We start from the raw sequence: 228,407 nt of genomic DNA, 5'->3' as shown, positions 1-228,407 counted from the left end.
TCCAGCATGTGGTCGACGCCTCGAAGGAGAAGCTGCGCGACGTGATGCCGGCACTCGGCATGACCGAAGGTTTCGACGTCGGGCTGGAGATGTCAGGCGCCGCGCCAGCCTTCCGCGACATGATCGACACCATGAACAATGGCGGCAAGATCGCCATCCTCGGCATCGCTCCCACCGGCTTCGAGATCGACTGGAACAAGGTCATCTTCAAGATGCTGCATCTCAAAGGCATCTACGGCCGCGAGATGTTCGAGACCTGGTACAAGATGATCGCCCTGGTGCAGGGGCCGCTGGATGTTTCGGGTCTGATCACGCATCGTATCGGCATTGACGATTTCCAGGTTGGGTTCGATGCGATGAGGAGCGGCAGTTCCGGCAAAGTGGTGATGGACTGGTAGGGTTTGGTGGAAGCAGCATCCTGGCAATGCTGGCGGGACAGCACCCCCCTTTGGCCTGCCGGACGGACAGAGGGGGTGTGAAGGATCGCTAAGAAGAAGATAAAGCCTCTTCTAGTGCTGCCACCCCCCTGACAATCGCCGCTCTCTCTTCCTCGCTCAGCCTCGCCAGCAGCTCTCTTTCAAACGCTTTCGCCAGCGGCACCATCTCGCGATAGGCGGCGAGGCCCGCCTTGGTCAGCGTCAGATGCTCGACGCGGCGGTCGTTCTCGTCCGGCGCTCTTGTCAGCCAGCGCCGACGTTCGAGCGCGGCGACTGCGCGCGACACCTTGGTCTTGTGCATGGCCGACTGCTCGCCGAGTTCCGTCGCCGTCATCATCCCGCGCTGGCCGAGGCCTGAGAGCGTGCGCCATTCCGGCCGCGTCAGACCGTGGCGCTCCTTGTAGATGCGCGAGAATTCGCGGCTCACGGTGTCAGCCAGCCGGTAGAGCCGGTAGGGCAGGAAGTTTTCTAGCTCGAGAATTTCCGGTTTCATTTGGCGCACCATCGATGCGGGGTTCGGCGTTGATAGTTACATTTTCGATGGTTACAAATGAAACCAGTTTGGTCAACATCACCGGAAAGCCTTCCTCAACGCTGAGGGCGGCAGCCCGAGATCAGGGAGGATCGGATGGCCTTTTCCTATATGCCGGGCTTCGGCAATGATTTTGAGACCGAGACGCTGCCGGGATCGCTGCCGCAGGGCCGCAACTCGCCGCAGCGGCCGGCCTACGGGCTCTATGCCGAGCAGCTTTCGGGCTCGCCCTTTACCGCGCCGCGCGGCACCAACGAGCGCTCCTGGCTTTACCGCATCCGTCCAAGCGTGAAACACACCGGCCGCTTCAAGGGCGCGAGCTATCCTATGTGGAAGACCGCGCCCAACGTCGGCGACCACGAGCTGGCACTCGGCCAGTACCGATGGAACCCGGTTCCGATCCCGACCGAGCCGACCGACTTCATTTCCGGCATTCGCACCATGACCACGGCCGGCGACGCGGTCGGCCAGTCCGGCATGGCGGCACACGTCTATGTCGCCAACCGCTCGATGGTCGACGACCATTTCTTCAATGCCGACGGCGAGCTCATGATCGTGCCGCAGGTCGGCACGCTGCGCTTTGTCACCGAGATGGGCGTCATCGAGCTTCGCCCTGGCGAGATCGCGGTGCTGCCGCGGGGCCTCGTCTTCAAGGTCGAGCTCGCCGACAGTCAGGCGCGCGGCTATGTCTGCGAGAACTACGGGGCAAAATTCACCATGCCCGACCGCGGCCCGATCGGCGCCAATTGCCTGGCCAATCCGCGCGACTTCAAGACCCCCTGCGCCTGGTTCGAGGAGAAGGAGACGCCATGCCGGCTGATCGTCAAATGGTGCGGCACTTTCCACGTCACCGAGCTCGGCCATTCGCCGCTCGACGTCGTCGCCTGGCACGGCAACTACGCGCCCTATAAATATGATCTGGCGACGTTTTCGCCGGTCGGCGCGATCCTCTTCGATCACCCTGACCCGTCGATCTTCACCGTGCTGACGGCGCCGAGCGGCGAGGAGGGCACGGCCAATGTCGACTTCGTCATCTTCCCGCCGCGCTGGCTGGTGGCGGAAAACACTTTTCGGCCGCCCTGGTACCACCGCAACATCATGAGCGAGTTCATGGGCCTGATCGACGGCCAGTACGATGCCAAGGAGGAAGGTTTTGTCCCCGGGGGCATCAGCCTGCATAACCAGATGCTGGCGCACGGCCCCGACGCCTCCGGCTTTGAGAAGGCCACCCGCGCCGACCTGAAACCGGTCAAGCTCGACAACACCATGGCCTTCATGTTCGAGACGCGCTTTCCGCAGATGCTGACGCGCTACGCCGCCGAACTCGACACCTTGCAGGCGAACTACATCGACTGCTGGGCCGACCTGAAGAAGCGCTTCAACGGCACGCCGGAAGGCGACTGGTCCTGATTGGTGAAGTCAGAGTCAGGAAAACATCGGCGGGTGGCTTGACGATCACTCGCCACGGCCTTGTTGTGGGACGAGCGGCACAAAGCCCGCGAGGAGAGGAAACCGCATGAAGCTTGCCACTTTGAAGAACGGGACGCGCGACGGGAAACTGGTCGTGGTCTCGCGCGATCTGACGCGGTTCACCGACGCCTCTTTCCTGGTGCCGACGCTGCAGGCTGCGCTCGACAATTGGGGGCGCTTGGCGCCGCATCTGGCGGCGATGGCGGAATCGCTCGAGACCAACGCGGTGCCCTCGGCCCGCTTTCACGAGCATGACGCCCATTCGCCGCTGCCGCGCGCCTATCAATGGGCGGACGGCTCCGCCTATGTGAACCATGTCGAGCTGGTGCGGAAGGCACGCGGCGCCGAGATGCCGGCGAGTTTCTGGACCGATCCGCTGATCTACCAGGGCGGCTCGGACTCCTTCCTTGCGCCGCGCGATCCGATCCGCATGGCCGACGAAGCCTTCGGCATCGACATGGAGGCGGAAGTTGCCGTCATCGTCGGCGATGTGCGGATGGGCGCCGGGCTGGGCGAGGCGCGCGAGGCCATCCGCCTCGTCATGCTGGTCAATGATGTGACGCTTCGCGCCATCACGGGGCCGGAACTGGCAAAAGGCTTCGGCTTCTTCCAGTCGAAGCCGTCTTCTGCTTTCTCGCCGGTCGCGGTGACGCCGGACGAGCTTGGTGATGCCTGGGACGGCGGCAAGGTCAGCCTGCCGCTGCTCGCCGATCTCAACGGCAAACCGTTCGGCCGTGCCAATGCCGGCATCGACATGACCTTCGATTTCCCGGCCTTGATCGTGCATGCCGCGAAAACGCGGCCGCTTGCCGCCGGCACCATCATCGGCTCCGGCACCGTCTCCAATAAGCTGAATGATGGGCCAGGCAGGCCGGTCGCGGCAGGCGGCGCCGGCTATTCCTGCATCGCCGAGCTGCGCATGATCGAGACCATCGAGAGCGGCGAGCCGAAGACCCCGTTCCTGCGCTTCGGCGACACGGTGCGCATCGAGATGAAGGACAAGGCCGGCCATTCGATCTTCGGCGCCATCGAGCAGAAGGTCGAGAAGTACGAGGGGGAGAAAGGAACCTGAAAAGGTGACCCTGCTCGAGCATCTTCGCCGCATGGCTCGCAACAATTTGTGGTCGAACGACCGGCTCTACCGCGCCGTCCTGGAGCTTCAGCCCGGCGAGTTCGAGGCTGGTCGAACCAGTTTCTTTCCCTCGATCAAGGAGACGCTCAACCACATCCTCGCGGTCGATCGTCTCTATCTCGATTTTCTGACCGATGGCGGCCTCGGTGCTGCGGCCTATGACGACTTCACACCGTTCGACGATGCGTCACGCCTGGCCGCTGCACAGACCGATTTTGACCGCAGGCTTGTCGCCTTCTGCGACGGCCTGTCGGAGGCAGATCTCGACCGCCGCGTCATCACCGACCGCCGCGAGGACGGCATGATCCCCGAAAGGATCGGCGACATCCTCGCCCATGTCTTCCTGCACGACATCCACCATCGCGGCCAGGTGCACGCGATGCTGTCGGGCACCTCGGTCTCCCCACCGCAATTGGATGAGTTTTTGCTCGATTACGACATTAAGCTCAGGAAGGACGAGGTCGAGCGGCTTGGGTTGTGAACAAGCGAGAACGCTTCGGGAATTATTGTAGTTACGAAAATTATTGACTTAATTCATGTAGGTACATAAATTCAGATGCAGATCGTCTGGGATGAACCTAAACGGTTGGCCAACATTGACAAACACGGCTTGGATTTCGCGGCGCTAGACGAGGAGTTTTTCCTTGCCTCGGCGATCCGGGCGGCCAAATCCGGCCGTTTCATGGCGATTGGTCGGGTAGTCGGCGGCGGCGTTGTTGCAGTGGTCTTTTCCCGGCTTGGCTCCGAAGGCATCTCGGTTATTTCAATGCGGGCGGCCAACCAGACGGAAAGGAGATTGTTCGATGGCGAAAGCTAAGCTGAACACTACAAAGCTGGACAACGGATTCAAGTCAGGCAAGGGATTCACCGAGGAAGATTGGGATGCGGTTTCGGACAATCCCGAATGGACCGAGGAGGATTTTCGGAATGCTCGTCCCTTCGCCGACGTGTTTCCGGACCTTGCCGAAAGCATTCGCTCGCGTGGTCGGCCGGCACTCGACAATCCGAAGAAGCAGGTAACGCTGCGCCTCGACAGCGATGTGGTTGCTCGTTTCCGTGCCAGCGGGCCCGGCTGGCAGAGCCGAATCAACGAAATTCTGAGGAAGGCCGCCGGCCTTTAGAGTAGCCGGCGGCTTGGTCTTTCGGCTGACTACGCCGCCCTGCCATCCAGCTTGATCACGCCACGCTTGATCTGGTCCTGCTCGATCGATTCGAACAGCGCGCGGAAATTGCCTTCGCCAAATCCTTCGTCGCCCTTCCTCTGGATGAATTCGAAGAAGATCGGCCCGATCACCGTCTTCGAGAAGATCTGCAGCAGGATCTTGGTCATACCGCCGTCGACGACGCCTTCGCCGTCGATCAGGATGCCGTGCTTCTTCATGCGCTCGATCGGCTCGTCATGGCCGTGCACGCGCTCATGCGACATCTCGTAATAGGTGTCGGGCGGGCCGGGCATGAACTTCAGCCCGTTGGCGGCGAGCTTGTCGGTGGCATCGTAGATCGCGTCCGTACCGACGGCAATGTGCTGGATGCCCTCGCCATTGTACTTCTTCAAATACTCGGCGATCTGGCTGGTTTCGTCCTTGGACTCGTTGAGCGGAATGCGGATCTTGCCGCAGGGCGAGGTGATCGCCCGGCTGACCAGTCCGGTGATCCTGCCGTCGATGTCGAAGAAATGGATCTGCTTGAAGCCGAACAGGTCACGGTAGAAATCCCACCACTTGTCCATGTTGCCGCGATAGACATTGTGGGTCAGGTGGTCGAGGTAGTAGAAGCCGACGCCTTCGGGTTTCGGATTGCGCTCGCCCAGCCACTCGAACTCGGCATCGTAAGCCGAGCCCTTGTCGCCATAGGTTTCGATGAAATAGAGGAGCGATCCGCCGATGCCGACGATCGCCGGCGCGTCGAGCGCCTTGTCGGTGCCCTCGTAGGGCACAGCACCCTTCGACACGGCATGATCGAAGGCATGCTTCGCATCGACCACGCGCCACGCCATCGAGGCGGCGCAGGGGCCATGCTTTTCGACGAATTTCATTGCATGCGAGCCTGGCTCGGCATTGACGACATAGTTGATGTCGCCCTGGCGCCAGACGGTGATGTCCTTGGTGCGGTGCTTCGCCACCGCGATATAGCCCATGCGGGCAAAGAGCTCGGCAAGTTTTGCCGGGTCTGAATGCGCGAACTCGACGAATTCGAAGCCGTCGGTGCCGGCGGGATTCGCCTTGCTGATCTTGGCGGGTGGGGCGTCATGCGGGAAGGGTCCCATGGCATTCCTCCGAAAGCTGTTGCGGCCGTGCTTGGCCGATTTTCACCATAATAACGCTGGACGGCTGCATGGTGCTTGCATTCAACCGCCTGGATGCCCACAATGTGCGCAGATTGTGCATGATTGGGGACAAAACCATGGATGATGCGCGCCTTGATCAATTTGACCGCAAGATACTGGCGCTCCTGCAGGGCGATGCGCGGCTCACCAACAATGATCTTTCGGAGCGCGTGAACCTGTCGGCCTCGCAATGCTCGCGCCGCCGCCAGCGGCTGGAGGAAGATGGCTATATCAGGGGCTATCGCGCCGTGCTCGACCGCGACCGTCTCGGCTTTTCGCTGGTCAATGTGATTTCGGTGACCTTGGCCACCCACAACCGCGACAATGCCCGCCGCTTCGGCGAGTTGGTGGCGCGGCTACCCGAGGTGCAGGAAGCGCACGCGCTGACCGGCGAGATGGATTACATCCTGAAGGTGGTGACGCCCGATCTCAAATCGCTTTCCGACTTCGTCAACGGCGTGCTGCTGCCGCATGAATCGGTGCAGCATGTGAAGACGGCGATCGTGCTGGAAACGCTGAAAGAGACCGGCGCGCTGCCGATTTAGTTTGCGGAGATCTTTGTTGGATGCGACGGCGACGGAACGCGAACCTGCGGAATTGGCTCTCGCCAATGCGCAAGCTTTCACCCCCTCTGCTGCTGGATCAGCCCATAGAGGTTGGTGCAGCGCGCGCCGGAGCGGCAATAGGCGAAGACCGGGCCTTCGAGCTCGTCGAGCGCCTCGGCCTGATCCTCGACATTGTCCATAGTGAGCTGGCCGCTGATCACCGGAATGTAGCGGAAGGCGAGCCCCGCGGCTTCCGCGGCCGCCTTGACGCTGTCGGCCGAGGGCTGGCCGGGCTGTTCGTCGTCCGGCCGGTTGCAGATGACGCTCTTGAAGCCGGCGTCCTTGATGGCAACGATGTCCTCGGGCTGGATCTGCCCCGAGACCGAATAGTCTTCGCTGATCTGGCGGTATTCCATAGCGTCGTCCTCGCAATCCTTGGCCGCAGTCATGCCACCGCGCGGCATTAGCGACAATCCGTAGCACCGGATTTCTCTGCCAAATAGAGAGTGCGGGGCGGAAAATCCAACCGGGCCGGTTTTAGCCCGGTTGGATGATGCCGCTTAGCTTCCGAGCAGCGCGCCTTTGAACTGCTCGATGTTGTTGTGCATCATGTCGATATAGGTCGAGGCCGGGCCGTCGGGCGGCGACAGCGCATCGGAATAGAGCGTGCCGCCAACCTTGATGCCGGTCTCGCTGGCGATCTGCTCGATGAGCCTGGGGTTGGTGATGTTCTCGATGAAGATCGCCGCCGCCTTGTCCTGCTTGACCTGGTTGACCAGCTTGGCCACGTCGGCGGCCGAAGGCTCGGAATCGGTCGAGATGCCTTGCGGAGCAAGGAAGGTCAGGCCGTATGCATGCTCGAAATAGCCGAAGGCGTCATGCGAGGTGATGACGACGCGCTTGGCCTCGGGGATCGCCTGGATCGCCGCGGTCACTTCGCCCTCCAACGCGCCGAGTTTCTGGGTGTAGGCGGCGGCATTGGCCTTGTAGCTGTCGCAGCCCGCGCTATCGGCGGCGCAGAATGCATCGGCGATATTCTTCACATAGATCTTGGCATTGGCGATCGACTGGAAGGCGTGCGGGTCGTTGACCGTCTTGCCGCCGCCGGTGCCGGCGCCTTCGGCCGCGTCGGCATCGGCGAATTCCGGCTTGAAGGCGATTGGCGTCACGCCCTTGGTCAGCGTCACGATCGTCGCCTTGGTGGCGCTGGTGTCGACCAGGCGCTGCAAAAAACCTTCGAAATGCAAGCCGTTGACCAGCACGACATCGGCGCCGGCCATCGCCACCGCATCGGCCGGGGTCGGCTCGTAGACATGCGCGTCGCCGTCCGGGCCGACGATGGTGGTGATGTTGACGCGGTCGCCGCCGACATTCTTGGCAAAGTCGGCAATGACCGTGAAGCTCGCCACCACCTTGAGCGGCGCCGCAAAAGCGGACGATGCGGCGAAAGCGCTTAATGTTATAACGCTCAGCGCCAGGGCGGCGCGAAAGGATTTCAACATTGGGAAGAGTCTCCTTGCTTGGGGATTAAGCTGTGCGGTGGCGGTGATGCACGATACGGGCGCGCAGCGCGCCGCGCGTGCCGAACAGGATCGAGCAGAAATAAACGACGCCGGCCGAAAGGATGATAGCCGGGCCGGACGGCAGCGAGGCGTGATAGGACAAAAGCAGTCCGGCTATGCAGGAGGCAAAGCCGATCAGCACCGCCAGCGCGCACATCGGCTCGACGCGAACCGTCCAGAAGCGCGCGGCGGCGGCCGGCAGCATCATCAGCCCGACCGAGAGCAGCGTGCCCAGCGCCTGGAAACCGCCCACAAGGTTGAGCACGACCAGCCCAAGAAAGATGAAATGGACCGGGCTGCCCATGCGGCTCACCGAGCGCAGGAACAGCGGATCGAGGCATTCGGCGACCAGCGCCCGCCAGAAGATGGCGAGGCAGGCGAGCGTCACAACCACAATGCCGCAGATCAGGATCAGCGCCTCGTTGTTGAGCGCCAGCACGGTGCCGAACAGCACATGCATCAGGTCGACGCTCGAGCCGCGGATCGACACCATCAGCACGCCGATGGCGAGCGAGATCAGATAGAAGGCCGCCATCGAGGCGTCCTCGCGCTGGATGGTGAAGCGCGAAACCGCCCCTGCGCCGAGCGCGACGATGATGCCGGCGATCAGCCCGCCGACGGTCATCGGCAGGATTTCGAGGCCATAGAACAGGAAGCCGGCGGCGGCGCCTGGCAGGATGGCATGCGCCATCGCATCGCCCGACAGGCTCATGCGCCTGAGCATCAGGAAAACGCCGACCGGGCAGGCGCCGAGCGAGAGCATCAGCGAGCCGAACAGCGCCCGCTGCATGAAGGCGAAATCGGCGAAGGGCTGGATGAACAGGGCGTAGAGAAACTCCATCACGCCGCCCTCGGTCCGGAACCGTGGTGGTGATCATGCCGATGAGCGTGATCATGGTGGTCGTGTGCGTGATCATGGCCATGGTCATCGGGCTCGCACCAGGGCGCGTTCTCTTCCCAGGCCTCGTGAAAACGCCGCGCCTTGAGCAGGTTTTCAGGCCTGAGCGTCTCTTTTGTGTCGCCCCAGGCGACAGGCTGGCGGGCGAGCAGCAGCGTCTCGGGAAAATTCCGCCGCACGAGATCGAGGTCGTGGACGACCACCATGATCGTGCGCTCCTCGCCATGCCAGCGCTTTATTAGCTGGATGAGGTCGCCGACGGTCTTTGCGTCGACGGCATTGAACGGCTCGTCGAGCAGGATGAGGTCGGCATCCTGCAACAGCACGCGGGCAAACAGCGTGCGCTGCAGCTGACCCCCGGAGAGCGTGTCGATCGGCCGCTTCTCGAAGCCGCCGAGCCCGACCGCCATCAGCGCCTTGCTGACCGACTCGCGATCCTCTTTGGTGTAGCGTCCGAGCATGCCGCGCTTCGGCCACAGGCCAAGCGAGACCAGGTCGACCACCCGCGCCGGGAAGCTGCGGTCGAGCTCCGACTGCTGCGGCAGATAAGCGGTGCGCACGCCGGGCGCGCGGACAACCGTGCCCTCCATCGGCTTCAGCACGCCGACAATGCCCTTCATCAGCGTCGACTTGCCCGAGCCGTTGGCGCCGACGACGGCAGTCAGCGAGCCTTTTCGGACCGTGCCGTTGAGGTGATGGATGGCGGGATGGCTGTTGTAACCGAGCGTCAGGTCGCGGAAGGTCAGGCAGGCATTTGTCATCAGACGTTCCGGATCGGACACGAATTCGAGAGTACTCGTCGATATGTGATGTTATTACATTAGTCAACATGCCGGTTCGGCGGAATTGTGTCCAGATCGGTCAACTCGCCGTGTACACGGAAGCGGTCCGGAGCCGATAAATTGGCTCAATCGGTTTCGCGCCGGTCGGCCTTGCCCGGAGCCGGCACGAACTCTAAACAGGCGCGACCCTGGAAAAGAAGGAACCTCCCATGAGCATTCGTCGTATCGATGTCGGCCCGCGCATGAGCCAGATCGTCATTCACGGCAACACCGTCTATCTGGCCGGCCAGGTCGGTGAGCCCGGCGGCAACGTCGCCTCGCAGACTCGCGACATCCTGAAGACCATCGACGAATTGCTGGCCAAGGCTGGCACCGACAAGACCAAGATCGTGCAGGCGATCATCTGGCTGGCCGACATGGGCACCTTCGCCGAGATGAATTCGGAGTGGGACAAATGGGTGCCGCAGGGCCACACGCCCGCCCGCGCCACCGGCGAAGCCAAGCTTGCCACCCCGGAATATCTGGTCGAGATCATTATCACGGCGGCGCTGTAAGGCGCTAAAACTGCCAATCTCCCCCTCGTGGGCACACGAGGGGGAGATTGCTCATCCCTGCGAAGGCGTGAACCGCGCCACAAGCGTGTGGCTTTCCGCCGGATAGATGAAGCGCACATGCGTGACCGGATGCTCGGCGCTCCAGGTGCGGCGCTCGACCACCAGGCAGGGCGCGCCGGGATCGATGTCGAGCGTGTCGGCGATAGTTTCGTCAGCCGCCATGGCGCGGATACGGTGCTCGGCCTCGCTCCACGGCACGCGTCCGATCAGCCAGGGGCCGGGCGCAATGTCGAGAAATTCTTCCTCGCTGGCCTCGCCCACCGCCGAAAGATTGATCAGGCGCTGCTCGAGCGCGAATGGCCGTTCGCCGGCGAAATGCAGCCCCTCCAGCCAAAGCACTGGACCCGCAGATAGCCCAAGCAGCGACCGATCCTCGGCATTGCCGCGCCGTTTCATGCGCTCCAGCCGTTCATAACGATAGGGCAGGCCGAGCGCCTCGACCTCGATCCTGATGTCGTGCAGTTCCAGCACCGCCGCCTGCGACTGCGGCTGGCGCACGAAGCTGCCCGAGCGGCGGCGGCGCTCGATCAACCCCGCCTTGGCGAGCTGCGACAGCGCCTTGTTCACCGTCATGCGCGAACAATCATATTGAGCCGTCAGCTCGTGCTCGAACGGGATGCGATGGCCGGGCGCCCATGCACCCGACAGGATTTTTTCCCGGATGTCGGACAGGATCCGCTGGTGCAGCGACAGGGTCTCGCCGTCTTCCATCTCTGCCGTTTCGGCCATGCTCATCGGGATCAGCCCTCGGAAAGCGCCATCATCACTTTGCGGAATCGCCCGGCGACCGCCTCGCGTTTGACATGCCTGCCGCCGCTCACCTGCTTCTTGCCATGCACCCAGACGCAATCGACCTTGCTGCCATTGGCAAAGATCCAGGCGTCGAGGATGGCATCGCCCGCCTTGCCGGCAAGCAAGGGGTGGCTGGCATCGAGCGAGACGAAATGGGCCGGACTGCCGACGGCGAGAGTTGAGGGGCCGGCGCCGAGCGCGATGCTGCCGCCATCGAGCGCGGCATCGAACAGCGCGCGGCCGGTAGAGCCGCCGGCGCGCGCCAGCACGTTGCGGGCGCGGTGGGCAAGGCGCTGCGAATATTCGAGCTGCCGAAGCTCGTCCGTCAGGCCGATCAGCACATTGGAATCGGAGCCGACACCGAAGCGGCCGCCATGTTCGATGAACGAGGGGGCGGCGAAAATGCCGTCGCCGAGATTGGCCTCGGTGATCGGGCAGAGGCCAGCGATGGCGCCGGCCTTGGCCATGGCGATGGTCTCGGCTTCGGTCATGTGTGTGGCGTGGATCAGGCACCAGCGCCTGTCCACCTCAGCATGTCCGAGCAGGAACTCGACCGGACGCTTGCCCGACCAGGCGATGCAGTCCTCGACTTCCTTCACCTGCTCGGCGACATGGATGTGGATCGGCCCGTTCGGCGCCATTGCGGCAACGGCGTTGAGTTCGTCCGGCGTTGCGGCGCGCAAGCTGTGCGGCGCGAGGCCGACGACGGCTTGCTCAAGCGAGCGAACGCCCTCGCGAGTTTTCTCAAGCAGACGTCCGAAGCGTTCGACATCATTGATGAATCGCCGCTGGCCTTCGTTGGGAGCAGCGCCGCCGAAGGCCGAATGGGCATAGAAGACCGGCAGCAGCGTCAGTCCGATGCCGGTGTCGGCGGCGGCAGCCGCGATCCGCTCCGCCATCTCGGCGATGTTGGCGTAAGGCTGCCCGTCGCGATCATGGTGAAGGTAGTGGAACTCGCCGACGCGCGAAAACCCGGCTTCCAGCATCTCCACATAAAGCTGCGCCGCGACCGCCTCGACCTGGTCCGGCGTCATCGACAGCGCGAAGCGGTACATCACCTCGCGCCAGCTCCAGAAACTGTCGGCCGAGGGACCGCGCAGTTCGGCAAGCCCCGCCATGCCGCGCTGGAAGGCGTGGCTATGCAGATTGGGCATGCCGGGCAGAACGATGGCGTGGCGTTCGTCGCCGGCGTGTGCCGAAGAGCCCGCTTCGACTTCAGAGATACGGCCGCCGTCGAAAGCGATCCTCACATTGCCCCGCCAACCGCCGGGCAGCAGCGCCTGTTCCGCAAAGATCGCCGTCACGTCCAAACTCCCAATCCGAATGCCCGAGCGACATTAACACTTGCGTCGCGTTTCAATATGTATATACATAATCGTCATCCTTTCAAATGGAAAAGATGATGGGTGGAGCAAACGGAAAGAGCGGCCTTCGTCTGTGGCGCAATGCGCGCCTGGCGACCATGACCGAGGGTGCTGCCGGTCTCGGCATCGTCGAGAAAGGTGCGATCGCCGCGCGCGACGGGCTGATCGTCTATGCCGGATCGGAGGCCGACCTGCCGGCAGCCGCCGGGCAGGGCGGCGAAACGGTCGATTGCCAGGGCCGCTGGATCACCCCCGGCCTGATCGACTGCCACACCCACCTTGTCTACGCCGGCAACCGCGCCAACGAGTTCGAGATGCGCTTGGCCGGCGCCACGTATGAGGAGGTGGCGAGGGCAGGGGGTGGCATTGTCTCCTCGGTCAAGTCGCTGCGCGCCGCGAGCGAAGACGAGCTCGTCTCCCAGACGCTGCCCCGCCTCGACGCGCTGATGGCCGAGGGCATCACGACCGTCGAGGTCAAGTCCGGCTACGGCCTCGATGCCGACAATGAAAAAAAATCGCTGCGCGCTGCCCGCCGTCTGGCCAGTGAGCGTCCAATTACGATCCTTACGACCTGTCTCGCCGCCCATGCGCTGCCGCCTGAAGCCAGGGGCGACAAGGACGCTTTCATCGATCTCGTCGCCGGCACGATCCTCCCGGCGGTTGCCGCCGAAAAGCTCGCGGACGCCGTCGACGGTTTTTGCGAGGGCATTGCCTTCTCACCGGAACAGATCGCGCGCGTCTTCGATAAGGCGAAAGCGCTTGGCCTGCCGGTGAAGCTTCACGCCGACCAGTTGTCCAACCTGCATGGCGCCGCGCTTGCCGCGCGCTACGGCGCGCTGTCGGCTGATCACCTGGAATACACCGATGAGGAGGGCGCCGCGGCGATGGCCGGGTCCGGCACCGTCGCGACCATCCTGCCCGGCGCCTACTATTTCATCCGCGAGACCAAGAGGCCGCCGGTCGAGCTGTTCCGCCGGCATGGCGTGAAGATGGCGGTCGCCACCGACTCCAATCCCGGTACCTCGCCGCTCACCTCGCTGCTGCTCACCATGAACATGGCCGCGACGCTCTTTGGCCTGACCGTCGACGAATGCCTCGCCGGCGTCACCCGCGAGGCCGCGCGTGCGCTGGGGCTTCTCGACAGGACCGGCACGCTGGAAGCCGGCAAATCGGCCGACCTTGCCGTCTGGGATATCGAGCGTCCGGCCGAACTTGTCTATCGCATGGGCTTCAATCCGCTCCATGCCCGCATCTGGAGAGGACAATGACCGAACTGATCCTGAAGCCCGGCAGCGCGACGCTTGCCGACTGGCGGGCCATCTATAGCGGCGCCGTGCCGAAGCTCGACGATTCCTGCCGGCCGAAGATCAAGGCCAGCGCCGAAGCCGTCGCCCGCATCGTCGCCAAAGGCGAGCCGGTCTACGGCATCAACACCGGCTTCGGTAAGCTCGCCAGCGTTCGCATTCCGGCAAACGATCTCGAAACGCTGCAACGCAACATCGTGCTTTCCCACGCCGCGGGCGTCGGCGAACCGATGCCGGCCCCCGTGGTGCGGCTGATGATGGCGCTGAAGCTGGCGAGCCTCGCCCAGGGCGCTTCCGGCGTGCGCGCCGAGACCATCGACCTGCTCCAGGGAATGCTCGCCAACGACGTCATCCCGGTGGTACCGGCACAAGGTTCTGTCGGCGCCTCGGGCGACCTTGCGCCGCTCGCGCATATGACGGCCGTCATGATCGGCGTCGGTGAATGTTTTACCCCGCATGGCCGCTTCCCGGCCAAGGTTGCCTTCGTCTCACATGGGCTGGAACCGGTCACGCTCGGGGCCAAGGAAGGCCTGGCGCTGCTCAACGGCACCCAGTTCTCGACCGCTTTCGCGCTCGCCGCCCTGTTTGAAGCCGAGACGCTCTACCAGTCGGCGCTGGTCGCCGGCGCCCTGTCGACCGATGCTGCCCGCGGCTCGGACGCACCCTTCGATCCGCGTATTCATCTGTTGCGCAAGCATCGCGGCCAGATCGAGACCGCGGACGCGTTGCGCAATCTGATGGCCGGCAGCGCCATCCGTGAATCGCACCGCGTCGGTGACGAGCGCGTGCAGGATCCGTACTGCCTGCGATGCCAGCCGCAGGTGATGGGCGCCGCGCTCGACGTTCTGCGCAAGGCGGCCGACACGCTCGAGACTGAAGCCAACGGCGTCACCGACAACCCGCTGATCTTCGCCGAGGACGACACCGCGCTCTCGGGCGGCAATTTTCACGCCGAGCCGGTGGCCTTTGCCGCCGACATGATCGCGCTTGCGGTCTGCGAGATCGGCTCGCTGTCGGAGCGGCGCATCGCCATGCTGGTCGATCCGGCGCTCTCCGGCATGCCAGCATTTCTGACGCCGAAGCCTGGCCTCAATTCCGGTTTCATGATCCCCCAGGTGACGGCGGCGGCGCTCGTTTCGGAAAACAAGCAGAAGGCCTATCCGGCGAGCGTCGATTCCATCCCGACCTCGGCCAACCAGGAAGACCATGTCTCGATGGCTGCGCACGGCGCGCGCCGCCTGCTCGGCATGATCGAGAATGCAACGGCCGTCATCGGCATCGAGCTGTTGGCAGCCGCGCAAGGTTGCGATTTCCACGCCCCGCTCGCCTCGAGCGAAGCGCTGGAAACGGTGCGCAAGCTGGTCCGGGCCGAGGTGCCGCATCTCGACAACGACCGGCATTTCCACCCCGACATGGAAAAGGCGATCGCCCTGGTCCGCAGCGGCGCGGCGGTTAAGGCGGCGGCTGCGGTGGCGCTGCCGGGGATTGCGTCATGAGATTGAATGCTCTGATAGGTCGCGATCCTTCACGCCCCCCTCTGTCCTGCCGGACGTCTCCCCCACAAGGGGGGAGATTGACAACTTTGACGCCCCGCTCCTTCTTGCAACGTGGACGATTGGCGAAAGCCGGCGTGATATCTGATCTCCCCCCTCGTGGGGGAGATGTCCGGCAGGACAGAGGGGGGCGCCGTAGAGCTCCAACCCTTGGAGCGCTCCAATGACCACGCCCTGGCTCACCATCACACGCGGTACGGCGCCGCTGCTGGTCTCGATCCCGCACACCGGCATAGACCTTGCGGGCCTCGACAGCCGGCTGGTCTCGACCTGGCTCGGCCGCCGCGACTGCGACTGGTGGATCGACAAGCTGTACGACTTCGCGAACGATCTTGGCGCCACAGTCGTCCACACCGCCATCTCGCGCACCGTCATCGACGTCAACCGCGATCCTTCCGGCGTCTCGCTCTATCCTGGGCAGGCGACGACCACGCTCTGCCCCACCGACACGTTTGATGGCGATCCGCTCTACCGCATGGGCGAGGAGCCGACGCCGTCCGAGATCGACCGGCGCCGCGAGACTTACTTCGCGCCTTACCATGCCGCCCTGCAGGCCGAGATCGACCGTCTGCGCGGCATGCACGACAAGATCGTGCTCTATGACTGCCATTCGATTCGCTCGGTGCTGCCGCGCCTGTTCGAAGGCACGTTGCCGGTGTTCAATCTCGGCACCAATGACGGCAAGAGCACCGAGCCATCGCTGCAGGAAAAGGTAGCCGCCATCCTCGCGGCGAGCGGCGAGTCCTGGGTGGTCAATGGCCGCTTCAAGGGCGGCTGGATCACCAGAAGTTTCGGCCGGCCGCAAAACGGCGTCCATGCGCTGCAGATGGAGCTCTCGAACCGCGGCTATATGCGCGAGCCGTCGGAAAAGGGCGCGCCAGACAACTGGCCGGTGCCTTACGACCCAACCTACGCGGCGCCGATCCGCGCCACGCTGAAAACCATTCTCGAAACCGCGATTGCCTGGGCGGCGCGCTGACGCTCCCGCCGCACCTGATCGAAAGGGAACTGCCGACATGACCGACCCTCGCCACAACATTCGTGAAGTCCGCGCGCCGCGCGGCGACAAGCTCAACGCCCGCTATTGGACGACCGAGGCACCGCTGCGCATGCTGATGAACAATCTCGATCCGGAGGTCGCCGAGAACCCGAACGAGCTCGTGGTCTATGGCGGCATCGGCCGGGCGGCGCGCACCTGGAACGATTTCGACCGCATCGCCGCGTCACTGAAGACGCTCGGCGAGGACGAGACGCTCTTGGTGCAGTCGGGCAAGCCGGTCGGCGTCTTCCGCACCCACAAGGACGCGCCGCGCGTCTTGATCGCCAATTCCAACATCGTGCCGCACTGGGCGACCTGGGAAAAATTCAACGACCTCGATAGGAAGGGCCTGATGATGTACGGCCAGATGACGGCCGGTTCCTGGATCTATATCGGCACGCAAGGCATCGTTCAGGGCACCTACGAGACCTTCGTCGAGGCCGGCCGCCAGCACTATGGCGGCAATCTCAAGGGCAAGTGGATCCTGACCGCCGGCCTCGGCGGCATGGGCGGCGCCCAGCCTCTGGCCGCTGTCATGGCCGGCGCCTCCTGCCTCGCCATCGAATGCAATCCGGACTCGATCGACTTCCGCTTGCGCACTCGCTACCTCGACGAGAAGGCCGAGACGCTCGACGAGGCGATGGAAATGATCGAGCGCTGGACCAAGGCCGGCGAGGCGAAGTCCGTCGGCCTGCTCGGCAATGCCGCCGAGATCGTGCCGGAGATGTTCAGGCGTGGGATCCGCCCCGATATCCTCACCGACCAGACCTCGGCGCATGACCCGATCAACGGCTATCTGCCCAAGGGCTGGACCATGGCCGAATGGCGCGAGAAGCGCGTCAGCGATCCGAAGGCGGTGGAGAAGGCGGCGCGCGCGTCGATGCGGGAGCATGTCGAGGCGATGGTGGCGTTCTGGAACGCCGGCGTGCCGACGCTCGACTACGGCAACAACATCCGCCAGGTCGCCAAGGACGAGGGTTTCGAAAATGCCTTCGCCTTCCCCGGCTTCGTGCCGGCTTACATCCGTCCGCTGTTCTGCCGCGGCATCGGCCCGTTTCGCTGGGCTGCGCTCTCGGGCGATCCGGAAGATATCTACAAGACCGACGCCAAGGTGCGCGAACTCACCCCCGGCAACACGCATCTGCACAATTGGCTCGACATGGCGCGCGAACGCATCTCCTTCCAGGGCCTGCCGGCGCGCATCTGCTGGGTCGGGCTTGGCGACCGCCACCGATTGGGACTCGCCTTCAACGAAATGGTGACCAAGGGCGAGATCAAGGCGCCGGTCGTCATCGGCCGCGACCATCTCGATTCCGGCTCGGTCGCCTCGCCGAACCGCGAGACCGAGGCGATGAAGGATGGCTCCGACGCCATTTCCGACTGGCCGCTGCTCAACGCGCTGCTCAACACCGCGTCCGGCGCCACCTGGGTCTCGCTGCATCACGGCGGCGGCGTCGGCATGGGCTTCTCGCAGCATGCCGGCATGGTGATCGTCGCCGACGGAACGCCTGACGCGGCCAGGCGCCTGGAGCGCGTGCTGTGGAACGACCCGGCGACCGGCGTCATGCGTCACGCCGATGCCGGTTACGACATCGCCATCGAGTGCGCGAAGGAGCACCAGCTCAACCTGCCGGGCATACTGGGTTGAACCGATGCGCATCCTTCGTGCCGCCGGCTATCGCGTCATGCCGTGGAAGAACGGCGGCGGCACGACCACCGAGATCGCCGTCTCGCCTGATGGCGCCGGTCTCGAGGATTTCGACTGGCGCATCTCCATGGCGCGCGTCGAGACCAGCGGGCCATTCTCCAGCTTCGCCGGCATCGACCGCACGCTGTCGGTGCTGGAAGGCGACGGCATTATGCTCGACATCGCCTCTCGACCGCCGGCGCGGCTGACGCCAGCCTCGGCGCCGCTTCCTTTTCCCGGCGACGTGCCGACCCGCGCCACGTTGATGGGCGGCCCGATCACCGATCTCAACGTCATGAGCCGCCGCGGCTGCATCAGCCATACGGTCGAGCGCTTGCCTGTTTCGGGTGAAGTCGAGATAAGGTCGACCGACGGCACGACGATTATCTTGCCGGTTGGCGGTGGCGTCACAGTCCTCACGGACACCGCTGCCAGCCTCGGACCGCTTGATGCGCTCGTCCTCGATCAGCAGAGCCAGAAACTGCGCCTCCAGCCTGAAGGGCATGAGCTGATTTTTGTGATCCGCCTGCGCGTCACCGCCGCCAATGGTTAACGGCTGTTGCCAAACATGATCGCGGCTCGGGCGAAATATCGCCTGGCCCCTTGCATGTATCACGAAAAAGCCTGAATCCTTTCCCTGATCGGACCCGGGGCGGGAAGCGAGGGGCGTTCGCCCTTGAGTTGTCGAAAGGGGACGCCCCTGTCATGGAGCGCAAACAAACTTTCGGCCGAACCTGCCATGCAACAGATTGCATTTGAACCGGTTTTAGGGCCATTGCCGTGGCGGTGACGCCGCATCGCGCCCCGCCTTACGGAATAATCAATGAACATCCAGACGAATCCCGCCAAGATCGAACAAACTAGTGCCGGCTTCCCGACCGTCACGGAAGCGCCGATACGCTCCAATTTCCTGCCGGAAGACCGGCTGCGCGCGCTGGGCGCAGCACTCGCCAAGGGCGATGTCAGGGACCTGTTCGGGCTTTCGCCGTTCGAATTCCAGGCCCGCATCCGCGATAGCGCCAAGAAGATTCTCGAAGTCTACCGTTCGACCAACGCCGCCCAGGCCAAGGGCGAGACGATCACGCCCGCGGCGCAATGGCTGCTCGACAACAACTACCTGGTCGAAGAGACCATATTTCAGGTCAAGCGCGATCTGCCGCGCCGTTTCTACCGCCAGTTGCCGACGCTCAAGCTTGCGGGCGGCACGGCGTTGCCGCGCGCCTTCGTCGTCGCCTGGAGCTATGTCGAGCATTCCGACAGCGCCGTCTCGGCGACCATGTTCAAGGCCATCGTCGAGGGCTTTCAATCGGTCGAGCCGCTGAAGATCGGCGAGCTCTGGGCGTTGCCGTCGCTGCTGCGGTTCGTGCTGATCGAAAACCTCCGACGCATCGCAGTGCGCGTCAACCGTACCAGAGAGATGCGCCAGATCGCCAACGAGGTCGCCGACCGGGTGTTGGCGACAGACGACAATGCCGACCGGACCAGGATCCTGTCGAGCTACGCCGCGCATGCGCAGGATACCACTTTCGCCACCCAGCTCCTTTATCGCCTGCGTGACGGTTCGCAGAACGCCGGCCGCGCGCTGGAATGGCTGGAGGGCGAGCTCGAGAAGACCGGCTCCGACGCCGAGGAGATCATCATCTCCGAGCATCAGACGCTGTCCAGCGGCAACGTCACCACCGGCAATATCATCCGCGGCCTGCGCCTCATCAACGACGTCGACTGGACGGTCTGGTTCGAGGGCGTCAGCCGCATCGACACGCTGCTGCGCGAGAAGACCGATTTCGCCGCGCTCGATTTCTTCTCGCGCGATCAGTATCGCACCGCGATCGAGCAGCTTGCGCGCCGCTCCGACCTTTCCGAATTCCGCGTCGCCGAAACGGCGATCGAGCTTGCAGGCCACATGCCTGGGGTCACCGATGCGTCCGGCGTGCCGGAAACTGCCGACCCCTCCGTGCATACCGATGTCGGCTTCTTCCTGGTCGGACCGCGTCGGCCGGAGCTGGAACAGGCGATCGGCTACCGGGCTCCCTTCTATGTGACTTTCAAGCGCGCCTTTGCCGCCACCGGCTGGCTCGGCATCGTCGTGCCGGTCTTCCTGCTGACGGTGCTCCTGCTTGTGCTGTCCGGCAACGCGCTTGCCAATCTCGGCCTCTCGGCGGGGGCGATCACGCTGATGCTGGCTTTGTTCGCGGTGCCGGCGAGCGAAGGCGCGTTGGCCTTCTTCAACACCGTCGTGGCGCTCTTCCTCAAGCCGACGCGGCTAGTCGGCTATGACTACAAGCACGGCATCCCCACCTCAGCGCGCACGCTGGTCGTCGTGCCTTCGCTCATCGGGTCGCGCGACGACGTCGAGGAAAACATCCGCAACATCGAGGTGCATCATCTCGCCAACACGGCAGAAGAGATCCATTTCGCGCTTTTGTCCGACTGGCCGGATTCCAAAACCGAAATCGACGCAGCCGACATCGAGATCCTGCAATATGCCCGCGACGAGATCGCCAGGCTGAACGCCCGCTACCCGTCGGAAGGTGCTCCGCGCTTCTATCTTCTGCATCGCCGCCGGCTCTACAATCAGGCCCAGGGCTGCTGGATGGGCTGGGAACGCAAGCGCGGCAAGCTGCACGAGCTCAACCTTCTGCTGCGCGGCGACAGCGATACCACCTTCCTGCCGCTCGATGTGCCGCTGCCGGACAAAGTCACCTATGTGATGACGCTCGACGCCGATACGCGCACCACCCGCGACGCCGTCTCGAGCCTTGTCGGCAAGCTCGCGCATCCGCTCAACCGTCCGCATTTCGATCCGGCAAAGCGCGTCGTCACAGCCGGCTACACCATCCTGCAGCCGCGCATCACCGCCTCGCTCACCAGCGGCGACGATGCCTCCTTCTTCCAGCGCGTCTTCTCGGCCAATCGCGGTCTTGACCCGTACGTCTTTGCCGTGTCCGACGTCTATCAGGACGTCTTCGGCGACGGCACTTTCACCGGCAAGGGCCTCTACCATATCGACGCCTTCGAAACGGCGCTGAAGGGCCGCATCGAGGAAAACACCATCCTCAGCCACGATTTGCTCGAAGGCGCCCTGGCGCGCGCCGCGCTCGTCACCGATGTCGAACTGGTCGAGGACTATCCGACCCGCTACTCGGTCGACGCCTCACGCCACCACCGCTGGGCGCGCGGCGACTGGCAATTGCTCGGCTTCATGTTCGATCCGCGCTCTGGCGTTCCGGCACTGTCGCGCTGGAAGATGGTCGATAACCTCCGCCGCTCGGTGACCCCGATCTTCTGGGTGATGGCCTGTATCGCCGGCTGGACGCTGCTGCCGTTCACGCAGGCCGCGCAGTGGCAGGCGCTGATGATCCTCAGCCTGTTCATGGCCCCGACTTTCGACATCGTCAACGGCATCCTGCCGAAGAGCGGCGACCAGACGCCTCGCGGCCATTTCTCGGCGCTGGCGCGCGACACTGTGTTCGGCACCGCGCTGGTGGCGCTGAAGGTGCTTTTGATGGCGCACCTCGCCTGGATGATGGGCGATGCCATCGTCCGCACTCTTTACCGGCTCTTCGTCAGCCGCCAGAACCTTCTGGAGTGGCGCACCGCCTCGCAGGCGCACAAGACCGGCGGCAGCGATCTCGGCGCTTATTACAGCATGATGTATGGCGCCGTGATCATCGGCGTGGTCGGCCTTGCCGTTCCGGTGCTGGCCGATTCCACCGGCGCGTTCGTCGCCTTCTTCTTCGCGATTTTCTGGATCGGCTCGCCCGCCGTCGCCTGCTGGATCAGCCGCTCGGCCGAGACCGAGGACAGGCTGCGCATTTCCGCCGCCGACATCCATGCGCTGCGCACCGTGGCGCGTCGCACCTGGCACTATTTCGAGACCTTCGTGACGGCCGAGCATCACCATCTGCCGCCCGACAATTTCCAGGAAAGCCCGGCGCCAGTGGTGGCGCCGCGGACCTCGCCGACCAACATCGGCGTCTACCTGCTCTCGGTGGTGTCGGCGCGCGACTTCGGCTGGATCAGCCTGTCGGATGCCATCACCCGCATCGACGCCACGATGACGACCATCGAGAACATGCCGCGCGATCGCGGGCATCTCTACAATTGGTACGACACGACGACGCTGAAGCCGCTTTATCCGCTCTATATCTCGGCGGTCGACAGCGGCAATCTCGCCGGCCATCTGGTCGCCGTGGCCGCGGCCTGCGCCGAATGGGCCGAGGCGCCTTCCGTCCACCTGCAGGGCGATTTCGAGGGCATCCTCGACACCGTCACCATCCTCGACGAGAGCCTGGAGGAACTGCCCGACGACCGCCGCCAGCTGCGGCCGCTGCGCCAGCGTCTTGCCGACCGCCTCGACGGCATGCGCCGGGCAGTGATGACCATCAAGGCGCAGCCCGAGATGGCCTCGATCCGCACGATCAATCTCGCGGTGCTGGCCGGCGAGATCCGCAAGCTCGCCACGGCCATCCACGTCGAGGCGGCGTCGCCCAAGAGCGACGTCATCGCCGACTGGGCGGCTAGGCTGGAGGCGACCTGCGAGGCGCATGTGCACGATTCGCACAATGACGAAAGCGCGGTCTCGGCGCTCCGCACCAAGCTGCTCGCGCTGCGCGGGCGCTGCCGCCGCTACGCCTTCGAGATGGATTTCTCCTTCCTGATGCGGCAGGAGCGCAAGCTCCTGTCGATCGGCTATCGCGTCGAGGAGCACCAGCTCGACGAGAGCTGCTACGATCTGCTCGCCTCCGAGGCCCGGCTGACCAGCCTGTTCGGCATCGCCAAGGGCGACCTGCCGACCGAGCACTGGTTCCGGCTCGGCAGGCCGATTGTCGAGATCGGCTTCAAGGGCGCGCTGATGTCCTGGTCGGGCTCGATGTTCGAGTACCTGATGCCGCCGCTGGTGATGAAGGAGCCGCAGGGCTCGATCCTCAACCAGACCAGCAAGCTCATCATCAAGCGCCAGATCCAGTATGCGCGCTCGAAAAACGTGCCCTGGGGCATCTCGGAAGCGGCCTACAATGCCCGCGACCGCGAGCTCACCTATCAGTACACCAACTTCGGCGTGCCCGGTCTCGGCCTGAAGCGCGGCCTCGGCCAGAACACCGTGATCGCGCCTTACGCCACCATCCTGGCGGCGCAGTTCAACCCGCGTGAGGCGATGCAGAACCTGATGCGGCTGCGCGCGATCGGCGCGCTCGGCCGGCACGGCTTTTACGATGCGGTCGATTTCACGCCGCAGCGCGTGCCGGAAGGTACCGACCACGCGGTCGTCCAGAACTACATGGCCCACCATTCGGGCATGTCGATCGCCGCCGTGGCGGACGCCATCTTCGAGGGTCGGCTGCGCGAACGCTTCCACAGCGATCCGGTGATAGAATCGGCCGAACTCCTCTTGCAGGAGAAGGCGCCGCGCGACATCCCGGCCGCTACCGTCAGGACCGAGGCCGACGAGCGCTCCAAGGACGAGACCGAGACCGAGAGCCCGGACAGCCGCATCATCCTTGATCCGATCAAGGCGCTGCGCGCGACCAACGTCATGTCGAATGGCCGTTACTCGGTCATGGTCACCGCCACCGGTTCCGGCTACAGCCGCTTCGGCGAGCTTGCCGTCACCCGTTGGCAACCGGACCCGAGCGAAGACCGTCTCGGCTCCTATATCTTCTTGCGCGACACCGCGACCGGCGACTGGTGGTCGGCCACCGCCGAGCCGAAGCGCGCCGAGGGCGAGCGCGTGCAGACGCTGTTTGCCGACGACAAGGCGAGCTTCACCAAATCGATCGGCTCGCTGCGTTCGGAGGTCGAGTGCATCGTCATTTCCGAAGGCAATGGCGAAGGCCGGCGCGTCACGCTTTACAATGACGGCCCCACCGACCGGCACATCGAGGTGACGTCCTTTGCCGAGCTGGTGCTGGGCAACGAAGCCTCCGACAACGCCCATCCGGCGTTCTCGAAGATGTTCGTCGAGACCGAGATCTCCGCTAACAACGGCGCGATCTTCGCCACCAGGCGCAAGCGCGAAAAGAACGAGCCCGACCTAACCATGGTGCATTTCGTCACCGATCCGTCGGGTCCCTCGCGCGACGCCGAGGCCGAAACCGATCGCCGCGCCTTCATCGGCCGTGGCCGCACCATCGCCGACGCTGCCGCCTTCGACCCCGGCGCCCGGCTCTCCGGCAGCCACGGCTTCACGCTCGACCCAGTGGCGGCACTTCGCCGCCAGGTGCGCGTGCCGGCCAACAAGAAGATCTCGCTGACCTTCTGGACCGTCGTCGGCGCCAACCGCGGCGAGCTCGACGAGGCGATCGGCCGCCTCGATCATCAGGAGAGCTTCGCCCGCCAGGCGATGCTCGCCTGGACGCGCAGCCAGGTGCAGACGCGCCATCTCGGCCTCAGCCTGACCGATGCCGCCAATGTGCAGAAGCTGGCGCGTTACCTGATCTATCCCGATCCGTTCCTGCGTCTGCCCGCCGACTCCATCGCCTCGGGCCTCGGCCGCCAATCGAGCCTCTGGCCGACCAGCATCTCCGGCGATTTCCCGATCTTCCTGGTGCGCATCGGCGACGTCGCCGATCTCGAGATCGTCGCCCAGGCGCTGCGCTTCCAGGAATACATGCGCGCCCGCGGCATGATGATCGACTTCGTCGTCGTCAACGAGCAGGCATCCTCCTACGTGCAGGACCTGCAGCGCGCAGTGGAGACGCTGTGCGAGAACAGCCGCCTGCGTGGTCGCGAGCTTGGCCCCCGTCAGCACATCTTCGCCGTGCGCCGCGACCTGATGGACGAGCCGACCTACAAGACCCTGCTGTCGGTCGCGCGTGTCGCGCTCCACACCCGCAACGGCACCATCTTCGACCAGCTCGAGCGGGCCGAGACGGCGGCATTGCAGGCCCGCGACGCGTTGCAGCAGGCGGAAGGCGTTCCGGCTCGCCAGCCGTCGCCGCCACTGCCTGAGCCGACGCGGGCAAGCGAGGGGGGAGCCGATATTGCCGCCGACGGCACCGGCCTCGGCCTCTGGAACGGCTTTGGCGGCTTCGATGGCGACGGCCGCCACTATGTGACGCGGCTGACCGGCCGTCGTGTGACGCCGCAGCCCTGGATCAACGTCATCTCCAACGCTTCCTTCGGCTTCCACGTCTCGGCCGAGGGCGCCGGCTTCACCTGGAGCCGCAACAGCCGCGACTACCAGTTGACGCCGTGGTCGAACGACCCGGTGTCGAACCGGCCGGGCGAGGGCTTCTATATCTACGACCAGTTGAGCGGCAAGGCGTTCTCGCCGATGGCCGCGGTGGTGCGCGATCCCTCGATGACCTACGAGACCTGGCACGGGCAGGGGTTCTCGACCTTCCGCTCGAAGCGCGGGCCGCTGTCGATGGATCTGACGCAGGTGGTCGACCCGGTGGATCCGGTGAAGATCACCCGGCTGCGCATCCAGAATGCCGGCCCCGCGCCGGCAAGGCTGCGCGTCTATGCCTATGCCGAGTGGGTGCTCGGCGGCCATCGCTCGCGCACGGCGGCAACCATCGTGCCGACCAGGGACGCCGCGACGGGGGCCATGCTGGCGCAGAACCCCTACGGGCTCGACTTCGGCGAACGGGTGGCTTTCCTTGCCGCGACAGCGCCTGTTCATTCGGTGACCGCCGACCGCGGCGAGTTCGTCGGCAGGCACGGCACGACCGAATATCCGCAGGCCGTGCTTGGCGGAGTTGCTTTGTCCGGCCGCGTCGAGGCAGGCGACGATCCGTGCGCGGTGATCGCCAGCGATATCGACATTCCGGCCGGCGGCGACGTGACGCTGTTCTGGCTGCTTGGCGACGCCGCCACGGCCGCCGAGGCGAGCGCCCTGGTCCAGACCCACAGGGAGAAGGATTTCGACCGGCGTCTGGCCGACAATGAGCGCGTCTGGCGCGGCTTCCTCGACACCATTCAGGTCGAAACGCCGGACAAGGCGCTCAACGCCATGGTCAACCACTGGCTGCCCTACCAGAGCCTGGCCTGCCGCATCCGCGCGCGGTCTGCCTTCTACCAGGCGAGCGGCGCCTTCGGCTTCCGCGACCAGTTGCAGGATACGCTGGCCTTGCTGGCGCATGATCCGAAGCTGGCGCGCGACCAGATTCTCAACGCCGCCCGCCGGCAGTTCCAGGAGGGCGACGTGCAGCACTGGTGGCTGCCCCGCACCGATGCCGGCGTGCGCACCATGATCTCGGACGATGTCGTGTGGCTGGCGCACGCGACGGCCCGCTACATCGAGGTGACGGGCGATGCCGCCATCCTCAAGGAGCAGATACCGTTCATCGACGGGCAGGAGCTTGGCGAGGGCGAGCACGACGCCTTCTTCACGCCCGAGATCACCAAGACCACAGCCTCGCTTTACGAGCACTGCGCGCGGGCGCTCGATCTGGCGATCAAGCGCAGCAGCCCGGCCGGCCTGCCGCTGATCCTCGGCGGCGACTGGAACGACGGCATGAACCGTGTCGGCGAGGGCGGCAAGGGCGAAAGCGTCTGGCTAGGCTGGTTCCTGCTGAAGACGCTGGGTGACTTCGCCCCCATCGCCAAGGGACAGAGCGATGGCAAGCGGGCGCAGGCCTGGACGAAGCACGCGGACCTGCTGAAGCGGGCGCTGGAGAGCACGGCCTGGGACGGCCAGTGGTACCGGCGCGGCAGCTTCGACGACGGCAGCCCGCTCGGCTCCCGCAATTCGGACGAGTGCAAGATCGACTCCATCGCCCAGTCCTGGAGCGTGCTGTCGGGCGAGGGGGATCCTGCCCGCTCGACCACGGCCATGGAGCAGGCGACGAAGATGCTCGTCGACGACAAGCACAAGATCGTCAAGCTGTTCACGCCGCCCTTCTCGAACAGCGACAAGGATCCCGGCTATATCAAGAGCTACCCGCCGGGCGTGCGCGAGAACGGCGGCCAGTACACCCATGCCGCCACCTGGTTCGTCATCGCGCTGGCCGAGATGGGACGCACCGACGAGGCTTATCGCTGCTTCTCGATGCTGAACCCGGTCAACCACGCCTCGGACGAGGCGGCGGCCGAGCATTACCGCGTCGAGCCTTACGTCGTGGCGGCGGACATCTACGCCGGCGAAGGAAAAGGCGGCCGCGGCGGCTGGACCTGGTACACGGGGTCGGCCGGCTGGCTCTACCGGGCCGCGGTGGAAGGAATCCTCGGCATCGAGCGGCGCGGCAAGCAGATCAGGTTTAGGCCGAAGCTGCCCGGCCATTGGGACGGCTACGCCGCCACACTCAAGATGTTCGGCGGCGAAATCAAGGTTCGCGTCATCCGCGACAAAAAGACCAAGTCGATCGCGCTTGAAGTCAATGGTTCGAAGACCAAATCATGGTCTTTCGAACCGAAGGCCGGCGAGATGACCGACGTCGTCGTCAAGATACCTGCGTAGGATCAACGACTTGCCTTGCAGGCCGCGCATCTCTCGGGATGCGCGGCCGAGCTTGGCGTTTTACTTTGGCCAATGGCCGGGCAGCGTGCGCCCACGCTGCTTCAGGCACGGCTAAGCAAGCGCCAAGTGATTAAAAATGTGGCAGCGCTGGGCAGGTGCCATTGTTTTGCCGCAAGGCTGACATTTCACCTTTTATCTCAAACCGTTAGGTGATCACGTCAGATTTCGCACCGTCGTCATCTTTTGTTCGCTAAATGGGAACGGAAGGGATAGACGACGCATTGTTTCGCGACACATAAACCGGTACGTGTCAAAAAATGGTGCGGCGCACAATACCGACATTGAGCACGGACAAGAGTTTGGCGGAGTAGCTGAAGTGTCACTTCTGCAGATCTACTTTAGAGCGCTGAGTTATCTGGCTGCGGACAAGAAGCGCGTCGCGCTGATCTGCGGCGCCAACGTCGCGCTTGCCGCGATCGCTATTCTCGAGCCGATCCTTTTGGGCCGGGTGATCGGCGCCATTTCCGAAAAAGGTCCGGTGTTTTCGACGCTCGCCGTCTGGGCTGCTCTCGGTGTCTTCAATGTCATAGCTTTCGTGCTGGTGTCGCGGGGCGCCGACCGCTTCGCCCATGCCCGGCGTTCGGAAGTGCTGTGCCAGTCCTTCGAGCGCGTCATCACCATGCCGCTCGCCTGGCACCACCAGCGCGGCACGTCCAATTCGCTGCACACGCTGCTGCGCGCCGTCGAGACCCTGTTCAGCCTGTGGCTCGAATTCATGCGCGTGCATCTCTCGACGGCCATTGCGCTGGTGCTGCTGGTGCCGACCGCGCTTTCCATGGACATCCGCATGTCCATCGTGCTGCTTGGCCTCGGCGTGCTCTACGTCGGAATCGGCCGTATCGTCATGCGCCGCACCAAGTCGGGGCAGACCGCCGTCGAGCGCCACTACCACACCGTCTTTGCCCATGTGACCGACAGCGTCAGCAACGTCGCCGTGCTGCAGAGCTATAACCGCATCGGCCATGAGACCGCGACGCTGAAGCGCTACGTCAAGGACCTGCTCGACGCTCAGAACCCGGTGCTCGACTGGTGGGCGATCGCCAATGCGCTGAACCGCCTGTCGTCCACCATCTCGATGATGATCGTGCTCTCGATTGGCGCTTATCTCGTCACCCGTGGCCAGCTTCGTGTCGGAGACGTCGTCGCCTTCACCGGCTTTGCCGGAATGCTGATCGCCCGTCTCGACCAGATGTCTGCCTTCACGACGCAGATTTCCGAGGCCCGCGCCAAGCTCGAGGATTTCTATCGCCTCGAGGATTCGGCCGCCGAAACCGCCGAGCCGGACGGCCTGCGCGAGTTGACCAACGTCACTGGCCGTGTGCGCTTCGAGGACGTCAGCTTCGAGTTCGCGAATTCGGGCCATGGTATCGAGAATGTCTCCTTCGAGGTGCCGGCCGGCAAGACCGTCGCCATCGTCGGCCCGACCGGCGCCGGCAAGACGACGCTCATCAACCTGCTGCAGCGCGTCTTCACGCCGTCCAGCGGCCGCATCCTGATCGACGGCATCGACACCCGCACGGTGACCCGCAAGTCGTTGCGCCACTCGATCGCCACCGTCTTCCAGGACGCCGGCCTGCTCAACCGCTCGATTGAGGATAACATCCGGGTCGGCCGCGCCGATGCGAGCAATGACGAGGTGCACGCCGCCGCCAATGCCGCCGCCGCACAGGACTTCATCCTGGCCAAGAGCAGCGGCTACGATACCGTCGTCGGCGAGCGCGGCGGCCAGCTCTCGGGCGGCGAGCGCCAGCGCATCGCCATCGCCCGCGCCGTGCTGAAGGATGCGCCGATCCTGGTGCTCGACGAGGCGACCAGCGCGCTCGACGTCGAGACCGAGGACCGAGTCAAGGAAGCGATCGACGAACTGCGCCGCAACCGCACGACCTTCATCATCGCCCACCGCCTGACCACCGTGCGCGACGCCGACTTGGTCGTCTTCATGGACAAGGGCAAGGTGGTCGAATACGGCGGCTTCACCGAGCTGTCGCTGCGCAACGGCCGATTCGCAGCCCTGCTGCGCGCCGGCGGCCTGCTCAACGACGAGGAGGTCCGTCGCCTCAGCCGTCCGGTGACGGAAGCGGCGTAAGCTTTCTTCCCTGTGGGACAAGGTGTCGCCGCAGGCGACAGATGAAGGTGTTCCAGGAAGACCAGCGTCTCACTCCGTCGCGCACCCTATCCGTCTCGGCGCTCGCGCGCCGATCCACCTTCTCTCACAAGGGGAGAAGGAGAGAGTGCGACAACCTTCCGATTGCCCCTGATGCATCGCCGGTCTATTTAGATCGGCATGAGCGACACCACCTCACGCCTCGCCGGCTGGATCGATCTCGCCAACCCGACCCGCTTCGTCGGGCTGGCCGACAAGGTTATTCCGTGGCTCGCGGCGACCGCGGCGATACTGCTCGGCGTCGGCCTCTATATGAGCTTCACCGCGCCGGAGGATTTCCAGCAGGGCATCACGGTGCGCATCATGTACATCCACGTGCCTTTCGCCTGGCTTGCGATGATGTGCTACACCATCATGGCGATCTCGGCGCTCGGCACGCTGGTCTGGCGCCACCCGCTGGCCGACGTGGCGCTGAAGGCAGCGGCTCCGATCGGCGCCACCTTCACCGCGCTCGCGCTGATCACCGGCTCGATCTGGGGCAAGCCGATGTGGGGCACCTGGTGGGTGTGGGACGCTCGGCTGACCTCGGTCTTCGTGCTTTTCCTCATGTATCTTGGGATTATCGCGCTGACCCGCGCACTGGACGACGCCGGCCGCGCCGCCTGGGCCGCCGCCATCATCACGCTGGTCGGCTTCATCAACATCCCGATCATCAAATTCTCGGTCGATTGGTGGAACACGCTGCACCAGCCGGCCTCGGTCTTCCGCCTCGGCGGCCCGACCATCGACCCTTCGATGCTGTGGCCGCTCGCCGTGATGGCGCTTGGCTTCACCGTGCTGTTCTTCGCGCTGCACCTGATGGCGATCCGCACGGAGATTTTCAGGCGCCGCGTGATCGCGATGCGCAGGGTTGCGGCGCGGCAGGCTGAGCGGCAGTAGATTTCGGATCAATAGCGGTCTGTCGCGTTCCTTCTCGCCCCCTCTGTCCTGCCGGACATCTCCCCCACAAGGATGGTGCGATTGCTTTCGCCAACTTTCAGCGTTTGGAGGAGGGCGCGACGCCCGAGCCGCCAATCTCCCCCAAAGTGGGGGAGATGTCCGGCAGGACAGGGGGGCGCTGGCCCGCCAGCCTAGACGAACTTAAAACATCTGCGTGCGTCTCAGGATCCTCAGGCCATCTTCCCCCGCGCCGCCACCGGCAGCGTTTCCAGCACCTTGTCGCCGTCGATCAGATGCACCTGGTCGAACAAATTCGTCACCACGCAGCAATGATCGGGAACCACGCGCACGCGCTCGCCAATGCGCAGGGCGCCGCCGTCTGAAAGCGTGACGTTGCCGTGCTCCTCGCTCAATCCAGTCACTCGCGCGCTGGGCACGCCGAGCAGCTCGCCGAAATCCGGCAGTCCTAGCGTATCGGAGGACAAAGCCTTGCTGCCGCTGTCGAGGATGGCGCGGGAGGGCGTCGGGTGGCTGACCACGGTGGCCAGCACCGTCAGCGCGCAATCGTCGAGCGTGCCGACGCCTTTGGCGACCTGGTAGCGGTCGAGATAGATGTAGGTGCCGGGCCTATATTCGGTGACGACGCTGTCCTCGCCCGAGCGCCACATGTCCGGCGTGCCTCCGCTGGAGATGCGCCGGCATTCGAGCCCGGCCGCCGCAAGCGTCTCGCGCGCGTTCTGCAGCCACGCCTCGGCTTCGGCGGCGCGGCCCGCCGCCGGATAAGTCATCAGCCCGCCGAAGGTTAGTCCTCTGGCCTGGTCGATCACTTTCGCCAGTGCAACCGCTTCGGCCGGGCTCTGCACACCGCAGCGGCCCATGCCGGTGTCGCATTCGACCAGCACCGGCAGCGGGTGGCCGGTATCGGTGAAGGTCGCGGCTAGCCCTGACAGCGTTTCGTGGCTGTCCGCCGTGACCGACAGCGTGACGCGGCCATGCAGTGCCTTCAGCCGCTCCAGCTTGGCGCGGCCGAGAATGTTGTAGGGCAGGAAAATGTCCTCAAGCCCGGCATCGGCCATCACCTCGGCCTCGCCGATCTTCTGGCAGGTTATGCCGACCGCGCCAGCCGCGACCTGCTTCTTCGCCCAGTAGGGCAGCTTGTGCGTCTTGATATGCGGGCGGAGCTTCAGCCCGTGGCGGTCGGCATGCGCCTGCGCCTTTGCGATGTTGGCTTCGGCGCGGGCCGCGTCGATCAGGATCGCCGGCGTGTCGAGATCGTCTATGCTTGCCATGAAGATCACCGTTCAAAAGCATGTCTCCCGAAAGTGGGAACCGGTCCGGGACAAAGACATGCGCAATCAAAAACCGGTTGGGGTTATGGGCTTGATCCGGCCGGATGTCACGAGGCCAGAGCCGTCAGTTTGCGTCGACAGCGGACCGGCATTGCGATATTCGGGTTGGCAGATTTCAGCAGGCAGCGGCCGGAAGGAAAACGACCATGAAGCGCTCCAAGATCAACGACATCATCCGCGAAGCCGACGCCTTCATCCGCTCGTTCGGCTACATCATGCCGCCCTTCGCCTACTGGTCGCCGGAAGAGATGAAGGCGCACAAGGCAGACTCCTCGGCCATTTTCAGCTCGCGTCTCGGCTGGGACATCACCGACTACGGCCAGGAGAAGTTCGATGAGCTTGGTCTCTTCCTTTTTACCGTCCGCAACGGCCGCTACGCGGACATGAAGCTCGGCATGGGCATGCTTTACGCCGAGAAGATCATGATCTCGCGCAAGGACCAGCTGTCGCCCATGCACCGCCACAACATCAAGGCCGAAGACATCATCAATCGCGGCGGCGGCAAGCTGGTGCTGGAACTGTTCATGCACGACCGCGACGGCGGCATCGATCCGAAGGCGGAAGTGTCGGTGCCGGTCGACGGCACCATCACCAGATTGCCCGCCGGCGGTCTCCTGAAGCTCGACCCGGGCCAGAGCGTGACGCTGCTGCCGGGCGTCTGGCACGCCTTCTGGGCCGAGGGCAAGGACGTGCTGATCGGCGAGGTCTCGACCGTCAACGACGACCTCACCGACAACGTCTTCCGCGACCCGATCGGCCGCTTCTCCAACGTCGAGGAGGATATGGCGCCGGTTCACCTTCTGGTGTCCGACTACGAGAAGTGGGTGGGGTAGGGGCGCCTTACGAGCGGCGGTTTCGCTGGCTATATCGTAAGCTGGCGCCGCCCCTCATCCGCCTGCCGGCACCTTCTCCCCGTACAGTGACGGGGAGAAGGGGACGCCTCTACGCCGGCGCCCATTTTGCAACGCCGGTGATTGGTGAAACCGCCTGCGACAGCGTCTTTCTCCCCGTCACTATACGGGGAGAAATGCCCGGCAGGGCAATGAGGGGCGGCGCTGACGTTTCTCGGCTATCGCCAAGACTCCTGGATCATCGCGCGTACTTGTCCGCCTTCCGATTGCCCAGCAGCAGCTTGCGCTCCAGGTGCGCGCGCAGCTCGCCGTAATAGGCGGTGAGGAATGCCCTTGAATCGACCGGCTCGACCCTGGCGCCGATCTTGCGGCCTATCGTTTCCGCCACCGCTTTCATCGCGAAATAGTCGTCGCGGCGCAGCACTTCCTCCAGCTTGTGCAGCTCGGCGATGCCATAGGCGTCGAGCTGCGCGGCGCTGAACTGGAAGCGGGTCGCGACCGGATCCTTGCGCAGCGACAGATCCTCGAGCAGCGCCACCTTCGGCGCCTCGACCACCCAGGTGCCGGCGAGCAGGTCGCCGATCCGCAGCCGGTCGCGGTTGAAGAGCGGGAATAAGGAGAACAGCAGCGCCCACACCAGGCCGAAGATGGTCGACAGCGTGTCGGCGACACCGGCGCTGCCGCGCGCCGCCAGGATCGACAGCGGCAGGAACACCTCGATCTCGCGCATCAGGTTGCGCGCGATGACCTGGTCGAGGCTGAGGCCGGCGCCGCTGCGCGAAGCGACGCGGACGCCGACCATCCGCTTGCCGGGCGTCGCCGCTCGCCGGCCCGCCTCGAAGGCGATGAAATAGACGTTGCGCAGCAGGAAGATGAAGATGATCCAGACGATGAACAGCGGTTCGGCGTCCCTCACGCCGAGTCCGCCCAGGCCGAAGATCGCGACAAGGCTGACCGCGACGGCGGCGACGACGATGATCACCACATCGAGCAGGAATCCCGAAGCCCGCGTCCCGGCATCCGCCAGCTTGACGCGCAGGTCCACGCCCTCCGGCGTGACCAGCGGGCGCACCAGCGCGGCGGGGTTCCTAGCCGTTGCCATGCCGCACCATCCGGAACAGGTAGAAATAAGAAATCCAGAGCGCCAGCATGCCGCCGCCAATCGAATAGCGGGCGATATCGCTTGTGATCGTCTGCCGGCCGATGCCTTCGAGCAGGCCGGCAAACAGCAACATCACGACGACGCCGACCATCGCGGTCGCCGCCACGCGGCCCGCGCGTGAGGCCGCGGCCACGCGCGTCAGCTCGCCGGGAAAGGCGATGCTGGTGCCGATTCGCATGCCGGCCGCGCCCGCGATGGCGATGGCAAAAAGCTCCGTCGTGCCGTGGATCGACAGCCAGCCGCCGAGCTCGAAACCGAGCCCCTTGGCGGCATAGATCTGGAAGATGGCGCCGAGCATGCAGCCATTCATCAGAATGATCAGCACGCTGGGCACCGCAAAGGCGAAGCCGAGCGCGAAGGCCAGGATCGACACCTGCGTGTTGTGGGTGAAGAGATAAGCTGCGAAGCCCGAGAGAAAGTGGTCGCCGCCGCCATAAAGCACGCTGCGCAGCATCTCGGCTGACGAATCCGGATTGCGCCCGCCGGCGAGGCTCGGCGCGATGATGGCGTCGTACCAGCGCTTGTCGGAGGCGACCAGCCAGTATCCGGCAATGGCGCCGATCACCGTCAGGGCGACCGATGCCCACACCTCGCGCCACAAGTCGCGGATCGCCGCCGGCCAGTCGTGCAGGAAGAAGTCGCCGATGCGCGTTCTCAGGGATCGCCGCGCGCCATAGAGGTAAAAATAGCCGCGCAGGCAGAGCGCTTCGAGATAGGCGACGAGCGCGCTGTCGAGCGAAGTGGCGCGTGCCACCGAAAGCGAGGACAGCGCCGAGCGGTAGAGCAGGGGCAGCGACAGCAGTTCGTCTTCCGACAGGGCGCGCGGCGCCCGCTTCTCGACGCGGGCAAGCAGCGCCTCGAACGCCTTCCAGTCGGCCTCGCGCTCCTGGCGGAAGCTTGCCAGCGACTGGCGGACGGCATCGGTGCCGGCGGGCAGCGTCATAAGAGGTTTTCCTCCTTGAGCTGGATATAGCGCTCGACCAGGGCGGGGCCGAGCCGCTGGTGGTCGGTCTCGATGACATGCGCGCCGAGCAGCCTGAGGCGTCCGATCACCACCTGCCGCTGTTTGAGCAGGTCGCCGGCGGTGACCGCGCGGGCCACGTCCTCCGGGGCGGTAGGCGCCATATCGGCCAAGGTCTCCAGCTCGACATCCTTCATCAGCATGAACAGCACCAGATGCCGCTCGGTCAGCCGCCCGACGGTGCGCAGCATCAGCTCGGCGCTGATCGGGTCGACGAAATCGGTGAACACGATGACCAGCGAGCGCCGGTCGAGCTTCGCGGCGAGCGTCGTCAGCGCCAGGGTGAAATTGGTCTCCTCGGTCGAATAGTCGATCTCGGCGGCGCGCTTCTGGATCATGGTGAAGCTCGGCGAGCCGCGCACGGCGCCGCTGGAAACGCGGGGCCTGGCGTCGAAAGAAAACAGGCTGACGAGGTCGCCGCCCTTGAGCGCAATGAAGGCGGACAACAGCGCCGCCGTCACGGCCCGGTCGACTTTCGGCACGCCCTCGACCGGCTCGCACATCAGCCGGCCACTGTCGATGGCCAAGACGATGTTGTTGTTCTCTTCGATGCGGAATTCGCGGGCAAGCAATTTGCCGTGGCGGGCGCTGCGCTTCCAGTCGATCATGCGCCGGCCCATTCCGGGCTGGTAGTCCTTGAGCGCCTCGAACTCGCGGCCCTGGCCGGCGCGCTTCTGGGCATGCCCGTCGGCAACAGCGGAGCGCTGCAGCAGCGTGATCGCCTCGTCGCGGGCGCGGCTGACATCGGGCAGCACCGCTATCTTGCGGTCCACCGGCAGCGCGGCCTGGTTCCAGACCAGCCCGAACGGCCCTTGCCAGCGCAGCCACAGCCGATCGAAGCTGGCGATGCCGCGCCGAACGGCGTCGAATTCGAGATCGAGCGTGCCGCCATTTGCCGGCAGTGTGCCGCCCGTGCCGTTGACCGGCGCCAGCCGCTGGTCATGCCCGACGCGCGCCTGCAGCCGGTGCGTTCGCGCCCCGAGACCGGCCGCGATGTGCAGCGTGAAACGTCCGCCGACGCCGACCTGCGGGGGTGCGGTGAGCGTGGCGGTGAGCAACGCGCGTCCGCGCCCGGCCGCCGCGTCGACCGCCAGAAAGGCAAGCAAAGCGCAAATCCAGAGCAGCCCGAGATACCAGACATGCGGCAGCGCGAGCGCGATCAGGAAGGCGGGAATCGCTCCCGCCGCCGCCGCCCATACCGCTCTGCCGCTCGGATAGATCAACGCGGCGCTTCCGTCTGGTCGACCAGGTCGGACACGATCTGCTCGACCAGCCGTCCGTCGATCTGCGCCGCCGGCGAGAGGATGACGCGGTGGCGCAACGCCGGCACGGCTAAAGCCTTGACGTCGTCGGGGATGACATAGTTGCGGCCGTCGAGCGCGGCCCGGGCTCGCGCCGCGCGCGCCAGCATGGCGCCGGCGCGGGGACTGGCGCCGACCTCCAGATCCGGGCTTTCGCGCGTGCCTCGCACGAGGGCAGCGATGTAGCCGACGACGTCGTCGACCAGCGTGACGGCGCCCACTGTGGCAAGCGCCGCCTCCAGCGTCTTGCGGTCGGTCTGCGCCTTGATGCCGTATTGCTCGATATTGTGCGAGGCGGAGCCGCCGCCGTGGTGGATGATGATGGCACGTTCTTCCTGCGCGTCCGGATAGCTGACCCGGTGCTTGAACAGGAAGCGGTCGAGCTGGGCCTCGGGGAGCGGATAGACGCCTTGATGCTCGATCGGGTTCTGCGTCGCCACTACCATGAAGTTCTTGCCGAGCGAATGGGTCGTGCCGTCGAATGTGACCGCGTGCTCCTGCATGGCTTCGAGCAGTGCAGCCTGCGTCTTCGGCGGCGTGCGGTTGATCTCGTCGGCAAGCAGCAGATCGCAGAAAATCGGGCCGCGCGTCAGCGTGAACTGGCCGGTCTGGAAATTGTAGATGTTGGCGCCGACGATGTCGCCGGGCATCAGGTCGGGCGTGAACTGGATGCGCCCATAGGCGACGCCGAGCGCCTGCGCGAAGCAGCGCGCGGTCATGGTCTTTGCGGTACCGGGCGGACCTTCGAGCAATATATGGCCGCCGGCGAACAGCGCCGTCAGCATCAGATCGACCGTGTCGCGCTGCCCGGTGATCGCTTTAGCCACTTCTTCCCTGATCGCGCTCGCCAGGGCTTTCACTTCATCGACGTTCACCGAGCCTCCTTGCCGTCCAGTCATGCAGCTCTTCCGCTGCTTCATGCATTGCGGCCAATGTGTTGGAACCGTTCGCAGCCTTAAACCGCACGGTGAAGCCGTTCGCTTCATTTTTGTCGCGGGAATCCAGCCAGCGGTCGAGCGCTTCACCCTGCAGCCCGTGTGGCGCGCCAAGCAGCGCGGCGGCGCGCTGGCGCATCAGCGTGGCATAGCGGTCGCCGAGTTCCTGCAGCCGTCCTGCCCGCTTCAGGAGCATTGCCGTGGTGTCGACCAGCGCCTGCTTGCCGAAGGCGATGGCGCGACCCTCGGTGCGCGGCGGCCCGAAGCGACCGAGCCCGTGCAGGAAGGCGAGGGCAGCCGCCACCAGCACCGACAGCGTCAGCGCCAGGAAGGGCGGTTCGACTAGGAGCTTGCCGAGATCGTGGTTCTGGCCGATGCCGTGAAGCGTCAGGTCGAACATAACCGCGCCCTTGGCGGGCTCCAGCATGGCGATCATGTCGAGCGCCGCTGCCGCCTTTTGCGGATCCTTCAGCGCCGCGTTGTTGATGAGATCGGGATCGGTGAGGATGTAGAAGGGTTCGCTGTCGAGTTCGGTGAGAACAGCCTTGCCGTCACCCGCGGCAATCAGCGGATGATTGTCGGCTACCCATTGCAACTCCTCGGGCACGGCGATCTTGCGCCCCTCTACATCGATCCGATCGACCGATGGCTTGCCGTCGCCGAGCTTGGCCTTGGCGAGGCGACCGAGCCAGTCGTTGACCGCCGTTGCGGGCAGCCGCTCGACTTTCGTCTCCCAGCCCTCCTGGCCCGGCTGCGGAAAGGTGACCCATTTGGGCAGCACGAAAAGCGTGTGCTTGCCCAAGCGGAGCTTGATGATGCGCTGAAGCGCCGCCGGGTCGCTGTTGGGCGCGATGGTGACGATCAGCAGGAATGTGGATGCCAGGGGAGATTGCAGATCCTTCTCCCCGCGCGCCATGGGCGGCGCCTGCCCGTTGGTGAGCTTCAGCCATTCCACGAGCCCGGCATAGCCGGTGCCGCCCTTGGAGAGCGGTGTTGCGCCGCCCTGGGGCTGACGAAAGTCCGGAGCGTAGGTCGAGAGCAGGAAGAATCCGGCGGCCGCGAGCAGGCTGGCGAAGATGCCCCAGAACAGCGTCCTGCGGCTGAACGGTTCTTGTGCTGCCTCCGTCGCCTCCGCGCTCATGCCCAGGCCTCCCGGAAGGCAAAGCGCTCATAGGCGCCGCGCGCTTGCTGCCAGCCCTCGGCGCCGACCGGCCGGCGAGCGAACAAGGCAGCCTCGACGATGCGCGCGATCTCACTGAAGGCAGCGCGGGGGCGGGACGGGATGGAACCTGCGGCGGCGATGTCGCGCGCGGTCAGCGACGGGCGCAGGAAGTCGGGCAGGCGGCTGGCGATGTCGGCAACGCTGCGGCGCAAGAGAAGATGCACCGCCTCGTCATAGTCGCCGCGCGCGGCGAGCGCATCGGCCTCGGAGAGCAGGATCTGAGCCGCGCCGGCATCCGGGCGCCATTCCTCCTTCGTCTCGTCCTCCTTGCCGGGGCGCCGCCATGGCAGCCGCCAGGCGATGCCCTTCGCCTCGAGCACGAGCAGGAACACGATGATCGCGGCGCCGATGATCACCGCGCCCCAGAACAGATAGATCATGTAGGGGCCAAGCTTTGCCAGGGCTTCCAGAAAAGGCTTAAGCCATTCCGGCGGTTCCGGCCGCACCAGCCCCGGCAGGTCAAACTGGATCGTATCGTCCGCCAGCAGCTGCTTGTGCATCTTGGCCAGCCATTCGGCGTCCGCTGTGGCCGGCTGTGCCGCTGTCACCAACTCGCTCCCCTGCTACCCACGGGTTCGACACTGGCAATACCGCAGGACAATTGCAAGTGATTGGACGCGTCTCAGCAATACTGGCAGATTTGCTTTGGGGCCATAGGCTGGCGTGGAGCGGCCAAGCAGGGGAGGGCGTCATGACTTCAGCCGCATTGGTACGGCCGGAGAATTTTCAGATCGGCCGAGTGTTCAACAATACTTTTGCGGTGATCGGTCGTAATATTGGACTCTGCGTTGGTCTTGCCGCGCTGTTTTCAGGACTACCGCAACTGGTCACGCAGCTCGTGCGTCTGAATTTCCATCCTGGAAATCCGGCGAATTTCGCCGCGGCTACCACGAACTACAAGCTCGGCTACATCACTGGAACTGCGGTCGTTGTAATACTTTATTTCGCTTTTGCGTTTCTGTTGCAGTCGAGCCTCGTCCGGGTGGCGATCGAGGACATGAACGGGAAGAAGCCCACTTTTAGTGATTGCGTCCGCATCGCAATCCGCTTTTTGTTGCCAACAGTCGGAATGGGCCTACTCGTCGGGCTCGGCGTAGGCGCCGCATCGATTGCCCTGCTGGTGCCGGGAATTATCCTCGGGCTCGGCTGGTCGATGGCGGTGCCAGTGCTGATTCAGGAGCGACTTGGCGTCTTCGGTTCTATGTCGCGCAGCCGCGCGCTGACCAAGGGGAGCCGCTGGGCTCTGTTGGGACTGTTCGTGATCCTGGTGATCATAGGGTTTGTGATCCAGTCGATAAGCGCGGTCGTTATCTATCTTTTTCACGGCATTGTCGCCGCGTTGTTGGCCGCCATGGTACAGAGTGTCGTTTCTATGGTGACTTCGGTTGCCACGGCGGTCAGCTATGTCGAACTGCGCCAGGTCAAGGAAGGCACTGGCGTCGATGAACTGGCGGAGATATTCTCGTAGTCTGGGATGCTGGCGAGGCCGGCCGAAGTGCTGGTGAGCGGCAGCCCCCGCTGAGAGCCTGCCTGTCCTGCAAAATCGCCTTCCTGGCCTCAAATGAGACCGCGACCGTGAGCTTTTGCTGCAGTCGGCGGTTCTGGCTGACACCGGGAATACCCGAAACAATGCAAGTCCACTGGACGGGGCCCGCCGTTCTTGGCAGATTTACTTTGAAGTTGCCGAATTGGATTCGGCAGCGGCTCGGGGGAAAGCTATCATGACCACTGCGACATTGGGACGACTAGGCAGATTCGAAATCGGCAGGGTGTTCAACAGCACTTTTGCCGTCATCACGCGCAACATAGGACTCTGCGTCGGGCTGGGGCTTTTGTTTGCCGGCCTGCCGACGCTGCTCATCAGGTTATGGACCCAACCGCAGATGGAAGCGGTGATGAATGGCGATCCGAGTGCCATGGCGGATCCGAACGCGATGCTGCGCAACTCCTATCTCAGCATCCTCGCGGGATTGATTTCCTTCGTCTTCACGCTGCTGCTCCAGTCGTCGCAGGTGCGGGCAACGATCGAGGATCTGAACGGAAGGCGGCCATCCTTCGGCGACAGCGTGCAGATTGCCATCCGCTTCCTGTTGCCGACGCTCGCGATCGGCCTGCTCGTCGGCATCGGGTCAGCGCTTGCGATGATCGCGCTGATCGTTCCCGGCATCATCCTGTGGCTCGGCTGGTCGATGTCGGTTCCCGTTCTCATCCAGGAGCGGTTGGGCGTATTCGGCTCGATGTCGCGCAGCCGAGCGCTGACCAAAGGCAATCGCTGGTCGCTGTTCGGCCTCTTCCTCATCCTGGTCATCATCGCGATGGTTATCCAGTGGGGGATTCTGGTGGTGCTGCTCCTCTTCGGCGGGATCCTCGCCGAACTGGGAGCCGCCGTGGTGCAGGCCGTCGTCTCGATGGTGCTCTCCGTCGCCACCGCGGTCAGCTATGTCGAACTGCGCCAAGTCAAGGAAGGCACCAGCGTCGACGAATTGGCGAAAATCTTCTCTTAGCAACGGCCGGGCCGCCTTCCACTTTGAGGGCGGCCGTACGCTGTTTCAGCGACAACAGCAGTGGTCTGCCCGCACGCTCGTGCGGCAGAGGCATGACGAAGTGATCGGCACGTCCGCCTTGGTCAGAGCCAAAGCAAGTTTCGCCTGCAAGCCCGGCAGCTCCTCGCTCTCACGGCGCCGCTTCAGGCATTCGACCAGCCCGTGCTGCGTCCAGACATTGTCCGGAAGCTGGGCGCAGCGCTGCACGGCGCCGCTCAGGCCCAGATCGTCGCGATCGGTCCTGGGAGGAATCAGGACTCCAGCCAAACCGTCTCGAAATGCTGCTCGAGCGCCTGGTGCTGCTCGCAGCCATGCACGCCCTTGCGGTAGGTGCGGTAGACCGAGCGCCAGTAGGGCTGGATGATGATGCCGGAGTCGCGCAAATTCTGCTCGATCTTGGCCATGATCTCCTTGCGCTGGGCGGCATCCGGGGTCGCAAGTGCTTTATCGAGAAGCTCGTCAAACTCCTTGTTCGAATAAGCGCTTTCGTTCCAGGCCGCGCCCGATTTATAGGCCAGCGCCAGCACCTGGACGCCGAGCGGACGGCCGAGCCATTCGGTGCAGGAGTAGGGGAACTTGCTCCAGTCGTTCCAGAAGGTGGCAGCCGGCAGCACGGTGCGCTTGATCTTGAGGCCGGCCTCGCGGATCTGGGCGGCGATCGCGTCGGCGGTGCTCTTTTGCCATTCGACGTCGACCGAGATCAGCTCGTATTCGTGGTCGGCCTTGCCGGATTCGGCCAACAGCTTCTTCGCGGCGTCGACATCGCGCTTGGCTGGGCCGATATCGGCGAATTCGGGATGCATCGGTCCGACATGGTGGTTATCGGCGGGCTTGCCCCTGCCGTCGAGGCCGAGCTTCAGCACGGCCGCATTGTCGACGGCAAGCTGGGCGGCACGGCGCACCTTGACGTCGTCATAGGGCGCGTTGCCGACATTGAAGCGCGCGACGATGGTCGAGCCGGTCGCGATCTCGGAATTCTCGAGTCCCATCTGCTCGGTCTGCGACACGGCGTCCGAGGCGGTCTCGTGGTCGGTGTCGATCTCGCCGGATTCGAAGGCCGACAGCATGGCGTTGGGATCGGAGCCGTAGTCGACCCACTTGATGCCGTCGAGATAGAACTCGCCCTTCCACCAAGGCTTGTCCTTGCGCTTCACCTCCGCACCGGTCTCGGCGTCCCAACTCACCAGCTCGCACGGGCCGGTGGTGATGGCCAAAGCCTTCTTCGGATCGGCATCGCCTTCATAGGAGCGGTGCATGATCAGCGCCGGATAGTCGGCCATGCCGGCGATCAGCGAGATGTCGGGCTTTGGCAGGTTGAGCTTGACGGTGTAGTCGTCGACTTTCTGGATGCCGCCGTCGACCGGCTTCTTGGTGTCGGCGTTGACCAGCGCGCCCATGCGCGCGGCGACCGAATTGCCGGCGACCGAGGCATCGCACCAGCGGTTGAGGTTGTGGATCACGTCGTCGGCGTTGAAAGTGTCGCCGTTCGACCAGGTGATGCCTTTGCGCACGTGAAGCGTGATCGTCTTGGCGTCGTCGCTGGTCTCCCAGTTTTCGAGCAGCCAGGGCTCGAAGGTGAAGTCGGTTTTCCAGCGCACCAGATATTCGTTGCAATGGCGCGCCACATTCGACATCTCGACGCCATCGAAAGTGCGCGGATCCTTGAAGCCCTTCACGTTCATGGCGACGCGCAGGACCCCGCCGCGCTTCGGCTCCTCGGCCCGAGCGGGCGAGGGAGTAAGGCCGCCCAGCGCCAGCGCGCCGGCGGCGCTGACGCCCAAGCCGGCCATAAGCGCCAGATACTCGCGCCGGCTGATCGCGCCCTTCTTGAAATCACCCGCGGTCGGCTTTGCCCGCGGGTGCAGTTTTCTGTCGGTCAGCATGAATTTCATTGTCGTTCCCTCTATTGTTGGTGCAGGTCGCCCGCGCGGCGGCTTTTGGCGGCAACGACCTGCACGAAACCCAGGGGCGCCCCCCTGCCGTCAGGCGCGGAGGCGGATACGGCCGCTGGGCGCCGTTGCCTGCGAGGGGATCATAGGTCCGCTTTCCGCGACGAAATGTTTGGTTTTCCGCAATTCTTGTGCGCTGTTCCGCAGGCTAAAGTTGGCTGACGCGCATAATTGCTGCGCCTTGCCGGGCGGCTGGGTCTCCGGTCTTCGCGGTCAGAGCTCTGCGTAAAGTTGCGCCGCATTCTCGAAGGTGAAGCGCAGCGGCACCGATCCCTCGACCTGCCACACGCTCACCGTGTCGCCTGCCATCAGCCGGCAAGCGTCGAGCGTGTTGGTCACGGCGCCGCCATAGAGGCGGTTGGCGAGGTTGAGGATGCCGGTCTGGTGCATGGCGCTGCTGCCGCTGCCGCAGGCATCCTTGACCAGGAGCACGCGAAAACCGTGCGCCACCGCGTCCTTCACCGTGGCGTCGATGCAGGCTTCGGTCCACACGCCGGCAATCACCAGCCATTCGATGCCGGCTGCTTCGAGCTTGTCGCCAAAATCGTTCTTGCCGAAGACGCTGGCTTCCTGCTTGACCAGAGTGGCTTCGCCGTTTTGCGGCGCCACTTCATGGCAGATCGCCGTCAGCGGATCGTCCTTGTCGGAGAAGGCCGACTTGCCGCTCTCGTCGAGCGGATGGAACGGCCGCGCCTCGGCGAGGTCGACGATATAGGCCCAATGATAGAGCGGCACGAAATTGCGCCGCGCCGCCTCCTGCAGGCGTTCGACGTTGGCGAGGATGTCGGCAAAGCCCTCGACCAGATAGCGTTTGTCCTTGCGATGCTCCTCCTGGAGATCGATGAACACCGCGGCCACCGTGCCGCGCCGGATGGAAATGGGGGATTTCATGCGGATGCTCTCAAAGGGGTGCGGCGGCGCGTCGGAATGTGCCGCAGCGTATCAGCTTCGTCATTCCAGCGCGAAGCAGCCGCGAAGCGGCGTCGCGAAGACCCTGGAATCCATTCCGTTACCTTGACCGAAGAGTGCGGCCCAACAGAATTCTGCACCGTTGCGGCGCTCGGACGTAACGGAATGGATCCTAGGGTCTGCGCCGCGTCGCTTCGCACCTTGCTTCGCCCGAGGATGACGACGACATGAGTGCTGCGGCCAATCTCGAACGCCTGCGACAATGTATGGGCGGCGCCAACACAGCGTATCGGCATCAAACCGCTCATTCCAGAAACTCATCCTCATAAGGAAACCGCGAAAGCAGCTCGGTCCCCGTTTCGGTAATGAGAATCTCGTCCTCCAGCTTGACGCCCTCGCGGCCGCCTTTCTCGCCGATATAGCTTTCGACGCTCACCACCATGCCCGGCACGATCATGCCGTCGCGGCCGTACGTCTCGTAATCCATCGCGTGGGCGATGAAGGGCGTCTCGCCATGCATGCCGACGCCGTGCATGACCGAGGTATAGCGCTGGTCGACGAAGCGGTCCGGGATTTTCCAGGCCCTCTCGGCGATCTCGCGGAAGGCCATGCCGGGTTTCACGATGGAAATGTTGTGCTGCACCTGGTCGTGCGCCATGCGGTAGAGCGATTTCTGGTAGGGCGTCGGCTTGCCCGGGCCGCAGCGGAAGGTGCGCGAGAAGTCGGAATAATAGCCGTAGCAGCCGATGGTGTCGGTATCGAGCGCGACCAGCTCGCCCGGCCTGATCTTGCGGCCGCTCGCCTCGTTGAACCACGGATTGGTGCGCTGTCCTGAAGTCAGCAGCCGGGTCTCGATGAACTCGCCGCCCTGGCGGATCACCTCGTGATACATAATGGCGAAGAGCTCGTTTTCGGAAACGCCGGGCTTGATCGCCTCGCGCACGGCGGCCACCGCGGCTTCGGCTCCGGCCATGGAAGCCTGCAGGCATCTCACCTCCTCCGGCGTTTTCACCGCGCGCACGGCAAGAATCTCGCCCTGGCAGTCCTTCACCTCGCAGCCGCGCTTTTCCAGAGCCACCGCCTGCAGATGGCTGCAGCGGTCGAGGCCGAGCTTCATCGAGCCGCCGCCATGCCTCTTCAGAAGCTCGGTGATCTCGTCGGCGAACGGCCCCGCCGTCTCGTCGTCGCGACCGGAGACGGAGGACCAGACGAGCTTGGAAGGACGCGCCTCGTCGATCGTGTCGAGCACCATCGAGACATGGTAGCTCTGCGGATATTCGAACAGCACGATTGGCCCATCGGTCGGGATGAAGAAGTAGCGGGTCGAATTGCGCAGGAAATAGCCGAACATGTTGCGCGAGCCGGTGGCGTAGCGCTGGTTATAGGGGTCGAACAGCACGACGCCGCCATAGCCCGCCTCGCGCATCCAGGCGCGCAGTTTGGCGAGCCGCCCCTTGCGCAGAGCGTCAGCGTCGATGAAGGACGGCTCGGTGTCGGAGAGCCACATGCCGCCGGCGGGATCGGCCGCGGCCGGATGGCGCATGCGGTCCTTGAAGTCCACATCCTCGGTGCTGTCGGGATCGAAAACGACGATGCTCATGGGTGCCTGGCCTTGAGTAGGTTGTAAATGCCGACCATGGCGCAGGAGGGGAGAAGGTATTGTGCGGAAAGCCGCTCATGCTGTGCCGGATGCCGCTGGCCGTGTGGAACTGCAACCGCTAAAATTCTGCTCGATGCCTCATCAGCTTTGAGACTTTGTGGTAAAGTCGCTGAATAATCTGGTATTGCGGACCACACCGTGGATTATCTAATAGCGCTTGGCCCCTTATACATCCTGCTTTTTTTCAGCTTCTGCCTTCTGGCCTATATTCAGCCGATTCTGCATTGGCTGGCCGACGATTTTGGCAACACAACCATGCTCGCATGTCTGGCGGCATATTTCGGCATTATCGTCGGATTGGTTTGGGCTATCAACAAAATCAACAAAGCATTCCCGACATTGGACCTTCCGCCTTCTTCCAATCGCCAAGGGGTGATCTGGGATGTCGCGGCGACCTATGAAGAGGCAAGGCCCAACGTCGCCGCCGAGAAATCGCCGCCTGTCAAAGTCCGGTCGGAAACTGGCAAACCGGACGTTGAACTCTGATCCTACCGCCGCCGCATCGCCTTCGGCGCCTGCCCATGCTCCTCCTTGAAAGCCCGCGCGAAACTCGACATCGAAGCAAAACCGCAGGCCAGCGCAACATCGCGCACCATCAGCGTCGAATGCGCCAGCAGATCGGCGGCGCGCTTCAGCCTGAGCCGCCGGTAATAGCCGTTCGGCGAGATATCCAGCTCGGCGCGGAAATTGCGCTCGAGCTTGTCGGGCGAGACCCCAAGCCGCTCAGCCAGCTCCGCCATGCCGAGCCGTTCCTCGACCGCGTCCTCCATGATGGCGATCGCCGACAGCACCAGCTCGTTCTGCACCCCGGTGCGCAGGCGCAGCGGCATCAGCTTGCGGTCGACGCTCGACCGCAGGGGAGAGTGCACGAACCATTCCGCGACACCAGCGGCAAGCTCGGCGCCGTAGTCGCGCGTGATGATCTCCAGCATCATGTCGAGGCTGCCGACGCCGCCGGCCGAGGTAAAACGCTTGCGGTCGATGACGAAGAGATCGCGCCTGAGCTCGATGTCGGGAAACGCCTCGGTGAAAGCGGCCTGGCTGGTCCAGTGCAAGGTGCAGGCATGGCCGTCGAGCAGGCCGGCGCGGGCGAGGAAGAACGCCGCATCCGCCACCGCGCCGATATGCGCGCCACCGCGCAGGCTTTTGCGGATCCAGCTCATCGCCTCGTCGGCCACGACATGGTCGGCATCGCCGCCCGAGCAGACGACGATGCGATCGACCTTCGGTGCGTTGGCGGCCGAGAAGCCGGGCTGGATGACGACGCCGTTGGAGGCTTCGACCGTGCCCTGATCCGCGCCGACGATCACCCATCGGTAGCAGTCGCGCTTCGCAAGAATGTTGGCGCCGCGCAGCGGCTCGATGACAGAAGAAAACGCCATCATCGGAAAGCCGGGAAAGACCAGCACCGCAAAGGTGAGCGGGGTCTCGCCTGCCTCCGGCTGCGCGCGGTCGCGTTTTCGGTTGGCGAGAATGGCGCTCACGACTTGTGTATTTCCCGCGCGCAGCATTGGTGGCAGATAAGGCCAAACTGTAGCGGGCGCTTCAGCGCCTTAGCAACGGAGAAACGACCAGGATGTTTGCGGCAACGGCCCTCGACACGAGCAACAAGCCGGCCTTCTACGATGAGCTGGCCAGGCAATTGAAAGCGCTGCTGGAAGGCGAGCGAGACTCGATCGCCAACGCCGCCAACACCTCGGCGCTCATCTACCAGATGGTGCCCGACCTCAACTGGGCGGGTTTCTATTTCCTTCAATCCGACGAAGAGCTGGTGCTCGGCCCCTTCCAGGGCAAGCCGGCCTGCGTGCGCATAGCGGTCGGCAAGGGCGTCTGCGGCACGGCGGTCGATCTCGATATGTCGATGCTGATCAAGGACGTGCACGATTTTCCCGGCCACATCGCCTGCGATGCCGACTCGCGCTCGGAACTGGTCGTGCTCTTGCGCGACGACGAAGGCATCTTCGGCGTGCTCGATCTCGACAGCCCGCTGCCAGGCCGCTTCGACAAGGAAGACCAGGCCGGCATCGAGAAGCTTGCCGCGATCTATGTGGCCGCCAGTTCCTTTGAGGACTGAACTCTTAGCGGACTGCGGTACGGCTCCGCCGCTGGCTCAACGACCCTGTCTTGCGTTGCCATACGCGCGTCGTTATCTCTGGCGGAATATGACGCTCGCCAAGCGCGCCGAAGGGAGAAGATATGTCGCACAATCTGCAGTTCTATATCGAAGGCGTGTGGGTCGATCCGGTGGTGCCGAACAATTTCGACGTCATCGATCCGTCGAACGAAGACGCCTTCGCGCAGATCTCGCTGGGCACCAAGGCCGATGTCGACAAGGCGGTCGCTGCCGCCAGGCGCGCCTTCGCTACTTTCGGCTTCAGTGAAGTCGAGGAGCGCCTCGACATCCTCAACCGCGTCATCGAGGTCTACAAGAAGCGCAGCAAGGACCTTGCGCTCGCCGTCTCGCGCGAGATGGGCGCGCCGCGCCAGATGGCGCTGGACAGCCAGGTCGGCGTCGGCCAGGCGCATCTGGAGAAGATGGCCGAGGTGCTGAAGACCTTCCAGTTTCGCCATGTCAAAGGCTCCTCGCTGATCGTCAAGGAGCCGATCGGCGTCGTCGGCCTGATCACGCCCTGGAACTGGCCGCTCAACCAGATCACCTGCAAGGTCGGCCCGGCGCTCGCCGCCGGCTGCACCATGGTGCTGAAGCCGTCGGAGATCGCGCCGCTCGACGCCATCATCTTCGCAGAGATCATGGACGAGGCCGGTGTGCCGAAGGGCGTCTTCAACCTGGTCAACGGCGATGGCCCAACTGTCGGGCAGGCTTTGGCCAGCCATCCGGATGTCGACATGATATCCTTCACCGGCTCGACGCGGGCCGGCATCCTCGTCGCCAAGGCGGCCGCCGACACGGTGAAGCGTGTGCATCAGGAGCTCGGCGGTAAATCCGCCAACATCCTGTTCCCCGACGTCGATCTGCAAAGGGCGGTGACCAAGGGCGTGGCCGGCTGCTTTGGCAATAGCGGCCAGTCCTGCAACGCGCCGACCCGCATGTTCGTGCCGCGCGACCGGCATGACGAGGCCGCCGGCTATGCCAGGACGGCGGCGGAGAAACTCACCGTCGGGCCGGCCGACGCGCCGGGAACGAAGCTCGGCCCGGTGGTAAGCCAGCTGCAGTTCGACAAGATTCAAGACCTGATCCAGAGCGGCATCGACGAAGGCGCGACCCTGATCGCTGGCGGCCCCGGCCGTCCGGCCGAGCTCAACCGCGGCTACTATGTCCGCCCGACCGTCTTCGCCAACGTGACGCACGACATGCGCATCGCGCGCGAAGAAATCTTCGGGCCGGTGCTGTCGATCATGCCTTACGACACGGTCGAGCAGGCGATCGAGCTGGCCAACGACACCGTCTTCGGCCTCGCCTCCTACATCCAGGCCAAGGACATCGAGAAGGCGCGCCAGGCCGCGGCCCGCATGCGCTCCGGCAACGTCTATATCAACTATCCGACGTGGGACGCCGGCCTGCCCTTCGGCGGCTACAAGCAGTCCGGCAACGGCCGCGAATATGCCGAATACGGTCTCGAGGATTTTCTGGAGATCAAGGGCATCGCGGGATACGCGGCGGCGGAGTAGGCGGAGCAGAGGCCGGCGCAGGCAGATAGGGAAAGGGCGCGATCTCGGCTTCGCCATTTGCCATGAGCCGCTTGCCGCGACAGCCGATCAGCTCTTCCTCGCCGCCTTCTTACCCGCGCCTTGCCTCGATGATGCCCACCATGGCGCGGGTGAATTCGACCACGCTGTTTGCCGTGATGGCGGCATTGTCGGGGCTCTGGCCGATTTGCTCGGCTGCTCCGCAGCACGAGCGGCGGATGAGGTCGTAATGAGCAAGTCTTTCATCGTCCGGCAACGCCGCCAGGTTCAAGGCTCGACGGTGAAGCATGCGCAACAGCTGCGCCAGCGCTGTTTCGACACTCATGCGTTTGGCTCCGCATCGGTCGAACGTCTCGGCACATAAAGCGCCGGATCGTCGATCAGGGGGCGGTTCTCGTCCCCGATCCGGCAAGGCTGCGCCTTAGTCGTTAATACATCGTTGATCGCTAATATGATCGGCGAAGCCTTTGGGGCGGATTCCCGGATGCTATCGGATGCGGCGGAGGCAGATCATCCCCGCGCGGTACGGCTAACATCCTCGACATTTCAAAATCTAACGATCGGCAAAATGCACCAGTAAGGATGCTTGGTAAGGGTTGATTCAACCCTTGCTGGTATGTAAAAGGTGGCGGCTCCGGCCAGGGGTAGGGTTGCCTGAAAGCCGGAGCCGCCTGCGCGGCCGATGGGTAGTGTCCGCGCTGTCCCAGAATAGGACAGCGCGGTCTACGATTCGTTAATTCGCTAATATATCGTCGTATGGGAAGCTCGCGGACAGCGATGCCGGCAAACGACATATCCCAAGCAATTGAATTCTCACACGAAGTTCTAGCTGCAAATCTGGATTCGAACCAGGACCGGCGGAGTTAATAGTCCGCTGGTCTACCCGTTCCCTATCACCAGCAAACGCTGCCAGCTCCCAGATAAGATCCACCATGTCTTTGGCCTTGTTTTCGGGGGGCGTTGGGATCGAGTAGGGATGGTGATGGGGTCGACAGACCGGCCCGGCCGTCATCCTGAATGATGATTGCATCGATGCACTTCGTCGCCCAATGCTCAAGCCCTTTGCCATGGTTAACGAGTCATGGGCCGGCGGGACCTTCATAAAGACTTTGCTAATATTAGAAAGAAGACAAGCCGTTCAGCGGAACAAGCCTCGCTGAACGCAGTTCGGTGCGACGTGGCGTCGGCTATTGCCGTCGCGTTGGGAGACAGCAGCGCAAGCGAACCCGACAGGAAGCCAAGCCTTCGCACGGCCTCTCGCGAGCTGCCAAGAAATGAGTGGAACATCACCCAGGTGCGCAATGACTACCTCCAAACACATTTCAGCGTTCGACCTCGATCAGTTGCGAGAAGCCTTCAAGCAATTGACTCGCGAGCAAGGTATCACAGTCGAAGAACGGGACGTATACGCCCAGCTTTTCCTGAAGCAGACCTGCGCCCCAGTTTTTCCGCTCGGGCCTGAACGGCGGCCGGTTCAGGCTTCGAGTTAGCTTGGTGTGCCGCATCGACGGTTGCGGGTCCACGGCAGCTTCCCGCAAAGTCCGGCGACACACTTGCGCCAAGCCAGGCTTGTCCGTCGAGATCATGGCCCGAACGCCGCTGCAGCTCTGCGATAGATCACCAGATGGTGGGCCGGGGGGCCCCCAACTGATCTGGACGCCCTATGAAGCGGCGCTAAATCAAGCCGATGCGGGTTGCGTTCAGTATATTTACTTTTCTTTTTTGCACCGCCTCTCTTCAGGCCCAGGAGTGGCAGCCGTTTGGGGTCCGGCAACTGGGCTTCACATTCGATGTTCCGCCTGGTTTCGTCCTCACCCAGCATTCGGATCAGGGTGCTGCATTCCAAGGCGAACAAGACGCGTTTCTTGCCGTGTGGGGCGCCAGACTTGGAAGAGCCAGCTTTCGGGCCGAGATCGAGCATCGCATGCTGGAAGACGAGAAGGCCGGCTGGAAGTTGACGTACCGGCGCCTGACCTCGACCTGGGCCAGCTATTCAGGGATCAACAACGGCGAGATCCGATATGTTCGCGCCATCAGGGTCTGTGATGACCGCGCCGCGCTTTTCACGATCAACTACAGCAGATCGGAGAAAACGCCTTATGATCGGATCATTGTGCGAATGGTAAGATCCCTAAGGGCCGAAGGCTGCTAGCCTTAGGCCCAGGGTGGGTTTCGATCTGCATTGCCGGCATGCCCTGATGCTATTTTTTACGAGCGACACGCATTTCAATGATGCCCGCATCCTGCGGATTGACCGGCGGCCTTTCGCATCGCTTGCCGAACATGACGAAGCGCTGATCTCTTTCTGGAACGAGACCGTCACGCCTGACGACGAGGTCTGGCATCTTGGCGACTTCGCGCGCCACGGCAAAGCAGGCGGGGAGGCACTTCTGTCGCGCCTCAATGGGCGCAAGAACCTGATCATCGGCAACAATGACCCGGACGAAACGACCGCCGCCGACGGATGGGCCAGTATTCAGCATTACGCGGAACTCAGGTTCAATGGGGTGCTTCTCATCCTGTGCCACTATCCGTTCCGCACCTGGAATCGGATGGGCAAGAAGTCGATCAATTTGCACGGTCACTCGCATGGGAAGCTTAAGCCGCTTCCACGCCAGTACGACGTTGGCGTAGATGCTTGGAACTTTCGGCCGGTCCCGCTTCCAGCATTGATCCAAAAAGGCGGTGCCCGGGCGCAAGCTTCGCTAGCTTAAAGTAGGTCAGCCGGCCAGCGAGAGCATCAGGGGCGGCCGTTCTTTTGGACCGCGCTAACCGAACACCCGAGTCCTTCATCATCGACGGCGAGATGATCACGCGGGATCCCGACGGACGGCCGAACTTCCATGCCATCCATTCGCGCATGACCTGGAACGCCCAGGCTCGCCTTCGTCGCTTTCGACCTTCTCTCCTCAACGGCGAGCACATTCGTGCTCTGCCGCTGATCGAGCGCAAGGCGAGGCACTGGAAACTGATCAAACCGTAAGACGGGGCGCTCACACGGCGCGATCCGGCGCGAAGACCGAGATCGCCTTTGGGTGAACCTTGAAATGGGCCGGTGTCGACGTGACGATCTCGCCATCGGTGTTGACCGGCATCGCCTTCCGCGTCTCGATGTCGAACTCGACGCACCTGGCCGTGCGCACCTCACGCCATGCGCCATGCGTTCCAGAACGGAAAGAGCGGAGCATCAGCGCCAGCTTCCAGAGGTTCGTCATTTCCAAGCTATAGAGATCGAGATGTCCGTCATCGATCTCGGCCGTTTCTTCCACGACGTTGCCGCCGCCGTAGTGCCGACCGTTTCCAACCGCGATCTGGTAGGTTTCCACCTCGATCGCCGCGCCTTTCTCGGTAATCTTCGCGTGAAACCGCGCGGCCCGGGTCAACACTTTCATCGCCGCCAGCGCATAGCCCAGCCTGCCGAAGCGCTTCTTCAGTGCGGGGTCAAGACCCTGCGCCAGTTCGGTGCTGAGTCCGATACTTGCGACATTGAAAAAGGCATGACCGTTGACCGTCCCGACATCGATCAGTCGGGTTCGGCCTCGCGCGATCACATCGGCGGCCTGCAGGAGATCCATCGGAATGTTGAGCGTACGAGCAAGGTCATTCGCCGTCCCCATAGGAATGATGCCCATCGGCAGGCCGCTTTCCATGATCGCCGTCGCCGCCGAGGACACCGAACCATCGCCACCGCACACGACCACAAGATCGGCCATATGGCGTAAGCGAACGATGTCTCGAGCGATTTCAGGCAACGCCTCGAACATCTCAACGGTGACGGAAAGCCGACCTCGCCCCAGCCGCTCCACAATTGGCGCGAGCATCTCCTGGCCGCGCCGAGCCTTGGGATTGAGGAGCAGCAACGCGCGCCTTTTGGCTGCTTCGCTCATTCAAAGATCGGTCCGACTGATCATGGCTCAACGCAAATAGGGTGGCTGCTTCCGGATTTCGACCGCAAACCGACGCGAAACGTCACGCCTGCCCCGCCTATGGCGCGCGGTTTCTAAGCGACAAGCGCGCCTTCGGCGTCGGATCATTCGCGGCCAAAAGGTCCACATTGGCTATGGCGAAGCGCTTTCTTGAGAAGGCGGGCTGAAGCGATCCGCTTTCTGCAGTAGGACTCCCGAGGAGCGAGAGAGCCTCTTTGGCTAGTGAAGTTTGTCCTTGGAAGGTTTGGCGGCCGACTCGCTCAAGATTTCTTTAAGCGCTTGCTCCAGCTCCAGCCCGATCATGGGCTCGGGAATCGCAATCACGTCATTCCGGTATAGTCGAGACCTTCGCTGCCCGTGGACACCCGTCGGTGCCTGTCTCTTCCGCATCGAAGCTGGCCCCCTCAGCGAGATCGTTGTCCGCCACCTTTTCGTTCCTCGAATGAAAGGCACGGGATACGCTGGCCCGCCGAGACGGAAATGAGGGCAAAACCAAGCTCTGGTTCCCGCGTGGCTCCTCTGTCCACCCCTCGGGCGGGACTCTTTGCAACTCAGTGATTTTCGCTTAGCCGCATTGTCTGGCGCCAAGCGGCCTTCGAGCTTGGCCATGTTCAGCAGTGTTAATCTAAGCTTGTCGTTCGCCAGCTTGCGGCTAAGCTTGCAGTATTGGGGAAGACAGGGAAACAGATTTGCCTCGTCGATCGGTACGAGCCCATCTGCTTGGACTAATCGCAGCGGCCGTGTTGCCGGTCTGGCTGTTTGCTGCCTATCTGTTCGTTGCCTACGCCCTGCATGAGCAGTCTCGTATCGAGCAGGAGGCGCTTTGGATTGCTCGTCAGGTGTCGCTGGTCGTTGATGGCGAACTCGTCAATCTCAAGACCCTTCTGGAAGGGCTCTCCAAGTCGCCTGCTCTCGCCAATGATGATCTGCAGGCTTTTAGCAACGAGGCGAGCCGCCTCGTCCAGGGTACGGATCAGGTAATCACGCTGCGTGATCTCGGTGGCCGCGCCTTGGCAAGCACTCAATCCGCCAAGGGCTCCGAGCCTTCGGCCGAACCGCTGACGCCCGAAGAGCGCGAGCACCTGGATCTTGCTGGCGTGCTGGTCAGCAACGTGTTCGCCGCGCCGGGATCGAACGCATACCGGATCGCAGTCACCAGACAAGTGTCGGGCTCGAAAGGCCAGGCGTTGCTGCTTTCGATGTCGGTCCCGACGGAACGCATTCGCCTTGCTATGCTGCCCGCGGTACCAGCAGGGTGGACGGTCGCTGTCGGTGATCGTGAGGGCAACTACGTTGCAAGGTCCAAGTTGCATGGTCAGGTGACCGGCAAGCCCGGTTTGCCGGAATATTTAGCAAAGGTCGTCGGTCGCTCCGGTACGTTCCGATCTCGCAATTTCGAAGGCACCACGCTGCTGGCCGGGTACTACCGATCGCCCTATTCGGACTGGTTCTACACCGCCAATGTTCCGCTCTCTGATGTTCAGGCACCTCTCTGGTGGTCTCTCGCACAGATTGGTGCAACAGGCTTAACAGCGCTGCTTATTTCGCTCACTCTGGGCTACGTGGTCGGTAAAACCTTCACCAAGGCGACAGTCGACCTCGCCGCGCGCGCCGATGCGCTCGGCAAAGGCAGCGAGGTCAAACCTATGTCGACGTCTGTCGCCGAGTTCGACACGATTGCCCAAGCCATGATCAAAGCCGGCCGTGCAATCGCGGAACGCACGCGCGAGTTGGAAACCGTTCTGGATACGGCGCCGGTGGCGGTCTGGTTCACCTATGATCCGCAAGCGCGACAGGTGATCCGCAACCGGTTCGCGGCGGAACTGATGGGCCTATCGACGGAGTCCCGGAGATCCTTTGGGACGCCCGACCTGGTGATCGAAACGCTGGCGTACAAAGACGGCCAGACCATCAGCCGGGAAGACCGTCCGCTGAGCAGAGCCATGCGCGGCGAGGAAACTGACAGTGAGGAATTCGCCTATACGCTGCCATCCGGGGTGCAACGTTACCTGCTTTCCAGCGCGCGGCCCGTCCGCGATGAGGCAGGCTCGGTAATAGGCGCTGTCCAGATCAGCCTCGACATCTCCGAGCGCAAACGGAGTGAGGAGCAGCGCCAACTGTTGATCAATGAACTAAACCACCGGGTCAAGAACACGCTGGCCGTAGTTCAGGCAATCGCGAGCCAGACCATGCGCAGCGCAACCAGCCTCGCGCTCGCAAAGGAGGCGCTTTCGGCCCGGCTGGTTTCGCTGGCACAAGCGCATGATATCCTCACCCGGGAGAATTGGAGCGGTGCCGATCTCAGCACGCTCATTGCCGCCTCGATCGACCCGCATGCCTCTCTCGATCGGTTCGATCTCACAGGCGAGCCGGTTTGGTTGCCCTCGAACGTGGCGCTTTCCTTCGCGCTGGCCATTCATGAACTTACCACGAACGCCATCAAATATGGGGCGCTCTCCAATCCTACCGGATCGGTCTCGATCTCGTGGCGGTTGGAATACGTCGATGGGGGCCGAATTCTGGTCCTGGAATGGTGCGAGGAAGGCGGCCCGCCGGTCGTGCCTGGCAAACACGGCTTTGGTACGCAACTCCTGCAGCGAGTGTTCGACAGCGAAAGAACGGGCGGGGTTGAGCTGGTCTACGATCGCTCCGGGCTGCGTTGCATTTTTAAGGTGGGATTGGACCGCAGCAAGTAGCGTAAGTGCCGACGCAAACACCAGACGGCGACGAGACCCGCGACGTCTTTCAGCACTACCACCTAGGAAGAATGGAGAGTTTGGCCCGGGAATTTAGGGGGGTGCCTGTTCCGACAACTTCCAAACGTCTAATGTGCCCAAATGCAGCGGTGTCGCATCGCCTTCGGTCCGTTCGTGCTCGATCCCGACATGGGGACGCTTCTTAAAGACCAGATCCCGATCACTGTTGGGCATCGTGGGCTGACGCTGCTTGCTGCGCTTACCGCACGGCCCGGTGAGATCCTGACGAAGGCCGAGCTGATGGACGCTGCCTGGCCGGGCACCGCCGTTGAGGAAGGCAACCTTACCGTCCAAATCGCGACGCTGAGAAAGGCACTCGGTCCGGCTGATAACGGCGGTGAGTGGATCGCCACAGTGCCTCGCCTCGGGTACCGCTTCACGGGGACTGTCGAGCCGGCTGCGAGCGCGTCCTACGGAGCGATCCCACCGCCCGGCAAGCCGTCGATCGCGGTGCTGCCCTTTGTCAACTCGGGCGGCGATCCGGACCAGCAGTATCTCAGCGACGGCATAACCGAGGACATAATTACGGAGCTGGCCAGGTTCCGCTCCCTGCTCGTCATCGCACGCAATTCATCGTTTCAGTTCCGTCACCCCGCATTGGACACTGCCGAAGCCCACCGCAAGCTCGGAGTTCGCTACCTCGTCGCAGGCAGCATACGAAAGCTCGGTGATCGCATTCGGATCACCACACAATTGATTGATGCCGCCACCGGCACCCACCTTTGGGCCCAACGGTACGACCGGGCCCTCAACGACATCTTCGCATTGCAAGACGAGGTTGCGGCTCTTATCGCCTCGATGGTCGAAGGCCAAGCGGAGGCCGATTCTGCGAGCCGCAGCAGACGCAAGCGTCCGACCGATTGGGACGCATACGACTACTACCTGCAGGGGCGCGCGCACTTCTACCGATATGAACTGGACAAGGCCGAGCCCCTCTTCGCGCAGTGTATCAAGCTCGATTCGGCATTCGCTCAAGGTCACGCCTTCCTGGCGCAGGCCTTCGTCGGCAGATTTTGGTACGACAACGATCTGCGGACGCTACAGAAGGCCTGGGACGCCGCTCGAACGGCGCTCGCTCTCGACAGGAACGATGGCGTCTGTCATCAGAGTATGGGGCTGGTGCTTACGCACATGCGCCAACACAGCGATGCGGGAGTGCATTTCGAGCGAGCGCGCTCGTTGAACCCGCTGGACGTGAACATAGCGGGGGATTACGCAAGCTGGCTCAACTACGGCGGACGGGCCGAGACGGCGCTCAACGTGCTCGAAACAGCGCTCCTGCGCGAGCCGGTACCACCGATGTGGTTCTGGGAGGTGAAGGGTAGCTCCCTGTTCCTGCTTGGAAGGTACTCCGAAGCCGTCGCTTCGTATCAGAAGGCTGGCGACCAATTCTTCGTCCATGCTTTCCTCGCAGCGTCTTACGCACATTTAGGCGAGACGGAGAAGGCCCGCGCTGAAGTCGAGGAAGCACTGACCAGGAAACACGACCTGACTCTCCGGCTGATTTCAAATCTCCCGTTCGCCGACCATGTCGCCCTCGGGCTTTTCACATCAGGCTTCAGAAAGGCCGGTTTTCCCGCCTGAACGCACCCCAGGGAAGGCTATTTTCACACTCGGAGGGGTGGATGCTTTCCCATCTCTCAAATTTGAATGCGGGTGCATCTCGTGCGGCCCACAATAATGCATGCCGAACTATCTGTTCGAAGTCTTCCGAAATGGGCAAAGCCTCGGCGATGCTTGGGTCGACCTCGGCAATCTCACCGACCTGCGACGAGAAGCGCTGAAGGCGCTTCACGATATCGCTGCAGACGAAATCGCCTCAAGCGACTTGGATGAGACTGTGACCGTTGCCGTTCATGACGAAGCCGGCAGGCCGGTATATTCTGCAAGTCTCACCGTCTCGCAGCCGCTGCCCGCCTTCAACGGCTAGGAGTCGTGCGCTCATCCTCCAGCGGCAGGGACGCGCCCGGTCGCAGCGAAGCCGGAACTGGCAGTTTGATGAAGGGGAAAGACGGTAGCGGAAGAGAGCGTTTCCTGCCGCTGATCCTGATCTCGCCGCTCGCGGCCCTGCGCACGCGAGTGGCGTTCCTCTGCAGCATATTGGCTTGGAAGACCGACCAGCCAGTTGAGGCTGAAGCCGCACATTATTCACCGTAGTGATGAGTGTTTCTGCGTTTTCCAAATTGGACGCGTACAACCTTTTTGGGCGATGTTCGTTCAGAACGCCTCTGCTCTCAACGCCACCAGCGAAGCAGGGCTGCGTGCCTGACGACCGATGGAGCAGACATCGATGCCTGTCGGGAACGCGCGATCGGGCCCACGCTGCAGCGGACCTCGATTGCGGGCTGGAGGCAGAAGGCACTGCTTGCCCAGGGAAGTTGAATAGGGAGTTGGTCGGCTCCCCTAAGAGTTGCCTTTCGACCAAGGAGTGATCGATGAAGTCGGCTTTCCGGTACCTGATGTTCGCCGCGGCCTTGCTGTCGCCAGCGGGAATGAATGCAGTCCAGGCAGCGGACGCTCAAATGCCACTCGTTGTTGCGAGGCCCCGGGAACCCTCCATCACCACGAGCACGTCCGAGACGTCCCGGGTCAACGGCCAGAGCGGTACGGTGCTCCATGTGAATGCGACGAAGCCTGGATTGCATGCCGTGTTGCTGCGGCTTGAGCCGCACAAACGCGTCATGCCGCTGTCGCACCCCGATTCCCGCTTCGCGACGATCCTGTCGGGAACCTTCCACGTTGCGTTTGGCGACACATACGACGCAACCAAGCTCAAGGCCCTTCCGCCTGGTGGCATCTACACTGAACCGGCCTAGGCAAAGGTTCGGTTGCCGAATGGTGTGAGTAAGAAAACCTGAAGGGTTGAGGCGACCTACACGCGTCATTGGTTCGCCTCAGGCATTGTTTCATGATTGCACTCGTCCGCATTGCCCTCAGCCGGCCCTACACCTTCATCGTATTGGCGCTGCTGATCCTGATCATCGGCCCGCTCGTGGCCCTGCGCACCCCCACGGACATCTTTCCCGATATCCGTATCCCGGTGATCAGCGTGATCTGGCAATATACGGGCCTGCCGCCCGATCAGATGTCGGGCCGCATGACGACGCCGTTCCAGCGTTCGCTGACCACCACCGTCAACGACATCCAGCATATCGAATCCACCTCTTACAACGGCTTCGGCATCATCAAGGTGTTCTTCCAGCCGAATGTCGACATCCGCACAGCCAATGCGCAGGTCACCGCAGTGGCACAGACCGTGCTCAAGCAGATGCCGGCCGGTGCAACGCCGCCCCTGATCCTCAACTACAACGCTTCCACCGTACCGATCCTGCAGATTGCCCTTTCGGGGCAGGGCCTGACCGAGCAGGCGCTGGCTGACCTTGGCCTCCAGACCATCCGCACACCGCTTACGACGGTGCCGGGCGCCGCCATTCCCTATCCGTTCGGCGGCAAGACCCGCCAGGTGCAGATCGACCTTAACCCTTACGCACTGCAGGCGCGCGGCCTGTCGGGGCAGGACGTCGCCAATGCGCTGGCCGCCCAGAACCTGATCACACCGGTCGGCACCGAAAAGATCGGTCGCTACGAATATGCGGTGCAGCTCAACGATGCTCCGTCTTCGCTGACTGACCTCGCTGATCTGCCGATCAAGTCGGTGAACGGGACGCTTGTCTATGTGAAGGACGTGGCGACGGTGCGGGACGGCAATCCACCGCAAACCAACATCGTCCATGTCAACGGCACCCGCTCGGTCCTGCTTCAGATTCTCAAGAATGGCTCGGTCTCGACGCTCGCGATCATCCAGGGCATCAAGGATCAACTCGCCTTGATGCGAGCGAGCTTGCCCGACAATCTTCAGGTGTCGCTGCTCGGCGACCAGTCGCTCTTCGTCCGCGGCGCCATCACCGGCGTGGCGCGCGAAGGCGCGATTGCAGCCGCGCTCACCAGCATGATGATCCTGCTGTTCCTCGGCAGCTGGCGCTCCACCATCATTATTGCCGCGTCGATCCCGCTCGCGATCCTCGGTTCGGTGATCGCGTTATCGATGATCGGCGAGACGCTCAACATCATGACGCTTGGCGGCCTGGCGCTCGCCGTCGGTATCCTTGTCGACGATGCGACGGTGACCATCGAGAATATCAACTGGCATCTCGAACACGGCAAGGAGGTTCGGACGGCGATCCTTGACGGTGCCCGGCAAATCGTGACGCCGGCCTTCGTCTCAATGCTGTGCATCTGCATTGTCTTCGTGCCGATGTTCTTCCTCGACGGCATTGCACGTTTCCTCTTCGTGCCGATGGCCGAGGCAGTGATGTTCGCGATGATCTCGTCCTTCATCCTCTCGCGCACCTTCGTGCCGACGCTGTGCAACTACCTGCTCAAACCGCATGTCGATCATAGGGAGCACGGCAAGCCGCGCAGCTACAACCCTCTGGTGCTGTTCCAGCGTGGCTTCGAGGCGACGTTCGAACGCATCCGTGTCGGTTATCACGGCCTGCTGGAGCTGGTGCTCGGCCACCGGATGGTGTTCGTTGCCGGGTTCATGGCCTGCGTCATGGGGTCCTTCCTGCTGACGCCCTATCTGGGACGGAATTTCTTCCCCGCTGTCGACACCGGGCAAATCCTGATGCATGTGCGCCTTGGCATCGGCACCCGCGTCGAGGAGAGCGCTAACCAGTTCGCCGACATCCAAAAGGCAATCCGCCAGCTGATTCCGCCCGACCAGCTCGACACGTTGGTCGACAATATCGGCGTCCCGGTCTCGGGCATCAATCTGGCCTACAACAACACAGGCGTGATCGGTTCCCAGGATGGCGACATCCAGGTCAAGCTGTCGCGAGACCACCGACCGACCGATGAATACGTCCGCAAGATGCGCGAAGAGCTGCCGCGCCGGTTCCCGGGCGTGACCTTCGCCTTCCTGCCGGCCGACATTATCAGCCAGATCCTGAATTTCGGTGCACCAGCACCTGTCGATATCCAGGTGCGCGGCAACAATCTGTCGGCGAACTTCAAATATGCCGGTCTCGTGCTGGACCGCCTGCGGCACATTCCCGGCGTTGCCGATGCCCGCATCCAGGAATCGCAGGCCAATCCGACACTGAACGTCGATGTTGACCGCGCCCAGGCCGAATATATCGGCCTTACCGAGAAGGACGTCACCAACAGCCTCGTCGTCGACCTTGCCGGTTCGAGCCAGGTGTCGCCGACCTACTGGCTCGACCCAAAGAGCGGCGTGTCCTATCCGATCGTGATGCAGACGCCGCAATACCAGGTGGATACGCTGGGCGCCCTGCAGACGACGCCGATCACGGCGGCCGGCATCGGGACGCTGCCCATCCTCGGCGGCGTCGCCAGTGTGAAGCGCTCGGTCAGCAACGCAGTCGTCTCGCAATACAACATCGTGCCGATGGTGCAGATCTACGCCACCACGCAGGGGCGCGACCTCGGCGCCGTCGCCACCGATATCAACAAGATCCTTGCTGACACCGCCGCCGATTTGCCGAAGGGCAGCTCCGTTTCCTTGCTCGGTCAGGTGCAGACCATGAACAGCGCCTTCGCCGGCCTGCTATTCGGCCTGCTCGGCGCCATCGTGCTGATCTATCTGCTCATCGTCGTGAACTTCCAGTCCTGGTCGGACCCCTTCGTCATCGTCTCGGCGCTGCCGGCCGGCCTTGCCGGCATCGTCTGGATGCTGTTCGTCACGCAGACGCCGATGTCGGTGCCTGCCCTCACGGGTGCGATCATGTGCATGGGCGTGGCGACCGCCAACTCCGTGCTCGTGATCAGCTTTGCCCGCGAACGCCTGGCGGAACTGGGCGACCCGATTGCCGCCGCCCTCGAAGCCGGCTTCGTCCGCTTCCGGCCAGTCTGCATGACCGCACTCGCCATGATCATCGGCATGGCGCCGATGGCTCTCGGCCTCGGTGAGGGCGGCGAGCAGAACGCCCCGCTCGGGCGCGCCGTGGTCGGCGGCCTGATCTTCGCAACCATGGCAACGCTGCTCTTCGTGCCCGTTGTCTTCAGCCTCGTCCACAAGCGTGAGGCCAAGCCGGCTGCAGCGCCTTCGGAGACCTTGCATCATGCTTGAGCACGCTACCGAGCAGAAGCTCGACACGAGCCCCGAAATCGCTCCCATGCCGCGACACGACACCGACAACGGGCATGAAAGCTCTAAAACACCTGACAAGTCGCTCGACACGGCTGGGACAACCGAGGTGACGTCCTCGGAACGCAAGCCTGGCCGCTCACCGGTCGGGCTCGGCATCTTCGGCGTCGTCGCCATCGCCGGTGCCGCGACCCTGGTCTACACCGGTGTCAGTGCTCGCCAAAGGAGCGCGGTCGAGCTGCGGCAATGGACGGAGGCGCAGGCGATACCAAGCGTTGCCCTGGTGACGCTCAACGCCAAGCCTGGCGTCGTCAGCCTAAATCTGCCCGGACGGCTGCAGGCCAACGACAGCGCACCAATCTATGCCCGCGTCAGCGGTTATGTGAAGGATTGGAAGGTCGATATCGGCGCGAGCGTCAAGGCGGGGCAGACCCTAGCCGAGATCGAGGCCCCCGATCAGGACCAGCAATTGCTGCAGGCCAAGGCCGACCTCGCCAACGCTAAATCGGCCGAGGTCCTGGCCGACATCACCCTCAAGCGCGAGCGTCCGCTGCTCGAATCCCGGACCGTCGCGCAGCAGGAAATCGACCAGCGCGTGGCAGATCTAGCCAGCAAGCAGGCCGCGGTGAATTCCGGCGAGGCCAATGTCGAGCGCCTTGAGGTGCTGTCCGCCTACAAGACCGTCGCCGCGCCGTTCGACGGCCTCATCACTGCGCGCAACACCGATGTCGGTTCGCTTATATCGGCCGGATCGAGCGCCGGGCAGGCGATGTTCGTGGTCTCGGACGTACATACGCTGCGCGTCTATATCAACGTGCCGCAGAACTACGCACCGGATGTGAAGTTGGGTTCGCAGGCCACCGTCTCGGTGCCGGAATATCCGGGCCGCAGCTTCCCGGCTACCATCGTCGCCTCGGCTCGGGCGGTCGACATCACGTCCGGCACGACGCAGATGCAGCTTTCCGTCGACAACGCCAAGGGAGAGTTGATGCCCGGCGCCTATGCCAATGTGAAGGTGGATCTCTCCGGGGTGGCCGGCACATTCCGCATTCCCGTCAGCGCGCTCATCTTCGACGAGAGAGGCCTGCGCGTCGCCACTGTCGGGCAAGACAATCGCGCTACCTTCAAGACGGTGACGATCGCCCGCGACCTGGGCAACGAGATCGAACTGGCCTCGGGCGTCGCTGCCGACGACCATGTCATCGCCACTCCGCCTGACGGTCTGGCGGAGGGCGACGAAGTCCATATCGTCAAGCTGTCACAGGCCAAGGAAGCCACACCCAAGGTCCCCTAGGCGAAGTGGCGAAAGACTATTCCCGAACCCGGCTGGCCGGGGGACTGGACGCCTACATGCGACCAGGTCGGGGCGGTCCTGCCGATTGCCGCCGCTAACGAGCCTTGATCGCGATCAGAGAGATCGAGACTGTCATCGCGATCACGACAAGCGTCCAAACCACCGCATTTGGCGTCAGGCGCCAACGGTGGCGTTCGGTCATCCGCTTGCGCCACAAGTCGGCGTGGTTCGCGCCTTCGTATTTTCCCGAAGGGCCAGGGCCGGGAGGTTTCTTGTGCTTGGCTCTAGCAGCCATGCCTAGCCGGCGACCGCAAGCACCAGGGCGATGCCCACGCCAATTGCGAGCCCAGTGGCGAGACTTTCTGCCATCCGCATGGCAAAGGCGCCGTAGCGCGTCCGCAGACTGGTTTGCGGGGCTGTCAGGATGCGAGCAAGATCATCGAGCGCGTCTTCCATGCCAAGATTCTAGATCGAAACGGATTCGCTGTGAATCCCCCATCCTCTGGTGCGAACACACCAGTTCTTAGCGAAGCGTCATCGGAATCCGATAACCCGCCGCTCGGTGTGCCCCCACACCCAGCGGCGGGCTAAGGTGACCGGCGCCTTTTCTCGTGGGGGAGAATTGCCTGAGAGCCCGGCGCCGGCCCAGCGACTAGTGGTCCGCCGCATATGCAAGATAGCTAATTTCTACCTCAAAAGGACATGGTGTGATCGCGTAACCTCTTTGGCAATCGCCCTGGCGATCAGGAATAAACCTCACCGGTGCGGCGGCCCCAATTTGCGAGGATCGCCATGGCAATGAAATTTCCCTTCACGGAAGTCACGCTCGGCAAAAAAGCTGGACGCCGGGACGGGCCTTTCTGTCTATTGCCTCACTTGCCGGCGGTCGGCGGTGCTGGACGTTGCCGCACTGGTGAAACGGCTCGGGCCAGACCATAAATGCCTGCTTTACGTACCAGTTGATGGGATCGCCTACAGTTGTTCGATGGCGCAAGAGTGATCGCGTAGGCGTTGAATTCGAGGGCACCGAGCCAAAGCCGAAGTGGTTAAATGCCGGTTCCCACCCTTCCTGTCTCTAGTGGCAGAAATGTCACGCAATCTGAATATGCAGCGCTTCAACTAGGGCGCGCTTATGATCCGTCTTACCGAGGCGTACCGTCTTGGCTGCGAGGGATGCGGGGACCACTGGAGCGCTCGCTGCGGCAACGCAGCGGGCGCTTCGCATGGGAGCTATGGCGATTTGCACCAGAGCAGGGTTAGCATCCGGCTTTCCGGGCCTTCTGTCAGCCCACTCTCCGGCTGGACCGCCAGCGCGCGGTCTCGATGTCGTCGCGGGAAATCCCCATGTCGCTGAGCATGTCGTCCGGTGAGTCGCTCAGATCGTCAGTTGCCTTCAATAGCGCCCTCTGATCGGCTCGGCGACCAAACCAATCGACAACGGGACCAGCTACGACAAGAGGAAGGTTCATAAGCATAGGAAGGTTCACAAGCATCAAGGCACTCCCTTCACCGCTGCACAAGCTAGGCCGATGCGCCACGAGCGTATGTGACAAGACTCACAGACCCGTTAGTGCCTGCTAATTCAAGAACGTGCCGAGAACATCACGGCCATTCCGTGTTCCATGGAGTGAGCGGGAATGTTTTGCAATGCACGGAAAAACAAGGACTTAGGTGAGAGCGTGCTGCAAATGAGATGTAACACGGTCCGGAGACCATGTTTTCATTAAGGCATAGTTCTGCTTGGATATTTCGTTGGCTGGGGAACCTGGATTCGAACCAGGACTAACGGAGTCAGAGTCCGCTGGTCTACCGTTAACCTATTCCCCAGCAGGCGCGGTTGGTGCCGCGCGAAGCGGGCGGCTCAAGCGCCGCGAGCGCTGCCTTGTAGCCGCCATCCGAAAATAGTCAACCCCGCGCCGCAGTTCAACCGCAGCCTTTTTCTCATTCGATCGCGGGCCGCATGGGGACGCTCAGCCTTCGCCGCGGCTGTATTGCGAATGCTCGAAGAACAGCACCACGCCGAGCCCGATCAGCAGCGGGATGATCAGGTAGAACAGGCGGAACACCAGGAGTGCGGCGAGCACGCCGACCGGATCCATGTGCGACAGTCCGGCCAGGAAGACCACCTCGAAGACGCCGAGGGCGCCCGGCGCATGCGACAGCAACCCGACCGAAAAGGATATCATGAAGACGCCGAGCACGACGAAATAGCCGGGATTGCCGGCCGCCGGCAAGGCAAAGTAGATGATGGCCGCCGCCGCGAGCAGCTCGACCGGGCCGATCAGCAATTGCCGCGCCACGATCGGCAGTGCCGGGTAATGCAGCTGGAAGCTGCCGACCTTGAGCGGGCTCAGATGCAGCCAGCTGCAGAACACATAGACCGCAACCAGGATCAGCATGGCGAGGCCGGCGGCTGTTGCCAGCTCGTGGTGCGGGGTCGTGGTAAAACGGTCGACGATCTGCGGCTCCAGCACCAGCACGAGGCCCCCGACAAGCAGGCTGGAGAGCACGAAGGTGATCCAGCAGATCGCCACCAGAACGCCGACATCCTGACCGGTCAGCCCCCTGGTGCCATAGGCGCGGTAGCGGATCACCGCGCCCGACAGCACCGAGCCGCCGATATTGTGCGACAGCGCATAGGTGGTGAAGGAGCAGAGCGTGACGAACAGCCACGAAACTTTCTTGCCGATGTGGAGCAGCGCAATGTGGTCGTAGCCGGCGAGGGAGGCATAGGCGACGACTGAGCTCAGCGCCGCCAGCACCCAGGCGCGCGGGGGGATGGCGACGATACCGGCCCAGACGTCGTCGAGTGAGATGCCGCGCAACTCATGGATGAGCAGCCAGAGCGAGAACACCACGGCCGCCATGCCGATGACGGGCCAGAAATAGCGCGTCCAGTTCATGGCGTCGTCGTCATGCGATTTAAGCTCATTGCTATGATGTCGCCCAAACCCGTTCCAAGTCTCATTGAGACATGCCTGATTGAAGCCGGCTATTCAACCGGCATGAGGTGGCCCCTGCGTGACGGCGCCAAAAATCGGGGCATGCGCTCTTGGTGATTGCAAAGCGCGCTGCTAGTCTGTTCTCAACTTGAAACAAATCGAGGTGCCTGCTGCGTCCTTGCTGGTTCGCGCGGCGCCGAAAGGAATTGAAGTGGAAGACCACGATACCGGCGCGGGCGCGTCGGCAGTGGGCGTGTCCGGGGCATCGCCGGCGGTACCGGCGGGCCCGCCCGCGGGGCGTTTCAGCCGCCATGCGGGCGCTCACGCAAGACATGCCGACAATCAAGGCGAGAACCAGAAAGGCAAAACGCGCAAGCGCCGCAAGCGCAGGCGAGGCCGCAAGGTTTTCGCACGTGATGAGAACGGCGGAATACCCTCGCCGGGGTCCGTCGCCGCTCCCGCCAGCCTCGCGCCTGAACCCGCGCCGATCGTCCCCCAGCCGCGACCGTCGCTTCCGAATGGCGCGCGCCCGCATCAGGAACTGCCGGTATTCGCAGCGCTCGATCTCGGCACCAACAATTGCCGGCTGCTGGTCGCGGTGCCCGCCCGCCACGGCCAGTTCCGCGTCATCGATGCGTTCTCGCGCATTGTCAGGCTGGGCGAGGGGCTTTCGGCCAGCGGCCGGCTCGGCCAGGCGGCCATGGACCGTGCCGTCGAGGCGTTGAAGGTCTGCGGAGACAAGCTGCGCAACCGCAAGATCAGGAAGGCGAGGCTAATCGCCACCGAGGCCTGCCGCTCGGCCGAAAACGGCGTCGAGTTCCTCGAACGGGTCGAGCGCGAGGCCGGTCTGAAGCTGGAGATCATCGATCGCCAGACCGAGGCCCGGCTGGCCGTCTCCGGCTGCGGCTCGCTGGTCGAGCGCGAAACGCGCGGCGTGGTGCTGTTCGACATCGGCGGCGGCTCGTCCGAGATCGCGTTGATCGACCTCACGCGCGGTCAGCGCTCGCCGCAGCTTGCCAACCACATCGTCTCCTGGACGTCGCTGCCCGTGGGTGTCGTCTCGCTCGCCGAACGTTTCGGCGGCCGCACGGTGACGCGCGAGACCTTCGCCGCCATGGTCGATGACGTTGCGGTGCGGCTCAAGGCCTTCGACGGGCGCGACCGGCTCGCGCATGTGCTCGCCAGCCCCAATTTCCATCTGCTCGGCACCTCCGGCACGGTGACGACGCTGGCCGGCGTCCATCTCGACCTCGAGCGCTACGATCGCCGCCGCGTCGACGGGCTGTGGATGGACCGTCAGAGCGTCGACCGCATGGTGGAAAAACTGATCGGCTGGGATTTCCAGCAGCGCGTCGCCAATCCCTGCATTGGCGCCGACCGCGCCGACCTGGTGCTGGCCGGCTGCGCCATCCTGGAAGCGATCCGCGGCGTGTGGCCGTCGGAGCGGCTGCGGGTCGCCGACCGCGGCCTGCGCGAAGGCATATTGAGCGAACTGATGGCCGATGACGGCGTCTGGCGTCATGACGGGCGTGGCCGATAATGAGCAGGAAGCCAGAGAAGCCGGGCTCGGCCGGCATGCGCGTGCTGAAGACCCGGATCAAGAAGAAGAGCGGCCTGAAGGAATCCTCGCGCCGCTGGCTCGAGCGGCACATGAACGACCCCTATGTGCAGCGCTCCAAGGCCGATGGTTACCGTTCGCGCGCCGCCTACAAGCTCACCGAGATCGACGACAAGCATCATCTTCTGAAACCCGGCATGAAGGTGATCGACCTCGGCGCCGCGCCCGGCGGCTGGTGCCAGGTGGCGGCGGCCCGCACCAAATCGAGCGCGGAAAATCCGCACGTCGTCGGCATCGACTATCTTGAGATGGACGCGGTGCCGGGCGCTGTCATCCTGCAGATGGATTTCCTCGATCATGATGCGCCGCAAAAGCTGTCAGAGGCGCTCGGCGGTCAGCCCGATGTCGTGCTGTCGGACATGGCGGCCCCCACCACCGGGCACCGCCGGACCGATCATCTGCGCACCATGCATTTGTGCGAAGTGGCGGCGGATTTCGCGCTGCAGGTTTTGAAGCCCGGCGGCCATTTCCTCGCCAAGACCTTTCAGGGCGGGGCCGAGAACGAGCTGCTCTCGCGGCTCAAGCAGAATTTCCGCTCGGTTCATCATGTGAAGCCGCCGGCCTCGCGCGACGAGTCGGTGGAGCTTTACTTGCTGGCGAAGGAGTTCAAGGGTAGCGCCTAACCTTCCCCCTTGTCAGGGGAGAAGTGAAGGTGGCGCTCATTTCCCTGCGGTCCCCACCGCCTCTAGCGTCTTCGGCGTCGTCAATTTGCCATGTCCCGACACGGCATTGCCGGCGTCCGGCGCCAGCCGCATGAAGGTCAGCGATGCCGCCGCCGAAACCGCCGCGACGATGAAGAAGGCGATGTGGAAATCGCCAAGCATCAGCGGGCCGCCATGGATCGAAGTCGACACTTCGAGGATGCCGCCGGCCAGCGCCACGCCGAGCGCGATCGACAACTGCTGGAACACGGCAACGATCGGCGTCGCCTTGCTGGTGTCGGCGGTCGATACTTCGGCGTAGGACAGCGCGTTGACGCCGGTGAAGAACATCGAGCGGATGAAGCCGCCGACCAAAAGGATCGCGAGCATCAGCGCATAGGGGGTTGCGGGGGTGAAAAGGCCGTAGATGGCAATCGAGCCGGCGGCGATCAGCGATCCCCAGATCAGCACCCGCCGGAACCCGGCGAGCCTGAAGAGCAGCGCGGTGACGAACTTCATGCCGATGGCGCCGACCGCGGAGACGAAGGTGATCATACCGGACTGGAACGGCGTCAGCCCGAAGCCGATCTGGAACATCAGCGGCAGCAGGAAAGGCACCGCGCCGATGCCGATGCGGAACAGCGAGCCGCCGAGCACGGAGGAGCGGAACACCTGGTTTCTGAAGAGCTCCAGCGCCAACAGCGGGTTCCTGGCGCGCCGAGCATGCAGCAGATAAAGCACGCCCGAAACCAGGCCGACGGCAACGGTAATGAAGCCGGCGATCGGCGGCAAAGCGGGGAGGCTGACCACCGAGAGGCCGAAGACGATGCCGGACGCCGCGAGGCCGCTGAGCACGAAGCCCGGGAAGTCGAGCGGCGGCGTTTTGGCGGGGTCGGTTTCCGGCAAATAGCGGGTGGCAAGCCAGATGCCCAAAAGCCCGATCGGCACGTTGATCAAAAAGATCCAGTGCCAAGTGAAATAGGTGGTGATGAAGCCGCCGATCGGCGGGCCGACCAACGGCCCGACCAGCGCCGGCACCGTCAGCCATGACATCGCCGCGACGAGCTCGCTCTTTGGCGTCGCGCGCACCAGCACCAGGCGCCCGACCGGCGTCATCATGGCGCCGCCCATGCCTTGCAGGAAACGCGACACCACGAAGGCCGGCAGCGAATTGGAGAAGGCGCAGGCGACCGAGCCGGCAATGAAGACGGCGATCGCGGCGCGAAACACGTTCTTGGCCCCGAACCGGTCCGCCATCCAGCCGCTAATCGGAATGAAGATTGCCAGCGACACGAGATAGGCCGTCAGCGCCAGCTTCAGCGCGATCGGGCTGGTGTGGATGTCGATGGCGATTGCCGGCAGCGAGGTCGCGATCACGGTCGAATCCATGTTCTCCATGAAAAGTGCGACCGCCAGGATGAGCGGGATGATGCGGTTCAAGGGGACGCCCTGATTTGACTTCGCGATTCCGGGCCTGGCTTTGGGGGCGAGCCGGCACGCCGGGGCGGTACCACCAATTGGCCCGGATGTCGCATTAATTTGCTGTCACTTTTGTGCGACCGCAACCCTCGCTGGGAATCATCGCGCGCGCCGCTTGATAAACAGAGCCTCTGGGTTATTGTAGTGAAAATAACTACAGGTTATGCAGCCATGGACGAAACCGTTTCGGCAGCCGATGCCAATCGCAGGTTCTCCCACATCCTGCGTGATGTACGCGAGGGCCACAGCTACGTCGTGACCACCCATGGGCGGCCGGTGGCGCGGATCGTGCCTGCGCAGAAGCACGAGGGCGTGGCCTCCCGCTCGCACGCAGCATTGCTGTCGCGCCTCGAACGGCAGCCGATCCTCAATGCCGGACACTGGACCCGCGATGAACTTTATGAGGACGATCGGTGAAGGTCGCCATCGACCCCAACGTCCTGGCCTATGCTGAGGGCGTTAACAACGCAGAGAAGCGCGACGTCGTTATCGAACTGCTACGCAACGTTCCACGAGAGGCCGCAGTCATTCCGGTCCAGGTGCTGGGCGAACTGTTCAATGTTCTCGTCCGCAAGGCCGGAAGACATTCCCAGGAAGCTCGGGATAAGCTGCTTAGCTGGAGCGACGCCTTCGCGGTTGCCGGAACGACGCCGGAAGTGATGATGAAGGCTGTCGATCTTGCGGCAGACCATCGTTTCGGCATCTGGGATGCTGTCATTCTTTCGACTGCTTCGCAAACGGGTTGCCGGCTACTCCTGTCGGAAGATCTGCAGGATGGCTTTACCTGGGGCGGTGTAACAGTCGTCAATCCTTTTGCATCGCCGCGGCACGCTCTGCTGGATGCTCTCCTAGGTGCGGAATAGGAACCTGAAGCGTCTCGCAACGATCGGCTTTTCATCGCCTGCGGGACGTGTTACCAGCCAGCGCCAATCCTGAAAGGGAAGATGAGAGTCGGCGCTGGCCATTTCGGCCCAGCGCCTTTTCCGCATTCAAAAAGGACTGGCCATGGCAAAAATCATCGAGACGTCCACCGGCGCATTGGCGCTGACCTTCGACGACGTGCTGTTGCAGCCCGGCCATTCCGAGGTCATGCCCGGCGAGACCGATATCCGCACCCGCATCGCCACCGACATCGACCTCAACGTGCCGATCCTCTCGGCCGCCATGGACACGGTCACCGAAGCGAGGCTGGCGATCGCCATGGCGCAAGCCGGCGGCATCGGCGTCATCCACCGCAATTTTTCTCCGGCCGAGCAGGCCGAGCAGGTCAGGCAGGTGAAGAAGTTCGAATCCGGCATGGTGGTCAATCCTGTTACCATCGGCCCCGACGCCACGCTCGCCGACGCCCTGGCACTGATGCGCGCTCATGGCATTTCCGGCATTCCGGTAGTCGAGAACGGCGGCACCGGCGGTCATACGGTCGGCCGGCTGGTCGGGATCCTCACCAACCGCGACGTGCGCTTCGCCTCCGATCCGTCGCAGAAGGTCTACGAATTGATGACCCGTGAGAACCTGATCACGGTGAAAGAGAATGTCGACCAGGACGAGGCCAAGCGCCTGTTGCACAAGCATCGCATCGAGAAGCTGGTGGTGGTCGACCGCAAGGGCAATTGCGTCGGCCTGATCACCGTCAAGGATATCGAGAAGTCGCAGCTCAACCCGCACGCCACCAAGGACGCTCAGGGGCGGCTGCGCGCAGCGGCCGCCACCAGCGTCGGCGACGACGGCTTCGAGCGCGCCGAGCGCCTGATCGATGCCGGCGTCGACCTTTTGGTCATCGACACCGCGCACGGCCATTCGCAGCGCGTGCTGGACGCGGTGACGCGGGCGAAGAAGCTCTCCAATTCGGTGCGCATCCTGGCCGGCAACGTGGCCACCGCCGAGGGCACGCAGGCGCTGATCGATGCCGGCGCCGACGCCGTCAAGGTCGGCATCGGCCCCGGCTCGATCTGCACCACCCGCATCGTCGCCGGCGTCGGCGTGCCGCAGCTCTCGGCGATCATGTCGGCGGTTGAGACGGCTGAGAAGTCGGGCGTGAGCGTCATCGCCGATGGCGGCATCAAATATTCGGGCGATCTCGCCAAGGCGCTCGCTGCCGGCGCAAGTGCCGCCATGATCGGCTCGCTGCTTGCCGGCACCGACGAGAGCCCGGGCGAGGTCTATCTGCACCAGGGCCGCTCCTTCAAGGCTTATCGCGGCATGGGTTCGGTCGGCGCCATGGCGCGTGGCTCGGCCGATCGCTACTTCCAGGCCGAGGTGCGCGACACCTTGAAACTGGTTCCTGAGGGCATCGAAGGACAGGTTCCCTACAAAGGACCTGTGGCTGGCGTGCTGCACCAGCTTACAGGCGGCCTGAAAGCCGCTATGGGTTATGTCGGTGGGCGCGATCTTGCCGAGTTCCGCGAACGCGCCACCTTTGTGCGCATATCAAACGCCGGACTTCGTGAAAGCCACGCCCATGACGTCACGATCACCCGCGAAAGCCCGAACTATCCGGGCGGACTTTGATCAGGCGGACGAGCGGCCGGATCGCTTGGGGCTATGGCGCAACCTGATCGTCACGGTGTTGCGCCTGTCGCGTCACGCGGCGGCGCTCTCGATTGCGTCCGCGGCGATCTTCATCGCCATGACGGCGCTCGAGTTGTTTTATTTCCGCCACCTGAGCGGCGGGCTCCCTTCGCTCGACATGCGTGTTACCGGCTTCACGCCGGATGAGGGCATGGCATGGCTGACGGCGCTCGGCCGGCGCGGCAGCGAGATCATCATCGTTTGGCATTATCTGACGTTTGATCTGCTCTTCCCGGCGCTGCTGTCGCTCACCTTGCTCAGCCTGATCCTGGCCTTCGGCAGGCGGCTGAGCACTTTCCGCTCCATGCCCGCGCAATTGAAGGCGCTGTCGGCACTGGTCCTGGTGTTGCCCTATACGATCGCCGACTACGCGCAGAACTTCGCCGTGGCGCGGCTTTTGTCGGATTTCCAGTCGGCCAATCCCGACTCGCTGGCCTTCGCCTCGTCGCTGACCGTGACAAAGTTCACGCTTTTGGCGATCCCCTTCGCGGTCGTTGCGGTCCTGGCGCTTGCCGGGCAGCGGCGGCGTTAAACGGTAGGGGCAAGATGAACCAGACCGCCATCTTCTGGCCGATGCTGGCGCAGGTGCTGCTGGTCTACATCGTCTATCTGGTGATGCTGAAGCGGCGTTATCTTGCCGTGAAGTCCGGCGAGGCCAAGATCAGCCAGTACAAGGTCCGCTCGACCGAGCCGGCCTCAAGCGTTACCGTCGCCAACAACCTCATCAACCAGTTCGAGCTGCCGGTCCTCTTTCACGTGCTATGCTTGGCGCTGTTCGTTACCGATGGCGTGAATTACCTGACGCTGACGCTGATGTGGCTCTTCGTCGTCACGCGCTATGTGCACGCCTGGGTGCATCTCACCAGAAACTATCTGCTGCACCGCAGCCGCGCCTTCTTCCTCGGCGCGGGCATCCTTCTCGTCGCCTGGATCTGGTTCGCGCTGCACCTGCTTGGGGCGGTGTAGATTGATGCATGTCGCCCAGAAGCGTGCGCGGTTCTGGGACAACGACACGCCATGAAATTCAAGTATTTGAAGCGGTTGCCGGAATCCGTTTCGGCGCGACGCGCTTTAAAGGTCGAATACCGCTATCCTGCGCTTGTCGAACTTGATGCCGATCTCGCCGCGCACCAGTCTAAGCGCCTGCTCGCCGAACACGGCACGCCGCCAGCCTTGCAGCGCCGGCACGTCGGCGGCATCACCCTCGGCGGCGATGCGGTCGATGTCGTCGCTCGAGGCGAGCACCTTGGAGGCGACGCCTTCCTTCTCGGCGACGATCCTGAGCAGCACCTTGAGCAGTTCCGCCGCCGCGCTCGAGCCCTCCGGCGGCTGGAACGTCTTCGGCAGCTTGGGCATCGCTTCCTTCGGAAGGGAAAGGGCGGTGTTGACGGCGCTGAGCAGCGCGGTTGCCGTCGCCGAACGCTCCCAGCCCTTCGGCGTCGTCCGCAGCCGCCCCAACGCAGTCGCGTCGCGCGGCGCCTGTTGCGCGATTTCGTAGATAGCATCGTCCTTGAGCACGCGGCCGCGCGGCACGTCGCGCTCGCGCGCCTCGCGTTCGCGCCATGCCGCCACCGCCTGTACGATCGCCAGCTCCTGCGGCTTGCGCAGCCGCATCTTCAGCCGCTTCCAGGCATCCTCCGGATGCGGATCGTAGGTCTGGCGCGAGGTGAGGACGTCCATCTCCTCGTTGAGCCAGTGGGCGCGGTCCTCGCGCCTCAGCTCGGCGCTGAGGTGCTCATATACCTTGATCAGGTGGGTGACGTCGGCGAGCGCGTATTCGAGTTGCTTGTCGGAGAGCGGCCGGTGCCGCCAGTCGGTGAAGCGCGAGGATTTGTCGAGCCGCGCGCCGGTGATGCGCTGCACCAGCTGATCGTAGGAGACGCTGTCGCCGAAGCCGCAGACCATGGCCGCCACCTGCGTGTCGAACACCGGATGCGGCACCAGATCGCCCAGATGAACGATGATTTCGATGTCCTGGCGTGCGGCGTGAAAAACCTTGACCACCGCTTCGTTGGCCATCAGCCGGAAGAAGGGTTTGAGGTCGATGTCGGGCGAAAGCGGATCGATCAGCGCCGTCACGCCCGGCGCGGCCATCTGGATGAGGCAGAGGATCGGCCAGAAGGTCGTTTCGCGGATGAATTCGGTATCGACGGTTACGAATTCGGACTTTTCGAACGCCGCGATGACGCTCTCGAGTTCTTTCTGGGTGGTGATGACGTGCATCAATTCGCTTTTGGCATCATATCAGGCCTCTTTCAATTTCAGCCGCAAGCGCTTTCGTCAAGCCGCAGTTAGAGCAATTCCAGGAAAAGTGACGAACGGTTTTCCGTCCGGAATTGCGTAAAAACAAAGAGATAGAGCGGTTCGGCGCTTCCGCGAAACGCTGAAAAGCTCTAGTCCTGCTTGTCGGAATCGCCGCCCCGCCGCGCCAGTCGCGCGAACAGCGTCGACGTGCGCAAAAGCGCGGTGAAGCGGCTGCGGCTGCCGGCCGGCACACCCGACCGCACCTGCATGCGGTAGAGGATCACGATGATGAGAACGGCATAGACGACGGCGTTGAAAACGAACAGCGCGCTCGGCCCGAAATGTTGCATCACCGCCGAGGCCGCAATCGGACCGCCGATCGCGCCGAAGGAGTAGAACAGCATCAACGCCGCGTTGATCAGCACGAATTCGCCTTTGCCGGCGCGGTCGTTGGCATGCGCTGCCGATAGTGAATAGAGCGGCATCGCGAAGCTGCCGAAGATGAAAACGATGATGAAGTTGAGGAACGGGTCGGCGCGCGCCACGAAGGCCAGCGCCAGCGCGGCAAGCATGGCGCAGCACGTCGTCGCCAACAGCACCGAGCGCCGGTCTCGGCGGTCGGAGAGATAGCCAAGCGGATATTGGATGAGGGCGCCTCCAAAAATACCGACGCTGACGAAGGTCACGACATCGGCAACCGACATGCCGATCTCCTCGGCATAGACCGGCGACAGCGTGCGAAAGGCGCTGTTTGTGAGGCCGACGGCGATGCAGCCGATCGAGCCGAGCGGCGAGATCCGCCAGACGCGCGGCAGGTCGAGCTTGACGTCTTCCGGAGGCGCCGGGTTCGAGCGGTCCCCGAGCGAGACCGGCACCAGCGAAAAGGTGATCATCATCGACATGACGGCGAAGATGGCGAAGCCGCCGGCGCCGAAGATCGGAATCAGGAATTGCGCGCCGGTAACCGAGCCGATGTCGACCATGCGATATATGGCGAGCACCCGGGCGCGGTCCTTGTTGCCGACGCCGGAATTCAGCCAGGCTTCCATGACGGTGAACAGGCCGGCGAAGCAGAAGCCGCCGGCAAAGCGCACCGCGCACCACATGACGGGGTCGATGACGAGCACCAGAAGCAGCGTGCCGACCGAGGCGATCGCGGCCAGCGCGGCAAAAGTCCGGACGTGGCCGACCGCCTTCAGGATACGCGTGACGGCCAGGCAGCCGAGCAGGAAACCGGCGAAATAGAACGTGCCCATCAGGCCGATATCGGAAGCGGAAAAGCCTTCCTGCGCGCCGCGCAAGGCAATCAGCGTGCCCTGCAGCCCGTTGCCGCCAAGCAGGATGCCTGCGGCAATCAGGAGCGGAATAAGCGGGCGGATGGACGACATTAAAGAGAGGCAATCACGGATCTGTGACCTCTTCTTGGACCATAGATCCTGTCAACGCCAGCCCAAATGCAACTTCACATCCTTGCACCCGGTCGAGGAGATGGGCTGCCAATTGGGGTAGGGGTGTCCTAAGCCTTGCCGGCCCGTATTTCTATCTCCAGCTCGACCGTAGCAGGTGTCTCGCCCGGAAACGCATGGATGTTCTCCGCGGCCGGCCTCCGGCCAAGTGAACCTACCGTCAGCAGGCTGAGCGCGATGAAGGGGATGCCGATGCCATAGGCGGAGCGGATGCCCCAATGGTCCGATACGAAGCCGAGCAGCGGCGGGCCGAGTAGGAAAGCGATGAAGGAAATCTGCGAGAGCGCCGCGACGTTGATCGCCGCCGGGCGATCCGTCCGTTGCGCGGCGGCGGAGATCGCCAGCGGGAAGAGGGCGCTGCTGCCGATGCCCAACAGGGCAAAGCCAAGCATCGAAACGGCCGGCAGCGGCGAGAAGAAGACGATGAGCACGCCGGCCGCCATCGCTGCCAAGAGCACGCGCGCGACCCCGCTTGGCGAGTGGCGGTCGACGAAGGAGTCGGCGAAAAAGCGTGTGGTTGCCTGCGAGAGGGCAAACAGCGCCACCGTCAATCCGGCGACGAAGGGGCCGGAGTCGAAGACGGTGCGCATGTAGATCGCCGACCAGTCGATGCTGGCGCCTTCGAGGAGCATCGCCGAAAGCGTCACGGCGACCAGGACCAGGATCGGCAATGTCGGCCGTGCGAACATCGGCGCCTTGTCGCCGGAGTTGGCGAAGCGGGCGGGCGCCGGCTCGAAGCCGCCGAGAAACAGAGCCGTTGCAATGGTCACCATCGGCACCACCAGCGCCAGATGCAACTGCGGCGACAGGCCGAGATGCGCCATGGCGCCGCCGAACAGCCCGGCGCCGAAGAAGCCCGCGCTCCAGAAGGAGTGCGCCCGGTTCATGATTCGGCGCTTGAGCAGGAACTCCGTCCGGTCGGCCTCGACATTGAGGATGATCTCGACGCTGCCGATCATCAGACCGACCGGCAGCAGCATCAGGAACAGCCCAAGCGGCCCCGGCGCGTGCACCGCGACCGAATAGGCGAGCGCCAGAAGCGGGACGAGCCAGAGCAGCGCGCACCGAAAGCCGACACGCTCAAGGACGGGCGTCGCGAGCGTCAATGCGGTCAAAGTGCCGATCGGCGTCCCGATTAGGCTGAGCCCCAGCGTGCCGTCCTCGATCGCCATGGCGTGCTTGATGTCCGGCAAGCGCGGAAAAATGTTGCCCATCGCGAAGGAGTAGATCGCGAAACCGGCATAGACGCGATGCTGAGGGGCGAGTTTCAAGCCAAAGGTCATTGCGACTTTCCATCGGGGAAGGGCGGACGGCACTGCGCATTTTCTTGCATGAACACGCAAAACAGGCAAGAACATGCACAAAGAAATAGGATCGTGCATGCTCACCGAGGAACGGTATCAATTTATTCGCGACCGGCTGGCAGCGGAAGGCAAGGTCCTGGCCGGCGAGCTCGCCAGCCGCTTCGGCGTTTCGGAAGACACGGTTCGCCGCGATCTGCGGGAACTGGCCAAGGCCGGGCAGTTGCGTCGCGTGTATGGCGGTGCGGTAGCGCCGGCGCCTTTCGCAGCGGCAACGATCAGCGAGCGCGCTCGCCACGCCCCTGAGGAGAAGCTACGCCTTGCGAAGGCCGCAGTCGGTATGCTGAGATCCGGACAGGCCCTGTTCATTGACGGCGGTACGACCAACGAAGCGATCGCCAGGGCCATCCCGCGCGATATCGAGCTGACGGTCGCTACCAATTCGCTGGGCGTCGCATCGGCACTCGCCGATCTGCCCCTGGTCGAGCTGATTGTGCTGGGCGGCCGGTATGTCCGCGACCTCGGCACCTGCGTAGGCGGCGATACGCTGGCTGCCGTGGCGCAGCTTGGCGCCGATATGTTCTTCCTTGGCTCCTGCGGCCTCGATGCCTCGCGTGGCGTCACCGCCTTCGATTCGGCGGAAGCGGAGGTCAAGCGCGCCATGGCCAGGAATAGCGCCGGCATCGTGATCGCCGTCACCAACAACAAGCTCGCCACCGCGGCGCCTTATCGCGTCGCCGCGCCCGAGGCGATAAGCCATCTGGTGGTGGACAAGACGGCGCCTCCAGCCATCCTTGCCGATTTCGAGCGCCTGGGTGCCGAAATCCACTTTGCCTGACCTGGGGCACCGCGCCTGCGTGTGACCGCTTGCCTTGACAAAGACGGCCTCTCATGCGCTTTTCGCGCCAATTTTCGAGCCGGGCTTTCGCCCGCAATTCCGGACTCCACCAATGACAATGCATCGTTACCGCAGCCACACCTGTGCCCAGTTGAGAAAGACCGACGTCGGCAATTCGGTCCGCCTGTCCGGCTGGGTGCATCGCGTGCGCGACCATGGCGGGCTGCTGTTCATCGATCTGCGCGACCATTACGGCCTGACCCAGATCGTCGCCGACCCGGACTCGCCGGCCTTCAAAGTCGCCGAGACGGTGCGCGGCGAATGGGTGATCCGCATCGACGGCGAGGTCAAAGCGCGCCTGCCGGAGACCGTCAACGCCAATTTGCCGACTGGCGAGATCGAGATTTTCGCGCGCGAGATCGAAGTGCTGTCGGCGGCCAAGGAGCTGCCGCTGCCGGTGTTCGGCGAGCCTGAATACCCCGAGGACATCCGCCTGAAATACCGCTTCCTCGACCTGCGCCGCGAGACGCTGCACAGGAACATCGTTGCGCGCACCAAGATCATCGCCGAGATGCGCAAGCGCATGGACGAGGTTGGTTTCACCGAGTTCTCGACGCCGATCCTGACCGCGTCGTCGCCCGAAGGCGCGCGCGACTTCCTGGTGCCCTCGCGCATCCATCCCGGCACCTTCTATGCCCTGCCGCAGGCGCCGCAGCAGTATAAGCAGCTGATCATGGTCTCCGGCTTCGACCGCTACTTCCAGATCGCGCCCTGCTTCCGTGACGAGGATCCGCGCGCCGACCGCCTGCCCGGCGAGTTCTACCAGCTCGACCTCGAGATGAGCTTCGTCGAGCAGGATGACGTGCTCTCCACCATGGAGCCGGTGCTTCGCGGCGTCTTCGAGACCTTTGCCGCCGGCAAGCCGGTGACTCAGCAATTCCGCCGCATTCCCTTCGACGAAGCGATGCGGACCTACGGCACCGACAAGCCGGACCTGCGCAACCCGATCGAGATGCAGGCGGTCTCGGATCATTTCCGCGATTCCGGCTTCAAGGTCTTCGCCAACATCCTGGCCAACGATCCGAAGGCCGAAGTCTGGGCTATCCCCGCCAAGACCGGCGGCAGCCGCGCCTTCTGCGATCGCATGAACTCCTGGGCGCAGGGCGAGGGCCAGCCGGGTCTCGGCTACATCTTCTGGCGCAAGGAGGGCGACAAGCTCGAAGGCGCCGGACCGATCGCCAAGAACATCGGTGAGGAACGCACTGAGGCGGTGCGCCAGCAGCTTGGCCTTGCCGATGGCGACGCCGCCTTCTTCGTTGCCGGCGACCCGAAGAAGTTCGTTTTCTTCGCGGGCGCCGCGCGCACCCGCGCCGGCGAGGAGCTGAACCTCGTCGATCGCGATCGCTTCGAGCTCTGCTGGATCGTCGACTTTCCGTTCTTCGAATGGAACGAGGACGAGAAGAAGATCGACTTCGCCCACAATCCGTTCTCCATGCCGCAGGGCGGCATCGACGCTCTCAGCGGTCAGGAGCCGCTGGGCATCAAGGCGTTCCAATACGACATGGTCTGCAACGGCTTCGAGATCGCTTCCGGCGGCATCCGCAACCACCTGCCGGAGACCATGGTCAAGGCCTTCGAGATGGTCGGCCTCGATCGCCAGACGGTCGAGGAGCGCTTCGGCGGCCTCTACCGCGCCTTCCAGTATGGCGCGCCGCCGCATGGCGGCATGGCGGCCGGCATCGACCGCATCGTCATGCTTTTGGTCGGCGCCAAGAACCTGCGCGAGGTCACCATGTTCCCGATGAACCAGCAGGCCTATGACCTACTGATGAACGCGCCTTCGGAGGCCACCCCGCAGCAGCTTCGGGAGCTGTCGCTGCGCGTCGCCGTCGCGAAGAAGGACTGACGCGGGGGCTCATCCTGAATCGATGGTAGCTCCGGGAGCGATTGGCGGCTGGCCATCGCTCCCAGAGCCATTTTCTCAAGGATTGGGTCGGAGCGTGTGGGCGACCACCCGGATTTCAACCAATTGCTGCGGGAATGCCAAGCCCGAGACCCCGAGGAGGGTCACGGCGGGGCGGTGTGGTCCGACATACTCCATGTATAGAGCGACGAACGCCTTCGTCGAGGAGGTCAGGCCCCGATCGTAGGAAAACGGCGATCCGGATCATCCGAACCGCCGTTGGATAATGCTCGCAGGTGCGAAGCGCCCCGATCAGTCCTCGTTCGCCTTGACCTTCACGCCCAGCGTCTTCGGCAGGTCGAGCGGGTTGGACATGGCGCCGGCCATGATCAGCGCGAACGGCACCGACGCCGGCGGTTCGGCCGAGATCTCGAGGCTCTTGGGGTCGTCGAGGAACTTGTTGACCGCGGCCGATACCTCGGCCGTCAGTTCGGGATTGTTGAGCTGCGCCATGCCGAACGGCACGATCGCCTTGGCCTGGTTGGCGACGTCCTTGCCGGACATGCCCTGCTGCTTGCCGACATAGTCGAGCACCTTGCCGGTCAGCGAATCGTCGTCGAAGCGCACCGAGGCGCCGTTGAAGGACAGCTGCTGCAAGAGGCCGAGCATGGCCATGCCCTGCGCGGAATTGTCGGCACCCTCGGGCTGTGCGGCGAACTTCTTTTGCATCTCCTGCATCGACTTGATGAAGTCGAGGGTGTAGCCGCCGAGATTGAAGGTCATGCCGAGCGTGCCGGCATTCTCGACCGAGATGTCATATTTCGACAGCTCCATCTTGCCGTCGCTGGGCTGCCAGGTGCCGGCCATCGAGACCGTACCGGAGATGTTCTGGTAGCCGAGCGCTTGGATCGCCTCCTTCGACTTCGGGTCCTCGACGAGTGTCAGGTCGGCGTTGAACTTTTCCGTGTTGGCGGTGAAGTCCATCGCTTTGCCGTCGGCCGGCGGGGTGATCTGGACGGCCAGCCCGTCCATCGAGAAGGCTGTCTTGTCGCCGACCTTGACCGTCATGTTGGAGAGCTCGGCCGACTTGTACATCATCAGCGAGCCGAGCGGGTCGGTGCTGCCTTCGGCCGGCACCTTCATGCCGTGAATGACAACGGGGCTGAGATTGAGCGTCACGCCGTCCTGGCTGCGCTCGAAGGCCGAGCTCGAGACGGTCGCGATCTCGAAGCCGCCATTGGCCTGGGTGATGCCCTCCAGCTTCACGTCGCCGATCGGCACGGCTTCCTTCTCGGCTGCCGGCTTGATGGAGACGCCCTGCAGCACCGCGTTCGAATTGTCGCCGGAGACGCCGGTCCAGGAAATGTCGACGCCCTGGGCGGCAAGGGCCGCCTTGACGCGGTCGGCCACCGCCGGATCGGCGGCGAAGGCGGTGTTGAGCGGCAGGGCCAGCAGAATGGTTGAAAAAGCCAGTTTCTTGAGCATTGAGCGTTGAATTTTCATGGCGAGTTCCCTGTCCTGAAAAGTGTTTTTGAATTCTACTCCATCACCATTCCGCGACGAACGGGTCGGGAACAAGGCGTTTCCCGGCACATTTGTCGAAAACGGCGATGAAAAGCAAACCCGGCCGGCACGCTTTGCATGATGCGGTGAATTTGTCATGAAGACCGCGGCTCTCCCGCGCCGGCGCGTTGCCTGCCCAGATAGAGCGCGCATGTAACAGATTGATGTTGGCCGGTTAGCCCGCTTGCTGCCGGGGCCGGTTGCAGAATGGGCAAACTGGAATGTTCAACTTGCCGCTTCCGTGAAATCCTTCACGTCGCCATTTGCGACGAATCCGCCGACTGCCAACCCGGCGCTTGCCGCGAATCACCCGCTCGGCTAGTCCAAATCCATGGGCAAAAGGCATTTGCCGCCTGAAGACAATGGCGGCGGCGACAACATCGAACCGGTCGATCTGAAGGAAGCGCTCGAGAAGCGCTATCTCGCCTATGCGCTGTCGACCATCATGCACCGGGCGCTGCCGGATGTGCGGGACGGACTGAAGCCGGTCCATCGCCGCATCATGCATGCCATGCGGCTCTTGCGGCTCAATCCGGATCAGGGCTTCGCCAAATGCGCCCGCATTGTCGGCGAGGTGATGGGTAAGTTCCATCCGCATGGCGACCAGTCGATCTACGACGCGCTGGTGCGGCTCGCGCAGGAATTCTCGATGCGCTACCCGCTGGTCGACGGGCAGGGCAATTTCGGCAATATCGACGGCGATAACGCCGCCGCCATGCGCTACACCGAGGCGCGCATGACGGAGGTGGCGACCGAGCTGCTTGCCGGCATCACCGAGGACGCCGTCGACTTCCGGCCGACCTATAATGAGGAGGACGAGGAACCCTCCGTTCTTCCCGGCGCCTTCCCGAACCTGCTCGCCAACGGCTCGTCCGGCATTGCGGTCGGCATGGCGACCTCGATCCCGCCGCACAACGCCGCCGAGCTTTGCGACGCGGCACTTCATCTGATCGAGCATCCGGACGCGCCGGTGACGAAGCTGATGGATTTCGTCCAAGGGCCGGATTTCCCGACCGGCGGCATCATCGTCGACAGCCGCGCCTCGATCCTCGAAGCCTATGAGAGCGGCCGCGGCGGTTTCCGCGTGCGCTCCAGATGGAGCCAGGAGGACCAGGGCAGGGGCACCTGGAGCATCGTCGTCACCGAAATCCCCTATGGCGTCCAGAAGGCCAGGCTGATCGAGAAGATCGCCGAGCTCCTGATGGCGCGCAAGCTGCCGCTGCTCGAGGACGTCCGCGACGAAAGCGCCGAGGATATCCGTATCGTGCTGGTGCCGAAGAGCCGCAGCGTCGATCCAGGCATCCTGATGGAATCGCTGTTCAAGCTGACCGAGCTCGAAAGCCGCTTCCCGCTCAACATGAACGTGCTGTCGCGCGGCAAGGTGCCGAACGTCCTGTCGCTGAAGGGCGTGCTGAGGGAATGGCTCGATCACCGCCGCGACGTGCTGATCCGCCGCTCGAGACACCGGCTGGGCGAGATCGAGAAGCGGCTGGAAATCCTGGCCGGCTATCTGATCGCCTATTTGAACATCGACGAGGTGATCAGGATCATCCGCGAGGAGGACGAGCCCAAGCAGGTGATGATGGCCCGCTGGTCGCTCACCGACAATCAGGCCGAAGCCATCCTCAACATGCGGCTGCGCGCCCTGCGCAAGCTGGAAGAGATCGAAATCCGCAAGGAGTTCGACGGCCTTACCGAGGAGAAGAAGCAGATCGAGGCATTGCTTGCCTCCGACGCCAAGCAATGGGCGACGATCAAGTGGGAAGTCGCTGAGGTTCGTAAGAAGTTCGGTCCGGAGACAGAGCTCGGCAAACGCCGCACCCAGTTCGCCGACGCGCCCGAGCATGACCTCACCGATATCGCGCACGCCATGATCGAGCGCGAGCCTGTCACCGTCGTGGTTTCGGAAAAGGGCTGGCTCCGCGCGATGAAGGGTCACCTGACCGACTATTCGCAGCTTGCCTTCAAGGAAGGCGACAGCCTGAAGCTCGCCTTCCACGCGCAGACGACCGACAAAATCCTGGTCTTCACCACCGGCGGCAAGTTCTACACCATCGGCGCCGACCGGCTGCCGGGCGGGCGCGGCCATGGCGAGCCGATCCGCATCATCGTCGACATGGAGAACGACCAGGACATCGTCACCGCCTTCGTGCACGACCCGAAGCGCAAGCTGCTCTTGGTTTCCTACGACGCCAACGGCTTCCTCGTCTCCGAGGAAGAGGTGATCGCCAACACCCGCAAGGGCAAGCAGGTGATGAACGTCAAGGCGCCGGACGAGGCCAAACGCTGCATTCCGTTTGCCGGCGACCATCTCGCCATCGTCGGCGAGAATCGCAAGATGCTGATCTTCCCGCTGTCCGAAATCCCGGAAATGGCGCGCGGCAAGGGTGTGCGCCTGCAGAAATACAAGGACGGCGGCGTGCTGGACCTGAAGACTTTCGCGATTGCAGCGGGGCTGACCTGGCAGGATTCGGCCGACCGCACCTTCACCAAATCGCGCGAGGAATTGGCCGAGTGGATCGGCGCCCGTGCAGCCGCAGGTCGCATGGTGCCGAAGGGTTTCCCGAGGACGGGGAAGTTCGGCTAGCCAGGCTCCCCCTTCTCCCCTGTAGGAGAAGGTGTCGCCGAAGGCGACGGACGAGGGTGTTCCAGGGAACACAGACATCTCACTCCGCTGGAACATCCCTGATCCGTCTCGGCGCTACGTGCCCATCCACCTTCTCCCACATGGGAGGAGGCTAGGCGCAAACATTTGGACTATCGTCACGATTGCTGCACTATGATGGTGCATAAGCAACCATCGGAGCTGGCAGGGGAGAACCGCAGGGTTGAAGCGGGCTGAGATCCAGAAACCAGGGCAGCGCCTGTTCGGTCTGTCGGCGCCGCTGAGGGCAGCCGTCATCCCGCCGCTGTCGGCGGCGCGCTGGCTCCTGGTGCTGATCGTCGCCGCCGGCGTCTATTTCTTCCACGGCTTCCTGTTCCCGGTGCTGGCGGCGCTCGTCATCGCCTTCGCCAGCTGGCCGCTCTACCGCCGGCTGCTCGCCGGGGTCGGCGGCAATCGCACGATCGCCGCGACCCTCGCGATCCTGTTCATCCTGACCTTCCTGGTGGTGCCGATAGCGCTCGCCGGCACTTACGCCATCAACGAGCTTCGCGAGTGGGTGGTGTGGGCGATCGAGACCAACCGCAACGGGTCCGCCACGCCGCAATGGATCGCCACCATGCCGGTCGTCGGTGAATGGCTGAACCAGCAGTGGACGGCCAATCTCGGCCATCCCGGCGGCATCGGCGAACTGATCCAGATGGTCAGCGGCTCCAACATCGGCACCATCTATCGCGGCGCGCTGGCCGCCGGCGGCAGCGCCTTCGGCCTGCTGCTCACGCTGCTTTTCATGCTGATCGCGCTGTTCTTTGCCTATCGCGACGGCGAGGGCTTCGCGGCGCAGGTTGATCGCCTCGGCGAGCGCATCTTGCCGACGCGCTGGGAGCGCATCTCGCGTGTCGTGCCGGCCACCATTTCATCGACCGTCACCGGCATGACGGTCATCGCCATTGGCGAGGGCGTGGTGCTGGGCGTCGCCTATTGGCTGGCCGGCGTGCCGTCGCCGGTCACGCTCGGGGCGCTTACCGGCATCATGGCGCTGATCCCGGGCGGGGCGCCGCTCTCCTTTACGCTGGTGTCGATCTACCTCGCGGCCAGCGGCAAGTTGTTTGCGGGCCTCGCGCTGTTCGTCTGGGGCGCGGTCGAGCTTTTCATCGTCGACAAGACGCTGCGCCCGAAGCTGGTCGGCGGGCCGATCAAGCTGCCTTTCCTGCCGACCTTCTTCGGCCTGATCGGCGGCGTCAAGACGATGGGCTTCCTCGGCCTGTTCATAGGCCCTGTACTGATGGCGCTGCTCGTCGCCATCTGGCGCGAATGGCTGCGCGAGGTCGAGCTGATGGATGAGCTTCCACCTACCGCTGAAGAAGGGAACGGGCCGCCACGGATCGAGACGGCGCCTGAGACCAGGAAAATTCAGGCCGGGTAGGCGACGGCGAGCGCCGCGCGGCGCCTGCGGCCTTCGTGCAATTGCCAGAGCGAGTGGGCTACCAGCGCCACGATCAGGATCGCGCCGCCGATCAGGCTGTTTCCCGTCGGAGCCTCGGCAAAGACCAGCCAGACCCAGACAGGCGCGAGCACCGTCTCCAGAACGTAGAACATCGCCACCTCCGGCCCTGAAATATATTTCGGGCCGGCGGCGAGACAGAAGAACGAGATCGGCATGATCACCGCGCCGTTGAAGATGATCCACCACGGCGCGTTGACGTGCAGTCCTTCACCCGAGACCATGAATGCGGCGAGCGCCAGCGGAAAGACGACGCCGACCAGCGCGGTGAAGCCCATGTCCTTGCCGCTGGCGCGCGAGATGGTGATGGCGAGTGCGACGAAGAAGGCCGAGCAGAGCGCCATGAAATCGCCGAACAGTTTTCCGGTGCCGACCGAACCCCCGACAATGATCAGCACGCCGACGATCATCGCCAGCATTGCGATCACGGTGCTCAGCCGCGGTCGTTCTCTGAGGAACAGCCAGGAGAGCAGCGCCGCGAAGACGGTGTTGAAGGCTAGGATGAAGACGAGGTCGGCGGTCGAGGTATGATAGACGGCGGTGACGAAAGTGATGGAAGTCAGGCCGTAACAGATCGCCGCCGCCAGGCCCGACCAGCCGGGGATGAGCTTCGGCACGTTGCCGCGCACCGCTCGCCAAACGACCCAAATCAACAGGGTGGCGACAAGCGTTGTCCCGGTCCGCAGCGCCATGATGGTCCACGGGCTGCCATCCGCGAGCCGGATCAGGGGAATGTCGAAGGTGAGCACCAGGCCGCCGATAGCGGTGATCAGCAGGCCTTTCTGATGGTCGTGGTGGGAAGACATGATAGGTCTCGCAATGATTTGCAGGCGGTGGCTGGCTCGATGGCGCACTCTTCCAGCGAGTGGCGGAAACATCAGCTTCCTGCCCCTTGAAACAGTTTAAGAACGGGCTTTGGAAAAAACGTCAGCGACTGACCGCTTCGTGGTCGTAGCGTTCCCAGCCTTTCGGGCCGAGATGCTCCTGCGGCATGAAACGCATCTTATAGCTCATCTTGCGCGAGCCGTTGACCCAGTAGCCGAGATAGACGTGGGGCAGTCCCATCGCCTTGGCGCGGGCGATGTGATCGAGGATCATGAAGGTGCCGAGCGAGCGGTCCTCGAAATCGGGATTGAAGTAGGAATAGACCATCGACAAGCCGTCGGCCATCTTGTCGGTCAGCGCCACCGCGATCAATTCACCCTGGCCCTTGCCGGTGATGAAGGTGTCGGGGCCGCGGCGCCGGTATTCGATGATCTTGGTGTCGACATGCGTGTCCTCGACCATCATCGCATAGTCGAGCACTGTCATGTCGGACATCCCGCCGCGGCGATGGCGCGCGTCGAGATAGGCGCGAAACAGCGAATATTGCTCGGTGGAAGGCTGCGCGTCGTGCATGGCGCCGATGAGGTCGGCATTGCGCTGGGTGACGCGGCGCATGTTGCGGCTGGCGGTAAACTCCTGCGCCAGGATGCGCACCGACACGCAGGCGCGGCAGGATTCGCAGGCTGGCCGGTAGGCGATGTTCTGGGAACGCCGGAAGCCGCCTTGCGTGAGCAGATCGTTCATCTCGGGCGCCTTGTCGCCGACAAGGTGCGTGAACACCTTGCGCTCGAACTGGCCCTCCAGATAGGGGCACGGGGACGGCGCGGTCAGGAAGAACTGCGGCGACTGGGTCGGATGCTGCGTCATCGATTCTTGGACACGCTCCTGCGAATCGCCCTACCTTTGGCCCGGCCGGCGAAAAATTCAACAGGATTGTGCTGTCTCGGCCGGCCCAAGCTGTTCATAATCTAGCACAACCGGCGCGGCGAGGGCGGCCGCACATATCGTCAGCTATCGGTGCGGGTGACGACGGTGCCGAGAAGCAGGTCGTGCAGCGTGCGCTTGCGATCGGAAAACAGCGTGACCAGCAGCACCAGCGGCGTCAGGATGACGTTGCCGGCCCAGAACAGCACCGAATGCACGACGGCGGTCAGGCCGTCGATGCGCGTGCCGTCGAGCCTCTGAAGCCGGATGCCCATGATCTTCATGCCGGTTGTGGCCTGGTCGCGGCTGCCCAGCGTGTTCCAGATATAGAGGATGGCAACCGCCGGAAGCAGGACGGAGAACAGCGCCCAGCCCAGGCCGAAGGTCAAAAGCCCGAGTAGGGCGACCAATATGGCGAAGGGGATGGTGAGCAGCGCCACGAAGAAATAGTCGAGGATGAAGGCGAAGACGCGCCTAGTGCGCACGCCGCGGTAGGCGCGTGTATCCTCGAGCCTTGTGGTGATAATCTCGCCGTCCAGCACGCGCGTGTTCATGTGTCATGCCCTCGCAACAGACCAGAAATCAGTCTCGGCCATTCGCCACTGAAATGGTGAAAGCCGGTGGCGGAATCAAGATGGACTGCTCGTGACGCCCGCGCGGCAGGCTGTGGCGAGCGGCACTGCGGCGATTGAATTCATGGCGCGGATCGCGTTAGCCTGCTGCGGCGCAAAAAGACGCCGAGGGGATGGGGAATATGGACTACGACATGTTGGTCATCGGCAGCGGCCCCTCCGGGCGCCGCGCCGCGGTGCAGTCGGCCAAGCTCGGCAAGTCGGTTTTGGTCGTCGATAGGGGCCGGCGTCTCGGCGGCGTCTCCGTGCACACCGGCACCATTCCATCCAAGACGCTGCGCGAAACCGTGCTCAATCTCTCCGGCTGGCGCGAGCGCGGCTTCTACGGGCGCGGCTATCGGGTCAAGCAGGATATTTCGGTCAGCGACCTCGTCGAGCGCCTGCGCAAGACGCTCGATCACGAAGTCGAGGTGCTACAGCATCAGTTCATGCGCAACGCGGTCAAAAGCGCGCGGGCCACGGCCAAGTTCATCGGCGCCAACAAGGTCAGCCTGACCACCGACAAGGGCGACTACAGCGAGATCGGTTTCGCCAATGCGCTGATCGCCGTCGGCACCAGGCCGCACCGCCCGCGCGACGTGCCGTTCGACAAGACGCGCGTCTTCGACAGCGACGAGATGCTGGAACTCGACCGGTTGCCGCGCACGCTGACCGTCATCGGCGCCGGCGTCATCGGCGTCGAATACGCGACCATCTTTTCGGCGCTCGACGTGCCGGTGACGCTGGTCGAGCCGCGCAACACCATCCTCGATTTCGTTGATCGCGAAATCGTCGACGACTTCATCCATCAGATGCGCGACCGCGGCATGACCATTCGCCTCGGCAGCACGGTGAAGGAAATCGCCTCCAAGCCCGATCATGCCGAAGTGACGCTTGCCGATGGCCGTACCATTCGCTCCGAAATCGTGCTTTACGCTGCCGGCCGCAGCGGCAATCTTGGCAGCCTCGGGCTCGACGTGGTCGGCATCGAGGCCGACAGCCGCGGCCGCATCAAGGTCGATCCCCAGACATTTCAGACCAGCGCGCCCAATATCTATGCCACCGGCGACGTCATCGGGTTTCCGAGTCTGGCCTCGACCTCGATGGAGCAGGGCAGGGTGGCTGCCTGCCATGCCTTCGGCGTGGCGCTGCCACCGCCGCCGGAAACCTTCCCTTACGGGATCTACGCCGTGCCGGAAATCTCCACCGTCGGCCAATCGGAGGAGCAGGTGCGCGAGAGCGGGATCGCCTATGAGGTCGGCGTGGCGCGCTTCCGGGAAACCTCGCGCGGCCACATCATGGGCGTCAACTCAGGTTTCCTGAAGCTCCTGTTCTCGGTCGACACGCGCCGCCTGCTCGGCGCCCATATCGTCGGCGAGGGCGCGACCGAGCTCATCCATATCGGCCAGGCGGTGATCAATCTCGGCGGCACGGTCGACTTCTTCGTCAACAACACCTTCAACTATCCGACGCTGGCCGAAGCCTACAAGATCGCCGGGCTGGATGCCTGGAACCGGATGGGGCAGGGCTAGCCTCGGCAGCAGCGTCTATCTCTCGTCAGGCGGCCGGCGTCGAGGTCGCGGCAAGCCACTGCCGGGCGATCGCGGCATCCGCGGCGCCGAACTCGTGGCCGGAGGCGACGATGCGCGCATCGACCTCGGCACGGCGCTGGCTGAAGAGCGTCACCAAGGCTGGCGCGAACGGGCCGTAGGTCTGGTCGGCCGCGCCGGCGATGATCAGCACTCGCGTTGCGGCAAGGTCGGTCGCCGGCGCATCGTCGAGCACCGGCATCGCCCTGAGCAGCGCCGCCTGCCTGACGAGGCCCGGGTGAAGCAGCATCAGCGTGGAAACCAGATTGGCGCCGTTTGAGTAACCCAGGAAGGTCGCGCGAGTGAGATCAAGCTCGTGGTGCCGTGCGGCTTCCACCGCGAATTGGGCGAAAGCGGCCGTCTCCGCGCGGATGCTCGACTGCTCGAAGCTGGTCGGCGTGATTCGCTCGAACCAGCGAAAACCGTCCTCCTGGCGGATGCGGCCGCGTGCTGCGACAACCACCGCGCGCGGCGCGATCCGCCTCGCCAGCGGCAAAAGTGTCGCTTCGTCCACGCCCGATCCATGCAGCACGAAAAGGCATTCGCCGCTCGCATTTTCCGGTCTGATCAGACGATAGGAAAAGGGCAGATCACGCTGCAGCTCGCTGTTTTTGCTGTCATGTTCGGACATGATCAGATCCTTTTGATTCTACGGTGATTTCGCTGATTTGCCGGCTTCAAAACGGAATGTTTTCAAGCTCCGCGAAAGTTGATTGAACCCGGCGCATTTCGGGCCGTTTCTGCGCCGATACACTCCCGAACGGGAGGAATCGAAGCGGTGCGTCGGGGGTCGCATTGCTGGACATGAAACACCAGCTCTGAGGCCTTTTGTCGATGACCATCCCCGTTTCTCAACGCGATACGCGTATCGATGTGCTGCGCGCGCTCGCCTTGCTCACCATTTTCGTCGACCACGTGCCGGGTACCGTCTTCGAAAACCTGACCTACAAGAACCTCGGCTTTTCCGATGCGGCAGAGGCCTTCGTTTTGATCTCCGGCATCTCGGTGGCGCTCGCCTATGGCACCAAGTTCAAGCCGGGGGGCAGGCTGCTGGCGACCCTCAAGATGTGGCGGCGCGCCGGCGTGCTCTACGTCACCCACATCGTCATCACCATGCTGGTGATCGCCCTGTTCTCCGCCACGGCTGTGTTCGCCCACCGCCCGGAGCTGTTGAAGATGATCAACATCGAGCCGCTGATGGAGAACACGCCGGAGGTGCTTTTCGGCATCGTCACGCTCGGCCATCAGCTCGGCTACAACAACATCCTGCCGGTCTATGCGGCGCTGCTTCTGGCGGCGCCGGCCTTCGTTCTGTTCGTCAGCTACAGGCCCGTGGCGGCACTGACCGTATCCGGACTGCTGTGGCTGGTCGCCGGCATCTGGCAGATCGCGCCGCCGAATTATCCCGAGCCGGGTCTCTGGTTCTTGAACCCGCTGTCCTGGCAGTTCCTGTTCAACATCGGCCTTGCCGCCATGCTGCATGTCAGGCGCGGCGGCACCATCCCCGTAAACCGGTGGCTGGTGGGTTTCGCCGGCATCTATGTGGTGGGCGCGGCGATCTGGGTGCACAGCCCACTCTGGGGGCAGATCACCTGGTTCAATCTGCCGGTGGTGATCGGCGGCTTCGACAAGACCTTCCTGTCGCTGGCACGGCTGCTGCATATCCTGGCCGTCAGTTATTTGATCGTCGCCCTGCCGGCCGTGTCGAACCTTTTCCGCGCCAAGCCTGACAATCCGCTGGCGATCCTCGGCAAGCGCTCGCTGCCCGTTTTCGTTGCCGGAACGCTGATCGCCATGGCCGCTCAGGTGCTGAGGCTGATCAATCCGGGCGGCCTCGCCTATGACACGCTGCTGATCGCTGCCGGCATCGCCATGCAGTTCGCGCTGGCGCTCTATCTCGAATGGCTCGCCGGTCTCGGCCCGACCCGCATCAAGCCGGCGCGTGCGGAGCCGGCGCGCACCGGGTTCGCTGCGCCGCCCATGCCGGCGCGGGTCGGCGGATATTGAGATGTGGTTCTAGGATATGGGAGCAGGGCCCGTTGAGGCCCTGACGACGAGCTCAACGCCCATCGTCTCGCGCCGCACCGCGCCGTCATAGTCGAGGATCATGCGCGCGGCCCGCCGGCCGATCTCGGTGATCGGCTGCGCGATCGTGGTCAGCGGCGGGTCGCAGAGCGCGCCGTCGGGCACGCCGTCGAAGCCGACAACGGAAACGTCTTCCGGCACTTTCAGACCGCGCGCAGTCAGCCAGTCGATGGCGATCATGGCCATCCTGTCCGACATTGCCAGGATAGCGGTCGGCCGCTCGCCGCCGGCAAAGATCGCTTCGAGCCCGGCCCAGGTGCTCCTTTGCTCGTTCTCGGTCTCGAAGACCGGGATGCTCTTCGTGTCGACACCGAAGCCGGACAGTTCCTCGAAATAGCCGGCCAGACGATCGCGCGTTCCCGTGTAGACGGCCGAGCGGACCATTTCGGGCGTGACGAAGCCGGTGCGGTCATCGCCGAGAGTAAGCGACAGCACGGCGAAACGGCGATGTCCGAGTTCGGCAAGATGCCGCGCGGCGAGCCGTCCGCCGGCGATGTTGTCGACGCCGATGGCCGAGATCGTCTCGTCGTGAAAGCCGAGCTCCAACGCCACGAAGGGCAGCCTGCGTTCGCGCGTCAGCTCGACGAGACGCGAGCCGCCTTCGATGCAGAACAGGATGAAACCGTCGACAAGCGCGCTCTGGATGTTCCAGGCGAGCTTCTCCTGGTTGGCCGCCGAAACCAATGCGATGCCGGCGCCGGTGGCGTCGCAGGCCTCGGAAATGCCGGCCATCATGACGCGCGCGAAGGGATCCTCGAAGAAGTAGGAAAGGGGCTCGGTCGTGCCGACGCCGATGGCATTGACCTTGCCGGCGCGCAGCAGGCGGCCTTTCGGATCAGGCCCGGCGTAACCCATCGCCTCCGCCACCGCCCTGACCCGCTCGCGCACCTCGGCGCGCACGACCTCCGGGCGACTGAAGACATTGGAGGCCGTCCCATGCGAGACGCCCGCCGCCTTGGCAATATCCGCCAGCCGGATGGGGCGTGCCTGGCCTTCGATGAGTGATGCCATGTCTGTTCTCCGAATCCGGTCGCATGTCGAACATGGACGCGGAATGTCCGACGGTCCACTTACCATTTTTGTTGGATCGATTCAAATTTCTCCTTGACTTCGGCGGTGCAGGGCTTATGATTGAATCGATCCAAGTCACCTGACATGAAGCAAGATACGAGAAGGAGGGTGCCATGCATCCGGTCAACTTTTTGTTCGAGGACGTCTACCGCAACGATTGGGGCATTGCTTCGGCCGCGCAGAGTGAGCGGCGCCGCGGCAAGGCAGGCCCGTGGAAGCGTCAGCCCCGCTTCATCGTGGAGCGCAAGCGCGCCTGAGCAGCAGTCTTTTTCGCGTCGATCGGTTGGATCGATTCAATTGAAGGAACCAAGCCATGCATCCCATCAGCCATCTTTTCGAGGACATCTATCGCAACTATTGGGGCATCTCGCCGGCAACCGACCGGCCGGAAGCCGGCGCACGGCGGAGCCGGCGTCGCGCCAGCGGCGCCTGCGTCGGGGAGGGCGGTAGTCGCGGCCCATTTTCCGACGAGCCTCAGCAATGGCAAGGCGGATCTAGGACCCTGGGCGCCACAGCGCCGAGACCGCAATCGCCAGCCAGCCGACGATAAGCAGCGTGCCGCCGATCGGCGCCGACATCGGAAACAGTCGCGAACCGAGGAAATCCCGGGCGAGAAGATCGACCGAGAACAGCAGCAGGCCGACAAGGAGCGCCAGGCTTGCGATCCGGAGATACCGGCTGCCGCCGATAAGGCCGATGGCGAGGAAGACCGGCGCATGCATCAGCAGGAAGGATGCGGCCGTGCCGGTGAAGGCGCCGCCGCGATGCGCGGCCGCCGCCGACAGCGCCACCCCTGCCGCGCCGACGAGACCGCCTGCCAGTACGAGGATGCGGCTGCCGCCGTCTGATGGTTGCCCGGCAAGACTCATTTCGATGCTCCGTCTTCGATCGCGCGCGGCTCAGGATTCGCCGGCCTCGAGCAGCATATGCCGTGCGCGCCGCGTCTGGACAATCCAGTTATAGACCGCCCCCAGCGCCATCAGCACCGATGTGCCCAAGAACACCGCCCGCATGCCGAAATGGCCGCCGACGAAGCCTCCGGCGAGCGGTCCCGCGACCTGGCCGACATACTGCGCCGAGATCGATAGTCCGAGCACATTGCCGCCGACGCCGTCGGGGATGTTGTGACGGATGACGCTGGTGATGCAGGGCAGGAGGCCGCCCAGCGCCAGCCCCATCAGGAAGCGCAACCCGATCAGCTGCCAGCCGTCGATGACGAAAGCTTGCGGGACAAGCAGCAGGGCCGAAACGGCGAGCGCGCCGACGACCACGTTCCAGTGGCCGACCCGATCGGCAAGCTTGCCCAGCCACGACGAGGACAGGATGGTTCCAAGCGCGGCCGCCGACATCACCACGCCCGCGACCATCGTCACCTTGTTCTGGTCCACCACGAGCTGCTGCACATAGACCGTGATGATCGGCTCGATCGACATGGTTGCAAAGGCGAGCAGCATGCCGGTCGTCAGCATCGCGACGACCGGACGCTTGTCGGGGATCTGTGCCCAGCCGCTCTTCGGCTTTGCCGACGAGACAGCTTTGGGAGCCGGCGGGTTTTCCTTGATCAGGAAAGTCGTGGCCAGGAAAGCGAGAAAGATGACAGCGCCCGACAACAGGAAGGTGGCGCGGATGCCGATCAGCGGCGGCAGCATGCCACCAAGCAGCGGTCCGACCAGCGAGCCGGCCGTGATGCCGGCCGACAGCACGCCGAGCGCCCAGCCGGAGCGCTCCTTTGGCGTCTGCATCGCCACCAATATCGTCGATCCCGAGGAGTAGCCGCCGGCAAAGCCGATCAGGAGCCTCAGCAACACCAATTGCCAGACGCTTTCGACCATACCGGTCAGCGACATGCAGATCGCCATGCCGAACGAGGCGCGCACCAGCATCAGCTTGCGGCCGTAAAGGTCGCCGAGCCGCCCCCACAGAGGGGCGACCAGCGCCGCGGCAAAGAAGGTGGCACCGTAAGCAACTCCTGACCATTGCACGATTGCCGCGTGCCCTTTGGCACCCAGCTGTTCGACATAAAGCGGCAGGAACGGCAACAGCAGCGTCATGGCAATCAGCGTGCTGAACGAGCCGGCGAAGCAGACGGCGAGATTGCGTCGCCAATGGATATTGTAGCCGCTCTGGGTGCTGTTTTCTGCCATGTCATGCCTACTTGGTTGTCCGGGATTGTTCCGGATACCATTTTGGGATACCAGATCGGTATCCGTCATGAACCTCAACCCCGCCGCTGTCAATGCGGCGCCGAAGAGCGGAACGACAAATGTCGCAAATGCAGAATGTCGAAAGGCAGCTTCGCGAAATGATCCTCGGGCTCGAGATCGGCCCGGGCGAGCGGCTGACCGAGCGTTGGATCGAAAGCCGCTTCGGCGCCTCCCGCACCCCGGTCAGGGCGGCGCTGCTGCGCCTCGAGACCGAAGGGCTGATCGCTCGTGACGGCCGCGGCTGGACGGTGGCGCCGATCAATCTCGCCGAGCTCGGCCAGATCGCCGTCTACCGCGAGGCGGTCGAGGTGGCGGCGGTGCGGTTGACGGCGTCGCTGGAAGATCGCAGCGGGATCGAGGTGATCGCGGCGATGCTCGATTCCTGCGACGCCGGTACGCCGCGCGAGGAATGGCACCGCGTTGGTCTGGATTTTCACATCGAGCTGGCCAGGCTTTCCGGCAATGAATTCCTGCTTAGGGGAGTCCGCGATGCAATGACCAGGCTCTCCCGCGCGCGTTGGCTGGAAGTGCGCGACGAGGCGGCGCTTGGCCGCGCCTGGGCCGAGCACCACGCCATCCTGGCTGCCGTGCGAAAGGGTGACGCCGAAAAGGCGGCACGGCTGCTCTCGGCCCACATCGCCGGCAGCCGCGACCGCCTGGTGACTTCGCTGCATGACGACCGGCGCGGCCTGCGCGCCAGGGGCTTTGCCGTCGTCGCTGCCTGATCCTCGCCCATCGTCGAATATTAGAACTTCAACAAGTTCGTCAGCTTGGGCGGGCTTGCAAGATGTTCGGCACAATGCTGTAGGAGGCGACGGACATCTTTAAACGACGGACGCATGGCCTCGCCCTTACGCACCGCAGCGCGGGTATTTTATTTCATACGCAACATCACGCGCGATGTGGCGCCGCAGGCTCTCTTTCGCCAGCGGCTTGCGCGCCGGCTGGACCAGGCGAGGCTCTCCAGCAAAACGGTCCGTGATCGGGTCAACTACTACAACCGGCTCGACCATAGCTTCGTGCCGAGCGCGGCGGCCGTGCCGGCCAGTCAAATACCCAAGTTCGGGAGTATGTACTATTACGACCTGAAGGAGTTCGCCCGCTACTTCGATCGCCACCTGCTCATCGATCTCGAGTTCGGCGACGTCGTCGACGTTCCGGCGGTGCCGTCAATCGTCAAGGACCGGCCGATCCGTAACGACAACGGCAACGCCGTGATCATGAAGCTCGACAAGTTCCGCCATTTCAACATGCCAAAGGACAATCTGTCCTTCGCCGACAAGCGCCCGATGGCGGTCTGGCGCGGTCATTTCAACAATCCGATCCGCAAACGGTTTGTCGATGCCGTGCGCGACCTGCCATCTTGCGATGCCGGCTCGCCCAAGCCAAGCGCCCCGGAGAACTATCGCAAGCCGTATCTCACGATCGCGCAGCAGCGGCAGTTCCGCTACATCGTCTCGCTCGAAGGCAATGACGTGGCGACGAACCTCAAGTGGATCATGAGCTCGAATTCGCTCTGCCTGATGCCGCCGCCGACCTACGAAACCTGGTTCGCCGAGGCTGAGCTCGAGGCCGATGTCCACTACGTGCCTCTGGCGTCGGATTTTTCGGACGTCGCCGACAAGATCGCCTATTTCGAAAAGCACCCGGCGGAAGCCCAACGCATCATAACGGCGGCCAACGCCTATTGCCGCCGGTTCAGCAACGAAAAGGACGAGCGGGCGGTATCGCTGCTCGTCCTCTACAAATATTTCGTGCTCAGCGGCCAGATCGAACCCGACCCGGAGGTCTGGCGTTTTATCGCCGGCTGACCTCCGCGCGTTTTCGGGCGCGGAGCACGGCGCGAATTCTCAGATATCGCTGCGGTCGAGCACCAGGTCGGCGGGGCCGAACCGGTTCTTGGCGGTGAGCTGCTGGTGCCAGTAGGGATAAAGCACCGGCGGCCGGCTGACGTCGTCGAGGCGCAGGCGCTCGTCCAGGGACAGCGTCAGGCTGGCCGCGGCGAGGTTGTCCTTGAGCTGGGCTTCGTTGCGGGCGCCGATCACCAGCGAAGAAACGGCCGGGCGGCCGAGCAGCCAGGCAAGCGCCACCTGTGCCGCCGAAACGCCGCGCGCCTTGCCGATTTCGACCAGAACGTCGACGATCCGCCACAACCTGTCCTCGTCGCGGATCGGCGGTTCGGACCAGCCGCCAAGCTGGCGGGCCGTCGGGCTGTCGCGGCGGTATTTGCCCGACAGCAGGCCGCCGGCCAGCGGGCTCCACACCAGCACGCCAAGACCCTGGTCGACCGAGATCGGCAGCAACTCGTACTCCGCCTCGCGCGCTTCAAGCGTGTAGTGGATCTGCTGCGTGACGAAGCGCGGCTGATGATGGCTGTCGCTGATCGAGAGCGCCTTCATCACCTGCCAGCCCGAATAATTGGAACAGCCGACATAACGGACCTTGCCCTGGCTGACCAAAGTGTCGAACGCAGCGATCGTTTCCTCCAGCGGCGTGACCCCATCCCACTCATGCAGGAAATAGATGTCGATGACGTCGGTCTTGAGCCGCTTCAGGCTCCGCTCGCATTCCCGGATCAGGTGATGGCGCGACAGGCCTTCGTCGTTGGGGCCGTTTCCGATCCGCATGCGCGCCTTGGAGGCGATGAGCACATCGTTCTTGCGCTTGCCGCCGAGCGCCTCGCCGACGATCTCCTCCGACAGGCCGTTCGAATACACGTTGGCGGTGTCGATGAGATTGATGCCGGCATCGATGCAGGTATCAACGATGCGGCTCGCCTCCGAGAGATCGGATTTGCCGACGGCGGCGAACGGGCCCGTCCCGCCGAAGGTCATCGTGCCAAGGGTCAATGTCGAAACCTTCAGTCCGGAACGGCCAAGCGTGCGGTATTCCATGTCAGGTCCTTGCGATTTGTTTTGAAGAGGCGCGCCGTCGCGGGCGCCGGAAGACGCGAGGTGTATTTGTAGGACAATTCGGGCGGCTTGTCGCCCCGCCATCGATACGGGCCGATCACATATCGGCTGGTCCAGCGTTGCCGGCTCCTGCTCGCAATAAAACCGTCATTGCGCGTCTGTATCTCAGTCGGCTTACGGAGTTGTGCTTCCGGCCGCGGCCGGAGCGCATCCGAGGCGAAAGTGGCTGACAGGCAGGAGCTGCGCAATGAACGAGGTCAAGACGAATTCCGGAGCCAAGGATTGGCTGGAAGCCGAACTCGAGGACACGCTCGACGAGGACTACGAGCTGGAGATTTCCGAACCCGCGCTCTCGCTCGAGATCGCCAGGATCTACAAGAAGTCGCATCCGCCCTCCATCGAGCGAATTACCTATTTCCGCGAGCTGCTGCGGCTGCAGTCGGAGCTCATCAAGCTGCAGTCCTGGGTTGCCTACCACAAGAAGAAGCTGGTGGTGATCTTCGAGGGACGCGACTCGGCCGGCAAGGGCGGCGTCATCAAGCGCATCACCCAGCGCCTCAACCCGCGCATATGCCGCGTCGTCGCGCTGCCTGCGCCGACCGAGCGTGAAAGATCGCAATGGTATTTCCAGCGCTACGTGCCGCATCTGCCGGCGGGCGGCGAGATCGTGCTGTTCGACCGCTCCTGGTACAACCGATCGGGCGTCGAGCGGGTGATGGGCTTTGCTAATGCGGATCAGGTCGAAGACTTTTTCCGCGACGTGCCGGAATTCGAACGCATGCTGGTGCGCTCCGGCATCACGCTGGTGAAATACTGGTTCTCGATTACCGACGAGGAGCAGCAGATGCGCTTTTTGATGCGCATCCACGATCCGATGAAGCAGTGGAAGCTGTCGCCGATGGACCTGCAGTCGCGCGTGCGCTGGGAACAATACACCAAAGCCAAGGAAGAGACCTTCGCCCGTACCAACATCAAGGAAGCACCCTGGTTCATTGTCGAAGGCAACGACAAGAAGCGGGCCCGACTGAACTGCATCGATCACCTGCTGCAGCAAATGCCTTACGAAGACGTGCCGCATGAGGAGATCACGCTGCCGGAGCGCGTCTTCAACCCGTCCTACGAGCGCCAGGTGCTGCCGCGCGAGCTTTATGTGCCGGCGAAGTATTGAGCACTTCGCCATTTCCCACAGAGGAAGAAGGGGGAGCCGAGCTTACGCCCGCCCGATCATCACATGCGTCGCGTCGGCGGTCGCGACCTGGCTGGTGCAGCGGTAGCCGAGCTTCGGCATGTCCAGTCCAGCGAAAAGATGCTCGCCGGAGCCGAGCAGGATTGGCGAGATCGCGAGATGCATCTCGTCGATCAGGCTTTCCTTCAGATATTGCCGGATCGTGGCAACGCCGCCGCCGACCCGCACATCCTTGTCCTTGGCGGCCGCCTTTGCCTGTTCGAGCGCCGAATGGATGCCGTCGGTGACGAAGTAAAACGTCGTGCCGCCTTCCATTAAGATCGGCGCCCGCTTGTGATGGGTGAGCACGAAGACCGGCACGTGATAGGGCGGGTTGTCGCCCCACCAGCCTTTCCAGCTCTCGTCCGGCCATTCGCCGCGGACCGGCCCGAACATGTTGCGGCCGAGGATCCAGGCGCCGACATTCTCGAAACTGCGCACGGCGAAGCTGTCGTCGATGCCCTTGGTCCCGCCCTCTTTGCCGATCACCATCTCACGAAAGGTGCGCGTGCCGATCATCCATTTATGCAGTCCTTCGCCGCCGACGCCGAGCGGGTTTTCGAGAGTCTGATCGGGGCCGGCGCCGTAGCCGTCCAGCGACAGGGTAAAAGCGTTGACGCGCAGCTTTGACATGATCGCCTCGTGAACTAGTTGTATTTTGCAAGCAGTCATGGGGTAACTTAACTGGTTGCATAATGCAAGCGGAATTTTCCGGCGAGCGATCGTCTCGTCGGGCGGCGCCCAGGTGACGCTGCGAGAATTTAAGATTTCGCCTGGGCCTAGCCCCTCAGCATCTCCGCTACGGTCGGCGCGAAATAGGTGAGGACGCCGTCGCAGCCGGCTCGCTTGAGGGCGAGAAGCGATTCCACCATCGCCTTTTCGCCGTCGATCCAGCCATTGGCGCTGGCCGCCTTGATCATCGAATATTCGCCCGACACCTGGTAGGCGAAGGTCGGCATCTGGAACTCGTCCTTCAGCCGCCGGATGATGTCGAGATAGGGCAGCCCCGGCTTCACCATCAGCATGTCGGCGCCTTCGGCCAGATCCTGCTCGGCCTCGCGCACGGCTTCATCGGAATTCGCGTGGTCGATATAATAGGTCTTCTTGTCGCCCTTGAGCAGGCCGGCGGTGCCGACTGCCTCGCGATAGGGGCCGTAGAAGGCCGAGGCGAATTTCGTCGCATAGGACATGATCGCCACGTCCTGGAAGCCGTTGGCGTCCAGCGCGTCGCGGATCGCGCCGATGCGGCCGTCCATCATGTCGGACGGCGCGATGATGTCCGCCCCGGCGGCTGCCTGGATGACGGCCGCGGCCGTGACCTGCTCGACGGTTTCGTCGTTGACGATGATGCCGTCGCGCAGGATGCCGTCATGGCCATGGCTGGTGAACGGATCGAGCGCCGCGTCGGTGATGATGCCGATCTCCGGCACCGCATCCTTGATGGCGCGGGTGGCCCGGTTGATGACATTGTCGGGATCGAGGATATGCGAGCCCGTCTGGTCGCGCAGCGAAACCTCGATGTTGGGAAAAGTCGCGATCGCCGGGATGCCGAGCTTGGCGGCGCGCTCCGCTTCCTTCACCGCGAGGTCGACCGACAGGCGGTAGACGTCCGGCATGGCGGCGATCGGCTCGCGCACATTTTTACCCTCGACGACGAAGATCGGCCAGATCAGATCGTTCACCGAGAGCTGGTTTTCCTGCACCAGCCGGCGCGACCAGTCGGCCTTGCGCATGCGCCGCAGCCTGCGGCTGCCTGTGATCTCGTCGACGCTGCGGGCGCCGGCAGGCTTTGCGGGGGTGAACTTGTTCATCGCCAGAACTCTGTTGTCGTCCCGGCTTTTACCATGCGCCCCTGCCGCTGACCAATGCGACACGATTGTGCCAGTTGCTTCCGTGAAGAACGGGGAGAGGCGATCGCCGGCGCTGGAGCACTTCCCTTCTCCCTTGACGGGGAGAAGGTGCCGGCAGGCGGATGAGCGGCAGCGCCGACGTTTACGGCTGTCCATTCCCCGACAGAATCTGTGCCGCGCCCTTCACAGCCACGCGAAAAGCCTCGTCGAAGCTGACGCCACGCACCTGCCATTGATAGGTCTTGCCGTGTTCGGCCAGCCGCCAGTCGGCGATCCAGCCCAATTCCTTGTCGTTCCACACGATGCTGCCGGCGAGCGCCCGGTCGGCACCCGCCTGCCGGGCGAGCTGGTCGAGCTTTGCCATATCGGCAGTGCGCAGCGCCTTGTCGTCGAGGCCGGCGAGCTGGTTAGCCTCTGGAAAGCTGACATGCACCGAGAGCGGCGCCGTGGCATTGGCAAAGGATTCGCGCATTGACTCGCCGCGATCCTCGTCGGCCGTCAGCACGAAATGTTGCGCCCCTTGCTCGGCCGTTATGAAGACGGCAATCAGCGGCCGCTCGCCCTGCCATGGCCTGCTGCCGAGCTGCGCCAGGAGCTTGTCGACCACTGTGGGCTTGTAGAGGCAGGTGAGGTCGTGCGGCCGGTCATGCGTGCCTTGCTCGTCATGGATCGGAACGCCTTCCAGCCGGTCGCGGTAGCGGAAGGATTGGACGAAGTCAGCCGCCTTATTGCGCAGCGCCAGCATCTCCGGCTTCTGCGTCAGCCGCTGATCGCCTGAAACCTTGACCAGCACCTTGTCCAGGCAATCCCTGAAGCCGATCTCGCGATTAGGCTCGCCGGTGCCGGTGACGATCGTCTGCGCCAGGTAGAGTTCGGAGGCTGCCTCGGCGGCGGCCGGCGCAACTCCCAGAAAGAGGAGACCTGCCAATCCAGCAACGAGACGAGAAACCCCAGCCATGTCGATTAGCTCGAAATCTGTCGCGCCGCCTACGCGCGACACTTTGCCGGTTACCTAACACCGGAAGCGGCTGGCCGCCAGCGCGGCGATGCTGCCATTGACGCATCCCTATGCCGCCTTTAGCACTTCAATCCCTCTGGAAGGGCGGAGAGGAGGATTCTCTGGCGATGGATTTTGGCGGAGGCGACGAGATTCGCTTCGAGCGTCTAGGCAAGGCGGGCGTCGTCACACTGACGCGGCCGCAGGCGCTCAATGCCGTCACCCATCGCATGGTCAAGGCGCTTGGCAAGGCGCTTGACGCCTGGGAGGGCGATGCCGGCGTCGCCGTCGTCGTCGTCAAGGCTGAGGGCAGGGCGTTTTCCGCCGGTGGCGATATTCTGCACATTTACGAGGCGGGCCGCGCCGGCAAGCCGCCGGTCGACTTCTTCGCCGACGAGTATCGTCTCAATGCCCGCATCGCCCGCTTCAGGAAACCCTATGTCGCGCTGATCGACGGCATCGTCATGGGCGGCGGGGTCGGCATTTCCTTCCACGGCTCGCACCGCGTGCTGACCGAGAACGCGCAATTCGCCATGCCGGAAGTCGGCATCGGCTTCTTCCCCGATGTTGGCGCCAGCCATTTGCTGCCCGATCTCGGCGGCAGCTTCGGCATGTATCTGGGGCTGACAGGAAACCGCATCCGCTATGGTGATGCACTGTGGTCGGGCCTCGCCACCCACACGATCAAGGCCGAGGACCAGGCGGGGCTGCTTGACGAGCTGGCCACAAGCGGCGACGCGAACGCGGAGTTGCGCGATTTCTTCACACCCGCAAGACGCGAGACCGAGCGGCAGGATCTGGAATCGATCGCCCGCCATTTCTCGCAACCCTCGCTCGCCGCTATCGTCGCCAGCCTGGAGCGGGCATCCGCCACCGACGCTTTCGGCGACAAGACGCTGGCAACGATCAGGACGCGTTCGCCGACCAGCCTCAACGTCGCCTGGCGCGAGATCAGCGCCGGGTCGACGCTGTCGATGGACGAGTGCATGAAGATGGAGTTCCGCATCCTCAACCGCATGCTGGCCGGCCACGACTTTTATGAAGGCATCCGCGCCGCCATCATCGACAAGGGTTCGAAGCCGGAATGGCGGCCCGCCAGCCTCGATGCGGTGAGCGCAGCCGATGTCGACGCGTATTTCGCGCCGCTCGGGGCCGGGGAGCTGGAGCTGTGAGCGAGGTCACCTCCAGGCGCGTGGTGCTGCAGCCCTCGACCACCGAGATCATCTTCGCCTGGTTCCAGCGGGTCATTGCCGGCTACTGCCTGCTGTTCGGTGTCCTCTACTGGGTCCGGCTGATCGGCATCTATCCGGGCGAGCTCTGGCGCTTCGATCTGATGCCGGTGCACTGGCAGGTGGCCGCGGCCACGCTTGCCGTTTTCTTTCCTTTCGCCGCCGCGGGCCTTTGGATGCTTGCCTCCTGGGGGCCAGTGATCTGGTTCATCTGCGCGGCGACCGAGACCGTCATGTATGCCGGTTTTCCCAATCTCTTCGGCCACCGGATCCTGATCGTCGTCTCACATGCCTGCGTGGCGCTGCTCTACATCGTCTTCCGCGTGGTCATCTGGCTGCAGAAGCGCCAGCTCAGGCAATAGCTTGCCGGGCGGCGTAAGGAACCTAGATACGGGGTCGGCGACTGCCCCAAAACCCTTGGCTAAATCTTTAGGTTAATTGTTCTTGCTCGTATGACCGTTCGTTAAGCCTCTTTCGAAACCTCTTACCGGTAAGCTCTTGTTAGCCCTGGCGTTTAAGTCGAATTTTATGAGTATTCGATAGTGTCGCGATCAAGGTGAAGAACAAAAAATCACCGGGCGACAAACGAGAGGCAAAGACAATGATCAATTCGCGTCCGGCGGCGAAGACCGCCAACGTTTCCGACGATCGCCGCGAGGCGATCCGTTCGCTGTACATGGAATCGCTGCAGCTGGTGGAGCGTCTGCATCGCCGTCTGCTTGACGTGATCAAGGACGAGTTCGACCGCAACGGCCGCTCCGACATCAACGCCATCCAGGCGCTTTTGCTCTTCAACATCGGCAATTCGGAGCTGACCGCCGGCGAGCTGCGCTCGCGCGGTTATTATCTCGGCTCGAACGTCTCCTACAATCTGAAGAAGCTGGTCGACCTCGGCTTCATCAACCACCAGCGCTCGCGCATCGACCGCCGCTCGGTCCGCGTCTCGCTGACGCCGAAGGGCAACGAGGTGGCCGAGGTCGTCGCCGGCCTCTACGAGCGCCATGTCGGCTCGATCGAGGCCGTGGGCGGCATCAACACCGACGAGTTCAAGCAGATGAACCGCGCGCTCCAGCGTCTGGATCGCTTCTGGAACGACACGATCGCTTACCGGATGTAAGCGGATTCGAAATCTGAGACGATCGAAGTCGCGCCGAAGAAGCGCGGCCGGAGGAAACAATCAGGGCCGGTGCCGACAGGTGCCGGTTCTTGTCTTTTGCGAAAGCGCGCTGCAGCAGGGCGCTTGACCGCTGAGCAGCGCGCGTGGAAGCTCTGCAGGCAAAAGAGGAGGGCCTCATGCGTCATATCCTGCTTGCGATTTGCGCTGTGATCCTTGTTTCACCGGCCGCTGCCCGGACCCTCGGTTATGGCTCCAAGGCCGGAATGGAGGTTACGGTCGTCAAGAAATCCGGCATCAACACCTCGCATGCCAGCATCCTGACCAAACATACGAGGCAGAACGCCATCGGATCCTGCCGCGACTATGTCGGTGAGGTGACCGAGGATTGCATCGCTAAGGAAATGAAAACGCCCTTGCATCTGGAGATCACAGCGGACTGCAAGAGCGGAAAATTCACCACCTTTTACGGCGCCAACATGCTGTTCCAGGGGCGCAGCCCCGCCGGAAGCGAGACGGATTATCAGATCACCGACACCGACGAGAACGTGGTGCTCGATGGCTCGGGGGCCTCGGGCTACGACTACACGCTGGAGCAGTTCAAAGCCCTCTGCCCGAACCGGGTGAAATAGGGGCAAACCGAGGATGACGGCGGGCATCTGGTGAACCCGCCGCTATCGGCGATGCCAAAATGCCTCGGTCCCATTTTTTGATCATCTTGCCGGATGCAAATCGCGGGCCAAGGTCACGTTGCCGCCATAATCGCAGTGAAAGCGAGAATGCGGGTGATGCTGCGGGCCGAGGCCCTGCGCTTCCTGGAGCAGGTGTCGTGGTCCTACGTTTTCACGCCCTGCTGACGCAAGTCATGGTTGGCTAATTGTTAAGATTGCCGACCCTAGAGTGCGGGCAACCCGCCAGTAGAGCGAACTGAGCGAGATTAGATATAGCTAAAATGTCTGGAACATCCATGAGAACCAGCCGCCGTTTCTTCCTGACCGGAGCCTCTGCGCTCGCCGCCGCCGTCGTCGCCGGCCATGCCAGCGCGCAGGATGTGATCGGCGACATTCTGAAATCCTCGACCCGCGGCAATTGGGACGACCAGTTCGACGCTCGTGCCAGCGAGACCGGCAAGGTTGCCTCGACGCTGCCGATCTTCAGCCTGCAGACCGTAGCCTTCACCGAGCAGGCGGTGGCGCAGTACCAGGGCATTGTCGGCCAGGGCGGCTGGGAGCAGGTTCCGGCAACCAAGAAATTGCAGCTCGGCGTCGACGATCCGGATGTCGTGCCGCTGCGCAAGCGGCTGATGGTCTCGGGCGACCTGTCGCAGAGCGCCGGCATTTCGACGGCGTTCGATTCCTATGTCGACTCGGCGGTCAAGCGCTTCCAGCTCCGTCACGGCCTGCCGGCTGACGGCTCCATGGGCAAATACACTTATTCGGCGATGAACGTGCCGGCGCCGATCCGGCTTGGCCAGCTGCAGACCAATCTGCAGCGGCTGCGCGAGAAGGCGGGCACGCTCGGCGACCGCTATGTGCTGGTCGATATTCCGGCCGCGCAGGTGGAAGCCGTTGAGAACGACCGCGTCGTGCTGCGCCACACCGCGATCGTCGGCAAGATCGACCGCCAGACGCCGATCGTGAATTCCAAGATCAACGAGATCATCGTCAATCCTTACTGGAACGCGCCGGTCTCGATCGTGCGCAAGGACATCATTCCGCTGATGCGGAAGGACCCGAACTACCTCAAGGACAGCCACATCCGGCTGTTCGCGCCTGACGGAAGCGAGGTCGATCCCATGACCGTCGACTGGTCGACGGACGATGCCGCCAAGTACCGCTTCCGCCAGGATCCCGGCGCCGGCAACGCCATGGCCTCGGTCAAGATCAACTTCCCGAGCCCGGACGGCGTCTACATGCACGACACGCCGCAGCAGAGCCTGTTCGGCAAGCTGATGCGCTTCGACTCTTCCGGCTGCGTGCGCGTCCAGAATGTGCGCGACCTCGTCACCTGGATCCTGCGTGATACGCCCGGCTGGGATCGCCAGCATTTCGAGGCGGCGATCAAGACTGGCGAGAATACGCCGGTTCAGGTGGTCAACCCGGTGCCGGTCCACTTCCTGTATCTGTCGGCATGGTCGACCGGACCCGGCGTCGTGCAGTTCCGCGACGACATTTACGGCCTCGACGGCAACAGCGAGCTGCAGATTACTTCTGCGCTGTAACCGATTGATATAAATCACGAAAAGGCCGCTCTTGGAGCGGCTTTTTTGTTTGCATGTCCCAAACAGTGCGCAGCGGTTTTGGCAGAGCGACATGCGTCGAAAAGTGAGACTTAAAGCGCGAGCAGCTGGAATAGCATCATGGACGTCGCCGTCTTCATTCTCGTCGTGCTTGCTTTCGTGGCGCTTTCCGGCGCTCTCGTGCGGCTGGTGCGGGTGCCGCTCCCCGTGCTGCAGATTGCGATCGGCGCCGCGCTTGCCTGGCCGGCCAAGGGACTGCATGTCGAGATCGATCCGGAACTCTTCCTGCTGGTGTTCATTCCGCCGCTTCTGTTCGGTGATGCCTTCGCGACGCCGAAACGGGAGCTGATCGAGCTGCGCCGGCCGATCCTCGATCTCGCCATCGGACTTGTCTTCTTCACCATCGTCGGCTTCGGGTATGCTCTGCACTGGCTGGTGCCAAGCATCCCGCTGGCGGTTGCGTTCGCTTTGGCCGCCGTGCTGTCACCGACCGATGCCGTTGCCGTGTCCTCGATTGTCGACCGCAATGTCGTTCCGGCTCGGCTGATGCACATATTGGAAGGCGAATCCCTGCTCAATGATGCCTCCGGCCTGGTCATGTTCCGCTTTGCCGTTGCGGCGGCGCTGACCGGCAGCTTTTCGTTCGCCGCCGCCTCGTTGAGCTTTCTTTACGCCGTGGCGGCCGGCATCCTCGCGGGCATTGCGGCGTTGTTCGTCGCCGCCAAGGCGCTGCAGGTGCTTGGCCGCATCGGCGGCACTCCGGCGGGGGCGCAGGTGCTGGTGATGGTTCTGCTGCCCTTCGTCGCCTATCTGATTGCCGAGCATGTCGGCGCTTCGGGCATCCTGGCCGCGGTCACCGCCGGCCTGGTTACGGGCACCTCCGGCATTTTCCGCCATCTCTCGGTCTCGGCGCGGATTCAGGCGATGTCGCTATGGTCGATGCTGACCTTCGTCTTCAACGGCGCTCTCTTCATCCTGCTCGGCCTGCAGCTTCCTGACATCATCCGCAGGGTCCCGCCGGAGCTCACCAGCCGGCACTGGCTGTTCGAGCCGGTGCTGACCGTGCTCATTTTGACGCTCTGCGTGATCGGCCTGCGCTTCCTCTGGATCTGGATCGGCGACATGGCATCGATGATCGCCGCGCGGCTCGGCAAGCGCAAGGCAGAGCCCTTTGGTTTCCGCGTCAGGCTTGCCGGATCGGTGGCCGGTGTGCGCGGCGCGATCACGCTTGCCGGCATCCTGTCGCTGCCGCTCGCGCTGCAGGATGGCTCGCCCTTTCCAGCGCGAGACGTGGTGATCTTCCTCGCCGCCGGCGTCATCATCTGTTCGCTGGTCATCGCCAGCCTTGCGTTGCCGAGGATCGCCCGCGGGCTGGTCGAGCCAGGCGAGGATCCGGGTGCGGCCGAGGAGCGGCGGGCGCGTGCGGGCGCCGCCAAGGCCGCCATCGCCAAGATCGAGCGCCTCGCCAGCGAGGGCGGCGAAGGCGAGGCGGCCGAGGCCCGGCTCGCGGTCGCCGACAGCATCGTTGCCGGCTACCGGCGCCGCATCGCGGCTTCCGACGAGGCCGAAGAGGCGCGCGCCGAGGCGCGCGAATCCGGGCGGCTGGAGCTTGAGCTCAGGCACGCCGGCATCGAGGCGGAGCGCGCCGCCGTGCGCGCCATGTTCCGCACCCGCCAGATCAACGACCACACGATGCGGGCGCTGCTTTCCGAGATCACTTTGACAGAAGCGCTGCTCAAAAGCCGGCGCGACCGGAAATAGTGTTCAGCCGATTTGCTTGGCGCAATCCGGCCAGCAAATTTCGCGCCGCAAACGTGGCGGGCTCCAAACAACTGTGTTAATGGCGCGGCGACCTCGCAGACCTCCGGCCCCAAGGGAAAGCAAGCCATGTCAAATGCCGCGGCAGCCGCCAACAAATTCGAATCCTTCTTCGAGACCACGCTTGCCGACGCCGATCCGGAAATTTTCGGCGCCATCCGCAACGAGCTTGGCCGCCAGCGCCATGAGATCGAACTGATAGCCTCGGAAAACATTGTGTCCCGCGCCGTGCTCGAGGCGCAGGGGTCGATCATGACCAACAAATATGCCGAGGGTTATCCGGGCAAGCGCTATTACGGCGGCTGCCAGTTCGTCGACGTAGCCGAAGAACTCGCCATCGAACGCGCCAAGAAGCTTTTCGGCTGCAACTTCGCCAATGTCCAGCCGAACTCCGGCAGCCAGATGAACCAGGCCGTCTTCCTGGCGCTTCTGCAGCCCGGCGACACATTCATGGGCCTCGATTTGAACTCCGGCGGCCATCTCACGCATGGCTCGCCGGTCAACATGAGCGGCAAATGGTTCAAGGTCGTTTCATATGGCGTGCGCAAGGACGACCACCTGCTCGACATGGACGCGATCGAGAAGACCGCACATGAGACGAAGCCGAAGCTGATCCTGGCCGGCGGCACCGCCTATTCGCGCATCTGGGACTGGAAGCGTTTCCGCGAGATTGCCGATTCGATCGGCGCCTATCTGATGGTCGATATGGCGCATATCGCCGGTCTGGTCGCCGGCGGTATGCATCCGTCGCCGCTGCCTTATGCGCATGTCGTGACCACGACCACGCACAAGTCGCTGCGCGGGCCGCGCGGCGGCATGATCCTCTGCAACGACGAGGAGATCGCCAAGAAGATGAACTCGGCGGTCTTCCCAGGCCTCCAGGGCGGCCCGCTGATGCATGTCGTCGCGGCCAAGGCGGTGGCGCTCGGCGAGGCGCTGAAGCCGAGCTTCAAAGCCTATGCCGAGAGCATCGTCGCCAACGCCAAGGCGCTGGCTTCGAGCCTGCAGGAAACTGGCCTCGACATCGTGTCGGGCGGCACCGACAACCATCTGATGCTGGTCGACCTGCGCCCGAAGAACGCCACCGGCAAGCGCGCCGAGGCGGCTCTCGGCCGCGCCAACATCACCTGCAACAAGAACGGCATCCCCTTCGACCCCGAAAAGCCGTTCGTCACCTCCGGCGTCCGTCTCGGCACGCCGGCCGGCACCACGCGCGGCTTCGGCCAGGCCGAGTTCCGCGAGATCGGCAAGCTGATCGCCGAGGTGCTGGACGGGCTGAAGGCGGCGAATTCCGACGAGGGCAATGCGGCAGTCGAGGCCGCGGTCAAGGCCAAGGTCACGGCGTTGACGGATCGCTTCCCGCTCTATCCTTATCTCGGTTGACCGGAAGCCGCGCGTCATCTTTTATCCGCCGGCAGTGCGCCGTCCTGATTGGGCGGCGTCGCGAACTGGAGACTTGATGATGCGCATTTTCCATCTTGCCGCCTTGGCCCTGGTCGGCTCGCTGGCCGGTTTCGCCGTGTCCGGCGCGGCCGGGCAGGAGCAGGCGCAGCCAGAACCGGCCACAAACACCTTCGGCAGATGGACCACGATCATCGACACGCTCGACACCGGGCAGGATGCGCACAAGACCTGCGCGGCCTCCGCAGCTTTCGTCGATGGCATCGGCAATGCTGGCACGCTAACGCTGTCGATCTCGACCGGCGACGCGCTGCCGCCGGATGCCTATCCCGCGATCATGATCGCCGTCGACAACAAGGACCTGCCGACCGGCAAGGACATCGCGGCGACCTTCGGCGACCCCGGCATCAAGGTTTCCGCGAAAGTCTATTCGAATGCCGTCGGCGGTCGTCCCAGCTGGACGGTCGACAACCAGGCGAAGACAAGTCTCGCTCTGCTGCGCGCCATGCGCAAAGTCACCTCGCTCGATGTTGTTTTTGGCAAGCAGACCGTCGCCAGCATTCCGATGGACGGCTTCACCAAGGCCTACCGCAACCTCGGCACGTCCTGCGGATTCCCGACCAAGGACGTCGCGCCCTGAACCGACCGGGCACGACAGGGGCAGGGCGCTGGCAATCTTTCTCGCGCCTCGCTATCTCTGAGAAATGAAAGGCTCTAAGCCTTCCGCTCACCAGAGCGAGATGACGCTTCCTTGAATCGCCATCTCGCTCTAAGATTTTGTTTTTGAAGCATGATCTTCTCCGAAGAGTCTGCAACTTTTCGGGATCATGCTCTGAATCGCAAACCCAAGGCTCTCCATGCGCTGCCCCTATTGCCAGTCCGAAGATACGCAGGTGAAGGATTCGCGTCCCGCCGAGGATGGCGCGGCGATCCGCAGGCGCCGCGTCTGTCCGGACTGCGGCGGCCGCTTCACCACCTTCGAGCGCGTGCAACTGCGCGATCTCGTCGTCATCAAGAAGTCCGGCCGCAAGGTGCCGTTCGACCGCGACAAGCTGCTGCGCTCGGTCGAGATCGCGGTGCGCAAGCGCAATGTCGACCCCGAGCGGATCGATCGCGCCGTGACCGGCATCGTGCGCCAGCTCGAAAGCTCCGGCGAGACGGAAGTGGCCTCCGGCGAGGTCGGTCGGCTCGTCATGGAAGCGCTGAAATCGCTCGACGACGTCGCCTATGTCCGCTTCGCTTCGGTCTATCGCAATTTCCGTGAAGCCAAGGATTTCCACGAGTTGCTGGGCGAACTGAAGGGCGACGAAGAAAAGACCGAAGAGGACGCCGGCTGATCATGGCGAAAGCTCAATTGGGCGGGGCCGAGCAAGCAGCCCTTGATCGCCGTTTCATGGCGGCGGCCATCAGGCTGTCGCGCCGCAATGCCGGCCGCACCGCGACCAACCCTTCCGTCGGCACCATCATCGTGCGCGACGACGGCGCCGGCCCGATGATCGTCGGCACCGGCGTCACTGCTGTCGGCGGCCGCCCGCACGCCGAGGCCGAGGCGCTGGCCGAGACCGGCGAACTGGCCCGCGGCGCCACCGCCTATGTGACACTTGAGCCCTGCGCCCATCACGGCCGCACGCCGCCTTGCGCCACCGCGCTGGTCAATGCCGGCATTGCGCGCGTCGTCGGCGCGGCGAACGATCCCGATCCGCGCGTTTCCGGCAAGGGCTACGCCATGCTGCGCGCCGCCGGCATCGAGGTCGTGGAGAAGGTGCTCGCCACAGAGGCCGCCGAGCAGATGGCCGGCTATCTGATTCGATCTTTGAAGAAACGTCCCGAAGTGACTCTGAAGCTTGCGCTTTCGAGCGACGGCAAGATCGGCCGCAAAGGCGCCGGCCAGGTCGCCATCACGGGCGAGATCGCCAGGCGCGAAGTCTATCTTATGCGCGCGGAGGCCGACGCTATCCTGGTCGGCATCGGCACGGCGCTGGAGGACGACCCGGCGCTGACCGTGCGCCTGCCGGGGTTGGAGAACCGCTCCCCGGCTCGCATCATCCTCGATCGCCAGATCCGGCTGCCGGAGTCGTCGAAGCTCGTTTCCGGGGTGGATCGTGTGCCGCTCTATGTCGCGGCATGCGCCGAGGCCGATCCGCAGCGGCGGGCTGCGCTCGAACGCGCAGGCGTGCACTTCATCGGCACCGAAACCTACGAGAGCGAAGTAGCCCTGCCGGAACTGCTCGAGGATATTGCAGCGCTCGGCATGGCGAGCGTGCTGGTCGAAGGCGGCGCCAAGGTGGCCAATGCGTTCCTGACGGAAGACCTCGTTGACCGCATCGTCCTGTTCCAGGGACCGGAGGCGATCGGCGAGGATGGTATCGCCTCGCCGATCGACGCTGCGCATATCCCGCCGGGTTTCCGCAAATTGCGTGAGATGCGCTTCGGCGAGGACAGCTATGCCGAGTGGGTAAGACCATGATCCCAAAAAGTCGGAAATGGTTTTCGGATAAGAGCATGGTCAAACTGGAAGACACGATCTGATGTTTACGGGAATTGTTACGGATGTCGGCACTGTCGCTTCGCTGAAGCCGCTCAGCGAAGGCGTCGGCCTGCGCATCGACACGGCCTATGACCCGGAAACGATCGCGATCGGTGCTTCGATTTCCTGCGGTGGCGTCTGCCTGACTGTGACGGCGCTGCCCGAGAACGGCTCGAACGCGCGCTGGTTCGAGGTCGAAGCCTGGGAAGAGGCGCTCAGGCTGACCACTGCATCCGGTTGGAAATCGGGCACCAGGATCAATCTCGAACGGGCGCTGAAGATCGGCGACGAGCTCGGTGGCCATATCGTCTCCGGCCATGTCGACGGCACGGCGGAAATCGTCGAGCGCAAGGAAGAGGGCGATGCCGTGCGCTTCACGCTGGAGGCGCCGCGCCACCTGGCGAAGTTCATCGCGCCGAAAGGCTCCGTCGCGCTCGACGGCACCTCGCTTACCGTCAACAAGGTCGAAGCTACGCGCTTCGATGTGCTTTTGATCCAGCATTCGCTGAGCGTCACCACCTGGGGCGAGCGCCAGGCTGGCGACCGCGTCAACATCGAGATCGATACCATGGCCCGTTATGCCGCGCGCCTCGCCGAGGCGGCGAAACAGGGGCTTTGAGCGCAGCCGAGGGGTTCCGGCGAGGCGGCGCGGATCGCTGAGGTGCCAGGTCGCGCCGGCGCCTCAGCTTCCCTTCTCGGACTGAAGCTTGAGCGGGTGATGGGCCCTCGAGCATCGATCTCGATCCTCGAGCCTTCGCCTGCTAGCTGAAGAAAGCCCGGAAGATCGCGATGCTTGGGATCCGGACCTGTCGGAAGATGCTGGACCTGTGTCGGGCGGCAATCTTGTGCTTGCGATCAATCCGGCTTCGGCCTAAGTCACCGGCAACCCCCCGGAGACTTTTATGGCAGGCATATCCCAACACGGCAAAGCGTTCATTCGTCCGCAGGCGAAGGCGCATCTGCTTATCGTCGAGGCGCGTTTCCACGACGACCTCGCCGACGCGCTGCTCGAAGGCGCGACCAGCGCGCTGGACGAGGCCGGCGCCACTTATGACGTCGTGACTGTTCCTGGCTCGCTCGAAATTCCGGCCGTCATCACCTTCGCGCTGGACGGTGCCGGCGAGGGCGGCGTACACTATGACGGCTTCGTCGCGCTCGGCACCATCATCCGTGGCGACACCTATCATTTCGACATCGTCGCCAATGAATCGAGCCGTGCGCTGATGGATCTTTCCGTGCAGGAAGCGGTCGCGATCGGCAACGGCATCCTGACCACCGAAAACGATGCGCAGGCCTGGACGCGGGCCAAGCGCACCGAAGGCGACAAGGGCGGCTTTGCCGCCCGCGCGGCGCTGACCATGATCGCGCTCAAAGAGAAATTCGGAGCCCAATCGTGAGCGATCCTGCCCAGACCGGTGCGGCGCGCCACGCCAACAAGCGCGGTGCCGCCCGTCTTGCCGCCGTCCAGGCGCTCTACCAGATGGACGTGGCCGGCAGCGGTGTTTTCGAGATCACCGCCGAATACGAGGCCTTCCGCCTCGGCAAGGAAGTCGACGGCGCGCTTTATCGCGAGGCCGACGCGCAGTGGTTCCGCGCCATCCTGACCGGCGTCGTCGAGAACCAGAAGACCATCGATCCGATCATCCGCCAGGCGCTGACCGACGACTGGCCGCTGTCGCGGCTGGACTCGACGCTGCGCGCCATCCTGCGCGCCGGCGTCTATGAGCTGATGAAGCGCGAGGACGTGCCGGTGGCCGTGATCGTGTCGGAATATGTCGACATCGCCAAGGCTTTCTACGAGGAAGACGAGCCTAAGCTGGTCAATGCCCTGCTCGACCGTGTCTCGCGCCGGGTACGTGGCGAGGGTCGCGGCAAGGACGCAACGTGACCGCCACGGCAGTCGTCGCTGACGCCGGCAGGGAAGCGCGCCGCACGGCAGTGCTCCTCGCGGCCGCGCAGGCGATCGTTGGTTCCGCCGCGCCGATCGCCATTTCGATCGGCGCGCTTGCCGGCCAATATCTGCTCGGCCCCGACAAATCTCTGGCGACGGCGCCGGTTACCGGCTTCAACCTCGGCGTTGCGCTCGGCGCCCTGCCGGCGGCCGCCATCATCCGCCGGCTCGGCCATCGCGGCGGCTTCATGGCCGGCACCATCGTCACTGCCCTCGGCGGGCTGATCGCGACGCTCGCGCTCTTTCAGGCAAGCTTCTGGCTGTTCGCCTTTGGCCTGGGCGTGATCGGTGTCGGCGGCGCCTTCGTGCAGCAGTTCCGCTTCGCCGCCGCCGACAACGCGCCGCCGCAATTCAAGGCGCGCGCCATTTCCTTCGTGCTGGCTGGCGGCATCGTCACCGCCATCCTCGGGCCTCAGATCGTCATCTACACCGGCGACCTTCTGGCGCCGGTGATGTTTGCCGGATCCTTCGCCTCCATCCTGGTGCTGGCCGCCATAGGCGCGATTATCCTTTCCTTCCTGCATACGTCCAGGCGGACGAGCAGCGCCGCCGAAGCCGCCGCAAGCGACGCACGTCCGCTGGTCGAGATCGCCACCCAACCGCGTTTCGTCGCGGCGCTGTTCTGTGCCGTAGGCAGCTATGCGCTGATGAGCTTCGTCATGACCGGCGCGCCGCTCGCCATGGTCGGCTGCGGTCTTTCGACCGACGATGCCACGCTTGGCATCTCCTGGCACGTTATGGCGATGTTCGGGCCGAGCTTCTTCACCGGTTCGCTGATCCACCGCTTCGGCGCCGAGCGCATCGTCGCTATTGGGTTGGTGCTGCTCATCGCCTGCGCAGTGGTGGCGCTCTCAGGCCTTGCGCTATGGCAGTTCTGGACCGCGCTGATCCTGCTCGGCCTCGGCTGGAATTTCGGTTTCATCGGCGCGACCGCCATGGTCGCCGCGAGCTACCATCCATCCGAAAAAGGCAAGGTGCAGGGCTTCCACGACTTCGTCCTGTTCGGTTCCGTCGCCTTCGCCTCGCTGATGTCGGGTGCGGTCTACAATGCCTGGGGCTGGACCATGCTGAACTGGATCGTGTTCCCGGTCGTTGTGCTCTGCTTCCTGGCGCTCGGCACCCTGAAGCTGCCGGGCTTGCGCCGCGCCAACTGACATTGCGCCGTTTGCCGGCGCGCAATCGATCTAAATGCACGGCGGCCCCCTGCCGGTGAGTCGCGGCGTTCGTCTTTCCGGCGAAAGCCGGGCAAAAACCGAACAATATCTTGACGTTCCCAGCCCTGTTTCGCATACACCTTAGCCAAGGGGTGGATTCCGCGTGCGGCGTTCATCTCCGTCCCAACGGCCCAGGGAGGGGTTCTTCTGGGCCATCAATCGAGGAAAATTCGGCAATGACCATCATTACCGCCGTCATCGCCTGCGGCTTGCTGTCAGTCCTGTACGCCATCTGGGCGACACGATCGGTCCTGGCGTCCGATCAGGGCAACCAGCGCATGCAGGAAATCTCCGCCGCCATTCGCGAAGGTGCTCAAGCCTATCTGGCGCGCCAGTACACCACCATCGCCGTCGTCGGCATCGTCGTGCTTCTTCTCGCCTGGTGGCTGCTCTCCATCACGTCCGCGATCGGCTTCCTGATCGGCGCGGTGCTTTCGGGCGCTGCCGGCTTCATCGGCATGCATGTCTCGGTGCGCGCCAATGTCCGCACCGCGCAGGCTGCTTCCAACAGCCTCGCCGCCGGCCTCGACATCGCCTTCAAGTCGGGCGCGATTACCGGCCTGCTGGTGGCGGGCCTGGCGCTGCTCGGCGTCTCCATCTATTACCTCATCCTGACCGGCCCGATGGGCCTGCAGCCAAACGACCGCGTCGTCATCGACGCGCTGGTCTCGCTCGGCTTCGGCGCCTCGCTGATCTCGATCTTCGCCCGTCTCGGCGGCGGCATCTTCACCAAGGGCGCCGACGTCGGCGGCGACCTCGTCGGCAAGGTGGAAGCCGGCATTCCGGAAGACGATCCGCGCAACCCGGCCACCATCGCCGACAATGTCGGCGACAATGTCGGCGACTGCGCCGGCATGGCCGCCGACCTGTTCGAGACCTATGCGGTGACGGTCGTCGCCACCATGGTTCTGGCTGCAATCTTCTTCGGCGGCACGGCAGTGCTGGGCGCCGCCATGCTCTATCCGCTCGCCATTTGCGGCGCCTGCATCCTGACGTCGATCGTCGGCACCTTCTTCGTCAAGCTAGGTTCCAACGGCTCGATCATGGGCGCCCTCTACAAGGGCCTGATCGTCACCGGCCTGCTGTCGATCGTCGGCCTGGCCGTCGCCACTTCGGCGACGCTCGGTTGGGGTGAGGTCGGCACCGTCGCCGGCATCGTCATCACCGGCAAGAACCTGTTCATCTGCGGCCTGATCGGTCTTCTGGTGACCGGCCTCATCGTGGTGATCACCGAATACTACACCGGCACCAACAAGCGCCCGGTGAATTCGATCGCCCAGGCCTCGGTGACCGGCCACGGCACCAACGTCATCCAGGGCCTCGCGGTCTCGTTGGAATCGACGGCGCTGCCGGCCATCGTCATCGTCGGCGGCATCATCGCCACCTACCAGCTTGGCGGCCTGTTCGGAACGGCAATCGCCGTCACCACCATGCTCGGGCTCGCCGGCATGATCGTGGCGCTCGACGCCTTCGGCCCGGTCACCGACAATGCCGGCGGCATCGCCGAAATGTCGGGCCTGCCCAAGGAAGTGCGCCACTCCACCGACGCGCTCGACGCGGTCGGCAACACCACCAAGGCCGTGACCAAGGGCTATGCCATCGGCTCCGCCGGCCTCGGCGCGCTGGTATTGTTCGCGGCCTATTCGAACGACCTCAGGTTCTTTGCCGCCAATGGCGACAAGTACCCGTACTTCCAGGGCATGGGCGAGATCTCCTTCGACCTTTCCAACCCGTATGTCGTTGCCGGCCTGATCTTCGGCGGCCTCATTCCGTATCTGTTCGGCGGCATCGCCATGACCGCCGTCGGCCGCGCGGCGGGCTCGATCGTCGAGGAAGTGCGCAAGCAGTTCCGCGAGGACAAGGGCATCATGGCCGGGACCTCGAAACCGAACTACGCGCGCGCCGTCGACCTGCTGACCCGGGCAGCGATCCGGGAAATGATCATCCCGTCGCTGCTGCCGGTGCTGGCGCCGCTCGTCGTCTATTTCGGCGTGCTCCTGATCTCGGGCTCGAAGGCCTCGGCCTTCGCGGCCCTTGGCGCCTCGCTGCTCGGCGTCATCGTCAACGGCCTCTTCGTCGCCGTCTCGATGACCTCCGGCGGCGGCGCCTGGGACAACGCCAAGAAGTCGTTCGAGGACGGCTTTACCGACAAGAATGGCGTCAAGCACCTGAAGGGCTCCGAGGCGCATAAGGCCTCGGTCACCGGCGATACCGTCGGCGATCCCTACAAGGACACCGCCGGCCCGGCGGTCAATCCGGCGATCAAGATCACCAATATCGTGGCGCTGCTGCTCCTGGCCGTGCTCGCGCACGGCTGAGCCACATTCTTTCTGCACCAAGTGACCCGCGGGAGCGATCCCGCGGGTTTTGTTTACGGCCAAGCCGTTTCGGCGAAACAAAAAACCCGCCGAAGCGGATTCGGCGGGTCTTGGTCCGTGGACGTCGCTGACAGCGAACTCAGGGCGTGCCGCCGCCCGGGATGCCGGGCGCCAGCTTGCTGGCGCCGTTGATGATCTGGCTGAGGAAGTTCTGGTCCTTGCCGCCCGTCGGCGTCGTCCTCGAGATGAAGTCGAAGACCTTGCCGTCCTTCAGGCCGTAATTGGCGATCTGGGTGACGCGGCCGTCGGCGCCGAAATAGACCGCCAGCACGTGCTGGTCGACGATGCGCGGGTTGTCGAAGGCGACGTAGCGCTTGCGCGTCTGCGAGATGTAATAGAACGCCTCGTTGTCGAAGGTCGCCGTCGTCGACGGCGTGCCCAGCGCAAGAAGAACCTGCTCGCGACTCGATCCGACCGGCACCGAGTCGATCGCCGCCTGGTCGATGACGTAGCCTTTCGTCAGCGTCTCGCTCGGACGCAGATCACCGAACATCTTGGACGAATTGCAGGCGGAAAGCGCGGATACCGCCACCAGCAGAGTGGCCACGCCCGCCCGCACAGGCATGAAAAACGACTTGAATTTCAGCGCACCCAACAACAATTCTCCATCACATCCCCGCAGCTTGCGCTGGGCCGCAAAACCGGTAAACCAGCTTGCATGCCGATGCAACAAGGCCAAATCAAACAAAAGGTCCCCGGGAGACCACCCTCAATGTTCCAGCGCCTTTTTGGTCGCGAACGTCACGCCAACCGCGCCATCACCGAGGCGCTCTACGCACAAATCGTGGCGGCGGCGCGGCAAACGGTGTTTTATTCCGACTGGAATGTGCCGGATACGCCGCTCGGCCGCTTCGAGATGCTGTCACTCCATATGTACCTAATCCAGCACCGGCTGCGCGGCGAGGGCGGAGCCGCGGCCGAGATCGCTCAGGTGCTGATCGACGAGTTCTTCCTCGATGTCGACCATTCGCTGAGGGAACTCGGCATCAGCGATGTCGGCGTGCCGAAGCGCATGAAGAAGCTGGCAAAAATGTTCTATGGCCGCACTGCGGCCTACGACGAAGCCTTGCGGGACGACGACGGCGCGGCGCTTGCCGCGGCGCTCGCCCGCAATGTCAGGCCCGATGCCGGCGAATGGCCTGAGGCGTCGCTGCTGGCGAATTATGTTGGCGCGGCGACCGGGCAGCTTGCCGCTCAGCCGACCGAATCGATCATGGCCGGCGTCGTCGCTTTCCCGGCCGCCGGAGCCGCCTGAAGGAGGCGAGAATGAAGCACGCCGAACCGCAGAGCCCCGTATCCTTTGTCGCCAATGTCGCCCGCCTGCCGCAAAAGGGTTTGCCGGTTGCAATCGAGGCCGACGAAAGGCAGCGCGCTGCGCTTGCCGCCGAACATGACCTGCTTTCCGTCGAGAGCTATCGCGCCGAGCTCTTGGTGGCGTCCTGGAAACGCAACGGCGTCAAGGTCAGCGGCCGCATCGAGGCCGACATCACCCAGGCCTGCATCGTCACACTCGATCCGGTCGCGGCTCACATCGACGAGCCCGTCGAGGCGCTGTTCTTGCCGGAGCAGTCGAAACTCGGACGCGAAGGCTTCGACGGCGGCGGCGAGATCGTCCTCGACGCTGACGGGCCCGACAGCCCGGAAACTTTTTCCGGCGACACCATCGATGTCGGGGCGCTCGCCGAGCAGTTTTTCGGCCTGGCGATCGACCCTTATCCGCGCAAACCCGGCGCCTCGCTCGAGGGCGCGGGTGATGATCAGCCCGAGGAAAGCGAATTCCAGAAAAAGCTGCGTTCGCTGCTCGGAAAATCCTGAAGGCGGCCTGGATTTTGGAAAAGTTGGTTGTGCGGCAGCCCAAAACCGCTATTTTCGCCGAACCTTCGCGAGCCCCCTTACCTCGGCAGGCGCCCGCCGCTAGCCAGGCAAACCGTGAGAAAAACACCGCGTGATCAGGATTTCCATCGATGCCATGGGCGGGGATCACGGACCAGGCGTCGTCATCCCCGCGCTGATGACGGTCGCCATCCGCCGCCCTGACATCCGTTTCGTCATCTATGGCCGCGAGGACGCTGTGCGTCCCGAACTGGCCAAGTTTCCCAAGCTCGCCGAGGTGAGCGAGTTCGTCCATTGCGAGATCGCTGTCAGGATGGACGACAAGCCGAGCCAGGCGCTGCGCCACGGCCGCTGGAAATCGTCGATGTGGAAAGCGGTCGAGGCGGTGAAGAACGGCGCCGCGCAGGCCTGCATCTCGGCCGGCAACACCGGCGCGTTGATGGCGATGTCGAAATTCTGCCTGCGCACCATGGCCACCATCGACCGCCCGGCGATCGCGGCGCTTTGGCCGACGACGCGCGGCGAGAGCGTGGTGCTCGATGTCGGCGCCACCATCGGTGCGGATGCGCATCAGCTCGTCGATTTCGCCATCTTGGGCACCGGAATGGCGCGCTCGGTGTTCGGTATCGAGCGGCCGAGCGTCGGCCTGCTCAATGTCGGCGTCGAGGAGATCAAGGGCCAGGAGGAGGTCAAGGAGGCCGGGCGCATGCTGCGCGAGGCCAACATGGCCTCGATGAACTATCGCGGCTTCGTCGAGGGCGACGACATCGGCAAGGGCACGGTCGACGTGGTCGTCACCGAGGGCTTTGCCGGCAACATCGCGCTCAAGACCGCCGAGGGCACCGCAAGGCAGATCGCGGGCTATTTGCGGGCCGCCATGAGCCGCACGCTGATGGCCAGGATCGGCTACGTCTTTGCCAAAGGTGCCTTCGACCGGCTGCGCGAAAAGATGGATGTCGGCCGCTCCAATGGCGGCGTCTTTCTGGGCCTGAACGGCATTGTGGTGAAGAGCCATGGCGGTGCCGATTCGGATGGCTTTGCCGCGGCGATCGAGCTCGGCTACGACATGGTGCGCAACAATCTGCTTGACCGGATCGAGGCCGATCTCGATCTGTTCCATGCGCGCAATCCGACTGCCCAGGCAAACAGGAAATCCGGCGTCGCCGTCGAGGCCGAGGAATAGGAACGAACCTTGATCAGATCAGTTGTGCGCGGCAACGGTGCCGCGCTGCCCCGCCGCATCATGAAGAATGCCGATTTCGAAGGCATGGTCGAGACCTCCGACGAGTGGATCGTCCAGCGCACCGGCATTCGCCAGCGCCACGTCGCGGCCGATGACGAGACGACGGCCTCGCTGGGCGAGGCGGCGGCGCGCGCCGCGCTCGACAGCGCCGGCCTGACGCCAGCCGATATCGACCTGATCGTGCTGGCGACCTCGACGCCTAATAACACGTTCCCGGCGACGGCTGTCGAAATCCAGAACCGCCTCGGCATGCATCACGGCTTTGCCTTCGACATGCAGGCCGTGTGTTCCGGCTTCGTCTATGCGGTCGCCACCGCCGATCTCTATATCCGCGGCGGGCTGGCAAAACGCGTTCTGGTGATCGGCTCCGAAACCTTCTCGCGCATCCTAGACTGGAGCGACCGCTCGACCTGCGTGCTGTTTGGCGATGGCGCCGGCGCCGTGATGCTCGAAGCGGCGACAGGGGCTGGCAACATCGCCGATCGCGGCGTGCTGGCCGCCAGCCTGCGCTCGGATGGCGTCCACAAGGAAAAACTCTTCGTCGACGGCGGCCCGTCCACCACGGGAACGGTCGGCCATCTCAGGATGGAAGGCCGCGAGGTGTTCAAGCACGCGGTCGGCATGATCACCGACGTGATCGAGGCCACTTTCGCCGAGGCCGGCATCACGGCGGAAGACCTCGACTGGTTCGTGCCGCATCAGGCCAATAAACGGATCATTGACGCTTCCGCCAAGAAGCTCGGGATAGCCGAAGAGAAAGTCGTGGTCACCGTCGATTTGCACGGCAATACCTCGGCTGCCTCCGTGCCGCTCGCCTTGTCGGTGGCCGTCGCCGACGGCCGCATCAAGAAGGGCGACCTTGTTCTGCTCGAGGCGATGGGCGGGGGTTTTACCTGGGGCGCGGTGTTGCTGCGCTGGTAAGTGCCGAACGCGGGGGTTCGGTCCTTGACCTTGCCGGATCAATTACTTACGCTCTGCCGCTGCCTGTATCGATTTATGTTTTTGAGCTGATGGGACGGTCGCATGGGGGGAAAGACACTGACGCGTGCCGACCTAGCCGAAGCCGTTTACCGCAAGGTTGGTTTGTCGCGAACTGAATCGGCCGAGCTGGTCGAGGCCGTCCTGGATGAGATTTGCGAAGCCATCGTTCGCGGCGAGACGGTGAAGCTGTCTTCCTTCGCGACTTTCCATGTCCGCTCCAAGAATGAGCGCATCGGCCGCAATCCCAAAACCGGCGAAGAAGTGCCGATCCTGCCGCGCCGCGTGATGACCTTCAAATCCTCGAACGTGCTGAAGAACCGCATCTTGCGTTCGCACCAGAACAGCAAGGCCAAGGGCGTCAAGTAACCCTCGAATGCCGGTTGAAAACCGCGGCCCCTTTGACGCCGGGCTTGAATATCGCTTCATAAACCGCTGAAATAAGGTGCGATTCGGATCAACTCCGGATTGCGGTCCAGCGTGAGGATTCGCCCATGGACAAGAGCCCCGATGCTTTCCGTACCATCAGCGAGGTTGCGGATGATCTCGACCTGCCGCAGCACGTGCTGCGTTTCTGGGAAACCCGTTTCAACCAGATCAAGCCGATGAAGCGTGGTGGCGGCCGCCGTTACTACCGGCCGCAGGATGTCGAACTGATCAAGGGCATCCGGCACATGCTTTATGATCAGGGCTATACGATCAAAGGCGTGCAGAAGCTGTTGCGCGAGAACGGCAACCATTTCCTGGTCGCGATCGGCAATGGCGACATGGCAGCCGTCGAGGCGATCGCGCAGCGCCGCCAGGCCGAGCAGGTGCCGCTGACCGCGGCTGCCCAGCCGCGCGGCGACGAGGATGCGCTGGTCGGTCAGCCCAAGGTGAAGCCCAGCCGCCGTTTCTTCGGCCTTGGCAAGGGAGACGACGAAGGTCCCGTGCAGCCGGACTCCTCGAAATTGTCGCGCGACAACCGGGCCTTGCTGCAGGAGGCGCTCTTCGACCTTCTGGAGTGCAAGCGCCTGCTCGACCAGGTGCGTTGAGCTTCGGTTGCCGCTCCCGCGGCTTGGACGGCCGGCGTCCCTGACAGCCGGAACTGCTGTCGCATCCATGCGTTAGCCCTTCTCTGCAAGAGAAGGACATCAGGCATGGCGTGGTTTTCGACCCTTTCCGATCTCGATCTGGACAGGCAGGTCGCGGCGCTCTCGCGTCAACTTGACGATGTCAGGAAAGCCTTGGCAAAACGCGGCGACACCTATTACGAGGACGGCCGCGAGGCGGCGTCCGTTTATTATTCGCAGCTCGCCGACCGCTTTCACGAGGCGCTGCCGGCAATCAGGCGCCGGAGCAGGGCGCTCGAGCACACCGCGCGCGAGCATCCCGCTACCGTGGCCGCCGTCGGACTGGTCGTGGTCGGCCTGCTTGCCGGCCTTCTGATCAGCCGGCGCTGACTCCGGGCTGCGAAACAGAAATGGCGACCGTTCGTGCCGGCCGCCTTCCGTCAGCACGAGAGCCCAACCGAATGAAATCGGGATGGAGTGGGCTCCGGCTTCGATCAGTTCGCGAGCTTGATCCGGCTCTTGGGATCGACCTTCATGACTTGGCTGCACTTGCCGTAGACGGTGCCGTTCTTATCGGTGGCGTCGGTGTAGGTGCCCTTACAGTCGAGCTGCAGCACCAGACAGGAGCCGGAGCCTTTGCAGACCGCGCCGCCGTCGCCGGTCGGATGCGTGCCGGCAAAGGCCGGCGCGGAAACCGAGCCGAAAGCCGAGACGACGAAGGCGGCGGCGAGCGAGATACGCTTGAAGTTGTTCATTTGAGCATTTCCTTCCATTGGTTGCTGGGAGCGCTTTCTGGCGTCCCGGTCGGGTTGAGGAACGCCTTCGTGGCGTCCATGACCGCTTGGTGCGGCCTCCAATGGAAAGGTTCATGGCCCGCGCGATTTTTGTCGCCTGGCGAGCATTGCTGTGAAGGTGTCAGGGTTCAGGGATTACCGTAGTTGCCGGATCTGCCAGCAGCGCTAAGCGCTCGTTGGGCAGTGGCGACTTGATGCGGCAAGAGGTCGGGACCGCTTGAAAAGCGATCGAACCCGGCTGCGCGCTCATCAGGAGACAGCGGGTGCTCAAAGGAGAGGCTTGTCCCACGAAGCGAAAAATTCCGATGGGAAGACTTGCGCGACCAATACAATGAAGGCCTGTCTTCCCATCGGCAGGTGGGAAGGATCAGGCCTTCTTCTCAACCACCTTCTTATGGTGGTGATGGTGGTGGTGATGATGATGATGATGGTGCCGGCGATGATGCTTGTGATGGTGGTGCTTTACCACCGGGGCCGCATCGGCGCTGGTCGTGCCGAGGATCGGCATGGTGAATGCCAGGGCCAGAGCCAGCCCGAGCGCGGAGAGGAGGGACTTCTTCATGATTTCGTTTCCTTTTACGCGGGCGTTCCGGAGTTCACCGGACCAAATCGGTGACCCAAGCCCCGCGATCGGCACTATCCTCCTGGATTTTTTCGACACTTTTTCCGGACTGTAGATTTTTGTTTCTGGATTGTTTCTGGCGAACCACGATCGCGCCGCGCGCTCTTGCGGGCGCGCATGGACGGCTCGACATCATGCTTTTCGAGCCTGATGCGTCAGCTGCGCGCCTCACATCGGCGGAGCCACGCCATGATTGCCGACCACCACCCGGCGCGAAACGAGCTTGCCGCCGCTGCCGCGCTCGGCGCTGACGAACACGGTCATGCCTGGCTTGAGATCCGCAGGCGCAGCGGGCGCGAATTTCACGATCGGCGTCGATTGCGGGATGGCGATCTCTTTCTTCTGGCCATTGCTGTAGGTCAGCGTCACGGTCCTGCCGTTGACCTCGGTCACGTCGGCGACAGTGCCGTTGGTCATTCGGCTGTTGGGCTGCAAATCCCAATCGCGGTCGCCTTCTCCGGTTCCCTTTAACGCCGCCGGGAAGATCACTACTTCCAGCGCGCCGCTGCCGCCGTCGGCCTTGGACACCGATGCGATGCCGAGGAAATCGCCCTGTTTGATATCGGCGGCCGACGCCTTGGCGACACCGGAGATCATCCAGTCGGGGGAAAGGGTGATCGTTTCGGTCTTGCCGTCGCGGGCTTTCACCGTCAGCGTCGTACCGGCGAGGTCGACCACCGTGCCGCGCAAGCGCACGGTGTCCGCCTGAGCGGCGCCCGCAAAGCCTGAAATCATGCCGAGTACGATAGCGAATAGCTTCAGTTTCATGGAATCCGATCCTCTTCAAAGGGGCTGGCGTCGCCCGCCTTCCGGCAAGCGACGGAGAGCTAACGAATCGGAGTGGGCAAAATGCCGGCGGGTGCGGCCTTCGGCGCTTCAAAAGATCTTGATTGGGCCTCGCGCCACCTTACATGTCGGTGGCCTGCGGCCTCGGCTCCCAGCCGATGAAGCACGGTCACGATGGCGTGACGGCCAAAACGGCCTCTTGGCAAATCATCCGTTAACGGCCATTCTCCCGCCCGTCTCAGGCAACGCCACATTTCATCTGTGTTGTTTCATCCCAAGGAGTTGCCATGCCCAACACCGCAAGAAACGCTGTTTCCAACAACATTATTGCCGCGTCCGGCCTCAATCCGCTGAAAGCCGTCCGCGAAACGAGGGGATATACGATTGAGGAGCTTTCCTTGACCTGCGGCCTGGCCGTGGGCGAGATCGTCGACATCGAGGACGGCAAAGACGCCGACCCCGCCAAGCTCAGGCGTATCGCTTCCGCGCTGCAGGTGCCGGAAGAGGAATTGATCATGATGCCGACCGAAGAGAATCGGCCCACACAGCAATAGAGACGCTGAAGCGTCCGCGAAAAAAGCCCGCCATGGCCCGCCCTGGCGGGCTTTTTTGCGTCTTCCACAGATGATCCCCTGGCCCTTGCCAACTGCCGGCGCGCCATGCGGCAATCCCGGCCGCTGCCACGATTCGGCGGCATCGACTGGCCAACATGCCTGATTGAGGTTTCGCTCATGAGCTTGGAATCGGTCCGCGCCTTCTTTGCCGAACATGCACCCGACATCGAGGTGCTGGTCACCGAAGCGAGCTCGGCGACCGTGGCACTGGCGGCCGACGCCCATGGCGTGCTGCCGGCGCAGATCGCCAAGACCATCTGCCTGCGCGTCGGCGACGAGACCATGCTGGTCGTGACCAGCGGCACTGCCAGGCTCGACAACCGCAAATGCAAGGACACGCTCGGCGGCAAGCCGCGCATGCTCGACGGCGAACAGGTGCTTGCCGCGACCAGCCACCCGCCGGGCGGCGTCTGTCCCTTCGGTCTGCCGGCGCCGCTGCCGGTCTTTTGCGATGTGACGCTCAAAGCCTTCGACGAGGTCGTCCCCGCCGCCGGCGCGACGAATGCCGCCGTGCGGATTGCGCCGCAGCGGATGGCCGAACTTGTAGACGCCAAATGGGTCGACGTGTGCCAGTAGGAGATTGGAGGGGACTTCTGGGGGGCAAGTCTCAGGCTTGAAAAATGGTCGGAGTGGCCGGATTCGAACCGACGACCCCTTGACCCCCAGTCAAGTGCGCTACCGGGCTGCGCTACACTCCGGACCGGGTGGCGATGTATCGTGATAACCCCGTGCGGGTCAACCGAATTCGGCGGCTAATTCGCCGATGACAGTGCCGCAGCAGGGACGGCGCGCGCCAACCGCAATTCCTTCTGGTGCCGGTATTCCAGCGCGCTCGCGCCCCAGATCAGCCCGAGCAGCAGATAGAGATGGCGCCAGTGATCGATGTCGATGAAGGTGCCGAGCCCGATATTGCCGAGATAGGCGACATAGGCGCAAAGCAGATAGGGCTGCCAGGGACGAGCGCGAAGGAGGATGCGGAAGCCGGCGCAGATCGTCCACAGGGTTAGCGTCAGGAACGAGACGAAGCCCAGCCAGCCATAGTCCATCAGCGCCTTCAGCCAGATGTCGTGCGTGTCCTCGCCGTAGATCGTGCCGAAGACCAGCGGGCCGATGCCGAACGGGTGTTCCAGTGCCAGCTGGAAGCCGATCGTATAGCGTGCGAAGCGGCCGAGCCGCGCGGTATCGTAGCTTTGCTCGAGATGCGCGCGTTGGGTGAACATGTCCGACACGCCGGGCAGCTGCAGGATGACGAGGATGGCGATGATCAGCAGCGCGAGCGCGGCGATCGTCATCACCACGACCCGCAAGCGGAACATGCCGCTGGCGCTCTGCAGGAAGAGGCATGCGGTGAGCAGCACCGCCGAAACCGCGAACATGCCCCAGGCGCCGCGCGAGAAGGAGAAGAAGATGCCGGCGGTGATGATCAATAGCGGCACCGCCAGAAGCGGCATGCGCGATGCCGGGCCGGTCAAGAGCAGATAGAGCAGGTAGGTGCCGGGCAGCACCAGGAACGGACCGAACACGTTCGGGTCCTGAAAGGCGCCGGCGGCGCGGTCGTATTTGGTGAACATCTCCGCGCCCGGAAAGGTATGGAAGTAGCCGGCGATGCCGAGCAGCGAGGTCGCCACAGCCGAGACCACATAGGCGATGAAGATCAGCCGGTAGAGGTCAGGCTGGACCGATGTCACCGAGGCGAAGAAGACCGCGCTGAAGGCGAGAAACAGCGAGACCGCCAGATAGAGCGGTGTGTTGGCAAGTTCCGCCATCTGCGTCATTGCGATCATGCCGCCGATGTTCATCGCCACCAACAGCACGAGCAGCGGCAATATCGCTCGCGATATTCTGAGGCGAAACAGCGCCCAGACGGCGATCAGCCCGGCCATGTAGAGTTCGTAAGGCGCCGGCTCGCTGATGACGAAGCCGGAAAGCAGGATGCCGACGACGATAGCGGCCGACGAGATCAGCGCGATCAGCTTGGCGTTGACCGCCTGCGGCGACAACTGGTTGACCGCCTGCGGCGACAACTGCTTGACCGCCTGCGGCGGCAACTGGTTGACCGCTTGAGGCGGCAACTGGTTGACCGCGTCCGCTGGCAACTCCTGCGCGAGCGCGCTCAATAGGCGTTTTCCGTATTGAGCAGGCGCACGGGTGTCAGGAACAGGATGCGCAGGTCGAACAGCATCGACCAGTTCTCGATGTAGTAGAGATCGTATTCAGTGCGCATGCGGATCTTTTCATTGGTGTCCATCTCGCCGCGCCAGCCGTTGATCTGCGCCCAGCCGGTGACACCCGGCTTGACCTTGTGGCGGGCGAAATAGCCGTCGACCACCTCGTTATAGAGCAGGTTGTGCGACTGGGCGGCGATGGCATGCGGGCGCGGCCCGACCAGAGACAGCGAGCCGAACAGCGAGTTGAAGAACTGCGGCAGCTCGTCGATCGAGGTCTTGCGGATGAAGCGGCCGACGCGGGTGACGCGCGGGTCGTTCTTGGTCACCGTCTGCTTGGCGGTCGGGTCGGACCTGTCGGTATACATCGACCTGAACTTGTAGACCTCGATGACCTCGTTGTTGAAGCCGTGGCGTTTCTGCTTGAACAGCACCGGCCCCTTGCTGTCGAGCTTGATGGCGATCGCGGTGGCGAGCATCACCGGCGAGAATACGATGATGCCGATAAGCGAGAAGATGATGTCGAAGCTGCGCTTGGCGACCGAGTCCCAGTCGTTGATCGGCTTGTCGAAAATGTCGAGCATCGGCACCGAGCCGATGTAGGAATAGGCGCGCGGGCGGAACTGCAGCGCGTTGGAATGCGCCGAGAGCCGGATGTCGACCGGCAGAACCCAGAGCTTCTTCAAAAGCTGCAGCACGCGCGATTCCGCCGTCAGCGGCAGCGACACGATCAGCATGTCGATGCGGGCGATGCGGGCAAACTCGATCAGCTCGGAAATGGTGCCGAGCTTCGGGTAGCCGGCGACGATCGGCGGCGAGCGCTTGTCGCCGCGATCGTCGAAGATGCCGCAGATGCGAATGTCGTTGTACGGCTGCTTCTCGACCGAGCGGATCAGCATTTCGGCCGACTTGCCGCCGCCGACGATGAGCGCGCGGCGCTCCATGCGCCCGTCGCGCGCCCAGCGCCTGATCAGCCTGGACATCACCAGTCTGAGCCCGAAGATCAGCACGAAGCCGACCACGAACCAGCTGCCGAACAGGAGGCGCGAATAGTCCTCCGAGGCCTTCATGGCGAAGGCCGTGAGAGCCATCAGCGCGAAGGTGCCGGCCCAGACGAGGAGCACGCGGCCGAAATTGGCGAGGGGGCGCATCAGCGCCGCGATCTGGTAGCTGTCGCTGACGTCAAGCAGCACCACCGCCAGGAACGAAGCTGCCGCGATCGTCAGCGGATATTGCCAGGCGAGATAGTTGAAGAACCCGACATAGTAGAAATAGAGGCACATGCCTGACACGAAGAGCACGGCGAATTCGACCATGCGCAGCACGCCGCTGACCATGATCGGCGACATCGTATCGCGCCGGTACTGCGAGGCGACCTGTCGCGCCACGTCATTGATGCCGGGCACTTGAGCTTCGGCCGGGCCGTCGAATTTGCGCACCGCCTCCATCGAAAAGCGGTGCGCGGGGTCGATCTCGTTCATGGGGATTGTCCGCGAGCTTCGCGCGAGTGAATAGCAAAAGAGAGCTAAGAAAGCCTTGAAACAACAGGTGGCTTTGAATGCGTATTGTTGCTTGCGACGACTGGTGGCTTTTTCGCGCGTATTGCTGGATTAGTAAATTCTAAAGCTTTAGCGCCGCGAAGTAAGCCTTCTCGATCTCGGCCGCCATCACGTCGGCCCCGAATCGCGCCTTCAACTCGGGGTTCTGCGGCATCAGCTTGCGGTAGGCGCCGCGATCGTCGAGAGCCGTTCTGAGCCTGTCGGCGAGTTGGCGGGCATCGGGCCGGATCAGGGCAGGGGAGTCTTCGCCGAAGATCTCGGGAATGCCGCCCACGGCGGTGGCAATCATCGGCATGCCGGCTGCCAGCGCCTCGAGCACGATATAGGGCATTGCTTCCGCGCGGGACGGGACGACGATCAACTCGGCCAGGGCGAAGGCTTCTCTGGCCGGCATCGGCGGCAGGAAGCGGACATGGCCCTTAAGTCCTAGTCGCTCCACCTGAGCGTGGTAGCGTGGCAGGTCGTCGCCGGCGCCGACCATCACCGCGCTTAACCGGCGGCCGAGCGCCCTGCCGGCCCGCGCCAGCGCGTCGATGAAGATGTCCGGGCCTTTGAGATCGCGCATCATGCCGATGTATATGAGATCGGCCGCATCGGCCGCCGGCGCCACCGGTTCGAACTCGACGGCCCGCAGGCCGTTATAGACCAGCCTGTTGGGGATGGGCGGCTCGCCGACCTTCCGTCGATAGGTTGTCCGCTCATAATCGGAAACGAACAGAAGGCAGTCGCTGAAGCGGGCCATGAAACGCTCCAGCGCGAAGAACAGCCTTCCGGTGGCCGTCGTTTCGTCATAGTGCAGCGAGCCGCCATGCGGCGAATAAAGGCGGGCCACGCGAGACCTTGAAACCCGCAACAGTGAGCCGAACAGACGGGCATAGGCGCCACCCTTGGCGCCATGCCCGTGCAGCACGTCCGGCCGCAATTCCTTGATGATTTGATAGGTGCGCCAGGCCGCGGCGATGTCGCCCGGTCCGATATGCCGCTGCATGGGCGTGCGATGGATGCCGAGCGCCAGGCGCTCCTTCATCGCTCCGAACAGCCGCTCCTCATAGTCGCCGCCCGTGGTTGAATCGCAGACGATGCCCACGGAATGGCCGGCGGCGACCTGCGCCTCGGTCAGGTCGCGCACATGCCGGAAGATTCCCCCGACAGGTGAGCGGAAGCAGTGGACGATCCGGAGGTGAGCCGCCACGTTGATTTTCAGAACAGGCGTTCGCGGACGTAGACGGTGTCGCCGGGCAGGAGCGGATCGGATGTCTGCACCCTGCCCGTCATCACCTTGCCGTTGATATCGCGGGTGATGTCGACGCTTTCCTGGTTGGCGCGCGGCGTGAAGCCTCCGGCGATCGCGATCGCCTTCTGCACCGTCAATCCCGGCACATAGGAATATTGCCCCGCGGCGCCGACTTCGCCCATGACGAAGATCGGCCGGTAGCGGTCGATCTCGACCGAGACGTCGGGATCGCGCAGATATCCCTGGCGCAATTTATCGGCGATTTCCTTTTCGAGCTGCTGGGCGGTGTGGCCGCGCGCCGGCACGGCGCCGACGAGCGGGAAGGAGATGTAGCCGGACTGGTCGACGCTGTAGGTGTTGGTCAGCCCGTCCTGCTCGAACACAGTGACGCGGATGCGGTCGCCGGCGCCGAGTCTGTATGGCTGGTCGAGCACTTCATGAAAGGCGGCGGGCGCCGGCCGGTAGCTGGAACAGCCGGTAAGCAGCGACAAGGCGAGCATGGCGCGAAAGAGATGAGCAGTGCTTTTCATGATCGGACACGAACCTTCGTCGCTCTCGCCACCGGTGAGGCGGCCAACCCCAGGAAGTGCGCCCGTTATCATCCTGTTAGGGTTAATGGTCGGTAAAGGATGGGCCTTCGACTCATCGGCTGCTGGCAAAAAAGCCAATTGTTCTATTGCTTTCGCAGGACGTTCTTTGAGTGCGTTCTAATAAGTACGCATCCTGATCTTAACGGCTGAGTTACCATAGTTGTTTACGGTCCATCCTCGACTCAAAGTTCGGAGCAGGATGCATGTCCGTTCAGTCCGCGGCCGCAGATGTCGATGTCGACCTGAGACAGCTCTTCGCCAGCCTGGCGAGGAATTGGCTGCGCATTGTTCTCGTCACGCTTGTCGTGACCGGGCTGGCGTTAGCCTTCGCCTGGCTGGCGACGCCGCAATATAAGGCAGTGGCCAAGCTGGAGATCGGGTCGCGCGAATCGGTCTTCACTCGGCCGGCCGGCACAACCAGCGACGACAAGCCGGCGACCGATGAGGAGGCTGTAGCCACCGAAGTCCAGATCATATCCTCGCCCGATATCCTCAAGAAGGTTGCCTCGGACCTCAACCTGGAAAAACTGCCGGAATTCGACGAAGCGCTAAAGATGTCGGCGCTCAGTCGCGCGCTTGTGCTTGTCGGCCTGAAGAGCGATCCCTTCGACATCCCGCCGGAAGAGCGCGTGCTCAAGGCAATGCACGATAAGCTCAACGTCTACGGCGTTGAAAAATCCCGCGTAATCGCCGTTGAGTTCTCCTCGAACGATCCAAAGCTCGCCGCCCAGGTCGCGGACGCCATTGCGCAGGCCTACCTTGCCTCAAAGGGCAGTGCAAAGATGGAATCGAACACCGCCGCCACAGGCTTCCTTGGCCCGGAAATCACCGATCTGCAGAACCGGGTGAAGGATGCCGAAGCCAAGGTTGCCGCCTATCGCGCGCAATCCGACCTGTTGATGGGCGGCAACAATTCGGTGCTCGCGACGCAGCAGCTCTCGGAACTGTCGAGCGAGCTTTCACGGGTGCGCGCCAACCGCGCCGCCGCAGAGGCGACCGCCGACAGCGTCCGCAAGGCGCTGCAGAATGGCGGCACGCTCGACAGCGTGCCGGAAGTTCTGTCTTCCGAGCTGATCCAGCGCCTGCTCGAGCGGCAGGTAGAGCTCAGGACCAATATTGCCGATCTGTCGACGACGCTGCTCGACAACCATCCTCGCATCCGGGCGCTGAAGTCGCAGCTTGCCGATCTCAACGGCCAGATCCGCAACGAGGCGCAGAAGATCCTCAAGGGATTGGCGACTCAGGCACAGACCGCCAAGGCTCGCGAGGACCAGCTGGTCCAGGAGGTCAACACGCTGAAAGCCGCTTCGGCCCGCGCCGGCGAGCAGCAGGTGGAGCTCGATGCGCTGCAGCGCGACGCCAATGCCCAGCGCCAGCAGCTCGAATCCTATATGGCAAGCTACCGCGAGGCGGCCTCGCGCGCGGACCGCAACTATCTGCCGGTCGACGCCCGTCTGCTTTCCAAAGCACAGGTGCCGACCGAACCGTATTTCCCGAAGATCGGCCCGATCACTGGTGCCGCCGCCGCCGCGTCGCTGCTCCTGATGGCGATTAGCACGCTTCTGAGGGAATTGTTCTCCGGCCGTGCCATGCGTCCGGCCGCCGGAGCCCGATTCGAGCCGATCGAACAGGTGGCAATGCCGGTGGCGCGCACCGAACCGGCGCTTGCCGATGCCGAGGATGAAGCTAGCGACGATTCGGTCGCTGACGAGCGGATCGGGCAGGGCACCGTCATGGAGGCAGCGCCTGCCGAGCCGGTAGATCCACCAGACCCGGCACAGCCCGAAGCGCGCCGGTCATGGCAGCCGAGACTTGGCGAGATCGATGTCGAGAAGGCGGCGGAAAAGCTGATTGCCTCGGGTGCCGCGCGCGCCATCTTTGTCTCCCCGGAAGGTGACGAGGCCGCCGCCACCGCCGTGCTGGTGGCGCGCGAAGTGTCGGATGCGGGCCTGCGGGTGCTCCTGCTCGATCTCACCGCCTCGGGCGCCGCCTCGCGCCCGATGCTGGACAGCGGACTGCTTCCCGGCATCACCAATCTGCTGGCCTCCGAGGCGCAGTTCAGCGACGTCATCCATCCCGATCTCTATTCGGACGCGCATGTGATTCCGGTCGGTACCGCCGATCCTATCCGCGCCATGCGCGCCGCCGACCGGTTGCCGATCATCATGCAGTCGCTGACCACGGCCTACGACCTCGTCGTCGTCGAATGCGGCCCTGCCGACGCACAAGGCATCGGCCGCCTGGTCGGCGATGGCACGGAAGTCTTCCTGTCGATGCTCGAAGCCGATGACGAGGTCACGCAGGCGGCGGTCAAGCTGATCGAGAACGGCTATCCGGACGTCACGCTGGTCACGCCGGTTGGCCATGAACCGGGAGATCCGTTGCCCGGACGCCGGTCGGCGGCCTGAGCAGATATCGCCCGCGAAGCCCTCGGATTTGAGTCTCGGGCTGACGGACGACGGTCAGGCGTCGTCCTCGGCAACAATAGGGGCGGCCTGTCCGGCAGCCTTCCGGCGCAAGCTTTTGGTCAGTGTCCACACCGTCGGATTGTTCTTGATGAAGGCCTTCGCCCGCGCGCCTTGCCGCAGCCCTGTGGCTAGCACGCGACCTTTCAGCGTCAGCGGCATCAGCACCTCGAAATGCCGGACCTCAATGTCGCACCAGAGCCGCTTGTAGGGCTCGTCGCCGACCGAGAAATCATAGAGGTCGAAGCCTTGCTCGCAGGCTTCCTGGATGTTGTCGAAGAACAGGAAGTCGCCGGGGCTGGTGAAGGCGAGATCATCCTCGGCGATCGCGCCGAACTCGCAGATCAGGCGCTTGCCTGAGCGGCTGGTGCCGGTAACGGCGCGAAGTTTTCCCGCTACCTCCAGCCCGTGCAGCAGGAAGGATGGCTCCTGCTCGGCAAGCGCATCGGCAAACAGCGCCCGGAAGAAGGCGCGCACGCCTTCATCGCCGAACACGTTGGCGATGCCCATCTTGGCGAAGCGCGCCTGCTTCATGTCGAAGAAGGCGTCGAGCAACCTGTCGACCTCCTTGCGGCTTCGCCCCTCGATACGGCGGAAGCTGCCGACGGCCTCGAACTTGCGCGTCTGCGAGCGGTGCTTCTTGCGCTTCCGCTTGCCGCTCGCGCGGCTGAGCAGCGCCTCGAAGCCGCCATCGAGGTCGACGGCCAGCGCAAGGTTGGGACTCGCAAAATTGGGCAACGCGGCGAGCGGGTTGGCGGTGCCGTCGAGATCGGGCAGCAGCCGCTCCAGTGAAACGAGGTCGATGTCGGGCCGTGCCGTGGCGATTGACGAGAGCAGGGAGCGGATCGCAGGACCGTTTACAGCAGGCAAAAGCCGCGGGTCGGTTGCGGGGAAATTGCCGTTGGCATGACGTCCGCCGGTGAAACGAGCGACGCGGAACGGGCCGTTTCGGACCACTTCCAGCGCCAGCGAAAGAGCCGGTCGACCCTCGATGCTTAGCGTGGCGACCGCCATATCGGCTTTGGTCTTGGCCGCCCAGTTGCTCACCCAGGACGCGCTCTGCGCCGGAGCAAACAGCGCCGAAGCGCAGAATTCTGCATAGCCCGCAAGACCGGTGCCGTCGGTCACCGCCGCCGTCAGTCTGCCTCGGCTCGAGGCAGGCGCACGCGCCGGCGCTTCGTTGGCCGCGACCCGATTGCCGTCAAATGACGCGGCGGCGTCAACCATCCCTCAATCCTTAAGACGTATTGGTTGCAACCTGGGGTTCGCGTAGGCGCAAGTCCTTGGGTGAGCCTAGGCGCAAAAGGTGAATGAATGATCGACGGGGCCGAGGCAATCCGGAAGCTGGCGTTGAACGTTGCCCGCTACACCGGTCTCGCTCCGCTGGCGAGGCCGTTTGTCGGCGGCATCGGTGCCATCTTGATGTTGCATCGCGTGACCGCGACGCCCGAGAAGCCGAACAGCGTCAATCGCCATCTGAACATCGCCCCTGCCTTCCTCGACAAGCTGATCGCCGACATGAAGGGAAGGGGCTATGCCTTTGTTACCCTTGATGAAGCGATCGAGCGCATCGAAGCGGGCGGCAAACACGGCCAGTTCGCCACCATCACCGCCGACGATGCCTATCGCGACAACATGACGGAGGCGCTGCCGGTATTGGAGAAGCACGGTGCGCCGATCACCATCTATGTCGCGCCCGGCCTGATCGACGGTGCCGTCGACCTGTGGTGGGAAGTCATCGAGGATATCGTCGACACCGGCTCGCACCTGATGCTGAAGACGAAGAGAGGATCGACGGTCGTCGATTGCTCGACACCCGGCCGAAAGATCCAGACGATTGCAAGGCTGAACGCATGGTTGACCCTAGAGGTCCCCGAGGAAGAACAGGGCGCCGCGCTGCGTGAACTGGCGCGCTCCAACGGCATCGAGCTCGGCACCGGCCGCCCCGGCACCCTGATGAGCTGGGATGAGATTCGCAGGGTGGCCGCCCATCCGCTGGTGACGATCGGCGCGCACACCGTCAACCACCGCAACCTTAAGCGGTTGTCCGAGGCGGAAGCGCGTCACGAGATCGGCGACGTCCGCCGTATCCTCATGGAACGGCTGGGCGCAGAGCCGCGCCACTTCGCTTACCCCTACGGTTATCCCAGCGCGGTTGGCTGCCGCGAGGTCGGCTTCGCTCGTGATGCCGGCTATGTCTCGGCGGTGACGACCCGGCATGGCGTCCTGAGAGCCGAGCATGCCGGCTTCCTGCATGCGCTGCCGCGCATCTCCGTCAACGGCCGCTACCAGAGCGTCGCCCATATCCGCACGATGCTGTCGGGTGTGACGACGCCGCTTGCCAATGCCGGCAAGATGGTCGTGACCATTTAGCCCGAAGGGGCGTCAGCATCTGTGGAAATAGCGGTAGGTGTCCGGCGCGCTCATCCATTTGAGCTGTGACGCAAGCCCGCCATGCGCGTTGATCCAGCCTCGGATGTCGGCGGCATAGGCATTCCACAAGACGGCGGTCATGTCGGTGCGGTGCGCCAGATGGAAGCCGAAGCTTGCCGCAGGCATCACGCAGATGCGGCTGCGGGGAATATAACCGAGCAGCACCGTGCAGGCCGACTGGCATTTGCCGACGATGCGGACATTGACGCCGCGCGCGGCGAGCCCCTTCCAGCGCTGGCTGTACGCGGCGACGCTGCCGCCATGATCGTCCGACACGTTGATGGTTTCGGCGGCTGCCATCGAGGCCGCCATGCAGGCGATGATCAGGATCAATCCCGCGAACGAGGCTTTTGGCATGACGCAAGCCCTCCCTGCCATGCGGTCAAGCCAGGCAAGTTAGTCCCAATGCGCAATCACGTATGAATCACGTTAGCGTTGGCGCGGCCGCGCTCAGCCCTTCTGAGGCGGCTCCAGGATCAGCCATTTGATGATGCCCATCGCCGGCAGCACCCAGAACAGGCCGCTGAGCAGGAAGAACAGGAAATGCGCCAAGGAGCCGTATTCGGCGAGCCTTGTGACCGCGATGGCCGAGGCGATCAGCGCGTAGATGACGACCAGCGCCACCAGCAGGATGGTTCCGATCAGCTTTCTCAGGCGAATGGGCATGTCGCGGTCCCGTTGACCCGCTTCGCTTAGGCCGATTGGGGAGCGGGCGCAACCGCCGCGGGCCGGCGCGACGGCGTGCCGCGCTGTCCGGTCTTGCCAGCCGGGCGGCCATGGTCCACCAATCCCGCGATTTTCAACTGCCGGGAAACCCCCATGGCCGCCATAACCACCACGGCCCCATACGCCGCCCGCGATCGCGATCTCCACAACCGCGCGCTGGTGCGCGGCTGGCTTTATTTGGTGCTGGTCGTGCTGGCCGCGCTGGTGCTGGTCGGCGGCGCCACAAGGCTCACCGGTTCCGGCCTGTCGATCACCGAATGGCAGCCGATCCATGGCGTGATCCCGCCGCTCAACGATGCCGAATGGCAGGAAGAGTTCCAGCGCTACCAGCAGATCCCCCAATATACAGAGCTCAACAAGGGCATGAGCTTAGAAGCTTTCAAGTCGCTCTTCTGGTGGGAATGGGTGCACCGCATCCTCGCCCGCAGCGCCGGCGCGGTCTTCGCATTGCCGCTGCTGTTCTTCTGGGCGACGCGCCGCATCGAACGCGGCCTCGGGCCGAAGCTTCTAGGTATACTTCTGCTCGGCGGCCTGCAGGGGGCCATCGGCTGGTGGATGGTGGCCTCGGGTCTAGTCGACCGTGTCTCGGTCAGCCAGTACCGGCTGGCGACGCATCTGACGCTCGCGGCGCTAATCTTCACCGCCACCATGGTTGTCGCGCGAGGATTGGCGCCGCACTCCGAGCGCGCCGCCGACCGCTCGACCCAGCGGCTTGCCGGCGCGATCGTGCTCTTGGCACTGATCCAGATCTATCTCGGCGGCCTGGTTGCCGGCCTCCACGCCGGCCTCTCCTACAACACCTGGCCGCTGATGGACGGCAAGGTGATCCCGGCCGATCTCCTGCTCTTGAAACCTGCCTGGCTGAATTTCTTCGAGAACCCGAAGACTGTGCAGTTCGTGCACCGGCTCGGCGCTTACACGCTCTTTGCGGTGGCGCTCTGGCACATGATCGCCACCTGGCGGCGTCAGCCCGGCACCACGCATGCCCGCCGCGCCACGCTGCTGTTCCTGCTGGTGCTGGCGCAGGCCTCGATCGGCATCGGCACGCTTTTGATGCAGGTGCCGCTGCACATGGCGCTCACCCATCAAGGCGTCGCGCTGATCGTGCTCGGCTTCGCCGCCGCGCACTGGCGCGGCACCAAGGGTGCCTATCCGCTGCCCACCGAGATCGCCGTCAGAGGCTGAGGCGCGCCTTGCGCATCGTCGCTCAGTGCTTGTTGCCGAGCATCAGGTCCAGATTCTGCACGGCAGCGCCGGAAGCACCCTTGCCGAGATTGTCGTAGACGGCCAAGAGCAGCGCCTGCGCCCGCTCGTCATTGGCGAACACATAGACCCTCATCCGGTTGGTGCCGTTATAAGCCTCCGGATCAATCTCCGGCATGCGCTCCATATGCGTATAGGGCGCAACCTCGACCACGCCGCCGCCGACCGATGCATAGTGATCGGCGATCGCCGCATGAAGCTCGGCGCCGCTCGGCACACGGTCGAGGCCGCCGAGCTGCAGCGGCACCACCGTGATCATGCCTTGCGCGAAATTGCCGACGGCGGGCTGCATGATCGGATCGTGCGACAGCTTCGCGTAGGTCCTAAGCTCCGGCACATGCTTGTGCTGCAACGTGAGCCCATAGGGCAGGAATTCAGGCGCGTCCTCGCCCTTGCCGACATAGTCCTCGATCATCGGCCGGCCGCCGCCGGAATAGCCGGAGATGCCGTTGACGGTGACGGGGAAATCGGCAGGCAGCAGGCCGGCCGAGACCAGCGGACGCAGCGTCGCGATAGGGCCCTGCGGCCAGCAGCCGGGATTGGCGATGCGTTTTGCGCTGGCGATCTTGTTGGCCTGATCCTTGTCCATCTCGGCAAAGCCGTATTCCCAGCCTTCGGCCACACGATGCGCACTCGATGCGTCGATGACCTTGGTCGTATCGGTCTCGATCAGCGATACGCTTTCCTTGGCCGCGGCATCCGGCAGGCAGAGGATTGCGACATCGGCGGCGTTGAGGAATTCGGCCCTGGCCGCGGCTTCCTTGCGGCGGTCGGCGGGAATGGAGATGATCTCCAGATCGCCGCGGTCGGCCAGCAGCGCCCTGATCTGTAGGCCTGTCGTGCCATGTTCGCCGTCAATGAAGATTTTCGGTTTCATCGGTTGCCAAAATCCCTGCGATTCCAGAGCTATATGCCTTGAGCGTTATGTAGTACGGCATGAGTGCCGTTGTTCAGGTCGTCGAGCCGCGCCTTCCTTTCGGCCACCAGGCCGAGATAGTGCATCGCGATGATCGATCCGGCGATCGCCGTAATATCGGCATGATCATAGGCCGGCGCAACCTCGACGACGTCGGCGCCGATGATATCGATCTGGCCGAGTTGGCGCAGCGTCGAAAGCATCTTGGCCGAAGATGGGCCGCCGGCCACAGGTGTGCCGGTCCCCGGCGCGAACGCCGGGTCGAGGCAATCGATGTCGAAGGTAAGATAGGTCTTCTTGCCGCCTGTGCGCTCCACGATCGCGTAGGCGATGTCGGAGGCGCGCATCTCCTCGACCTCATGGCCGTAAAGGATCTTGATGCCGAACGTGTCCGGCGCATGGGTGCGGATGCCGATCTGGATCGAGCGGTCTGGATCGATGATGCCTTCTTTGACTGCACGGGCAACGAAGGAGCCGTGATCGATGCGCCTGCCGTCGTCCGGCCAGGTGTCCTGATGCGCGTCGAACTGCACCAGCGCCAGCGGCCCGTGGATCGCTGCATGCGCCTTCAACAGCGGCCAGGTGACGAAATGATCGCCGCCGAGCGTCAAAAGGAATGCGCCTGAGCTCAGGATCTTGGCCGCCTCGCGCTCGATCGTACCGGGCGTCTTCTGGTGGTTGCCGCTGTCGAGCAGGCAATCGCCGTAGTCGACCACGGCGAGCTGTTCGAACAGGTCGCGCGAGAACGGATATTGCGGATCGTTGTCGAGGATCGCCGAGGCGCGGCGAATCGCCTGCGGCCCGAAGCGCGCGCCGGGACGATTGGTGACCGCGGCGTCGAAGGGAATGCCCCACACGACGGCGTCCGCGCCCTTCGCATCCTTCGTATATTTGCGTCGCATGAACGACAGCGCGCCGGCATAGGTCGGCTCCAACGAAGCGCCCGTTTTGGAACGGGCGGTGAAGGCGTGGTCGATCTCTTGGTTCGCCATTACGGGTCCTCGGTTGTCATCGGGGAGCCACAACTACAGAACCGGCACGCAACTTGCCAGTCACAGCTTGCCGATATCGAGCGGCGCTCGAGGAGTGCCACGGCAACACAGGATTTGTCTCGCCATGACGCCTCGCCAGGCGGATTTGAGCAAACACCTAGCCGGCTTCGTTCACCTCCCTGTCATGGGCATCGCCTAACCGGGTCCCGACCCGGAACGGAGCGATTCCCCGATGCGAACACTCTGGCTGAGCCTTCTTCTGTCCGCCGCGCTTGCGACGGCCTCGAGTCAAACCTTAGCCGGTGAGACGCGCGCCGCCCAAATCCTCGACCGCTTCGAACACGCCAACCAGTGGCGCGACCATGTGATGATCGCGGCGCATCGGGCCGGCAGCATGCAGGCCGGCAAGACGCTTTATGCCGAGAATTCGCTTGCCGCGGTCGAGGGCTCGATCGCGATCGGCGCCGAGATAGTCGAGGTCGATGTGAGGCGCTCGAAGGACGGCGCGTTCGTCATCATGCATGACAGCTGGCTCGACCGTACCACGAACTGCAAGGGCGAGGTGGCGGAATATACGCTGGCGGAGCTGAAGAAGTGCCGGCTGGTGATCGAGGGCACCGGCGCCGTCACCAGCGAGCCGGTGTCGACGCTGCGCGAAATGCTGCTGACGACCAAGGACAGGATCCTGATCAATCTCGACAACAAGCTCGAGGTGACGGACCTGCCCGGCATGATCGCGGTTGCCCGCGATCTCGGCATGGCCGATCAGGTGATCGTCAAGGAGAACCTGTGGAACCAGGCGCGCATTGAAGCCGTGAAGGCCGCGCTCGCCCAGGCGGGCGGCGGCTTCCAGTTAATGCCGATCCTTGCCGATGACGCCGTGCAAGATGCCGCCTTTGCCGGCGAGGTCGACAAGGCGTTCGCGCCACGCGCTATCGAGCTGATCAACTGGCGCAACGGCGCCGAGACGCTGACCGCAAACGGCGGCCCGCTGTTCAGCACGCGCATGCGGGCTACAGCCGTCCGCGGCGACTGGCACCTCTGGGCCGATACCTATGCCATCGTCAACAAGCCGGGCGGCTTCCTTGCCGGCGGCCGTGGCGACGAGCTGGCGGTCGCTGCCAGCCTGCCGCGCGAGGCTTGGGGTTTCTGGGTCGATCGCGGCGCCACCATCATCCAGACCGACGAGCCAAAAGCGGCGATCGAATGGCTGGCTGCCAATGGCTATCGCGTACCGTACACGACGGACATCAAGCAAGCCGAGTCGGCGCATACGGCCAGTATCAATTAAGCTGACGTCGGCGCTTCACCCCGCCCGCCGCTTCGCGCCGACCTCCCCATCGAGGGAGCTAGAGCGTCGTGCCAGCCTGCCGTCGCTGCATGCCTGCGACATTCATGAAATGCTAAACCCGTTTGAGCGTAAAGCGCGGCGCCTTACCTCTCCTTGATGGGGAGGTCGCGCCGCAGGCGCGGGCGGGGTGCTGCGCCAACCTACGCCGCTTTCGCCACCCCATCCAACTCGCGCAGCACATCCGCCGACAGCTCCAGCTCCGCTGCCGCAAGGTTCTCGCGCAGATGCCCGACCGACGACGTGCCCGGGATCAAAAGGACGTTGGGCGAACGCTGCAACAACCACGCCAGCGCAACCTGCATCGGCGTCGCGCCGAGCCGCTCGGCCACGCCGGACAGCGTCGACGATTGCAACGGGCTGAAGCCGCCAAGCGGAAAGAACGGCACATAGGCGATGCCGTGGCGCGCCAGTTCACCGATCAGCGCGTCGTCGTCGCGATGCGCCAGATTGTACTGGTTCTGCACACAGACGATGTCGCAAATCTTGCGGCCTTCCTGGATTTGCGCTCGGGTGACGTTGCTCAAGCCGATATTGCGCACCAGGCCCTTGCGCTGAAGCTCGGCGAGCTTGGTGATCTGCGCCTCGATGGAGCCCTCCGCTGGACCATGCATCCCGAACATGATGCGCAGATTGACGACGTCCATCACCTCGCGGCCAAGATTGCGAAGATTATCATGTACGGCCTGTTCGAGCTCATCGGCTGTGAAGGCCGGCAGCCAGGAAGCATCTTCGCCACGACGGGCGCCGATCTTTGTGACGATGGTGAGGTCGTCGGGGTAGGGCGATAGCGCCTCGCGGATCAGCTTGTTGGTGACGTGCGGGCCATAGTAATCGCTGGTGTCGATATGGTTCACGCCTTGCGCTATCGCTTCGCGCAGCACGGCGATGGCCGCGTCATGGTCTTTCGGCGGACCGAACACTCCTTTGCCTGCGAGCTGCATGGCGCCGTAGCCGAGGCGGCGGACCGACCGCTCGCCGAGTTTATAGGCGCCGGATTTGTTTACGCTGGACATCGGGTTCTCCTTCATTGTCGGCGAGGGAGATAAGACATAGCCGCTGTTCCGATAACCAGCTATATTCGGCACAGCTTGAACGAAATTTAGGACAATGGCGGCCGAACTCAACGATCTCCAGGCATTCATGGCCGTGGCCCGCGCCGGCGGCTTTCGCGAAGCAGCTCGCGCCACGGCCGGCAGCGCGTCAGCGCTCAGCGAAGCCATCCGCCGTCTGGAAACCCACCTCGGTGTTCGGCTCTTCAACCGCACCACGCGCAGCGTTGCTTTGACCGAGGCTGGTGCCAGCCTGCTGGCGCGGCTCGGCCCCGCATTGGGCGAGGTAGAAGCTGCGCTCGATGTGGTGAACGGCTTTCGCGACCGGCCCGCCGGAACGTTGCGTCTCAACGTGCCGATAAGCGCCTCGCGGCTGGTGCTGCCCAAAATCGTTCCGGGATTTCTCGCGGCCTATCCCGCCATTCGCCTGGAGGTGATCGCCGAGGAGAACTTTGTCGATGTGCTGGTGGCCGGCTGCGACGCCGGAATCCGCTATGACGAGCGGCTGGAGCAGGACATGATCGCGGTGCCGATCGGACCGCGCGCGCAGCGCTTCACGACCTCCGCCGCGCCGTCCTACCTTGACCGGCACGGTCGGCCGCAGCACCCGCGCGAACTGCTTGGCCATGCCTGCGTGCGCGGCCGCTTTCCGAGCGGGGTCATGACGCCCTGGGAGTTCGAGCGGGTCGGCGAGGTGGTGCGGGTCGATCCCACGGGGCCATTGGTCGTCAGCATCGGTGGAGGCGTCGATCTCGCTGTCGATGCGGCGATCGCCGGCGTCGGCATCCTTTGGCTCTTCGAGGACTGGGTGCGCCCGTATTTCGACAGCGGCGTTCTGGAACCGGTGCTCCAGCCCTGGTGGCAAAGCTTCTCGGGGCCGTTTCTTTATTACCCTGGCCGGCGCTTGGTGCCGGCACCGCTGCGCGCCTTCATCGACTACATAAAAACGCCGGCCGGGCACTGGTGACGGAAACAAAAAAGCCGCCCGGAGGCGGCCTTTTCGAAATGCTTGGACTTCGCAGCGCTTAGCGCTTCGAGAACTGGAAGCTGCGGCGGGCCTTGGCCTTGCCGTACTTCTTACGCTCGACCACGCGGCTGTCGCGGGTGAGGAAGCCGCCCTTCTTGAGCACCGAACGCAGGCCCGGCTCGTAATAGGTCAGCGCCTTGGAGATGCCGTGACGCACGGCGCCCGCCTGGCCGGAGAGACCGCCGCCGATGACGGTGGCGACGATGTCGTACTGGCCGGCGCGGTTGGCGGCGACGATCGGCTGGTTGAGAATCATCTGCAGCACGGGACGCGCGAAATAGGTCGCGAATTCCTTGTCGTTGACGATGATCTTGCCGGAGCCCGGCTTCACCCAGACGCGCGCGATGGCGTTCTTGCGCTTGCCGGTGGCATAGGCGCGGCCCGACTTGTCGAGCTTCTGGACGTGGACAGGCGCGGCCGGCTGCGCGGCGGTCGTGACAGTCCCGAGTTCTGCGAGCGAGGAAAGCTCAGCCATTACGAGGCCCTCTTGTTCTTGGAGTTCAGCTTGGCCACGTCGAGCGTGACGGGCTGCTGGGCCGCGTGCGGATGCTCAGTGCCTGCATAGACGCGGAGATTCTTCATCTGGCGGCGGCCAAGCGGGCCGCGCGGGATCATGCGCTCCACAGCCTTCTCGACGACGCGCTCGGGGAAGCGGCCCTCGAGCAGCTGGCGCGCGGTGCGCTCCTTGATGCCGCCGGGATGGCCGGTGTGCCAGTAATAGACCTTGTCGGTGTACTTCTTGCCGGTGAACACCACCTTGTCGGCATTGATGACGATGACATTGTCGCCATCATCGACATGCGGGGTGAAAGTGGGCTTGTGCTTGCCGCGCAGATGGTTGGCGATGACAGTGGCAAGGCGGCCGACGACGAGACCCTCGGCGTCGATCAGCACCCACTTCTTCACCACATCCGCAGGCTTCTGCGAAAAGGTAGCCATGTTTTGCTCTCAGGTTGACCGTCCTGTCCGCGAACGGCAGGAACAGGCGTTTTTTGTTGCTTGAATTGACGGAGAGGCCAAGCCGTCCGGCAATAACAAAACGGCGGCCCTTGCGGCCGCTGTTTCGTGACGGCTTATAGGCGAGGGTGCCGGATGCGTCAAGCCAAGCGGAAACTCTACTGGCGCTGAAAATAAAGCAAAAACAATCAATTGGCGAAACGGTATTATTTTACCTCATCCATTCGCTTCGGCGGGATCGAATAGGTCCCTGTGGCGTGGGCCACCGTGTGCCGGTCGGCCCCGGCGACGATGTCGATGTCGAAGACCATCAGGCTCTTTCCGAGCTTAAGGATACGGCAATGGCCGTCGATCGGTCCGGCCTCGGCCTTGCGCATGAAGTTGATGTTGAGATTGGTCGTCACCGAAAGCGCATCCGGCCCGGCATGGCTGAGCACGCACACATAACCGCCAATGTCGGCAAGCGTGAACAGCGCCGGACCCGAGACGGTGCCGCCGGGGCGCAGATGGCGCTGGTCGGCATTGAGCCGCACCGTGCAGCCGCCCGGAAACACTTCCAGCGCCTCATAGAAGGAGAACTGGTCGTTGAGCTGCGGATAGACGTTTGCCATCAGCGCGTTGACTTCGGCCGCGGTCAGCACCGGCTTGAGATTGCTTTGAGCGGGCATGCGCGATTCCTATATACGGGAAGTTCCAGACGGCGCGCCTGGACCAAACGGTGCCACGGAGAAAACACGTCTCGCGGCTGTTCTTCAATCGGCAGCATGTTAGTTCTGTTGCTCCATGACCCGGGACCGCTGATCGAGAGGTTCAAAAATGGCCGAAGTCGTTGCCATCAAGCCCGCCGTCGCCGACGGCCCGGTTCTTGTCAGCCAAGACAAGGGCGTGCTGCGACTCACCCTTGCAAGCCCGCCGGCCAACGCGCTGTCGCTGGCGACGATGGCGGCGCTGCAGGCCGAGTTCGACCGCGTGAAGGACGACAAATCCGTACGCGTCATCATCCTGGCAGCGTCAGGCAAAGTGTTTTGCGCCGGCCACGACCTCAAGGAAATGACGGCGCACCGCGCAGAACCGGATCGCGGCCGCGCCTTCTTCGAAAAGACCTTTGTCGCCTGCGCAAAGCTGATGCAGACCATCGTGCGCCATCCGAGGCCGGTGATCGCCGAGGTCGACGGTTTGGCTACCGCGGCCGGACTGCAGCTTGTCGCGAGCTGCGACCTCGCCATCGCCTCGCACGAAGCGACCTTCTGCACGCCCGGCGTCAATATCGGCCTGTTCTGCTCGACGCCGATGGTTGCGCTGTCGCGCAACGTCTCGCGCAAGCAGGCGGTGGAAATGCTTCTCACCGGCGAGACGATCGATGCGGCGACGGCCAAGGAGTTCGGTCTCATCAACCGGATCGTGCCGCGCGAATATCTGAATCAGGTTGTCAACAAATACGCGCAAACCATTGCTTCAAAATCGTCTTTGGTGGTCAAGACCGGCAAGGAGGCGTTCTACGCCCAGGCCGAGATGGGGCTGGCTGACGCCTACGCCTATACCGGCCGTGTGATGGTGGAAAACATGCTGGCGCGCGACGCCGAGGAAGGCATCGGCGCCTTCATCGGCAAGCGCAAGCCGGAATGGGCCGACGAATAATTGACCCGAGAATGCAGCGCGCTTTTTCATGATTGACGGTCCGACGTGGCTGCCCGCAAGCAACTGACGCGGCTGAAAGCGCCCTATCTCAAGCGCATTCTGCTTGAGCCTTCGCGCGTCGCGGATTGGGATGGATATCCATGGAGCCTGCCGATCTTCCGGGATCGCGAGTTCGAGTTCGAATTCACGTCGGCCATCACCATCATCGTTGGCGAGAACGGCACCGGCAAATCGACGCTGCTCGAAGCCATCGGCGCGCTGGCCGGCTATGACGAGGCCGGCGGCGGCAAAGGCTATATGCCCGTCGACCACTCAGGCGCCATCGACAAGAGTGGTGCTGCACTTGCCGCTGCGCTGCGCTGCCATTGGCTGCCGAAGGTCACCGCGGGCTGGTTCTTCCGGGCGGAGTCCTTTTACTCCGTGGCTCGTTATCTTGACCAGGCGGCGCTGGAGTCTGGCGGAGCGCCGCCGGACTTCCTGTCATGGTCGCATGGCGAAGGGTTCATCCGCTTCTTCGAGGAACGCTGCCGACGACAGGGCATCTACATCCTCGACGAGCCCGAAAGCGCGCTCTCGCCGACGCGACAGATCGAGTTGCTGAAGCTGCTTCAGCGCATGGAGCGGTCCGGCACCGCGCAGGTGATCATGGCGACGCACTCGCCGTTGCTGATGGCCTGCCCGAACGCGCGGCTCTTCCGCATCAGCCGCATCGGCCTCGATCTGATTGATTTTCAGGACACCGATCATTTTCGCATAATGCGTGACTTCTGCAGCGATCCGGCTGCCTTTCTCGCCGATGCGCTGTATGAGGACGAGCCATGAATCACGACGCCTACGACAACAGCGCCATTGCCGGCATTCTGAACTCGGTGAAGACCATTGCCATGGTCGGCGCCTCGCCCAACGACGTGCGGCCGAGCTATTTCGTGCTGAAATATCTGCTGACCAAGGGTTTTTCGGTGTTGCCGATCAATCCCGGTCATGCCGGCAAGCAGATCCTTGGACAGACGGTCTATGCCAGCCTGGCCGACCTGCCGCACCCGGTCGACATGATCGACATTTTTCGCGGCTCGGCCGCTGTCCCTGGCATCGTCGAGCAGGTACTGAAGCTCGATCCGCTGCCGAAGGTCGTTTGGATGCAGCTAGGTGTTCGCCATGACGAGGCCGCCGCGCGCGCCGAGGCAGCCGGCATCAAGGTGGTCATGAACCGCTGTCCCAAGATCGAATATGGCAAGCTGTCGGGCGAGATCGGCTGGACCGGCGTCAACTCCGGCGTGCTGTCGTCGAAGAAGCCATTGATGCGCAAGGGTTTCCAGAGTTTTGGCGTGCGCCAGAAATAGACGGACAACCAGGCGCGCAAAATTATTCCGGGAAGAAATGGATTTTCCCGGGCGTTCGCCGCAGATCGCACGCCGAAAGGTATTTTGTTCTTTGCATTCACGACCGCGCTTGGCCAAGAATGCCCGGCGATTTTCGCAAGTTTGAGAGGGAGGCTTCGATGACCCGTACGCCCGGTTTCAACACGCTCGCCGTCCATGCCGGCGCCAAGCCGGACCCGGCGACCGGCGCGCGCGCCACGCCGATCTATCAGACCACCTCCTATGTCTTCGATGACGCCGACCACGCCGCCTCGCTGTTCGGGCTGAAGGCCTTCGGCAACATCTATACCCGCATCATGAACCCCACGCAGGCGGTTCTCGAGGAGCGTCTCGCCGCGCTCGAAGGTGGCACTGCCGCGCTGGCCGTCGCCTCCGGCCACGCCGCCCAGGTCATCGTCTTCCACAATCTGATGCGGCCGGGTGACAATTTCGTATCTGCCACAAAGCTTTATGGCGGCTCCATCAACCAATTCGGCCACGCCTTCAAGAATTATGGCTGGGAGGTTCGCTGGGCCGATACCAACGATCCATCGACCTTTGAGAGCCAAATCGACGACAACACCAGGGCGATCTTCATCGAAAGTCTCGCCAATCCGGGCGGCATCTTCGTCGACATCGAGAAGATCGGCGACATCGCTCGCAGGCACGGCCTGCCGCTGATCGTCGACAACACGCTGGCCTCGCCCTATCTCGTGCGGCCGATCGAGCATGGCGCCGATATCGTGGTGCATTCGCTCACCAAGTTCATCGGCGGCCACGGCAATTCGATCGGCGGCGCCATCGTCGACGGCGGCACCTTCGATTGGTCGAAGTCGGGCAAATACCCGATGCTGTCGGAGCCTCGCCCTGAATATGGCGGCCTCGTCCTGCACGAGACTTTCGGCAACTTCGCCTTTGCCATTGCCGCGCGCGTGCTCGGCCTGCGCGACCTCGGCCCGGCGATCTCGCCCTTCAACGCCTTCCTGATCCTGACCGGCCTGGAAACCTTGCCGCTCAGGATGCAGCGTCATTGCGACAACGCAGCGAGCGTCGCCGCCTGGCTTTCCAACCATCCGAAAGTCGCCTGGGTGAACTATCCCGGACTGCCGAGCGACAAGAACAATGCGCTGCAGAAGAAATACTCGCCGCAGGGTGCCGGCGCCGTTTTCACCTTTGGCCTCAAGGCCGGCTACGAGGCCGGCGTCAAGTTCGTCGAGGCGCTGGAACTGTTCTCGCACCTCGCCAATGTTGGCGACACCAAGTCGCTGGTCATTCACCCGGCTTCGACCACGCACCGGCAACTGTCCGACGAGCAGAAGGTAAAGGCCGGTGCCGGCCCGGACACGGTCCGCCTGTCGATCGGCATCGAGGACGTCAACGACATCGTCGCCGACCTCGAACAGGCGCTGAGCAAGGTCTGAGCGCGATGTCCGCCTTTCTCGCGGTTGATCCCGAAACTGTCGAGCCGGAGGCCGGCGCGCCGGCCCCGGACCGCTTGATCTCCGGCGATCCGAAATTCCGCACCTGGAATGTCGAGGAGCGGGACGGCAGCCTTTATGCCGGTATCTGGGAAGCGACGCCGGGCAAGTGGCGCATCGTCTATGACGAATGGGAATTCTGCCACATCCTGTCCGGCGTCTCGGTGATCGCCGAAGACGGCGGCGACGCGCGCACGGTCAAGGCCGGCGACAGTTTTGTGCTGCGGCCGGGTTTCAAGGGAACCTGGGAAGTGCTGGAGACGACGCGGAAGGAATATGTGATCAAGCTGTGAAGCGCGCTTGCCGGGCTGTTAGAGCAGCCGGTCGACATCCGCTCCGGAGAAACCGAATCCGGCCATCAGGTCGCGGTGCCACCGGCTTCCAAGCAGGTCGCCCAGACCGTCATCGACACGCCGCCTCAACGCGTCGTTGCCTTTAGCGACCGCAAACGCGCCGGCGGCGGGCAACCGTTCGGACGCGGGAACGTCAATGACATCGGCCAGCGCAGCCGGTCGCCGCGCAATGTAGCCGCGATGCGCCATGGCAACGCTGGCATAGGCCTGCACCCTGCCGATAGCCACCGCCTCCGCTGCCTCGGCCTGCGTGGCGAACACACTGATCCGCTCCGGCGGCACGCCATTCTCAAGGGCCGTCCGATGCTGGATCTGGTTCGATATCACGCCAAGCCTCGCGGAAGGGTGGCCTGCAAGAGAGCGATAGCCCTCAAGGTCGAGCGGGTTGCCCTTGACAACCATCAAGCCGTCCGGCAGCGACCAGATCGGGCGACTGAAGTCCACCAGCTTGCTGCGCTCTTCGGAGATGAACAGGCCGGTGGTCATGTTCCAGCGGCCGTCGGCCAGTCCCGGCAGCAACTCGGCGAATTCGGTCTCGACGGGCGTGAAAGCCGTCGTTTGGGACATCGCGAAGATCTTCTCGGCCAGCATCGCGTCGCAGCCGCCGACTTTCCCGGATGCATCGGTGAAGCAGAAGGGCGGTTCCTGCAGAAAGGCGAATCTCATTTTCAGATCTTCGGATTATTGCGGTTCAGAAGCGCACCGAGAGCGCTTCCAATCCATGAAAATGATAGGTGTCGCGGAAGCGCGGCTCTTCCGTCAGGCCTAGATCCGGCAGCCGATCGAACAGCGTCTTCAGCGACACCTGCAACTCCAGCCTGGCCAGCGGCGCGCCGATGCAGAAGTGGATGCCGGCGCCGAACGACACGTTCTTTTGGTCGGTTCGCGCCGGGTTGAATGTGGCCGGTCCGGCGAAAGCCAGCGGGTCGTGATTGGCCATGCCGAGCAGCAGCGCCACCGTCTCGCCGGGCTTGAGCAAAATGCCCGGAGCAGCTTCCATCTCTTCATAGGCATAGCGCAGGAACATGTGCAGCGGCGCATCGTAGCGCAGGCATTCCTCGACCGTGGCGGCATTGGCCTCCGGTGTTGCGAAGAAGCGGCGCGCATCGCCGCCCTGCGCGAGGATCGTTCTCACGGCATTTCCGGTCTGATGCACAGTCGCTTCGTGCCCTGCGTTGAGCAGAAGGATAGCTGAGGAAACCAGCTCGTCCTCCGAGAGCTTCTGGCCGTTGTCCTGGGCCTCGATCAGCAGCGAAAGCAGATCGTCGCCGGGTCTCTTGCGCCGCTCGGCGACATAGCCGCGCAGGAACGCCGCGAAATCGCGCGCGGCGCGGTTGGCCGTCTCCTCGGTCTCGCGCGTGCGGCCGTGCATGTACATGGCGACCATCTGATGCGACCAGTCGAGCAGTTGCGGCCCCATCTCGACCGGAACGCCGAGCATCTCGGCGATGATGGTGATCGGCAAGGGCGAGGCGTAACCGGGCAGAAGATCGACGGAGCCCGGCTCGAAGCGGTCGATCAGCTCATTGGCCACAGCCTCGATGCGCGGCCGCAGCCGCTCGACCTGGCGCGAGACGAAGGCCCGATTGACCAGTGTCCGCAACCTCGTGTGCACCGGCGGCTCGAGCTCAAGCATCGAATTGGCTTCGATGGCGTCGAAGGCGGTCAGGTGCGAACGGTCGTCGCCAACCCCGCGGCTGTCGGGAATGCCGGCCGGGTTCTGGCGGCCGAGGCGACGATCGCGAAGCAGGCGGTTGACGTCGTCGAAGCCGCCGAAACACCAGAAGCCGTAGTCTTCCCAGAAGAAGGCGTTCGAAGCGCCGTGCAAGAAGGCGTAGGCTTCATAGGGATTTTGCACAAAGGCCGGTTCATGCGGGTCGAGGCGCAGGCGGCGGCTGACGGGGTCGAACGTGAGATAGGGTGGCATCATGTTCGACCAATAGCGCGCCTTGCCGGCCCGATGCCAGACCGCATCGCCGAGCCGGTCGTGCCGATGTATTGAGCCAGGCTGGCCGCTGGAGAGGAAGAGCGGGTGGCGCGCCATGGCTCCGGCGGAGCGCTTCAGCGTCCCGTTTTCAGGATACCGGCCACCTTGGTGGCGATCGCGGCATCGAGCGCCTGCCAGTTCCCGAGCAACTCGCGCGGGAAGCGGTAGGTGAGGCTGAGATCATCGCCGACCTGGATGTCGCGCTCGCAGGGGGCCAGCGAATCCTCGGCACTCGGGCCGCTCAGGCAGCGGGCGACGAACGGGTCTTTGCCGGGGCGCTCGGCGACCGCCAGGACCTCGTTGAGATAGCCCGATTTCTCGGTGAAGCCGTAGAGCCTTGTACCGGCCGGGCCGGGCGTGCCCGGCGTGACGATCAGGGCGCTGTAGATTGGGGCGAAACGGCCGCTCATGTCGCGCGACATCATCCGCGGCTCGAATGACAGGAAGATGATCTTCCTGGTCGTGACGTGGTTGAAGTCGTCGCGCGCGGCGGTGCTGTAGCCGTCCATTTCGGGATAGCGCAGATAAAGGTCGAAGCGCGAGGCGATGCCGTCGCGCCTGGCCTGGTCGAAGCGGATGAAGTTGGCCGGCACACTGATCACATTGTTGCCCATGACGACCTGGCGCACGGTCGTGTCGTCGGTATAGCCGGCCATGGCGATCGACCGGCCGAGCCATTTGCCGCCGAGACTGATAGCCACTGAAAGCAGGGCGAGCGCCGCGAAGACGTAGAAGACCCGCTTCATCAAGGTCGAGTCGACAACCTCGAATTCCTCCGCGGCGGCTGCCTCTCTCATCGCGATTCCCCGATCCGCTCACCTGTCCTCAGGTGGCACAACTGGCGCGGCATGGCTCTTGCAGCGCGTCGGCACGACTGTGCGGTCTCATGGTAAACGGTTGGTAAAGATGGATCTCATGCTGCTCCCTCTCTACGCTTTTGCGGTCGGCCTGACGGCTTGCGGCCTCGCCGGCTCGGCGATGGAAATCGTCTGCGGCCGCCGGCTGGCCTTCGCCGATCCCTATGTCACGCCTGCCCATATTGTGCGCTCGCTCGCGGTGACCGCCTGCGCCGGCCCGTTCATGCTCACCAATGATGCTCTGGCTGCGCGGCGCGAGGGGCGCATCGGCACGCTGGCGCTGCTTTCCTGCGGCTGCACGGCGATTGCGTGGGCACTGGCGCTCGGGATCGTGCTGATCACCATTGCTTCCTGGGCAACGGGTCTCCTAAGCTCCGCCGAATTCTCGGCTTGAGACGAATCGGAGAAAAGATGCCGATCTATGCGATCGACGGGAAGGCGCCCCGGTTCGAGGACGCTGAAACCAATTGGGTGGCGCCCGACGCCACGCTGATCGGCGATATCGCGATAGGCCGCAATGCCGGCTTCTGGTTCGGCGTCGTCATCCGCGGCGACGGTGAACCGATCACCATCGGCGCCGACACCAATGTGCAGGAACATACGGTCATGCACACCGACCCGGGCTATCCGCTCACCATCGGGCAGGGCTGCACGATCGGCCATCGCGCCCTGCTGCATGGCTGTACGGTCGGCGACAACAGCCTGATCGGCATGGGCGCCATCGTGCTCAACGGCGCGAGGATCGGCAAGAATTCGCTGGTCGGTGCCGGCGCTTTGGTGACGGAAAACAAGGCTTTCCCGCACAATTCGCTGATCGTCGGCTCGCCCGCCAAGGTGATAAGGGTGCTGGATGACGCGGCAATCGAGAGGCTGCGGGTATCGGCCGCGCACTATGTCGCCAACGGCAGGCGCTTCAAGGCCGGATTGAAGGAGCTCTGAGAGCGGTTCGGTCTGCCGTTTCGCCTGCGGCCTATTAATTGCGTCTGGACATCGCCTCACGCAGCAGCGACGCGCCCGCTTCGAAACCGGCGTGGTCTGCACCTTCCAGGGCGGTTTCATAATCATCGATGCGCGTCCTGAGCGACGGATCCGCGCCCGACGCCAGCAGCAGGCGGATTGCCTCGGCGTCGCGCAGCGCCACGGCGTAATGCAGAGGCGTCCAGTCGTTGACCCCGCGCATGTTCGGGTCGGCGCCCTGCTCGAGCAGGATTTGGATAAGCTGCAGCCTGTCCCGCCGCTCGGTGGATAGCGCGGCGATGACCGACGGGAAGCCGGCGGGATCCTCGTAATTCGGATTCGAGCCTGCATCAAGCAGCGTGGCGATGAAGCCGGTCGGGCTCCAATAGATCGCATATTCCAACGGATGGCCGAGGCCGAGCTCGAACGGCATCCTCTCGTCGTACCATCGTGCGGAGCCGCCCAGCGCCTTGCCAAGCCCCTCGAAATCGCCCGCCTTGAAGGCGTCGTCTATTGCCTGGAACAGCTTGGCGCGCTCGCACCGTTCGTCCGGGATTTCCAGCATCGCCGTCCATCCAAAAATAAACGGCGATATTGCTCCGGTCTGCCGTTACGAGAAAGGCCCGCAGGCGGCGGCAAAAAAAGCGGAGCCGGCCCGGGGACAGGGCCGGCTCCTAAAACCCGGTCGTTGGGGACGGGGAGGGTGGGGACTCGACCGGGCTTTTTCCAGGCACGCCGTATGAATGCGGCGTGCTTAATCTCTTCGTGTGTGCCGTTGCCCCAAAAGCCCTGCGCATCTTGGGGCAGCATGCATTGGGGTCCTAGCGGACGCTGGCGACCGCGTCCTCGCGGCCGTCGTTGATCGAAACCCAAACGCCTGAATTCTCTGTCGATTGACGTTTGAGGTAGGTGTAGACCGTGTCGTTCCAGGCGAGCACTTTCGGCTCGAGATTGTCGAGGATGAACTCGCCGAGGCTGGTGCGCACCGTCAGCACCGCGTGGCCGTCGCCGTTCGGCTGGCGCACGACCGTCATCAAAAGGTCGCCGGCGGGGACACCGGCGGCCATCAATTCGCGGCGCTTCTCCAGCGCGTAGTCCTCGCAGTCGCCGAAACCGTTGTCGGGATAGGCCCAGTATTCCTCGACCCCGTAGATCTCCATATCGGTACGTGGCTTGACGCGGGTGTTGACCGAATTGTTGACCTTGATCATCGTCGCCCACAGCTTGCGGGTCAGCTCGACAGGAGGCCCATTCGGCGTCGTCTCATTGCATTCGATGGGGATACGCTGGCAGAGTTCATAATGGCCGACGGGCTGGGTGGTGCGGCCACCCGTATGCATGAACAGCGGTCCCGCGCTTGCCGTGCCCCAGGCGGAAAGCTGCATCGCCATTGCCAAGAGCAACAGCTTGCCCCTCGTCATTTTCATTATGGTAGTCTCCCCGTTTGAGAGAGACTGTGCCACGTTGGGATTTATTTGACGCAAAAACCGGAAGTAGAGATTGAGTAAAACGCCCGTAGATTAAATATAAAATTTGAACTATCTCGACTGCGGATTGTTGAGAATCTAAACCGGCCGCCGCACCCGGATCACGTGGCGTCTCGACATGCCGCCCGGCTGCTGGAAGGCGCTGATCCGGCCAACAAAAAACCGGCCGCTGGGGGCCGGTTGGATGCATGTCCGCATTCTAAGCGGTCAGGTCCGCGGCGCGTTGAATTCCGAATCCAAGGTTTCCGGCCGCTGGATGACGGCGAACTCAATGGCGACGCCGTCCTCGAAGTGACGCACAACCTGGCCGCGCATCGTTCCCAGCATGACCTGCACGCCGATTGCTGGTTTGACGTCGATCTCGATCGCCGCGCCCGAGAGCGACAGGTCGATGATGCGGCACTGATACTGTCGCCCGTCGGTGAGCTGCAGCACGCTCATCGGGTTGCGCGGCGCGACGCGCTCGTGGCGACGGTCTTCCGGCAGGTCGAGCTCATGCTTGTTTGCAAGCCAGGTGAGCTGCGCGGCGAGCTTGTCCTTCTTGCGGTCCGAAGCGATGACGGTCATGGCGAAACCGTCCTGCGAGGTGCGCGTCACGATGCCTTCGATGCGACCGATGTGATCGATATAGGCAATGACCTTTTCCCCCGGCATGCCGACGCGATCGGTGCGCAAGGCGACATTGCCTGGCGACATGTCTATCACCTGGCACGCGTGTTCCGTGCGGTCCTCCAGCATGAAGCGTCCGTAGATTTTCACCCGGACACGCTGAAAATTGCGCCGCTCCACACGGGACGGCGCAAATTCCGCCGCTGACCTCATGACTGCCTACACCCCGTTGGCATTCCGCGCGACGTGCGAGGAATTTCACCGGAAAAGCTACAGCAAAGCAGGTTAACAAACGGGAAAAAGCCGGCCCAAATGGGCTGGGGGCGGCCCCGCACGCAAGGCAAAGGCCTGGACCAGATCGGGGCAAAATCTCGCGATCCGCTCTACTCGTTGCGCCCGCCGTCGAAGACGACGAGATGCCGTATCCGGCGTACGCGGCCGAGCGCCGAAATGGTCTCGGGCGCGTCGAACTCCGTCGGCACGAGCGACGGAACATCGATCGCCGGCCGGTTCTTCAGGAACATCGGGTCCTTGTCGGGATCGATGACCCGGATCGCGTCGATCAGGGCGTCGGCGAGCGGGTCGGCACCAAGCCAGAACGGCCGATCCGCGGCGCTGACGATGCCGAGGCAGCGAGGGCTCTCGACGCCGCCATCGAGCGGCAGCGCCAGCAGCTCGAACTTGCTGGAACGACCATTTCGGCTGAATCCTTCATAGGTCAGAAGCAGCACCGACTTCTGATCGAAGACGCCGTGGATAAGACGCGACATAAGCCGCTGGTCCTTCTCGCGCCAGAGCGAGGGGAAGGAAAACCCTTTGAGCTCGCGGCCGTAATAGGCGCAGAGCCTGGTGCCGGCCAGCCGGAACACGGCCTCTCCGCGTGTGTCGCGCTCCAGGATGAACGTATCGGCCAGGAGCGTCTTGATGTCCGCCGGCTCCACTTCCGAGCGTTTCGGAGCCGGGCGGCCATCACGCAGCCGGTTCCAATATTGGAACAGCGCGATTGATCCGTTCTGATTCATTTCCATTCCGCTCCGGCAATCTGTCTTTCTTGTTGTCCCATCGGCGAACAGACAGGGCGCCCTCCGATGACTTTCATGCGGTGCGGAGCAGGATGCGTGCCAGCATCGTTAACGTTTGTTCACGTCTCGGGGTCGTTAAGGTTAACAAGTGGTTTACGTTGCACGCCGTTGGGACCTGTGGCACATCAAAAACCACTCCAAAACGGTCGTTTCAGCAGCGATCGGCAGCACTTCAGTCAGTTTTCGGGGAGCAGGGGACTCGACCGGCCGTTCAGGGAAACCTGGACGGCTTTCTTTTGATTCGCGTCGCCGATCCAGGCCTATCCGTTCAGCTTGAGCGATTCGCGATTTGTGATTCGATCAGGCGTGAACTACATGCTCGGCCGAAATCGAGTCTCCAGCCAGCTGCGAAGAGGCCATGAGCGAGCCGGTAACTCCGACCGAATCCGAAATGCAACCAGACGACGAAGCGCCGGAGCCGCGCCGCGAGCCGGTGTTCAACTTGCCGCCGGTTGTGCTGGCGGTGATGGGGATCTGCGGGATCGTCTTCCTGCTGGAGCGATATGTGCTGAACGACGACCAGCAAATAACGCTGCTCTACGACGGAGCCTTCATTCCGGTGCTCTACACTGGTCAATACGGCTTCGACTGGTTCTTGTTCACGCGCCCCTTCACCTATGCCTTCATGCATGGGGGCCTCGCCCACATTGCCGTCAACATGGTCTGGCTTGCCGCTTTCGGCTCACCGCTCGCCAATCGTTTCGGCGCGGCCCGGTTTGCGGTGTTCTACGCCGTGACCGGGCTGGCTTCGGTCGCGCTGTTCTGGGCGATGCATCCTTATGGCGAGATGCCGCTGGTCGGCGCGTCGGGCGCGATCTCGGGCATGATGGGAGCTGCGGCGCGCTACGGGTTCCGGATCGATCGCTCGTCAGGCCAGGCGGCCTTCGCCGGCGAGCCGTTGCCGATCGCAATCGTGCTGCGTTCGCGCGGCGTCATGACCTTCCTCGGCGTCTGGATGGTGATCAACCTCGCCACCGGCCTTCTCGGCTTTGCGCCGGGGATCGAAGGACAGATCGCCTGGGAAGCCCATATCGGCGGCTTTGTCGCAGGCTTTTTCGGCGTGCGTTTTTTCGATCGGCCCCAGCCGTCCGAGTAGCGCTGCGGCGCACTTGAAATGCAACCAATCACGGCGCACCATGTTCACCGGAACGTGAATGCCGGTCAGGGCAGGAGCCGGCGGCAAGGCACAGGAGGACGCCATGACTGTGAAGGCAATTCTTGAGCAAAAAGGCCATGACGTGTTCACACTCGGGCCTAATGAAAAGCTGAGCGAAGCTATTCGCATCCTGACCGAGCATAGGATCGGCGCGCTGGTCATCACCAACGGCGACCGCAAGATCGTCGGCATCCTTTCCGAGCGTGACATCGTGCGAGTGCTGGCCAGGGAGGGCGCGGCCGCGCTCGATATTCCGGTCCGTTCGGCCATGACGCCGAAGGTCAAGATCTGCAACGAGAACCACACGGTCAACGAGGTCATGGAGATCATGACGAAGGGTCGCTTCCGCCACCTGCCGGTGGAGAAGGACGGGATGCTCGACGGCATCGTGTCGATCGGCGATGTGGTCAAGCGCCGGATCGAGGATGTCGAGCGCGAGGCTGAGGAGATCCGGGCCTACATCGCCACCGCCTGATACAGGCGGAAAGGAGCCGCCAGCACAGCCCGTGGGCTTACAAGCGCAAGCTGCCTGGAGGCCTGCGCGCGGCTTTGGACTTGTCTCAAGGAACGGTTTGCACTAGCGAGTGATGCGATTTTCGCAACGCGATAAGCAAAATCGCGCCAGCCACGAATGCGACCCATAGGCCTCCATGAGCATCATCGATACCCGCACGCCCGACCCGAAACGCCTGATCTCCGGCGCCACCGGCGACTGGGAAATCATCATCGGGCTCGAAGTGCATGCGCAAGTGACGTCCGAGGCAAAGCTGTTCTCCGGCGCCTCGACCTCTTTCGGCGCGGCGCCCAACGCCAATGTCAGCCTGGTCGACGCGGCGATGCCCGGCATGCTGCCGGTGATCAACGAGGAATGCGTCAAGCAGGCGATCCGCACTGGGCTGGGCTTGAAGGCCGCGATCAACCACAAGTCGGTCTTCGATCGGAAGAACTATTTCTACCCGGACCTGCCGCAGGGCTATCAGATCTCGCAGTACAAGCAGCCGATCGTCGGCGAAGGCAAGGTGATCGTCTCGGTCGGACCGGACCGGCAGGGCGAGTTCGAGGACATCGAGGTCGGCATCGAGCGCCTGCATCTGGAGCAGGATGCCGGCAAGTCTATGCACGACCAGCATCCGACAATGTCCTATGTCGACCTCAACCGGTCCGGCGTTGCGCTGATGGAGATCGTCTCCAAGCCGGACATGCGCTCTGCCGACGAGGCCAAGGCCTATGTCAGCAAGCTGCGCACCATAATGCGCTATCTCGGTACCTGCGACGGCAACATGGACGAGGGTTCGCTGCGCGCCGACGTCAATGTCTCGGTGCGCCGCCCGGGCGGCGCGTTCGGCACGCGCTGCGAGATCAAGAACGTCAACTCGATCCGCTTCATCGGCCAGGCCATCGAGTCCGAAGCGCGCCGTCAGATCGCCATTCTCGAAGACGGCGGCGCGATCGAGCAGGAGACGCGCCTGTTCGACCCCAATAAGGGCGAGACGCGCTCGATGCGCTCCAAGGAAGAGGCGCATGACTACCGCTATTTCCCCGACCCCGACCTTCTGCCGCTGGAATTCGACCAGGCCTATGTCGATGATCTGGCACAGCATCTGCCGGAACTCCCGGACGAGAAGAAGGCGCGGCTGATCGGCTCGCTCGGCCTCTCGCCCTACGACGCCTCGGTGCTGGTGTCGGAAAAGCCGATCGCCGACTATTTCGAGAAGGTGGCCTCGGGGCGCGACGGCAAGCTTGCCGCCAACTGGGTCATCAACGACCTGCTGGGCGCTCTCAACAAGGCTGGCAAAGATATTGAAAACGCTCCGGTTTCGCCTGAGCAGCTCGGTACCGTCGTCGACCTGATCAAGGAAGGCACGATCTCCGGCAAGATCGCCAAGGATCTGTTCGAGATCGTCTGGAACGAGGGCGGCGATCCGCGCCAGCTGGTCGAAAGCCGCGGCATGAAGCAGGTGACAGACACCGGCGCCATCGAGAAGGCGGTCGACGAGGTCATCGCCGCCAATCCGGACAAGGCCGAGCAGGCGCGCGCCAAGCCGACCATGGCCGGCTGGTTCGTCGGCCAGGTGATGAAGGCGACCGGCGGCAAGGCGAACCCGCAGGCGGTCAACGAGCTGGTCAAGGCCAAGCTCGGCATCGAATAGAGCGATGTTCGTCCGCACCGCCAGCGAGCGCGATCTTGTTGCGATCCGCGCGCTGCTGGTCGAAACGTGGCATGCGACCTATGACGCCATTTACGGCGCCGAGCATGTAACGGCGATCACCGACGACTGGCATTCTCTTGCTTCGCTCAAGGCGCAGCTGGCCCGGCCGAATTCCGAATTCCTGGTCGCTGACGATGGCAAGCGGCTTGGCGGCATGGCTTTCGCGGCCGCCACCACCGACCCGAAGATCGTCCTTCTGAACCAGCTCTACGTATCTCCGGATTGTCAGCGGCAAAGGATCGGCCAGGCGCTGCTCGACGAAGTCGAGGCCAGTTTTCCGGAGATGCGGACGCTGCGTCTGGAGGTCGAGGAGGCGAATGCGGCGGCGATCGCCTTCTACGAGGCGAACGGATTTCGGACGGCAGGCAGGACAGCGGATTGCGGCGGCAGTTCCGGATGGCCCGCGCTCATCCTGGAGAAGCGGCTCGGCTAAAGCGCCGGCGGAGCGGCTGGGACTTCCACATTGTCGATCAACCTGGTGGTGCCGAGCCAGGCCGCCGCGAGCAGGCGGCCGTCGCGGTCCCGTCGCCAGGGCGCGAGCGTTGCGGCCTCCCGCGCGGCGACGTAGTCGACCTTCCGAAAGCCCGCGCTGACGAGCGCTTCCGCAGCCGCATTCACCGCACGTGCCTGATCCGCGCCGGACGCGAGTTCGGCCGCGGTCTGACGCAGAACCACGTTGAATTTGCGCGCGATCTCGAGCTCGGCCGCGCCGAGATAGGCGTTGCGCGACGACATGGCGAGGCCGTGGGAATCACGCACGGTCGGCGCGCCGACGATCTCGACCGGCAGATCGAGATCACGGCACAGCTGCCTGACAACGCAAAGCTGCTGGTAGTCCTTCTCACCGAACACGGCAGAGTCGGGCGCTGCCTGCAGGAAAAGCTTGGCCACGACAGTGGCGACGCCGTCGAAGAAGGCAGGCCGAAAATCCGTCTCCAGGCCGGAGGAGGGGCCTCCGACCGAGATTTTGGTGGCGAAGCCGGCCGGGTACATTTCCGCCACGCCTGGCGTGAAGGCCAGATGCACGCCTGCTTCCCGCAGTTGGTCGAGATCGCGGGCCAATTGGCGCGGATATTTGTCCAGGTCCTCGGTCGGCGCGAACTGGGTCGGATTGACGAAGACGGAGACGACGCAGCGCTCCGCCTTTTCGAGCGCGATCCTGACCAGCGAGATGTGGCCGTCATGCAGCGCGCCCATGGTCGGCACCATGGCGATCTTGAGGCCAGCCCGGCGCCAATCCCGGATCTGCGCGCGAAGGGCCGCAACGCTCTCGACGACGATTGGCCCGCTCATGCCTGGTCCTTACCCGATGCCGCCGAAAAAACGTGGTCAGGTCCGGGAAATGCGCGGCTGCGCACCTCGTCGGCGTAACGCGCCGCCGCATCCGCAATGGTGTCGCGCAGCATTGCGTATTCCTTGACGAATTTCGGCACGCGGTCGACGGTCATGCCGATCATGTCGTCTACGACCAGGATCTGGCCGTCGCAGTCGCCGCTGGCGCCGATGCCGATGGTCGGGATCGCGATATGGCGGGTGAGGTCCGAAGCCGCCGCCTCGACCGTGCCCTCGATGACGACCGAGAAGGCGCCGGCCTTTTCGACCGCTTCGGCGTCGCGAAAAAGGGCGGCGACGTTTTCCCTGCTCCTGCCCTTGATCTTGTAGCCGCCCTCCTTGTCCACCGACTGCGGCTGCAGGCCGATATGGCCCATGACCGGGATGCCTTCCGCGACGATTGCAGCGATCTGGGCGGCCATGTCGACCCCGCCCTCGAGCTTGACCGCCTGGCAGCCCGTCTCGCCGATGATGAGCCTTGCCGAGGCAACGGCTTGCGCCACCGAGGCCTCGTAGCTGCCTGCCGGCATGTCGACCACCACACAGGCCTTCGCCGAGCCGCGCATCACCGCTTGTCCATGCGCGATCATCATCTCCGGCGAAGCGCCGAGCGTCGTGGCATGGCCATGCAGCACCATGGCGACACTGTCGCCGACCAGAAGCAGGTCAACATGCGGATCGAGCATGCGGGCTATCGGATAGGTATAGGCGGTGAGACAGACGATCGGCACGCCGCCCTTGCGGCGGCGAATGTCTTCGGCGCCGATCCGATTGCCGGTGGACCGTTCTGGGGCCAATCGTCACCTCCCTCAACCGGCGCGGGCCGGCCGCCCGCTTGCCGGGCGTGCGAGCTTTAGAAACTGCGCAAACGCTTGGCAAGCCGAGGTGGCGATATCTCCACGCGTGAATCGATTTATCGCACGAAGCATTTACATCGCAGGCTGGGCAAAACCCTTGCCTTCGGGTTGACCTGACGCCATAAGCAGGAAACGGCGCGGCCGCTGCCGCAACGAGGATCTGGATGAAGACTTTCCTGCTGCAGTTTTTCACCTGGTGGAACAGCCAGACGCTTGGCACGCGCTTCCACACTTGGCGCTTCGGCCACAAGGTCGGCGAGGACGAGGTCGGCAACGTCTATTACGAGGGCGGCATCGATTCGGAAGGTCGCACCCGCCGCTGGGTCATCTATCGTGACTATTCCGAAGCCTCGAAGATCCCTCCGGGCTGGCATGGCTGGATGCATCATCGCGTCGACACGCCTCCGTCGAGCGAGAGCTATAAGGCTCGTGATTGGCAGAAGCCGCACCGGCCCAACCTCACAGGAACGCCGAGCGCCTATCGCCCGCAAGGTTCCATTCTGACCAACCAACATCGCCCGCAAGTCACCGGCGACTACGACGCTTGGACGCCCGGTTCGTAAACGCGTTTTCGGTCTTTTGTCGCCACAATTGGCGTTTAGCTGCTTGCTGATAGCGCAGCCCTGACTAGCCTTGGGCGATTGAGAGAATCACCCGGGCGCAACCACCGGTATCCTGCATGAACTCTTTCGGCCGACTCTCGACGGGACTGTTCGCGGCAGCGTCCGTTCTGGCTGCCTCGACGGCAGGGTTCGCCGCCGCGCAGACACCGGCGGCGCCGGCGGTGTCCGACCGCATCACCAATCCGGTCGCCGAATTCGCCGGCATCGACAAGATCACCGGCCGCATCATCACCTTCGACGTCTATATCGACGAGACGGTGCAGTTCGGCGCCCTGCAGGTGACGCCGCGCGTCTGCTACTCTCGGCCCGAGACCGAACAGCCGAAGACCGATTCCTTCGTCGAGGTCGACGAGATCACGCTCGATCGCAAGATCCGCCGTATCTTTACCGGCTGGATGTTCGCCGAAAGCCCCGGTCTCAACGCGGTCGAGCACGCCGTCTATGACGTCTGGCTGAAGGGCTGCAAGCAAAAATCGGACGTGCCGCCGCCGACCGCCGCCAAGGCCGATACGGGCAAGCCGAAGACGAATACCGCCAAGCCGAAGCCGCCTGCCGAGGCAGCGCCTGAGCCGTCGGATGCGGCGCCCGCGCCGGATGGCGCCGACACCACAGACACGAACTGATCTCGGAACTCTCGGAACCCTCTTTTTCGCAATCCGTTGGATAAACGGTGATGGCGACGGGAGATTTCCATGGCAACGATCAGGCCGATCACTGCCAGCACGAAAGAGCTTCTCGATATCGAGAAAGGCTTCTGGACTGGCGATTCCGCCTATTTCGCGGCCCACGCCGATGTGGATTGCCTCGTCGCCTTTCCGGAGATGGCGCAGGCGATGACCAATGCCGATCTGGCCAAGACCGCCACCAAGCCCAATCGCTGGCGCGATCTCGACATTCGGCTGAAAGGCATGGTCGAACCCGGCAGCGATATCGTCATGCTAACCTACGAGGCGCGCGCGACGCGGGAAAACGGCGAGCCCTATGCCGCTCTCGTCAGCACCGGCTATGTTCATCGCGCCGATGGCTGGAAGATGATGTTTCATTCCCAGACGCCAATTGAAACTGCGAGCGGGTGACCGCTTACCTCAGGGATAAAAGACCGCGTCGCCCTTCAGGGCCTCGGCCAGCATTTTTTCGTAGCGGCTGCGCGGCACGTCGATGGCGCCGAAGCGCTTCAGGTGCTCGGTGGTGAACTGCGTGTCGAGCAGCGCGAAGCGGCGTTCGTTCAGCCGCTCGACGAGATAATAGAGGCAGGTCTTCGAGGCGTCGGTTTCCCGGGCGAACATGCTTTCGCCGAAGAAGACGCGCCCGAGTGACACCCCATAGAGACCGCCGGCCAGCCGGCCCTCGCGCCACGCCTCGACGGAATGGCAGTGGCCCAGCCGATGGAGCTCGACATAGGCTTCGCGGATCGGCGCGTTGATCCAGGTCGAGCGGCGCTCGTCGCGCCTTTCCGCGCAGCCGTCGATCGTCGCCTCGAAGTCGAAATCGTAGCGGATGTCGAAAGGGTGCCTGCGGATCGTCTTCTTCAGACTGCGCGGCGTGTGGAATCCGTCGAGCGGGATGATGCCGCGCGTCTCCGGCCGCACCCAGAACACTTCCGGGTCGGTGGCGCTCTCTGCCATCGGGAACACGCCCGAGGCATAGGCTTTCAGCAGCAGGTCGGTTGGGATGCGGTAGCCGGGCGCGTAGGGACGAGTCATTGCGCCATTATAACCGCAAGATCCTATTCCTCCTTGGCCAAATATTTCTCGAGCCAGTGGATGTCGTAGTCGCCGTTGGCGATATCCGGATTGCCGACGAGGTCGCGGAACAGCGGCAGCGTCGTCTTGATGCCGTCGACGACGAATTCGTCGAGCGCCCGGCGCAGCCGCATCATGCATTCGACGCGGTTGCGCCCATGCACGATCAGCTTACCGATCAGGCTGTCGTAATAGGGCGGGATCCGGTAGCCGGAATAGACGCCGGAATCGACGCGGATGCCGAGGCCGCCCGGCGTGTGGAAATGCGTGATCGTACCGGGCGACGGCGTGAACGTGCGCGGATCCTCGGCGTTGATGCGGCACTCGATGGCGTGGCCGTTGAACTTGATGTCTTCCTGCTTGACCGACAGTCCGCCGCCGGAGGCGACACGGATCTGTTCATGCACGAGGTCGATGCCGGTGATCGCTTCGGTCACCGGATGCTCGACCTGCAGGCGTGTGTTCATCTCGATGAAATAGAATTCACCGTTCTCGTAGAGGAATTCGATCGTGCCGGCGCCGGAATAGCCAAGATCGGCGATCGCCTTGGCGCAGATGCCGCCGATGCGCGCACGTTCCTCGGCGTTGAGGGCCGGTGAGTTCGCTTCCTCCCACACCTTCTGGTGGCGGCGTTGCAGCGAGCAGTCGCGCTCGCCGAAATGCACGCCGCGTCCGGCGCCGTCGCCGAACACCTGCAATTCGATATGGCGCGGCTTTTCCAGATATTTCTCGATGTAAACGGCGTCGTCGCCGAAGGCAGCGCCGGCTTCTGATCTGGCGGTCTGCAGCGCCACTTCGAGGTCGGCTTCGGTGCGGGCGACCTTCATGCCGCGGCCGCCGCCGCCGGCCGAAGCCTTGATGATCACCGGATAGCCGATCGCGGCGGCAATGCGCTTTGCTTCCTTCTCGTCGCTGATCGCGCCGTCCGAACCAGGCACCACCGGGATGCCGAGGCGCTTTGCCGTGCGCTTGGCTTCGATCTTGTCGCCCATGATGCGGATATGGTCGCCCGAAGGGCCGATGAAGGTGATGTTATGGGCGGCGAGGATATCGGCGAACTTGGCGTTTTCTGACAGAAAGCCGTAGCCCGGGTGCACGGCATCGGCGCCGGTGATCTCGCAAGCGGCGACGATCTGGTGAATGTTGAGATAGCTTTCGCGCGACGGCGGCGGGCCGATGCAGACGCTTTCGTCGGCAAGCCGCACATGCATGGCGTCGGAATCGGCCGTCGAATGGACCACCACCGTCTGGATGCCGAGCTCCTTGCAGGCGCGCAGCACCCGAAGCGCGATTTCGCCGCGATTGGCGATGAGGATTTTTTGGAACATCTGCCCGCTGTTCCCGGCTCTACTCGATGACCACGAGCGGCATGCCGTATTCGACCGGCTGGGCGTCCTCGATCAGGATCGCCGTCACCGTGCCGGCGCGCGGCGAGGGAATCTGGTTCATCGTCTTCATCGCTTCGATGATGAGCAGCGTCTGGCCTTCCTTCACCTTCTGGCCGATCTCGATGAACGCCTTGGCGTCGGGCGAGGGCGCGAGATAGGCGGTGCCGACCATCGGCGAGGGCACGGCGTTCTTGGAAGGATCGGCTGCCGTCGCGGGCGCGGCCGCTCCCGCCTGAGCCGGCCCGGCAACCGCCGCGGACGGCATAGGAAGCGGAGCAGCGACCGCGTGGACGGCCTGAGACTGACGCGACACGCGCACTTTCAGATCGCCGAGCTCGACCTCGATCTCGGTCAGGTTGGTGTCGTTCAGTATGCCCGCCAGGTCGCGGATCAGCTGCTGGTCAACACCGTTCTTCTTTATCGACATTTTCGAGCCTTCTGTTTGGGAGCCGGTCACAGGCGCGCCGCCAGTGCCTGCAGCGCAAGCGTGTAGCCGAGTGGCCCGAACCCGCAGATCATGCCGACGGCGACCGGCGCGACCATGGAGACGTGGCGGAAAGGCTCCCGCGCGTGGATATTGGAAAGATGGACCTCAGCGACGGGCAGCGGCGCGACTGCGCGGATGGCGTCGTGAATGGCAATCGAGGTATGGCTGTAGGCGCCGGGATTAATGACGATGCCTGCGGCCTTTTCACCGGCTTCCTGGATCCAGTCGACGAGATCACCTTCGTGATTGGACTGACGAAAATCGATCTCGAGCCCGAGCGCCGTGCCGGCGGTCTTGCAATCCTCGGCAATGGCGGCAAGCGTCTTGCCGCCATAGATCCCCGGCTCGCGCTTGCCGAGTGCATTGAGATTGGGACCGTTCAGGACGAAAATCGTTTTCAAATATGCCGACCTCTTCGGCGCCGGCCTCAAGCCGGCGCGCCGGACCTCTATAATGGGCATAGCCGCCCGCGAAAAGAGCGCAAGTACGTTCTTTCGCTGTCCACAACAGGCGGAAAACCGCCTGTTGTCGCGACTCGCAATCGCTTAGAGCATGATCCCGAAAACTGTGCAGCGGTTTTCGGAAAAGACCATGCCCAAACCTAGAGCGCGCTCTTGGCCTGCTCGATCTTCTCCGCCAGAACCTGCTGTCCGAGCGCGCCGAACACCACCTCATTTCCGACCACATAGGATGGCGTGCCGGTGATCGACAGCTTGGTGGCGAGATCGTAGGTGCGCGAGAGCGCTTCGTTGATGCTCGGATCCTTCATCTTCTCGCGCAGCTTCGCCTCGTCGGCACCGAGCGAAACAGCGACCTTCATGGCGGTGGATTCGGTGGCACGGCCCTGGCTGCCGAGCAACGCAGTGTGGAACTCGCTGTACTTCTCCGGCATCATCAGATGGAAGGCCATCGAGACCACGCTGGCCTTTTGCGAATCCGGGCTGAGGATTGGAAACTCCTTGAGCACGAAGCGCAGGTCCGGATCGGCCTTGGTCAGCGCCTTCATGTCCTCAATGGCGCGTTTGCAGAAGCCGCAATTGTAGTCGTAGAACTCGACGATGGTGACTTTGCCCTTAGGGTTGCCGACCACGCCGTCGAAGGTGGAGTTGAAGATCTCGTCCTTCGCGTCCTTGATGACGCCGAGTGCGGCGAGCCGCTGCTCTTCCTTCTGCTTGGCCTCGAGCGCGTCCTGGACCTCGAGCAGGACCTCGGGGTTTTTCAACAGATAGTCGCGGATGATGCCTTCGACCTCCTTGCGGTCGATCTTGCTGTCCGCCGAGGCCACCTGGATGGCTTGCGTCGTGTCGGCCCTAGCGGCCTGCGGGCTTCCTGCCACGAAGCCGAATGCCAGCATGCCGAGCGCCACCGCCACGCCGGCGCTGCCGAGCAGGATTGCCTTGTTCATGATCAGTTCCTTCTGCCTGTCCCGGTCCAACCTGGTCGCCGCGCGCGCCCGGGAGGTTCACTTGAGTTTGTTAGATGGCGTGTAGTTTATGATATCCTGCGCGCGAAGCCAGCGGGGCTCGCCGCGCTTCAATTTCTGTTGAGCGCGCATGGCGAAGATCTTCGCGTTCTTATAGTCGGCCGAATAGAAATGGCCCTCCGCCGTCGCAAGGTCGGCGGCCGGGATTTGCCCCAATTCGCCATAGGCTTGAGCCAGATAGCGGTAGGCTACGGCGTTTTCCTTGTCGCGCCCGATCCCGTTGTTGAGCTGCGCCACCGCTTTGTTGATTGAGTCCGGCGTGCCGACCGCCATCAGCGCCTGGCCGAGCGAGACCAGCAGCAAGCCGGACCGCGCCGCGTCGAGGCTCGCCGCTTTGGCATAGGCATCCGCGGCGTCCTTGGGCCTGTTGGCCTTCATCAGGATGTCGCCGCGAAGTTCCTGGAAATAGGGGTTTTTCGGCTGTTCCTTGATCAGCGCCGCGGTTTTCGTCAGCGCGGTGCCAGGGTTGCCGTAGAGATAGGTCTGCTGCGCGTCGCCGTAGCGCGAGGCCAGACTGGTCGGGTTCTTGCGCATCAGCCGCGCCACCGCCGCCTGGCCTTGCATATAGGCCGCGATCTTGATGCGCATCATGTCATGCCGCTGCTGCAGCGCCGGCGCGTCGACCTGGCTGACATAAGGGCTCGCCTTGACCAGCACCTCGAGATTGGCGATGCGCTCCCGGGGCATCGGATGGCTGATCCGGTAAGGATCGAGCTGGGTGCCCGACAGCGAAAGCGCGCTCTGGAATCGCCCGAAGGTCTTCAGCATGCCCATGCCGGACTGGCCGGTGGCATTCAGGTAGGTGATCGCCGAGCGGTCGGCGGTGATTTCTTCGCCCCGCTGATAGGCAAGGATGCTGCGCTGCGCCATCTCGCCGCCGCCGGCCGCGACGCCCATGCCGGCGCCGGCAAGGCCGCGGCTGTTGGTGGTGGCGCCGGCCACGATCGCGCCCGCCCCGAGCAGCGTGGCGATGATGGCCATGGTCTTGGCGCGATCGAGTTGATCGCGCAGCTTCTGCTGGTGGCCGCCGGCAATATGGCCGGCCTCGTGCGCGATGACGCCGATGATCTCGTTCGGCGTCTCGGCCGTCACCAGCGCGCCGGTGTTGATGAACAGGCGGCGGCCGGTCACGAACGCATTGAAGCTCTGGTCGTTGACGAGAACGATGTCGATCCCGTCATTGGCGAGGCCCGCCGCCTTGAAGATCGGTCGGGCATAGTCGCGCACCAGCGCCTCGATCTCGGCGTCGCGCACCACCGGCACGCCTTGCGCGAAGGCGCTCAGCGAAGTGGACACCGCGACGGCGGCGGCAAGCAGGAGCGTCGCAAATCCGCGCGCGGTTCGCCCTATTGCGGTCGATCTATCCATCATCGTTCGGGTCGGCTCAACATGACAGGTCCACTGGTAGACGAGCGGGCGAAGGATGAAAAGTCGGCGCCATTAACTTCCTGCGCGCTTGTGATCCCCACACCAATCGGGCATTTGTGCGGCGCTGCCGTCGAACTCCCGGCAGTTCCAGGGCAAGCGAGCGATGGTTTGCCTGTGGATTTGCCAACCAAAGGCAGGCTGAAGAGTCAGATGGTCGTTTCGCTTTCACGCCGCGGCGAGGTCGAGCCGTTCCACGCCATGGATATTCTGGCCGAGGCCAACCGGCTGAAGGCGATCGGTATTCCCGTGGTGTCGATGGCAGTCGGCCAGCCGTCGGACCCGGCGCCGGTCGGCGTCCGCGAAGCCGCCGCTCTCGCGCTGAAGCACGGCCGCATCGGCTACACCGATGCTCTGGGCCTGGCGGAGCTGCGCAAGGCGATCGCCGCGCACTATGGCGAGCATTACGGAATTGATGTCGCGCCGGCCCGTATCGCCGTCACAACCGGATCGTCCGCCGCCTTCAACCTGGCTTTCCTGGCGATGTTCGATCCCGGCGACCGCGTCGCCATCGCCGCGCCCGGCTATCCGGCCTACCGCAACATCATGGCCGCGCTTGGCATCGAGATCGTCGAGATCGAGCTTGGCTCGGACGCCTATCTGCATGCCGACCACCTGAAGAGCGCACACCGCGAGAAGCCGTTGAAAGGCGTGCTGTTTGCCAGTCCAGCCAATCCGACCGGCGCGGTCATTCCAGCCGACGAGCTTTCCGCGTTGGTGAAGACCGCAGGCGAGCTTGGCATCGCGGTGATCTCGGACGAAATCTACCACCGGCTGGCCTATGCCGCGCCCGATGTCACTGCACTTGCCTGTGGCGCCGGCGTGACGGTGATCAACTCCTTCTCGAAATACTATTGCATGACCGGCTGGCGCATCGGCTGGATGGTGCTGCCGGAGGAACTGGTGCGGCCGGTCGAGCGCATCGCGCAGAGCCTTTACATCTCGCCGCCGGAACTGTCGCAGGTCGCGGCGATCGAGGCCTTCAATGCCACGCAAGAGCTCGAAGCGGTGAAGGCGCGTTATGCCTGGAACCGCGACCTGCTGATAAAGCGTCTGCCGAAGCTGGGCTTCCCGCTCGCAGCGCCCATGGACGGCGCTTTCTACGCCTTCTGCGATGTCACGCGGCACGCCAATGACAGCATGGCCTTCGCGCGCAAGATGCTGGCCGAGGCGCATGTAGCGGCTACGCCCGGCCGTGATTTCGATCCGCTCCAGGGCCATCGCACCATGCGCTTTTCCTATGCCGGCAGCCATGACGACATGGTCGAGGCGCTGGCGCGCATCGAAAGCTGGCTGAAATAGACGCCATGCCCGAGCTTGAACAGGCGCTGGCGGAAGTGGCCGCCGAAATAAACGAGCGCAGCGATCGTGGCGATGTCGCCACCTATATCCCGCAGCTCGGCAAGGTCGATCCGAAGAAATTCGGCATTGCCGCCGTGACCAATGACGGGCGCATCATCCTTGCCGGCGATGCCGACCAGCCCTTTTCGATCCAGAGCGTCTCGAAGGTGTTCACGCTGACCCTGGCGCTGGGCAAGGTCGGCGATGCGTTGTGGCAGCGTGTCGGCCGCGAGCCGTCGGGCAATCCGTTCAACTCGATCGTCCAGCTCGAGCATGAGAGCGGCATTCCGCGCAATCCGTTCATCAACGCCGGCGCCATCGTCGTATCCGACATCCTGCTTGCCGGCCACCAGCCGCGCGAGGCGATCGGCGAGATCCTGCGCTTCGTCCAATTCCTGGCCGACGACGACACGATCATCATCGACCGCGAGGTCGCGGCCTCGGAACGCGCTACCGGCTACCGCAACTTCGCTCTGGCCAATTACATGAAGTCCTTTGGCAATCTCGACCATGAGCCGGAGCTGGCGCTGGGCGTCTACTTCCATCATTGCGCCATCGCCATGAGCTGCCGGCAGCTCGCCATGGCCGGCCGCTTCCTCGCCAATGGCGGTCGGAACCCGGCGACCGGGCTGTCGGTAGTGTCGACCGAGCGTGCGCGCCGCATCGGCGCGCTGATGCTGACCTGCGGCCACTATGACGGCTCCGGCGATTTCGCCTTCCGTGTCGGCATTCCGGGTAAGAGTGGCGTCGGCGGCGGTATTCTTGGCATCGTGCCGGGCGTCGCCTCGCTCGCCGTCTGGTCCCCCGGCCTCAACGAGAACGGCAATTCCAAGCTCGGCTCCATAGCGCTTGAGAAGCTCGCCAGGATGATGAACTGGTCGATCTTCGCGCCTTAGCAGGTGCTGGGGCGCAAGATTGGAAGGCCAGAAAACGAAATCCCGCGCCGGGCGGCACGGGATCTTCTGTTTAACAACTAAGCCTAATGAGCTGACAGAGCTTAGAAAAAACCCTTCCGCTGCCACCAGCCGGCACGCTTCGGCTTTTCTTCGGTCTTGGCTTCCTCGCTGACGTTGGACGAAACGACGGGGACAGCCGGCGTGTCGATCGACTGCGGTTTGCGCCGCGTTGGATGGGCATTGACCTGCGCTTCGGCCTCGGTCGGAGCAGCAGCGGCCGCTGCCAGCTCCGGTTCGGCGGCCGCAGGTTCAGCGGGAAGTTCCGCCGCCCGCTCGGGCGCTTTCTCGGAGACGGTTTCCTCGACAGCCTTCTTCGATCGCGGTGCACGGCGAGGCTTCTTCGGCTTCTCCGTTTCCGCAACATCGTCATTGGCGGGCGAGGGTGCGGCCTGCTCTTCGGCTGCAGCGACCGGCGGCGCGCCCTCGGGAGCTTCGACTTCCGCTTCTTCGCCTTCGAGACCATCGCCGGCATCGGCATCGGCAGCGATTTCGCCTTCCTCGCGGCGATTGCGCTTGCCGCCGCGCTTGCCGCGACGGCGCTTCTTGCCCTGCCCCTCTTCGGCTGCTTCTGCCCCGGCCGGTGCTTCAGCCGTTACCTCGGCTGTCGCTTCGCCTGCAATCGTGCCGGCGTCCGCAGGTGCAGCGGCCGAAACGGCATCGCCATGGCCCTGATGCTCGCGGTCGCGATCCTTGCCGCCGCGCCGCCGACGGCGTTTGCGGCGCTTGCGGCCGCCTTCGCCGTCCTCGGACCGCAGCGGATGCTGTCCCTGCTGTGGATGGCGCGGCTGTTCGGCCTGGACCGATACCTCCTCTTCCTCCTCGACGACGATCTCGTCCTCGGGTTCTTCCGGCTCGACATAGGTCGGCAGGCTGCGCACCTCGACGAAGCCTTCCGGCTTCTCAGCCACCGCGCCGCGGAAGATCGCGTAGTGTTGCGCGCCCAGCGTCTCGTCGGCTTCGAGCGTGATGCTCAGGCCGAACCGGGCCTCGAGCTCGACCAGATTGGCGCGCTTGTGGTTGAGCACATAAAGCGCGGTCGCCGCCGGCGTGCGCACTGTGATGTGGCTGCGCGAATCCTTGAGCAGGAATTCCTCGATTGCCCGCACCACCATCAGCGCCACCGAGGAGTCCGATCTCACATGGCCCGTGCCGCCGCAATGCGGGCAGGGCTTCATCGTCGATTCCAGCACGCTGGCACGGATGCGCTGGCGCGACATCTCCATCAGGCCGAAATGCGAGATGCGACCGACCTGGATGCGGGCGCGATCGTTCTTGAGGTGATCCTTCAGCCGCTTCTCGACCGCGCGGTTGTTGCGGTTCTCCTCCATGTCGATGAAGTCGATGACGATCAGGCCGGCAAGGTCGCGCAGCCTGAGCTGCCGCGCGACTTCCTCGGCGGCCTCCAGATTGGTGTGGAGCGCGGTGTCCTCGATCGAATGCTCCTTGGTGGAGCGGCCGGAGTTGACGTCGATCGAGACCAGCGCCTCGGTCTGGTTGATGATGATGTAGCCGCCGCTCTTCAGCGTCACTTGCGGCTGCAGCATCCGGTCGAGCTGCGCCTCGATGCCGTTGCGCACGAAGATCGGCGTGGTGTCGCGGTAGGGCTGAACCACCTTGGCATGGCTCGGCATCAGCATCCGCATGAAGTCCTTGGCCTCGCGGTAGCCGTCCTCGCCGGAGACCAGGATCTCGTCGATATCCTTGTTGTACAGGTCGCGGACCGAGCGCTTGATCAGGCTGCCTTCCTCATAGACCAGGGCAGGGGCCGTGGACTGCAGCGTGAGATTGCGGACATTCTCCCAAAGCCGCATCAAATATTCATAGTCGCGCTTGATCTCGGCCTTGGTGCGGCTTTCGCCGGCGGTGCGCAGGATGACTCCCATGCCCTGCGGCACCTCGAGATCGGCGACGACCTCCTTCAGCCGTTTGCGGTCCTGGGCATTGGTGATCTTGCGCGAGATGCCGCCGCCGCGCGCCGTGTTCGGCATCAAGACCGAATAGCGGCCGGCGAGCGACAGATAGGTGGTCAGCGCCGCGCCCTTGTTGCCGCGCTCTTCCTTGACGACCTGGACCAGCAGGATCTGGCGCCGCTTGATGACTTCCTGGATCTTGTACTGGCGGCGCACCGGCTTGCGGCGGTTGCGGACCTCTTCAAGCGCATCCTCGGCGCCGACCGATTCGATTTCGTGTTCGTCCAAATGCGCGGACGAAACCTCTTCGAGCATGCCGCGATCATCGTCGCTTGGAGCGGCTTCCTCGGCCGGAGCGACCTCGCTGGTGGATTCGGCCGGCACCGGTTCCGAAATCACATCCGCATCGATGCTCGCGGCGATCGAAGTGGGGCCGCCCTCCGAAGGCTGGCGATTGTCGCTGTCGGTCGCATCGGCTGCTTGGGTGTCGCTGCCGGCTTCGGGCGCCTTGTTCTCCTCTTCGCTGGCCGTCTCGGCTACGGTCTCGAAGCCCATTTCGGCGGCTTCGGTCGAGACAACGGCCGCAGCGCCTGGCTCATCGGCGGAAGCGCTGGAAGCTGCGACCTCCTCGGCGCTTTCGCCGCCTTCGTCGGCACCGGCAGCATCGGCGCCGCGCTTCTGCTCGGCCCGGTCGCGGTTTTTGCCGCCGCGCCGGCGGTTGCGGCGGCCGCCGCGATCGCGCGCCTGCTGTTCCTCGCCGGCCTCGGCCTCCTCGTCCTCTTCGTCGTCCGCCTCCTGCGCTTCGGCGCGCAGCAGGGCCTGACGGTCGGCGACCGGGATCTGGTAATAGTCGGGGTGAATTTCACTGAAGGCGAGAAAACCGTGACGGTTGCCGCCATATTCGACAAAGGCTGCCTGAAGGGAAGGTTCGACGCGGGTTACGCGGGCGAGATAGATGTTTCCTTTGAGCTGCTTCTTGTCCTGGGATTCAAAGTCGAATTCTTCGATGCGGTTACCGCGAACGACAACAACGCGTGTTTCCTCCGGGTGGGAGGCGTCTATCAGCATCTTGTTGGGCATTATTTCGTTTCCTCCCGGCAGCCATCAGCCGCAGCTGGCGAGGCAGGCCCCGCCGCTGTGTGCCTGGATTTGTGTGGCTGCCGGATAATTGAATGTCCGCCGGCCGGAGCTTGAGCGCGATGGCGGTGCCGCCCGCAGCCACAATGGCGCGGTTCGATGCGGACCTTTCCATGATTGCGCTTGAAGCCATCGGCACCCAGCAGAACCTTTTGAACCAAAGCCCGGGCTTGGCCGGACCAGCTTGTTTGCTCGCACAGAGCCGGCGCGGGAGATCCCGGCCGTTTTCATCGCGCAAGCGATTCCCCCGCCACGGGAGCACGCCTGCGAAAATCGTCGCGATCACCTGAAACCCGGAAGCGCCTTGCACATCTTACCCTGGCGGGAAGCTGCAGGGCGGGCGGTTCCGGGATTGCAGTGATCCAATGTCGCTTTTATGATTTGGCGGGGTGGAAGGCAACCCCGATTTCGGATGCCGGCAAAAAGCGCTTCCGCAGGGGAAGGTCGCGCTCCACCTGCTGCATGAAAAGGCTTGGTTAACCTTCTCTGGATACCAATCGTTAATCGGGTTGGCCGCCAGACAGGCCGTTCTGCCAAACAGGCCGGCGCGAGGCGCCTAACGGGGAGCGACTGGAATAGAGATGGGACTGGCAGGCACCGCAGACAAGGAGCGTGGCGCCGCCGGGCATCTGCGGCTCATGGCAAGGGCTGTTTTCCTGCTGGTGATCCTGCTTGGCCTGACCGCCGCCTCGCGGGCCGACGGGTCGCTTGGCGCCACCACCTACAAGATGGCCGGCGATGCCACCAAGATGCGCATCGTCGTGACCTTCGACAGAGAACCGGACGTGAAGTGGTTCCTGCTGCGCGGTCCCAGCCGCCTTGTGGTCGATCTGCCGCGCACGCGATTCGCCCTCAACGCCAAGGACGTGAAGCCGCGCGGGCTGGTGCGCGCCGTTCGCTACGGCGATCAGGGCAAAGGCTCGCGGCTGATCCTCACCGGCAAAGGACCGTTTGCCGTCGACAAGCTCGAGGTGCTGAAGAATGACGATGGCAGCGGCTATCGCGTCGCCATCGACATGTCGGCCGCATCGGAAAGGGAATTCGACGAGGCTTTGGCCAACCAATCGCTGACGACCGGCTCGACCGTTTCCACCGACAAGGGCGGCCGTGTCGGGACCGGGCCGATTTCGGCGCCTGGGCACCGCTTCACAGTGGTCATCGATCCGGGTCATGGCGGCGTCGACGGCGGCGCGGAGAGCGCCGGCGGCACGGTCGAGAAGAACGTCACGCTCGCCTTTGCCACAGAATTGCGTGACAAGCTGGCCGCGGTCGGCAGCTATGATGTCTATATGACGCGGGACAGTGACGTATACCTGCCGCTCGACGAGCGCGTGCGCATCGCTCGCCAGCACGAAGCCGATCTGTTGATCTCCATCCATGCCGATACGATCGCAGTGAAGGGACTCCGCGGCGCCACGGTCTACACGCTCTCGGACAAGGCCTCCGATCCCGAGGCACAGGCGCTCGCCGATCGCGAAAACCTGTCCGACCAGTTCGCCGGTCTGAAGATCGAGGACGACAACAAGGAGGTCACCGACATCCTGATCGACCTGATCCGCCGCGAGACGCACGGCTTTTCGATGAGCTTTGCGCACACGCTGGTCGGCCAACTGTCGACCAGCGTCGGTCTGATCAACAATCCGCAGCGCTCGGCGGGCTTCAAGGTGCTGAAGGCGCCTGACGTGCCCTCGGTTCTGGTCGAGCTTGGCTATCTCTCGAACAGTAAGGACGAGGCGCAATTGCTCAGCGCCGACTGGCGCGGCAAGGCGGCTCAGAGCATAACCAATGCCGTTGCCCTGTTTGCCGCGGCAAAAGCGGGAGCCAGGGCTGGGGGCTGACGGGGACCGAACCCGCCCACAACCTTGAGCCGTCCTACAACCGCAAGCAGCGTTGCGCGACGACAACACGTGGCGTTATTATTTGACGGACGGAGTTCCTGAAACTTCGTGCTGCCGTATTTTGTCCACATGGTCGCGACAATGGGTTTCCATTGCGGATTGGGACCGCCCCTGAAGCTTGCGCGACTGTCGGCTTCGTTTAGGAAATCCCGGACCTCGGACTGGAGCGGGCATGATTCGTCTCATCGGCTATTTCTTCGGCATCGGCACGACGCTGGCGCTGCTGGTCGCTGCGGGCCTTGCCATCTACATCGGCCATCTGACGAAGGATCTGCCCGACTACGAGGTTCTGGCCAAATATGAGCCGCCGGTGACGACGCGCATCCATGCCTCGGATGGCTCGCTGATGGCCGAATATGCTCGCGAGCGGCGCCTTTATCTGCCGATCCAGGCGATCCCGGACCGCGTCAAGGCTGCCTTCATGTCGGCCGAGGACAAGAACTTCTATAACCATCCCGGCATCGACATCACCGGCCTCGGCCGCGCCATCATCGTCAATCTGCAGAACTTCGGCTCGGGCAGGCGTCAGGTCGGCGCCTCGACGATCACGCAGCAGGTTGCGAAGAACTTCCTGCTGACCTCCGACCAGACCTATGAGCGCAAGATCAAGGAGATGATCCTGGCCTTCCGCATCGAGCAGGCCTATTCGAAGGACCGCATCCTCGAGCTCTATCTCAACGAGATCTTCTTCGGCTTCGGCGCCTATGGCGTGGCCGGCGCTGCGCTGACCTATTTCGACAAGTCGGTCAACGAACTCACCGTCGCTGAAGCCGCTTACCTTGCTTCGCTGCCCAAGGGCCCCAACAACTATCATCCCTTCAAGCATGCCGACCGGGCGATCGAGCGCCGCAATTGGGTCATCGACCAGATGGTCGAGAACGGCTACGTCACGCGCGAGGAGGGCGACAAGGCCAAGGCCGAGCCGCTCGGCGTGAAGCCGCGCCGCAACGGCTCCTACCTGTTCGCGGGCGAGTATTTCACCGAGGAGGTGCGCCGCCAGATCATCGCCCGCTACGGCGAGAATGCGCTCTATGAGGGCGGCCTGTCGGTGCGCACCACGCTCGATCCGAAAATCCAGCTCATCGCCCGCAAGGCGATGCAGAACGGATTGCTGAAGTACGACACATTGCGCGGCTATCGCGGACCGGTGACCCATATTGACGTTTCCGGCGACTGGGGCGTGCCGCTCGGCGCGGTCAAGGGGCTGGAGGACGTGCCGGAGTGGACGCTCGCCGTCGTGCTCGACAGTTCTGCCGATGGGCTGACGATCGGCATTCAGCCGGCGCGCCAGGTCTCCGGCGACCTCGTCAAGGACCGCGTCGAGGGCACCGTCAGCAAGGACGACATGGGCTTCGCCATGCGCCATTTCGTCAACGGCAAGTCCGTCAGGGCGAAATCTCCGGCGGAAGTGCTTGAACCCGGCGACGTCATCTTCGTGCAGAAGAACGAGGGCTCCGACAACGCCTATAGCCTGCGCCAGGTACCCGAGGTCGAAGGCGGCCTGGTTGCCATGGATCCGCATACCGGGCGTGTGTTGGCCATGGTCGGCGGCTTCTCCTACGCGCAGTCGGAGTTCAACCGCGCTACCCAGGCGATGCGCCAGCCGGGCTCCTCGTTCAAGCCGATCGTCTATTCGGCGGCGCTCGACAACGGCTACACGCCGGCTTCCGTGATCATGGACGGGCCGATCACCATCCAGAGCGGCAACACGACCTGGACGCCGAAGAACTATGACGGCACGGCCGCCGGCCCGGCCACATTGCGCTCGGGCATCGAGAAGTCGCGCAACCTGATGACGGTGCGGCTGGCCAACGACATGGGCATGAAGCTGGTCGTCGAATATGCCGAGCGCTTCGGCGTCTACGATCATCTTGCGCCCTATCTGCCGATGGCCCTGGGCTCCGGCGAGACGACGGTCATGCGCATGGTGTCGGCCTATTCGATCATGGCCAATGGCGGCAAGTCGATCAAACCGTCGCTGATCGACCGCATCCAGGATCGCTACGGCAAGACCGTGTTCAAGCAGGACGAACGCGGCTGCGAGGGCTGCAACGCCGCCGAATGGAAGAACCAGCCCGAGCCGGAACTGGTCGACAATTCCGAGCAGGTGCTCGATCCGATGACCGCCTATCAGATCACCTCCATGATGGAGGGCGTGGTGCAGCGCGGCACCGGCGCCACCATCGCCGAGCTCGGCCGCCATATCGCCGGCAAGACCGGAACCACCAATGATGAGAAGGACGCCTGGTTCATCGGCTTCACGCCGAACCTCGTCGTCGGCCTCTATATGGGCTACGATACGCCGCGCGGCCTGGGCAAGGGCGCCACGGGTGGTGGCCTCGCCGCGCCGATCTTCAAGGACTTCATGCGCGTCGCGCTCGACGGCACGCCCAATGTCGACTTCCAGGTTCCGGAAGGCATGAAGCTGATCGCCATCAACCGCAAGACCGGCATGCGCGCGGCCGAAGGCGACCCCAACACCATCATAGAGGCGTTCAAGCCCGGCACCGGCCCGGCCGACAGCTATTGGGTCATCGGCATGGGCGCGGACGGCTCTAATGGCGCCGGCGGCGCGCTGTCGCCGCAGGCCAATCAGGCGATCCAGGACGGCGGCGGCGGCCTTTACTGACTTCCCAGGTTTCGAAATGGGCCGGCAGCTAAACGCCGGCCCATTTCGCTTTACAGGCGGCGGTGCCGTGCCTATGTATCGCGCCGATTCCAAAAAAACGACAAGAACAGGACAGAACGAAGAGCCATGCGCGCGGAAACGCAGAACATTGTCGACGAGATCAGGCAGGCGATAACCCTGCTGAGGAGGCATCTTTGACTGGGATCCGGCCCTCAAGCGGCTTGAATATCTGAACTCGCGCGCGGAGGATTCCAGCCTCTGGAACGACCCTGCGGAAGCGCAGAAGCTGATGCGGGAGCGCCAGAGCCTCGATGAGGGGATCGCGGCGGTCAAAGGCCTGACCCAGGCGCTCGAGGACAATATCGGCCTGATCGAACTCGGCGAGGAAGAGGGCGACGAGGGCGTCGTCGCCGAAGCCGAAGCGGCGCTGCGTTCGATGCAGGGCGAGGCCAAGGCCCGTCAGGTCGAGACCTTGCTGTCGGGCGAGGCGGACGCCAACGACACCTATCTTGAAATCCATGCCGGCGCCGGCGGCACCGAGAGCCAGGACTGGGCATCGATGCTCTTGCGGATGTATACGCGCTGGGCCGAGCGGCGCCGCTTCAACGTCGAGGTGCTGGAAGTCCATGAAGGCGAAGAGGCCGGCATCAAGTCGGCCACCGTGCTTATCAAGGGGCACAACGCCTATGGCTGGCTGAAGACGGAATCCGGCGTTCACCGCCTGGTGCGCATCTCGCCTTACGACAGCAATGCGCGCCGCCATACCTCCTTCGCCAGCGTCTGGGTCTATCCCGTCATCGACGACACGATCGAGATCAACGTTTCGGAATCGGACGTGCGCATCGACACCTACCGTTCGTCCGGGTCGGGCGGCCAGCACGTCAACACCACCGACTCGGCGGTGCGTATCACCCACCTCGCGACCGGCATCGCAGTTGCTTGCCAAGCCGAACGCTCGCAGCACAAAAACCGGGCCAAGGCCTGGGAGATGCTGCGCTCGCGGCTCTACGAGGAAGAGCTGAAAAAGCGCGAGGCCGTGGCGAACGCCACCGAGGCGTCGAAGAGCGATATCGGCTGGGGCCACCAGATCCGTTCTTACGTCCTCCAGCCCTATCAGTTGGTGAAGGATCTGCGCACCGGCGTCGAAAACACCAGCCCGTCAAGCGTGCTCGACGGCGATCTCGACGAATTCATGGAGGCCTCGCTGTCGCATCGCATCGAGGGCGGTGCAGGTGAGGCGGTGGCGGACCTCGACTAGGTATTCCGAAAACTTTCCGCCGGGTGGCGGCTGGCAAGGGGTGAGACCTTGGCAAATCCGGAAAAGGCAGGTGCTCGTACGCTTGCCGGGCAATGCTTCTGCGGCACCGTCCGCTACGAGGTGACCGATGAATTCGCCTACGCGGTGAATTGCCATTGCTCGAACTGCCGCCGTACCACAGGCTCGGCTTTCAAGCCCATTGCCGGCATCGCGCGCGACAAGTTTCATCTCACCGCGGGCGACGACAGGCTGCTGATCTATGGCGATGCCGGCGGCCACGACGCGCATTGCGGGCAGTGCGGCTCCCTGCTCTACTCCTTGGTGCGGGAGGGTGCCTACGTCCATGTTGCCATGGGGACCCTGACGGGCGATCCGAGCATTCGCCCAAGTGCACATATCTTCGTCGGTTCCAAGGCGCAATGGTTCACGATTACGGACGACCTGCCGCAATATCGTGAACATGTCACCGGCTGACGGTCGGAACTTCCGTCGGCAGAATTTCGTTCTTAGGCACCCCTGGTCGCAGGCTTGTCGTAGTTATTGTTAACCAAGTCGGCGCACCCTTTTCTGCGGCCGCTGCTGAACCCCGGTGCGATTCCGAGGGCACGCCCAGTTCTTGCGCCGGCCAAGGAATCAGCCCAGCATTCGGGCTGGGTATAGAAGCATGTATGGCCGGACGCGGCATATCTGCGACTGACGATCCGGCCACTGGGAAGACACGTTCCGGGAACGGGCAAGCGACAAAACGCTTGATGCTCGAAAGGAACGCTTCGATGTCTGCTGCCAAGTCAAGATCGGCCCGAGCCGTTCGCCCGGCCGGCCGGCTCCTGTTTTCCCTGTTCGCCACCTTCGGGACCATGATGCTGACCGCTACTGCCGTCGCGCACGACGCCAAACCTACGGCGGTGCTTCCGCAGGCCTGGAGCTATCCCTTTGCCTGCTGCGCCAACTACGACTGCAAGGAGGTGCCACAGACATCGATCGGCGAGCGGCCGGAAGGCTATGTGATAAAAGGCACCGGCGAGGTGGTCGCCTACAGCGACAAGCGGGTCAAGGATTCGCCTGATGGCGAATATCACTGGTGCGCGCACCAGGCCGGATTGGACGCCGGCAAGACCATCTGCCTGTTCGTGCCGCCGCCCTCTTACTAGGATTGCCGCGGCCAGGCAGTGCCGAAAGCATGTGAGCCTCTCGACCGGGCGCTACTGCGCCTGCTGACGAACGGTTGTCAGGACGACGTCTTTATGTTGCCTTGCTGCCACGGAAGTTCCGCGGCGTCTTCCGCACGGAACTGTGCGGGGCGGGCGGCGGACAACGGAGAGATCCATGATCATCAAGGGAAGCTGCCACTGCAAGGCCACGACTTTCGAAGTCTCCGAGGCGCCGCAGACGGTGACGCAATGCACGTGCTCATTCTGCTCCAAGCGCGGGTCGCTCTGGGCGTATTACGTCCCGTCGCAATTCAAGCTCACCAGCCCGCCTGAGAACGTCTCCTTCTACCGCTGGGGCTCGAAAACTATAAAGCATGGTTTCTGCTCGACCTGCGGCTGCGGCACCTTCACCGAAACGCCGGACTGGTCGACGGGCCAGCCCGACTTCGACAACCCGAGGATCAGCGTCAACTCTCGCCTGTTCGACGACTTCGACCTGGACAGCGTCGAAGTGGTGGTGATCGACGGCAAGAACCTCTGGTAGCTTTGCCGTTCCGCTTTTTGCCGCAATTCATGGTACAACGCGTGCGGAAGGGCTGATTTGGCGCGGCTGCAACGGCCGCGATTTGGAGAGGGACAATCTTATGAAGAAGACCGTGCTCGTCGCCGTGGCGACGGCTGTGCTCGTGAGCGCCTGCACCACCACCGATCCGTATACCGGCGACCAGAAGATCTCCAACACCGCGGCCGGCGCCGGCCTCGGCGCGTTGGCGGGTGCCAGCCTTGGTCTGCTGGCCGGCGGCAACGACCGCCGCAACGCGCTGATCGGTGCGGGCATTGGCGCCCTTGCCGGCGGCGCGATCGGCGCGACGATGGACCAGAACGAGGCCGAGCTTCGCCGTCAGCTGCAGGGCACCGGCGTCAGCGTCACCCGCAGCGGCGACCAGATCATTCTCAACATGCCGTCCGACATCACCTTCAACGTCGACCAGGACGCGGTGAAGCCGGGCTTTTATCCGGTGCTGAACTCGGTGGCGCTGGTGCTGAACAAGTTCCGCCAGACGACCGTCGACGTCTTCGGCCACACCGACTCGACCGGCGGCGACGAGCACAATTTCGACCTGTCGCAGCGCCGTGCGCTGGCCGTCGCCAACTACCTGTCGGGCCAGGGCGTCGATTCCCGCCGCTTCGCCGTCACCGGCTTCGGCAAGACACGTCCGGTTGCTTCCAACGCGACGGCTGCCGGTCGCGCCCAGAACCGTCGCGTCGAGATCCAGCTGTCGCCGCTGACCTGATAGAAGCTGCTGCCAGGAGAACTACTCTACTATGCAAAACGGCCCCGCGAGGGCCGTTTTGTTTTTGAAGGCATTGGGGCCTTAGCTAGTTCTAATTGATGCCTTTCCATCGCCTTGGAAAGGACTAGCATCGACGCTGTCCAGCGGGGACGAGGCGGTACAACCGGCCGCGCAATCAGCATTTTTCCGCCTCGGTCTTGCACGGCCAGTTCAAGAATCTGGGAGGAATGCATGACAAGAACGACTCGTCTTGGGCGCTGCGGCGTCCTCGTTTTAACCGGCCTCTTGGGCGCATGGGTTGGAGCCGCCACGGCCCGGGCCGAAGACGCCAACAAGGCCGACATCGAAGCTCTGAAAAAATCGCTGGCCAAATATGAGGATTACACGGCCGCCGTTCGCGACCTCTATCTGTCGACCGTCGGATGCGTCTATTACTCGGGCGAGAAGATTCCGGGCACGATGGAGTATCCGAAGGGCGCGATGGGCATCCATTTCGTCAACGTTCCGAGCGTCGGCCAGAAGCTCGACCCGATGAAGCCCAACGTGCTCATTTACGAACCGACCAAGAAAGGCTTGAAGCTGGTCGCCGTAGAATGGCTGGTGCCCTTGATCCCGGATGTCAAGGAACCACCGAGCCTATTTGGCCAGAAATTCATGGGTCCGATGGAGGGGCATTATCCGCTCATCCCGAAGGAGTTCGTCCATTACGATCTTCACGCCTGGCTGTTCAGGGACAATCCGAACGGCATGTTCAGCCCGACGAACCCGAAGGTGAAATGCAGCGACGCCGAGTTTCCGATGCTGGAGAAGCCGACCAAGATGATGCCCGGGCCGATGTAAGCGGCAGCAGGACAATCCCGGCAAAGCGCTTCCTTCGAGCGAACCGGCAGTAGAGGAACGGCCCCATTCGGGGCCGCCTCGTTGTTGCCGACGCTGTATTGAGGTCAGACCTTCGCGACGATGCGCATGAAGGCGGGCACGTCATCGCCGAAGCCGACGGTCGCGTCGTCCTCTTCGTGGCGGTGGCGGGCAGGGCGGTTGTGGTCGCGCTGGGGACGCGCAGCCCCGCGCTGCTCGTTGGGGTTATCGGAACCCTTGCGGTCGTTCTCGGAACGGATCGCATCCTTGCGGGCGCGGCGCTCGGCAATATCGGCAATCTCGGCCACCGGCTGCTCTTCGCGTGGTGTCTCCGGCGTCTCGTCGTCGCTGTGCCTGGCGTGGCGGTCCGCGCCTTTCTTGCGCTCGCCACGGCCTTTGCGGTCCTCGTCCTTGCGACCGGCGCGCCGCGGCCACGGCGAGGCGCTTCTTCGCCTTCGCTCTCGGCGACCGTCGACAGGTCGCCGTCATGCCATTCGATCTTGGTGCCAATCAGCTTTTCGATGGCGTCGACATATTTGGTGTCGGAGCGCGTCGCGATGGTGAAGGATTTTCCCGAGCGGCCGGCCCTGCCGGTGCGCCCGATACGGTGGACATAATCCTCTGCATGGATCGGCACGTCGTAGTTGAAGACGTGGCTGACGTCTGGAATATCGAGGCCGCGGGCTGCGACGTCCGAGGCGACGAGGTAGCGCAGCTTGCCATCGCGGAAATTGGCGAGCATTTGCATGCGGGCGCGCTGATCCATGTCGCCATGCAGCGCGCCGGCGTCGAAATCATGCTTCAGCAGCGAGCGGAAAAGCTCCGACACTTCGACCTTGCGGTTGCAGAAGATGATGGCGTTCTTCAGGTCGGACTCTTCGGCCCGCATGAGATTGCGAAGCGTCTCGCGCTTGTCCCACGGCTTGGAGCCTGACTTCACCAGGCGCTGCGTGATGCTGGTCGCGGTGGAAGCGGCTCTGGATACCTCGACGCGCACCGGCGCATGCAGGAATTTTTCGGTGAGCTTGGTGATTTCCGGCGGCATGGTCGCCGAGAAGAACAGGGTCTGTCGCGTGAACGGGATCATCTCGCAGATGCGCTCGATATCGGGGATGAAGCCCATATCGAGCATGCGGTCGGCCTCGTCGATGACGAGGATCTCCACGCCGTTGAGCAAGAGCTTGCCGCGCTCGCGGTGGTCGAGCAGCCGGCCGGGCGTGGCGATCAGCACATCGGCGCCGCGCTCCAGCTTCTTGTCCTGCTCCTCGAAGGAGACGCCGCCGATCAGCAGCGCGATGTTGAGCTTGTGGTTCTTGCCGTATTTGACGAAGTTTTCCTCGACCTGGGCGGCGAGCTCGCGTGTCGGCTCGAGGATCAGCGTGCGCGGCATGCGGGCACGCGCACGGCCCTTTTCCAGCCGGGTCAGCATCGGCAGCACGAAGGAAGCGGTCTTGCCGGTGCCTGTCTGGGCAATGCCCAACACATCCTTGCCAAGCAGCGCATGCGGAATGGCGCCGGACTGGATCGGGGTAGGCTTGGTGTAGCCGGCATCGGTGACTGCGGAGAGGACCTTCGGCGACAGGCCGAGGTCTGTGAACGTCAACGCTTCTTGAGCGGTCTGAGTGTCTGCGGACAAGTTGTGGCTGTCTTTGGCTGGTTCGGGAAAAATCGCAACACGCGTTGCGGCGGGCGCCGCGCGCCTGCAAGATCGGGTTGCAGTTAGGCGCAAGTCCGCGATTTGTCAACAGAAACGGCCGGGAATCCGGCGGATTGTGAACACGTAACCTTAATTGCGATGCTTAATCGGGGTTATTGTCTTCTACCGCCTCAATAGCGGAATTGCTCGGCAAGAATACGCTCGTTCCATGAATGATTGGGATCGAACAGCAACGTCGCCGTCGCGGTCGGCGATTCCCGCACCGTGACAGAGGCGATCGCCTTGACCTCGGTGTGGTCGGCGGCGGCGTTCACCGGGCGCTTTTCCGACTCCAATATGTCGAAGCGCACGATCGCTTTGTTGGAGAGCAGCGCGCCGCGCCAGCGCCGGGGCCGGAAGGGACTCACCGGCGTCAGCGCCAAAAGCGGCGCGTCGAGCGGTAGGATCGGCCCGTGCGCCGACAGATTGTAGGCTGTCGAACCAGCGGGTGTCGCGATCATGACGCCGTCGCAGTTCAATTCCTCCAGCCGCACCTGCTCGTCGACGGTGATGCGTATTTTCGCGGTCTGATAGGATTGGCGCCAAAGCGCCACTTCGTTGATCGCCAGCGCCGAGATCGTTTCGCCCTCGTGAGTCACCGCCTGCATTTCCAGTGGGCGGATCGTCTCGGATACCGCTTTCGAAATGCGTTCATCGAGACCGCCGGCGCGATATTCGTTCATCAGGAAGCCGATGGTGCCACGGTTCATCCCGTAGACCTTCTTGCCCGTGCTCATCGTGTCGCGCAGCGTCTGCAGCAGGAAGCCGTCACCGCCGAGCGCGATGATGATCTCCGCCTCGGCGACAGGTATTTGCCCATAGCGCGCCGACAGGGTTTCCAGCGCCGCGCGGGCGTCGTCGGTGTCGGAAGAGACGAAGGCGAAACGGCTGGTTTCTTTGCTCATGGATCCCGAACGGCGACCGCTACCGCCTGCCGGTCGCGCAGGCGACGGCGTAGCATGCGCCGACCGCATCTGCAAAGGGCGGTGCGCCCCGCCATGCGGATAGGCGTTGGCGCTCGCGCTTCGTGACAGCCATGCAACGAATGTGATGGCTGCAATGGTTAAGACCAGGCTTAAACACTCGTAAAGCCGGATCGATCATGTTAGCCGGCAGTGGATGGGTTGGCGGGGGCTGGCCAGTCGAGAGACCTATCTATTGCCAGTGACGCGTCTGATCATAGTCTTCCTGATGATGGGAAGTTTCGCCCTCATGTTCGCCGAGCTTGTGCGCCACTCGGAGGAGATGAGCCAGCGGCCGCATCCGACGGCCTCCCGCTGCGGCGACGCCGCCGGGATGCCTTGTCCGCAAAGGGCGCTTTGAAGCGCTAGCGGTTCTGCAGCAGGTGACAGCCCGCCTGCCGCTTCTGCGCAAGATACTCGTCGATCAACTGGCGGTAGCGCACCTTGCCGAAGCTCGGGAAATGGCCGCCATGCACGACCGAGACGTCGAGGTCGCGCATGGCAAGCAGCGTCTCGACATAGTCGCCGATATCGGAGTGGTAGACGTCGTCGATCAGCGGCCCGTCATAGACGATGTCGCCGGACAAGAGGATGCGGGTCTTTCGCTCGTAGAGCGCGATGCCGCCGGGTGAGTGGCCAGGCGTGTGGATGACCTCGAAGGCACGATCGCCGAGATCGACAACGTCGCCATGCTCAAGCAGCCGGTTGGCCGGCGCAGGCGGGATGCGGTAGCTGGCCGTATCCCATCCGTCGGGCATGCCGTCGAACATATCGTCAGTCGCGTAGCGGTCGGCGACCGTCCGCTCGTTGCGCGGATCGGCGAGGATCTGGGCTTCAGCCGAATGCACGCAGCGATCCGGAAATTCGTGGTGGCAGCCGATGTGGTCGAAATGCGTGTGGCTGGCGACGCAGACAAGCTTGCGTTCGGTGACCAGCGGCACATGGCGCCGCAGGCTGAAATGGCCGAGGCCGGTATCGAACAAAAGATCGCCGTCGCGGCCGCGCACATGCCAGATGTTGCAGCGGAAGAACGGCTTTATCCATGGCTCATGGATGAGCGTGACGTCGTCGCTCATGCGGATGCTCTCGTACCAGTCCGGAGCCTCGATGACCGGAAGCATGCTCATTGGATCAGTCCGCCAGCAGGATGATGTCTTGAGCGTCGCATGAAACCGCGACCGTGTCGCCGGCCTGGACGGTCGCGGGAGCTGGTGCCTTGGCGATGAACTGCAATGCAGGATCCTGCACCGAGGTAGCGAGCACCCGCTTGAAGCTCCCTTGGAAGACGACGTCGCTCACTCTGGCGGTGCCGAGCGCAACGTCGCCTTTCGCTCCCGCAAGGATGAGGTGCTCGGGCCGGATGGCAAGCGCCACAGCCGCGCCAGCCGGCGCCGTGCCGGGCAGCGAGATCGGCCCGAGCCTGGTCGCCACTGCGACGCGTCCATCCTGTGTTTCGCCGGCTTTGCCGGCAAGAATCGTGCTTTCGCCCATGAAGGTCGCCGAGAAGCGAGTCTTCGGCCGCGCATAGACTCGCTCGGGCGGTCCTTCGTCCTCGATGCGCCCATCATTCATCACCACGCAATGGCCGGCCAGGGCCATCGCTTCTTCCTGGTCGTGCGTGACATGGACGAAAGCGGTGCCGACCCGCTTCTGGATCGCTTTCAACTCGTCCTGCATCTGCCGGCGCAGCTTAAGATCCAGCGCGCCGAGCGGCTCGTCGAGCAACAGCACCGCCGGCTCGATGACCAGCGCACGCGCCAACGCCACGCGCTGGCGCTGGCCACCGGAGAGCTGGTGCGGCTTCTTGTCGAAGGAGTCTGCAAGCCCGACGAGGGCGAGCGCTTCGCGTGCCTTTGCCGTCCGCGTCGCGCCATCGACGCCCTGCATGCGCAGCCCGAAGCCGACATTCTTACCGACGCTCATATGCGGGAACAGCGCGTAGTCCTGGAAGACGGTCGTCGTCGGGCGCTTGGCCGGCGGCACGGCGGTGCAATCCGCGCCGCGAATGAACACCTTGCCTTCGCTGGGGGTGACGAAGCCGCCAAGGATCGAAAGCAGCGTCGTCTTGCCGGAGCCGGACGGGCCGAGGAGGATCGTGTAGCTGCCGGGCTCGATCGCGAGCGAGACGTTCTTCAAAACGCGAAGGTGGCCGAAATGATGCGAGACGTTGCGGATGTCGACCAATGGGGCGCTCATGCCGGCTTTCTCCGCAGCAGGGTCAATTCGAACAGCACCACGAGCACAATGGAAACCGCAAAGACCAGCGAGCCGACGGCATTGGTCTTGGGATTGAGGCCGGAGCGCAAGAGGTTCCAGATCTCGACCGGGAGCGTCGTCTCGAATCGGGTGAGCAGGAAGGAGATGACGAACTCGTCCCAGGAGAAGGTCATCGACAGGAAGAAGCCGGCGAAGATCGCCGGCGCCATGACCGGCACCGTGATCATCAGCAGCACCTTCCATTCGGGAGCGCCGAGGTCGCGCGCGGCGCGCTCGATGTTGATCTGGTGGTCGCCCATCTGGCTGTAGATGACGGCGAAGCAGAGCGGCAGGTTGATTACCACATGACCGATGCCGGCGGCGATGAGCGATTTCGGCACGCCGGCCCAGTTGAACAGCACCAGCAGCCCCATGCCGATGATCAGATAGCTGACGGTGAGCGGCAGCGTGATCAGCCCGCGCAGCAGGGCCGAGCCCGGCAGCACGAAGCGCGCGAAACCCCAGGCGGAAAGGAAGCCGAGCGTGACGGATGCGAGCGAGGACAGCACCGCCACCAGCAGCGAATTGACCAGCGCGGAGGTGAGGCGTGCATCGGACAGCACCGCCTGGTACCAGCGCAGCGACGGGCCGGTGAAAGGCGGGATGGGGAAAGAGGTCGCCTGCAGCGAGAACAGTATCAGCACGACCACCGGCAGGAAGATGAAGCCGTAGACGGCGATCGCGTAGAGCCAGGCAGCGAGGCGAACGGCAGCACGCATGGTCAAGCCCGCTCGATCTTCAGCCAGCGGGCGCAGGCGAGATAGGCGACGGTGACGACGGCCATCAGGATGATCGAAAGCGCCGAGGCCAGCGGAAAATCGCCGCGCCGGCCGATCTGCATCATGACCAGCTGCGGCATGACCAACTCGTTGTTGCCGCCGAGGATCTGCGGCGTGATGTAGTCGCCGATGCAGAGTACGAAGGTGAGGAAAGCCCCGACCATGATACCGGGCAGGGTCAGCGGCAGCACGACATGCAGGAAGGTCCGCACCGGCCCGGCACCGAGGTCGGCGGCCGCCTTGCGATAGCTCGGGCTAAGTTGTTTCAGATTGGCGAAGATGGTGAGCGTCAGCAGCATGACGAAGAAGTGGACGAAGCCGGTGACGGTGGCGAGCCGAGTGTTCGCAAGCTGCAGCGGCCCGGTGACCAAGCCGATGCCGGTGAGCGCCCGATTGATGACGCCGTTCTGCGCCAGCACGAGCAGCCAGGAATAGGAGCGTACGACGTAAGACGTCCAGAACGGCAGTACGGCGAGCATCAGTGCCAACCGCTGCCAGCGCTCCGGTACTTGCTCGGCGAGGATCCAGGCGAAGGGATAGGCGAGCAGGATCGAAATCACGGTGACGATTGCGGTCACCTCCAGCGAGTTCACCATCGCCCGCCAATAGGATGGATCGGTGAAGAACTGGCTGTAATTGGCCAAAGTGAAGCCGCCGCCTTCATGCGCCGTCAGGCTCGACAATCCCATGGCGACGAAGGGCAGCACGAAGAACAGAAGCGTCCACGCCAGCGCCGGCGTGACCAGCGCCCAGGGCAGGGCACGCGGGCTGCCTCCGGAAACGCTCATCGGCCGATTACTGCGCCTGCAGCATTTCGGTCCACATGTCCTGCATCTTCTTGTCGAGCTCGGCGTTCGGCGCCGGATAGGCCTGGGCGCGGGCGAGGAAGCCGGACTGCTCGTCGAAGCGCAGGATCTTCTTCTGCTCGTCGGTGAGCGCTGCCTTCTTGTTGGACGGCATGCCCCAGTAGCAGGAGGAGGTGGCAAGCCGCGCCTGGCCTTCCGGGCTCAGAATGTACTGAATGAATTTTAGCGCCATGTCCTTGTTCTTGGAATCCTTGAACATGGCGAGCGACTGCGACCACAGCACCGCGCCTTCCTTGGGGATCGAGAAGTCGAGCGCCGGGTTTTCCTTGGCGAGCCCCGCAGTCACCCACTCGCCGCCGCCGACAAGGACGTCCACCTCGCCGGTCGCAAGCGCGGTCTGGCTGGCGGTGACTTCCCCGACCAGCTTGGCGTTGGCCTTCATCTTGAGCAGCTCGGCCTTGAGAGCGGGCAGGTCTGCCTCGGTGAGGTCGGCGGTCTTCTTGCCGATCGCCAGAGCCGCCATGCCGATGACCGGCAGGTAATAGTCGTAAATCGCGATCTTGCCCTTGTATTTGTCGCTGGTCAGCGAAGCCAGCGACTGCATGTCGGCCGGATCGACCTTGGTCTTGTTGAAGCCGATCGTGTTGTAGCCGAACTTTTCGGTGATGCCGTAGCGCTTGCCGTCGACCACGGTGGACTTGTCCATCTTCACTTCCGGAAAGAGGTCGGCGAAAGGCAGCTTGTCCTCCGGCAGCGGCTCGAACAGGCCTTTCTCGACACCGCGCGGTACGTCGATGGAATCGATCACCATCACGTCCCAATCGCCCGGCTGCGACTGATCGACGATCGCGAGTCCTGCGCCTGTGCCCTCGAATTCCTTGACGTTGACCTTGACGTTGTTGGCCTCCTCGAAGGGCTGCAGCAGCGCCGGATCGGAGTGGTCGCACCAGATCAGCGCGTTGAGATCGGCGGCCTGAGCGCCGCCAGCGGCGAGCAGTGCCACAGCAGCGCAGGCGGCTCCGAGACGGGACTTCAGGCTGGAAAGCGGATTCCGGACAGTCATCGAATGTTCTCCCTGCCTTGCTGGCTTGTTGAGGAAAAGTTGAACCAATTCTAAAATTGAGTCAATTATGATTTTATGGCAGAGAGACCGATATGAGCGGATTGCGCGCACGGCAGAAGGCGGACAGGCACCGCCGCATCATCGATGCGGCGACGGAGCTTTTCCGTGAGGCCGGCTATGAAGGCGCCAAGATCGAGGCCATAGCTGCGCAGGCAGAGGTCTCGATCGGCACGATCTACAATTACTACCAGAACAAGGGTGACATTCTCGGCGCCATCGTGGCTATGGAGGTCAACGAGGTGCTGAATGCCGGGCAAGGCGTGGTCGGCAGCCCGCCGGCCGATGTCGGCGACGCGCTCGACAGGCTGATCGGCATCTATATCGAGCACTCGCTGAATTACCTGAGCAAGGAGATGTGGCGGCAGGCGATGGCAATCTCGACCCAATTGCCCGACAGCCCTTTCGGCCAGGCCTATACCGCGCTCGACCGCGCCTTGACCGAACAGATCCGGGCGCTGATCGCCCGCCTGCAGGAGATCGGCCTGGTGCGGTCAGACATCGATGGCCCGGCGGTGGGCGAGTTGATCTTCAACAACATGAACATGATGTTCATCGAGTTCGTGAAGCGCGACGAGGCGGAAATCCCGGAGCTGCGCGCGGCGATAAGGCGGCAGAACCGGATCTTGGTGGCTGCGATCGGCGTATAGAAGATCAAGAGCGAGCGGGTAGAGGGCTTTCAGCAAAGCGCCGCGGCCGAACTACTCAGTGACGGTTGATCAGCCACAGAATGGTCGAAAGAACGACACTGATCAGAATTCCCGTGGTGATGGGAAAGTAGAGCCTGAAATTCTCGCGCTCGATCACGATATCACCGGGCAACCTGCCGAGGCCGATCCTGGTTACCCATGGCCACAGCAGGCCAGCGGCAACTATGCTGAGGCCAATGACGATCAGAGTTCGCGACATGGCAGCACCTGCCGGAAATAGCGCATTGCCAGAATATAGTGATGCTCGAAAGCTGGCAGAGCGAAGGATGGTGCCCCCGGCAGGGATCGAACCCGCGACCTTCGGTTTACAAAACCGCTGCTCTACCAGCTGAGCTACAAGGGCACGGCGCTCCGGTAGCACATTTCGTGCGCCAGTAAAGACAAAACTCCGTTTTGGGTTGCTAATGGACCGCTTGGCTTAGTCGGCATGCTGAAAAGCGGCGCGCCGCTTCCTACATCTCTGTCGGGTGCAATGGCATCGAACGGGGTGTCGCATGATCAGATTCGTCATCATCCTACCGCTCATCGTCGTGACCTGGCTTCTCCTGATGAAGGCCGTCAGCGATCTGAAGAAGGCCAACATCGACTGGACGGGCGTCACTACGATCATCGGCTTCATCGTGCTGGCCTTCTGGCTGCGGCACGTGACGGGGATGGGGTAAAGGGGAGTGAATGGTGAATGGTGAACGGCGGCGTTTTCTCGACCATTCACTCATTCACCCATCCATCGAACCTTTTGCCGCTACTCCGCCACAACTGATCACCAGAGGCGAATGGTCGCCTCGATCAGAGATAGGAGCAGTCCCGAAAGATTTGAGCCGCTTCCGGCCACTCAAAAAAATCAAAAAAACTTCGAACCTTTTCCGCGCTGCAACGACAGATGATCAAGAGGCGGATGGATCGCCTCGGTCAGGAACCAAGGAGATCATCATGTTCAAGCGCACGCTCGTTTCGACCCTTATCGCCACCTCTGTCGCCGCCGGCACGCTGGCCGGCACCGTCCAGCCTTCGGCCGCTCACGACCATCATCACCGCCGCGAGCTCGGCATCGGCATCGCCGCCGGCGTTGGCGGCTTCGTCCTGGGCAACCTGCTCGCTCAGCAGCCGCGGACGGTCTATGTCGAGGATGGCTACCACGGTTCCTGGCATGTTCGCCGCTGCATGGCCCGCTATGCCAGCTACGATCCGGGCTCGAACACCTACATCGGCTACGACGGCTATCCGCATTACTGCCGCCTCTGAGAGCAATTCCAGGAAAAGCGCATAGCGGTTTTCCGTCCGGAATTGCGTAAAACAGAGGAGAGCCACCGTCTCGCAACCGGAAAGGGGGCTTCGCGGCCCCTTTTTCGCCTGGTGCTAGGAGGTCTTGGCCTCGATCGCCAATCCCGCGCTGCGGCAGGCGCCGGCAACAGCAAGCCCGGCATTCGGCGATTCACCGCTCATCGCGACAAGTTCGAAGCTGTTTCCAGCATCCGGGTAGACCTTGGCAATGAAGGCTTTGCCGTCCCTGGAGCCGCCGGCCGAACGCTTGTCGTCGACAAAGCCGCAAACCACGATCTCCTGGCGGCCATTCAACGTCCGCTCACCGGCAAGCATCGCCCCGAACTTCGCCGAGACTGGATCCTTCAAGTGCTGGCGGACGCCGGCGGTAATGATCTCCTCGAGGGCGAGCGAGATCGGTATGGAATCGACGCGCTGCCGGTTCGAGTCCGGCACCGGTGTCGTGGTGGCGCATCCGCACAGTGAAGCGGCGAGCAAGAGTTGAACCGTTTTCAGCATCACGCCCTTTCGCATGCATTCGAACGCCGCGGCAAGACGGCAGGGCCTATGCAGCCGACGGTGTACAGCGATACGTTTAGTCTGGCCCGCTTCGAGATAGCGGCCAAGAGCGCGCTGCCCGGCGCATGACGCCGGGGTCATGCGCAAACAAAAGCTGTCGTAGTCAGTAGGCTTTCACGCCGCCGATCATCTTCGTCACCTCGGCCGCGGCCTCGCGCACCAGCGGGCCGATCTCCGCCAGGCGCTCCGGCGTTACCCGCACCGTCGGACCGGACACGGAAACACCGCCGATCGGCTCGCCGAACTCGTTGAAGATGGCGGCGGCGACGCAGCGCATGCCGGGATGGCGTTCCTCGTCGTCGACCGACCAGCCGCGATGCTTGATGATCGCCAGATCATGAGCCAGCGCCGAGATGTCGGAAAGCGTCTTGTCGGTGTAGCGTTGCAGGCCGGCCTTGCGCAGGATGGCGGCGACCCGCTCCGGCTCGAGATGCGCCAGCACCGCCTTGCCGATGCCCGACGCATGGAAGGAGCTACGCGTGCCCGGCCGGAAGAAGGCGCGGATCGCCTGATGCGTCTCGACCTGACTGACGAAAACCACGCAATCGTCCTCGGCGACGCCCAGATTGGCGGTCTCGCCGGTCTTTTCCATCAGTTCCTGCATGACGATGCGGGCGCGGTCGACCAGCTTGCGGCGGCGCAGGAAGGCGGCGCCCATGCGGTAGGTCTCGACGCCGATCGACCAGAGCTGGTCGGTCGAGTCGAACTCGACCATGCCGTGGTTCTCCAGCGTCGTCAGCATGCGGTAGGCCGTTGAGGCGGCGATGCCGCTGCGCGCCGCGATCTCGCTCAAGGACAAGCCGCTGGCGTCTGCGACGATCGCCAGGATGCGCAGCGCGCGGTCGAGCGACTGCACTGAAGCCGCTTCCTGCGGGCCGTTGAAGGCACGCGGCCGGCCGCGTTGGCGTTTTTCCGTGGTTTCCATGCACGCATTCTCCGCAATTTCGCGCGGAGCACAATGAAAAAGTTTTTCACTAGCCCGTCGTGGCGATTTTCTGGAAAAGGAAAAGGTCAGAGAAGTCAGCCAGGTACAACAGTTTTCTAGAAATGAAAAAATATTCTGAAAAAATTGAAAAATCGGGAACGCGCTGGCATTCTCAGCCAATCAACGAAGTGGAGGCTGAACATGGCCAGGATGCGCGCTGTCGACGCGGCGGTTCTCGTTCTAGAAAAGGAAGGCATCACCAATGCCTTCGGCGTGCCGGGCGCGGCGATCAACCCGCTCTATTCGGCGCTGAAGGCGCGCGGCACCATCCGCCACGTTCTCGCGCGCCATGTCGAGGGCGCCTCGCACATGGCTGAAGGTTTTACCCGCGCCAAGCCCGGCAATATCGGGCTCTGCATCGGCACCTCAGGTCCGGCCGGCACCGATATGATCACCGGGCTCTATTCCGCCTCGGCGGATTCCATTCCCATCCTCTGCATCACCGGGCAGGCGCCGCGCGCTCGCCTCAACAAGGAGGATTTCCAGGCCGTCGACATCGCTTCGATCGCAGCACCCGTCGCCAAATGGGCCGTCACCGTCATGGAACCCTATCTGGTGCCGATGGCGCTGCAGAAGGCTTTCCACCTGATGCGCTCCTCGCGACCGGGCCCGGTGCTGATCGACCTGCCGCTCGATGTGCAGCTTGCCGAGATCGAATTCGACATCGAGGCCTATGAGCCGCTGGTTCCCTTCAGGCCGGCAATGACGCGCGCCCAGGCCGAAAAGGCTTTGGCAATGCTCAACCAGGCGCAAAAGCCGCTGATCGTCGCCGGCGGCGGTATCATCAACGCCGATGCTTCCGATTTGCTGATCGAGTTCGCCGAAGTCACCGGCGTGCCGGTCATTCCGACGTTGATGGGCTGGGGCGCGATCCCCGACGATCACCGGCTGATGGCCGGCATGTGCGGCCTGCAGACCTCGCACCGTTACGGCAACGCGACAATGCTTGAAGCCGACTTCGTCTTTGGCATCGGCAACCGCTGGGCCAATCGCCACACCGGGTCGGTCGACGTCTACACCAAGGGCAAGAAATTCATCCATGTCGACATCGAGCCCACTCAGATCGGCCGCGTCTTCGCGCCGGATCTCGGCATCGTCTCGGATGCGGGCGCGGCGCTGAAGATGCTGCTCGACGTCGCCACCGAGTGGCGTACGGCCGGCAAGCTGCGCGACTGGTCGGGCTGGGCGAAGGAATGCCAGCAGCGCAAGAAAACCATGAAGCGCAAGACGCATTTCGAGCAGGTGCCGCTGAAGCCGCAGCGCGTCTATGAGGAGATGAACAAGGCTTTTGCCCGCGACACCACCTATGTCACCACGATCGGCCTGTCGCAGATCGCCGGTGCGCAATTCCTGCATGTCTACAAGCCGCGCAACTGGATCAACTGCGGCCAGGCCGGCCCGCTCGGCTGGACGCTGCCGGCCGCGCTCGGCGTGCGCGCCGCGGATCCCGATCGCGCCATCGTCGCGCTCTCCGGCGACTACGACTTCCAGTTCATGATCGAGGAGCTGGCGGTCGGCGCGCAGCACAAGCTGCCTTACATCCACGTCGTCGTGAACAACGCCTATCTCGGGCTGATCCGCCAGGCGCAGCGCGGCTTCTCGATGGACTACGAGGTGAGCCTCGCCTTCGAGAACGTCAACCGGGCAAACGATCCCGAGGCCGGCTACGGCGTCGACCATGTCGCGGTCGCCGAGGCGATGGGCTGCAAGGCGGTTCGTGTGCGCAAGCCGGAAGAGTTCGCCGGCGCCTTCAAAGAGGCTGAGCGGCTGATGAAGGAACACCAGGTCCCGGTCGTTCTCGAATTCATCCTTGAACGTGTCACCAACATTTCCATGGGCACCGAAATCGACAAGATCACCGAATTCGAGGAGCTTGCCGAAAGCCACGAGGATGCGCCGACGGCGATCGTGATGCTCGATTGAGGTCCGGCGGAAAGAAGGAGCAAAAGAATGCCGCGTTTTTCAGCCAATCTTTCGATGCTCTTCGGGGAGCACGAATTCCTAGATCGTTTCGATGCCGCTGCCCGCGCCGGCTTCAAGGGCGTCGAATATATCGGGCCGTACGACCATGCGCCGGACGTTGTTGCCGCTCGCCTCAAGAAGAACGGCCTGACGCAGGTTCTCTTCAACCTGCCGGCCGGCGACTGGGCAAAGGGCGAGCGCGGCATTGCCGTGCTGCCCGACCGCGTGCCTGAATTTCGCCAGGGCGTCGCCAAGGCGATCACTTATGCGCACGCGGTTGGCTGCGAGCAGGTCAACTGCCTCGCCGGCATCGCGCCGCAGGGTGCCGATCGCACTACTTTGGAAAACGTCTTTGCCGAAAATCTCGCTTTCGCGGCCGAAAAGCTGGAGCAGGCCAGCATCAAGCTGCTGATCGAGCCGATCAACACTCGCGACATTCCGGGCTTCTTCCTGAATTACACCGATCAGGCGCTGGCGCTGATCGACCGCATCGGCTCGAAGAACCTGTTCCTGCAATACGACATTTATCACATGCAGATCATGGAGGGGGATCTCGCCCGTACCATCGAGGCAAACCTTGGCCGCATCGCGCATATCCAGCTTGCGGACAATCCCGGCCGTCACGAGCCGGGGACGGGCGAGATCAACTATCCCTTCCTCTACGACCATATCGACCGGCTCGGCTATCCCGGCTGGATCGGTGCCGAATACAAGCCGAAGGCCGGCACGGAGGTGGGACTCGGTTGGTTCCGTCAGTTCGCCGGGCAGGGGAGTGCGGCGGCTTAGGCGCTTCTCAACCAGCGTCGCCCCTGCCCCTCACCCTTACCCTCTCCCCGTGAAAAACGGGGAGAGGGGTCGCCAGCGCTGGAGCTTGTCTTATCTCCCCGTCCTTCACGGGGAGAAGGTGCCGGCAGGCGGATGAGGGGCGGCGCCAGCCTTCGATCCATTCGGACAAAGACCTTCAGGAGACCGCAAAATGGAAACCATCGGCTTCATTGGCCTCGGCATCATGGGCGGGCCGATGGCGGGCCATCTGCTCGACGCCGGCTATCCGATCATCGCCAGCGACCATCGCTCGAAGCCGCCGGCCGATCTCACGGCCAAGGGGCTGAAGACCGTCACCGGCCACGATGCGGTGGCCAGCGCCGCCGACATCATCATCACCATGGTGCCCGACACGCCGCAGGTGGCGGATGTGCTGTTCGGCGAAAACGGCGTCGCTTCAGCTCTGTCGAAAGGCAAGCTCGTCATCGACATGAGCTCGATCTCGCCGATCGCCACCAAGGACTTCGCCAAGAAAATCAACGATCTCGGCTGCGACTATCTCGACGCGCCGGTATCCGGCGGCGAGGTCGGCGCCAAGGCAGCCTCGCTTACCATCATGGTCGGCGGCGAGGACAAAGCGTTCGAGCGCGCCAGGCCGGTGTTCGAAAAGATGGGCAAGAACATCACGCTGGTCGGGCCGAACGGCGTCGGCCAGACCACCAAGGTCGCCAACCAGATCGTCGTGGCGCTCACCATCGAGGCGGTCGGCGAAGCCCTGGTCTTTGCATCAAAGGCCGGCGCCGATCCTGCAAAGGTTCGCCAAGCCCTGATGGGCGGTCTCGCCGCCTCGCGCATCCTCGAAGTGCATGGCGAGCGCATGATCAAGCGCACCTTCGCGCCCGGTTTCCGCATCGAACTGCACCAGAAGGACCTCAACCTCGCGCTGGAAGGCGCCAAGGCGCTCGGCGTTGCGCTCCCCAACACCTCGACCACGCAGCAACTGTTCAATTCCTGCGCCGCCAACGGCGGGGCGAAGGAGGATCACTCGGCGCTGGTCAGGGCGCTAGAGCGGATGGCGGGACACGAAGTGGCCTAGAAGCGAATAGCGAATAGGGAGTAGCGAATAGGGATTGCAGGCCGACGGGCCGCCGTGTTTCGCTATTCGCTATTCGCTATTCGCTATTCGCTAGGAATTTTCGCGCCGCATAAAGGCTCACCGCCGCGGCATTCGACACGTTGAGCGAGCGGATGGCGCCGGGCATGTCCAGGCGGGCAAGCGCCGTCACCGTCTCGCGCGTCTTCTGGCGCAAGCCCTTGCCCTCGGCGCCCAGAACCAGCGCAATTTTTCCTCCGGCGAAGCTCTTTTCCAGCTCCGCCGATCCCTCGGAATCGAGCCCGATCGTCTGGAAGCCGGCATCGTGCAGTTGACCCAGCGCGTCGGCCAGGTTCTTCACCTCGATCTGGTCGATGTGCTCCAGCGCGCCCGAGGCCGATTTCGCCAGCACGCCCGATTCCTGCGGGCTGTGGCGGGCCGTCGTGATCAGCGCGCCGGCGCCGAAAGCAACCGCGGAGCGCAGGATAGCGCCGACATTGTGCGGGTCGGTGACCTGGTCGAGCACCAGCACCAGCTTTGTGTCGCCGAGCGTGTCAAGGCGCTTGGGTTTAAGCGGTTCCGCCTCGATCAACACGCCCTGATGCACGGCGTCCGAGCCGGTGATTTTGTCGATATCTTTGGGCTCGACCAACTCGGTCTTGAAGGACAGGGCGGAAAGATCGCCGATCGCCAGCCTCTCGGCGGCATTGCGGGTCACTAGCATCTTTCTGATCTTGCGTCGCGGATTGTCGAGCGCGGCCCGCACCGTGTGCAGGCCGTAAAGCCGCACCAGTCCGTCGGCGGGGCCTTCGCCTGGCGGCACCGGTTGGCGCGGCCGGAATGCCGGCGCGCCGCCCGCCTTCTGGTCGCGATGCGCGCGCCTCAGCTTGGCGTAGTGGGTATCCTTCGGGGTGCCCGGTTTGCTGCTTTTGTTGTCGCTCATGCCGGCCTCTATAACCGTCCCGGCCGGCTAAGGATACGGGCTGCGGCGACGAATGCCGAACATCCTCGAAAAACCCTGGCCGCGCCGGTTGACACCCACCGGCCTTGCCGCCATAAGGCGCATCGCTGATTTCGGAGAAGATCCTTACTCGGGCTCCGGGTCGGCTGAAATGCCTCGTTGCATGGCTCCGGCGGCAGACTGGAGAGGTGCCCGAGTGGTTAAAGGGGACGGACTGTAAATCCGTTGGCTTAGCCTACGTTGGTTCGAATCCAACCCTCTCCACCACTGCCGGCCCGGAAGCCCTGAAACGAAAAGCACCGGAAGTGTGCCACTGTTTTCCGATGCTAGCGCAGGCGGGTATAGCTCAGTGGTAGAGCAGCAGCCTTCCAAGCTGAATATGCGGGTTCGATTCCCGCTACCCGCTCCAGATCTTTCTCCTCTTATGCCTCAAATGAAAGACGCCGAGCACCCGTGGCGCGCGGCGTGTTCGGCCCGCCTTGTGCTTAGCTGTTGAAAGCCGATGTCACCTGATGTTGTGGCGGGACTTGGCCGTTCGGCGTCAGCTTGTCGACAACGCCGGGCAGCGCCGTGGACAATTGCTGCAGCAGCTCCTGCTCGTTCATACCGGTACGTTGCGCGATCTCGCGGATCACCGCCGGCCCCAGCGCCGAGCCGAGATCGTTGGCGTTGATCGGCCGGTTCTGGCCGGTGCCGACCCAGGAATCGGCTACGCCGCCGTGGCCGGCGTCTCGCAGTCTGTCGAGCAGCCCGCCCAGTCCGCCGAGCAGGCCGCCATCGGCGGAGGTTCCGGCGGGAGTTGGGGCGGGGGCCTGAGCTTCGGCTGGCTGTTCCTCGCTTCTGCCGCTCAGCATCTTGCCGACCAACAGCGCGCCGAGCGCGATCATCAGGGGTTTGGTGATGTTGCCGCCGGGAACGGCGTTGTCAAAAAGGCCCATCATGGATCTCCTATCAACCAAGTCCACCCGGCGCCAGAATGGCTCAACCGGGGGGATTTTCAAGCTGTCTTGAGCTTTTGACAATCATATGAAAATGATTGGCAGCGGGGGGATTGGAGGGAAGAAATGGGCATCATCAGCTGGATCATTCTCGGCGCGATCGCCGGCTTCATCGGCAGCAAGATCGTCAACAAGACCGGTCAGGGCTTGATCATGGACATCGTGCTCGGCATCGTCGGCGCGATCGTCGGTGGCGTGATCTTCAGCGCCTTCGGCGCATCGGGCGTCACCGGCCTCAACATCTGGAGCCTGATTGTCGCCGTCATCGGCTCGGTCGTCGTGCTCTGGGCTTATCACCAGTTCTCCGGCAGGCGCACGCTGTAGAACGGTCGAACGATCGGCGAAACCACGGCTCGATCGCCGTGGTGGGATCGTCAGCCGAGCGCTGGTCGTCGAACGCGACCGCGCTGCGTATTGGCATTGGATGGCGTGGGGCGGAACGGCGATGGCGGTCCAGATTCAAGGCCTTCCAGTCACCTATTATCCAATCCCGAAAAGCGGCACCAGCAGCGTCAAATATGCGCTGATGGCGCTCGGCGGCAAGGAAGCCACTCTGCTTGACCCGGACAACGACGTCCACAGTCAAATTGCAACCAATTGGGCCGATCCGTTCGAGCCGGTCTATGACGGCCTCAGCGGTAAATTCACGATCGTTCGTGATCCGCTGGAGCGGCTGCTCTCGGCTTATTCGAGCAGGATATTGGACACCGATGTCCTACGGTCACGCTCGCCCAACCTTGAGTTGCTCGAGAGCTTTGGGCTGCCGACCAACCCGGATCCCGATACCTTCATCCTCAACATCGAAAAATACTGCGCGTGCTCAGGGGACATCCACTTTCACGTCGCCTCGCCACGCCGCTTCATCGGTTCCAGCCTGTTCCTGTTCGAGCACGTCTTCAAATTCGAGGACATGGACAAGGTCGGCGCCTTCCTGTCCACGGTCAGCGGCAAGACAGTCTCTATGCCGCGGCTGCAGGCAGCCCGGGGCAAGGTCAGTCCCTCGGATCTTTCCCCCGCGGCGTTCAGAAGGGCGATGCGCTTCTGCCGCTACGACTACGGTTTCCTTGTCGACTATTACGATCCGGCACGATGGGGAGGCATCCCCCAAGGCGATCCCGATGAGACGTCCTCGCTGCATGTCGCCGGCGATCTGACGGCTTTTCGCAACGGCCGTCTGGTCTACCCGCGGACGCTGCGCAACCTCGTCGGTTTCCTTGCCAAACGTCCGCTGAAGAAAAGGGTGGGGCTGTAGCGTTCAGCTTTTCAGTCCGGACGACCTCAGGCCACAATGCTCAAGCGCCTCCTTCGCTCGTCGAGCGAGACGATGGCGAGGCCGCTGCCGATCACCAGGAGAATGCCGCAGACGGCGAGCGCGTTGGGGAGCTGCCCGAACACCAAAAGGCCGGAAATCACCGCCCAGACGGTGAAGCAATAATAGAAGGGCGCCACCGCGCTTGTCGGTCCGACGCGATAGGCCATGAAGATGAAGAAGTGACCGAAGATCAGGAACAGGCCGGCGCCGGCAAGCAAAAGGAGATGACGGCCCTCCGGCATCACCCACTGTTCCGAGACAAGGTGTGCGACACCTGAGCCGAGCAGCACGACAACCACGGCGGAGATGGCGACAATCATGCCGGGCACCTCGGCGCCCACCTTACGTCCGGCGAGGTCGCGCGTCGCGGCCAGGGCCGCGTTGCCCAGCGCCAGCAAGGCATAGATGGAAATGCCCTGCATCGTCGGTTGCGCCACCATGACGGCGCCGACAAAGCCGAGGCTAATCAGCGCCATTCGCACGGCGCCGATCTTCTCGCCGAAAAGGAGCGAGGACCCGACCAGCACGATGAGCGGCGTGATCTGCCCGAGCGCCGTCGAATCGGCGATCGGCATGTTGGCCAACGCCACGACGTAGCAAAGGATCGCCGCCAGCTCGCAAAGGTTCCGGCGCAGCACCTTGCGTTCGAACAGCAGCGGGATCTGCCTGCCATAGCCCAGCATGAAAAGCAGCGGCATGCCCCACAGTGTGGCGGCCGCGCCACGCAGCAGCAGCACCTCATAAGGCGGCAGCCCTGCGGTCGCGAGCTTCATCATCGTGTCATTGACGAGGTAGGAGCCCGTCGAGACGATCATGAACAGCGGACCGCGGATATTTGCCGGAATGAATTGCATTGGCTGAAGAAATCAGAGCCGGATCGGGGCGGCAATGGGCCAGTTCCGGCCGATCGGGCGTCTACCCGCGCGAAACTTGTCGATGAGCTAGCCGAGGCAAGACGCGCGGATTTGAATTCGCCTGTCGCGATCCTATATCCGCGCCATACCCCTGAAATCAGATCATTGGTTCGGCTCGAGCGAGACAACGCTCAACCACAAGGCACTTGTGTTTTGCGGCCGTTGTCGCTAATCGCCCCGCATTCGACTGAACTGAAGGTCAAGGCCGCCCAAGGAAAGAGACTATGGCAAAAGGTAAATTCGAGCGCACCAAGCCGCATGTGAACATTGGCACGATCGGCCACGTCGATCATGGCAAGACGTCGCTGACGGCGGCGATCACGAAGTATTTTGGCGAATACAAGCGCTATGACCAGATCGACGCGGCGCCGGAAGAGAAGGCGCGCGGCATCACCATCTCGACGGCGCATGTCGAGTACGAGACGGCCAACCGTCACTACGCCCATGTCGACTGCCCCGGCCATGCCGACTATGTGAAGAACATGATCACCGGCGCCGCGCAGATGGACGGCGCGATCCTGGTGGTTTCGGCCGCCGATGGCCCGATGCCGCAGACCCGCGAGCACATCCTTTTGGCCCGCCAGGTCGGCGTGCCCTCGATCGTGGTGTTCCTGAACAAGGTCGACCAGGTCGACGACGCCGAGCTGCTCGAGCTGGTCGAGCTCGAGGTTCGCGAACTGCTGACCAAGAACGAGTTCCCCGGCGACGACATTCCGATCGTCAAAGGTTCGGCTCTGGCCGCTCTGGAAGATTCGAACAAGACCATCGGCGAGGATGCCATCCGCGAGCTGATGGCGCAGGTCGACGCCTATATCCCGACGCCGGTCCGTCCGCTGGACAAGCCGTTCCTGATGCCGATCGAGGACGTGTTCTCGATCTCGGGCCGCGGCACGGTCGTGACCGGCCGCGTCGAGCGCGGCGTGGTCAAGGTCGGCGAGGAATTGGAGATCGTCGGCATCCGTCCGACGGCCAAGACCACCTGCACGGGCGTCGAGATGTTCCGCAAGCTGCTCGACCAGGGCCAGGCCGGCGACAACATCGGTGCGCTGTTGCGCGGCATCGACCGCGAGGGTGTCGAGCGCGGCCAGGTTCTGGCCAAGCCGGGTTCGGTGAAGCCGCACAAGAAGTTCGTGGCCGAAGCCTACATCCTGACCAAGGACGAGGGCGGCCGTCACACGCCGTTCTTCACCAACTACCGTCCGCAGTTCTACTTCCGCACCACCGACGTGACCGGCATCGTGACGCTGCCGGCCGGCACCGAGATGGTGATGCCCGGCGACAACATCACCGTCGACGTCGAGCTGATCGTGCCGATCGCCATGGAAGAGAAGCTGCGCTTCGCCATCCGTGAAGGCGGCCGCACCGTCGGTGCCGGCATCGTCGTCACCATCAAAGAATAATCGATCCGGCACTTGCTGGTTCGACAAGGAAAGGGCGGACTTCGGGCCGCCCTTTTTGTTTCTCACGTTGCTGCGGAGTCGAACATTCGAGGTGATGCAAAAGCTATTGCAACCACCGCCGCCGCAACTATCATAGGTTGCGGCAGGGGCTTCGCCAACATGATTTCCGGGCGTCATTCAAACGGTATGGCATTATGGTGCCGCGGGCTGGTTCGTGTGATACCGGTCCTTGCGGTAGTGATGGTTGCCTTTGCAGCGAAGGCCGAGGATTTTTACCCGAAGACACCCTCCGATCCGAGGACATGGAATCCAAACACCTGGTACCTTCCAGGAATGTTCTCCAATGATTTCTCGGAGATGCGGTTTGTTGTTGTGCGGAGCAGCGCCACCGGCTGCGAGCCTAAGTGTCCGGAATGGATCTCGGCGGAGGGCGCCATCGAAGCCGGCACACCGGCTAAGCTAAAGCGAATATTGAAGGCGCTCGGCCGCCGCCAATTGCCGATTATCGTCAATTCCCCGGGCGGCAATGTCGATGCTGCGCTTCAGCTTGGCCGAATAATCCGCAAGAACAAGCTGGATGTCGCTGTCGGGGTGACCAAATTTTTCGGATGCTGGCCGGGGATGGACGACTGCCGAGCCAACGATGGCAAGGGCGCCGCCTATTTCGGCACAGCCTCAGACGGCGGCGCCATGTGCAATTCTGCCTGTCCGCTGATGTTTGCCGGCGGCGTCCGCCGCTTGGCAGGTGGCTGGGCCTATCTGGGTGTCCATCAGATCACCACCACCTATTTCCCCGCCAAACGGCAATATCGAACCACCTATCGAGTTGTGCGGGGCAAAAAATATCAGGTCACCACGGAAACCATCACTCAGGGCGAGAGCTACAAGACCTATGAAATGAGCAGGGCGGTTTCGAGGAGGCTCTCGGCCTATCTCAGGGAGATGGGTGTCGGGCAGGGCGTGCTGGATACGATGAAAGCCACGCCGGCCAGCGAAATCCGGCAGATCGCTCTCCAAGATATGCTGACAATGAAGCTGGCAACCGGCACGGAGACTGTCGACCTATTGACCAGCGCAAGCTTGTGCATGCTCGACAAGTCGGCCCCGAGTTGCCGAGAAACACCGGGGAATGCCAGCCCGGCCAAGATGGTATCGACGAAAGCGAAGGCCGTACCTCCTCAAAAGGCTGAAGCCTCGCTTTCCCCGCCGGCCAAGGTCGCGCCCATTAAGCCGTTCCAGGGAGCGGCAGGAAATGCCGCGCCGGAGATGCGTTTCGTGGTCGTTCGCGGCAGCGATCCGCTCTGCGATCCCGACTGCCCGGAATGGATTTCGGCGGAAGGCGCGGTCACCCCTCGAACCCCGCAAAAACTTCGCCAGTTGCTCGCCGCGCTCGACAACCCGCGACTTCCCATTGTGATCAGCTCACGAGGCGGCGACTTGTTCGGCGCCTTGGCCGCAGGGCGGCTTATCCACGAACGCAAGCTAGACGTCGTCGTCGCCCGCACCAATATCCTGGGTTGCAACCCGCCCGGGGCGGGCTGTCTTGACGACAATGGCGCCTATGTCGGGCTGATCAGCCAATTCGGAGTGGAGTGCGATTCAGCCTGCGCACTCATGCTCGCCGGCGGCGCCAGGCGGCTGGTCGACCCCAAGGCGCGGCTCAGCGTGTCCTCGATGGGACAGAAGCGGATTGTCAAAGCCTATTTGGACGAGATGGCGATCAGCCCAGGCCTGTTCGCAGCGATAGATCAGAGTTCGGTCGAGCGTCAGCTTGAACCCGATGTAATGCTCAAGGTCGGGCTGGTGACCGGGCCGGACACGTCGGACACGCTGACTGGCCCCGCCATTTGCAGGTCCTCGCCAAAGCCGGACAATTGCCGGCTCCCGCCCTCCGCCAACGCCCAGGCAAAGATGCCGCCAGAACTTTAGCGTTGTCGCGACGAAGTCGAGGCAGCAGCCGTCAGGCTGGCATTGCTCGCACCCTCTTCAATTCTATTGCAAGCATCGTCGCCGTAACTAGTATGGGTTGGACCGAGGGCTTGGCAGGCGTGATTTCCGCGTTCCTTTCAAAGGGTATTTCGTGGCCGCTAGGGCTGGTTCGGCTCGGGCTGGCCATCGCTATTGGGCTTACCGCGTTTGCCGCCGCAGCGAAGGAAACGCCGCCGGATTACGGCCCTGCCATGCGCTTCGTCGTGGTGCGCAGCAGCGCGCCAGGCTGCGAGCCGAGCTGCCCGGAATGGATTTCTGCCGAAGGCAGCATCGAGGCCGGCACGCCGGCGCGGTTCAAGCGCCTCTTGAAGACGCTCGGCGGCCGGCAACTGCCGATCGTCGTCAATTCTCCTGGAGGCAATGTCGACGCCGCGCTCCAACTCGGCCGTATGATCCGTAAGAACAAGCTCGACATCGCCGTGGGCACTACGGGGTTTTCCGGTTGCTCGCCCGAAATGAAGAACTGCCGGGACAATGACAGTAAGAACACGCCGTATTCCGGCATCGCCTACGACAGCGGCGCCATGTGCAATTCCGCATGTCCCCTGATGTTTGCCGGCGGCGTCCGCCGTGTGGTCGGCGAGTGGGCTTTTCTCGGAGTTCATCAGATCACCACGACATATCACAGGGAAAAGCTGCTCTACCGCACCACCTACAGAATTGTGAACGGCAAGAAGAAGGTCCTCAGCACCAAGGTCGTCAGCCGCAAGAATGCCGGCAGCTACAAGACCTACGAGATGAGCAAGGCGGTCGAGAAACGGCTGTCCGGCTATCTGAAAGAAATGGGTATTGGGCAGGGCGTGCTGGACGTGATGAAAGCGACGCCGGCAAGCGACATAAAGCAGATCGAGCCCGACGATATGCTGGATATGAAGCTCGTCACCAGCCTCGATTCCCTCGACCTGATGACCGAAGCAGCCATATGCCGGCGCGATCCGGTGCCAGCGAACTGCCGCGAGATACCGGCCAACGGCAAGGCCAAGCCGGCCGAGGTGGCGACGGTCGCGGCCAAACCGGCCTACAGCCAGCCGGCGGAGGCAGCATCACCGCCAAAGCCGCAGCAGGAAATGCGTTTCGTCCTCGTTCGCGGCAGCAATCCGCTCTGCAACCCCGACTGTCCGGAATGGATTTCGGCGGAGGGAACGATCATTGCCGGCACGCCCGACAGGCTGCGCGAGCTGCTGGACAAGGTCGGCGGGCGCAGGCTGCCCATCGTCCTCAACTCACAGGGCGGCGATGTCCAGGGCGCGCTCGCCGCCGGCCGGCTGATCCGCGAGCGCAGATTGGATGTTGCGGTCGCCCGGACGGATTTTCTCGATTGCGATCCCGGCACGGCAGGGTGCGTCTCCAAGGACAACCTTCATAATGGTCTCACCGTTGAAGCCGGCGCCGAATGCGATACAGCCTGCGTGCTGATGATCGCCGGCGGCACCAGGCGCTTGGTAGGCGCCGATACGCGTTTCCTGGTGCATTCCATGGGCATGGAAGACAAGGTCCGGTCGTATCTCGAGGAGATGGCGATCGGCTCGGGCTTGTTCGTCGCGATGCAGTCGGCCCAATCCGCCAAGCACAGGGAGCTCAGCCAGGACGAATTGGCGGGGTTCGGGCTCACCACCAGCCGCCAGTCGGTAGACGCTCTGACGGGCGCCACTATCTGCAAATCTTCGCCAAAACCCGATAACTGCCGGGTTCTGCCGTCCGCCAACGCCGAAGCGGAATCGCCGGCCAAGCTTTAGCAGCATTCGGCGCCATGCCAGCACTGGCCATGGAGGCAGGTTGAGCCGGCTCCGAGCTTGCCGCTATCCTTCTAGGCTCAAACGTAGGAGGACCGGAGATGAGCGAGGGCGTCCCGACTTTGTTCGAATGGGCCGGCGGCAGCGAGGCGCTCAACCGGCTGACGCAGATCTTTTACAACAGAGTGACCTTGGACCCGATCGTCGGTCCGGTGTTCAGGCACATGTCGCCGGACCATCCGGCGCATGTCGCCGCCTTCATCGGCGAGGTTTTCGGCGGGCCGAAGACCTACAGCGAACGGCATGGTGGCCACCGCGAGATGGTCAGGCATCATCTCGGCAAGCATCTGACCGAGGAGCAGCGCCGGCGCTGGATCAACCTTCTGGCGGACGCGGCGGACGAAGCCGGCCTGCCGGACGATCCCGAGTTCCGTTCCGCCTTGATGGGCTATGTCGAGTGGGGATCGCGGCTGGCCAAGATTAATTCCAATCTCGGCGAGACTTGCGACCCTGAGACCGAGCCAATGCCAAGCTGGGGCTGGGGCGTGCCGGGCGGGCCTTACAAGCCGCCGGCCGGGAAATCGTAGCCGAAGATGCTGGGTTTCTGCAAAATTCCGAAAAGATGACGCCGCAAAGACACCGCAGGGTCGTTGCATCAATGTGAGACGACCTTGCATGCTGATTGCCCATCTCCCATCGGGCTATATTCTGGGAAGGCTCGCGCGAAGACGGCGACGGGAGGCATCCGATGTGGTGGCTGCCGCAATGCTCGGCAGCGTCATCCCGGACATCGACATGCTCTATTTTTACCTGATCGATGGCGGTCGCACGCACCATCATGCCTACATCACGCATTGGCCGTTGTTCTGGGCCACGATCGGGACGGTAGGCGTGTCGGTCGGTCGGTTGTTGGGGTCGCGGCGTCTGCCGTCGATCGCCATCTTCTTAGCCGGAGCCATGTTGCATATGGCGCTCGACACGGTGGCATCGCCGATCATGTGGTTGGCGCCGTTCAGTCATCGCCCGTTTGAGCTCGTGGCGGTTTCGGCCAGCCATGGGAACTGGGTCCTGAGCTTCGTTCTGCATTGGACTTTCGCGCTTGAACTCGTGATCTGCGCATGGGCCCTGCGGCTTGGATGGCTGCGATCGCCGCTTCCAGCCGACGCGTCTCAAAAGGGCTCTTGAGTTCTCATCGGCTTTGTGAAATAGCAGCGCCCGTATACGGGCATAGCTCAGTTGGTAGAGCGGCGGTCTCCAAAACCGCAGGTCGTAGGTTCGAGCCCTGCTGCCCGTGCCACCTCCCATGGCAGACTGAGGGTGGGTGCGCTCCGCCGTTGAAAACCGGGGGGCGGCTTGCCATATAGCGAAAACTGGGGCATAAGGCCCCGCATAGCCGGGACGGAACGACTGGATGGTTCCGAGGCGGCGCTAAAACATAAAGCGGAACACTTGCCACTTGCGTGGACCAAGAATCGGTTTTATGTAGACTGAACAGACACGCGACGCGTGGAGCTGGGAAGCCGGCTTTACGCGTCTGATTTGCGTGGGCGAAATGGTGGTGCTGATTCGGCGCCGGCACGAAGTCCAGGCGGCACGTCCCGGCCAGCGGGATCATCCAGGAGACCCGGCCAACGGGTCTTGAAGACAGGCGGCAGATGGCTTCGAAAACCACAAACCCTTTCACATTTCTCCAGCAGGTTCGCGCGGAGACGGCCAAGGTGACATGGCCCTCGCGCCGCGAGACTATGATCTCGACGGTAATGGTCCTGGTTTTTGCGCTCATCGCCATGATCTTCTTCTTCACCGCCGACATAGCCATGGGCTATGCGATCGAGTGGATTCTGGGCCTCGGACATTAAGTTCGGCGATTACGGAGAGGTCGTGAAATGACGCGGTGGTACATCGTCCACGCTTATTCGAACTTCGAGAAGAAGGTCGCCGAGGACATCGAGAACAAGGCCAAGCAGAAGGGCCTGTCGGGCGAGATCGAGCAGATCGTGGTGCCGACGGAGAAGGTCGTCGAGATACGCCGCGGCCGCAAGGTCGATGCGGAGCGCAAGTTCTTCCCCGGTTATGTGCTCTTGAAGGCCAACCTGACGGACGCCGTATTCTCGCTGGTCAAGAACACGCCGAAGGTCACCGGCTTCCTCGGAGACTCCAAGCCCGTGCCGATCACCGAGGCCGAGGCGCAACGCATCCTGAACCAGGTTCAGGAAGGCGTCGAGCGTCCGAAGCCGTCGGTCACCTTCGAGATCGGCGAGGCGATCCGCGTCTCGGACGGTCCGTTCGCGTCGTTCAACGGCTTCGTCCAGGAAGTGGACGAGGAGCGGGCGCGCCTCAAGGTGGAAGTTTCGATCTTCGGGCGCGCGGTGCCCGTCGATCTCGAATTCGGACAGGTCGAAAAGGGCTGATCCGAAGGTCCCCGTCCGACAGGCGAAGGGATCGGCGGCGCGAAGGAATGGCGCTGCCATGAACGGGTGGGAGGCGAATGCGGCTTAGCCGGCCGCTGGAACCGCACCACCAGACTGCAACCGCCGGTTTTCCCGGCATGAGATAAAGGCAGGAATAGAGATGGCTAAGAAAGTTGCAGGCCAGCTCAAGCTCCAGGTTGCCGCGGGCTCGGCCACGCCGTCGCCCCCGATCGGCCCGGCGCTAGGTCAGCGCGGCATAAACATCATGGAGTTCTGCAAGGCGTTCAACGCGCAGACCCAGGAACTGGAGAAGGGCTCGCCCATCCCGGTCGTCATCACCTACTACCAGGACAAGTCGTTCACCTTCGTCATGAAGACGCCGCCGGTGAGCTACTTCCTGAAGAAGGCCGCCAACCTGAAGTCTGGTTCGAAAGAGCCGGGCAAGGTCAAGGCCGGCACGATCTCGCGCGACAAGGTGCGCCAGATCGCCGAGCAGAAGATGAAGGACCTGAACGCAAACGACGTCGAAGCGGCCATGCGCATGGTCGAGGGCTCCGCCCGCTCGATGGGCCTGGAAGTGGTGGGCTAAGATCATGGCAAAGATTGCAAAGCGTGTTGCCAAGAGCCGTGAAGGCATCGACCCGAACAAGGCCTATGCGCTCTCTGAGGCGCTGCAGCTGCTGAAGGACCGGTCCACGGTGAAGTTCGACGAGACGGTCGAGGTCGCGATGAATCTCGGCGTCGATCCGCGCCATGCGGACCAGATGGTCCGCGGCGTTGTCAACCTGCCGAACGGCACTGGCCGGTCGGTGCGCGTCGCCGTGTTCGCGCGCGGCGACAAGGCCGAGGAGGCCAAGGCGGCCGGCGCCGATATCGTTGGCGCCGAGGACCTGGTCGACATCGTCCAGAAGGGCACGATCGATTTCGATCGCTGCATCGCCACCCCGGACATGATGCCGCTGGTCGGCCGCCTGGGTAAGGTGCTCGGCCCGCGCGGCATGATGCCGAACCCGAAGGTCGGCACCGTGACCCCCGATGTCGCGGCCGCCGTCAAGGCCTCGAAGGGCGGCGCCGTCGAGTTCCGCGTCGAGAAGGCCGGCATCGTCCAGGCCGGCGTCGGCAAGGTCTCGTTCGACGTCAAGGCGCTGGAAGAGAATGTGCGGGCCTTCGCCGATGCGGTGAACAAGGCCAAGCCCGCCGGCGCCAAGGGCAACTACGTCAAGAAGGTGTCGGTCACCTCGACGATGGGTCCCGGCCTCAAGCTCGACATCGCGACGCTCGCCGCGTCGTAAATGTCGCCTGACCGGCTTCTGGCCGGTCGCAAAAGAATTCCGGACCGCCGATCCGTCGGCGGCCCGGTAACCCGGAGGCCGAAAGGTTTCCGGATATCCTGTCCGAGATTGCAGGCGGCCGGCCTTGGTTCAAAAGGGGGCCTTAATTCATGTGGGCCTGCATGAGACGGGTGAAGACCCGACAAAGGAGCGAAAAGCTCCAATGAAAGGTTCGAACCGTGTTTGCCTTTTGTCAGCACATCAACCGGCTTTGCCGGCGGATGTGGCGAAAGGGGGCAGGATCCTCGAGCGCCGTTCGGGAGATCCGTTTGTGGATGGCCCGGCCGGCAAAAGGCAACCCGACTTCTGACCTCGTGAATGGGGCAGGGGTCAACTGGAGATAGGCAGTGGACAGAGCGGAAAAACGCGAACTCGTCACGGGCCTGAACGAAGCGTTCTCGAACGCGGGTTCAGTCGTCGTGGCCCACTACGCCGGTATCACCGTCGCGCAAATGAACGACCTTCGGTCGAAGATGCGCGCCGCCGGTGGCACCGTCAAAGTCGCGAAGAACCGTCTCGCCAAGATCGCTCTTCAGGGCACGGACTCCGCATCGATCGTCGATCTGTTCAAGGGACAGACGCTGATCGCTTATTCGGAGGATCCGGTTGCGGCGCCGAAGATCGCGTCCGAGTTCGCCAAGGGGAATGACAAGCTGATCATTCTCGGCGGCGCAATGGGCTCGACCTCGCTCAACGCCGACGGTGTCAAGGCACTCGCCACGATGCCGTCGCTCGACGAGCTGCGCGCCAAGCTGGTTGGCATGATCGCCACGCCGGCAACCCGGATCGCCCAGATCGTCAATGCGCCCGCGGCTTCGGTCGCGCGCGTCATCGGCGCTTACGCCCGGAAGGACGAGGCGGCATGAGGCCGTTCCTCGCTGTCAACAACACACGTTCGAACCAAGTAAAGGAATACACAAATGGCTGATCTGGCAAAGATCGTAGACGACCTTTCGAAGCTGACCGTCCTCGAGGCGGCCGAGCTGTCGAAGCTCCTGGAAGAGAAGTGGGGCGTTTCGGCTGCTGCTCCGGTGGCGGTTGCCGCTGCTGGCGGTGGCGCTGCCGCTGCTGCTGCTCCGGCTGAAGAGAAGACGGAATTCGACGTCGTTCTCGCCGACGCCGGCGCCCAGAAGATCAACGTCATCAAGGAAGTCCGCGCCATCACCGGCCTTGGCCTCAAGGAAGCCAAGGACCTCGTCGAGGCGGCTCCGAAGCCGGTCAAGGAAGGCGTTTCCAAGGCCGATGCTGACAAGTTCAAGGCTCAGCTGGAAGCAGCTGGCGCCAAGGTCGAGCTGAAGTAAGCCTTATGGTTGAGGGCGGACGGCCTCGCGCCGGCCGCCCCCTCCCTTGACGAAAGGGAGGCTTCGTTGCGCGAGACGTTTGAAAACCTCTTTCCTGAGGGCCGGAAGCGGCCTTCAGGAAACGGGTTTTCTCCCGTTTTTACCGGCAGCCCCCAAGCAATTGGAAGGGCGGCCGGAAAACAGACAGGGGCGGCCGGCGAGCGGCCCATTGGTGCAAGGCGAACCGCGGCGAGGTTCGCCCCGAGTTTTGAGCTAAGGAGCGACGATGGCCCACACCCAGACTTTCAATGGCCGCAGACGCGTACGCAAGTTCTTCGGGAAGATCCCGGAAGTTGCGGAGATGCCGAACCTCATCGAGGTTCAGAAGGCATCCTATGACCAGTTCCTGATGGTGGACGAGCCCAAGGGTGGGCGTCCGGACGAGGGGCTGCAGGCTGTTTTCAAGTCGGTCTTCCCGATCTCCGATTTTTCCGGCTCCTCGATGCTGGAATTCGTGAAGTATGAGTTCGAAGGACCGAAATTCGACGTCGACGAATGCCGTCAGCGCGACCTGACCTATGCTGCGCCGCTGAAGGTGACGCTGCGCCTCATCGTGTTCGATATCGATGAGGATACCGGCGCGAAATCGATCAAGGACATCAAGGAGCAGGACGTCTATATGGGCGACATGCCGCTCATGACGTCGAACGGCACCTTCATCGTCAACGGCACCGAGCGCGTCATCGTCTCGCAGATGCACCGTTCGCCGGGCGTCTTCTTCGACCACGACAAGGGCAAGTCGCACTCGTCGGGCAAGCTTCTGTTTGCCGCGCGCGTCATCCCCTATCGCGGCTCGTGGCTCGACATCGAGTTCGATTCCAAGGACGTGGTCCACGCCCGCATCGACCGCCGCCGCAAGATTCCGGTGACGTCGCTGCTGATGGCGCTCGGCATGGACGGCGAAGAGATCCTGTCGACCTTCTACAACAAGATCACCTACAAGCGTGCCGGCGACCACTGGCGCATCCCGTTCAATGTCGAGCGCTTCCGCGGCCTCAAGGCTGTCGGCGACCTGGTCGACGCCGACACGGGCGAGATCGTCGTCGAGGCCGGCAAGAAGATCACCGCCCGCCAGGCCCGCCAGCTCGGCGAAAAGGGTCTCAAGGCGATCAAGGCGACCGACGAGGACCTGCTCGGCAACTACCTGGCCGAGGACATCGTCAACTACGCCACCGGCGAGATCTTCCTCGAGGCCGGCGACGAGATCGACGAGAAGACGCTGAAGGTGCTGCTCGGCACCGGCGAGGACGAGATCCAGATCCTCGACATCGACCACGTCAATGTCGGCGCCTACATCCGCAACACGCTCGCCGTCGACAAGAACGAGAGCCGCCAGGACGCGCTGTTCGACATCTACCGCGTCATGCGTCCGGGCGAGCCGCCGACGCTCGAGACCGCCGAAGCGATGTTCAACTCGCTGTTCTTCGACAGCGAGCGCTATGACCTGTCGGCTGTCGGCCGCGTCAAGATGAACATGCGCCTCGAGCTCAAGGCCGAGGACACCGTGCGCGTGCTGCGCAAGGAAGATATCCTGGCCGTGGTCAAGACGCTGGTCGAGCTGCGCGACGGCAAGGGCGAGATCGACGACATCGACAATCTCGGTAACCGCCGCGTCCGCTCGGTCGGCGAGCTGATGGAGAACCAGTACCGCGTCGGTCTGCTGCGCATGGAGCGCGCGATCAAGGAGCGTATGTCCTCGATCGAGATCGACACGGTCATGCCGCAAGACCTGATCAACGCCAAGCCGGCGGCCGCCGCCGTGCGCGAGTTCTTCGGCTCCTCGCAGCTCTCGCAGTTCATGGACCAGACCAACCCGCTGTCGGAGATCACCCACAAGCGTCGCCTGTCGGCGCTTGGACCGGGCGGTCTGACCCGCGAGCGTGCCGGCTTCGAGGTGCGCGACGTGCATCCGACGCACTACGGCCGTATCTGCCCGATCGAGACGCCGGAAGGCCCGAATATCGGTCTGATCAACTCGCTCGCCACCTTCGCGCGTGTCAACAAGTACGGCTTCATCGAGAGCCCGTACCGCAAGATCGTCAACGGCAAGCTGACCAATGAAGTCGTCTATCTGTCGGCGATGGAGGAGGCCAAGCACCACGTCGCGCAGGCCAACGCCGAGCTCGACAAGAACGGCAGCTTCGTCGACGAGTTCGTCATCTGCCGCAACGCCGGCGAGGTGATGATGGCGCCGCGCGAGAACGTCGACCTGATGGACGTGTCGCCGAAGCAGATGGTGTCCGTGGCCGCGGCCCTCATCCCGTTCCTCGAGAACGACGACGCCAACCGCGCGCTGATGGGCTCGAACATGCAGCGTCAGGCCGTGCCGCTGGTGCGCGCCGAGGCGCCGTTCGTCGGCACCGGCATGGAGCCGGTCGTGGCCCGTGACTCAGGCGCCGCCATCGGTGCCCGCCGCGGCGGCGTGGTCGACCAGGTGGACGCCACCCGTATCGTTATCCGCGCCACCGAAGATCTCGACCCGGGCAAGTCCGGCGTCGACATCTACCGGCTGATGAAGTTCCAGCGTTCGAACCAGAACACCTGCATCAATCAGCGTCCGCTGGTTCGTGTCGGCGACCGGGTGAACAAGGGCGACATCATCGCCGACGGTCCGTCGACCGAGCTCGGCGATCTGGCGCTCGGCCGCAACGTGCTGGTCGCGTTCATGCCTTGGAACGGCTACAACTACGAGGACTCGATCCTGCTCTCCGAGCGCATCGTGGCCGACGACGTCTTCACCTCGATCCACATCGAGGAGTTCGAGGTCATGGCCCGCGACACCAAGCTCGGACCGGAGGAGATCACGCGCGACATTCCGAACGTCTCGGAGGAAGCGCTGAAGAACCTCGACGAGGCCGGCATCGTCTATATCGGCGCGGAAGTGCAGCCGGGCGACATCCTGGTCGGCAAGATCACGCCGAAGGGCGAAAGCCCGATGACGCCGGAAGAGAAGCTCCTGCGCGCCATCTTCGGCGAAAAGGCCTCGGACGTTCGCGACACCTCCATGCGCATGCCTCCGGGCACCTTCGGCACGGTCGTCGAAGTGCGCGTCTTCAACCGTCACGGCGTGGAGAAGGACGAGCGCGCCATGGCGATCGAGCGCGAGGAGATCGAGCGTCTGGCCAAGGACCGCGACGACGAGCAGGCGATCCTCGATCGCAACGTCTATTCGCGCCTGTCGGACATGCTGGTCGGCAAGGAAGCGATTGCCGGGCCGAAGGGCTTCAAGAAGGGCTCGAAGCTGTCGAAGGACACGCTCGACGAGTATCCGCGCTCGCAGTGGTGGCAGTTCGCCGTGGAGAACGAAAAGCTCCAGAGCGAGCTGGAAGCCCTGCGCGGCCAGTACGACGACTCCAAGAAGGCGCTCGAGCAGCGCTTCATGGACAAGGTCGAGAAGGTGCAGCGCGGCGACGAGATGCCTCCGGGCGTCATGAAGATGGTCAAGGTCTTCGTGGCGGTGAAGCGCAAGATGCAGCCGGGCGACAAGATGGCCGGCCGTCACGGCAACAAGGGCGTGGTGTCGCGCATCGTTCCGGTCGAGGACATGCCTTTCCTCGAGGACGGCACGCATGCCGATATCGTGCTCAACCCGCTGGGTGTGCCGAGCCGCATGAATGTCGGCCAGATCCTGGAAACGCATCTGGGCTGGGCCTGCGCCGGCATGGGCAGGAAGATCGGCGAGCTGATCGACGCCTACAAGGCTGGCGGCGACATCAAGCCGCTGCGCAAGACGCTGGAAAGCTTCATGCCTTCCAACGACCGCAACGAGCCGGTCCGCGACTATGACGACGAGAGCATCATTCGCCTGAGCGAGCAGATGCGCCGCGGCGTCTCCATCGCGACTCCGGTGTTCGACGGCGCGCACGAAGCCGACATCAACACCATGCTGCAGCAGGCGGGCCTGCACACCAGCGGTCAGTCGCAGCTTTATGACGGCCGCACCGGCGAGCCGTTCGATCGCAAGGTGACGATGGGCTACATCTATATGCTCAAGCTTCACCACCTGGTGGACGACAAGATCCACGCGCGCTCGATCGGTCCGTACTCGCTCGTCACCCAGCAGCCGCTGGGCGGCAAGGCGCAGTTCGGCGGCCAGCGCTTCGGCGAAATGGAGGTCTGGGCGCTGGAAGCCTACGGCGCCGCTTATACGCTGCAGGAGATGCTGACGGTGAAGTCGGATGACGTTGCCGGACGCACCAAGGTCTACGAGGCGATCGTGCGCGGCGACGATACGTTCGAAGCCGGCATTCCCGAGAGCTTCAACGTTCTCGTCAAGGAGATGCGCTCCCTCGGCCTCAATGTCGAACTGGAGAACACCAAGTTCGAAGACGCTGCCGTGCGGCTGCCCGATGCTGCCGAATAGGGGCGCGGCCGAATAAGGGTAATGGCGCGCCGCGAAACGACGCGGCGCGCCGCACAAATTCTCGGCCGGTCAGGCCGGCCAGTCTGCGGGCATTCGGCCCGCGCTCGATGCAAGGGGTTTTCGAGGACCCCGAAAAGGAGAACGGCATGAACCAAGAGGTCATGAATCTCTTCAACCCCCAGGCGCCTGCGCAGGTGTTCGATTCCATCCGGATCTCGCTCGCCAGCCCTGAGAAGATTCTGTCCTGGTCGTTCGGTGAGATCAAAAAGCCGGAGACCATCAACTACCGCACCTTCAAGCCGGAGCGTGACGGTCTGTTCTGCGCGCGCATTTTTGGTCCGATCAAGGACTACGAGTGCCTGTGCGGCAAGTACAAGCGCATGAAGTACAAGGGCGTCATCTGCGAAAAGTGCGGCGTCGAAGTCACGCTGTCGCGCGTCCGCCGCGAGCGCATGGGCCATATCGAGCTCGCCGCCCCCGTCGCCCATATCTGGTTCCTGAAGTCGTTGCCTTCGCGCATCGGCACGCTGCTCGACATGACGCTGAAGGATATCGAGCGCGTCCTCTACTTCGAGAACTACATCGTCACCGAGCCTGGCCTCACCGCGCTGAAGGAGCACCAGCTGCTCAGCGAGGAAGAGTACATGCTGGCCGTCGACGAGTATGGCGAGGACTCTTTCACCGCCATGATCGGCGCCGAGGCCATCCATGACCTGTTGGCCGGCATGGATCTGGAGAAGATCGCCGGCGACCTGCGCTCGGAGCTGGCTTCGACCTCGTCCGAGCTGAAGCAGAAGAAGCTTCTGAAGCGGCTCAAGGTCGTCGAGAACTTCATGGAATCCGGCAACCGACCGGAATGGATGATCATGAAGGTCGTCCCGGTGATCCCGCCGGACCTTCGCCCGCTGGTCCCGCTGGACGGCGGCCGCTTCGCCACGTCCGACCTCAACGACCTCTATCGCCGCGTCATCAACCGCAACAATCGTTTGAAGCGGCTGATCGAGCTGCGCGCGCCCGGCATCATCGTGCGCAATGAAAAGCGCATGCTGCAGGAGGCCGTCGACGCGCTGTTCGACAACGGCCGCCGCGGCCGCGTCATCACCGGCGCCAACAAGCGTCCGCTGAAGTCGCTGTCCGACATGCTCAAGGGCAAGCAGGGTCGGTTCCGCCAGAACCTGCTCGGCAAGCGTGTCGACTATTCTGGCCGCTCGGTCATTGTGACCGGTCCGGAACTCAAGCTGCATCAGTGCGGCCTGCCGAAGAAGATGGCGTTGGAGCTGTTCAAGCCCTTCATCTACGCCCGCCTCGATGCCAAGGGTTTCTCCTCGACCGTCAAGCAGGCGAAGAAGCTGGTCGAGAAGGAGCGTCCGGAGGTCTGGGATATCCTCGACGAGGTCATCCGCGAGCATCCGGTGCTCTTGAACCGCGCGCCGACGCTGCACCGCCTCGGCATCCAGGCGTTCGAGCCGATCCTGATCGAAGGCAAGGCGATCCAGCTGCATCCGCTGGTCTGCACGGCCTTCAATGCCGACTTCGACGGCGACCAGATGGCGGTCCATGTGCCGCTGTCCCTGGAAGCGCAGCTCGAAGCGCGCGTGCTGATGATGTCGACCAACAACATCCTGCACCCGGCCTCCGGCGCGCCGATCATCGTGCCGTCGCAGGACATGGTTCTCGGTCTCTACTATCTGTCGATCGTCAACCAGAACGAGCCGGGCGAAGGCATGGTGTTCGCCGACATGGGCGAGCTCCAGCATGCGCTGGAGACCAAGGCGGTGACCCTGCACGCCAAGATCAAGGGCCGCTTCCGCACCGTCAATGCCGAAGGCAAGACGGTGTCGAAGATCTATGAAACCACGCCCGGCCGCATGATCATCGGCGAGCTTCTGCCGAAGAACGTCAACGTGCCGTACGACATCGCCAACCAGGAGATGACCAAGAAGAACATCTCCAAGATGATCGACACCGTCTACCGCCACTGCGGCCAGAAGGAGACGGTCATCTTCTGCGACCGCATCATGGCTCTCGGCTTCGCGCATGCCTGCCGCGCCGGCATTTCGTTCGGCAAGGACGACATGGTGATTCCGGACACCAAGCTGAAGCTGGTCTCCGATACCGAGGCTTTGGCCAAGGAGTACGAGCAGCAGTACAATGACGGCCTGATCACGCAGGGCGAGAAGTACAACAAGGTGGTCGACGCCTGGGCCAAGTGCTCGGAGAAGGTCGCCGACGAGATGATGGCCCGCATCAAGGCCGTCGAGTTCGAGGAAAACGGCCGTCAGAAGCCGATGAACTCGATCTATATGATGTCGCATTCGGGTGCGCGCGGTTCGCCTACCCAGATGCGCCAGCTCGCCGGCATGCGCGGCCTGATGGCCAAGCCTTCGGGCGAGATCATCGAGACGCCGATCATCTCGAACTTCAAGGAAGGCCTCACCGTGCTCGAGTACTTCAACTCGACCCACGGCGCCCGCAAGGGTCTGGCCGACACCGCCTTGAAGACGGCGAACTCGGGGTACCTGACCCGCCGTCTGGTCGACGTGGCGCAGGACTGCATCGTCAATTCGCTGGATTGCGGCACCGACAAGGGCCTCACCATGCAGCCGATCGTCGATGCCGGTCAGATCGTCGCCTCGGTCGGTCAACGCGTGCTCGGCCGCACGGCGCTCGATGACATCAACCACCCGGTCTCCGGCGAAGTGCTGGTCAAGGCCGGCAAGCTGATGGACGAGCGTGACGTGGAGCAGATCGAGAAGGCCGGCGTGCAGTCGGTACGCATCCGCTCGGCGCTGACCTGCGAGGTCAGGACCGGCGTCTGCGCGGTCTGCTACGGTCGCGATCTTGCCCGCGGCACGCCCGTCAACCAGGGCGAGGCCGTCGGCGTCATCGCGGCGCAGTCGATCGGCGAGCCGGGCACCCAGCTCACCATGCGCACCTTCCACATGGGCGGCACCGCGCAGGTGGTGGATTCTTCGTTCCTCGAAGCCTCCTATGAGGGCAAGGTCGAGATCCGCAACCGCAACGTGGTGCGCAATTCCGAAGGTCAGCAGATGGTGATGGGCCGCAACATGGCGGTTCTGATCCTCGACGAGGCCGGCAAGGAACGCGCCACGCACCGCGTCGCCTACGGCTCGCGCATCTTCGTGGATGACGGCGACAAGGTGAAGCGCGGGCAGCGCATCGCCGAGTGGGATCCTTACACCCGCCCGATCCTCACCGAAATCGAGGGCAAGGTGGCGTTCGAGGATCTGGTCGACGGCATCTCCGTTCAGGAGACGGCCGACGAGTCGACCGGCATCACCAAGCGTGAGGTCATCGACTGGCGTTCGACGCCGCGCGGCAGCGACCTGAAGCCGGCGATCGTCGTGCAGGACGCCAAGGGCAAGGTGGGCAAGCTGTCGAAGGGCGGCGATGCACGTTTCCTGCTCTCGGTCGAGGCCATTCTCTCGGTCGAGCCGGGCGCGCATGTCCGTCCGGGCGACGTGCTTGCGCGTATCCCGATGGAAAGCGCCAAGACCAAGGACATCACCGGCGGTCTGCCGCGGGTGGCCGAATTGTTCGAGGCTCGCCGTCCGAAGGATCACGCCATCATCGCCGAGATCGACGGCACGGTCCGCTTCGGCCGCGACTACAAGAACAAGCGCCGCATCATCATCGAGCCGCACGACTCGACGCTGGAGCCGGTCGAGTACCTGATCCCGAAGGGCAAGCCGTTCCATCTGCAGGACGGCGACGTCATCGAGAAGGGCGACTACATCCTCGACGGCAACCCGGCGCCGCACGACATCCTCGCGATCAAGGGCGTGGAGGCGCTTGCGTCCTACCTCGTCAACGAGATCCAGGAGGTCTACCGCCTGCAGGGCGTGTCGATCAACGACAAGCACATCGAGGTGATCGTTCGCCAGATGCTGCAGAAGGTCGAGATCACCACGCAGGGCGACTCGACCTACATTCCGGGCGACCACGTCGACGTGATCGAGCTGGAAGAGGTCAACGAGCGGTTGATCGAGGACGGCAAGAAGCCGGCCGAAGGTCAGCCGGTGCTGCTCGGCATCACCAAGGCCTCGCTGCAGACGCCGTCCTTCATCTCGGCCGCGTCCTTCCAGGAGACGACCAGGGTGCTGACGGAAGCCGCGGTCGCCGGTAAGACCGACATGCTGCAGGGTCTGAAGGAGAACGTCATCGTCGGCCGCCTGATCCCGGCGGGCACGGGCGGCACGATGAGCCAAATAAGGCGCATCGCCACCTCGCGCGACGAGCTCATCATCGACGAGCGCCGCAAGGCCTCCGGTGTCGAGGTCGCCGAGCCGATGCTGACCAACATGGTCAACGCCGCGCAGTAAGCGCGGATGGAGTGTGAGAAAGAAAAGGGGCCCGCGTGGCCCCTTTTTTCATTCGGGTTATGAACGAGGAAAAACCATGAGCGCCAGGACCTGGACAGCTGTCGACGACTACATCGTCTCCTCTCTTTTCGATGCGGATCCCGCGCTAGACGCCGTGCTTGCGGCCAACCGCGAGCAGGGCCTGCCGGCGATCGACGTCTCGGCCGCGCAGGGCAAATTGCTTTCGCTTCTGGTGCGGATTCGTGGCGCAAGGAAGGTGCTCGAGATCGGCACGCTCGGTGGTTACTCGACCATCTGGATGGCAAGGGGCCTGCCTGCCGATGGCAGAGTAGTGACGCTGGAGCTTGAGCCGCACCGTGCCAAGGTCGCGCGCTCGAACTTCGAGCGGGCAGGGGTTTCCGACAAGGTGGATCTGCGGCTCGGGCCAGCTCTTCAATCGCTAGCAGCCTTGGTCAGCGAAAATGCCGGTCCGTTCGACCTGATCTTCATCGACGCCGACAAGCCGAACAACCCGAATTATCTCAGCTGGGCCATGCGGCTGTCGCGCTCCGGAACGGTCATCGTTTGCGACAACGTCATCCGCGACGGCGCCGTCGTCAAAAAGGACAGCGGCGATGCCAATGTCGAAGGCGCCCGCGCGGCGTTCTCCTTCATCGGCGGCGAGAAGCGGCTGGACGGCACCGCCATCCAGACCGTCGGCGCCAAGGGCTATGACGGCTTTGCGATAGCGATCGTGGACTGACGCCGGCGCTGCACCCGGGGCTTGCTGTTAATCGAAGAAAGGCTCGACCACATTGCGCTTGCCGAGCATGAAGGCGTCGGCGACGTGCTGGAGCGGGGCCAGGTCGACGTCGCAGATGCCGGCGCGGACAATCTCGGCGAAACGCTTGTAGAGCATCGGATATTCGGCTTCCGGCTCGTCATGGATGATCTTGCCGTCGACGGCGAGCTTTGCGCCGCCGCCCGAAAGCACCATCTTGCCCTTGTCGGTCTCGGCCAGGATGTCCCAGTTCTGCGGACCGGTCTGCAGCCAGTCGAGCTCCATCGTCACCGGAAGCCCGTTCGAGGTGCGGAAGGTGACATGCGCCGCGACCGGCGAGGCGCGGTTCTCGGGGAAGTCGAGCACGGCCGAGGTGATGAACATCGGCGGCAGGATGTGGGTGGCGATCGATAGCGCGTTGATGCCGGGATCGAACACGCCGAAACCGCCCGGCGCCCAGATCCATTCCTGGTTCGGGTGCCAGCGGCGCACGTCTTCCTTCCAGTTGATCGCCGCCGAGTCGATTCTGGCCGAAGCCAGGAAGGCGCGCGCGGCCTCGACCGCCGGCGCGTAGCGCGAATGCCAGCTGGCGAAAAGCGAAACGCCTTTCTTCGCGGCAATCGCCTTCAGGTGCTCGACCTCGCTGACGGTGGCGCCCGGCGGCTTCTCCATGAAGACGTGCTTTCCCGCCTCGATCGCGGTGCGCGCGGCGTCATAGCGGAACTGCGGCGGCATGCAGAGCGAGACGGCTTCCAGGCCCGGCTCGGCCTTGAGCATCGCCTCGATCGTCGGATAGTTCGGGATGCCGTCCACCTTGGCATGGCGGCTGGCGGCGGCCGCAAGCTGATAACTGCTGTCCTTGGCCAGTGCCGGAAGATGCTGGTCGCGGACGATCTTTCCCACGCCGACGATACCGATCCTGATGGGGTTGCTGGTCATTGGGACTCCGAGGGATGGAAGAAGTAGGTGTTCTTAGGCAGGACAACGGTGCCCGGCAAGCCTGGACGAAATCGTGATCTCGCGATCCCTCACGGGATCAGCTCGGCTCGTCGAAGGTAACGATCGAGACTTCGCCCTCCAGCGCGCCCTGATAGGCGGACAGATGCGGCTCTTCGTCGGGGGTGCCTTCCATGTCGCCGATCTGGTCGAGCTCGGCTTCGGCGAATCCTTCGGCGGCGAGCGATTCGAGCGCGCGGCGGACGGCAGAATCATCGTCGGGCGCGACCAGCATCACATGCACGCCTTCCGGCTTGCCGCCTTTTCGCCGCCACACCCGGCCGGTGATGATGGTGACCGGGCGCTCCTCGTTGTCGTTCACGGGCTGATTCCTCCGGAAGCGGGGAGTTTTGCCATTCATGCCGCCTTACTTGCACGAAGCCGGCCGAGATGACAGGCGAAAGCGGGTCACTTTCTTCCTCGCTCTTGAAAAAAGACGCAAGAAAATTACATGCGTTTTCCGCATGGCTGCCAAGCTCCGGATCGGGCGCAATATTTGCCGTTCCGGGGTTGACGGATAGGGGGCTTGCGAGTAGAAGCCGCCACGTCAGAACCGATGTGAGACTTGCTTTTCCAAGGCGACGCGCCTTGGAGTTTGCCTCAAACAGGGTTCGTTTTACGAGCGAAAAGACATCTCCGGCGCGCATGAAGCGGCTTCCGCTTCCTCTGCAATTTGTTCGGGCAGGACCGCGAGGCGCGGTGTGTTGCCCGAATTCGCGTATGGAAATGACGCTTTGAGCGGCCCTGACAGGGCAAGACACGGAATTGAGAGACAAGAGGGTTTAATGCCTACCGTCAACCAGCTGATCCGCAAGCCGCGCCTGGCGCCGGTGAAGCGCAACAAGGTCCCGGCCATGCAGCAGAACCCGCAGAAGCGGGGCGTCTGCACGCGCGTCTACACGACGACGCCGAAGAAGCCGAACTCGGCGCTGCGCAAGGTTGCCAAGATCCGTTTGACCAACGGTTTCGAAGTGATCGGCTACATCCCGGGCGAAGGCCATAACCTTCAGGAGCACTCGGTGGTCATGATCCGTGGCGGCCGCGTCAAGGATCTGCCGGGCGTCCGCTATCACATCATCCGCGGCGTGCTCGACACCCAGGGTGTGAAGAACCGCAAGCAGCGCCGTTCGAAATACGGTGCCAAGCGTCCGAAGTAAGGGTTTCCGGCTTCGGCGCTTTTTTTGACTGCGCCGTGCCACGAGATTGAGAGACAAAAGCCATGTCCCGTCGTCACAGTGCAGAAAAGCGTGAGATCAATCCGGACCCCAAGTTCGGCGATCTGGTCGTCACCAAGTTCATGAACGCCGTCATGTATGACGGCAAGAAGTCGGTTGCCGAGACCATCGTCTACGGCGCGCTGGACCAGGTCCAGTCCAAGACCAAGCAGGAGCCGGTCGCCGTCTTCCACCAGGCGCTCGACAATGTCGCGCCGCATGTGGAAGTGCGTTCGCGTCGCGTCGGCGGCGCCACCTACCAGGTTCCGGTCGACGTGCGCCCCGAGCGCCGCCAGGCGCTGGCCATCCGCTGGCTGATCGCCGCCGCGCGCAACCGCAACGAGACCACGATGGTCGACCGCCTCTCGGGCGAGCTGATGGACGCGGCCAACAACCGCGGCACGGCCGTTAAGAAGCGTGAAGACACCCACAAGATGGCGGAAGCCAACCGCGCCTTCGCGCACTACCGCTGGTAAAGCGCGAACGAGACTGAGAGGCACCTCCCATGGCCCGCGAATACAAAATCGAAGACTACCGCAATTTCGGTATCATGGCGCATATCGACGCCGGCAAGACGACGACGACCGAGCGCGTCCTGTACTACACGGGCAAGTCGCACAAGATCGGCGAAGTCCATGACGGCGCTGCCACCATGGACTGGATGGAGCAGGAGCAGGAACGCGGCATCACCATCACCTCGGCCGCGACCACGACCTTCTGGAAGGGTCGTGACGGCAAGATGCGCCGCTTCAACATCATCGACACTCCCGGACACGTCGACTTCACAATCGAGGTCGAGCGCTCGCTGCGCGTGCTCGACGGCGCCATCGCGCTGCTCGATGCCAACGCCGGCGTCGAGCCGCAGACCGAGACCGTGTGGCGCCAGGCCGACAAGTACCACGTGCCGCGCATGATCTTCTGCAACAAGATGGACAAGATCGGCGCCGACTTCTACCGCTCGGTGGAAATGATCGGCTCGCGCCTCGGCGCGCAGGCCGTCGTCATGCAGCTGCCGATCGGCGCCGAGACCGAGTTCAAGGGCGTCGTCGACCTCGTCGAAATGAACGCGCTTGTCTGGCGCGACGAGACGCTGGGCGCTGCCTGGGACGTCGTCGAAATCCCGGCCGACCTCAAGGACAAGGCTGCTCAGTATCGCGAGAAGATGATCGAGGCCGCCGTCGAGATGGACGAGACCGCGCTCGAGAATTACCTCGAAGGCAACATGCCGTCGAACGACGAGATCCGTGCGCTGATCCGCAAGGGCACCATCGCGGTCAAGTTCTTCCCGATGTTCTGCGGCTCGGCCTTCAAGAACAAGGGCGTGCAGCCGCTGCTGGACGCCGTTGTCGAATACCTGCCGTCGCCGATCGACGTGCCGGCCATCAAGGGTGTCGACGCCAAGACCGACGCCGAGATCGAGCGTCATGCCGACGACAACGAGCCGCTGTCGATGCTGGCGTTCAAGATCATGAACGACCCGTTCGTCGGCTCGCTGACCTTCGCTCGCATCTATTCGGGCAAGCTCACCAAGGGCACCTCGCTCGACAACACCGTGAAGGGCAAGAAGGAGCGCATCGGCCGCATGCTGCAGATGCATGCGAATTCGCGCGCCGATATCGAGGAAGCCTATGCCGGCGACATCGTCGCGCTGGCCGGCCTCAAGGACACGACGACCGGCGACACGCTCTGCGATCCGCTGCATCCGGTCATCCTCGAGCGCATGGAATTCCCCGATCCGGTCATCCAGATCGCCATCGAGCCGAAGACCAAGAACGATCAGGAAAAGATGGGCCTCGCGCTGCATCGCCTGGCGGCCGAGGATCCGTCCTTCCGCGTCAAGACCGACGAGGAAAGCGGTCAGACCATCATCGCCGGCATGGGCGAGCTGCATCTCGACATCATCGTCGACCGCATGCGCCGCGAGTTCAAGGTGGAAGCCAATGTCGGCGCTCCGCAGGTGGCCTATCGCGAGACGATCACCCGGACCCACGAGCAGGACTACACGCACAAGAAGCAGACGGGCGGCACCGGCCAGTTCGCTCGCGTCAAGATCGTGTTCGAGCCGAACACCGAGAGCGAAGAGTTCCTGTTCGAGTCCAAGATCGTCGGCGGTGCGGTGCCGAAGGAATACATCCCCGGCGTCGAGAAGGGCATCCAGAGCGTCATGGGTTCCGGCCCGTTTGCCGGCTTCCCGATGATCGGTGTCAAGGCGACGCTGATCGACGGCGCCTTCCACGACGTCGACTCCTCGGTGCTGGCGTTCGAAATTGCCTCCCGCGCCTGCTTCAAGGAAGCGGCCCCGAGGCTCGGCGTGCAGCTGCTGGAGCCGATCATGAAGGTCGAGGTCGTGACGCCGGAAGACTATGTCGGCGGCGTTATCGGTGACCTCAACGGCCGTCGCGGCCAGATCCAGGGCCAGGAAGCGCGTGGCGTGGCAGTCGTCATCAACGCGATGGTGCCTTTGGCCAACATGTTCAAGTACGTCGACAATCTGCGTTCGATGTCGCAGGGCCGCGCCCAGTACACGATGCAGTTCGACCACTATGAGCCGGTCCCTACGGCGGTGGCCCAGGAAGTCCAGAAAAAGTACGCGTGAGAATGCCTGTGCCACCGGAACCGCGGCTCTTACGCGTTTCCGGTTCGGCTGGAGCGAATATCAATTTCCCCGAGCGGGATGAGTAAAGACGGAGAAATACAGTGGCAAAAGGTAAATTCGAGCGCACCAAGCCGCATGTGAACATTGGCACGATCGGCCACGTCGATCATGGCAAGACGTCGCTGACGGCGGCGATCACGAAGTATTTTGGCGAATACAAGCGCTATGACCAGATCGACGCGGCGCCGGAAGAGAAGGCGCGCGGCATCACCATCTCGACGGCGCATGTCGAGTACGAGACGGCCAACCGTCACTACGCCCATGTCGACTGCCCCGGCCATGCCGACTATGTGAAGAACATGATCACCGGCGCCGCGCAGATGGACGGCGCGATCCTGGTGGTTTCGGCCGCCGACGGCCCGATGCCGCAGACCCGCGAGCACATCCTTTTGGCCCGCCAGGTCGGCGTGCCCTCGATCGTGGTGTTCCTGAACAAGGTCGACCAGGTCGACGACGCCGAGCTGCTCGAGCTGGTCGAGCTCGAGGTTCGCGAGCTGCTGACCAAGAACGAGTTCCCCGGCGACGACATTCCGATCGTCAAGGGCTCGGCTCTGGCTGCGCTGGAAGATTCGAACAAGACCATCGGCGAGGACGCCATCCGCGAGCTGATGGCGCAGGTCGACGCCTACATCCCGACGCCGGTCCGTCCGCTGGACAAGCCGTTCCTGATGCCGATCGAGGACGTGTTCTCGATCTCGGGCCGCGGCACGGTCGTGACCGGCCGCGTCGAGCGCGGCGTGGTCAAGGTCGGCGAGGAATTGGAGATCGTCGGCATCCGTCCGACGGCCAAGACCACCTGCACGGGCGTCGAGATGTTCCGCAAGCTGCTCGACCAGGGCCAGGCCGGCGACAACATCGGTGCGCTGTTGCGCGGCATCGACCGCGAGGGTGTCGAGCGCGGCCAGGTTCTGGCCAAGCCGGGTTCGGTGAAGCCGCACAAGAAGTTCGTGGCCGAAGCCTACATCCTGACCAAGGACGAGGGCGGCCGTCACACGCCGTTCTTCACCAACTACCGGCCGCAGTTCTACTTCCGCACCACCGACGTGACCGGCATCGTGACGCTGCCGGCCGGCACCGAGATGGTGATGCCCGGCGACAACATCACCGTCGA

At 63.5% G+C, this 228,407-nt stretch carries 217 protein-coding genes, 6 tRNA genes and 1 pseudogene (1 of these 224 running past the window's edge); 132 read left to right on the top strand and 92 right to left on the bottom strand.

The genetic code is table 11. The features are described 5' to 3' along the window. Positions 1–398, top strand: the final stretch of a protein-coding gene (tdh, locus tag CK218_RS19695; protein ID WP_095828593.1) for an L-threonine 3-dehydrogenase. The gene continues 637 nt to the left of window position 1, outside the view; the window shows 398 of its 1,035 coding nt (coding positions 638–1,035); the start codon falls outside the window, past its left edge; its stop codon occupies positions 396–398. 88 nt (positions 399–486) lie between these two features. Here tdh and CK218_RS19690 read toward each other — a convergent pair whose 3' ends face one another. Next, positions 487–930, bottom strand: a complete 444-nt coding sequence (locus tag CK218_RS19690) for a MarR family transcriptional regulator (protein WP_179294539.1) — start codon at positions 928–930, stop codon at positions 487–489. 135 nt (positions 931–1,065) lie between these two features. Here CK218_RS19690 and hmgA point away from each other — a divergent pair, with 135 nt between their 5' ends. The 5 genes from hmgA (at position 1,066) to CK218_RS19665 (ending at position 4,692) form a co-directional block, all read left to right on the top strand. Next, on the top strand, positions 1,066–2,379 hold the full coding sequence (gene hmgA, locus CK218_RS19685; protein WP_095828591.1) for a homogentisate 1,2-dioxygenase: 1,314 nt from the start codon (positions 1,066–1,068) through the stop codon (positions 2,377–2,379). A 106-nt stretch (positions 2,380–2,485) separates the two neighbouring features. Continuing rightward, a complete protein-coding gene (locus CK218_RS19680) occupies positions 2,486–3,511 on the top strand; it encodes a fumarylacetoacetate hydrolase family protein (protein WP_095828590.1) in 1,026 nt (341 codons plus the stop codon). Positions 3,512–3,515: 4 nt separating this feature from the next. Next, positions 3,516–4,052, top strand: a complete 537-nt coding sequence (locus CK218_RS19675; protein WP_067000509.1) for a DinB family protein — start codon at positions 3,516–3,518, stop codon at positions 4,050–4,052. 75 nt (positions 4,053–4,127) lie between these two features. After that, on the top strand, positions 4,128–4,388 hold the full coding sequence (locus CK218_RS19670) for a BrnT family toxin (RefSeq protein ID WP_095783194.1): 261 nt from the start codon (positions 4,128–4,130) through the stop codon (positions 4,386–4,388). Continuing rightward, positions 4,375–4,692 carry a BrnA antitoxin family protein gene (locus CK218_RS19665; RefSeq protein ID WP_067000515.1) on the top strand — a complete coding sequence of 106 codons (318 nt, stop codon included), beginning with the start codon at positions 4,375–4,377 and terminating at the stop codon, positions 4,690–4,692. Before CK218_RS19670 ends, CK218_RS19665 begins: the two co-directional genes overlap by 14 nt. A gap of 29 nt (positions 4,693–4,721) precedes the next feature. Here the strand turns inward: CK218_RS19665 and hppD are convergent, their stop codons facing one another. Next, positions 4,722–5,837 carry a 4-hydroxyphenylpyruvate dioxygenase gene (gene hppD / locus CK218_RS19660; RefSeq protein WP_095828589.1) on the bottom strand — a complete coding sequence of 372 codons (1,116 nt, stop codon included), beginning with the start codon at positions 5,835–5,837 and terminating at the stop codon, positions 4,722–4,724. Positions 5,838–5,974: 137 nt separating this feature from the next. Between hppD and CK218_RS19655 the strand changes: the two genes are divergently transcribed. Next, positions 5,975–6,442 carry an Lrp/AsnC family transcriptional regulator gene (locus tag CK218_RS19655; protein ID WP_095828656.1) on the top strand — a complete coding sequence of 156 codons (468 nt, stop codon included), beginning with the start codon at positions 5,975–5,977 and terminating at the stop codon, positions 6,440–6,442. A 77-nt stretch (positions 6,443–6,519) separates the two neighbouring features. Here the strand turns inward: CK218_RS19655 and CK218_RS19650 are convergent, their stop codons facing one another. The 4 genes from CK218_RS19650 to aztA form a co-directional block, all read right to left on the bottom strand. After that, positions 6,520–6,858 carry a TIGR01244 family sulfur transferase gene (locus CK218_RS19650; protein ID WP_067000965.1) on the bottom strand — a complete coding sequence of 113 codons (339 nt, stop codon included), beginning with the start codon at positions 6,856–6,858 and terminating at the stop codon, positions 6,520–6,522. A gap of 144 nt (positions 6,859–7,002) precedes the next feature. Next, on the bottom strand, positions 7,003–7,944 hold the full coding sequence (gene aztC / locus CK218_RS19645; protein WP_067000519.1) for a zinc ABC transporter substrate-binding protein AztC: 942 nt from the start codon (positions 7,942–7,944) through the stop codon (positions 7,003–7,005). A gap of 25 nt (positions 7,945–7,969) precedes the next feature. Further along, positions 7,970–8,845 (bottom strand): zinc ABC transporter permease AztB, encoded by an 876-nt coding sequence (gene aztB, locus CK218_RS19640; protein WP_095828655.1) that lies wholly within the window; start codon positions 8,843–8,845, stop codon positions 7,970–7,972. Next, positions 8,845–9,663: a zinc ABC transporter ATP-binding protein AztA gene (gene aztA / locus CK218_RS19635; RefSeq protein WP_095828588.1), complete on the bottom strand. Its 819-nt coding sequence runs from the start codon at positions 9,661–9,663 to the stop codon at positions 8,845–8,847. The genes aztB and aztA overlap by 1 nt, the downstream gene beginning before the upstream one ends. Positions 9,664–9,893: 230 nt before the next feature. Here aztA and CK218_RS19630 point away from each other — a divergent pair, with 230 nt between their 5' ends. After that, a complete protein-coding gene (locus CK218_RS19630) occupies positions 9,894–10,238 on the top strand; it encodes a RidA family protein (RefSeq protein WP_095778583.1) in 345 nt (114 codons plus the stop codon). Between the two features lie 51 nt (positions 10,239–10,289). On the opposite strand, the gene hutC is transcribed toward CK218_RS19630, so the two are convergent. Then, a complete protein-coding gene (gene hutC, locus CK218_RS19625; RefSeq protein ID WP_095783198.1) occupies positions 10,290–11,033 on the bottom strand; it encodes a histidine utilization repressor in 744 nt (247 codons plus the stop codon). 5 nt (positions 11,034–11,038) lie between these two features. Then, positions 11,039–12,394, bottom strand: coding sequence for a formimidoylglutamate deiminase (locus tag CK218_RS19620; protein WP_095828654.1), 1,356 nt, complete (start codon positions 12,392–12,394; stop codon positions 11,039–11,041). 98 nt (positions 12,395–12,492) lie between these two features. On the opposite strand from CK218_RS19620, the gene hutI reads away from it, so the two are divergent. The 8 genes from hutI to CK218_RS19575 all read left to right on the top strand — a co-directional run bounded on the left by hutI (position 12,493) and on the right by CK218_RS19575 (position 30,543). Continuing rightward, positions 12,493–13,722, top strand: a complete 1,230-nt coding sequence (gene hutI, locus CK218_RS19615) for an imidazolonepropionase (RefSeq protein ID WP_179294538.1) — start codon at positions 12,493–12,495, stop codon at positions 13,720–13,722. Beyond that, complete coding sequence (gene hutH, locus CK218_RS19610; protein WP_095828587.1) at positions 13,719–15,254, top strand: histidine ammonia-lyase; 1,536 nt, start codon at positions 13,719–13,721, stop codon at positions 15,252–15,254. Before hutI ends, hutH begins: the two co-directional genes overlap by 4 nt. 220 nt (positions 15,255–15,474) lie before the next feature. Next, complete coding sequence (gene hutG, locus CK218_RS19600) at positions 15,475–16,290, top strand: N-formylglutamate deformylase (protein ID WP_095828585.1); 816 nt, start codon at positions 15,475–15,477, stop codon at positions 16,288–16,290. Between the two features lie 37 nt (positions 16,291–16,327). Beyond that, positions 16,328–17,998, top strand: a complete 1,671-nt coding sequence (hutU, locus tag CK218_RS19595; RefSeq protein ID WP_095828584.1) for a urocanate hydratase — start codon at positions 16,328–16,330, stop codon at positions 17,996–17,998. Between the two features lie 4 nt (positions 17,999–18,002). Next, a complete protein-coding gene (locus tag CK218_RS19590) occupies positions 18,003–18,590 on the top strand; it encodes a HutD family protein (protein WP_095783203.1) in 588 nt (195 codons plus the stop codon). A gap of 270 nt (positions 18,591–18,860) precedes the next feature. Then, positions 18,861–27,440 (top strand): glucoamylase family protein, encoded by an 8,580-nt coding sequence (locus tag CK218_RS19585; RefSeq protein ID WP_095828583.1) that lies wholly within the window; start codon positions 18,861–18,863, stop codon positions 27,438–27,440. A gap of 376 nt (positions 27,441–27,816) precedes the next feature. After that, positions 27,817–29,586, top strand: coding sequence for a glucan ABC transporter ATP-binding protein/ permease (locus tag CK218_RS19580; RefSeq protein WP_067000546.1), 1,770 nt, complete (start codon positions 27,817–27,819; stop codon positions 29,584–29,586). 198 nt (positions 29,587–29,784) lie between these two features. Next, positions 29,785–30,543 (top strand): heme ABC transporter permease, encoded by a 759-nt coding sequence (locus CK218_RS19575; protein WP_067000549.1) that lies wholly within the window; start codon positions 29,785–29,787, stop codon positions 30,541–30,543. 230 nt (positions 30,544–30,773) lie between these two features. On the opposite strand, the gene CK218_RS19570 is transcribed toward CK218_RS19575, so the two are convergent. Further along, positions 30,774–31,832 carry a D-TA family PLP-dependent enzyme gene (locus CK218_RS19570; RefSeq protein ID WP_095828652.1) on the bottom strand — a complete coding sequence of 353 codons (1,059 nt, stop codon included), beginning with the start codon at positions 31,830–31,832 and terminating at the stop codon, positions 30,774–30,776. Positions 31,833–32,038: 206 nt separating this feature from the next. Between CK218_RS19570 and CK218_RS19565 the strand changes: the two genes are divergently transcribed. Beyond that, positions 32,039–32,725, top strand: coding sequence for a D-lyxose/D-mannose family sugar isomerase (locus tag CK218_RS19565; protein ID WP_095828582.1), 687 nt, complete (start codon positions 32,039–32,041; stop codon positions 32,723–32,725). 256 nt (positions 32,726–32,981) lie between these two features. On the opposite strand, the gene CK218_RS19555 is transcribed toward CK218_RS19565, so the two are convergent. From CK218_RS19555 to CK218_RS19530, 6 genes are read right to left on the bottom strand one after another with little or no spacing between them, the layout of a single operon-like run. Then, on the bottom strand, positions 32,982–33,845 hold the full coding sequence (locus CK218_RS19555; protein ID WP_095828581.1) for an RDD family protein: 864 nt from the start codon (positions 33,843–33,845) through the stop codon (positions 32,982–32,984). After that, positions 33,832–34,848 carry a stage II sporulation protein M gene (locus tag CK218_RS19550; RefSeq protein WP_095828580.1) on the bottom strand — a complete coding sequence of 339 codons (1,017 nt, stop codon included), beginning with the start codon at positions 34,846–34,848 and terminating at the stop codon, positions 33,832–33,834. The genes CK218_RS19555 and CK218_RS19550 overlap by 14 nt, the downstream gene beginning before the upstream one ends. Beyond that, on the bottom strand, positions 34,845–36,149 hold the full coding sequence (locus tag CK218_RS19545) for a DUF58 domain-containing protein (RefSeq protein ID WP_095828579.1): 1,305 nt from the start codon (positions 36,147–36,149) through the stop codon (positions 34,845–34,847). The genes CK218_RS19550 and CK218_RS19545 overlap by 4 nt, the downstream gene beginning before the upstream one ends. Then, entirely contained in the window at positions 36,146–37,102 is a 957-nt protein-coding gene (locus CK218_RS19540; protein WP_067000979.1) for a MoxR family ATPase, read from the bottom strand. Before CK218_RS19540 ends, CK218_RS19545 begins: the two co-directional genes overlap by 4 nt. Beyond that, entirely contained in the window at positions 37,089–38,303 is a 1,215-nt protein-coding gene (locus CK218_RS19535) for a hypothetical protein (RefSeq protein WP_095828578.1), read from the bottom strand. Before CK218_RS19535 ends, CK218_RS19540 begins: the two co-directional genes overlap by 14 nt. Continuing rightward, positions 38,300–38,932, bottom strand: a complete 633-nt coding sequence (locus tag CK218_RS19530; protein ID WP_095828651.1) for a DUF4129 domain-containing protein — start codon at positions 38,930–38,932, stop codon at positions 38,300–38,302. The genes CK218_RS19535 and CK218_RS19530 overlap by 4 nt, the downstream gene beginning before the upstream one ends. Positions 38,933–39,075: 143 nt before the next feature. Here CK218_RS19530 and CK218_RS19525 point away from each other — a divergent pair, with 143 nt between their 5' ends. After that, entirely contained in the window at positions 39,076–39,852 is a 777-nt protein-coding gene (locus CK218_RS19525) for a hypothetical protein (RefSeq protein ID WP_095828650.1), read from the top strand. A gap of 115 nt (positions 39,853–39,967) precedes the next feature. Then, the gene (locus tag CK218_RS19520) at positions 39,968–40,888 is read left to right on the top strand and encodes a hypothetical protein (protein WP_245435088.1); all 921 of its coding nucleotides are present in this window, start codon (positions 39,968–39,970) and stop codon (positions 40,886–40,888) included. 45 nt (positions 40,889–40,933) lie between these two features. On the opposite strand, the gene CK218_RS19515 is transcribed toward CK218_RS19520, so the two are convergent. From CK218_RS19515 to CK218_RS19500, 4 genes are all read right to left on the bottom strand, one after another. After that, a complete protein-coding gene (locus CK218_RS19515; protein ID WP_347404000.1) occupies positions 40,934–41,194 on the bottom strand; it encodes a hypothetical protein in 261 nt (86 codons plus the stop codon). Continuing rightward, complete coding sequence (locus CK218_RS19510) at positions 41,179–42,819, bottom strand: ABC transporter substrate-binding protein (protein ID WP_095828576.1); 1,641 nt, start codon at positions 42,817–42,819, stop codon at positions 41,179–41,181. Before CK218_RS19510 ends, CK218_RS19515 begins: the two co-directional genes overlap by 16 nt. 270 nt (positions 42,820–43,089) lie before the next feature. Further along, the gene (locus CK218_RS19505; protein ID WP_067329902.1) at positions 43,090–43,767 is read right to left on the bottom strand and encodes an isochorismatase family protein; all 678 of its coding nucleotides are present in this window, start codon (positions 43,765–43,767) and stop codon (positions 43,090–43,092) included. 322 nt (positions 43,768–44,089) lie between these two features. Next, positions 44,090–45,385 carry a Xaa-Pro peptidase family protein gene (locus CK218_RS19500; RefSeq protein WP_095801245.1) on the bottom strand — a complete coding sequence of 432 codons (1,296 nt, stop codon included), beginning with the start codon at positions 45,383–45,385 and terminating at the stop codon, positions 44,090–44,092. 198 nt (positions 45,386–45,583) lie between these two features. Here CK218_RS19500 and CK218_RS19495 point away from each other — a divergent pair, with 198 nt between their 5' ends. After that, positions 45,584–45,931 (top strand): hypothetical protein, encoded by a 348-nt coding sequence (locus CK218_RS19495; protein WP_095828575.1) that lies wholly within the window; start codon positions 45,584–45,586, stop codon positions 45,929–45,931. Positions 45,932–45,933: 2 nt separating this feature from the next. On the opposite strand, the gene CK218_RS19490 is transcribed toward CK218_RS19495, so the two are convergent. Beyond that, on the bottom strand, positions 45,934–46,830 hold the full coding sequence (locus CK218_RS19490) for a GlxA family transcriptional regulator (RefSeq protein ID WP_245433081.1): 897 nt from the start codon (positions 46,828–46,830) through the stop codon (positions 45,934–45,936). 191 nt (positions 46,831–47,021) lie between these two features. On the opposite strand from CK218_RS19490, the gene CK218_RS19485 reads away from it, so the two are divergent. Continuing rightward, positions 47,022–47,519, top strand: coding sequence for a GAF domain-containing protein (locus CK218_RS19485; protein WP_067000588.1), 498 nt, complete (start codon positions 47,022–47,024; stop codon positions 47,517–47,519). 122 nt (positions 47,520–47,641) lie between these two features. Next, positions 47,642–49,075 carry an aldehyde dehydrogenase family protein gene (locus CK218_RS19480; protein WP_095828574.1) on the top strand — a complete coding sequence of 478 codons (1,434 nt, stop codon included), beginning with the start codon at positions 47,642–47,644 and terminating at the stop codon, positions 49,073–49,075. A 109-nt stretch (positions 49,076–49,184) separates the two neighbouring features. Here the strand turns inward: CK218_RS19480 and CK218_RS19475 are convergent, their stop codons facing one another. Together CK218_RS19475 and CK218_RS19470 are read right to left on the bottom strand one after the other, a co-directional pair. Then, a complete protein-coding gene (locus CK218_RS19475; RefSeq protein ID WP_067329916.1) occupies positions 49,185–49,418 on the bottom strand; it encodes a hypothetical protein in 234 nt (77 codons plus the stop codon). Between the two features lie 997 nt (positions 49,419–50,415). After that, on the bottom strand, positions 50,416–50,679 hold the full coding sequence (locus CK218_RS19470) for a hypothetical protein (RefSeq protein ID WP_095801247.1): 264 nt from the start codon (positions 50,677–50,679) through the stop codon (positions 50,416–50,418). A gap of 101 nt (positions 50,680–50,780) precedes the next feature. Here CK218_RS19470 and CK218_RS19465 point away from each other — a divergent pair, with 101 nt between their 5' ends. The 3 genes from CK218_RS19465 to CK218_RS30240 are packed head-to-tail and all read left to right on the top strand — an operon-like array spanning position 50,781 to position 52,076. Beyond that, positions 50,781–51,245 carry a hypothetical protein gene (locus CK218_RS19465; protein ID WP_067329922.1) on the top strand — a complete coding sequence of 155 codons (465 nt, stop codon included), beginning with the start codon at positions 50,781–50,783 and terminating at the stop codon, positions 51,243–51,245. A 46-nt stretch (positions 51,246–51,291) separates the two neighbouring features. Further along, the gene (locus CK218_RS19460) at positions 51,292–51,807 is read left to right on the top strand and encodes a metallophosphoesterase (protein WP_095828573.1); all 516 of its coding nucleotides are present in this window, start codon (positions 51,292–51,294) and stop codon (positions 51,805–51,807) included. A 44-nt stretch (positions 51,808–51,851) separates the two neighbouring features. Then, on the top strand, positions 51,852–52,076 hold the full coding sequence (locus tag CK218_RS30240) for a hypothetical protein (RefSeq protein WP_067329928.1): 225 nt from the start codon (positions 51,852–51,854) through the stop codon (positions 52,074–52,076). 10 nt (positions 52,077–52,086) lie between these two features. Here CK218_RS30240 and CK218_RS19455 read toward each other — a convergent pair whose 3' ends face one another. Beyond that, a complete protein-coding gene (locus CK218_RS19455) occupies positions 52,087–52,980 on the bottom strand; it encodes a lipid kinase (protein ID WP_067329930.1) in 894 nt (297 codons plus the stop codon). A 779-nt stretch (positions 52,981–53,759) separates the two neighbouring features. Here CK218_RS19455 and CK218_RS19450 point away from each other — a divergent pair. From CK218_RS19450 to CK218_RS19425, 7 genes are all read left to right on the top strand, one after another. Beyond that, on the top strand, positions 53,760–55,715 hold the full coding sequence (locus CK218_RS19450) for an HWE histidine kinase domain-containing protein (protein WP_245435085.1): 1,956 nt from the start codon (positions 53,760–53,762) through the stop codon (positions 55,713–55,715). 174 nt (positions 55,716–55,889) lie between these two features. Continuing rightward, complete coding sequence (locus tag CK218_RS19445) at positions 55,890–57,359, top strand: winged helix-turn-helix domain-containing protein (protein ID WP_245435082.1); 1,470 nt, start codon at positions 55,890–55,892, stop codon at positions 57,357–57,359. 100 nt (positions 57,360–57,459) lie between these two features. Further along, positions 57,460–57,705, top strand: a complete 246-nt coding sequence (locus CK218_RS19440; RefSeq protein ID WP_067000612.1) for a hypothetical protein — start codon at positions 57,460–57,462, stop codon at positions 57,703–57,705. Between the two features lie 68 nt (positions 57,706–57,773). Further along, positions 57,774–57,932, top strand: a complete 159-nt coding sequence (locus CK218_RS30675) for a hypothetical protein (protein WP_179294537.1) — start codon at positions 57,774–57,776, stop codon at positions 57,930–57,932. 278 nt (positions 57,933–58,210) lie between these two features. Beyond that, positions 58,211–58,591: a cupin domain-containing protein gene (locus CK218_RS19435; RefSeq protein ID WP_095828570.1), complete on the top strand. Its 381-nt coding sequence runs from the start codon at positions 58,211–58,213 to the stop codon at positions 58,589–58,591. 92 nt (positions 58,592–58,683) lie between these two features. Continuing rightward, a complete protein-coding gene (locus tag CK218_RS19430) occupies positions 58,684–61,866 on the top strand; it encodes an efflux RND transporter permease subunit (protein WP_095828569.1) in 3,183 nt (1,060 codons plus the stop codon). Then, positions 61,859–63,178, top strand: a complete 1,320-nt coding sequence (locus tag CK218_RS19425) for an efflux RND transporter periplasmic adaptor subunit (protein WP_245435080.1) — start codon at positions 61,859–61,861, stop codon at positions 63,176–63,178. The genes CK218_RS19430 and CK218_RS19425 overlap by 8 nt, the downstream gene beginning before the upstream one ends. Before the next feature lie 297 nt (positions 63,179–63,475). Here the strand turns inward: CK218_RS19425 and CK218_RS30670 are convergent, their stop codons facing one another. The 3 genes from CK218_RS30670 to CK218_RS19405 form a co-directional block, all read right to left on the bottom strand. Then, positions 63,476–63,634 (bottom strand): hypothetical protein, encoded by a 159-nt coding sequence (locus CK218_RS30670; RefSeq protein WP_156752737.1) that lies wholly within the window; start codon positions 63,632–63,634, stop codon positions 63,476–63,478. A gap of 1,297 nt (positions 63,635–64,931) precedes the next feature. Then, positions 64,932–65,005 (bottom strand) — tRNA-Gln (locus CK218_RS19410). A gap of 143 nt (positions 65,006–65,148) precedes the next feature. After that, positions 65,149–66,081: a YbhN family protein gene (locus CK218_RS19405; protein ID WP_095828567.1), complete on the bottom strand. Its 933-nt coding sequence runs from the start codon at positions 66,079–66,081 to the stop codon at positions 65,149–65,151. 250 nt (positions 66,082–66,331) lie between these two features. Between CK218_RS19405 and CK218_RS19400 the strand changes: the two genes are divergently transcribed. Further along, positions 66,332–67,660, top strand: a complete 1,329-nt coding sequence (locus CK218_RS19400; RefSeq protein WP_067000993.1) for a Ppx/GppA phosphatase family protein — start codon at positions 66,332–66,334, stop codon at positions 67,658–67,660. After that, complete coding sequence (locus CK218_RS19395; protein ID WP_095828566.1) at positions 67,660–68,361, top strand: RlmE family RNA methyltransferase; 702 nt, start codon at positions 67,660–67,662, stop codon at positions 68,359–68,361. The genes CK218_RS19400 and CK218_RS19395 overlap by 1 nt, the downstream gene beginning before the upstream one ends. A gap of 36 nt (positions 68,362–68,397) precedes the next feature. On the opposite strand, the gene CK218_RS19390 is transcribed toward CK218_RS19395, so the two are convergent. Next, entirely contained in the window at positions 68,398–69,819 is a 1,422-nt protein-coding gene (locus CK218_RS19390; protein ID WP_095828565.1) for an MFS transporter, read from the bottom strand. 210 nt (positions 69,820–70,029) lie between these two features. On the opposite strand from CK218_RS19390, the gene CK218_RS19385 reads away from it, so the two are divergent. The 5 genes from CK218_RS19385 to CK218_RS19365 all read left to right on the top strand — a co-directional run bounded on the left by CK218_RS19385 (position 70,030) and on the right by CK218_RS19365 (position 73,392). Further along, positions 70,030–70,275 carry a type II toxin-antitoxin system prevent-host-death family antitoxin gene (locus CK218_RS19385; protein ID WP_095783229.1) on the top strand — a complete coding sequence of 82 codons (246 nt, stop codon included), beginning with the start codon at positions 70,030–70,032 and terminating at the stop codon, positions 70,273–70,275. Next, positions 70,272–70,721, top strand: coding sequence for a PIN domain-containing protein (locus tag CK218_RS19380; protein ID WP_095778616.1), 450 nt, complete (start codon positions 70,272–70,274; stop codon positions 70,719–70,721). Before CK218_RS19385 ends, CK218_RS19380 begins: the two co-directional genes overlap by 4 nt. A 142-nt stretch (positions 70,722–70,863) precedes the next feature. After that, a complete protein-coding gene (guaB, locus tag CK218_RS19375; protein ID WP_095828564.1) occupies positions 70,864–72,366 on the top strand; it encodes an IMP dehydrogenase in 1,503 nt (500 codons plus the stop codon). A gap of 43 nt (positions 72,367–72,409) precedes the next feature. Continuing rightward, a complete protein-coding gene (locus CK218_RS19370) occupies positions 72,410–72,958 on the top strand; it encodes a hypothetical protein (RefSeq protein ID WP_245435101.1) in 549 nt (182 codons plus the stop codon). A 14-nt stretch (positions 72,959–72,972) separates the two neighbouring features. After that, positions 72,973–73,392: an MAPEG family protein gene (locus CK218_RS19365; RefSeq protein ID WP_095828563.1), complete on the top strand. Its 420-nt coding sequence runs from the start codon at positions 72,973–72,975 to the stop codon at positions 73,390–73,392. 105 nt (positions 73,393–73,497) lie between these two features. On the opposite strand, the gene rnd is transcribed toward CK218_RS19365, so the two are convergent. From rnd to CK218_RS19350, 3 genes are all read right to left on the bottom strand, one after another. After that, the gene (gene rnd / locus CK218_RS19360) at positions 73,498–74,649 is read right to left on the bottom strand and encodes a ribonuclease D (RefSeq protein WP_067000650.1); all 1,152 of its coding nucleotides are present in this window, start codon (positions 74,647–74,649) and stop codon (positions 73,498–73,500) included. Between the two features lie 170 nt (positions 74,650–74,819). Next, positions 74,820–76,058 carry an MFS transporter gene (locus CK218_RS19355; protein ID WP_067329973.1) on the bottom strand — a complete coding sequence of 413 codons (1,239 nt, stop codon included), beginning with the start codon at positions 76,056–76,058 and terminating at the stop codon, positions 74,820–74,822. Between the two features lie 128 nt (positions 76,059–76,186). Continuing rightward, on the bottom strand, positions 76,187–77,419 hold the full coding sequence (locus CK218_RS19350; protein ID WP_095828562.1) for an MFS transporter: 1,233 nt from the start codon (positions 77,417–77,419) through the stop codon (positions 76,187–76,189). Positions 77,420–77,516: 97 nt separating this feature from the next. Between CK218_RS19350 and CK218_RS19345 the strand changes: the two genes are divergently transcribed. Together CK218_RS19345 and aspS are read left to right on the top strand one after the other, a co-directional pair. Further along, positions 77,517–78,275: a DeoR/GlpR family DNA-binding transcription regulator gene (locus CK218_RS19345; protein ID WP_095828561.1), complete on the top strand. Its 759-nt coding sequence runs from the start codon at positions 77,517–77,519 to the stop codon at positions 78,273–78,275. A gap of 118 nt (positions 78,276–78,393) precedes the next feature. Further along, entirely contained in the window at positions 78,394–80,181 is a 1,788-nt protein-coding gene (gene aspS / locus CK218_RS19340; protein WP_179294546.1) for an aspartate--tRNA ligase, read from the top strand. A gap of 309 nt (positions 80,182–80,490) precedes the next feature. On the opposite strand, the gene CK218_RS19335 is transcribed toward aspS, so the two are convergent. Continuing rightward, entirely contained in the window at positions 80,491–81,681 is a 1,191-nt protein-coding gene (locus CK218_RS19335) for a hypothetical protein (RefSeq protein ID WP_095828559.1), read from the bottom strand. 391 nt (positions 81,682–82,072) lie between these two features. On the opposite strand from CK218_RS19335, the gene parC reads away from it, so the two are divergent. Together parC and CK218_RS19325 are read left to right on the top strand one after the other, a co-directional pair. Then, positions 82,073–84,328 (top strand): DNA topoisomerase IV subunit A, encoded by a 2,256-nt coding sequence (gene parC, locus CK218_RS19330; protein WP_095828558.1) that lies wholly within the window; start codon positions 82,073–82,075, stop codon positions 84,326–84,328. 241 nt (positions 84,329–84,569) lie between these two features. Further along, positions 84,570–85,769: an AI-2E family transporter gene (locus CK218_RS19325; protein ID WP_095828557.1), complete on the top strand. Its 1,200-nt coding sequence runs from the start codon at positions 84,570–84,572 to the stop codon at positions 85,767–85,769. Here CK218_RS19325 and CK218_RS19320 read toward each other — a convergent pair. The 3 genes from CK218_RS19320 to CK218_RS19310 all read right to left on the bottom strand — a co-directional run bounded on the left by CK218_RS19320 (position 85,757) and on the right by CK218_RS19310 (position 88,150). After that, the gene (locus CK218_RS19320) at positions 85,757–86,653 is read right to left on the bottom strand and encodes a DMT family transporter (RefSeq protein WP_095783239.1); all 897 of its coding nucleotides are present in this window, start codon (positions 86,651–86,653) and stop codon (positions 85,757–85,759) included. The two genes, CK218_RS19325 and CK218_RS19320, sit on opposite strands and share 13 nt — an antisense overlap. Before the next feature lie 121 nt (positions 86,654–86,774). Beyond that, positions 86,775–87,539 carry an arginyltransferase gene (locus CK218_RS19315; RefSeq protein ID WP_067000678.1) on the bottom strand — a complete coding sequence of 255 codons (765 nt, stop codon included), beginning with the start codon at positions 87,537–87,539 and terminating at the stop codon, positions 86,775–86,777. 140 nt (positions 87,540–87,679) lie between these two features. Next, on the bottom strand, positions 87,680–88,150 hold the full coding sequence (locus tag CK218_RS19310; RefSeq protein WP_095828556.1) for an RDD family protein: 471 nt from the start codon (positions 88,148–88,150) through the stop codon (positions 87,680–87,682). A 200-nt stretch (positions 88,151–88,350) separates the two neighbouring features. Between CK218_RS19310 and sthA the strand changes: the two genes are divergently transcribed. Beyond that, positions 88,351–89,739 carry a Si-specific NAD(P)(+) transhydrogenase gene (gene sthA, locus CK218_RS19305; RefSeq protein WP_095828647.1) on the top strand — a complete coding sequence of 463 codons (1,389 nt, stop codon included), beginning with the start codon at positions 88,351–88,353 and terminating at the stop codon, positions 89,737–89,739. Between the two features lie 25 nt (positions 89,740–89,764). Here sthA and CK218_RS19300 read toward each other — a convergent pair whose 3' ends face one another. After that, positions 89,765–90,427 (bottom strand): alpha/beta hydrolase, encoded by a 663-nt coding sequence (locus tag CK218_RS19300; RefSeq protein ID WP_095778626.1) that lies wholly within the window; start codon positions 90,425–90,427, stop codon positions 89,765–89,767. A gap of 203 nt (positions 90,428–90,630) precedes the next feature. Here CK218_RS19300 and opgC point away from each other — a divergent pair, with 203 nt between their 5' ends. Beyond that, entirely contained in the window at positions 90,631–91,803 is a 1,173-nt protein-coding gene (opgC, locus tag CK218_RS19295) for an OpgC domain-containing protein (RefSeq protein WP_095828555.1), read from the top strand. A gap of 9 nt (positions 91,804–91,812) precedes the next feature. On the opposite strand, the gene CK218_RS19290 is transcribed toward opgC, so the two are convergent. After that, positions 91,813–92,892 carry a substrate-binding domain-containing protein gene (locus CK218_RS19290; protein ID WP_067000691.1) on the bottom strand — a complete coding sequence of 360 codons (1,080 nt, stop codon included), beginning with the start codon at positions 92,890–92,892 and terminating at the stop codon, positions 91,813–91,815. A 173-nt stretch (positions 92,893–93,065) separates the two neighbouring features. Here CK218_RS19290 and CK218_RS30665 point away from each other — a divergent pair, with 173 nt between their 5' ends. Next, positions 93,066–93,209: a hypothetical protein gene (locus tag CK218_RS30665; RefSeq protein WP_095828554.1), complete on the top strand. Its 144-nt coding sequence runs from the start codon at positions 93,066–93,068 to the stop codon at positions 93,207–93,209. A 237-nt stretch (positions 93,210–93,446) separates the two neighbouring features. On the opposite strand, the gene CK218_RS19275 is transcribed toward CK218_RS30665, so the two are convergent. Both CK218_RS19275 and CK218_RS19270 read right to left on the bottom strand, forming a co-directional pair. Continuing rightward, positions 93,447–93,821: a DUF423 domain-containing protein gene (locus tag CK218_RS19275; RefSeq protein ID WP_095828553.1), complete on the bottom strand. Its 375-nt coding sequence runs from the start codon at positions 93,819–93,821 to the stop codon at positions 93,447–93,449. 30 nt (positions 93,822–93,851) lie between these two features. Next, positions 93,852–95,096 carry a multidrug efflux MFS transporter gene (locus tag CK218_RS19270; RefSeq protein WP_095828552.1) on the bottom strand — a complete coding sequence of 415 codons (1,245 nt, stop codon included), beginning with the start codon at positions 95,094–95,096 and terminating at the stop codon, positions 93,852–93,854. 119 nt (positions 95,097–95,215) lie between these two features. Here CK218_RS19270 and CK218_RS19265 point away from each other — a divergent pair, with 119 nt between their 5' ends. Beyond that, positions 95,216–95,881 carry a GntR family transcriptional regulator gene (locus CK218_RS19265; RefSeq protein ID WP_067000700.1) on the top strand — a complete coding sequence of 222 codons (666 nt, stop codon included), beginning with the start codon at positions 95,216–95,218 and terminating at the stop codon, positions 95,879–95,881. A gap of 114 nt (positions 95,882–95,995) precedes the next feature. Continuing rightward, a complete protein-coding gene (locus CK218_RS19260; protein WP_095778632.1) occupies positions 95,996–96,967 on the top strand; it encodes a glycosyl transferase family 90 in 972 nt (323 codons plus the stop codon). Positions 96,968–97,006: 39 nt separating this feature from the next. On the opposite strand, the gene CK218_RS19255 is transcribed toward CK218_RS19260, so the two are convergent. Beyond that, complete coding sequence (locus tag CK218_RS19255) at positions 97,007–98,050, bottom strand: aldo/keto reductase (RefSeq protein ID WP_095828551.1); 1,044 nt, start codon at positions 98,048–98,050, stop codon at positions 97,007–97,009. 265 nt (positions 98,051–98,315) lie between these two features. Between CK218_RS19255 and ppk2 the strand changes: the two genes are divergently transcribed. Then, positions 98,316–99,236 (top strand): polyphosphate kinase 2, encoded by a 921-nt coding sequence (gene ppk2 / locus CK218_RS19250; protein WP_095828550.1) that lies wholly within the window; start codon positions 98,316–98,318, stop codon positions 99,234–99,236. A gap of 42 nt (positions 99,237–99,278) precedes the next feature. On the opposite strand, the gene CK218_RS19245 is transcribed toward ppk2, so the two are convergent. From CK218_RS19245 to CK218_RS19235, 3 genes are all read right to left on the bottom strand, one after another. After that, a complete protein-coding gene (locus CK218_RS19245; protein ID WP_095828549.1) occupies positions 99,279–99,926 on the bottom strand; it encodes a dihydrofolate reductase family protein in 648 nt (215 codons plus the stop codon). A gap of 146 nt (positions 99,927–100,072) precedes the next feature. After that, positions 100,073–101,104 carry a porphobilinogen synthase gene (gene hemB, locus CK218_RS19240; RefSeq protein ID WP_095783248.1) on the bottom strand — a complete coding sequence of 344 codons (1,032 nt, stop codon included), beginning with the start codon at positions 101,102–101,104 and terminating at the stop codon, positions 100,073–100,075. A 181-nt stretch (positions 101,105–101,285) separates the two neighbouring features. After that, the gene (locus CK218_RS19235) at positions 101,286–102,101 is read right to left on the bottom strand and encodes a DUF2066 domain-containing protein (protein WP_095828548.1); all 816 of its coding nucleotides are present in this window, start codon (positions 102,099–102,101) and stop codon (positions 101,286–101,288) included. A 167-nt stretch (positions 102,102–102,268) separates the two neighbouring features. On the opposite strand from CK218_RS19235, the gene CK218_RS19230 reads away from it, so the two are divergent. The 15 genes from CK218_RS19230 (at position 102,269) to CK218_RS19160 (ending at position 117,951) form a co-directional block, all read left to right on the top strand. Further along, positions 102,269–103,312 (top strand): enoyl-CoA hydratase/isomerase family protein, encoded by a 1,044-nt coding sequence (locus CK218_RS19230; RefSeq protein WP_067000717.1) that lies wholly within the window; start codon positions 102,269–102,271, stop codon positions 103,310–103,312. Further along, the gene (locus CK218_RS19225; protein ID WP_067000719.1) at positions 103,309–103,731 is read left to right on the top strand and encodes a DUF6163 family protein; all 423 of its coding nucleotides are present in this window, start codon (positions 103,309–103,311) and stop codon (positions 103,729–103,731) included. The genes CK218_RS19230 and CK218_RS19225 overlap by 4 nt, the downstream gene beginning before the upstream one ends. Before the next feature lie 239 nt (positions 103,732–103,970). Further along, complete coding sequence (locus CK218_RS19220; RefSeq protein ID WP_067001002.1) at positions 103,971–104,486, top strand: winged helix DNA-binding protein; 516 nt, start codon at positions 103,971–103,973, stop codon at positions 104,484–104,486. Between the two features lie 176 nt (positions 104,487–104,662). After that, a complete protein-coding gene (locus tag CK218_RS19215) occupies positions 104,663–105,115 on the top strand; it encodes a hypothetical protein (RefSeq protein WP_095828646.1) in 453 nt (150 codons plus the stop codon). A 335-nt stretch (positions 105,116–105,450) separates the two neighbouring features. Next, positions 105,451–106,704, top strand: coding sequence for a L,D-transpeptidase family protein (locus CK218_RS19210; protein WP_067000724.1), 1,254 nt, complete (start codon positions 105,451–105,453; stop codon positions 106,702–106,704). Between the two features lie 138 nt (positions 106,705–106,842). Then, positions 106,843–108,483, top strand: coding sequence for a Na+/H+ antiporter (locus CK218_RS19205; protein WP_095783250.1), 1,641 nt, complete (start codon positions 106,843–106,845; stop codon positions 108,481–108,483). Between the two features lie 126 nt (positions 108,484–108,609). After that, positions 108,610–109,923: a serine hydroxymethyltransferase gene (gene glyA / locus CK218_RS19200; RefSeq protein ID WP_067330041.1), complete on the top strand. Its 1,314-nt coding sequence runs from the start codon at positions 108,610–108,612 to the stop codon at positions 109,921–109,923. 79 nt (positions 109,924–110,002) lie between these two features. Continuing rightward, positions 110,003–110,581 (top strand): hypothetical protein, encoded by a 579-nt coding sequence (locus tag CK218_RS19195; RefSeq protein WP_067330212.1) that lies wholly within the window; start codon positions 110,003–110,005, stop codon positions 110,579–110,581. A 217-nt stretch (positions 110,582–110,798) separates the two neighbouring features. Beyond that, positions 110,799–111,278: a transcriptional regulator NrdR gene (gene nrdR, locus CK218_RS19190; RefSeq protein ID WP_059184872.1), complete on the top strand. Its 480-nt coding sequence runs from the start codon at positions 110,799–110,801 to the stop codon at positions 111,276–111,278. 2 nt (positions 111,279–111,280) lie between these two features. Next, a complete protein-coding gene (gene ribD, locus CK218_RS19185; RefSeq protein ID WP_179294536.1) occupies positions 111,281–112,408 on the top strand; it encodes a bifunctional diaminohydroxyphosphoribosylaminopyrimidine deaminase/5-amino-6-(5-phosphoribosylamino)uracil reductase RibD in 1,128 nt (375 codons plus the stop codon). Between the two features lie 61 nt (positions 112,409–112,469). Beyond that, positions 112,470–113,087, top strand: a complete 618-nt coding sequence (locus CK218_RS19180; RefSeq protein WP_095828546.1) for a riboflavin synthase — start codon at positions 112,470–112,472, stop codon at positions 113,085–113,087. 283 nt (positions 113,088–113,370) lie between these two features. After that, the gene (ribH, locus tag CK218_RS19175) at positions 113,371–113,865 is read left to right on the top strand and encodes a 6,7-dimethyl-8-ribityllumazine synthase (RefSeq protein ID WP_067000738.1); all 495 of its coding nucleotides are present in this window, start codon (positions 113,371–113,373) and stop codon (positions 113,863–113,865) included. Then, positions 113,862–114,356, top strand: coding sequence for a transcription antitermination factor NusB (nusB, locus tag CK218_RS19170; RefSeq protein ID WP_095783252.1), 495 nt, complete (start codon positions 113,862–113,864; stop codon positions 114,354–114,356). The genes ribH and nusB overlap by 4 nt, the downstream gene beginning before the upstream one ends. Beyond that, entirely contained in the window at positions 114,353–115,573 is a 1,221-nt protein-coding gene (locus CK218_RS19165) for an MFS transporter (protein ID WP_095828545.1), read from the top strand. Before nusB ends, CK218_RS19165 begins: the two co-directional genes overlap by 4 nt. Positions 115,574–115,809: 236 nt before the next feature. Continuing rightward, a complete protein-coding gene (locus tag CK218_RS19160) occupies positions 115,810–117,951 on the top strand; it encodes a sodium-translocating pyrophosphatase (protein WP_067000747.1) in 2,142 nt (713 codons plus the stop codon). A gap of 139 nt (positions 117,952–118,090) precedes the next feature. On the opposite strand, the gene CK218_RS19155 is transcribed toward CK218_RS19160, so the two are convergent. Continuing rightward, on the bottom strand, positions 118,091–118,606 hold the full coding sequence (locus CK218_RS19155; protein WP_067000750.1) for an outer membrane protein assembly factor BamE: 516 nt from the start codon (positions 118,604–118,606) through the stop codon (positions 118,091–118,093). Positions 118,607–118,723: 117 nt separating this feature from the next. Here CK218_RS19155 and CK218_RS19150 point away from each other — a divergent pair, with 117 nt between their 5' ends. The 7 genes from CK218_RS19150 (at position 118,724) to CK218_RS19120 (ending at position 123,507) form a co-directional block, all read left to right on the top strand. Continuing rightward, complete coding sequence (locus CK218_RS19150; protein ID WP_095783255.1) at positions 118,724–119,266, top strand: ubiquinol-cytochrome C chaperone family protein; 543 nt, start codon at positions 118,724–118,726, stop codon at positions 119,264–119,266. Between the two features lie 11 nt (positions 119,267–119,277). Beyond that, positions 119,278–119,826, top strand: a complete 549-nt coding sequence (locus CK218_RS19145) for a DUF177 domain-containing protein (protein WP_095828544.1) — start codon at positions 119,278–119,280, stop codon at positions 119,824–119,826. A 130-nt stretch (positions 119,827–119,956) separates the two neighbouring features. Beyond that, complete coding sequence (gene plsX / locus CK218_RS19140; RefSeq protein ID WP_067000757.1) at positions 119,957–121,027, top strand: phosphate acyltransferase PlsX; 1,071 nt, start codon at positions 119,957–119,959, stop codon at positions 121,025–121,027. A gap of 9 nt (positions 121,028–121,036) precedes the next feature. Then, positions 121,037–122,008: a beta-ketoacyl-ACP synthase III gene (locus CK218_RS19135; RefSeq protein WP_095828543.1), complete on the top strand. Its 972-nt coding sequence runs from the start codon at positions 121,037–121,039 to the stop codon at positions 122,006–122,008. Between the two features lie 102 nt (positions 122,009–122,110). Beyond that, the gene (locus tag CK218_RS19130; RefSeq protein WP_067000778.1) at positions 122,111–122,434 is read left to right on the top strand and encodes an integration host factor subunit alpha; all 324 of its coding nucleotides are present in this window, start codon (positions 122,111–122,113) and stop codon (positions 122,432–122,434) included. A 125-nt stretch (positions 122,435–122,559) separates the two neighbouring features. Further along, entirely contained in the window at positions 122,560–123,099 is a 540-nt protein-coding gene (locus CK218_RS19125) for a MerR family transcriptional regulator (RefSeq protein WP_095828542.1), read from the top strand. Between the two features lie 105 nt (positions 123,100–123,204). Beyond that, entirely contained in the window at positions 123,205–123,507 is a 303-nt protein-coding gene (locus CK218_RS19120) for a DUF883 family protein (protein WP_067000784.1), read from the top strand. 104 nt (positions 123,508–123,611) lie between these two features. On the opposite strand, the gene CK218_RS19115 is transcribed toward CK218_RS19120, so the two are convergent. The 3 genes from CK218_RS19115 to CK218_RS19105 form a co-directional block, all read right to left on the bottom strand. Next, positions 123,612–123,872, bottom strand: coding sequence for a hypothetical protein (locus CK218_RS19115; RefSeq protein WP_095828541.1), 261 nt, complete (start codon positions 123,870–123,872; stop codon positions 123,612–123,614). A gap of 406 nt (positions 123,873–124,278) precedes the next feature. Next, positions 124,279–124,473 (bottom strand): hypothetical protein, encoded by a 195-nt coding sequence (locus CK218_RS30230; protein ID WP_127246941.1) that lies wholly within the window; start codon positions 124,471–124,473, stop codon positions 124,279–124,281. 228 nt (positions 124,474–124,701) lie between these two features. Beyond that, entirely contained in the window at positions 124,702–125,301 is a 600-nt protein-coding gene (locus tag CK218_RS19105) for a hypothetical protein (protein ID WP_067000792.1), read from the bottom strand. 305 nt (positions 125,302–125,606) lie between these two features. Here CK218_RS19105 and CK218_RS19100 point away from each other — a divergent pair, with 305 nt between their 5' ends. Beyond that, a complete protein-coding gene (locus CK218_RS19100; protein ID WP_067330074.1) occupies positions 125,607–125,873 on the top strand; it encodes a helix-turn-helix transcriptional regulator in 267 nt (88 codons plus the stop codon). A 177-nt stretch (positions 125,874–126,050) separates the two neighbouring features. After that, positions 126,051–126,509 carry a YbaK/EbsC family protein gene (locus CK218_RS19095; RefSeq protein WP_067001008.1) on the top strand — a complete coding sequence of 153 codons (459 nt, stop codon included), beginning with the start codon at positions 126,051–126,053 and terminating at the stop codon, positions 126,507–126,509. 45 nt (positions 126,510–126,554) lie between these two features. Here CK218_RS19095 and CK218_RS19090 read toward each other — a convergent pair. From CK218_RS19090 to CK218_RS19070, 5 genes are all read right to left on the bottom strand, one after another. Then, positions 126,555–126,631, bottom strand: a tRNA-Pro gene (locus CK218_RS19090). Positions 126,632–126,685: 54 nt separating this feature from the next. Further along, positions 126,686–127,933 (bottom strand): O-antigen ligase family protein, encoded by a 1,248-nt coding sequence (locus CK218_RS19085; RefSeq protein WP_095778702.1) that lies wholly within the window; start codon positions 127,931–127,933, stop codon positions 126,686–126,688. A gap of 113 nt (positions 127,934–128,046) precedes the next feature. Next, a complete protein-coding gene (locus tag CK218_RS19080; RefSeq protein WP_095828540.1) occupies positions 128,047–129,579 on the bottom strand; it encodes an undecaprenyl-phosphate glucose phosphotransferase in 1,533 nt (510 codons plus the stop codon). 139 nt (positions 129,580–129,718) lie between these two features. Further along, entirely contained in the window at positions 129,719–130,849 is a 1,131-nt protein-coding gene (locus tag CK218_RS19075) for a glycosyltransferase (protein WP_067000801.1), read from the bottom strand. Between the two features lie 8 nt (positions 130,850–130,857). Then, positions 130,858–131,421 (bottom strand): polysaccharide biosynthesis/export family protein, encoded by a 564-nt coding sequence (locus tag CK218_RS19070; RefSeq protein WP_067000804.1) that lies wholly within the window; start codon positions 131,419–131,421, stop codon positions 130,858–130,860. Between the two features lie 263 nt (positions 131,422–131,684). Between CK218_RS19070 and CK218_RS19065 the strand changes: the two genes are divergently transcribed. Continuing rightward, the gene (locus CK218_RS19065) at positions 131,685–133,889 is read left to right on the top strand and encodes an exopolysaccharide transport family protein (protein ID WP_095828539.1); all 2,205 of its coding nucleotides are present in this window, start codon (positions 131,685–131,687) and stop codon (positions 133,887–133,889) included. Positions 133,890–133,943: 54 nt separating this feature from the next. Here CK218_RS19065 and CK218_RS19060 read toward each other — a convergent pair whose 3' ends face one another. Continuing rightward, complete coding sequence (locus tag CK218_RS19060; RefSeq protein ID WP_095828538.1) at positions 133,944–135,173, bottom strand: GNAT family N-acetyltransferase; 1,230 nt, start codon at positions 135,171–135,173, stop codon at positions 133,944–133,946. An 87-nt stretch (positions 135,174–135,260) separates the two neighbouring features. Between CK218_RS19060 and CK218_RS19055 the strand changes: the two genes are divergently transcribed. Then, the gene (locus CK218_RS19055; RefSeq protein ID WP_095828537.1) at positions 135,261–136,319 is read left to right on the top strand and encodes a polysaccharide deacetylase family protein; all 1,059 of its coding nucleotides are present in this window, start codon (positions 135,261–135,263) and stop codon (positions 136,317–136,319) included. 12 nt (positions 136,320–136,331) lie between these two features. On the opposite strand, the gene CK218_RS19050 is transcribed toward CK218_RS19055, so the two are convergent. Further along, positions 136,332–136,736, bottom strand: coding sequence for a hypothetical protein (locus tag CK218_RS19050; protein ID WP_067000818.1), 405 nt, complete (start codon positions 136,734–136,736; stop codon positions 136,332–136,334). Between the two features lie 93 nt (positions 136,737–136,829). Next, on the bottom strand, positions 136,830–137,045 hold the full coding sequence (locus tag CK218_RS19045) for a DUF2842 domain-containing protein (RefSeq protein ID WP_067000821.1): 216 nt from the start codon (positions 137,043–137,045) through the stop codon (positions 136,830–136,832). Positions 137,046–137,198: 153 nt separating this feature from the next. Here CK218_RS19045 and CK218_RS19040 point away from each other — a divergent pair, with 153 nt between their 5' ends. After that, entirely contained in the window at positions 137,199–138,290 is a 1,092-nt protein-coding gene (locus CK218_RS19040) for a COX15/CtaA family protein (RefSeq protein ID WP_095828536.1), read from the top strand. Between the two features lie 22 nt (positions 138,291–138,312). Here the strand turns inward: CK218_RS19040 and argC are convergent, their stop codons facing one another. Both argC and speB read right to left on the bottom strand, forming a co-directional pair. Beyond that, positions 138,313–139,245, bottom strand: coding sequence for an N-acetyl-gamma-glutamyl-phosphate reductase (gene argC / locus CK218_RS19035; RefSeq protein WP_095828535.1), 933 nt, complete (start codon positions 139,243–139,245; stop codon positions 138,313–138,315). Positions 139,246–139,274: 29 nt separating this feature from the next. Next, positions 139,275–140,276 carry an agmatinase gene (speB, locus tag CK218_RS19030; RefSeq protein WP_095828534.1) on the bottom strand — a complete coding sequence of 334 codons (1,002 nt, stop codon included), beginning with the start codon at positions 140,274–140,276 and terminating at the stop codon, positions 139,275–139,277. Between the two features lie 232 nt (positions 140,277–140,508). Between speB and CK218_RS19025 the strand changes: the two genes are divergently transcribed. Next, positions 140,509–141,567 (top strand): glycerophosphodiester phosphodiesterase family protein, encoded by a 1,059-nt coding sequence (locus tag CK218_RS19025; RefSeq protein ID WP_095828533.1) that lies wholly within the window; start codon positions 140,509–140,511, stop codon positions 141,565–141,567. Positions 141,568–141,767: 200 nt separating this feature from the next. Here the strand turns inward: CK218_RS19025 and CK218_RS19020 are convergent, their stop codons facing one another. Beyond that, positions 141,768–142,640 (bottom strand): aldo/keto reductase family oxidoreductase, encoded by an 873-nt coding sequence (locus CK218_RS19020; protein WP_095828645.1) that lies wholly within the window; start codon positions 142,638–142,640, stop codon positions 141,768–141,770. Between the two features lie 94 nt (positions 142,641–142,734). Here CK218_RS19020 and CK218_RS19015 point away from each other — a divergent pair, with 94 nt between their 5' ends. Beyond that, positions 142,735–143,643: a LysR family transcriptional regulator gene (locus CK218_RS19015; RefSeq protein ID WP_095828532.1), complete on the top strand. Its 909-nt coding sequence runs from the start codon at positions 142,735–142,737 to the stop codon at positions 143,641–143,643. 58 nt (positions 143,644–143,701) lie between these two features. Here CK218_RS19015 and rpsI read toward each other — a convergent pair whose 3' ends face one another. The 3 genes from rpsI to CK218_RS19000 form a co-directional block, all read right to left on the bottom strand. Then, positions 143,702–144,178, bottom strand: a complete 477-nt coding sequence (gene rpsI / locus CK218_RS19010) for a 30S ribosomal protein S9 (RefSeq protein ID WP_066989448.1) — start codon at positions 144,176–144,178, stop codon at positions 143,702–143,704. After that, the gene (gene rplM, locus CK218_RS19005) at positions 144,178–144,642 is read right to left on the bottom strand and encodes a 50S ribosomal protein L13 (RefSeq protein ID WP_066989450.1); all 465 of its coding nucleotides are present in this window, start codon (positions 144,640–144,642) and stop codon (positions 144,178–144,180) included. Before rplM ends, rpsI begins: the two co-directional genes overlap by 1 nt. Before the next feature lie 224 nt (positions 144,643–144,866). Further along, on the bottom strand, positions 144,867–145,328 hold the full coding sequence (locus CK218_RS19000) for a PaaI family thioesterase (RefSeq protein ID WP_095778659.1): 462 nt from the start codon (positions 145,326–145,328) through the stop codon (positions 144,867–144,869). A gap of 148 nt (positions 145,329–145,476) precedes the next feature. Here CK218_RS19000 and CK218_RS18995 point away from each other — a divergent pair, with 148 nt between their 5' ends. The 5 genes from CK218_RS18995 (at position 145,477) to CK218_RS18975 (ending at position 149,427) form a co-directional block, all read left to right on the top strand. Beyond that, entirely contained in the window at positions 145,477–146,298 is an 822-nt protein-coding gene (locus CK218_RS18995) for an enoyl-CoA hydratase (RefSeq protein ID WP_095828531.1), read from the top strand. A gap of 45 nt (positions 146,299–146,343) precedes the next feature. Next, positions 146,344–147,120: an AAA family ATPase gene (locus tag CK218_RS18990; protein WP_095828530.1), complete on the top strand. Its 777-nt coding sequence runs from the start codon at positions 146,344–146,346 to the stop codon at positions 147,118–147,120. Continuing rightward, entirely contained in the window at positions 147,117–147,638 is a 522-nt protein-coding gene (locus CK218_RS18985) for a CoA-binding protein (protein ID WP_095828529.1), read from the top strand. Before CK218_RS18990 ends, CK218_RS18985 begins: the two co-directional genes overlap by 4 nt. 158 nt (positions 147,639–147,796) lie before the next feature. Further along, positions 147,797–149,077, top strand: a complete 1,281-nt coding sequence (locus CK218_RS18980) for an O-acetylhomoserine aminocarboxypropyltransferase (RefSeq protein ID WP_066989881.1) — start codon at positions 147,797–147,799, stop codon at positions 149,075–149,077. 5 nt (positions 149,078–149,082) lie between these two features. Continuing rightward, positions 149,083–149,427, top strand: a complete 345-nt coding sequence (locus CK218_RS18975; protein WP_066989461.1) for a cupin domain-containing protein — start codon at positions 149,083–149,085, stop codon at positions 149,425–149,427. An 18-nt stretch (positions 149,428–149,445) separates the two neighbouring features. Here the strand turns inward: CK218_RS18975 and CK218_RS18970 are convergent, their stop codons facing one another. The 3 genes from CK218_RS18970 to CK218_RS18960 form a co-directional block, all read right to left on the bottom strand. Then, positions 149,446–150,153, bottom strand: a complete 708-nt coding sequence (locus CK218_RS18970; RefSeq protein ID WP_095828528.1) for a transporter substrate-binding domain-containing protein — start codon at positions 150,151–150,153, stop codon at positions 149,446–149,448. Positions 150,154–150,178: 25 nt separating this feature from the next. Next, positions 150,179–151,417 (bottom strand): cytochrome P450, encoded by a 1,239-nt coding sequence (locus CK218_RS18965; protein ID WP_095828644.1) that lies wholly within the window; start codon positions 151,415–151,417, stop codon positions 150,179–150,181. A 131-nt stretch (positions 151,418–151,548) separates the two neighbouring features. Beyond that, positions 151,549–152,271: a hypothetical protein gene (locus CK218_RS18960; protein WP_095828527.1), complete on the bottom strand. Its 723-nt coding sequence runs from the start codon at positions 152,269–152,271 to the stop codon at positions 151,549–151,551. 109 nt (positions 152,272–152,380) lie between these two features. Between CK218_RS18960 and CK218_RS18955 the strand changes: the two genes are divergently transcribed. Next, positions 152,381–152,725, top strand: a complete 345-nt coding sequence (locus CK218_RS18955) for a hypothetical protein (RefSeq protein WP_066989468.1) — start codon at positions 152,381–152,383, stop codon at positions 152,723–152,725. Between the two features lie 17 nt (positions 152,726–152,742). Beyond that, complete coding sequence (locus CK218_RS18950; RefSeq protein ID WP_095828526.1) at positions 152,743–153,270, top strand: gamma carbonic anhydrase family protein; 528 nt, start codon at positions 152,743–152,745, stop codon at positions 153,268–153,270. A gap of 34 nt (positions 153,271–153,304) precedes the next feature. Here CK218_RS18950 and CK218_RS18945 read toward each other — a convergent pair whose 3' ends face one another. The 4 genes from CK218_RS18945 to CK218_RS18930 all read right to left on the bottom strand — a co-directional run bounded on the left by CK218_RS18945 (position 153,305) and on the right by CK218_RS18930 (position 156,406). Beyond that, on the bottom strand, positions 153,305–153,853 hold the full coding sequence (locus CK218_RS18945) for an ankyrin repeat domain-containing protein (protein WP_095828525.1): 549 nt from the start codon (positions 153,851–153,853) through the stop codon (positions 153,305–153,307). Between the two features lie 256 nt (positions 153,854–154,109). Further along, on the bottom strand, positions 154,110–154,715 hold the full coding sequence (locus CK218_RS18940; RefSeq protein WP_095828524.1) for a transglutaminase-like cysteine peptidase: 606 nt from the start codon (positions 154,713–154,715) through the stop codon (positions 154,110–154,112). A 267-nt stretch (positions 154,716–154,982) separates the two neighbouring features. Next, positions 154,983–155,597, bottom strand: coding sequence for a PilZ domain-containing protein (locus tag CK218_RS18935; protein ID WP_095778666.1), 615 nt, complete (start codon positions 155,595–155,597; stop codon positions 154,983–154,985). Positions 155,598–155,767: 170 nt separating this feature from the next. Then, entirely contained in the window at positions 155,768–156,406 is a 639-nt protein-coding gene (locus CK218_RS18930; protein ID WP_066989886.1) for a PAS domain-containing protein, read from the bottom strand. Between the two features lie 418 nt (positions 156,407–156,824). Between CK218_RS18930 and CK218_RS18925 the strand changes: the two genes are divergently transcribed. From CK218_RS18925 to CK218_RS18910, 4 genes are all read left to right on the top strand, one after another. Further along, complete coding sequence (locus CK218_RS18925) at positions 156,825–157,562, top strand: rhomboid family intramembrane serine protease (protein WP_095778667.1); 738 nt, start codon at positions 156,825–156,827, stop codon at positions 157,560–157,562. Between the two features lie 103 nt (positions 157,563–157,665). Then, the gene (locus tag CK218_RS18920) at positions 157,666–158,097 is read left to right on the top strand and encodes a CBS domain-containing protein (RefSeq protein ID WP_066989480.1); all 432 of its coding nucleotides are present in this window, start codon (positions 157,666–157,668) and stop codon (positions 158,095–158,097) included. 175 nt (positions 158,098–158,272) lie between these two features. Beyond that, complete coding sequence (gene gatB, locus CK218_RS18915) at positions 158,273–159,772, top strand: Asp-tRNA(Asn)/Glu-tRNA(Gln) amidotransferase subunit GatB (protein WP_095828523.1); 1,500 nt, start codon at positions 158,273–158,275, stop codon at positions 159,770–159,772. A gap of 4 nt (positions 159,773–159,776) precedes the next feature. Continuing rightward, positions 159,777–160,265: a GNAT family N-acetyltransferase gene (locus CK218_RS18910; protein WP_066989484.1), complete on the top strand. Its 489-nt coding sequence runs from the start codon at positions 159,777–159,779 to the stop codon at positions 160,263–160,265. On the opposite strand, the gene panC is transcribed toward CK218_RS18910, so the two are convergent. After that, the gene (gene panC / locus CK218_RS18905; protein WP_095828522.1) at positions 160,262–161,125 is read right to left on the bottom strand and encodes a pantoate--beta-alanine ligase; all 864 of its coding nucleotides are present in this window, start codon (positions 161,123–161,125) and stop codon (positions 160,262–160,264) included. The genes CK218_RS18910 and panC overlap by 4 nt on opposite strands. Beyond that, positions 161,122–161,961, bottom strand: a complete 840-nt coding sequence (panB, locus tag CK218_RS18900) for a 3-methyl-2-oxobutanoate hydroxymethyltransferase (protein WP_095828521.1) — start codon at positions 161,959–161,961, stop codon at positions 161,122–161,124. The genes panC and panB overlap by 4 nt, the downstream gene beginning before the upstream one ends. 224 nt (positions 161,962–162,185) lie before the next feature. Between panB and CK218_RS18895 the strand changes: the two genes are divergently transcribed. The 3 genes from CK218_RS18895 (at position 162,186) to CK218_RS18885 (ending at position 163,720) form a co-directional block, all read left to right on the top strand. Next, positions 162,186–162,584, top strand: coding sequence for an NADH:ubiquinone oxidoreductase subunit NDUFA12 (locus CK218_RS18895; protein WP_095828520.1), 399 nt, complete (start codon positions 162,186–162,188; stop codon positions 162,582–162,584). 116 nt (positions 162,585–162,700) lie between these two features. Then, on the top strand, positions 162,701–163,267 hold the full coding sequence (locus CK218_RS18890; protein ID WP_095828519.1) for a DUF2155 domain-containing protein: 567 nt from the start codon (positions 162,701–162,703) through the stop codon (positions 163,265–163,267). A 69-nt stretch (positions 163,268–163,336) separates the two neighbouring features. Further along, positions 163,337–163,720: a hypothetical protein gene (locus CK218_RS18885; RefSeq protein WP_095778673.1), complete on the top strand. Its 384-nt coding sequence runs from the start codon at positions 163,337–163,339 to the stop codon at positions 163,718–163,720. 9 nt (positions 163,721–163,729) lie between these two features. Here CK218_RS18885 and aat read toward each other — a convergent pair whose 3' ends face one another. From aat to CK218_RS18855, 6 genes are all read right to left on the bottom strand, one after another. Beyond that, positions 163,730–164,347 carry a leucyl/phenylalanyl-tRNA--protein transferase gene (gene aat / locus CK218_RS18880; RefSeq protein ID WP_095828518.1) on the bottom strand — a complete coding sequence of 206 codons (618 nt, stop codon included), beginning with the start codon at positions 164,345–164,347 and terminating at the stop codon, positions 163,730–163,732. A 23-nt stretch (positions 164,348–164,370) separates the two neighbouring features. Continuing rightward, positions 164,371–165,714, bottom strand: coding sequence for an acetyl-CoA carboxylase biotin carboxylase subunit (accC, locus tag CK218_RS18875; RefSeq protein ID WP_066989500.1), 1,344 nt, complete (start codon positions 165,712–165,714; stop codon positions 164,371–164,373). A gap of 19 nt (positions 165,715–165,733) precedes the next feature. Then, positions 165,734–166,201 carry an acetyl-CoA carboxylase biotin carboxyl carrier protein gene (gene accB, locus CK218_RS18870; protein WP_095778674.1) on the bottom strand — a complete coding sequence of 156 codons (468 nt, stop codon included), beginning with the start codon at positions 166,199–166,201 and terminating at the stop codon, positions 165,734–165,736. A 26-nt stretch (positions 166,202–166,227) separates the two neighbouring features. Continuing rightward, positions 166,228–166,662 carry a type II 3-dehydroquinate dehydratase gene (gene aroQ / locus CK218_RS18865; RefSeq protein WP_095778705.1) on the bottom strand — a complete coding sequence of 145 codons (435 nt, stop codon included), beginning with the start codon at positions 166,660–166,662 and terminating at the stop codon, positions 166,228–166,230. Positions 166,663–166,862: 200 nt separating this feature from the next. Continuing rightward, on the bottom strand, positions 166,863–167,666 hold the full coding sequence (locus tag CK218_RS18860) for a DsbA family protein (protein WP_067321649.1): 804 nt from the start codon (positions 167,664–167,666) through the stop codon (positions 166,863–166,865). 57 nt (positions 167,667–167,723) lie between these two features. Further along, a complete protein-coding gene (locus tag CK218_RS18855; protein WP_095828517.1) occupies positions 167,724–169,115 on the bottom strand; it encodes a M48 family metalloprotease in 1,392 nt (463 codons plus the stop codon). 207 nt (positions 169,116–169,322) lie between these two features. Here CK218_RS18855 and CK218_RS18850 point away from each other — a divergent pair, with 207 nt between their 5' ends. Next, positions 169,323–170,471, top strand: a complete 1,149-nt coding sequence (locus CK218_RS18850) for an aminotransferase class I/II-fold pyridoxal phosphate-dependent enzyme (RefSeq protein WP_095828516.1) — start codon at positions 169,323–169,325, stop codon at positions 170,469–170,471. 5 nt (positions 170,472–170,476) lie between these two features. Further along, positions 170,477–171,406 (top strand): glutaminase, encoded by a 930-nt coding sequence (locus CK218_RS18845; RefSeq protein WP_067321579.1) that lies wholly within the window; start codon positions 170,477–170,479, stop codon positions 171,404–171,406. Positions 171,407–171,507: 101 nt separating this feature from the next. Here CK218_RS18845 and CK218_RS18840 read toward each other — a convergent pair whose 3' ends face one another. Then, positions 171,508–174,456 carry a ribonuclease E/G gene (locus tag CK218_RS18840; RefSeq protein WP_095828515.1) on the bottom strand — a complete coding sequence of 983 codons (2,949 nt, stop codon included), beginning with the start codon at positions 174,454–174,456 and terminating at the stop codon, positions 171,508–171,510. 92 nt (positions 174,457–174,548) lie between these two features. Between CK218_RS18840 and CK218_RS18835 the strand changes: the two genes are divergently transcribed. The 9 genes from CK218_RS18835 to CK218_RS18795 all read left to right on the top strand — a co-directional run bounded on the left by CK218_RS18835 (position 174,549) and on the right by CK218_RS18795 (position 183,584). Beyond that, the gene (locus CK218_RS18835) at positions 174,549–174,803 is read left to right on the top strand and encodes a hypothetical protein (RefSeq protein ID WP_067321574.1); all 255 of its coding nucleotides are present in this window, start codon (positions 174,549–174,551) and stop codon (positions 174,801–174,803) included. A gap of 291 nt (positions 174,804–175,094) precedes the next feature. Next, entirely contained in the window at positions 175,095–176,351 is a 1,257-nt protein-coding gene (locus CK218_RS18830; RefSeq protein WP_095828514.1) for an N-acetylmuramoyl-L-alanine amidase, read from the top strand. Positions 176,352–176,583: 232 nt separating this feature from the next. Then, positions 176,584–179,040 (top strand): penicillin-binding protein 1A, encoded by a 2,457-nt coding sequence (locus tag CK218_RS18825; RefSeq protein WP_066989516.1) that lies wholly within the window; start codon positions 176,584–176,586, stop codon positions 179,038–179,040. A 126-nt stretch (positions 179,041–179,166) separates the two neighbouring features. Further along, positions 179,167–180,298, top strand: a protein-coding gene (gene prfB, locus CK218_RS18820; protein WP_143749657.1) for a peptide chain release factor 2 whose coding sequence is annotated in 2 segments (ribosomal slippage) — positions 179,167–179,232 and positions 179,234–180,298 — 1,131 coding nt in all. Because the reading frame shifts where the segments join, the coding sequence is not laid out codon by codon here. A gap of 48 nt (positions 180,299–180,346) precedes the next feature. Further along, positions 180,347–180,772 carry a GFA family protein gene (locus tag CK218_RS18815; RefSeq protein WP_095778679.1) on the top strand — a complete coding sequence of 142 codons (426 nt, stop codon included), beginning with the start codon at positions 180,347–180,349 and terminating at the stop codon, positions 180,770–180,772. 299 nt (positions 180,773–181,071) lie between these two features. Further along, the gene (locus tag CK218_RS18810) at positions 181,072–181,449 is read left to right on the top strand and encodes a hypothetical protein (protein WP_066989898.1); all 378 of its coding nucleotides are present in this window, start codon (positions 181,072–181,074) and stop codon (positions 181,447–181,449) included. A gap of 175 nt (positions 181,450–181,624) precedes the next feature. After that, on the top strand, positions 181,625–181,993 hold the full coding sequence (locus CK218_RS18805) for a GFA family protein (RefSeq protein ID WP_095783283.1): 369 nt from the start codon (positions 181,625–181,627) through the stop codon (positions 181,991–181,993). A gap of 100 nt (positions 181,994–182,093) precedes the next feature. Next, on the top strand, positions 182,094–182,744 hold the full coding sequence (locus CK218_RS18800; RefSeq protein ID WP_095783284.1) for an OmpA family protein: 651 nt from the start codon (positions 182,094–182,096) through the stop codon (positions 182,742–182,744). A gap of 231 nt (positions 182,745–182,975) precedes the next feature. After that, a complete protein-coding gene (locus tag CK218_RS18795) occupies positions 182,976–183,584 on the top strand; it encodes a hypothetical protein (protein WP_095828512.1) in 609 nt (202 codons plus the stop codon). 104 nt (positions 183,585–183,688) lie between these two features. Here CK218_RS18795 and CK218_RS18790 read toward each other — a convergent pair. The 7 genes and pseudogenes from CK218_RS18790 to CK218_RS18755 form a co-directional block, all read right to left on the bottom strand. Then, a pseudogene (locus tag CK218_RS18790) lies at positions 183,689–185,205 on the bottom strand (DEAD/DEAH box helicase). Positions 185,206–185,429: 224 nt separating this feature from the next. Continuing rightward, the gene (locus CK218_RS18785) at positions 185,430–186,203 is read right to left on the bottom strand and encodes an NAD kinase (RefSeq protein ID WP_067321550.1); all 774 of its coding nucleotides are present in this window, start codon (positions 186,201–186,203) and stop codon (positions 185,430–185,432) included. A 422-nt stretch (positions 186,204–186,625) separates the two neighbouring features. Further along, a complete protein-coding gene (locus tag CK218_RS18775; RefSeq protein ID WP_066989531.1) occupies positions 186,626–187,387 on the bottom strand; it encodes an MBL fold metallo-hydrolase in 762 nt (253 codons plus the stop codon). A 4-nt stretch (positions 187,388–187,391) separates the two neighbouring features. After that, entirely contained in the window at positions 187,392–188,456 is a 1,065-nt protein-coding gene (locus CK218_RS18770; protein ID WP_095828511.1) for an ABC transporter ATP-binding protein, read from the bottom strand. Next, positions 188,453–189,235, bottom strand: a complete 783-nt coding sequence (locus tag CK218_RS18765) for an ABC transporter permease (RefSeq protein ID WP_095828510.1) — start codon at positions 189,233–189,235, stop codon at positions 188,453–188,455. The genes CK218_RS18770 and CK218_RS18765 overlap by 4 nt, the downstream gene beginning before the upstream one ends. Positions 189,236–189,237: 2 nt before the next feature. After that, positions 189,238–190,083, bottom strand: a complete 846-nt coding sequence (locus CK218_RS18760) for an ABC transporter permease (protein WP_095828509.1) — start codon at positions 190,081–190,083, stop codon at positions 189,238–189,240. A 7-nt stretch (positions 190,084–190,090) separates the two neighbouring features. Further along, on the bottom strand, positions 190,091–191,164 hold the full coding sequence (locus tag CK218_RS18755) for a spermidine/putrescine ABC transporter substrate-binding protein (protein ID WP_095828508.1): 1,074 nt from the start codon (positions 191,162–191,164) through the stop codon (positions 190,091–190,093). Positions 191,165–191,256: 92 nt separating this feature from the next. Between CK218_RS18755 and CK218_RS18750 the strand changes: the two genes are divergently transcribed. Beyond that, positions 191,257–191,871 carry a TetR/AcrR family transcriptional regulator gene (locus tag CK218_RS18750; RefSeq protein WP_095828507.1) on the top strand — a complete coding sequence of 205 codons (615 nt, stop codon included), beginning with the start codon at positions 191,257–191,259 and terminating at the stop codon, positions 191,869–191,871. Positions 191,872–191,926: 55 nt separating this feature from the next. Here CK218_RS18750 and CK218_RS18745 read toward each other — a convergent pair whose 3' ends face one another. Together CK218_RS18745 and CK218_RS18740 are read right to left on the bottom strand one after the other, a co-directional pair. Next, on the bottom strand, positions 191,927–192,130 hold the full coding sequence (locus CK218_RS18745) for a DUF2905 domain-containing protein (RefSeq protein WP_095828506.1): 204 nt from the start codon (positions 192,128–192,130) through the stop codon (positions 191,927–191,929). A 68-nt stretch (positions 192,131–192,198) separates the two neighbouring features. Beyond that, positions 192,199–192,274 (bottom strand) — tRNA-Thr (locus tag CK218_RS18740). Between the two features lie 151 nt (positions 192,275–192,425). On the opposite strand from CK218_RS18740, the gene CK218_RS18735 reads away from it, so the two are divergent. Beyond that, positions 192,426–192,593, top strand: a complete 168-nt coding sequence (locus tag CK218_RS18735; RefSeq protein ID WP_082953745.1) for a hypothetical protein — start codon at positions 192,426–192,428, stop codon at positions 192,591–192,593. Positions 192,594–192,861: 268 nt separating this feature from the next. Continuing rightward, positions 192,862–193,173, top strand: a complete 312-nt coding sequence (locus tag CK218_RS18730; RefSeq protein WP_066989901.1) for a BA14K family protein — start codon at positions 192,862–192,864, stop codon at positions 193,171–193,173. Positions 193,174–193,287: 114 nt separating this feature from the next. On the opposite strand, the gene CK218_RS18725 is transcribed toward CK218_RS18730, so the two are convergent. Then, entirely contained in the window at positions 193,288–193,710 is a 423-nt protein-coding gene (locus CK218_RS18725) for a hypothetical protein (RefSeq protein ID WP_095828643.1), read from the bottom strand. A 163-nt stretch (positions 193,711–193,873) separates the two neighbouring features. Continuing rightward, on the bottom strand, positions 193,874–194,695 hold the full coding sequence (bhcR, locus tag CK218_RS18720) for an HTH-type transcriptional regulator BhcR (protein WP_095828505.1): 822 nt from the start codon (positions 194,693–194,695) through the stop codon (positions 193,874–193,876). A 201-nt stretch (positions 194,696–194,896) separates the two neighbouring features. On the opposite strand from bhcR, the gene gcl reads away from it, so the two are divergent. From gcl to CK218_RS18705, 3 genes are all read left to right on the top strand, one after another. Continuing rightward, positions 194,897–196,678 (top strand): glyoxylate carboligase, encoded by a 1,782-nt coding sequence (gene gcl, locus CK218_RS18715; protein ID WP_095828504.1) that lies wholly within the window; start codon positions 194,897–194,899, stop codon positions 196,676–196,678. A gap of 27 nt (positions 196,679–196,705) precedes the next feature. After that, positions 196,706–197,503, top strand: a complete 798-nt coding sequence (gene otnI, locus CK218_RS18710) for a 2-oxo-tetronate isomerase (protein ID WP_095828503.1) — start codon at positions 196,706–196,708, stop codon at positions 197,501–197,503. A 190-nt stretch (positions 197,504–197,693) separates the two neighbouring features. Beyond that, positions 197,694–198,578, top strand: coding sequence for a 2-hydroxy-3-oxopropionate reductase (locus CK218_RS18705; protein ID WP_095828502.1), 885 nt, complete (start codon positions 197,694–197,696; stop codon positions 198,576–198,578). A 76-nt stretch (positions 198,579–198,654) separates the two neighbouring features. On the opposite strand, the gene CK218_RS18700 is transcribed toward CK218_RS18705, so the two are convergent. Beyond that, complete coding sequence (locus CK218_RS18700; RefSeq protein WP_095828501.1) at positions 198,655–199,518, bottom strand: RNA methyltransferase; 864 nt, start codon at positions 199,516–199,518, stop codon at positions 198,655–198,657. 200 nt (positions 199,519–199,718) lie between these two features. Between CK218_RS18700 and CK218_RS18695 the strand changes: the two genes are divergently transcribed. Together CK218_RS18695 and CK218_RS18690 are read left to right on the top strand one after the other, a co-directional pair. Next, a tRNA-Tyr gene (locus CK218_RS18695) sits at positions 199,719–199,803 on the top strand. A 68-nt stretch (positions 199,804–199,871) separates the two neighbouring features. After that, positions 199,872–199,945 (top strand) — tRNA-Gly (locus CK218_RS18690). A gap of 76 nt (positions 199,946–200,021) precedes the next feature. On the opposite strand, the gene CK218_RS18685 is transcribed toward CK218_RS18690, so the two are convergent. Continuing rightward, complete coding sequence (locus tag CK218_RS18685) at positions 200,022–200,474, bottom strand: YidB family protein (protein WP_067321636.1); 453 nt, start codon at positions 200,472–200,474, stop codon at positions 200,022–200,024. 126 nt (positions 200,475–200,600) lie between these two features. Between CK218_RS18685 and CK218_RS18680 the strand changes: the two genes are divergently transcribed. After that, positions 200,601–200,858 (top strand): GlsB/YeaQ/YmgE family stress response membrane protein, encoded by a 258-nt coding sequence (locus tag CK218_RS18680; RefSeq protein ID WP_066989559.1) that lies wholly within the window; start codon positions 200,601–200,603, stop codon positions 200,856–200,858. 121 nt (positions 200,859–200,979) lie between these two features. Continuing rightward, the gene (locus CK218_RS18675; protein WP_066989561.1) at positions 200,980–201,786 is read left to right on the top strand and encodes a sulfotransferase family 2 domain-containing protein; all 807 of its coding nucleotides are present in this window, start codon (positions 200,980–200,982) and stop codon (positions 201,784–201,786) included. Between the two features lie 26 nt (positions 201,787–201,812). On the opposite strand, the gene CK218_RS18670 is transcribed toward CK218_RS18675, so the two are convergent. Beyond that, positions 201,813–202,700 (bottom strand): DMT family transporter, encoded by an 888-nt coding sequence (locus tag CK218_RS18670; RefSeq protein ID WP_095828500.1) that lies wholly within the window; start codon positions 202,698–202,700, stop codon positions 201,813–201,815. Positions 202,701–202,984: 284 nt separating this feature from the next. Here CK218_RS18670 and tuf (CK218_RS18665) point away from each other — a divergent pair, with 284 nt between their 5' ends. The 15 genes from tuf (CK218_RS18665) to CK218_RS18595 all read left to right on the top strand — a co-directional run bounded on the left by tuf (CK218_RS18665) (position 202,985) and on the right by CK218_RS18595 (position 222,412). Beyond that, entirely contained in the window at positions 202,985–204,160 is a 1,176-nt protein-coding gene (tuf, locus tag CK218_RS18665) for an elongation factor Tu (protein WP_066989565.1), read from the top strand. Between the two features lie 357 nt (positions 204,161–204,517). Next, complete coding sequence (locus tag CK218_RS18660) at positions 204,518–206,089, top strand: hypothetical protein (RefSeq protein ID WP_095828642.1); 1,572 nt, start codon at positions 204,518–204,520, stop codon at positions 206,087–206,089. Positions 206,090–206,340: 251 nt separating this feature from the next. Next, complete coding sequence (locus CK218_RS18655; RefSeq protein ID WP_095828641.1) at positions 206,341–207,885, top strand: hypothetical protein; 1,545 nt, start codon at positions 206,341–206,343, stop codon at positions 207,883–207,885. A 98-nt stretch (positions 207,886–207,983) separates the two neighbouring features. Continuing rightward, a complete protein-coding gene (locus tag CK218_RS18650) occupies positions 207,984–208,469 on the top strand; it encodes a group II truncated hemoglobin (protein WP_067321502.1) in 486 nt (161 codons plus the stop codon). A gap of 88 nt (positions 208,470–208,557) precedes the next feature. Further along, positions 208,558–209,067, top strand: a complete 510-nt coding sequence (locus CK218_RS18645; RefSeq protein ID WP_095828499.1) for a metal-dependent hydrolase — start codon at positions 208,558–208,560, stop codon at positions 209,065–209,067. Positions 209,068–209,103: 36 nt separating this feature from the next. Beyond that, positions 209,104–209,179, top strand: a tRNA-Trp gene (locus CK218_RS18640). A 358-nt stretch (positions 209,180–209,537) separates the two neighbouring features. Next, a complete protein-coding gene (gene secE, locus CK218_RS18635) occupies positions 209,538–209,741 on the top strand; it encodes a preprotein translocase subunit SecE (protein WP_066989573.1) in 204 nt (67 codons plus the stop codon). A 27-nt stretch (positions 209,742–209,768) separates the two neighbouring features. Beyond that, on the top strand, positions 209,769–210,293 hold the full coding sequence (gene nusG, locus CK218_RS18630) for a transcription termination/antitermination protein NusG (RefSeq protein ID WP_066989575.1): 525 nt from the start codon (positions 209,769–209,771) through the stop codon (positions 210,291–210,293). A 160-nt stretch (positions 210,294–210,453) separates the two neighbouring features. Continuing rightward, positions 210,454–210,882 (top strand): 50S ribosomal protein L11, encoded by a 429-nt coding sequence (gene rplK, locus CK218_RS18625; RefSeq protein ID WP_059189557.1) that lies wholly within the window; start codon positions 210,454–210,456, stop codon positions 210,880–210,882. A gap of 4 nt (positions 210,883–210,886) precedes the next feature. Continuing rightward, positions 210,887–211,585, top strand: a complete 699-nt coding sequence (rplA, locus tag CK218_RS18620; RefSeq protein WP_066989577.1) for a 50S ribosomal protein L1 — start codon at positions 210,887–210,889, stop codon at positions 211,583–211,585. 386 nt (positions 211,586–211,971) lie between these two features. Beyond that, positions 211,972–212,490 (top strand): 50S ribosomal protein L10, encoded by a 519-nt coding sequence (gene rplJ, locus CK218_RS18615; protein ID WP_066989579.1) that lies wholly within the window; start codon positions 211,972–211,974, stop codon positions 212,488–212,490. Between the two features lie 54 nt (positions 212,491–212,544). Then, positions 212,545–212,925 carry a 50S ribosomal protein L7/L12 gene (gene rplL / locus CK218_RS18610; RefSeq protein ID WP_066989581.1) on the top strand — a complete coding sequence of 127 codons (381 nt, stop codon included), beginning with the start codon at positions 212,545–212,547 and terminating at the stop codon, positions 212,923–212,925. Positions 212,926–213,190: 265 nt separating this feature from the next. After that, on the top strand, positions 213,191–217,327 hold the full coding sequence (gene rpoB / locus CK218_RS18605) for a DNA-directed RNA polymerase subunit beta (protein ID WP_095828498.1): 4,137 nt from the start codon (positions 213,191–213,193) through the stop codon (positions 217,325–217,327). 146 nt (positions 217,328–217,473) lie between these two features. Beyond that, positions 217,474–221,670: a DNA-directed RNA polymerase subunit beta' gene (gene rpoC / locus CK218_RS18600; protein ID WP_095828640.1), complete on the top strand. Its 4,197-nt coding sequence runs from the start codon at positions 217,474–217,476 to the stop codon at positions 221,668–221,670. Between the two features lie 76 nt (positions 221,671–221,746). Further along, on the top strand, positions 221,747–222,412 hold the full coding sequence (locus tag CK218_RS18595) for an O-methyltransferase (protein ID WP_095828497.1): 666 nt from the start codon (positions 221,747–221,749) through the stop codon (positions 222,410–222,412). Positions 222,413–222,439: 27 nt separating this feature from the next. Here the strand turns inward: CK218_RS18595 and CK218_RS18590 are convergent, their stop codons facing one another. Together CK218_RS18590 and CK218_RS18585 are read right to left on the bottom strand one after the other, a co-directional pair. Then, positions 222,440–223,369 carry a Gfo/Idh/MocA family oxidoreductase gene (locus CK218_RS18590; RefSeq protein WP_095828496.1) on the bottom strand — a complete coding sequence of 310 codons (930 nt, stop codon included), beginning with the start codon at positions 223,367–223,369 and terminating at the stop codon, positions 222,440–222,442. A gap of 97 nt (positions 223,370–223,466) precedes the next feature. After that, positions 223,467–223,748 (bottom strand): transcriptional regulator, encoded by a 282-nt coding sequence (locus CK218_RS18585; protein ID WP_066989908.1) that lies wholly within the window; start codon positions 223,746–223,748, stop codon positions 223,467–223,469. 463 nt (positions 223,749–224,211) lie between these two features. On the opposite strand from CK218_RS18585, the gene rpsL reads away from it, so the two are divergent. The 4 genes from rpsL to tuf (CK218_RS18565) all read left to right on the top strand — a co-directional run. Then, a complete protein-coding gene (gene rpsL / locus CK218_RS18580) occupies positions 224,212–224,583 on the top strand; it encodes a 30S ribosomal protein S12 (RefSeq protein ID WP_006202128.1) in 372 nt (123 codons plus the stop codon). Between the two features lie 62 nt (positions 224,584–224,645). Beyond that, entirely contained in the window at positions 224,646–225,116 is a 471-nt protein-coding gene (gene rpsG, locus CK218_RS18575; protein WP_095780442.1) for a 30S ribosomal protein S7, read from the top strand. Positions 225,117–225,145: 29 nt separating this feature from the next. After that, a complete protein-coding gene (fusA, locus tag CK218_RS18570) occupies positions 225,146–227,236 on the top strand; it encodes an elongation factor G (RefSeq protein ID WP_067321482.1) in 2,091 nt (696 codons plus the stop codon). A gap of 101 nt (positions 227,237–227,337) precedes the next feature. Continuing rightward, a partial coding sequence (gene tuf / locus CK218_RS18565) for an elongation factor Tu (protein WP_095828495.1) occupies positions 227,338–228,407 on the top strand: 1,070 nt, incomplete at its 3' end.

Source organism: Mesorhizobium sp. WSM3879 (assembly GCF_002294915.1).
Classification (GTDB): Bacteria; Pseudomonadota; Alphaproteobacteria; order Rhizobiales; family Rhizobiaceae; genus Mesorhizobium.
This window is presented reverse-complemented; position numbering and strand designations above follow the sequence as displayed.

Coding starts and splice junctions, on each gene's coding strand:
- CK218_RS19690 (WP_179294539.1), bottom strand. CDS start 930: ATGAAACCGGAAATTCTCGAGCTAGAAAACTTCCTGCCCTACCGGCTC.
- hmgA (WP_095828591.1), top strand. CDS start 1,066: ATGGCCTTTTCCTATATGCCGGGCTTCGGCAATGATTTTGAGACCGAG.
- CK218_RS19680 (WP_095828590.1), top strand. CDS start 2,486: ATGAAGCTTGCCACTTTGAAGAACGGGACGCGCGACGGGAAACTGGTC.
- CK218_RS19670 (WP_095783194.1), top strand. CDS start 4,128: ATGCAGATCGTCTGGGATGAACCTAAACGGTTGGCCAACATTGACAAA.
- CK218_RS19665 (WP_067000515.1), top strand. CDS start 4,375: ATGGCGAAAGCTAAGCTGAACACTACAAAGCTGGACAACGGATTCAAG.
- hppD (WP_095828589.1), bottom strand. CDS start 5,837: ATGGGACCCTTCCCGCATGACGCCCCACCCGCCAAGATCAGCAAGGCG.
- CK218_RS19655 (WP_095828656.1), top strand. CDS start 5,975: ATGGATGATGCGCGCCTTGATCAATTTGACCGCAAGATACTGGCGCTC.
- CK218_RS19650 (WP_067000965.1), bottom strand. CDS start 6,858: ATGGAATACCGCCAGATCAGCGAAGACTATTCGGTCTCGGGGCAGATC.
- aztC (WP_067000519.1), bottom strand. CDS start 7,944: ATGTTGAAATCCTTTCGCGCCGCCCTGGCGCTGAGCGTTATAACATTA.
- aztB (WP_095828655.1), bottom strand. CDS start 8,845: ATGGAGTTTCTCTACGCCCTGTTCATCCAGCCCTTCGCCGATTTCGCC.
- aztA (WP_095828588.1), bottom strand. CDS start 9,663: ATGACAAATGCCTGCCTGACCTTCCGCGACCTGACGCTCGGTTACAAC.
- CK218_RS19630 (WP_095778583.1), top strand. CDS start 9,894: ATGAGCATTCGTCGTATCGATGTCGGCCCGCGCATGAGCCAGATCGTC.
- hutC (WP_095783198.1), bottom strand. CDS start 11,033: ATGAGCATGGCCGAAACGGCAGAGATGGAAGACGGCGAGACCCTGTCG.
- hutI (WP_179294538.1), top strand. CDS start 12,493: ATGGGTGGAGCAAACGGAAAGAGCGGCCTTCGTCTGTGGCGCAATGCG.
- hutH (WP_095828587.1), top strand. CDS start 13,719: ATGACCGAACTGATCCTGAAGCCCGGCAGCGCGACGCTTGCCGACTGG.
- hutG (WP_095828585.1), top strand. CDS start 15,475: ATGACCACGCCCTGGCTCACCATCACACGCGGTACGGCGCCGCTGCTG.
- hutU (WP_095828584.1), top strand. CDS start 16,328: ATGACCGACCCTCGCCACAACATTCGTGAAGTCCGCGCGCCGCGCGGC.
- CK218_RS19590 (WP_095783203.1), top strand. CDS start 18,003: ATGCGCATCCTTCGTGCCGCCGGCTATCGCGTCATGCCGTGGAAGAAC.
- CK218_RS19585 (WP_095828583.1), top strand. CDS start 18,861: ATGAACATCCAGACGAATCCCGCCAAGATCGAACAAACTAGTGCCGGC.
- CK218_RS19575 (WP_067000549.1), top strand. CDS start 29,785: ATGAGCGACACCACCTCACGCCTCGCCGGCTGGATCGATCTCGCCAAC.
- CK218_RS19570 (WP_095828652.1), bottom strand. CDS start 31,832: ATGGCAAGCATAGACGATCTCGACACGCCGGCGATCCTGATCGACGCG.
- CK218_RS19565 (WP_095828582.1), top strand. CDS start 32,039: ATGAAGCGCTCCAAGATCAACGACATCATCCGCGAAGCCGACGCCTTC.
- CK218_RS19555 (WP_095828581.1), bottom strand. CDS start 33,845: ATGGCAACGGCTAGGAACCCCGCCGCGCTGGTGCGCCCGCTGGTCACG.
- CK218_RS19550 (WP_095828580.1), bottom strand. CDS start 34,848: ATGACGCTGCCCGCCGGCACCGATGCCGTCCGCCAGTCGCTGGCAAGC.
- CK218_RS19535 (WP_095828578.1), bottom strand. CDS start 38,303: ATGAGCGCGGAGGCGACGGAGGCAGCACAAGAACCGTTCAGCCGCAGG.
- CK218_RS19525 (WP_095828650.1), top strand. CDS start 39,076: ATGACTTCAGCCGCATTGGTACGGCCGGAGAATTTTCAGATCGGCCGA.
- CK218_RS19510 (WP_095828576.1), bottom strand. CDS start 42,819: ATGAAATTCATGCTGACCGACAGAAAACTGCACCCGCGGGCAAAGCCG.
- CK218_RS19505 (WP_067329902.1), bottom strand. CDS start 43,767: ATGAAATCCCCCATTTCCATCCGGCGCGGCACGGTGGCCGCGGTGTTC.
- CK218_RS19500 (WP_095801245.1), bottom strand. CDS start 45,385: ATGAGCATCGTCGTTTTCGATCCCGACAGCACCGAGGATGTGGACTTC.
- CK218_RS19490 (WP_245433081.1), bottom strand. CDS start 46,830: ATGATGGCGTTTTCTTCTGTCATCGAGCCGCTGCGCGGCGCCAACATT.
- CK218_RS19485 (WP_067000588.1), top strand. CDS start 47,022: ATGTTTGCGGCAACGGCCCTCGACACGAGCAACAAGCCGGCCTTCTAC.
- CK218_RS19480 (WP_095828574.1), top strand. CDS start 47,642: ATGTCGCACAATCTGCAGTTCTATATCGAAGGCGTGTGGGTCGATCCG.
- CK218_RS19475 (WP_067329916.1), bottom strand. CDS start 49,418: ATGAGTGTCGAAACAGCGCTGGCGCAGCTGTTGCGCATGCTTCACCGT.
- CK218_RS19470 (WP_095801247.1), bottom strand. CDS start 50,679: ATGATCTCGACGGACAAGCCTGGCTTGGCGCAAGTGTGTCGCCGGACT.
- CK218_RS19465 (WP_067329922.1), top strand. CDS start 50,781: ATGCGGGTTGCGTTCAGTATATTTACTTTTCTTTTTTGCACCGCCTCT.
- CK218_RS19460 (WP_095828573.1), top strand. CDS start 51,292: ATGCTATTTTTTACGAGCGACACGCATTTCAATGATGCCCGCATCCTG.
- CK218_RS19455 (WP_067329930.1), bottom strand. CDS start 52,980: ATGAGCGAAGCAGCCAAAAGGCGCGCGTTGCTGCTCCTCAATCCCAAG.
- CK218_RS19440 (WP_067000612.1), top strand. CDS start 57,460: ATGCCGAACTATCTGTTCGAAGTCTTCCGAAATGGGCAAAGCCTCGGC.
- CK218_RS30675 (WP_179294537.1), top strand. CDS start 57,774: ATGAAGGGGAAAGACGGTAGCGGAAGAGAGCGTTTCCTGCCGCTGATC.
- CK218_RS19435 (WP_095828570.1), top strand. CDS start 58,211: ATGAAGTCGGCTTTCCGGTACCTGATGTTCGCCGCGGCCTTGCTGTCG.
- CK218_RS19430 (WP_095828569.1), top strand. CDS start 58,684: ATGATTGCACTCGTCCGCATTGCCCTCAGCCGGCCCTACACCTTCATC.
- CK218_RS19425 (WP_245435080.1), top strand. CDS start 61,859: ATGCTTGAGCACGCTACCGAGCAGAAGCTCGACACGAGCCCCGAAATC.
- CK218_RS30670 (WP_156752737.1), bottom strand. CDS start 63,634: ATGGAAGACGCGCTCGATGATCTTGCTCGCATCCTGACAGCCCCGCAA.
- CK218_RS19405 (WP_095828567.1), bottom strand. CDS start 66,081: ATGAACTGGACGCGCTATTTCTGGCCCGTCATCGGCATGGCGGCCGTG.
- CK218_RS19395 (WP_095828566.1), top strand. CDS start 67,660: ATGAGCAGGAAGCCAGAGAAGCCGGGCTCGGCCGGCATGCGCGTGCTG.
- CK218_RS19385 (WP_095783229.1), top strand. CDS start 70,030: ATGGACGAAACCGTTTCGGCAGCCGATGCCAATCGCAGGTTCTCCCAC.
- guaB (WP_095828564.1), top strand. CDS start 70,864: ATGGCAAAAATCATCGAGACGTCCACCGGCGCATTGGCGCTGACCTTC.
- CK218_RS19365 (WP_095828563.1), top strand. CDS start 72,973: ATGAACCAGACCGCCATCTTCTGGCCGATGCTGGCGCAGGTGCTGCTG.
- rnd (WP_067000650.1), bottom strand. CDS start 74,649: ATGCACGTCATCACCACCCAGAAAGAACTCGAGAGCGTCATCGCGGCG.
- CK218_RS19355 (WP_067329973.1), bottom strand. CDS start 76,058: ATGTCGTCCATCCGCCCGCTTATTCCGCTCCTGATTGCCGCAGGCATC.
- CK218_RS19350 (WP_095828562.1), bottom strand. CDS start 77,419: ATGACCTTTGGCTTGAAACTCGCCCCTCAGCATCGCGTCTATGCCGGT.
- CK218_RS19345 (WP_095828561.1), top strand. CDS start 77,517: ATGCTCACCGAGGAACGGTATCAATTTATTCGCGACCGGCTGGCAGCG.
- aspS (WP_179294546.1), top strand. CDS start 78,394: ATGCATCGTTACCGCAGCCACACCTGTGCCCAGTTGAGAAAGACCGAC.
- CK218_RS19335 (WP_095828559.1), bottom strand. CDS start 81,681: ATGAAAATTCAACGCTCAATGCTCAAGAAACTGGCTTTTTCAACCATT.
- parC (WP_095828558.1), top strand. CDS start 82,073: ATGGGCAAAAGGCATTTGCCGCCTGAAGACAATGGCGGCGGCGACAAC.
- CK218_RS19320 (WP_095783239.1), bottom strand. CDS start 86,653: ATGTCTTCCCACCACGACCATCAGAAAGGCCTGCTGATCACCGCTATC.
- CK218_RS19315 (WP_067000678.1), bottom strand. CDS start 87,539: ATGACGCAGCATCCGACCCAGTCGCCGCAGTTCTTCCTGACCGCGCCG.
- CK218_RS19310 (WP_095828556.1), bottom strand. CDS start 88,150: ATGAACACGCGCGTGCTGGACGGCGAGATTATCACCACAAGGCTCGAG.
- sthA (WP_095828647.1), top strand. CDS start 88,351: ATGGACTACGACATGTTGGTCATCGGCAGCGGCCCCTCCGGGCGCCGC.
- CK218_RS19300 (WP_095778626.1), bottom strand. CDS start 90,427: ATGTCCGAACATGACAGCAAAAACAGCGAGCTGCAGCGTGATCTGCCC.
- opgC (WP_095828555.1), top strand. CDS start 90,631: ATGACCATCCCCGTTTCTCAACGCGATACGCGTATCGATGTGCTGCGC.
- CK218_RS19290 (WP_067000691.1), bottom strand. CDS start 92,892: ATGGCATCACTCATCGAAGGCCAGGCACGCCCCATCCGGCTGGCGGAT.
- CK218_RS30665 (WP_095828554.1), top strand. CDS start 93,066: ATGCATCCGGTCAACTTTTTGTTCGAGGACGTCTACCGCAACGATTGG.
- CK218_RS19275 (WP_095828553.1), bottom strand. CDS start 93,821: ATGAGTCTTGCCGGGCAACCATCAGACGGCGGCAGCCGCATCCTCGTA.
- CK218_RS19270 (WP_095828552.1), bottom strand. CDS start 95,096: ATGGCAGAAAACAGCACCCAGAGCGGCTACAATATCCATTGGCGACGC.
- CK218_RS19265 (WP_067000700.1), top strand. CDS start 95,216: ATGTCGCAAATGCAGAATGTCGAAAGGCAGCTTCGCGAAATGATCCTC.
- CK218_RS19260 (WP_095778632.1), top strand. CDS start 95,996: ATGGCCTCGCCCTTACGCACCGCAGCGCGGGTATTTTATTTCATACGC.
- CK218_RS19255 (WP_095828551.1), bottom strand. CDS start 98,050: ATGGAATACCGCACGCTTGGCCGTTCCGGACTGAAGGTTTCGACATTG.
- ppk2 (WP_095828550.1), top strand. CDS start 98,316: ATGAACGAGGTCAAGACGAATTCCGGAGCCAAGGATTGGCTGGAAGCC.
- CK218_RS19245 (WP_095828549.1), bottom strand. CDS start 99,926: ATGTCAAAGCTGCGCGTCAACGCTTTTACCCTGTCGCTGGACGGCTAC.
- hemB (WP_095783248.1), bottom strand. CDS start 101,104: ATGAACAAGTTCACCCCCGCAAAGCCTGCCGGCGCCCGCAGCGTCGAC.
- CK218_RS19235 (WP_095828548.1), bottom strand. CDS start 102,101: ATGGCTGGGGTTTCTCGTCTCGTTGCTGGATTGGCAGGTCTCCTCTTT.
- CK218_RS19230 (WP_067000717.1), top strand. CDS start 102,269: ATGGATTTTGGCGGAGGCGACGAGATTCGCTTCGAGCGTCTAGGCAAG.
- CK218_RS19220 (WP_067001002.1), top strand. CDS start 103,971: ATGATCAATTCGCGTCCGGCGGCGAAGACCGCCAACGTTTCCGACGAT.
- CK218_RS19215 (WP_095828646.1), top strand. CDS start 104,663: ATGCGTCATATCCTGCTTGCGATTTGCGCTGTGATCCTTGTTTCACCG.
- CK218_RS19210 (WP_067000724.1), top strand. CDS start 105,451: ATGAGAACCAGCCGCCGTTTCTTCCTGACCGGAGCCTCTGCGCTCGCC.
- CK218_RS19205 (WP_095783250.1), top strand. CDS start 106,843: ATGGACGTCGCCGTCTTCATTCTCGTCGTGCTTGCTTTCGTGGCGCTT.
- glyA (WP_067330041.1), top strand. CDS start 108,610: ATGTCAAATGCCGCGGCAGCCGCCAACAAATTCGAATCCTTCTTCGAG.
- CK218_RS19195 (WP_067330212.1), top strand. CDS start 110,003: ATGCGCATTTTCCATCTTGCCGCCTTGGCCCTGGTCGGCTCGCTGGCC.
- nrdR (WP_059184872.1), top strand. CDS start 110,799: ATGCGCTGCCCCTATTGCCAGTCCGAAGATACGCAGGTGAAGGATTCG.
- ribD (WP_179294536.1), top strand. CDS start 111,281: ATGGCGAAAGCTCAATTGGGCGGGGCCGAGCAAGCAGCCCTTGATCGC.
- CK218_RS19180 (WP_095828546.1), top strand. CDS start 112,470: ATGTTTACGGGAATTGTTACGGATGTCGGCACTGTCGCTTCGCTGAAG.
- ribH (WP_067000738.1), top strand. CDS start 113,371: ATGGCAGGCATATCCCAACACGGCAAAGCGTTCATTCGTCCGCAGGCG.
- CK218_RS19160 (WP_067000747.1), top strand. CDS start 115,810: ATGACCATCATTACCGCCGTCATCGCCTGCGGCTTGCTGTCAGTCCTG.
- CK218_RS19150 (WP_095783255.1), top strand. CDS start 118,724: ATGTTCCAGCGCCTTTTTGGTCGCGAACGTCACGCCAACCGCGCCATC.
- CK218_RS19145 (WP_095828544.1), top strand. CDS start 119,278: ATGAAGCACGCCGAACCGCAGAGCCCCGTATCCTTTGTCGCCAATGTC.
- CK218_RS19130 (WP_067000778.1), top strand. CDS start 122,111: ATGGGGGGAAAGACACTGACGCGTGCCGACCTAGCCGAAGCCGTTTAC.
- CK218_RS19125 (WP_095828542.1), top strand. CDS start 122,560: ATGGACAAGAGCCCCGATGCTTTCCGTACCATCAGCGAGGTTGCGGAT.
- CK218_RS19120 (WP_067000784.1), top strand. CDS start 123,205: ATGGCGTGGTTTTCGACCCTTTCCGATCTCGATCTGGACAGGCAGGTC.
- CK218_RS19115 (WP_095828541.1), bottom strand. CDS start 123,872: ATGAACAACTTCAAGCGTATCTCGCTCGCCGCCGCCTTCGTCGTCTCG.
- CK218_RS30230 (WP_127246941.1), bottom strand. CDS start 124,473: ATGAAGAAGTCCCTCCTCTCCGCGCTCGGGCTGGCTCTGGCCCTGGCA.
- CK218_RS19105 (WP_067000792.1), bottom strand. CDS start 125,301: ATGAAACTGAAGCTATTCGCTATCGTACTCGGCATGATTTCAGGCTTT.
- CK218_RS19100 (WP_067330074.1), top strand. CDS start 125,607: ATGCCCAACACCGCAAGAAACGCTGTTTCCAACAACATTATTGCCGCG.
- CK218_RS19095 (WP_067001008.1), top strand. CDS start 126,051: ATGAGCTTGGAATCGGTCCGCGCCTTCTTTGCCGAACATGCACCCGAC.
- CK218_RS19080 (WP_095828540.1), bottom strand. CDS start 129,579: ATGAACGAGATCGACCCCGCGCACCGCTTTTCGATGGAGGCGGTGCGC.
- CK218_RS19070 (WP_067000804.1), bottom strand. CDS start 131,421: ATGAAAAGCACTGCTCATCTCTTTCGCGCCATGCTCGCCTTGTCGCTG.
- CK218_RS19065 (WP_095828539.1), top strand. CDS start 131,685: ATGTCCGTTCAGTCCGCGGCCGCAGATGTCGATGTCGACCTGAGACAG.
- CK218_RS19060 (WP_095828538.1), bottom strand. CDS start 135,173: ATGGTTGACGCCGCCGCGTCATTTGACGGCAATCGGGTCGCGGCCAAC.
- CK218_RS19055 (WP_095828537.1), top strand. CDS start 135,261: ATGATCGACGGGGCCGAGGCAATCCGGAAGCTGGCGTTGAACGTTGCC.
- CK218_RS19050 (WP_067000818.1), bottom strand. CDS start 136,736: ATGCCAAAAGCCTCGTTCGCGGGATTGATCCTGATCATCGCCTGCATG.
- CK218_RS19045 (WP_067000821.1), bottom strand. CDS start 137,045: ATGCCCATTCGCCTGAGAAAGCTGATCGGAACCATCCTGCTGGTGGCG.
- CK218_RS19040 (WP_095828536.1), top strand. CDS start 137,199: ATGGCCGCCATAACCACCACGGCCCCATACGCCGCCCGCGATCGCGAT.
- argC (WP_095828535.1), bottom strand. CDS start 139,245: ATGAAACCGAAAATCTTCATTGACGGCGAACATGGCACGACAGGCCTA.
- speB (WP_095828534.1), bottom strand. CDS start 140,276: ATGGCGAACCAAGAGATCGACCACGCCTTCACCGCCCGTTCCAAAACG.
- CK218_RS19025 (WP_095828533.1), top strand. CDS start 140,509: ATGCGAACACTCTGGCTGAGCCTTCTTCTGTCCGCCGCGCTTGCGACG.
- CK218_RS19020 (WP_095828645.1), bottom strand. CDS start 142,640: ATGTCCAGCGTAAACAAATCCGGCGCCTATAAACTCGGCGAGCGGTCG.
- CK218_RS19015 (WP_095828532.1), top strand. CDS start 142,735: ATGGCGGCCGAACTCAACGATCTCCAGGCATTCATGGCCGTGGCCCGC.
- rpsI (WP_066989448.1), bottom strand. CDS start 144,178: ATGGCTGAGCTTTCCTCGCTCGCAGAACTCGGGACTGTCACGACCGCC.
- rplM (WP_066989450.1), bottom strand. CDS start 144,642: ATGGCTACCTTTTCGCAGAAGCCTGCGGATGTGGTGAAGAAGTGGGTG.
- CK218_RS19000 (WP_095778659.1), bottom strand. CDS start 145,328: ATGCCCGCTCAAAGCAATCTCAAGCCGGTGCTGACCGCGGCCGAAGTC.
- CK218_RS18995 (WP_095828531.1), top strand. CDS start 145,477: ATGGCCGAAGTCGTTGCCATCAAGCCCGCCGTCGCCGACGGCCCGGTT.
- CK218_RS18985 (WP_095828529.1), top strand. CDS start 147,117: ATGAATCACGACGCCTACGACAACAGCGCCATTGCCGGCATTCTGAAC.
- CK218_RS18980 (WP_066989881.1), top strand. CDS start 147,797: ATGACCCGTACGCCCGGTTTCAACACGCTCGCCGTCCATGCCGGCGCC.
- CK218_RS18975 (WP_066989461.1), top strand. CDS start 149,083: ATGTCCGCCTTTCTCGCGGTTGATCCCGAAACTGTCGAGCCGGAGGCC.
- CK218_RS18970 (WP_095828528.1), bottom strand. CDS start 150,153: ATGAGATTCGCCTTTCTGCAGGAACCGCCCTTCTGCTTCACCGATGCA.
- CK218_RS18965 (WP_095828644.1), bottom strand. CDS start 151,417: ATGATGCCACCCTATCTCACGTTCGACCCCGTCAGCCGCCGCCTGCGC.
- CK218_RS18960 (WP_095828527.1), bottom strand. CDS start 152,271: ATGAGAGAGGCAGCCGCCGCGGAGGAATTCGAGGTTGTCGACTCGACC.
- CK218_RS18955 (WP_066989468.1), top strand. CDS start 152,381: ATGGATCTCATGCTGCTCCCTCTCTACGCTTTTGCGGTCGGCCTGACG.
- CK218_RS18950 (WP_095828526.1), top strand. CDS start 152,743: ATGCCGATCTATGCGATCGACGGGAAGGCGCCCCGGTTCGAGGACGCT.
- CK218_RS18945 (WP_095828525.1), bottom strand. CDS start 153,853: ATGCTGGAAATCCCGGACGAACGGTGCGAGCGCGCCAAGCTGTTCCAG.
- CK218_RS18940 (WP_095828524.1), bottom strand. CDS start 154,715: ATGAAAATGACGAGGGGCAAGCTGTTGCTCTTGGCAATGGCGATGCAG.
- CK218_RS18935 (WP_095778666.1), bottom strand. CDS start 155,597: ATGAGGTCAGCGGCGGAATTTGCGCCGTCCCGTGTGGAGCGGCGCAAT.
- CK218_RS18930 (WP_066989886.1), bottom strand. CDS start 156,406: ATGAATCAGAACGGATCAATCGCGCTGTTCCAATATTGGAACCGGCTG.
- CK218_RS18925 (WP_095778667.1), top strand. CDS start 156,825: ATGAGCGAGCCGGTAACTCCGACCGAATCCGAAATGCAACCAGACGAC.
- CK218_RS18920 (WP_066989480.1), top strand. CDS start 157,666: ATGACTGTGAAGGCAATTCTTGAGCAAAAAGGCCATGACGTGTTCACA.
- gatB (WP_095828523.1), top strand. CDS start 158,273: ATGAGCATCATCGATACCCGCACGCCCGACCCGAAACGCCTGATCTCC.
- CK218_RS18910 (WP_066989484.1), top strand. CDS start 159,777: ATGTTCGTCCGCACCGCCAGCGAGCGCGATCTTGTTGCGATCCGCGCG.
- panC (WP_095828522.1), bottom strand. CDS start 161,125: ATGAGCGGGCCAATCGTCGTCGAGAGCGTTGCGGCCCTTCGCGCGCAG.
- CK218_RS18895 (WP_095828520.1), top strand. CDS start 162,186: ATGAAGACTTTCCTGCTGCAGTTTTTCACCTGGTGGAACAGCCAGACG.
- CK218_RS18890 (WP_095828519.1), top strand. CDS start 162,701: ATGAACTCTTTCGGCCGACTCTCGACGGGACTGTTCGCGGCAGCGTCC.
- CK218_RS18885 (WP_095778673.1), top strand. CDS start 163,337: ATGGCAACGATCAGGCCGATCACTGCCAGCACGAAAGAGCTTCTCGAT.
- aat (WP_095828518.1), bottom strand. CDS start 164,347: ATGACTCGTCCCTACGCGCCCGGCTACCGCATCCCAACCGACCTGCTG.
- accC (WP_066989500.1), bottom strand. CDS start 165,714: ATGTTCCAAAAAATCCTCATCGCCAATCGCGGCGAAATCGCGCTTCGG.
- accB (WP_095778674.1), bottom strand. CDS start 166,201: ATGTCGATAAAGAAGAACGGTGTTGACCAGCAGCTGATCCGCGACCTG.
- CK218_RS18860 (WP_067321649.1), bottom strand. CDS start 167,666: ATGAACAAGGCAATCCTGCTCGGCAGCGCCGGCGTGGCGGTGGCGCTC.
- CK218_RS18855 (WP_095828517.1), bottom strand. CDS start 169,115: ATGATGGATAGATCGACCGCAATAGGGCGAACCGCGCGCGGATTTGCG.
- CK218_RS18850 (WP_095828516.1), top strand. CDS start 169,323: ATGGTCGTTTCGCTTTCACGCCGCGGCGAGGTCGAGCCGTTCCACGCC.
- CK218_RS18845 (WP_067321579.1), top strand. CDS start 170,477: ATGCCCGAGCTTGAACAGGCGCTGGCGGAAGTGGCCGCCGAAATAAAC.
- CK218_RS18840 (WP_095828515.1), bottom strand. CDS start 174,456: ATGCCCAACAAGATGCTGATAGACGCCTCCCACCCGGAGGAAACACGC.
- CK218_RS18835 (WP_067321574.1), top strand. CDS start 174,549: ATGTCCGCCGGCCGGAGCTTGAGCGCGATGGCGGTGCCGCCCGCAGCC.
- CK218_RS18830 (WP_095828514.1), top strand. CDS start 175,095: ATGGGACTGGCAGGCACCGCAGACAAGGAGCGTGGCGCCGCCGGGCAT.
- CK218_RS18825 (WP_066989516.1), top strand. CDS start 176,584: ATGATTCGTCTCATCGGCTATTTCTTCGGCATCGGCACGACGCTGGCG.
- CK218_RS18810 (WP_066989898.1), top strand. CDS start 181,072: ATGTCTGCTGCCAAGTCAAGATCGGCCCGAGCCGTTCGCCCGGCCGGC.
- CK218_RS18805 (WP_095783283.1), top strand. CDS start 181,625: ATGATCATCAAGGGAAGCTGCCACTGCAAGGCCACGACTTTCGAAGTC.
- CK218_RS18800 (WP_095783284.1), top strand. CDS start 182,094: ATGAAGAAGACCGTGCTCGTCGCCGTGGCGACGGCTGTGCTCGTGAGC.
- CK218_RS18795 (WP_095828512.1), top strand. CDS start 182,976: ATGACAAGAACGACTCGTCTTGGGCGCTGCGGCGTCCTCGTTTTAACC.
- CK218_RS18785 (WP_067321550.1), bottom strand. CDS start 186,203: ATGAGCAAAGAAACCAGCCGTTTCGCCTTCGTCTCTTCCGACACCGAC.
- CK218_RS18775 (WP_066989531.1), bottom strand. CDS start 187,387: ATGAGCATGCTTCCGGTCATCGAGGCTCCGGACTGGTACGAGAGCATC.
- CK218_RS18770 (WP_095828511.1), bottom strand. CDS start 188,456: ATGAGCGCCCCATTGGTCGACATCCGCAACGTCTCGCATCATTTCGGC.
- CK218_RS18765 (WP_095828510.1), bottom strand. CDS start 189,235: ATGCGTGCTGCCGTTCGCCTCGCTGCCTGGCTCTACGCGATCGCCGTC.
- CK218_RS18760 (WP_095828509.1), bottom strand. CDS start 190,083: ATGAGCGTTTCCGGAGGCAGCCCGCGTGCCCTGCCCTGGGCGCTGGTC.
- CK218_RS18755 (WP_095828508.1), bottom strand. CDS start 191,164: ATGACTGTCCGGAATCCGCTTTCCAGCCTGAAGTCCCGTCTCGGAGCC.
- CK218_RS18750 (WP_095828507.1), top strand. CDS start 191,257: ATGAGCGGATTGCGCGCACGGCAGAAGGCGGACAGGCACCGCCGCATC.
- CK218_RS18745 (WP_095828506.1), bottom strand. CDS start 192,130: ATGTCGCGAACTCTGATCGTCATTGGCCTCAGCATAGTTGCCGCTGGC.
- CK218_RS18735 (WP_082953745.1), top strand. CDS start 192,426: ATGATCAGATTCGTCATCATCCTACCGCTCATCGTCGTGACCTGGCTT.
- CK218_RS18730 (WP_066989901.1), top strand. CDS start 192,862: ATGTTCAAGCGCACGCTCGTTTCGACCCTTATCGCCACCTCTGTCGCC.
- CK218_RS18725 (WP_095828643.1), bottom strand. CDS start 193,710: ATGCTGAAAACGGTTCAACTCTTGCTCGCCGCTTCACTGTGCGGATGC.
- bhcR (WP_095828505.1), bottom strand. CDS start 194,695: ATGGAAACCACGGAAAAACGCCAACGCGGCCGGCCGCGTGCCTTCAAC.
- gcl (WP_095828504.1), top strand. CDS start 194,897: ATGGCCAGGATGCGCGCTGTCGACGCGGCGGTTCTCGTTCTAGAAAAG.
- otnI (WP_095828503.1), top strand. CDS start 196,706: ATGCCGCGTTTTTCAGCCAATCTTTCGATGCTCTTCGGGGAGCACGAA.
- CK218_RS18705 (WP_095828502.1), top strand. CDS start 197,694: ATGGAAACCATCGGCTTCATTGGCCTCGGCATCATGGGCGGGCCGATG.
- CK218_RS18700 (WP_095828501.1), bottom strand. CDS start 199,518: ATGAGCGACAACAAAAGCAGCAAACCGGGCACCCCGAAGGATACCCAC.
- CK218_RS18685 (WP_067321636.1), bottom strand. CDS start 200,474: ATGGGCCTTTTTGACAACGCCGTTCCCGGCGGCAACATCACCAAACCC.
- CK218_RS18680 (WP_066989559.1), top strand. CDS start 200,601: ATGGGCATCATCAGCTGGATCATTCTCGGCGCGATCGCCGGCTTCATC.
- CK218_RS18675 (WP_066989561.1), top strand. CDS start 200,980: ATGGCGGTCCAGATTCAAGGCCTTCCAGTCACCTATTATCCAATCCCG.
- CK218_RS18670 (WP_095828500.1), bottom strand. CDS start 202,700: ATGCAATTCATTCCGGCAAATATCCGCGGTCCGCTGTTCATGATCGTC.
- tuf (WP_066989565.1), top strand. CDS start 202,985: ATGGCAAAAGGTAAATTCGAGCGCACCAAGCCGCATGTGAACATTGGC.
- CK218_RS18660 (WP_095828642.1), top strand. CDS start 204,518: ATGCGGTTTGTTGTTGTGCGGAGCAGCGCCACCGGCTGCGAGCCTAAG.
- CK218_RS18655 (WP_095828641.1), top strand. CDS start 206,341: ATGCGCTTCGTCGTGGTGCGCAGCAGCGCGCCAGGCTGCGAGCCGAGC.
- CK218_RS18650 (WP_067321502.1), top strand. CDS start 207,984: ATGAGCGAGGGCGTCCCGACTTTGTTCGAATGGGCCGGCGGCAGCGAG.
- CK218_RS18645 (WP_095828499.1), top strand. CDS start 208,558: ATGCTGATTGCCCATCTCCCATCGGGCTATATTCTGGGAAGGCTCGCG.
- secE (WP_066989573.1), top strand. CDS start 209,538: ATGGCTTCGAAAACCACAAACCCTTTCACATTTCTCCAGCAGGTTCGC.
- nusG (WP_066989575.1), top strand. CDS start 209,769: ATGACGCGGTGGTACATCGTCCACGCTTATTCGAACTTCGAGAAGAAG.
- rplK (WP_059189557.1), top strand. CDS start 210,454: ATGGCTAAGAAAGTTGCAGGCCAGCTCAAGCTCCAGGTTGCCGCGGGC.
- rplA (WP_066989577.1), top strand. CDS start 210,887: ATGGCAAAGATTGCAAAGCGTGTTGCCAAGAGCCGTGAAGGCATCGAC.
- rplL (WP_066989581.1), top strand. CDS start 212,545: ATGGCTGATCTGGCAAAGATCGTAGACGACCTTTCGAAGCTGACCGTC.
- rpoB (WP_095828498.1), top strand. CDS start 213,191: ATGGCCCACACCCAGACTTTCAATGGCCGCAGACGCGTACGCAAGTTC.
- rpoC (WP_095828640.1), top strand. CDS start 217,474: ATGAACCAAGAGGTCATGAATCTCTTCAACCCCCAGGCGCCTGCGCAG.
- CK218_RS18595 (WP_095828497.1), top strand. CDS start 221,747: ATGAGCGCCAGGACCTGGACAGCTGTCGACGACTACATCGTCTCCTCT.
- CK218_RS18590 (WP_095828496.1), bottom strand. CDS start 223,369: ATGACCAGCAACCCCATCAGGATCGGTATCGTCGGCGTGGGAAAGATC.
- rpsL (WP_006202128.1), top strand. CDS start 224,212: ATGCCTACCGTCAACCAGCTGATCCGCAAGCCGCGCCTGGCGCCGGTG.
- rpsG (WP_095780442.1), top strand. CDS start 224,646: ATGTCCCGTCGTCACAGTGCAGAAAAGCGTGAGATCAATCCGGACCCC.
- fusA (WP_067321482.1), top strand. CDS start 225,146: ATGGCCCGCGAATACAAAATCGAAGACTACCGCAATTTCGGTATCATG.